Source organism: Lewinella sp. JB7 (genome assembly GCF_024297185.1).
Taxonomy (GTDB): domain Bacteria; phylum Bacteroidota; class Bacteroidia; order Chitinophagales; family Saprospiraceae; genus Neolewinella.
In genome coordinates, this window is the sequence record NZ_JANCTD010000001.1 from 684,738 (window position 1) to 915,423 (window position 230,686).

The 230,686-nt window shown below is 60.3% G+C and carries 170 protein-coding genes and 1 tRNA gene (1 of these 171 running past the window's edge); 88 read left to right on the plus strand and 83 right to left on the minus strand.

Annotation, left to right across the window (positions count from 1 at the left end; translation table 11 throughout):
• The 3 genes from NMA52_RS02550 to NMA52_RS02560 all read right to left on the minus strand — a co-directional run.
• A protein-coding gene (locus NMA52_RS02550) for a C25 family cysteine peptidase (RefSeq protein WP_254826067.1) crosses the window boundary here: on the minus strand, positions 1-4,566 show its 5' portion. The gene continues 405 nt to the left of window position 1, outside the view; the window shows 4,566 of its 4,971 coding nt (coding positions 1-4,566); it begins with the start codon at positions 4,564-4,566; the stop codon falls past the left edge of the window.
• A 120-nt stretch (positions 4,567-4,686) separates the two neighbouring features.
• Entirely contained in the window at positions 4,687-6,387 is a 1,701-nt protein-coding gene (locus tag NMA52_RS02555; protein ID WP_254826068.1) for a glycosyltransferase family 39 protein, read from the minus strand.
• Between the two features lie 93 nt (positions 6,388-6,480).
• On the minus strand, positions 6,481-7,512 hold the full coding sequence (locus tag NMA52_RS02560; RefSeq protein WP_254826069.1) for a hypothetical protein: 1,032 nt from the start codon (positions 7,510-7,512) through the stop codon (positions 6,481-6,483).
• A 928-nt stretch (positions 7,513-8,440) separates the two neighbouring features.
• Here NMA52_RS02560 and NMA52_RS02565 point away from each other — a divergent pair.
• Positions 8,441-8,935 (plus strand): hypothetical protein, encoded by a 495-nt coding sequence (locus tag NMA52_RS02565; protein ID WP_254826070.1) that lies wholly within the window; start codon positions 8,441-8,443, stop codon positions 8,933-8,935.
• A gap of 73 nt (positions 8,936-9,008) precedes the next feature.
• Here the strand turns inward: NMA52_RS02565 and NMA52_RS02570 are convergent, their stop codons facing one another.
• The 3 genes from NMA52_RS02570 to NMA52_RS02580 all read right to left on the minus strand — a co-directional run bounded on the left by NMA52_RS02570 (position 9,009) and on the right by NMA52_RS02580 (position 14,800).
• Positions 9,009-9,998 (minus strand): hypothetical protein, encoded by a 990-nt coding sequence (locus tag NMA52_RS02570; protein WP_254826071.1) that lies wholly within the window; start codon positions 9,996-9,998, stop codon positions 9,009-9,011.
• Positions 9,999-11,150: 1,152 nt separating this feature from the next.
• The gene (gene aspS / locus NMA52_RS02575) at positions 11,151-12,923 is read right to left on the minus strand and encodes an aspartate--tRNA ligase (protein ID WP_254826072.1); all 1,773 of its coding nucleotides are present in this window, start codon (positions 12,921-12,923) and stop codon (positions 11,151-11,153) included.
• 512 nt (positions 12,924-13,435) lie between these two features.
• A complete protein-coding gene (locus NMA52_RS02580) occupies positions 13,436-14,800 on the minus strand; it encodes a polysaccharide deacetylase family protein (RefSeq protein WP_254826073.1) in 1,365 nt (454 codons plus the stop codon).
• Positions 14,801-15,196: 396 nt separating this feature from the next.
• Between NMA52_RS02580 and NMA52_RS02585 the strand changes: the two genes are divergently transcribed.
• The gene (locus tag NMA52_RS02585) at positions 15,197-16,684 is read left to right on the plus strand and encodes an SUMF1/EgtB/PvdO family nonheme iron enzyme (protein WP_254826074.1); all 1,488 of its coding nucleotides are present in this window, start codon (positions 15,197-15,199) and stop codon (positions 16,682-16,684) included.
• Positions 16,685-16,729: 45 nt separating this feature from the next.
• Entirely contained in the window at positions 16,730-17,473 is a 744-nt protein-coding gene (locus tag NMA52_RS02590; RefSeq protein ID WP_254826075.1) for a hypothetical protein, read from the plus strand.
• Positions 17,474-17,483: 10 nt separating this feature from the next.
• Here the strand turns inward: NMA52_RS02590 and NMA52_RS02595 are convergent, their stop codons facing one another.
• Positions 17,484-18,950, minus strand: coding sequence for a glycosyltransferase family 39 protein (locus NMA52_RS02595; RefSeq protein ID WP_254826076.1), 1,467 nt, complete (start codon positions 18,948-18,950; stop codon positions 17,484-17,486).
• An 89-nt stretch (positions 18,951-19,039) separates the two neighbouring features.
• On the opposite strand from NMA52_RS02595, the gene proB reads away from it, so the two are divergent.
• The 6 genes from proB to NMA52_RS02625 all read left to right on the plus strand — a co-directional run bounded on the left by proB (position 19,040) and on the right by NMA52_RS02625 (position 24,511).
• Entirely contained in the window at positions 19,040-19,801 is a 762-nt protein-coding gene (proB, locus tag NMA52_RS02600) for a glutamate 5-kinase (protein WP_254826077.1), read from the plus strand.
• Between the two features lie 56 nt (positions 19,802-19,857).
• The gene (locus NMA52_RS02605) at positions 19,858-21,348 is read left to right on the plus strand and encodes a right-handed parallel beta-helix repeat-containing protein (RefSeq protein WP_254826078.1); all 1,491 of its coding nucleotides are present in this window, start codon (positions 19,858-19,860) and stop codon (positions 21,346-21,348) included.
• A gap of 53 nt (positions 21,349-21,401) precedes the next feature.
• Positions 21,402-22,148, plus strand: a complete 747-nt coding sequence (locus NMA52_RS02610; RefSeq protein ID WP_254826079.1) for an ABC transporter permease — start codon at positions 21,402-21,404, stop codon at positions 22,146-22,148.
• Between the two features lie 10 nt (positions 22,149-22,158).
• Positions 22,159-22,935 carry an ABC transporter ATP-binding protein gene (locus tag NMA52_RS02615; protein ID WP_254826080.1) on the plus strand — a complete coding sequence of 259 codons (777 nt, stop codon included), beginning with the start codon at positions 22,159-22,161 and terminating at the stop codon, positions 22,933-22,935.
• 78 nt (positions 22,936-23,013) lie between these two features.
• Positions 23,014-23,400, plus strand: coding sequence for a hypothetical protein (locus NMA52_RS02620; RefSeq protein WP_254826081.1), 387 nt, complete (start codon positions 23,014-23,016; stop codon positions 23,398-23,400).
• A 55-nt stretch (positions 23,401-23,455) separates the two neighbouring features.
• Positions 23,456-24,511, plus strand: coding sequence for an isoaspartyl peptidase/L-asparaginase family protein (locus NMA52_RS02625; protein ID WP_254826082.1), 1,056 nt, complete (start codon positions 23,456-23,458; stop codon positions 24,509-24,511).
• A gap of 660 nt (positions 24,512-25,171) precedes the next feature.
• On the opposite strand, the gene NMA52_RS02630 is transcribed toward NMA52_RS02625, so the two are convergent.
• On the minus strand, positions 25,172-25,801 hold the full coding sequence (locus NMA52_RS02630; protein WP_254826083.1) for an NAD(P)H-dependent oxidoreductase: 630 nt from the start codon (positions 25,799-25,801) through the stop codon (positions 25,172-25,174).
• A gap of 150 nt (positions 25,802-25,951) precedes the next feature.
• Here NMA52_RS02630 and NMA52_RS02635 point away from each other — a divergent pair.
• Both NMA52_RS02635 and NMA52_RS02640 read left to right on the plus strand, forming a co-directional pair.
• A tRNA-Leu gene (locus tag NMA52_RS02635) sits at positions 25,952-26,036 on the plus strand.
• A 167-nt stretch (positions 26,037-26,203) separates the two neighbouring features.
• A complete protein-coding gene (locus NMA52_RS02640) occupies positions 26,204-26,950 on the plus strand; it encodes a geranylgeranylglyceryl/heptaprenylglyceryl phosphate synthase (protein ID WP_254826084.1) in 747 nt (248 codons plus the stop codon).
• Between the two features lie 487 nt (positions 26,951-27,437).
• On the opposite strand, the gene NMA52_RS02645 is transcribed toward NMA52_RS02640, so the two are convergent.
• From NMA52_RS02645 to NMA52_RS02670, 6 genes are all read right to left on the minus strand, one after another.
• On the minus strand, positions 27,438-28,193 hold the full coding sequence (locus NMA52_RS02645) for a DUF4292 domain-containing protein (RefSeq protein WP_254826085.1): 756 nt from the start codon (positions 28,191-28,193) through the stop codon (positions 27,438-27,440).
• Between the two features lie 8 nt (positions 28,194-28,201).
• Positions 28,202-29,755: a tetratricopeptide repeat protein gene (locus NMA52_RS02650; RefSeq protein WP_254826086.1), complete on the minus strand. Its 1,554-nt coding sequence runs from the start codon at positions 29,753-29,755 to the stop codon at positions 28,202-28,204.
• Positions 29,756-29,842: 87 nt separating this feature from the next.
• A complete protein-coding gene (gene pyk / locus NMA52_RS02655) occupies positions 29,843-31,273 on the minus strand; it encodes a pyruvate kinase (protein ID WP_254826087.1) in 1,431 nt (476 codons plus the stop codon).
• 211 nt (positions 31,274-31,484) lie between these two features.
• On the minus strand, positions 31,485-32,309 hold the full coding sequence (locus tag NMA52_RS02660) for a hypothetical protein (RefSeq protein WP_254826088.1): 825 nt from the start codon (positions 32,307-32,309) through the stop codon (positions 31,485-31,487).
• Positions 32,310-32,358: 49 nt separating this feature from the next.
• A complete protein-coding gene (locus NMA52_RS02665; RefSeq protein WP_254826089.1) occupies positions 32,359-33,852 on the minus strand; it encodes a hypothetical protein in 1,494 nt (497 codons plus the stop codon).
• A gap of 119 nt (positions 33,853-33,971) precedes the next feature.
• Positions 33,972-35,105 carry a serine hydrolase gene (locus tag NMA52_RS02670; protein WP_254826090.1) on the minus strand — a complete coding sequence of 378 codons (1,134 nt, stop codon included), beginning with the start codon at positions 35,103-35,105 and terminating at the stop codon, positions 33,972-33,974.
• Positions 35,106-35,849: 744 nt separating this feature from the next.
• On the opposite strand from NMA52_RS02670, the gene NMA52_RS02675 reads away from it, so the two are divergent.
• The 3 genes from NMA52_RS02675 to NMA52_RS02685 all read left to right on the plus strand — a co-directional run bounded on the left by NMA52_RS02675 (position 35,850) and on the right by NMA52_RS02685 (position 42,698).
• Positions 35,850-38,402, plus strand: coding sequence for an HYR domain-containing protein (locus NMA52_RS02675; RefSeq protein WP_254826091.1), 2,553 nt, complete (start codon positions 35,850-35,852; stop codon positions 38,400-38,402).
• A 693-nt stretch (positions 38,403-39,095) separates the two neighbouring features.
• Positions 39,096-40,073, plus strand: coding sequence for a ribonucleotide-diphosphate reductase subunit beta (locus tag NMA52_RS02680; RefSeq protein WP_254826092.1), 978 nt, complete (start codon positions 39,096-39,098; stop codon positions 40,071-40,073).
• Positions 40,074-40,205: 132 nt separating this feature from the next.
• A complete protein-coding gene (locus NMA52_RS02685) occupies positions 40,206-42,698 on the plus strand; it encodes a ribonucleoside-diphosphate reductase subunit alpha (protein WP_254826093.1) in 2,493 nt (830 codons plus the stop codon).
• A 495-nt stretch (positions 42,699-43,193) separates the two neighbouring features.
• On the opposite strand, the gene NMA52_RS02690 is transcribed toward NMA52_RS02685, so the two are convergent.
• The 3 genes from NMA52_RS02690 to NMA52_RS02700 form a co-directional block, all read right to left on the minus strand.
• Positions 43,194-44,909, minus strand: a complete 1,716-nt coding sequence (locus NMA52_RS02690; protein ID WP_254826094.1) for a RagB/SusD family nutrient uptake outer membrane protein — start codon at positions 44,907-44,909, stop codon at positions 43,194-43,196.
• A 96-nt stretch (positions 44,910-45,005) separates the two neighbouring features.
• Complete coding sequence (locus NMA52_RS02695) at positions 45,006-48,200, minus strand: TonB-dependent receptor (protein ID WP_254826095.1); 3,195 nt, start codon at positions 48,198-48,200, stop codon at positions 45,006-45,008.
• Positions 48,201-48,445: 245 nt separating this feature from the next.
• Complete coding sequence (locus NMA52_RS02700; RefSeq protein ID WP_254826096.1) at positions 48,446-49,843, minus strand: DUF5723 family protein; 1,398 nt, start codon at positions 49,841-49,843, stop codon at positions 48,446-48,448.
• Between the two features lie 257 nt (positions 49,844-50,100).
• Between NMA52_RS02700 and NMA52_RS02705 the strand changes: the two genes are divergently transcribed.
• The 3 genes from NMA52_RS02705 to NMA52_RS02715 all read left to right on the plus strand — a co-directional run bounded on the left by NMA52_RS02705 (position 50,101) and on the right by NMA52_RS02715 (position 51,976).
• On the plus strand, positions 50,101-50,559 hold the full coding sequence (locus tag NMA52_RS02705; protein WP_254826097.1) for an RNA polymerase sigma factor: 459 nt from the start codon (positions 50,101-50,103) through the stop codon (positions 50,557-50,559).
• An 11-nt stretch (positions 50,560-50,570) separates the two neighbouring features.
• Complete coding sequence (locus tag NMA52_RS02710) at positions 50,571-51,353, plus strand: tetratricopeptide repeat protein (protein WP_254826098.1); 783 nt, start codon at positions 50,571-50,573, stop codon at positions 51,351-51,353.
• 80 nt (positions 51,354-51,433) lie between these two features.
• On the plus strand, positions 51,434-51,976 hold the full coding sequence (locus NMA52_RS02715; RefSeq protein WP_254826099.1) for an ester cyclase: 543 nt from the start codon (positions 51,434-51,436) through the stop codon (positions 51,974-51,976).
• Here NMA52_RS02715 and NMA52_RS02720 read toward each other — a convergent pair whose 3' ends face one another.
• Positions 51,977-55,453 carry an AsmA-like C-terminal region-containing protein gene (locus tag NMA52_RS02720; RefSeq protein WP_254826100.1) on the minus strand — a complete coding sequence of 1,159 codons (3,477 nt, stop codon included), beginning with the start codon at positions 55,451-55,453 and terminating at the stop codon, positions 51,977-51,979.
• Positions 55,454-55,666: 213 nt separating this feature from the next.
• Here NMA52_RS02720 and NMA52_RS02725 point away from each other — a divergent pair, with 213 nt between their 5' ends.
• Positions 55,667-55,885, plus strand: coding sequence for a hypothetical protein (locus NMA52_RS02725; protein WP_254826101.1), 219 nt, complete (start codon positions 55,667-55,669; stop codon positions 55,883-55,885).
• A gap of 521 nt (positions 55,886-56,406) precedes the next feature.
• Entirely contained in the window at positions 56,407-57,276 is an 870-nt protein-coding gene (locus NMA52_RS02730; RefSeq protein ID WP_254826102.1) for a hypothetical protein, read from the plus strand.
• On the opposite strand, the gene NMA52_RS02735 is transcribed toward NMA52_RS02730, so the two are convergent.
• Together NMA52_RS02735 and NMA52_RS02740 are read right to left on the minus strand one after the other, a co-directional pair.
• Positions 57,273-59,843, minus strand: coding sequence for a CHAT domain-containing protein (locus NMA52_RS02735; protein ID WP_254826103.1), 2,571 nt, complete (start codon positions 59,841-59,843; stop codon positions 57,273-57,275). The two genes, NMA52_RS02730 and NMA52_RS02735, sit on opposite strands and share 4 nt — an antisense overlap.
• 330 nt (positions 59,844-60,173) lie before the next feature.
• The gene (locus tag NMA52_RS02740) at positions 60,174-60,638 is read right to left on the minus strand and encodes a hypothetical protein (RefSeq protein WP_254826104.1); all 465 of its coding nucleotides are present in this window, start codon (positions 60,636-60,638) and stop codon (positions 60,174-60,176) included.
• Positions 60,639-60,748: 110 nt separating this feature from the next.
• Between NMA52_RS02740 and NMA52_RS02745 the strand changes: the two genes are divergently transcribed.
• Positions 60,749-61,363, plus strand: a complete 615-nt coding sequence (locus NMA52_RS02745) for a protein-tyrosine-phosphatase (RefSeq protein WP_254826105.1) — start codon at positions 60,749-60,751, stop codon at positions 61,361-61,363.
• Between the two features lie 87 nt (positions 61,364-61,450).
• Here NMA52_RS02745 and NMA52_RS02750 read toward each other — a convergent pair whose 3' ends face one another.
• Positions 61,451-61,897, minus strand: coding sequence for a hypothetical protein (locus NMA52_RS02750; protein WP_254826106.1), 447 nt, complete (start codon positions 61,895-61,897; stop codon positions 61,451-61,453).
• 150 nt (positions 61,898-62,047) lie between these two features.
• Between NMA52_RS02750 and NMA52_RS02755 the strand changes: the two genes are divergently transcribed.
• From NMA52_RS02755 to NMA52_RS02805, 11 genes are all read left to right on the plus strand, one after another.
• The gene (locus NMA52_RS02755) at positions 62,048-63,391 is read left to right on the plus strand and encodes a DUF1593 domain-containing protein (RefSeq protein ID WP_254826107.1); all 1,344 of its coding nucleotides are present in this window, start codon (positions 62,048-62,050) and stop codon (positions 63,389-63,391) included.
• Between the two features lie 94 nt (positions 63,392-63,485).
• Positions 63,486-64,061: an RNA polymerase sigma factor gene (locus tag NMA52_RS02760; protein ID WP_254826108.1), complete on the plus strand. Its 576-nt coding sequence runs from the start codon at positions 63,486-63,488 to the stop codon at positions 64,059-64,061.
• A gap of 70 nt (positions 64,062-64,131) precedes the next feature.
• Complete coding sequence (locus tag NMA52_RS02765; RefSeq protein WP_254826109.1) at positions 64,132-64,374, plus strand: hypothetical protein; 243 nt, start codon at positions 64,132-64,134, stop codon at positions 64,372-64,374.
• Positions 64,375-64,424: 50 nt separating this feature from the next.
• Positions 64,425-65,258: a mechanosensitive ion channel domain-containing protein gene (locus NMA52_RS02770; RefSeq protein ID WP_254826110.1), complete on the plus strand. Its 834-nt coding sequence runs from the start codon at positions 64,425-64,427 to the stop codon at positions 65,256-65,258.
• Positions 65,259-65,385: 127 nt separating this feature from the next.
• Entirely contained in the window at positions 65,386-68,205 is a 2,820-nt protein-coding gene (locus NMA52_RS02775; protein ID WP_254826111.1) for a 7TM diverse intracellular signaling domain-containing protein, read from the plus strand.
• A 240-nt stretch (positions 68,206-68,445) separates the two neighbouring features.
• Positions 68,446-69,081: a hypothetical protein gene (locus tag NMA52_RS02780; RefSeq protein WP_254826112.1), complete on the plus strand. Its 636-nt coding sequence runs from the start codon at positions 68,446-68,448 to the stop codon at positions 69,079-69,081.
• A 128-nt stretch (positions 69,082-69,209) separates the two neighbouring features.
• Positions 69,210-69,866, plus strand: a complete 657-nt coding sequence (locus NMA52_RS02785; protein ID WP_254826113.1) for a TetR/AcrR family transcriptional regulator — start codon at positions 69,210-69,212, stop codon at positions 69,864-69,866.
• Between the two features lie 11 nt (positions 69,867-69,877).
• Entirely contained in the window at positions 69,878-70,879 is a 1,002-nt protein-coding gene (locus NMA52_RS02790; RefSeq protein WP_254826114.1) for an NADP-dependent oxidoreductase, read from the plus strand.
• Between the two features lie 42 nt (positions 70,880-70,921).
• Positions 70,922-72,082 (plus strand): iron-containing alcohol dehydrogenase, encoded by a 1,161-nt coding sequence (locus NMA52_RS02795; protein ID WP_254826115.1) that lies wholly within the window; start codon positions 70,922-70,924, stop codon positions 72,080-72,082.
• A gap of 84 nt (positions 72,083-72,166) precedes the next feature.
• A complete protein-coding gene (locus NMA52_RS02800) occupies positions 72,167-72,844 on the plus strand; it encodes a type 1 glutamine amidotransferase domain-containing protein (protein WP_254826116.1) in 678 nt (225 codons plus the stop codon).
• 320 nt (positions 72,845-73,164) lie between these two features.
• A complete protein-coding gene (locus NMA52_RS02805; protein ID WP_254826117.1) occupies positions 73,165-78,462 on the plus strand; it encodes an AAA family ATPase in 5,298 nt (1,765 codons plus the stop codon).
• A gap of 111 nt (positions 78,463-78,573) precedes the next feature.
• Here the strand turns inward: NMA52_RS02805 and NMA52_RS02810 are convergent, their stop codons facing one another.
• On the minus strand, positions 78,574-79,758 hold the full coding sequence (locus NMA52_RS02810; protein ID WP_254826118.1) for a hypothetical protein: 1,185 nt from the start codon (positions 79,756-79,758) through the stop codon (positions 78,574-78,576).
• A 256-nt stretch (positions 79,759-80,014) separates the two neighbouring features.
• Positions 80,015-80,896 (minus strand): spore photoproduct lyase family protein, encoded by an 882-nt coding sequence (locus NMA52_RS02815; protein ID WP_254826119.1) that lies wholly within the window; start codon positions 80,894-80,896, stop codon positions 80,015-80,017.
• A 438-nt stretch (positions 80,897-81,334) separates the two neighbouring features.
• On the opposite strand from NMA52_RS02815, the gene NMA52_RS02820 reads away from it, so the two are divergent.
• Both NMA52_RS02820 and NMA52_RS02825 read left to right on the plus strand, forming a co-directional pair.
• On the plus strand, positions 81,335-82,783 hold the full coding sequence (locus tag NMA52_RS02820) for a hypothetical protein (protein WP_254826120.1): 1,449 nt from the start codon (positions 81,335-81,337) through the stop codon (positions 82,781-82,783).
• Positions 82,784-82,872: 89 nt separating this feature from the next.
• On the plus strand, positions 82,873-83,982 hold the full coding sequence (locus tag NMA52_RS02825; protein WP_254826121.1) for a glycerate kinase: 1,110 nt from the start codon (positions 82,873-82,875) through the stop codon (positions 83,980-83,982).
• A gap of 149 nt (positions 83,983-84,131) precedes the next feature.
• Here NMA52_RS02825 and NMA52_RS02830 read toward each other — a convergent pair whose 3' ends face one another.
• Genes NMA52_RS02830 through NMA52_RS02840 form a run of 3 tightly spaced genes read right to left on the minus strand, consistent with a single transcriptional unit; the run spans position 84,132 to position 87,206 of the window.
• Positions 84,132-85,760: a hypothetical protein gene (locus tag NMA52_RS02830; RefSeq protein WP_254826122.1), complete on the minus strand. Its 1,629-nt coding sequence runs from the start codon at positions 85,758-85,760 to the stop codon at positions 84,132-84,134.
• 60 nt (positions 85,761-85,820) lie between these two features.
• Positions 85,821-86,174, minus strand: a complete 354-nt coding sequence (locus NMA52_RS02835) for a carboxypeptidase-like regulatory domain-containing protein (RefSeq protein WP_254826123.1) — start codon at positions 86,172-86,174, stop codon at positions 85,821-85,823.
• Positions 86,175-86,180: 6 nt separating this feature from the next.
• Positions 86,181-87,206 (minus strand): serine protease, encoded by a 1,026-nt coding sequence (locus tag NMA52_RS02840; protein WP_254826124.1) that lies wholly within the window; start codon positions 87,204-87,206, stop codon positions 86,181-86,183.
• Positions 87,207-87,489: 283 nt separating this feature from the next.
• On the opposite strand from NMA52_RS02840, the gene NMA52_RS02845 reads away from it, so the two are divergent.
• A complete protein-coding gene (locus NMA52_RS02845) occupies positions 87,490-88,215 on the plus strand; it encodes an inorganic pyrophosphatase (RefSeq protein ID WP_254826125.1) in 726 nt (241 codons plus the stop codon).
• An 85-nt stretch (positions 88,216-88,300) separates the two neighbouring features.
• Positions 88,301-88,738 carry a hypothetical protein gene (locus NMA52_RS02850; protein ID WP_254826126.1) on the plus strand — a complete coding sequence of 146 codons (438 nt, stop codon included), beginning with the start codon at positions 88,301-88,303 and terminating at the stop codon, positions 88,736-88,738.
• Positions 88,739-88,820: 82 nt separating this feature from the next.
• On the opposite strand, the gene NMA52_RS02855 is transcribed toward NMA52_RS02850, so the two are convergent.
• Positions 88,821-89,993: a M23 family metallopeptidase gene (locus NMA52_RS02855; RefSeq protein WP_305884738.1), complete on the minus strand. Its 1,173-nt coding sequence runs from the start codon at positions 89,991-89,993 to the stop codon at positions 88,821-88,823.
• 155 nt (positions 89,994-90,148) lie between these two features.
• Between NMA52_RS02855 and NMA52_RS02860 the strand changes: the two genes are divergently transcribed.
• From NMA52_RS02860 to NMA52_RS02870, 3 genes are all read left to right on the plus strand, one after another.
• On the plus strand, positions 90,149-91,096 hold the full coding sequence (locus tag NMA52_RS02860; RefSeq protein WP_254826127.1) for an SMP-30/gluconolactonase/LRE family protein: 948 nt from the start codon (positions 90,149-90,151) through the stop codon (positions 91,094-91,096).
• A gap of 148 nt (positions 91,097-91,244) precedes the next feature.
• Positions 91,245-92,051 (plus strand): hypothetical protein, encoded by an 807-nt coding sequence (locus tag NMA52_RS02865; protein ID WP_254826128.1) that lies wholly within the window; start codon positions 91,245-91,247, stop codon positions 92,049-92,051.
• A gap of 60 nt (positions 92,052-92,111) precedes the next feature.
• Complete coding sequence (locus NMA52_RS02870) at positions 92,112-92,510, plus strand: heme-binding protein (RefSeq protein ID WP_254826129.1); 399 nt, start codon at positions 92,112-92,114, stop codon at positions 92,508-92,510.
• Positions 92,511-92,530: 20 nt separating this feature from the next.
• On the opposite strand, the gene NMA52_RS02875 is transcribed toward NMA52_RS02870, so the two are convergent.
• From NMA52_RS02875 to NMA52_RS02895, 5 genes are all read right to left on the minus strand, one after another.
• Positions 92,531-93,253, minus strand: a complete 723-nt coding sequence (locus NMA52_RS02875) for a T9SS type A sorting domain-containing protein (protein WP_254826130.1) — start codon at positions 93,251-93,253, stop codon at positions 92,531-92,533.
• 39 nt (positions 93,254-93,292) lie between these two features.
• The gene (locus NMA52_RS02880) at positions 93,293-94,780 is read right to left on the minus strand and encodes an SUMF1/EgtB/PvdO family nonheme iron enzyme (RefSeq protein WP_254826131.1); all 1,488 of its coding nucleotides are present in this window, start codon (positions 94,778-94,780) and stop codon (positions 93,293-93,295) included.
• A gap of 331 nt (positions 94,781-95,111) precedes the next feature.
• Positions 95,112-96,515 carry an efflux transporter outer membrane subunit gene (locus NMA52_RS02885; RefSeq protein ID WP_254826132.1) on the minus strand — a complete coding sequence of 468 codons (1,404 nt, stop codon included), beginning with the start codon at positions 96,513-96,515 and terminating at the stop codon, positions 95,112-95,114.
• Between the two features lie 4 nt (positions 96,516-96,519).
• Positions 96,520-99,669 (minus strand): efflux RND transporter permease subunit, encoded by a 3,150-nt coding sequence (locus tag NMA52_RS02890; RefSeq protein ID WP_254826133.1) that lies wholly within the window; start codon positions 99,667-99,669, stop codon positions 96,520-96,522.
• 20 nt (positions 99,670-99,689) lie between these two features.
• On the minus strand, positions 99,690-100,817 hold the full coding sequence (locus NMA52_RS02895; RefSeq protein ID WP_254826134.1) for an efflux RND transporter periplasmic adaptor subunit: 1,128 nt from the start codon (positions 100,815-100,817) through the stop codon (positions 99,690-99,692).
• 331 nt (positions 100,818-101,148) lie between these two features.
• Here NMA52_RS02895 and NMA52_RS02900 point away from each other — a divergent pair, with 331 nt between their 5' ends.
• The 8 genes from NMA52_RS02900 (at position 101,149) to NMA52_RS02935 (ending at position 114,859) form a co-directional block, all read left to right on the plus strand.
• Positions 101,149-102,771 carry a T9SS type A sorting domain-containing protein gene (locus NMA52_RS02900; RefSeq protein ID WP_254826135.1) on the plus strand — a complete coding sequence of 541 codons (1,623 nt, stop codon included), beginning with the start codon at positions 101,149-101,151 and terminating at the stop codon, positions 102,769-102,771.
• A 137-nt stretch (positions 102,772-102,908) separates the two neighbouring features.
• Positions 102,909-105,233: a transglycosylase domain-containing protein gene (locus NMA52_RS02905; protein ID WP_254826136.1), complete on the plus strand. Its 2,325-nt coding sequence runs from the start codon at positions 102,909-102,911 to the stop codon at positions 105,231-105,233.
• A 108-nt stretch (positions 105,234-105,341) separates the two neighbouring features.
• Positions 105,342-108,482, plus strand: a complete 3,141-nt coding sequence (locus NMA52_RS02910) for a SusC/RagA family TonB-linked outer membrane protein (RefSeq protein WP_254826137.1) — start codon at positions 105,342-105,344, stop codon at positions 108,480-108,482.
• An 11-nt stretch (positions 108,483-108,493) separates the two neighbouring features.
• Entirely contained in the window at positions 108,494-109,897 is a 1,404-nt protein-coding gene (locus tag NMA52_RS02915; RefSeq protein ID WP_254826138.1) for a SusD/RagB family nutrient-binding outer membrane lipoprotein, read from the plus strand.
• Between the two features lie 58 nt (positions 109,898-109,955).
• Positions 109,956-111,185 (plus strand): M14 family metallopeptidase, encoded by a 1,230-nt coding sequence (locus NMA52_RS02920; RefSeq protein WP_254826139.1) that lies wholly within the window; start codon positions 109,956-109,958, stop codon positions 111,183-111,185.
• Positions 111,186-111,282: 97 nt separating this feature from the next.
• A complete protein-coding gene (locus tag NMA52_RS02925; RefSeq protein ID WP_254826140.1) occupies positions 111,283-111,744 on the plus strand; it encodes a (2Fe-2S)-binding protein in 462 nt (153 codons plus the stop codon).
• 1 nt (position 111,745) lies between these two features.
• Positions 111,746-113,941: a xanthine dehydrogenase family protein molybdopterin-binding subunit gene (locus NMA52_RS02930; RefSeq protein WP_254826141.1), complete on the plus strand. Its 2,196-nt coding sequence runs from the start codon at positions 111,746-111,748 to the stop codon at positions 113,939-113,941.
• A 60-nt stretch (positions 113,942-114,001) separates the two neighbouring features.
• Complete coding sequence (locus NMA52_RS02935) at positions 114,002-114,859, plus strand: histidinol-phosphatase (RefSeq protein WP_254826142.1); 858 nt, start codon at positions 114,002-114,004, stop codon at positions 114,857-114,859.
• Here the strand turns inward: NMA52_RS02935 and NMA52_RS02940 are convergent.
• The 3 genes from NMA52_RS02940 to NMA52_RS02950 all read right to left on the minus strand — a co-directional run bounded on the left by NMA52_RS02940 (position 114,843) and on the right by NMA52_RS02950 (position 119,601).
• Entirely contained in the window at positions 114,843-116,612 is a 1,770-nt protein-coding gene (locus NMA52_RS02940) for an acetate/propionate family kinase (RefSeq protein ID WP_254826143.1), read from the minus strand. The two genes, NMA52_RS02935 and NMA52_RS02940, sit on opposite strands and share 17 nt — an antisense overlap.
• Before the next feature lie 145 nt (positions 116,613-116,757).
• Positions 116,758-118,326, minus strand: a complete 1,569-nt coding sequence (locus NMA52_RS02945) for a zinc metalloprotease (protein ID WP_254826144.1) — start codon at positions 118,324-118,326, stop codon at positions 116,758-116,760.
• Positions 118,327-118,467: 141 nt separating this feature from the next.
• On the minus strand, positions 118,468-119,601 hold the full coding sequence (locus NMA52_RS02950) for a glycoside hydrolase family 130 protein (protein WP_254826145.1): 1,134 nt from the start codon (positions 119,599-119,601) through the stop codon (positions 118,468-118,470).
• 143 nt (positions 119,602-119,744) lie between these two features.
• Here NMA52_RS02950 and NMA52_RS02955 point away from each other — a divergent pair, with 143 nt between their 5' ends.
• Entirely contained in the window at positions 119,745-121,175 is a 1,431-nt protein-coding gene (locus NMA52_RS02955; protein WP_254826146.1) for a T9SS type A sorting domain-containing protein, read from the plus strand.
• Between the two features lie 136 nt (positions 121,176-121,311).
• Entirely contained in the window at positions 121,312-121,800 is a 489-nt protein-coding gene (locus NMA52_RS02960) for a hypothetical protein (protein ID WP_254826147.1), read from the plus strand.
• Here the strand turns inward: NMA52_RS02960 and ftcD are convergent.
• Positions 121,730-122,743, minus strand: coding sequence for a glutamate formimidoyltransferase (gene ftcD / locus NMA52_RS02965; protein ID WP_254826148.1), 1,014 nt, complete (start codon positions 122,741-122,743; stop codon positions 121,730-121,732). The genes NMA52_RS02960 and ftcD overlap by 71 nt on opposite strands.
• Positions 122,744-122,816: 73 nt before the next feature.
• On the opposite strand from ftcD, the gene NMA52_RS02970 reads away from it, so the two are divergent.
• Entirely contained in the window at positions 122,817-123,815 is a 999-nt protein-coding gene (locus NMA52_RS02970; protein WP_254826149.1) for a lipopolysaccharide assembly protein LapB, read from the plus strand.
• Here NMA52_RS02970 and NMA52_RS02975 read toward each other — a convergent pair.
• Complete coding sequence (locus NMA52_RS02975) at positions 123,805-124,590, minus strand: alpha/beta hydrolase (RefSeq protein WP_254826150.1); 786 nt, start codon at positions 124,588-124,590, stop codon at positions 123,805-123,807. The two genes, NMA52_RS02970 and NMA52_RS02975, sit on opposite strands and share 11 nt — an antisense overlap.
• An 89-nt stretch (positions 124,591-124,679) precedes the next feature.
• On the opposite strand from NMA52_RS02975, the gene NMA52_RS02980 reads away from it, so the two are divergent.
• The 4 genes from NMA52_RS02980 to NMA52_RS02995 all read left to right on the plus strand — a co-directional run bounded on the left by NMA52_RS02980 (position 124,680) and on the right by NMA52_RS02995 (position 130,236).
• On the plus strand, positions 124,680-127,190 hold the full coding sequence (locus NMA52_RS02980; RefSeq protein ID WP_254826151.1) for a PIG-L family deacetylase: 2,511 nt from the start codon (positions 124,680-124,682) through the stop codon (positions 127,188-127,190).
• Between the two features lie 2 nt (positions 127,191-127,192).
• Positions 127,193-128,107 (plus strand): sugar phosphate isomerase/epimerase, encoded by a 915-nt coding sequence (locus tag NMA52_RS02985; protein ID WP_254826152.1) that lies wholly within the window; start codon positions 127,193-127,195, stop codon positions 128,105-128,107.
• Between the two features lie 47 nt (positions 128,108-128,154).
• Positions 128,155-129,579: a 23S rRNA (uracil(1939)-C(5))-methyltransferase RlmD gene (gene rlmD / locus NMA52_RS02990; protein WP_254826153.1), complete on the plus strand. Its 1,425-nt coding sequence runs from the start codon at positions 128,155-128,157 to the stop codon at positions 129,577-129,579.
• 78 nt (positions 129,580-129,657) lie between these two features.
• Complete coding sequence (locus NMA52_RS02995) at positions 129,658-130,236, plus strand: Crp/Fnr family transcriptional regulator (RefSeq protein ID WP_254826154.1); 579 nt, start codon at positions 129,658-129,660, stop codon at positions 130,234-130,236.
• Positions 130,237-130,831: 595 nt separating this feature from the next.
• Here NMA52_RS02995 and NMA52_RS03000 read toward each other — a convergent pair.
• A complete protein-coding gene (locus NMA52_RS03000) occupies positions 130,832-132,043 on the minus strand; it encodes a hypothetical protein (protein ID WP_254826155.1) in 1,212 nt (403 codons plus the stop codon).
• A gap of 102 nt (positions 132,044-132,145) precedes the next feature.
• Here NMA52_RS03000 and NMA52_RS03005 point away from each other — a divergent pair, with 102 nt between their 5' ends.
• Positions 132,146-133,723 carry a YifB family Mg chelatase-like AAA ATPase gene (locus tag NMA52_RS03005; protein WP_254826156.1) on the plus strand — a complete coding sequence of 526 codons (1,578 nt, stop codon included), beginning with the start codon at positions 132,146-132,148 and terminating at the stop codon, positions 133,721-133,723.
• A gap of 16 nt (positions 133,724-133,739) precedes the next feature.
• Here NMA52_RS03005 and NMA52_RS03010 read toward each other — a convergent pair whose 3' ends face one another.
• Positions 133,740-134,915 carry an OmpA family protein gene (locus tag NMA52_RS03010; RefSeq protein WP_254826157.1) on the minus strand — a complete coding sequence of 392 codons (1,176 nt, stop codon included), beginning with the start codon at positions 134,913-134,915 and terminating at the stop codon, positions 133,740-133,742.
• A 112-nt stretch (positions 134,916-135,027) separates the two neighbouring features.
• Between NMA52_RS03010 and NMA52_RS03015 the strand changes: the two genes are divergently transcribed.
• Positions 135,028-135,519 (plus strand): DUF4385 family protein, encoded by a 492-nt coding sequence (locus NMA52_RS03015; RefSeq protein ID WP_254826158.1) that lies wholly within the window; start codon positions 135,028-135,030, stop codon positions 135,517-135,519.
• Here the strand turns inward: NMA52_RS03015 and argE are convergent.
• Entirely contained in the window at positions 135,510-136,682 is a 1,173-nt protein-coding gene (gene argE, locus NMA52_RS03020) for an acetylornithine deacetylase (protein WP_254826159.1), read from the minus strand. The two genes, NMA52_RS03015 and argE, sit on opposite strands and share 10 nt — an antisense overlap.
• A gap of 297 nt (positions 136,683-136,979) precedes the next feature.
• Between argE and NMA52_RS03025 the strand changes: the two genes are divergently transcribed.
• Together NMA52_RS03025 and NMA52_RS03030 are read left to right on the plus strand one after the other, a co-directional pair.
• On the plus strand, positions 136,980-137,660 hold the full coding sequence (locus NMA52_RS03025) for a hypothetical protein (RefSeq protein ID WP_254826160.1): 681 nt from the start codon (positions 136,980-136,982) through the stop codon (positions 137,658-137,660).
• Positions 137,661-137,835: 175 nt separating this feature from the next.
• Complete coding sequence (locus tag NMA52_RS03030) at positions 137,836-138,924, plus strand: radical SAM protein (RefSeq protein WP_371930938.1); 1,089 nt, start codon at positions 137,836-137,838, stop codon at positions 138,922-138,924.
• Positions 138,925-138,933: 9 nt separating this feature from the next.
• Here NMA52_RS03030 and NMA52_RS03035 read toward each other — a convergent pair whose 3' ends face one another.
• Positions 138,934-139,968: a tocopherol cyclase family protein gene (locus NMA52_RS03035; protein ID WP_254826276.1), complete on the minus strand. Its 1,035-nt coding sequence runs from the start codon at positions 139,966-139,968 to the stop codon at positions 138,934-138,936.
• Between the two features lie 131 nt (positions 139,969-140,099).
• On the opposite strand from NMA52_RS03035, the gene NMA52_RS03040 reads away from it, so the two are divergent.
• Complete coding sequence (locus tag NMA52_RS03040) at positions 140,100-146,048, plus strand: alpha-2-macroglobulin (protein WP_254826162.1); 5,949 nt, start codon at positions 140,100-140,102, stop codon at positions 146,046-146,048.
• Between the two features lie 665 nt (positions 146,049-146,713).
• Here NMA52_RS03040 and NMA52_RS03045 read toward each other — a convergent pair.
• Together NMA52_RS03045 and NMA52_RS03050 are read right to left on the minus strand one after the other, a co-directional pair.
• A complete protein-coding gene (locus NMA52_RS03045) occupies positions 146,714-147,439 on the minus strand; it encodes a LytTR family DNA-binding domain-containing protein (RefSeq protein WP_254826163.1) in 726 nt (241 codons plus the stop codon).
• A gap of 38 nt (positions 147,440-147,477) precedes the next feature.
• Complete coding sequence (locus NMA52_RS03050; RefSeq protein ID WP_254826164.1) at positions 147,478-148,563, minus strand: sensor histidine kinase; 1,086 nt, start codon at positions 148,561-148,563, stop codon at positions 147,478-147,480.
• 116 nt (positions 148,564-148,679) lie between these two features.
• Here NMA52_RS03050 and NMA52_RS03055 point away from each other — a divergent pair, with 116 nt between their 5' ends.
• Both NMA52_RS03055 and NMA52_RS03060 read left to right on the plus strand, forming a co-directional pair.
• On the plus strand, positions 148,680-148,943 hold the full coding sequence (locus tag NMA52_RS03055; RefSeq protein ID WP_254826165.1) for a hypothetical protein: 264 nt from the start codon (positions 148,680-148,682) through the stop codon (positions 148,941-148,943).
• Positions 148,944-148,975: 32 nt separating this feature from the next.
• On the plus strand, positions 148,976-150,463 hold the full coding sequence (locus tag NMA52_RS03060) for a rhodanese-like domain-containing protein (RefSeq protein ID WP_254826166.1): 1,488 nt from the start codon (positions 148,976-148,978) through the stop codon (positions 150,461-150,463).
• An 88-nt stretch (positions 150,464-150,551) separates the two neighbouring features.
• Here the strand turns inward: NMA52_RS03060 and NMA52_RS03065 are convergent, their stop codons facing one another.
• The 3 genes from NMA52_RS03065 to bla form a co-directional block, all read right to left on the minus strand.
• Positions 150,552-151,643 carry an alkene reductase gene (locus NMA52_RS03065; protein ID WP_254826167.1) on the minus strand — a complete coding sequence of 364 codons (1,092 nt, stop codon included), beginning with the start codon at positions 151,641-151,643 and terminating at the stop codon, positions 150,552-150,554.
• A gap of 224 nt (positions 151,644-151,867) precedes the next feature.
• The gene (locus tag NMA52_RS03070) at positions 151,868-154,225 is read right to left on the minus strand and encodes an acyl-CoA dehydrogenase (protein ID WP_254826168.1); all 2,358 of its coding nucleotides are present in this window, start codon (positions 154,223-154,225) and stop codon (positions 151,868-151,870) included.
• Positions 154,226-154,366: 141 nt separating this feature from the next.
• Positions 154,367-155,113: a subclass B1 metallo-beta-lactamase gene (gene bla / locus NMA52_RS03075; RefSeq protein WP_254826169.1), complete on the minus strand. Its 747-nt coding sequence runs from the start codon at positions 155,111-155,113 to the stop codon at positions 154,367-154,369.
• 248 nt (positions 155,114-155,361) lie between these two features.
• Here bla and NMA52_RS03080 point away from each other — a divergent pair, with 248 nt between their 5' ends.
• Positions 155,362-155,931 carry a GNAT family N-acetyltransferase gene (locus NMA52_RS03080; protein ID WP_254826170.1) on the plus strand — a complete coding sequence of 190 codons (570 nt, stop codon included), beginning with the start codon at positions 155,362-155,364 and terminating at the stop codon, positions 155,929-155,931.
• On the opposite strand, the gene NMA52_RS03085 is transcribed toward NMA52_RS03080, so the two are convergent.
• Positions 155,918-156,385: a nuclear transport factor 2 family protein gene (locus NMA52_RS03085; protein ID WP_254826171.1), complete on the minus strand. Its 468-nt coding sequence runs from the start codon at positions 156,383-156,385 to the stop codon at positions 155,918-155,920. The genes NMA52_RS03080 and NMA52_RS03085 overlap by 14 nt on opposite strands.
• A 248-nt stretch (positions 156,386-156,633) precedes the next feature.
• On the opposite strand from NMA52_RS03085, the gene NMA52_RS03090 reads away from it, so the two are divergent.
• The 5 genes from NMA52_RS03090 (at position 156,634) to queG (ending at position 162,917) form a co-directional block, all read left to right on the plus strand.
• A complete protein-coding gene (locus NMA52_RS03090; RefSeq protein ID WP_254826172.1) occupies positions 156,634-157,500 on the plus strand; it encodes a sterol desaturase family protein in 867 nt (288 codons plus the stop codon).
• Positions 157,501-157,553: 53 nt separating this feature from the next.
• Positions 157,554-159,566 (plus strand): thioredoxin domain-containing protein, encoded by a 2,013-nt coding sequence (locus tag NMA52_RS03095; RefSeq protein WP_254826173.1) that lies wholly within the window; start codon positions 157,554-157,556, stop codon positions 159,564-159,566.
• Between the two features lie 6 nt (positions 159,567-159,572).
• Positions 159,573-160,544 (plus strand): PorP/SprF family type IX secretion system membrane protein, encoded by a 972-nt coding sequence (locus NMA52_RS03100; RefSeq protein WP_254826174.1) that lies wholly within the window; start codon positions 159,573-159,575, stop codon positions 160,542-160,544.
• Positions 160,545-160,695: 151 nt separating this feature from the next.
• Positions 160,696-161,928 carry an SUMF1/EgtB/PvdO family nonheme iron enzyme gene (locus NMA52_RS03105; protein ID WP_254826175.1) on the plus strand — a complete coding sequence of 411 codons (1,233 nt, stop codon included), beginning with the start codon at positions 160,696-160,698 and terminating at the stop codon, positions 161,926-161,928.
• A 65-nt stretch (positions 161,929-161,993) separates the two neighbouring features.
• Complete coding sequence (gene queG / locus NMA52_RS03110) at positions 161,994-162,917, plus strand: tRNA epoxyqueuosine(34) reductase QueG (RefSeq protein ID WP_254826176.1); 924 nt, start codon at positions 161,994-161,996, stop codon at positions 162,915-162,917.
• Here the strand turns inward: queG and lspA are convergent.
• Together lspA and NMA52_RS03120 are read right to left on the minus strand one after the other, a co-directional pair.
• Positions 162,912-163,439, minus strand: a complete 528-nt coding sequence (lspA, locus tag NMA52_RS03115; RefSeq protein WP_254826177.1) for a signal peptidase II — start codon at positions 163,437-163,439, stop codon at positions 162,912-162,914. The genes queG and lspA overlap by 6 nt on opposite strands.
• A 28-nt stretch (positions 163,440-163,467) precedes the next feature.
• A complete protein-coding gene (locus NMA52_RS03120) occupies positions 163,468-164,811 on the minus strand; it encodes a TlpA disulfide reductase family protein (RefSeq protein ID WP_254826178.1) in 1,344 nt (447 codons plus the stop codon).
• A 149-nt stretch (positions 164,812-164,960) separates the two neighbouring features.
• On the opposite strand from NMA52_RS03120, the gene NMA52_RS03125 reads away from it, so the two are divergent.
• Both NMA52_RS03125 and NMA52_RS03130 read left to right on the plus strand, forming a co-directional pair.
• Complete coding sequence (locus NMA52_RS03125) at positions 164,961-165,446, plus strand: hypothetical protein (RefSeq protein WP_254826179.1); 486 nt, start codon at positions 164,961-164,963, stop codon at positions 165,444-165,446.
• A 3-nt stretch (positions 165,447-165,449) separates the two neighbouring features.
• Positions 165,450-166,586 (plus strand): glycosyltransferase, encoded by a 1,137-nt coding sequence (locus NMA52_RS03130; protein WP_254826180.1) that lies wholly within the window; start codon positions 165,450-165,452, stop codon positions 166,584-166,586.
• On the opposite strand, the gene NMA52_RS03135 is transcribed toward NMA52_RS03130, so the two are convergent.
• The 3 genes from NMA52_RS03135 to tsaD all read right to left on the minus strand — a co-directional run bounded on the left by NMA52_RS03135 (position 166,583) and on the right by tsaD (position 170,486).
• Complete coding sequence (locus NMA52_RS03135; protein WP_254826181.1) at positions 166,583-167,071, minus strand: thioredoxin family protein; 489 nt, start codon at positions 167,069-167,071, stop codon at positions 166,583-166,585. The genes NMA52_RS03130 and NMA52_RS03135 overlap by 4 nt on opposite strands.
• 1 nt (position 167,072) lies before the next feature.
• Complete coding sequence (locus tag NMA52_RS03140; RefSeq protein WP_254826182.1) at positions 167,073-169,379, minus strand: TonB-dependent receptor; 2,307 nt, start codon at positions 169,377-169,379, stop codon at positions 167,073-167,075.
• A gap of 114 nt (positions 169,380-169,493) precedes the next feature.
• Positions 169,494-170,486, minus strand: coding sequence for a tRNA (adenosine(37)-N6)-threonylcarbamoyltransferase complex transferase subunit TsaD (gene tsaD, locus NMA52_RS03145; protein ID WP_254826183.1), 993 nt, complete (start codon positions 170,484-170,486; stop codon positions 169,494-169,496).
• A 185-nt stretch (positions 170,487-170,671) separates the two neighbouring features.
• Between tsaD and NMA52_RS03150 the strand changes: the two genes are divergently transcribed.
• The 5 genes from NMA52_RS03150 to NMA52_RS03170 all read left to right on the plus strand — a co-directional run bounded on the left by NMA52_RS03150 (position 170,672) and on the right by NMA52_RS03170 (position 175,048).
• Entirely contained in the window at positions 170,672-171,253 is a 582-nt protein-coding gene (locus tag NMA52_RS03150; protein WP_254826184.1) for a hypothetical protein, read from the plus strand.
• Positions 171,244-172,092 (plus strand): DUF3822 family protein, encoded by an 849-nt coding sequence (locus NMA52_RS03155; protein WP_256534083.1) that lies wholly within the window; start codon positions 171,244-171,246, stop codon positions 172,090-172,092. The genes NMA52_RS03150 and NMA52_RS03155 overlap by 10 nt, the downstream gene beginning before the upstream one ends.
• A gap of 19 nt (positions 172,093-172,111) precedes the next feature.
• The gene (locus tag NMA52_RS03160) at positions 172,112-172,654 is read left to right on the plus strand and encodes an RsmD family RNA methyltransferase (protein ID WP_254826186.1); all 543 of its coding nucleotides are present in this window, start codon (positions 172,112-172,114) and stop codon (positions 172,652-172,654) included.
• Positions 172,655-172,705: 51 nt separating this feature from the next.
• Positions 172,706-173,401: an outer membrane beta-barrel protein gene (locus tag NMA52_RS03165; RefSeq protein ID WP_254826187.1), complete on the plus strand. Its 696-nt coding sequence runs from the start codon at positions 172,706-172,708 to the stop codon at positions 173,399-173,401.
• A 120-nt stretch (positions 173,402-173,521) separates the two neighbouring features.
• Positions 173,522-175,048, plus strand: coding sequence for a GH3 auxin-responsive promoter family protein (locus tag NMA52_RS03170; protein ID WP_254826188.1), 1,527 nt, complete (start codon positions 173,522-173,524; stop codon positions 175,046-175,048).
• Between the two features lie 256 nt (positions 175,049-175,304).
• Here NMA52_RS03170 and NMA52_RS03175 read toward each other — a convergent pair whose 3' ends face one another.
• Positions 175,305-176,804: a Na+/H+ antiporter NhaC family protein gene (locus tag NMA52_RS03175; RefSeq protein WP_254826189.1), complete on the minus strand. Its 1,500-nt coding sequence runs from the start codon at positions 176,802-176,804 to the stop codon at positions 175,305-175,307.
• A 169-nt stretch (positions 176,805-176,973) separates the two neighbouring features.
• Here NMA52_RS03175 and NMA52_RS03180 point away from each other — a divergent pair, with 169 nt between their 5' ends.
• The 3 genes from NMA52_RS03180 to NMA52_RS03190 are packed head-to-tail and all read left to right on the plus strand — an operon-like array spanning position 176,974 to position 178,924.
• Entirely contained in the window at positions 176,974-177,252 is a 279-nt protein-coding gene (locus NMA52_RS03180) for a hypothetical protein (RefSeq protein ID WP_254826190.1), read from the plus strand.
• Positions 177,253-177,257: 5 nt separating this feature from the next.
• A complete protein-coding gene (locus NMA52_RS03185) occupies positions 177,258-178,157 on the plus strand; it encodes a TIGR01777 family oxidoreductase (protein WP_254826191.1) in 900 nt (299 codons plus the stop codon).
• Complete coding sequence (locus tag NMA52_RS03190; protein WP_254826192.1) at positions 178,154-178,924, plus strand: TIGR03915 family putative DNA repair protein; 771 nt, start codon at positions 178,154-178,156, stop codon at positions 178,922-178,924. The genes NMA52_RS03185 and NMA52_RS03190 overlap by 4 nt, the downstream gene beginning before the upstream one ends.
• Here the strand turns inward: NMA52_RS03190 and NMA52_RS03195 are convergent.
• The 3 genes from NMA52_RS03195 to NMA52_RS03205 all read right to left on the minus strand — a co-directional run bounded on the left by NMA52_RS03195 (position 178,908) and on the right by NMA52_RS03205 (position 180,961).
• Positions 178,908-179,399 carry a GNAT family N-acetyltransferase gene (locus tag NMA52_RS03195; RefSeq protein WP_254826193.1) on the minus strand — a complete coding sequence of 164 codons (492 nt, stop codon included), beginning with the start codon at positions 179,397-179,399 and terminating at the stop codon, positions 178,908-178,910. The two genes, NMA52_RS03190 and NMA52_RS03195, sit on opposite strands and share 17 nt — an antisense overlap.
• 7 nt (positions 179,400-179,406) lie before the next feature.
• Positions 179,407-179,961, minus strand: coding sequence for a phosphoribosyltransferase (locus NMA52_RS03200; RefSeq protein ID WP_254826194.1), 555 nt, complete (start codon positions 179,959-179,961; stop codon positions 179,407-179,409).
• 469 nt (positions 179,962-180,430) lie between these two features.
• Positions 180,431-180,961, minus strand: coding sequence for a hypothetical protein (locus NMA52_RS03205; RefSeq protein WP_254826195.1), 531 nt, complete (start codon positions 180,959-180,961; stop codon positions 180,431-180,433).
• A gap of 39 nt (positions 180,962-181,000) precedes the next feature.
• Between NMA52_RS03205 and NMA52_RS03210 the strand changes: the two genes are divergently transcribed.
• A complete protein-coding gene (locus tag NMA52_RS03210; protein ID WP_254826196.1) occupies positions 181,001-182,596 on the plus strand; it encodes a glycosyltransferase family 39 protein in 1,596 nt (531 codons plus the stop codon).
• Here the strand turns inward: NMA52_RS03210 and NMA52_RS03215 are convergent.
• Entirely contained in the window at positions 182,593-184,710 is a 2,118-nt protein-coding gene (locus tag NMA52_RS03215; protein WP_254826197.1) for a PQQ-binding-like beta-propeller repeat protein, read from the minus strand. The two genes, NMA52_RS03210 and NMA52_RS03215, sit on opposite strands and share 4 nt — an antisense overlap.
• 128 nt (positions 184,711-184,838) lie before the next feature.
• Between NMA52_RS03215 and NMA52_RS03220 the strand changes: the two genes are divergently transcribed.
• Positions 184,839-186,017, plus strand: coding sequence for a cystathionine gamma-synthase (locus NMA52_RS03220; protein ID WP_254826198.1), 1,179 nt, complete (start codon positions 184,839-184,841; stop codon positions 186,015-186,017).
• Here NMA52_RS03220 and NMA52_RS03225 read toward each other — a convergent pair.
• The 5 genes from NMA52_RS03225 to NMA52_RS03245 form a co-directional block, all read right to left on the minus strand.
• Complete coding sequence (locus tag NMA52_RS03225) at positions 186,014-187,273, minus strand: aminotransferase class I/II-fold pyridoxal phosphate-dependent enzyme (RefSeq protein WP_254826199.1); 1,260 nt, start codon at positions 187,271-187,273, stop codon at positions 186,014-186,016. The genes NMA52_RS03220 and NMA52_RS03225 overlap by 4 nt on opposite strands.
• A gap of 13 nt (positions 187,274-187,286) precedes the next feature.
• A complete protein-coding gene (locus NMA52_RS03230; protein WP_254826200.1) occupies positions 187,287-188,000 on the minus strand; it encodes an NUDIX domain-containing protein in 714 nt (237 codons plus the stop codon).
• A 692-nt stretch (positions 188,001-188,692) separates the two neighbouring features.
• Positions 188,693-190,123 carry a nicotinate phosphoribosyltransferase gene (locus NMA52_RS03235; protein ID WP_254826201.1) on the minus strand — a complete coding sequence of 477 codons (1,431 nt, stop codon included), beginning with the start codon at positions 190,121-190,123 and terminating at the stop codon, positions 188,693-188,695.
• Between the two features lie 49 nt (positions 190,124-190,172).
• Complete coding sequence (locus NMA52_RS03240) at positions 190,173-191,183, minus strand: hypothetical protein (RefSeq protein ID WP_254826202.1); 1,011 nt, start codon at positions 191,181-191,183, stop codon at positions 190,173-190,175.
• A gap of 108 nt (positions 191,184-191,291) precedes the next feature.
• The gene (locus tag NMA52_RS03245; protein WP_254826203.1) at positions 191,292-192,473 is read right to left on the minus strand and encodes an exo-beta-N-acetylmuramidase NamZ domain-containing protein; all 1,182 of its coding nucleotides are present in this window, start codon (positions 192,471-192,473) and stop codon (positions 191,292-191,294) included.
• Between the two features lie 122 nt (positions 192,474-192,595).
• Between NMA52_RS03245 and NMA52_RS03250 the strand changes: the two genes are divergently transcribed.
• Positions 192,596-194,005 carry an exonuclease domain-containing protein gene (locus NMA52_RS03250; RefSeq protein WP_254826204.1) on the plus strand — a complete coding sequence of 470 codons (1,410 nt, stop codon included), beginning with the start codon at positions 192,596-192,598 and terminating at the stop codon, positions 194,003-194,005.
• 315 nt (positions 194,006-194,320) lie between these two features.
• Here the strand turns inward: NMA52_RS03250 and NMA52_RS03255 are convergent, their stop codons facing one another.
• From NMA52_RS03255 to NMA52_RS03280, 6 genes are all read right to left on the minus strand, one after another.
• Positions 194,321-194,587, minus strand: coding sequence for a hypothetical protein (locus NMA52_RS03255; RefSeq protein ID WP_254826205.1), 267 nt, complete (start codon positions 194,585-194,587; stop codon positions 194,321-194,323).
• 383 nt (positions 194,588-194,970) lie between these two features.
• On the minus strand, positions 194,971-195,777 hold the full coding sequence (locus NMA52_RS03260) for a sterol desaturase family protein (RefSeq protein WP_254826206.1): 807 nt from the start codon (positions 195,775-195,777) through the stop codon (positions 194,971-194,973).
• A gap of 26 nt (positions 195,778-195,803) precedes the next feature.
• Positions 195,804-196,943 (minus strand): T9SS type A sorting domain-containing protein, encoded by a 1,140-nt coding sequence (locus NMA52_RS03265; protein ID WP_254826207.1) that lies wholly within the window; start codon positions 196,941-196,943, stop codon positions 195,804-195,806.
• A gap of 90 nt (positions 196,944-197,033) precedes the next feature.
• Positions 197,034-200,732, minus strand: a complete 3,699-nt coding sequence (gene metH, locus NMA52_RS03270; protein WP_254826208.1) for a methionine synthase — start codon at positions 200,730-200,732, stop codon at positions 197,034-197,036.
• A 342-nt stretch (positions 200,733-201,074) separates the two neighbouring features.
• Positions 201,075-202,061 carry a YhjD/YihY/BrkB family envelope integrity protein gene (locus NMA52_RS03275; RefSeq protein WP_254826209.1) on the minus strand — a complete coding sequence of 329 codons (987 nt, stop codon included), beginning with the start codon at positions 202,059-202,061 and terminating at the stop codon, positions 201,075-201,077.
• Positions 202,062-202,472, minus strand: coding sequence for a thioesterase family protein (locus NMA52_RS03280; RefSeq protein WP_254826210.1), 411 nt, complete (start codon positions 202,470-202,472; stop codon positions 202,062-202,064). It lies immediately after the preceding gene.
• Positions 202,473-202,623: 151 nt separating this feature from the next.
• Between NMA52_RS03280 and NMA52_RS03285 the strand changes: the two genes are divergently transcribed.
• Complete coding sequence (locus NMA52_RS03285) at positions 202,624-203,406, plus strand: NINE protein (RefSeq protein WP_254826211.1); 783 nt, start codon at positions 202,624-202,626, stop codon at positions 203,404-203,406.
• Positions 203,407-203,441: 35 nt separating this feature from the next.
• Here the strand turns inward: NMA52_RS03285 and NMA52_RS03290 are convergent, their stop codons facing one another.
• The 11 genes from NMA52_RS03290 to map form a co-directional block, all read right to left on the minus strand.
• Positions 203,442-204,827 carry a sodium-dependent transporter gene (locus NMA52_RS03290; RefSeq protein ID WP_254826212.1) on the minus strand — a complete coding sequence of 462 codons (1,386 nt, stop codon included), beginning with the start codon at positions 204,825-204,827 and terminating at the stop codon, positions 203,442-203,444.
• A gap of 15 nt (positions 204,828-204,842) precedes the next feature.
• The gene (locus NMA52_RS03295; RefSeq protein WP_254826213.1) at positions 204,843-206,051 is read right to left on the minus strand and encodes a Bcr/CflA family efflux MFS transporter; all 1,209 of its coding nucleotides are present in this window, start codon (positions 206,049-206,051) and stop codon (positions 204,843-204,845) included.
• A 40-nt stretch (positions 206,052-206,091) separates the two neighbouring features.
• Positions 206,092-207,120 (minus strand): LLM class flavin-dependent oxidoreductase, encoded by a 1,029-nt coding sequence (locus NMA52_RS03300; RefSeq protein ID WP_254826214.1) that lies wholly within the window; start codon positions 207,118-207,120, stop codon positions 206,092-206,094.
• Between the two features lie 104 nt (positions 207,121-207,224).
• Positions 207,225-207,761, minus strand: coding sequence for a 50S ribosomal protein L17 (rplQ, locus tag NMA52_RS19055; protein ID WP_371930935.1), 537 nt, complete (start codon positions 207,759-207,761; stop codon positions 207,225-207,227).
• Positions 207,762-207,963: 202 nt separating this feature from the next.
• The gene (locus NMA52_RS03310; protein WP_254826215.1) at positions 207,964-208,965 is read right to left on the minus strand and encodes a DNA-directed RNA polymerase subunit alpha; all 1,002 of its coding nucleotides are present in this window, start codon (positions 208,963-208,965) and stop codon (positions 207,964-207,966) included.
• Between the two features lie 113 nt (positions 208,966-209,078).
• Positions 209,079-209,693 carry a 30S ribosomal protein S4 gene (gene rpsD, locus NMA52_RS03315; protein WP_254826216.1) on the minus strand — a complete coding sequence of 205 codons (615 nt, stop codon included), beginning with the start codon at positions 209,691-209,693 and terminating at the stop codon, positions 209,079-209,081.
• A gap of 102 nt (positions 209,694-209,795) precedes the next feature.
• Positions 209,796-210,194: a 30S ribosomal protein S11 gene (rpsK, locus tag NMA52_RS03320; RefSeq protein ID WP_183496122.1), complete on the minus strand. Its 399-nt coding sequence runs from the start codon at positions 210,192-210,194 to the stop codon at positions 209,796-209,798.
• The gene (gene rpsM / locus NMA52_RS03325; protein ID WP_254826217.1) at positions 210,194-210,571 is read right to left on the minus strand and encodes a 30S ribosomal protein S13; all 378 of its coding nucleotides are present in this window, start codon (positions 210,569-210,571) and stop codon (positions 210,194-210,196) included. Before rpsM ends, rpsK begins: the two co-directional genes overlap by 1 nt.
• Positions 210,572-210,588: 17 nt before the next feature.
• Positions 210,589-210,705 carry a 50S ribosomal protein L36 gene (rpmJ, locus tag NMA52_RS03330; RefSeq protein ID WP_183496124.1) on the minus strand — a complete coding sequence of 39 codons (117 nt, stop codon included), beginning with the start codon at positions 210,703-210,705 and terminating at the stop codon, positions 210,589-210,591.
• A gap of 36 nt (positions 210,706-210,741) precedes the next feature.
• Positions 210,742-210,960 (minus strand): translation initiation factor IF-1, encoded by a 219-nt coding sequence (gene infA, locus NMA52_RS03335; RefSeq protein ID WP_099105792.1) that lies wholly within the window; start codon positions 210,958-210,960, stop codon positions 210,742-210,744.
• 136 nt (positions 210,961-211,096) lie between these two features.
• A complete protein-coding gene (gene map / locus NMA52_RS03340; protein ID WP_254826218.1) occupies positions 211,097-211,951 on the minus strand; it encodes a type I methionyl aminopeptidase in 855 nt (284 codons plus the stop codon).
• 176 nt (positions 211,952-212,127) lie between these two features.
• Here map and NMA52_RS03345 point away from each other — a divergent pair, with 176 nt between their 5' ends.
• From NMA52_RS03345 to NMA52_RS03355, 3 genes are read left to right on the plus strand one after another with little or no spacing between them, the layout of a single operon-like run.
• Positions 212,128-212,910, plus strand: coding sequence for a ParA family protein (locus NMA52_RS03345; RefSeq protein WP_254826219.1), 783 nt, complete (start codon positions 212,128-212,130; stop codon positions 212,908-212,910).
• The gene (locus NMA52_RS03350) at positions 212,907-214,424 is read left to right on the plus strand and encodes a hypothetical protein (RefSeq protein WP_254826220.1); all 1,518 of its coding nucleotides are present in this window, start codon (positions 212,907-212,909) and stop codon (positions 214,422-214,424) included. The genes NMA52_RS03345 and NMA52_RS03350 overlap by 4 nt, the downstream gene beginning before the upstream one ends.
• Before the next feature lie 50 nt (positions 214,425-214,474).
• Positions 214,475-215,803: a sugar porter family MFS transporter gene (locus tag NMA52_RS03355; RefSeq protein WP_254826221.1), complete on the plus strand. Its 1,329-nt coding sequence runs from the start codon at positions 214,475-214,477 to the stop codon at positions 215,801-215,803.
• Between the two features lie 284 nt (positions 215,804-216,087).
• Here NMA52_RS03355 and NMA52_RS03360 read toward each other — a convergent pair whose 3' ends face one another.
• On the minus strand, positions 216,088-217,473 hold the full coding sequence (locus tag NMA52_RS03360; RefSeq protein WP_254826222.1) for a hypothetical protein: 1,386 nt from the start codon (positions 217,471-217,473) through the stop codon (positions 216,088-216,090).
• A gap of 43 nt (positions 217,474-217,516) precedes the next feature.
• Positions 217,517-218,257, minus strand: a complete 741-nt coding sequence (gene fabG, locus NMA52_RS03365) for a 3-oxoacyl-ACP reductase FabG (RefSeq protein ID WP_254826223.1) — start codon at positions 218,255-218,257, stop codon at positions 217,517-217,519.
• Positions 218,258-218,490: 233 nt separating this feature from the next.
• On the opposite strand from fabG, the gene NMA52_RS03370 reads away from it, so the two are divergent.
• The 5 genes from NMA52_RS03370 to NMA52_RS03390 all read left to right on the plus strand — a co-directional run bounded on the left by NMA52_RS03370 (position 218,491) and on the right by NMA52_RS03390 (position 226,189).
• Positions 218,491-219,456 (plus strand): alpha/beta fold hydrolase, encoded by a 966-nt coding sequence (locus NMA52_RS03370; protein WP_254826224.1) that lies wholly within the window; start codon positions 218,491-218,493, stop codon positions 219,454-219,456.
• Between the two features lie 242 nt (positions 219,457-219,698).
• Positions 219,699-222,182, plus strand: coding sequence for a TonB-dependent receptor (locus tag NMA52_RS03375; RefSeq protein WP_254826225.1), 2,484 nt, complete (start codon positions 219,699-219,701; stop codon positions 222,180-222,182).
• A gap of 5 nt (positions 222,183-222,187) precedes the next feature.
• Complete coding sequence (locus NMA52_RS03380; protein WP_254826226.1) at positions 222,188-223,696, plus strand: hypothetical protein; 1,509 nt, start codon at positions 222,188-222,190, stop codon at positions 223,694-223,696.
• 6 nt (positions 223,697-223,702) lie between these two features.
• Positions 223,703-224,692, plus strand: a complete 990-nt coding sequence (locus tag NMA52_RS03385) for a 3-oxoacyl-ACP synthase III family protein (RefSeq protein WP_254826227.1) — start codon at positions 223,703-223,705, stop codon at positions 224,690-224,692.
• Positions 224,693-224,701: 9 nt separating this feature from the next.
• Positions 224,702-226,189 (plus strand): class I adenylate-forming enzyme family protein, encoded by a 1,488-nt coding sequence (locus tag NMA52_RS03390; RefSeq protein ID WP_254826228.1) that lies wholly within the window; start codon positions 224,702-224,704, stop codon positions 226,187-226,189.
• Positions 226,190-226,198: 9 nt separating this feature from the next.
• Here NMA52_RS03390 and NMA52_RS03395 read toward each other — a convergent pair whose 3' ends face one another.
• Both NMA52_RS03395 and secDF read right to left on the minus strand, forming a co-directional pair.
• Positions 226,199-227,353, minus strand: a complete 1,155-nt coding sequence (locus tag NMA52_RS03395) for a Gfo/Idh/MocA family protein (protein WP_254826229.1) — start codon at positions 227,351-227,353, stop codon at positions 226,199-226,201.
• A gap of 155 nt (positions 227,354-227,508) precedes the next feature.
• A complete protein-coding gene (secDF, locus tag NMA52_RS03400; RefSeq protein WP_254826230.1) occupies positions 227,509-230,574 on the minus strand; it encodes a protein translocase subunit SecDF in 3,066 nt (1,021 codons plus the stop codon).
• Positions 230,575-230,686 lie beyond the last annotated feature (112 nt).

The following is a 230,686-nucleotide window of genomic DNA, read 5'->3' on the forward strand; positions in this document are numbered from 1 at the left end:
GTCCGAGCGATCGCTGGCCTGTACGACCAGACTGTATTTTCCGTCCATTTGCAGATCGGGGCGGAAGTAGATCTCGGCCTTATTTTCACCGTCCGGGGGAGCGGGAATGAATTCCACCCGTTCGTCGGCCAGGGCGACGGTCTGGGTCGCTCCGTCGGGGCTAATCAACTGAATGACGTAAGCGCTGGAATCGTTGAGGCGGCGGTAGGGGCTCTCGTCGCGCAGTTGAATCAAAATTTCCGGTCTTCCGCTGACCAGTTCCCCGTCGCGAATCCGCCGGCCGTCGTAGTACACCTTCAGGTCCGGGGCGATGCGATCGGCGGATACCTCCAGATTCGTGGAAAGTACGTTGTTGAACAGAACGTCCTCCGGTTGGTCCTCGGCGGGGTTCAGCGTAAGCTGCAGTCGCAGACCGGATTCCGCCGCGTCGGTGGGCAGTGTGAAGGCTACCTTGTCGGTGGCGCCGGCCGCGAGTGGCGCCTGACGTTTGCTCAGCACCGTTACGCGATTGTTCACGTCCGTCACGTTCAGCTCGACCAGGAGGCTGTCCAGATCGCTGTACGAGACATTTTCGTAACCGATTTCCAGCTGAGCCACCTGCCCCTGTTCGAGGCTGTCGGGCACGGAGTAGGCTACGGACGGGCTGATGGCTACGTCGCCCGGCTGTTGGTAATCGAAGTAGATTTCGGCAACGGAGGCTACCGTACGGTCCTGTTCGTCGAACAGTTCTACCGCGGCGACCATGAACGGATACTCTTCGGCGCTATATCCGCTTAGGTCATAATCGAACACCTTTGTCGTAGTTATGGGTAGAGATTCTCCCGTCAACGGGGTACGCTCACCCGTAGGGTCCTCTCCGTAAAGCTGGAAATAGCAACTGTCCGCCGTACCGATATTCTGGGTGCTGAACCGCAGCCGAAGATTCTTCCACTCCAGGGCGGGGCCGACCGGCTGGGTGGCATAGATGCCCCGCTCACGGTTTTCCTGAATGGGAAAGAGCAATTCGGTCGTGGCCGTCTGTTCCGTAGCGATCACCTCGCCCAGCGGGCCCCGCCCCTTCTGGTAGGCGAAAGTGTAGGGTACAGATCCGAGTTGCATCAGCAGTCGCGCCTGCTCGGCACCCTCGGCCTCCAGAACGTCGTAGATTGATTTTCCGAGGCGGAGCGAGTCCTGGGCCCATCCTTCGTGGTGGTACTCTATGTCACTGCCCCGTTGTACACTATAGACGAACACGTACCGCCCGGGCGCAATACCGCTCTCCAGAAAGTCGATCAGTCCCTCCCGGCCCCGGTCGGTGCGGGTGTCAAAACTCCAGGGGGTGGCAGTCCCGGTAGGCGTGTTGTAGGATCCGTCGCCGGCTTTATACCAGATACCGTTGTTGGTGCTGTCCACGACCATTACCTGAATACCGGCACGAATCCTCCAGGGGTGGGGAGAGTTGAACCGGGTGCCGTTCCACACGAGGCGGGGCATATTGCGGTCCTGGTATAGCCCGTTGAATATTTGAATGTCGTTCGTGTTCCTACCAAAGGTCCACTTCGGGTCATTGGCGCGCATGATTATGTCTTCGGCGTTTCCGTCGACGAATTGACCGGGGTGCTGCAGGGCGAACGCCACCTCCCTTTCGGGATGATCCCGCAGGTAGGTAAAGCTGCTTCGGGACCAAATGAAGCCAACGTCCTGGGTCCGCGAACTATCGGGACTAATACGCCAGTAGTACGTTGTACTATCCATAAAGGATATTGTCGGCCGGTACCGAATCACTCCACCCGGGGCGGTGATTTCGTCGTCGACGAGGGTTTGGGCAAAATCGGAAGTGAGTGCCATCTGTAGACGATACTTCCGCTCGGGAGCCAGCGGGTCGGAAGAAGAAGCGACGAGTTCCACGCCCGGCCCCACTACGGCGTAGTCCGGCGGGAAGGCCACCCGGGCGGTATTGGCGATCACGGTAAGCGGTACGCCGGGTTGTCCGCCCACGATCAACTCATTATTGCCTTCGGCACCCGCCGCGGGAAGTTCGGCGATCGTATTCTCTCCGTCGACCGTCACTAACAGGCGGTTAAGCCCTACCGCGTCGAAACCGATATTCGGGAGGGGAAGGGTCAAGGACTCGTCGTAATGAGGCACCGCGACCACCATGTTCGTCAGTTCACGGACTTCGCCGGAGGGCAGGCGCTGCCGGAAGCGAAGGGTCATGCTGTCGGGCACGGATTCATCCTTGGTCCCCAGGTTAAGCAGCCGTAAATTGATACGAAAGCCCGTATCCTGGGCCGCAACGACGGAGGGTGTGAAACTTACCGACGCCGGATCGACCACTAGGTCGGGGCCGGGCCGGGGATGAAAACGGAAGGCCGGATCACCGCTCAGCGCAAACTGCTCGAGCAGAATGCCCATCGTAAAGTTGCTGGTGCCCGCGTAGTCCGCTACGGTCGATTTGATGGCGTCCCCGATACCCATGCCGTAGTTATCGTTGGCAAGGTGATTAAATACGGCCCGGCCGTAGGTGCCCAGCGCGCTGATGTACCCCAGGCCCTTGGAGGCCGCAAAAGTGATGGCTCCCCCCTCCGGCAGGAAGATGAAACGTTCGCTGATGCTGCGGGCCTCGGTAAAGGCATCGCCGCTGTAGCAGCCCAGGCTCATCATGAAGGGGTACTTGTCCTTATTCTTGTAGTTGTCGGGATTGTCGATGTTGAAGTCGAAACCCTGGCTGCTGGAGTGACCGTAAAAGGTCAGAATAGAGACGCCGGCGTTGATCCGGTTGAAGATGATCTGTTGGCGGGTCGTTTCGATAGGATCGGTACTGGTACGGAAAACCCCGGTCACGTTACCTCCCCAGGTGCTTTTCTCAAAGATGTTTTCCATCGTTCCCAGGTTGTACCGGATGGACGCCTGCTCCCCGGCCGACTGGCCTCCGCCGAGAAAGAGAGCCTGCTTCATCCAGTCCAGGTCCTCCGTGGTCTGAGAGGCTACGGTAACCTGCCGCTCCACGGCCTTCAGTTTGGTCACGTAGATGCTGATTTCTTCCGGTGTGATCGCGGCCAGTCGTCCCGTGGCCAGTCGGGGCGTCACGTCGCCCGGCACGGCCGTGAGGAGGTTGTCGGAGGCCGGTAGGCCGAAACTGGGAACAAAGAAGGTTTCGCGGGCCCTGGCCAGCTGCTCCTCCGTCCGTAATTCGTCGTACTCCCGTCCCTTCCCTACGATGAAAAGGTAAGCCAGCCCGGGAGCTCTTTCCATCGCCGCGCTCAGGTAGTTACGCAGCGCCTGCGGGTGGCGGCTGACGCCGTAGCCAAAGGCATCGTAAATATCCTCCACGTACACCCGGTGTACCCGGTAGCCTCCCCCGACCGCGGAACTCCGGTAGCTGGTCAGCGCATCCATTCCGGCACCGGCTAGTCGTCGGCTGGTAAGCACCAAGTAGTCGGCACTCGACTCCGGCAGTAGTTCCCGCAATTGTAGGGTGGCGGAGGACGCAGGAGCCATATACGTACCAACGAGCCGAAAACGGCGCTCCGCGGCGGCGGCGGGCAGAAGAAAGGCGTTTCCGCTGGGTACGTACACCCGGTCGTTGTCCAGGTCGTACAGCCGCGCTCCCGCCAGTGACCCCGCGAAAGTGAGCGTGCGGGCGTCCCCGGCCGGAAGGGTGAAGGCCAATTGATTTCCGGAGAATACCGCCGTAGCCGGATAGGTCACCCGGGCGTAAGCCAGGTTGGCCTTGTCCTGGTCATCCGCCGTACCGGCGATCCGAACCGCCGCCCGCTGACCCGATGGAGTAAAGGAAAAGGAGGCGGTGTGCATACTCCATTCCGTACCGCTAACTTCCCCCAGTAACTGTCCGCCCACGCTAATCTGCTGCAGATGCTCGTTACCAAAGGCCAGCCCAAACCGCAGCTCCAGCGTCCCCGCCGCCCCCGTAGCATCGGGTAGTGCGAGGTCGATGTCCGTCACGGTGGTTCCGTTGCTCGACAGCAGATCACTGCTCCCGCGCGAGCCGAACCCCTCGGCTAATTCGTAGTGAGAAAAATAAATGGACGTACCACTGCTGCGCCGGAAGAATTTGCTCTGCTGGTCTCCAAATACCCGCTCGGTCGTCCGCTGAATCACCGTGCTGTTCGGACCCGCTGCCGTTCCCGGCCCGGAGGTAAACCGGGGCACGGGTACCCCCGCCTCCGCCAAACCGAGGTAGTAAGCAGCCGTATCGGTGTACATGCCGTAGCGCGGATTCAATTGTTGCGCGGCGGGATCGGTAAAGAGGTAGGTATCGAGTTCCCCCCGGCTCCGGCGGCCGTAAAAGCTTACCGCATCGGATGTTACTTCCACGGGAATGGCTTCTCCGTGGTGGTACATGACTAAGCGACTGCCCACGTCTCCCCCCGGGGAAAGGCCCGCGGCGTTGAGCGTAGCGGCATCAATGCGGTACATCCCGTCTTCCACCACGGTAACCTTCAGAAAGGAACTGCCGGGAGCAAACCACTCGTTACCGAATCGCTCCCCGTGCTCGGTATCCACTTGGGCGACCAGGACTAGCGATGAGAGAAGGGTATACAGGAGGGTAAACGTGCGCAGCATAGGGATCCTTTTTGTCCGGAAAACCGCCGAACAACTAATATAGAAGCAGTCAAACAATAAAGGTAACGTGATTGGATAGCAGACCAATACGATGTTCGGCCGGTATTTGTCCGGTATCCGCTATTGACGTACGCCGATGGTCACGCTCTGTGAGCCGCTCTGTCCCCGCAGCGGGGGCATGCCACGGTACGCCAGGCCGAATTCCAACACCCCTTCTCCGACGGGCAGATCGGGCGGGAGATGCAGCGGACCGTCGTACAGTAGTACCTCCTCTCCCGCTGCCAAGTCGTTGATCCGCACCGGTGCCAGGGCCCAGTATCGTTTACCACCGTCCGCATCCCAGAGAATAGCAAACAGATCGAGGGGCAGTTCACCACGCAAATCGACCGCCTGGGGAGAAAGCGCGCGAAGCCGGATGGAATATTTCCGCCCCGGAAGAAGGACCGACCTTGGGAGCTCCGACGGGAAAAGGCTTACGTGCGCGGCCACCTGAAAGTGTTCAATCTCCCGGAGCAACATATCCCGCTTTTGGGTACGGAACGGCAGGGCGCCCTCCGTCTTCCAGTCGGCCTGCCCCAAAAGGACCACGGGCCGATCGTGAAAGGCCGTATCGCCCCGCCAGATATCGTACTGGCTGGGTCGGTACTCCACGTCGGTAAATGTCCAGGCCGGGCGACCGCCGCTGTAGAAGGTATACAGGGAGGCCAGGCGGTAGCTGTTCTCAACGATCACGGGTCGATCGCCGGCCCTGGCGGCAAGTCGCTCCACCCAGGGAGCATGATCGAAGGGCTTATCGAAGGGGAGCCAGTCCCGCGGCGCGGCGATCAGGAGACGGGCCACGAGCAGCAGCGCACCGCTGAGGTAGCAAAGGCGTAGCAGGGAACCCTGCCACGCCGGGAAGCGCCGTGCCGCCTGGAAAGTCAAAAATACCAGGGGTATACTGAGCAGGGCGGTCCACTGCGCTTCGGTACCCCCCTTGGTTGTGGTGTACAGAAAGAAAAGCATAAATCCGGCGATCAACCACCTGCAGGCACGTTCAAAGTCATCGTGCGCCCGGTCTTTCCACAGGGCCTTTACGTAGTGGTATACCAGTAGCGGGCTGAAGATTAGCAGTTGATTCAGAATGTACTCGGTCGTAAACTTGAACTGGTAGGGATCGTCACGGCCCCCCAAATGGTAACGGAAGGAGGGGTAATCGTTGGTATACTGCCAGTATAGGTGCGGCAGGAAGAGCAACAGACCGGAGAGGGCGGCGATCCAGGCCCCCCGCTGCCGAAGCAGCCACCCGAGCTTGGGTAGTACGGAAAAGGTGATGAGTACGATGCCGTGGTATTTGCTGTAGAGCAAGCCCGCCATAGTGAGCCCCCACCACAGTCCCGACCAGCCGTCGGGGCGCGCTAAAAAGCGCCGGTAGGCCAGGAGGTAAAGTACCGTAAAGAGCAATAGGGGTCCGTCGGGTGTCGCGATGAAGCCGTACACCTGCAACATGGGTTGGGCAAAGATCAGGGCGGCCGCCAGCGTGAGTTCGGCTCCCCGGGGCCGCTCGAGTAAATGGTACAGGGCGGCTACCGTAGCCGTGCCGGCCAGTACGTGCCCGAACCGTATTCCCAGCGGGCCGGGAAGCCAGTCCATGCCCAGACTTACCAGCAGAGCCACCGCGGGCGGGTGGTCGAAATAACCCCAGTCGAGCCGGGAAGCGTACATCCAGTAGTACGTCTCGTCGGGATCGAGGGGCGTTACCGCGGCCTGGATCAGGTTCAGCAGGAACCAGGCCAGCAGGAGCCAGTAAGGATGAACGTTGCCGGGACGGGAAGCATGCACGTCGGCGAAGGTAAGCGCGGGCGGTGGGGTAAAAAAGGAGCCGTACCAACGCTATCGGTACGGCTCCGTAAATTGAGAACACTGAACATTACACTAATTTTCGACCATGACCTTTACCGCGCCGTTGGCGAAACGCAGGACGTAAAGGCCCGTTGGGATATCTGTAGGTAGGTGGAGGGAACCCTCGGCGGTAAGTGGATACTCGCCGATGAGCCGGCCCATCTGGTCGACCAGTTGGGCGACCGGGCGGTGCCGGGGTCCCTCCGACCGCGATTTATCAAGGTGGATGAGTGCCCCGGCAGTCGCGGGATTCGGGCTTACCGCGATGGCGGCGGCGGTACTTCCCATCCATTCCGCTCCCCGTATGCCCAGAGAGTTGACCGTGCCGTCGTAGTCGTGTTGGTCGATACGGTAAAAATTTGTTCCCGGGGACGGCCGCTCGTGCAAAAATTCGTAGGTGGTGGACTCCCGGGTAGTCCCCTGACCGCTTACCCGCTGAAGTTCCCGGAAGGACTGCCCGTCGGTGCTGTGGAGCAGGCGATAAAAGTCGTTGTCGGCTTCCGCTGCGGTTTCCCACCGCAGAGAGATCCCCCGCGCGACCGGCAGGGCGGTCCAGGACAGCAGGTCTACCGGCATGTTACCGGATTCTCCCAGCGTGCAGGGGCCGGAGGGCGGACTCGCAGGCCCGAACAGGTTGAGTCGGATACTCAGGCATACCAGGGCGTCAAGATCGAGCAGCATACCGTTGAGGATGGCCGCGCCGGTGGGACCCGCCAGTGAGGAGGTCGCTCTGCCGCCGGCCATAACGTCCAGACCGGCTTCCGTACCGTCGAAGGTGAACTTGGAGCCGGAGCTGACCAGGGTGGATGCCAGAAACTTCGGTCGGCTATTCTTTCCGACGACAACGTCTACGCCCCGCAGGTCGATAAACTGGTAGAGTTCTAACTCTCCGAGTCCCTCGCCGATGGTGAGAGCGCAGATGTCCTCCGGTCGGTCGCAAGCTGCGGAATAGGTTGTTTGACCGTCAGCTTTCTCGATTTCGCAGTGGCAATAGGAATTGCCCCGCAGCGGCTGACCGAATAGACCGGCTAATAGTAATAGTGAAGTTAGGTACAGGTGATGCATAATAGTGTCGTTATAGGATTTGCGTTGAACATAATGGCACGGCGGGTCCGGTCCCCCGCACGTAAGGTGGTTGGGGGTCCCGCCAGGATAGAGGCAGATACTTTCATAGCATACGGAATCCGTCATCCGCGTGGGCGGAAGGGCAGGGTGGCGCAAAGCCATCCCGCGGCCGGATGCTATCCGATTAAATACAGAGAAGCGACGCGGAGCAGTATCCGGTCACGATCGGCTATCGGTAACTAATACCAATTAACCATATAGTTGGGAGGGGGACGGTGCTCGCGGTGTACCCGAGCGGGCTGTTGTGTGTGCATAGTGGTGCGGTGTTGTGAGAATAAATAGGGTAACAACCATTCTCCGGGAGGGTAGCGTGGCGAAGCGCACCGTATGAACCGGTCGTTCGCGGCAGCGATGCCTGGAGATATTGCTTAAATGCGGAAAACACAATCGCGACAGGTAGCTAAAGCCAAGCCGGCGCGTATTTAGTCAAAACTATTCAATTATCCTAAAGTGACAGCTACGAACAGCAAGCGAACGGAGTACAAAACTGTACGGTACTTGCGTGGTAGATGCCGATTACAATAATCGTCCGGCAGCCGGGTTAGACTGCCGCTTAGATTAACCGTATTCCAGCTAATCTCTTACCTCAATATACGAAAAAATATCGTACGAAGTTCACCCCGTGAGCATTAAATTTCAATTTATTGTGCATTATCCGAAATTTGTTTTACGGGTGTCCACCTAGCCGGTATTTACGTGTGTAGGGACATCAATTTAATTGGCTCTTCTTTGGTCTTCGGATGGTAGATTCTTTTCCCCCTCCGGGGAAAGTGTGATGGGTAGCCGGATCTACCAACAGGCGCGGCTTCGACCGGGGGGCGTGGGCCTAAGTATGGCTTTGACGGGGATTTCGGATATTTGCGGCACTATGCAGTATACCTTCTTTCCCGCGGCGATCATCTGTCTTGGTTTGTTCCTAGCTTGTAACGATGCCCAGGAGGAACCGACGGGCCGGCAGCCGGTCGACCTCACCTCGGATTTACTGGGCACCTGGGAGACCATCGAGTACGAGGTGAACTACCAGACTTACCTCGGTGGGGACACGGCCTACGTGGAGCACATCCGGGAAGCCGACTGGGGGCGCAAGTTTGGCGTTCGCCCGCCGAGTACGGTGTTTTCCGCCGACGGAAAGCTGCGCAGGACGCACCGTTTGCGCACCGGTCAGGTAGCCAACGTGACGAACGGGATCTGGAAAGCCCAGGGTGATAGCCTCTTCGTCATCGAGCCCAACATCACCTACACCTACCACCACGACCTGCAGGGCGATCGTATGTTGCTGAGGGGCATCGTGGACCAGGATCAGGACGGCGTACGCGACGACACCTTCCGGGCGGTCTACCGCCTCGTAGGCCGCACCCGCTAAAACAGACGAAGGGCGCCCCGGTATGTACCGGAACGCCCCGTCGACTTACAATGGTAGAAAGAAAACTAAACTTTTAGTTGGCGACCAGGAACCGCGAGCTTTGGCCCCGCACCCGCACTACGTAGGTTCCCGCGGCGAGTTCGGGAAGGGTGAAGCCGCCCCCCTGCAGGCGGTATTCGCCGAGAACGCGACCCGTCGGTCCGATCAGGTGAGCCACCTCGCCTTCCGTACCCGGCAGGTTCAGGTTCAACCGGTCGCCCACCCGGGCCGGGTTCGGCGTAGCGGAGCGCATGGCGACCGCCGCGATGTCGTTCCAGGAGGCCGACTGTACGCCGAGGGCGGTATTGCTTCCGTCAAAGTCGATCTGCTCGATGCGGTAATAATTTATTCCGGTGGCCGGCGCGAGGTGCCGGTAGGTGTAGTCACTAATTTGGTCGGTGGTGCCCCGGCCTACGATGGTGGCGATCTCCTCGAAGGTGCGCCCGTCCCGGCTGTGGAGAAGCAGGTAGTAGGCATTATCCTTTTCGGACATGGTGCTCCAGCGGAGTTCGACGTAGTTGTCGTATGCTTTGGTATTCCACGATAGCAGACTGACGGGAAGCAAGGCCGGTGCGGAAGGACCCCAGAGGGTGCAGGTACCCTCGCACGACTGCAATTCCTGATTGTAGGCCCGTATGCCGTTAGGGTTGTTACCCCCGCCCGGACCCATCGTACGCGTGGTACCCTGATCATCGATGATGGTGATGACCACGCCGCCCCCGCCGTTCAGGAGCGAAAATTGGGTGGCATTCGAAGAGAAGGTAGCCCCGCGGAAGGTGGGCGAGGCATGATTGCCGATGTACACGGTAATATCCCGCAGGTCGGTGAATTCGCGGAGATCGATGTCTCCGATGCCGGCTCCCAGCTCGAGGCTGCAGACGAGGTCGGGGCGGGAGCAACCTGGTGAGCGGACGGTCTGGCCATCAACGCGCTCGATGAGGCAGTTGCATTCCTGTGCGGAAACGGATTGGGGGGCGAGGAGGGGCGCTGCCACAAGCAGCGCGGCCACCATAGATTTAATCATGAGTTTGTTGTTAATAGTGTTCAGAATAATCGGACCAATAGATCCGGGTGTCTCGTCGCTGGTGCGAATACCAATAAATACAAACTATTCAAAAAGGGGTAAAATACAGTGTTGTGTTGTTCAAATGTGTCAGAATCGGGTTATGTAGCCGTTGTGTCTCAAATCAATATAACGTCCCTTGTACTGATACAATGGTACTTAAATGTCAAACTTGAAAAAGATAAGGAAGTGTTGTGTCGTTCAAATGTGTCAGAATCGGGTTATGTAGCCGTTGTGTCTCAAATCAATATAACGTCCCTTGTACTGATACAACGGTGCTTAAATGTCAAACTTGAAAAAGATAAGGAAGTGTTGTGTCGTTCAAATGTGTCAATAGTGTCGTGTAGCCAATATATAGATCGTTGGACCCGCCCGCTTAATCCGATATTCGAATGAGCATAGCAGGGCACTTCGTTCCGGACGGCACGATAGTACCGTCGGAAGGATACCTTACAGAAGTGGAGGGGGGGAGATCGCTGCTGTAAGCAGCGCGCGGGGGGAGTTCAATGTTGTGTTGTTTTTCAGTGTCTACAATACGGACATAATGTCCAAAATCGATAAAGAGCCAAGCCACAGTGTTTACTGAATATTACCGAGCGATCAAAAGATCAGGACATAAGTCATCGATAAAGTAAATAAACATAGCCTCTGTGGTAAAGCAAAGTGCTATTAACATAAGTCAAAAGCAGGAGCGGTCGACGTAATAAACTCGTATAACCGGCTTGCGATACAAATGTACGGCGCTTTGTGGGATTAAAAAGTTTCTACACCGATTTGTTCTAGGGTAAATCAAATTTTAACGTTTGGCAGTATTTAGGGAGTAGTTATGTGCCGCTAATTTTTGGGAATTAAATACTACCGTGCCCGGGGGCATTATGCTCTAACGTGCTTTACGTTGGCGGGCCGCAAAGGACGTTTAGTCAGGATATTTGTCCCGTTGACATCTGTTTTGCTTCCCCAGCAAGTTTATCGGTAGATGCTGTTTTCCTCACGATACTTCCGCCAAAGTGATCTAATCGTTCACTAAGCTGTGCCGTTTATGCCCATAATAAGGGAGTAGGGCTATTTATTCCCATTGTGGCGGAAATAAAATTTAACGATCTAAGCGAAGCGTCATTCCCTTTTTTCTGCCGTCGTTACCCTCAGATTGAGGTCGCTCAGTTGTTGAGCGTCGATCCGGGCCGGCGCGTCGATCATCACGTCGCGGCCCTGGTTGTTCTTCGGAAAGGCGATGAAGTCACGGATGGAGCTCTGTCCGTTCATGACGGCACACAGGCGGTCGAAACCGAAGGCGATGCCCGCGTGGGGTGGGGCGCCGTACTCGAAGGCTCCCATCAGGAAGCCGAACTGCTCCTCCGCTTCCTCGGGCGTGAAGCCCAGCAGTTGAAAGTTCTTTTCCTGCAGGCCCCGGTCGTAGATCCGTACCGACCCGCCGCCGATCTCGGCTCCGTTGATTACGAGGTCGTAGGCGTCGGCCTTCAGCGATTTCATGGTTTCGTGATCGCCGTTGAGCATCCGGTCGACCTCCTCCCGCTTCGGCGAAGTAAAGGGATGGTGCATGGCGTGGAAGCGGCCGGCCTCTTCGTCCCACTCCAGTAGCGGGAAGTCGACCACCCATAGCGGCTTGAAACTGCCGGCGGGGATCATGTCGTACTCCGCCGCCACGTGTAGCCGCAGGCTGCCGAGTTGCTTGCGGGTCTTCTCGTCATCGCCGCTCAGGACCAGCATAAGGTCGCCCTTCTCCGCTCCCGCGGCCGCGCCCCAGGCCTGCAGTGCGTCGGCATCGAAGAATTTGTCGACACTCGACTTCACGCTGCCGTCCTCGTTAAACTTGACGTAGATCAGGCCCTTCGCCCCGATCTGGGGGCGCTTGACCCAGTCCGTAAGCGCATCGAGCTGTTTGCGGCTGAGGTCCGCCTTTCCCGGTACGCGGATGCCCACGACCAGCTCGGCCTCGTCGAACACCTTAAAGCCCTTACCCTGCGCTAGCTCGTTCAGCTCGGTCAGTTCCATGCCGAAGCGCAGGTCGGGCTTGTCGGAACCGTAGCGGCGCAGGGCTTCGTCGTACTGCATGCGGGGGAATTCGCCGAGCTCGGTACCCTTCAGTTCGCGGAACACGTGGCGCGTGAGCCCTTCGAAGGTGTTGAGCACGTCCTCCTGGGTCACGAAGGCCATCTCGCAGTCGATCTGGGTGAATTCCGGCTGGCGGTCGGCCCGCAGGTCTTCGTCGCGGAAGCACTTCACGATCTGAAAGTAGCGATCGTAGCCGGCTACCATGAGCAGCTGTTTGAAGGTCTGCGGACTCTGCGGCAGGGCGTAGAACTGCCCCTCGTTAAGCCGACTGGGCACCACGAAATCGCGTGCGCCCTCGGGTGTACTCTTGATCAGGTTGGGGGTTTCCACTTCCACGAAATCCTGGTCGCCTAGGTAGGCGCGTACGGCCAGGGCGAGTTTGCTGCGGAAGATGATGTTCTTCTGGAGCGGTCCGCGGCGCAGGTCGAGGTAGCGGTAGCGCATACGCAGGTCGTCGCCGCCGTCGGATTCGTCCTCGATGGTGAAGGGGGGGACCTTTGACTTATTGAGCACGGTGAGCTCGCGGGCCAGGATCTCCACGTCGCCGGTGGGGCGGTTGGGGTTCTTATTGGTCCGTTCCCGGACCGCGCCGGTAACCTGGATGACCCATTCCCGGCCTAGTTTGCGGGCCCTTTCGGCCAGGGGCGCGTCGTCGTCGCTGTCGAACACCACCTGGGTGATGCCGTAGCGGTCACGCAGATCGACGAAGGTGAGTCCGCCAAAATCCCGGCCGGCCTGCACCCATCCGCTGAGGGTTACTTCTTTTCCGGCATCTTGGAGGCGGAGTTCGCCGCAGTTGTGGGTACGAAACATGGGTCGTTGGGTTGAGGGGGCGAAGGTAGCAAGCTTTGTTTGTATAGCGGCGGCGCGCGGGTGCAGGGTTTACGGGGGAAGAGCCGGGTAAGAGTTGCCGGGTTGCCATACCCCGGGGTTGGGGTTTCGCAGGTTTTCCAAGCTGACCTTGTATCGCAGGTAGAGTCAAAGGTTGAGGCTTTCTAAGCCGACCCAGTCCTGCGGGTTGATTGCGTTGCAGGGTCGCCCCAGAGGGACTCATCCTTTGTTCTCCAAACCCGACCTTGTATCGCAGGTAGAGTCTAAGGTTGAGGCTTTCTAAGCCGACCCAGTCCTGCGAGTAATTGTGTTACAGGGTTGCCCTACAAGGGCTCATCCTTTGTTCTTCGAAGCCCGACCCTGCACTGGGAATTGACTGCGTTAATGGGTCGCCCTAAAAGGGCCCATCCTTTTTTTCTCAAAACGACCCCGCGCTGCGTGTCAAATCAGCCATGTCTCAACTGCTCCGGGGGACCGCGTATGGGTGTCAAACATCACCGCCCCACGAGTATAACCCGCTCGCCCGGCATGACCGCGTAGCGCACGTAGTCCGGTCCTTCTCCGTCTCTGACAACCTGCAAGGGACTACCGGCATCCGCGTCGTTGGAACGCTTAACCTGTACCGAAGTCCAACCTTCCGGAACGACCGTTCGGAGCGTGAGCGGTACGTTATACACCGCGGGGTCCAGCGTACACCGGACGTGGACGGTGATCTCATCTTCCGACCGTCGTTCCTCCACCCGGCTGTTCTCCCGCTCCCTGATATACTTGGTCACCGTGGCAAAGGGGGCTATCCAAAGGCGGTCTTCCCGCTCCTTAATGTAAGCGAAGTATTCCCGTAGCTCAGCCGCCGGCCGCGCCGCCCAGCCATAGTCGTCGACGCCGTGTAAAACCTCCACCAGCCAGATGTTGTCGTGGGCGAGAGTGGTGTCGACCCAGTCCTTCATTGCCTGCAGACTGGTGTTATCGGTCGGGCCGCGCTGCCACTGGACATATTCCTGCCGTACGGAGCCCGGCGCCACCCGACTGCCCCGGTTTAGTTCGGCGAGGTAGGGCGCGGGCATGCGGTTGCGCAAAGCGGGGTAGACCCGGTGGGCAAATTCCATGACCCGCTCGTCCTCGGTTCCGTAGGGCCCCTCCGCGGAAAAAGTGGCTGGCTCTCCCAGAAATTTAGCGATGTCGGCCCGGCTTTGTTCCAGTTCGTAACGGAGGTTCGGGGCATCGAGGACGGCCAGCCGGGGGTGGGTGACCGTATGGCTGGCAATTTCGTGGCCGGCGGTCTGGTAGGCGCGGTAGTCGTCCCAGGTGGTAGTATCTACCGGGTTGTCGTGAAATACTACATCGTCGGTGTTCCTGAGGGTGCCGGCACGCAGTTTGGCGTAGGCCTCGTCGATGAGGCGGTGGGCTTTCGCTATCTGTCCGGCCTCGTAGCGGGCGCCGGCATCGGAATGGTAGGTGATCGCTTCGGTCGTACCCGTGAAGGCGATGAGGGAGGCACGCTCAAAGAAGTTGGTGGAATCCGTGGGCGTGCGGGCGGTTTCGGCGATGATTAGCTCCGGATCCCGCCCGATAAATTTACCCCGTTCCGACCCTTCCACCTTGCCGGTGATGATGTAGAAGGTGGCTAATAGTCCGAGCGAATCCAGGATCGGCCGCGCCACCGTGAACTGGGTGATGATGCCGTCGTCGAAGGTGAGGGATACGGCACCGATCTTATCCCCCTGCCACCGGGTGATGACCGAGGTTTCCGGGGAAAGCGGTGACGGGGCGGGCGTTGTGCACGACGTAAGGAGCAGGACAGCCGCCAGAAAAGCACAGAGTGAGGCGGCGGGAGCAGTTGGCATCAGTGAGGATCGCATAGGCAAGTAACTTAGGCATTCTTGCGAGTTTTCCGCGAACCAGCGGGTCTAGGGCGTAAAAGTTCCGGTAGGTGGGGTAGACATACCGTCGCCAGACTATATTTCCCGGTACTGCCGGAAATAACCTGCGTAAAGGGAATAATATGTGACATATACACGCACTATTCGTGTATAAAACGATATTCGGCAAAATTCCCACGCCCCATATAGTGTATGAACAATAAATACAAAGGAAGAATATAAATGTTAAAATTGGCGATTTCCGGTAATTATATATGGCGATAAAAAATACGAGGGGGATTCCGTCAGTTTTTGCTGCATCTGATTAATTGATCGATAACTACCTGACTCACTAAGACGCCGGCCCACCTTCGGTCGGTAAGATTATAATCCCTCATGAAATCCTTTTTGACGATACTCGTCCTGGTGGCCTATGCCACCACCGGACAAGCCAACAACATTGACGTCACCAACGTAACCCTGGGTGAACGAAATGTGGTTAACGGAACCCGCATCATCCAATTCGACGTCGGCTGGGAAAATTCCTGGCGCGTCAGCGCGGCCCCCGCAAACTGGGATGCCGCCTGGATCTTCATCAAATTCCAGGAACAAGACGGCACCTGGTCCCACGCCACCCTTTCTGCGGCCACTCCCGGCACCTCCTTTACCACTACCGAGACGACCGCCGACAGCGTCGGGCTCTTCGTGTACCGAACGGCGGAGGGCTCCGGTAATGTCGCCCACAACGCCATTCAGGCCGTTTGGGAATATCGCAGCGACGGAGTGGATGATTCGGCTCTCGTCACCGTCGAAGTCTACGCCGTCGAGATGGTCTACGTGCCCCAGGGTTCCTTTTACCTCGGCTCCGACGGCAGCAGCCTGCTCGAATTCTACCACCACCAGTCGCTGCTCCCCCTGGAACGGGACCCCTATCCCGTAACTTCCGAAGGCAGCATCCGAATAGGTGCGCTAAATGGCGATCTGAACTTCGTCGGTGCCACCTATGCGGGTGATCTTTTCGGCACCCTACCGGTCAGTTTCCCGAAAGGATACCGGGCATTCTATTGCATGAAGTACGAAACCAGCCAGCAGCAGTACGTGAAATTTTTCAATACGGCCGGCGACGCGCAAAAGTCGCTGCTGGACCTGGCCGGACTGGGTACGCTTTGCGCGGATCTGGAATTATTTCGTAATTCCTTCTGCTGGACCGGAGCAAACGAAGTGACCACCTCCAACCCCTACATCCCGGTCACTTTCCTGTCCGCGGGCCAGATGATGGCCTACCTGGACTGGACGGGTCTGCGGCCCATGACGGAACTGGAGTACGAAAAAGCGTGTCGCGGGCCCGGCTATCCGATTCCGGATGAATATGCCTGGGGCAACGCCGAGATCAATCTGGATCACTATCAGGTGACCAACCAGGATGCCGGTAACGAAGGGGTGGTCAATGCGGACGAGATATCGGAAACGAAAGGCAACGGACTATACCTGGGTAATGCCCTGCGGATATCCCTGGTACCGCTTCAGGGCCCCATCCGCGTCGGAGCCTTCGCGGGCAGCGGCACCCGCTATACCCGCCTGAGCAGCGGGGGCAGCTACTACGGAATCATGGAGCTGTCGGGAAACTTGGGTGAGTTGGTCGTTACGGTCGGCGACCCCGTCGGCCGGTTATTCAGCGGTGCGCACGGAGACGGCACCCTGTCCTCCTCCGGGCTGCCGACCGTCCTGGATTGGCCCCTGTCGGGCACCGGCTACGGTAGTCGCGGCGGGTCGTTCGCCCTCCCGCGCGCCAGTTTGCGGGTATCCTCGCGGGAGTTTGCGGTAACCAACTTCACCGCGGGCGAAGTCCACGGCTTCCGCGGCGTGCGGACCGCACCGCTGTAAAACGGTCTGCCCCTACCCTCCCTCTCACTATCCCAAAAGAAACATATGTATCTCACCTTTACCCAAAACCTATTCCTTGCCCTTATTATAGGCTTTCTCGCTACCCTCTCGCCAACCATCGGCCTGGGGCAGGCCACGGGGAAGGGCCTGGATAAAAACGCCGCCGAACAACCCATGTACCGGGGCGGCGTGGCGGGCGGCGACGATAGCCAGGTGGCTGCCGAAAGCGCCATGCCCGTCGATCTGGTTCACTTCGCCGCTTCCCGTGAACCCTCCAGGGTTATCATCCGGTGGCGCACCGCTCAGGAAACGGACATTACCGGTTTCGCCGTGGAATATAGCCCGGACGGGCACGACTTCCGGGAGGTGGGCTGGCGCGCCTCTACCGCGGCCCGGGGCGGACAAGGGGAGTACGTTTACCAGCTACCGACACCGGACGGTACGATTGCCTACTACCGACTGCGGATAGTGGAGGCCGACGGCTCTTACTGGTACTCCACGCTCCGTCACCTGCAATTTCCGGGCGCCCCCTGGGCGGTGGCCGCGGCAGCTAACCCCGCCGGTAGCGACCGAATAGCCCTGCGCCTGGAGGGCCTTCCCGGTGGCGAGCCGATCACGGTGCGTATAGCGGATATGACGGGCCGGCTGCTCCATACCGAAGTACATACTACCGTGGGGGCAACCAGTGAATTGCGACTGCCCCTGTACCTGTCTCCGGCCGCGTACGTTGCCATTGTGGAGCGTCAGGGCGGTGACCGGCAAACCCTTAAACTGCTGGTATCCCGCTAGCCCGGAGGAGTTACCGCCGTACCCATACCCGCAGCTCGTTGTTGATGTCGCCCTCCACCCGGAAGTGTTCCATCAGTTCCCGGCCGAGGGCCGTATCGGCCTCCGGATCGTGCACGCGACCCACCAGGTAGCGCACGTCGGGGTTGTTTATGATGGCCCGGGCCGCCAACCGCTCGTCAATCTGGAAGGCCCGCACGTGGTGGTCGAAGAAAAGGAGGGAAGAATGCACGTAGGGCGTAGGCACGGGCCGGTCCAGCAAGTGGTAGGCGATCTGAAAGCCGTTGATGGCAAAGAAGGTCACGCCGGGGTCCAATCGCGGCGCGAGGTAGGCGGCGATCTGGCGGGGCTCGTCGCTTTTCCGGGCGTAATAGAGGGCGTGGCCTACCCCGATTCCCAGGGCTACGACGACCGTTCCCGCCGCCACCCGTCGCCAGTGGCGCCAGTCGTGCCAGGCTCGACCCACCAACAGGCCCACCCACAGCGCGACTACCGGATGCAACTGGATCTGGTAGTGCCCGAATCGCTTACCGGTCAGCAGCACTACGACCGTAACGAGCGCGAACAGCAGGAAAAGGAATCGCTCCCACGTCCGGAAATCATGGCTTTTCTTCCGCATATACCGCACCCGCGCGACACCGCCCAGCAGCAGGAAAGGCGCGTAGCGCAGCAGGTAATCCCCCATATACTTCAGCCGCAGGTACCACGGCAGCTCGATGGGATAGGCCCCGCCCACCTCCACGGTGTAGAACCATAGAGCCGACAACAGATCGTGGTACGTATAGTAGGCCACCACCCCCAGCTGCGGCAGGGAAAAGCTGGCGACCAGGGCCAGGCCACCGAGGAAAAGCCTTCGGTATTCTCCACGCTGGAAGTAGAAGTGCACCAGAAAAAGTCCGGTAGCCAGTGCCTCGGCCGCCACGAAGGGCTTAATGATGAAACCGAGGCCCAGAAGTAGGCCCGCCACCGGCCAGTGCCAGAAGGGATCGCGGCACCGATCCCGCGTACGGGGAGCCACCGCCAGCGTCACCGCCGCGAGGGTGAATACGTTGAAGAATATCTCGGTGTTGGGCGATATTCCGTAGAAGGTGTACACGCTGCACATGAAGATGTACACGCCGCCCGCCACCCAACCGGCTACGGCTCCCCCTCCGGCCCTCCGGGTGGCCAAAGACAGTAGCCAGCCCCCCAGACCGACGAATACACTGGCGGCCGCGCGAAGCAGGAAAATGCTGCCGCCGGTCAGCTTGATGAGCGCCGCGTAAATCCAGAAGATGCCGATCGGCTTGGTGTCGATGACATCACGCAGGTACACTTCCCCCCGCAGCAACTCGTCGGCGATCACGATGTAGGTGCTCTCGTCGTGGTTGATCACGGAAATGAAGAAGGATCCCCAGCGGAGGAGGAGGGCCAGGAGGATAAATACCGCCGGGGTCAGCCAGGGAGAGAGGGAGCGGTGGATGGAGGGGGAAGGAAGCAAAGGGGCGGGTGCGCGGGAGCAATGATGGGTCGACGGCCGGGCGGATACGGAGGCGACGACGAAGACCGGCTCCGGGCTACCTTTACGCCATGTATCAGCGAATCGTCATAAAGGTAGGCACCAATGTCCTCACGCGGGCGGACGGCCGGGTAGATATCACCAACATCAGCAGTCTAGTCGACCAGATCGCCCATCTCAAACAGCGGGGCGTGGAGCTGGTCCTCGTTTCCTCCGGAGCGGTAGGGGCGGGAAAGGAATTGCTGCCGAACCGAACCGACGACGGGGCCGTGGCCCAGCGACAAGTGTATTCGGCCATCGGGCAGGTCAGGCTCATGGAACTGTACCGCCAACTCTTTGCCGGCCATGGCCTACTCTGTGCCCAGGTGCTGGCCACGAAGGGCGACTTTCGGGACGATCTGCACTACGACAATATGCTCAACTGCTTCCGGGCCCTGCTGATGGATCAGATCGTCCCCGTCGTGAACGAAAACGACGTGGTGGCCGTCACCGAACTGATGTTCACCGACAACGACGAGCTGGCGGGACTGGTCGCCCGTATGGTCGGCGCCGAAGCCCTCGTGATCCTCAGCAGCGTGGAGGGACTCTACGACGGGCCGCCGGACGCCGCGGAAAGCCGCCTCATCACCCGGGTGGATCCGGATGATCCTACTGCCGACCGCTACGTGCAGGCCCGCAAGACCAGCGGCGGCCGGGGCGGTATGGCCACGAAGTTGCGGATCGCGACCGAAACGGCCCGGGCCGGCATTCCCGTCATGATCGGCAACGGACGTCGCCCGGGTATCCTGCACCGACTACTGGAAAGTGAATGGCCGGGCACCACGGTGCGCTAGCGCGCAAACAATACCCCCGTCCCCAATCCAGTTCATTAGCTTTGCCCTCCCCGCCTATGCGCCTATCCCTACTGCTCGGAATTTTGCTGACGTGCCTCGCGGCCTGCGAAGTGGATCGCGATTTCGTCACCGGCGAGGCCGTAAACCTCCGGTTCGGAGTGGATACTCTGCGGTTCGATACGGTGTTTACGGCCCGGGGGAGTGCTACGCAATCCTTTAAGGTCTACAACGACGCCGCCGACCCGGTACGGATCGACCGGATCTCGGTAGCGGGCATGACCGGTGTTCACTTTACCTTCAACGTGGACGGCACCATGGGCCCGGACGCCCGCGACGTCGTGATTTGGGGCCGCGACAGCATCTTCGTCTTCGTGGAAGCGGAGGTGGACCCCACGGCGCCCGAATCGGTGAGCCCCTTTATCGCCGAGGATCTCCTCATCTTCGAGACCGGCGACAGGCGGTCGGAGGTCGTGCTGGAAGCCTACGGACAGAACGCCAACTACCTGAACGGCTTTAACCGCGGACGCTTCTTTCAGCCCATCTGTCAGGACGGCACCTTCACCCTGCCGGTCGATCTGCCGACGGTTATCTACGGCTCCATGATCATCGATAGCTGTACCGTGCGCGCGCTGGCCGGGACGCGCATTTACTTCCACGGCGGCATTCAGCGCAATCTCAACCTCGGCGGGAACGGCATCTTCAACGACGGATTCATCTACACCCTTCCGGAGGGCCGGCTGCACCTGCTGGGGACGCTGGACAATCCGGTCATACTGGCTACCGACCGCCTCGAGGAAGACTTTGAAGAAAGCCGGGGCGCGTATCGGGGGCTCATCTTCGGTCCCGAGAGCACCGGCAACCGCATCGAACACACCCGGATCTACAATTCGATCGTGGGCATCACCGCCGACAGTCTGGCCGAGGTGACCGTCGAAAATTCGATCATCGCCAATAGCAGTGGCGCGGCCATTAGTACGTACCAGTCGACCGTGACGGCCCGCAACAGTTTGTTCCACTCCAACTACGGAAATACGATCCAGTACCTGAAGGGGGGCAGCCTTACGCTCGAGCACTGCACCCTGGCGAACTACGGAACCGATGCCGCGGCCCTGGCCCTGCTCAATTTCAGCTGCGACGACAACGACGTCTGCCTGGCCGCGCCCCTTACCGCCCGGGTCACTAACAGCATCATCAGTGGAGCACGCACGAATCAGTTGCTCTTCGCCGACGGCTTCAACGGTCAGCAACCCGGCTTTTTTGACGTGAAGATCAGCCACTCGGTGGTGCGGACCGACGATGAATTCCTGCGCAGCAACGACGGCATCTTCCGTGATTTTTACGGTACCGACTGTACCGACTGCTACAATTACCAGTCGGGCGACCCCCTCTTCGTCTCCATCAGTCAGGACGATTATCACCCCGACAGCCTCAGTGTAGCCCGCAACCGGGCGGTCTTCCTGCCCGAACTTCCCCGCGACCTGGAGGGGGCGGAGCGTGACGCCGAGCGGCCGGATGCCGGCGCGTTGGAGTGGCAAGCCGGAAACTGATACAAACCAATCGCCGGTAGCCGGCGTTACACCTCGAACCCCACCCCGCGTACATGGTCATTGACAACATGCTCTACAATCTGGGTCGTTACGTGACCCTGCTGCGTTCGTCCGTCGCCCGGCCGGAGAAATTTTCGATGTACTACAAGGAGACGATGCGGCAGATGGACGCCATCGGCGTGGGCTCCGTATTCATCGTGCTCCTGATCTCGGTCTTCATCGGAATGGTGACGGCCGTGCAGTTTGCCGATCAGCTGGGCGACAGCTTCGTACCATCTTACTACATCGGCTACATCGTCCGGGACATCACCATCATCGAGATGGCCCCGACGATCACCTGTCTGGTGCTGGCCGGTAAGGTCGGCTCTAACCTGGCAGCCGAGATCGGGGGGATGCGCCAGAAGGAACACATCGACGCCATGGAGATCATGGGGGTCAATACCGCCGCCTACCTCATCATGCCGAAGATCATTGCCGCCGTGGTGGTCATTCCTATGCTGGTGGCCATCTCGGCCTTCGTGAGCATCATAGGCGGGTACATCAGTACGGTGGTGCCCGGTACCATATCCCATACGGAATACGTGCTGGGACTGCGATCCTTCTTCGTTCCCCGCTACGTCTTTATGATGTTCGTCAAGGCCGCCGTATTCGCCTTTCTGCTCACGTCGGTCAGTTGTTACATGGGCTACTACGTCAAGGGCGGCAGCATCGAACTCGGTCAGGCCAGCACCAACGCCGTGGTCGTCAGCGACGTGCTGATCCTGGTTTTCGATTTTCTCATTGCCCTGCTGCTAACCTAATCCGCCCCGCATGATCCGTACGCAAGACATCACGAAATCGTTCGGTGAGAACGAGGTCCTGAAGGGCATCACTACCGAGTTCTACGACGGAAAGCCTAACCTGATCATCGGCAGTTCCGGGGCCGGTAAGACGGTGCTGCTCAAGCTTCTGGTAGGATTGTTCAAACCCACTTCGGGAAAGGTGTTCTACGACGACGTCGACCTGTTCTCCCTCGATGACGAGGCCATTCGCGAAGTGCGGATGAAGGTGGGAATGCTCTTTCAGGGCAATGCCCTCTTCGACTCGATGACGGTGGGCGAGAATATCCGTTTTCCGATGGACATGTTTACCAAGAAAACAGCCGGAGAGAAAGCTAAGCGGGTCGATGAGTGCCTCGAAATGGTCAACATGGAAGGCGTCAACGATCGCTTCCCCTCCGAGGTCTCCGGGGGTATGCAAAAGCGGGTTGGCATCGCCCGCGCCATGGTCCTGGAGCCTAAGTACCTCTTCTGCGACGAACCCAACTCGGGCCTGGACCCCAAGACGAGTATTCTGATCGACGAACTGATCTGCGATCTTACCTACAAGAATAATATCACCACCGTCATTAATACCCACGATATGAACTCCGTCATGGGCATCGGTGATAATATCGTCCTGCTCAAGGACGGCCACCTGGTCTGGCAGGGCGATAAGTCGCAGGTACTCGAAACCGATAAGGAGGTACTGCAGGACTTCATCTTCGCCAGTCCCTTCCTGCGCCGCCTGCGGGAAGATGCGCTCAAGCAACGTCACGCGCACGACTAAGTCGAATTCCGGTATTCAGCGTACGAAATCCGCCAACGTCCGGCCGCCGGGGTTCGTCTACGGGGAAATCGTATTCCCATGCGTTACCTGATCTGTTTACTCCCCCTGCTCTTCTTCGCCTGCGGTGAAGATGCCCCCCGACTGGACTGTCCGACCGGTCTGATCAGCGTAGGAGACCGGATCATTCTTCCCGACGACACGGCCCTGGAACTGGTGCGAGTGAGCGACAACCGCTGCCCCTGCGATGCCGTATGCGTCTGGGCCGGCTACCTGCAGGCTACGCTTACCGACGGAGACACGACGCTGATGGTGTCCGACGTCACCGTTTCCGATTCCCTGGGTATCGTGGATGCGGTGAGTTACCGGGGCTTCGTCATCTCCATCGACGATATCCAGCTCAAGACGGGGGAGTGTAAGACTTACTACCCGCAGTCGGACTACTGCATCGGCTTTGTGGTAGAGTAGCCGTGACGAACCGACGGTTGTATTACCTTTAGCGGGTACCCAAGTCGTCCCTGCCATGCACCAAATAATCCGCCTTACTCTTTTGATTTGTCTCGGTCTTGCGCTCTGTACCTGTCAGGACAGCAGCGACACCGGTCTGCGGGCCGCCACCCAGTCGCGCGACGGAAGCGCGGAGTCAGACCGACCCGACTACGCGCTCGTTATCCACGGCGGGGCGGGCACCATCCTCAAGGAAAATATGACCGACGAGCGTGCCGCGGCCATCGAAGCCGCCATGAATGCCGCCCTGGACGCCGGGGAGGCGGTCCTGCGCGACGGGGGCAGCGCGGCGGACGCGGTGGAGGCTACCATATGGGTCATGGAGGACAGCCCCTATTTCAATTCCGCGAAGGGAGCCGTGTTCACCAATGCCGGCATCAACGAACTTGACGCCAGCTTCATGACTGGTCACGACCAAAACGCCGGGGCCGTCGGAGGCATCACCAATCTGAAGCACCCCATCAGTGCCGCCCGGGCCGTGATGGAGAAATCGGAACACGTGCTGCTTACCGGAAAGGGAGCCGAGGAGTTTGCCGCCGGAGCGGGGCTGGAGGTCGTCGATCCCGCCTACTTCTTTACGCAGGAGCGGTACGACGCGCTACAGCGCGCGCTCGCCGGGGAAAAAGTGGAACAGGAAAAAGTCGACGTCGATAAAAAGCACGGAACCGTCGGCTGTGTTGCCCTCGACAAGGATGGTAACCTCGCGGCCGGCACCAGCACCGGGGGTATGACCAACAAGCGTTACAACCGGCTGGGCGACAGTCCCATCATCGGCGCCGGTACCTACGCCGACAACGCTACCTGCGGGGTCAGCTGCACGGGTTGGGGAGAGTACTTTATTCGCTACGCCGTGGCCTACGACGTCCACGCCCGCATGGCCTACGCCGGAGCTTCGTTAAAGGAAGCCACCGATGCCGTTATCCACCAGACGCTGGTCGAAAAGGGCGGCACCGGTGGCCTCATCGCGCTCGACGCCCGGGGGAACGTGGCCATGCCGTTTAATACTCCCGGAATGTACCGGGGCTACCTGAAGGCCGGAGGAGAGCGGGAGGTTAGGTTTTATGAAGAGTGAAAATTTATAATTTACAATTTGAAATTTAAGATTGGAAATTTAGCGGCTTTGCTCGCTGCGCTCGTGGCTATGGCTTGTTCCGGCTACCGAGATAGGCGATGGGGACTCCCGAGGAAGGGATTTACCATTTACCATTTCTGAAGTACCATGTCAAATTTAGCGGCTTTGCTCGCTGCGCTCGTGGTTGCGGCCGGGGCATTTTTCCGGCTACCGAGATAGGCGATGGGGACTCCCGAGGAAGGGATTTACCATTTACTATTTCTGAAGTACCATGTCGAATTTGGCGGCTTTGCTCGCTGCGCTCGTGGCTGTGGCTTTTTCCGACTACCGAGATAGGCGATGGGGACTCCCCAGGAAGGGATTTACCATTTACCATTTCTGAATTACCATGTCGAATTTGGCGGCTCTGCTCGCTGCGCTCGTGGTTGCGGCCGGGACATTTTTTCGGCTGATGAATAGGTACAGGAGCCCTATGGTAAGGGATTTACCATTTACCATTTCTGAAGTACCATGTCGAATTTGGCGGCTTTGCTCGCTGCGCTCGTCCGTTGATTTTAAAGTGGTCCTCTTGTGCCAAGCGATCACGAAGGGTCAGTGTCGCCACTAAAGACAACGGACACGTATAACCAATTTAAAATTTCACATTAAAAATTTGAAATTTTAAACCGTCGTAAACATCTCCTCTACCGGGAAGCGCACCTTGGCGTGTTCCTGGGTAGCGTCTTCGGGAGAGCGGTAGCCGACCGGGGCGATCACCGTGGCGGTCAGTCCCTGAGCTTCGAGTCCGAGAATACGGTCGTAGGCGGCGACGTCGAATCCTTCCATTGGACAGGTGTCGATGCCCATTTCGGCGGCGGCGGCCAGTAGGGTGCCCAGTCCAATGTATGCCTGCCGTTGGTTCCAGGTCTGGACGCTCTCCAGATCCTTTCCGGCCACCGAGCCCTTCATGTATTCGGCGTAACCGTCGAGATTTTCGCGCGGAACACCACGGACCTCGGCGATCCGGTCGACGTAGGAGTCGATGTATTCCGGGGACATATCGCGCTTGGCGGCAAAAACGAATACGTGGGAGCTCTCAGTCAGTTGCGGCTGGTTGTAGCTGGCTTCCCGGAGTTGTTCCTTCACTGCGGGATCCTCTATCACGACTACGCGGTAGGGCTGGAGACCAAAGCTGGAGGCGGCGAGGTTAGTAGCTTCCTTGAGCGTGGCCAACTGCTCGGGGCTGAGGCGGCGGGAGGCATCAAAACGTTTCGTGGCGTAGCGCCACTTGAGGCTTTCAATCAGATTCATGGGGATAATTATTGTACCTACATTAATTTGTGAGAAGGTAAAAAGTTTTGTGCGGGGACGCGGGAGCAATCAATTTTAAATTGACCATTTAAATTGCAGATTCCACGGGTGCGTCTTACTTTTGCGTCCGCTTCCAGCGACACACCCTATGCCCAGGTGGTGGAATTGGTAGACACGCCAGCTTGAGGGGCTGGTGTCCATTGCGGACGTGCAGGTTCGACTCCTGTCCTGGGCACGCATACGAATAGCTTCTCCGTGATCCGGGGAGGCTATTTTTGTTTGCGGCCGTCCGGGGCGGTTTGTCTCCTCGGGAATGTGCGTTATTTTGCGGGTACGCCGATCCGGGTGTAATCCGTGCCCGCCGCTACCTTGATTCGCGACGGGTAGCTCTACCTTTACCGCATGATCCTTCCCGCACTCCTCCGGGCCCGCAGTCAGCACCGCAAACTACTGGCCGTTCTCGTCGACCCCGACAAGGCTTCGCGCGAAAATCTGGAAACCCTGGGAGCCTACGCTAATGAGGGTTTGGTCGACTACTTTCTCTGGGGCGGAAGCCTGGTCAACGAAGGGGAATCCTCCTACTATTTGCGCCTACTGAAATCGATCACCGACGTTCCGGTGCTCCTCTTCCCCGGCTCGGTGTACCAACTCGACGAGCAGGCCGATGCCCTGCTGTTGCTCTCCCTCATTTCGGGACGCAATCCGGAGTTGCTGATCGGGCACCACGTCACGGTAGCCGGCCGGATCAAGCAACTGGGATTGACGCCCATCCCTACGGGATATATCCTGATCGACGGCGGCCGGCCCACTTCCGTCACCTACATGAGCGGCACGACTCCCATACCTTCGGACAAGCCCGCCATCGCCGCCGCGACCGCCCTGGCCGGCGAGCAACTCGGTCTACGGCTCATTTACCTCGACGCCGGCAGCGGCGCCCTCAACCCCGTGGACGCCCGCATGATCCGGGCCGTCCGCGCTGAGGTAGACCTACCCCTTATCGTCGGCGGCGGCATTCGCAGTCCGGAGCGCGCCCGCCAGGCCCTGAATGCGGGCGCGGACCTGATCGTGGTCGGCAACGGACTGGAACGCGACGCCCACTGGCTGCCGGAACTGGCGGAGGTCGTCCGGGGCGGGGTGCGGGTCGGGTAGCTATCCGGGGTAGGGGCAATACGTACCGTGACTACCGAGGGCCGCCGCATAGTAAAATAGCACCGCCGCACATGTCACTAAATTCAGTGCGCAAACTCGTCCGTTATAGTTCCCGCGGAGACTTGCTGGTTGCCGACCAGGCACCAAAAGGGGAGGGGTACTGGCCCCGGCGGGGCCATCCTTTATGAGCGAGCTTGTGGAGGGGGCGTCTCCGACGGCTCCCGCAACTCCTCGCGATCAATCCGGCGAGGGTGTTTTTTGTCGCGGTGAGTATGATTATCGGAACCTTACCAGCGATCGGAGAGGATTGTCATAGGCCAGAACGGTTTTCATTCATCGCTGTCAGAGACAGCGTCGTGCTTTCGCGGCCGGAGGCCGCATTGTACTGTCGCTGCCGGAGGCAGCATCGTACTTCCGCTGCCGGAGGCAGCTTCCTACTTCGCTGCCGGAGGCAGCATTGTACTTCGCGGCCGGAGGCCGCATTGTACTACTTGGTGGAGAAGGGCATGGCCACGGCCTTGCCGAACTCGAGGTCGGTGAAGTCGATCTGCATGCCGGCGGTACCCTCGCTGCCGCCGTTGATCACGACGGTACGGGAGCGGGGGAAGGTCTGCCGCAGGCCGTCGGCGGCGGCGTAGTCGCCGTTAGTGACGGTGAGGGTACGGTCCTGGGCGAGTTCCCGGAGTTCCATGGTAAGGGGACGGTAGGTGAGGGGATCGATGCGGTAATCGGTGGCGAATTCCCGATTACGGCCCGTGAGCCGGATGGCATTATCGGCCCGGTCGACCTCGAGGTCTTCGGTGAGGAAAACGGCGTTGCCGAAAAAGATCTCCTGCAGCAAGTCGAAGCGGGCGGGGATCTTATACTTCTTTTCGATGTAGCTGAGGGGCTCGGCGATGTACTCGTTCTCCAACCGGTTGTAGAGGAAGAAAGAGTCGGGGCGGATAAGCGCCCGTGCGCCCTCGAAACCGAATTTCTTAACGCTCATCCAGATGGCTTCGTCGCGGTGGATCCGGATGTAGGCCGTGCCACCGATGCTGAGCTTCTCGCTGTCGAGATCGACTTTGGCCTTCGCGTCCAGCCATTCGGCGGTGGTTCGGTTGTCGTCGATGGACCGTAGCACCTGCGCTAGCCGCAACTTGCCCGTTGGTAGATCAGTGTTGCCTGCAGACGGGCCGGCCACTTTACGGTTGCAGTTGGCTAACAGTAGAACAGCCAGTAAGGCCAGTAGAGTAGATCGCATGGAGAGCATTAGCTTTTGAGCCGGGATATCTTCTCGGAAAGAGTAGGGGACTTGCTGCCGGCCGCGCGGGCCCGGGTGTAGAAGTCTGCGGCCGCGTCCCGATCGCCGGCCCGTTGCCGCGCGTCGCCCATGAGTTCGAGAAGGAGGGCGTTGGTGTTGAGCGGGTTGTCCGCGGCGGAAAGAATTGCGGAGTCCGGTTCATTTACCTGACGGAGGTAAAGGGCCAGGGGACCATTATTTCCACCCGGAAGGCGATCGGTATCGACCTCCATTTTGGCGACCGGTTTTTTCAGCAGGGCAACGGCGGTAGTCAGCTCCTCCAGCGCGGCGGCGGATTCCGGACTGGCACTCACCATGAACTGGGCCTGCTGGAGCAGACTGTTAGCGGCGGCGAAGTCGCCCCGGAAGGCCTCCCCCAGGGCGTAGTGCACGTAGATCGACGGGCGGTTGGGGAATATATCCAGCGCTTCCTCCCCGTACTTGCGGAGGTCGGCCATCTGGTTGCTGAGGTAAAGACTGGCCATCAGCTGTTCCCAGACTGGATAGACGGTATCGTCGAGTTTCAGGGTAGCGCGGTAGGCATCGGCGGCTTCGGCGGGGCGACCGGAATGGAAATACAGATCCCCCTCAATGGCGGAAGCTTTGGCGGCATCGGGGTGCACGCGACGCAGTTCGCCGGTAAGCACGAGCAGCCGGTCGGCGAGGTCCCGGTCGCCGGTAGTGGCCACCTGCTGTACGAGGGGAAGCAGTTTACCGACCTTCAGGTCCAGATCGACGTCGGCACGACCCAGTAAAGCCATAAGCTCCGAGTCACCGGTACCTGCGCCGGCACGCGGGGCGGCGTCCTGGAGCGCGAGTTGCGCACGTACGTCATCCGGCTCGAGTTGTAGAATCGCGCGGTACACTTCCCGGGCATTTTTGTCGTCGTTCTGACTCGAATAGTAACCCGCCAGCAGGTGCCGGAATCCTACGTGGTCGGGGAAGGCCTCCACCAGTCGGGTGAGTTCCCGCTCGGCCCGCTTCAGATCGCCGGTCCCGAGGTACAGCGCATGCTTTAGCCGGGTAACTTCGGGGTTAATGCCGATGCGCCCCTCCAGGTCTTCGTAGGTCTTTACGGCTCCCTTAATGTCCTGATCGCGCACCTGAAAAGCGGCACGTTCGAGGTAGTTCCCGGTTTCGGCCGGATTGACCTTGATGCGCTCCGCGTACAGGTCGGCCCCTTCCCGGTACCGTCCGGCCGACTGGTACAATTCCGCCAGAAAGGCGGCATACACCTCATTGGGACGCAGGCCGTAAGCGGAACGCAGTGCCTCAATGGCCGCCGGGGTATTGCCCGCCGCGTACTCCAATCTCCCCAGTTCGAAGAGTGCCGGATCGTTCCTGGAGTCGTCTTCCAGCAGGGCACGGAATTTGGTGATGGCTTCGTCGGTCTTACCGAGTAATGCTTCCTGCATGGCTTCGATGAAGCGGCCCTCCAGCCCGACCTCGCGCTCGTTCACCGCTCCCTGGGCACCCAGGAAATGGACGAGAGCGAATAGGGGGAGGAGGAGCAGGTAGCGCATGACGGGTAGAAAGTAAGCTAACGACTTAACAACGTCAGCGGTTCTTCGGCTAGTGCAAATCCTCCCATCCACTCATTCAATCATCCCCTACTCCACTACCGTAATCTTCAGCATATTCAGCATGCCGCGCTTTTCGAGGGGCATACTTCCCGTATTGACGATGGTGTCGCCTTCCTGTACGTGGTTGTTGTCCTTCAGGATGCCGGTGACATCTTCGACGGTTTGGTCGGTACTCTGGAAGCGGTCGTAGTGGTAGCAGCGCACACCCCAACAGAGGTTGAGGGTATTGAGGATTTGGGGGAGATCGCTGAAGATGTAGATCTTCGACGAGGGGCGGAAGCTGCTCAGCTTGAAAGCCGTATAGCCCGTCCGGGTCATACCGGTGATGGCACGGGCCCCGACGTTCTGGGCGGCCCAGGCGGCGGCGGACGTTACGACGTCGCTGATGAAGGTGCCGCTCTTGGCGTTCGACTTCGGGCGTTTCTGGCCGATCTCGTAGATCTTTTCGGCTTCCTCGATGATGCTATTCATCCACTTCACCACGAGGGCGGGGTGGCGGCCGACGCTCGTCTCTCCGCTCAGCATGACGGCATCGGTGCCGTCGAGGACGGCGTTGGCTACGTCGGTGACCTCGGCGCGGGTGGGGCCGGGGTTCGTGATCATCGAGTCCATCATCTGGGTAGCCACGATCACGGGGCGGGCGCGCTGAATGCACTTCTTGATGATCTCTTTCTGAATGATCGGAAGCCGCTCCATGGGCATCTCGATGCCGAGATCGCCGCGGGCCACCATGATGGCGTTGGAGTGCTTGATGATCTTGTCGATGTTCTCGATCGCCTCCGGCTTTTCGATCTTGGAGATGATCTTCGCCTGGTGACCGGCGCGGTCGATGTGCGAACGCAGTTCCTTGCAGTCCTGGGCCTGGCGGACGAAGCTCAGGGCGATCCAGTTGATCTCCGGGAGGGTGAGGATGTACTGAAGATCCTCCAGGTCCTTCTCGGTAAGGCTCGGCAGGCTGATCTTGGTATTCGGCAGGTTGACTCCCTTGTTCGACTTCAGTCTGCCGGCGTACAGGGCCTTCAGCTTGACGGTATCCTTGGCGTTGGTGTCGACGACTTCGAATACCAGGGTCCCGTCGTCAACGAGTACGCGTTCCCCGACGGTCACGTCCTGGGCGAACTGGGGATAGCTCATGTACACCCGCTCGGCGTTGCCCACGCATTCGGTGTTGGTAAAAGTGACGATCTGCCCGGCTTCGAGATCGAGGCCGTCGCCTTCCATTTTACCGACGCGTAATTTGGGTCCCTGAAGGTCCGCCAGCAGGCTCACGTGGGTACCTTTCTCCTTATTGATCCGGACAACGTGGTCCACGACTTTCTTGTGATCCTCGTGGTTGCCGTGACTGAAGTTGAGGCGAAACACGTCCACGCCGGCTTCCACCAGGCTCATCAATCCTTCGTACGTGTTACAGGCGGGGCCTACGGTGGCAACGATCTTGGTATTCTGGTGGTCGGTCATGAGAATGGTTTGCGGTCGATAGTTAGTGTAAGAAATACAATAATGGGTAAAGGTAGGTATTTAGTAGGTTAGTAGTTCAGGATCGCTCGCGGGGCTCGCGGGTAGTCAGGTAGTAATTTAGTAGGTTAGGTGGTAGGATCGCTCGCGGGGCTCGCGGGTAGGGGGGGTAGCATGGTAGTATGGTAGGGGGGTAGAATGGTGGGGGGTAGGGCTATTCCGTATTCAATAGGATCTCGCGGGCAATTTTCAGGGAGCGGTTGGCGTGACTGCGCAGAAGGGTGTCGTCGAGCAAGGTCATGGCTCCTGCGTCCGCGCCCGCCTGGCTTTCGGCCCGGAAGAGGGGGAACACGCGGTTGTGGCTGTACACGTTGAAGGATACGGCCAGTAATTTTCCGTCCCGCGTCTGGATGCCGGCCGCGTTGCCCCAACTCCGGTGGAGGATCTGGTACATGATGCGCTGCATGGCGTGGTATTTCCACTCGTTGTCGACGGACTTGCCGTGTACGGCTAACCAGAAATCGGCCAGGGCTTCCGGCTTGAGCGAGGGGACGGGTAGCAAGTCGGCGCGCTCGGCCCGGGCCAGTCGCTCGTAGTAGGCCGGGGGGAAATCGTCGGTGATCTCTTCGTACGGTCGGTCGAGGAAAATGGCCCCCCCGACGGCAGTGGTGACGGTAAAACGGCCGGATTCTTTCGGCACCGACGCGGGTTCGACGGTCAGCTCACCCCCCCGGTACTCCTGCGGAATGGCGTCCCAGAAGGCCTGGATGCGCTTCGGACTAAGGGGCTTCACGCTGTACACGGCCAGGTCGGGGACGAGCTCCGGCTGCGTGAGGTAGGTGCGGCCCAGCCAGTTCCGGGTGCGGGGCAGCGGCATGGCGGAGACGTAATTGTCGCCCTCCACGAGCAGGTCCCATTCCTTGGCGGTGGCATTGAGGTACCAGTCGTAGCCGTAGAGGCTGCCGTTGGTGGCGAAGTGCACGCAACTGTTGTAGAGTTGCTTATCAAGTTCGGCCTGGGGAATAAAGCGGATGTCCATGGGCTTCACAACCCGATCGGTGGAAAAAAGGTCGACGCCGGCGGCCGACTCACTTTAATTTGGACAACTTTTCCGCGGTGAAGGACGATTCCGGATTCTTCTGCAGGGCCATCTCGAAGTTCTGCTTGGCGTGATAGTCATCACCGGCATTGCTGTAGGCGTCGGCGAGGCTGTCGTAGGTGTTGAACGAGTCCGGATAGTTCTTGCAGTTAAGGTCAAGGACGTAAATAGCTTCCTCCTTCTTGCCCTCCGCCATCAGTTGGTACCCCAGGTTGTTCATTTGCATTTCCCGGAAGACGTAGCCTTCGGGATTGTCCCGTTTCAGGCCGGCGTACCACTGCTTGGTCGCTTCCAGTCCGTGCTCACCCAGCATTTCGCGGAGCTTGTCGTGACCGTAGTTTACCGGTGGCCCGACCTTGTGCACGGTGAGTCGCTGGACCGCGACACTCCCGCCGTTGGAGCGGCGTTCGTCGTAGGACTGTCGGGAGACGGGGACCGTGGTCTCTACGATTCCTCCCTCACCTACCATCATGACGGCTTCGTTCCAAATGGGGAGGTAAGGGTCGCAGCCCACGCACCACTGCCAGTTGTCGCTGAGGTTACTGGTGGCGAAGAGGGTTTCTCCGTCGGCGTTCATCACCTTTCCCGACCAGGTCACCTCCTGCCCCCGGAGGGGTTTGGGACCGGTTCCTTCCTTCACGACCCGGTAAGTGATCTCTTCGGTGGCGGCGGGAGTAGCTTCGGATACCAGTTTCCAGACCTCCTTGCGCCGGAGTTCCCGCAGTTCGACCAGTCGCTCGGCGATCTGGCTAAAGTCGCGGTTGGGGTGGGCTTTCTCCGCGGCGGCGAAGAAGTTCTGTTCGTAGGCCTCCATCTGCGCCCAGTCGGTAAAGGCATCCACGGTGGCGAAATTGGCACCGAAATCCGTCCCGTCGGGCAGCACCCGCTGGAAGACCGTCCAGTTTTGCATATTCTCCGCGCCGCGGTGGATCTCCATAATGGGCCTGAACATATCGTTCTCCATGGCGAGGTACTCGGCTTCCATGCCGGGAAGTACCCGCATGTAGTTCACGGCGATCAGCTGCGGCTCGCCCTGGGCGGGTACGCCTACCCCGGCGGGCAGTCCGCCTACGGACATGAACGTCTCCACGCTCTGTACCGTGGAAACCTCCTCCACCCTGGCCCAGAATTCTTGTGGCGTGGCGTGGGGGAATATGCTATCGATGATCATATTCTGTCCCGCGGCCGGAAGGTTCATATCGGTGAGGTTGGTGAATATGTCGACCGATACGTAATCGAAATCCGCCTGACGGCCGGTGGGCGACTCAAGGCGGTAAAGACCGTGCCACACCTGACTACCCTCATTGATCCGGGCCTGAAAGTAGGGGAGCATTTGTCTGGTTTCAACGTCCATCAGGTTGCCACCGGAATGATGGAGCTTCGTGATTTGGTAGTAAAGCGGGCCGGGGGGCGCCTCTTCCTGGGCGCTGAGGAAACCGCTGCACAGGACGGCAGATAGTATTAGAAGGCATACGTGTCTCATGGCACGGTGTATTAAGGAATGAGTAATGTGGGGGCTTAGCCCCATAATATACGCGTTATTACACGCATACACACATCCAATAAACCTTAATAAATAACCCGTGCCCAGCAAATCCTTAGTCAGAGGGCGGCGTACACCAGCCGAACAAATTCCCCGATCTCGCCGGGTTCCAGCCAGCGGGTAACGATGACCAGGTCGCGTTCTTCATCCACCACAATGAAATTACCCCCGAAGCCGGCGGCGTAGTAGACGTGATCCGGCACCCCTTCCCAGGCGCGCTCACCGGCGTTGAGCCACCACATGTACCCGTAGCTGGCGTTGGCCGGCGTAGGGGTGCGTACCATATCCACCCAGCGTTCGGAAATCAATTGGCGGTCGTTCCACTTTCCGCGACGGGCGAAGAGGAGTCCGAGCCGGGCGTGGTCCTGAGTGTTGATGAATAAGCCGCCGCCGTGGTGGCCGCCGCCGCTGACCGACTGCATACGCAGGCCATCCAGATCGACCCAACTGTCGTCGTAGCCGTGCCAGCGCCAGGTCGGGGAGGCGCCGATGGGATCCATGATGCGTTCCTTAAGGACTTGTGGAAGGGGTTTCCGCCAGACCTGGAGCAGGGAGTAGGCCAGTACGTTAACCCGCACGTCGTTGTACTTATAGTGGGTTCCGGGCGCGTGCAGTTCGCGGTTTTTCCAGTGGTCGTAGGTGCTTGCGGGGTCGGGCCGGTCCGTCCAGTCCGGTATACCGAACAGGCTGCCGGACCAGTCCGACGTCTGGTGCAGCAGATGTTCCCAGGTAATGCCGCTATTGTGATCGCCCGAGTAGGTGCCGTCCCAAACGTAGCGGGCCACCGTATCGGTTACCGATTCGATGAGACCGTCATCGAGGGCTAGGCCGGCGGTGGTTGAGAGGTAGCTCTTCGTGACGCTGAAGGTCATATCCACCCGCTCGGTATCGCCCCACCGGGCTACTACGTAACCATCCTTGAGGATCATTCCGGCGGGTCCGCCGCGCTCCTTGGTGGGGCCGCGCAGGGTGTGGCCGGGTTCCCGACGGAACGACTCCAGGATGGCCAACCGAAGGTCGCGCGCGCCGGAGTATTCATGGGTGCGGGCGAAGCTGACCGCGGAATCCAGGGCAGGCCCGTCGAAGCCGGCTTGCGTTGCGGGGCGTTCCGCCCAGTCGGTCGGCGTAGGATAGTACTGGGCGCGGACGCAGGTGCTGAGAATTAGGAAAAGAGCAATCAAGTACGGCTTCATGCCGTGAAGATAGCCGGACGGAGGGGAGATGATCCAGCGGGAGGCACACCCAACGGAATCGCCGTGGTTCGGAATCGCTGCACGCTAAGACAATGAATTGATAAACAAGCCCATAGGCGAAAATCTGCTGGGTGGGGAAGGGCGTCCGGGCTACAATCTCCCGAAGGTACGTAACTGTAATTAAGCCGTTTATCCCCTGAAATAGGGGCGGAATACACAAAATTTAAAAATATTGAGAAAAAATAGGGTACGGAAAGGGTAATGTGGGTACATTAGTTGTAGTTAAGATCATGTTAGAGGCTTTATACTGTGGCTAGCGCTCTTTTGTAGCGAAAGCCCTCACCTTATTACACTATGACAAACATTACGTTACGCGCCCGTTACCAGGGCCGCCGGGGTCTCCATCGTTCGGACATAGAACGGTTCAGTCGCAACCGATAGCCCCCCCCGACCACCAGCTGTTCTCCCTTCCCCTTGTGGGCGTTCCGACTGACGCATGCGTCAGGTTGCTCCCGCATGCCTATCCATAACACATTTACCCTCAATGACTTACACCACCAGATCGACCCGTTTGCGCGGGTCACCGGGACTGCCGTAACCGGATGCCCGTGTCTAGCTGTACTGGCTAGCCACCGGTAACAACTCGGTCTTCCTCCCACTACACTATTCATTTTCCTCGGGCCGGCGCGCAAGCCGAACGGCAGCGCTTTGCCCACACTTCACTCACCCTTAATTCCTTTTCGTATGCTTAAGATTTACTCCTCTTCCCGCCACCGCTGGCAGCCGCCGGCCCGGGTGGTACGCAGCGTCGGCTTACTCCTCCTCTTCGTGCTCCTTGCGCTGCCCTCCTTCGCCCACACGTGGGAGATCCGCGTCAACCAGAACCAGGACGGGACGCTGACCTGGTTCATGCAGTCGTACCACGGGAACAACCAGTGCGGATTTGCGAACTCCGGCGTCCGCATCAATGGCGTGAACTACCCCATTCAGGCATCGTACAGCGGTAGTGCGGCTACGCGGAGCGCGAACGTTTTCTCCGTTGCGTCGCCCCACCAGAGTTGGTACACCCGATCCAGTTACGCGATTGTGACTACCCCCTTCATCCCCGGTACGCTGAATGTACAGGCTTACTCAACGAATGCATGTTGGGCTCCGCTTTATAATCTCCCAACCGGCAACGGCAGCTTCACGCCGCCGCCGCCGCCCACCTGCTCCAGCTGCCCCGTCAGTAGCATCAGCAACACTACCGGCACGCCGAGCGACAACGGTACCAGCTGCGATGCGACCGACGACAGCATTCCGGTAGCCATCACCGTCAACCACGGCTCCTGCGCCAGCATTACCGGTGACGGAAAGTTCTCCCTCGTCTTCGACGTTAACGGAGCTAACGTGCCCTACGGACCCTTCAGCTACCGCAGCGGTCAGATCACCACTATCGTCAACGTAACCGCTCCCTACGGAACGAGCAACGCCACCCTGGTACGGGTCGTGGATGCCGACTTCCCGTGTTCCATTCAGGGTGGACTGTCGATGCCCGGCGGATCCTTCCAGGGCGCGGGCACGCCGGACAACGAAGCTCCGGTCCCGGATGTCTCTTCCCTGTCCGCGGTAAAAGGACAATGCACCGTCACGGTCACGCCGCCTACCGCGACCGATGCCTGCAGCGGGGCCGTCGTGGCCACGACTACCGACCCGACCAGCTACACGACCCTGGGTGACCATACCGTGACCTGGACCTACACCGACGATAGCGGCAACAGCAGCAGCCAGGTGCAAACGGTAACGGTGTACGACGCCACCGCCCCGACGCCTGACGTAGCTACGCTGGCTTCGGTCAGCGGCGAATGCAGCGCTTCGGTGACGGCCCCCACGGCCACCGACAACTGCGGCGGCGTCATTACGGCCACGACCACCGACCCGACCAGCTACACGATCCTGGGCGACCATACCGTGACCTGGACCTACACCGACGCCAGCGGCAACAGCAGCAGTCAGGTACAGACGGTGACCGTCTACGACGCCACCGCCCCGACGCCCGACGTGGCTACGCTGGCGTCGGTCAGCGGCGAATGCAGTGCTTCGGTGACGGCCCCCACGGCCACCGACAACTGCGGCGGCGTCATTACGGCCACGACCACCGACCCGACCAGCTATACGACCCTGGGCGACCATACCGTAACCTGGACCTACACCGACGCCAGCGGCAACAGCAGCAGCCAGGTGCAGACGGTGACCGTCTTCGACGCCACCGCTCCGGTGGTAGCGAACATCAACCTGATGGCCGATCCCCAGATGCTGGGTGCCGAATCGCACGTCAACGCCTTCTTTACCGATGACTGCGATAAGGAAGACCACGCGGCTACGGTCGACTGGGGAGACGGCACGACTTCGGCCGGTACCATCGATCAGGCGGTCAACGCCGTCGGTGGCGCCCACGTCTACGCTCAGCCCGGCGTGTACAACGTGCAGGTGACGGTCACCGACGGAAGTGGAAACAGCCACTCCCTGCTCAGTTCCACCTACGTGGTCATTTACGATCCTAGTGCCGGCTTCGTGACCGGTGGTGGCTGGATTTGGTCGCCCGCCGGTGCCTACGTGGCCGATCCTGCTCTGGAGGCCAAGGCTAACTTCGGCTTTGTCGCTAAGTACAAGAAGGGACAGTCGGTACCCGAAGGAAACACTACCTTCCAGCTTAACGCCGCGAAGTTCAAGTTTAAGAGTACTGACTACGAGTGGCTCGTGGTCTCGGGCACTAAACTTAAGTTCAAGGGTACCGGAGAGATCAACGGTGGTGGCCACTATGGCTTCATGCTGACCGGCGTCGATGGCGACGGGAAGGACAACGACGACAAGTTCCGCATCAAGATCTGGGATATGGCGTCCGATGCCGTAGTCTACGACAACCAGATGGGTAAGGACGACACGGGCTACGAAACGACCACGATCGGTGGCGGAAGCATCGTGATCCACGGAATGAAGGGCTCCGGTAAGTCAATGAACGCCACCCCGGCTACGACGACGGTAGCGGTGGAGACCGCCCCCCGCATCGAGCAGGTGGATGTGTTCCCGAATCCGGCCTCGGATCGCGTAACCATCGCGTTCCGTCCGGTAGCCATGGATGCGCTGCTCACCGTTTACAGCCCGCTGGGCCGCGTGGTAATGGTCCGTTCCGTACCCGCCGGTCAGGCCCGCGTCGAACTGGACCTGACTTCCGGTGCGTTCGCTACGGGTGTGTACTCGCTGCGTCTCGCCGCGGACGGAGAAGGGGTCACCCGCCGGCTGTTGATTCAGCGGTAATTGCTCCGACGGATTGTTTCCGGAAGGAAGCGATCCGTGACGCGCCCCGATCGGCACCTGCCGGTCGGGGCGTTTTTTATTATTCTGGTTACCGGTCCGTTGGTGCGCGGTGGAATGGTTGAAGCAGCGGTCCGGACGTAGCCCACTGAGCTTCACGGGGGTTACGGACAATGGTAGCAATCCGGGAGGGGGGAATCGGTGCGGTTTAAAACCCAAAAATTGTAGCTTTTCCACCATAACATAGCACCCGCGTCCCCGCAAATACTTGTTTTCCACCGAAATATGTGGATAAGCACATGGGTTTTCCACATATGCGTTCGTGTTTTCCACAATGTGGATAAATCGGCTAAAGATGTTAATTATCTGGTAATTAGTTACTTAACAAACGTTTTCCACACACTGTGGATAAATTGACTTTAGAATCACCCAACAGCGCCCCTATCTTGGCACTTATACGGGGGAAAACAACAAATTGGTTGCTAGACCCCGGAGCTCCGGCTTGCTGATACCACTTAGGCTAAGGCGGCGCCCCGCTGATTGGGTGCCGCCTTAGTTAACTGACCACAAAAAACGTACGGTTGTTACCGCTTATTCCCCTTTCCACGCCGGAGGGGGAACGGGCCACCGTCACGCTACCATAACCTAACCGCAGTAGCCCGACTGCTTTCGGAGCTGCCGCACAACTAACTTGCCATGACCGCCAATCTCGAGCCCATCCTGGTTGAAAACCCCAACCGCTTCGTCCTCTTTCCCATCCAGCACGACGACATCTGGCGTTACTATAAAGACAATGAGGCCTGTTTCTGGACCGCCGAGGAGATCGACCTGAGCGCCGACCTCAACGACTGGAACAATAAGCTCAACGACAACGAGCGCTACTTCATCAAGCACGTCCTGGCCTTCTTTGCCGCTTCGGACGGCATCGTGAACGAGAACCTGGCCGAGAATTTCGTGGCCGAGGTGCAGTATACGGAAGCCAAGTTCTTCTACGGTTTCCAGATCATGATGGAGAATATCCACTCCGAGACCTACAGTCTGCTGATCGACACCTACATCAGCGACGCGGCCGAGAAAAACCACTTATTCAACGCGATCGAAACCATGCCCTGCGTGCAGAAGAAGGCCGAATGGGCCCTGCGCTGGATCGACAACGGCAGCTTTGCCGAGCGCATCGTCGCCTTCGCCGCCGTGGAGGGCATTTTCTTCAGCGGCTCCTTCTGCTCCATCTTCTGGCTCAAGAAGCGCGGCCTGATGCCCGGATTGACCTTCAGCAACGAACTCATCAGCCGCGATGAAGGCATGCACTGCGACTTCGCCTGTCTGCTCTACAACGACCACATCGTCAATAAGCTGGAGGAGGGCATGGTAACCAAGATCATCAAGGACGCCGTGGAGATCGAGAAGGAGTTCGTGAGCGACTCCCTGCCCGTCAACCTCATCGGCATGAACGCCGACATGATGTGTCAGTACATCGAATTCGTGGCCGACCGCCTGCTCGTCGAACTCGGTCAGGCTAAGGTGTGGAATGCCGAAAACCCCTTCCCCTGGATGGATATGATCAACCTGCAGGGAAAGACCAACTTCTTCGAAAAGCGGGTAGGGGAGTACCAGAAGGCCGGCGTGACCTCGGAGCGCGACAAGCAGGTGTTCACGCTGGACGAGGACTTTTAGATCTAACTGGCCCTGGCCCCTCTCCCCCCTTTGGGGGCCGGGGGGCCGGGGCAAAAGCCGAGAGCGTCCCCGCCTTTTATCTCAACTCATAAACAGCCCGACGACTAAAGTCGTCGCTTCCAATGCCCACTCATGCAAGTAATAAAAAGATCCGGCGCCCGCGAGGACGTCTCCTTCGACAAGATCACCGCCCGCATCAAGAAGCTCTGTTACGGGCTGGACGAAACCTTCGTCGACCATATCGATGTCAGTAAGAAGGTTATCCAGGGGCTGTACGACGGCGTCACCACCGTAGAGCTCGACAACCTGGCCGCGGAAACCGCCGCGTCGATGTCGACCGTCCACCCCGACTACGCCCAACTGGCCGCCCGCATCGCCATCTCTAACTTACATAAGGAGACCGATAAGTCGTTCAGCGCCACCATGGAGGGACTGTACAACTACGTGGACCCCAAGACCGGCGAGCCGGCCGGCCTGATCGGCGACGACACCATGGCCGTCATCGAAGCAAACAAACAGAAGCTCGACGCCGCGATCATTTACGACCGCGACTTTGAATTCGACTACTTTGGTTACAAGACGCTAGAGCGCAGCTACCTGATGCGCCGGGACGGAGCCGTCGTGGAACGCCCCCAGCACATGCTCATGCGCGTGGCCGTCGGCATTCACCAGGACGATATCGACGCCGCCATCGAGACCTACCAGCTGATGAGCGAAAAGTGGTTCATTCACGCTACGCCGACCCTGTTCAACTCCGGCACGCCCAAGCCGCAGATGAGCTCCTGCTTCCTGCTGAGCATGACCGACGACTCGATCGAGGGCATCTTCGAGACCCTGCGGCGCTGCGCCCGCATTAGCCAGAGTGCCGGCGGCATCGGACTGAGCATCCACAACATCCGGGCCACGGGCAGCTACATCAAGGGCACCGGCGGCACTTCCAACGGCATCGTGCCGATGCTGAAGGTCTTCAACGATACGGCCCGCTACGTGGACCAGGGCGGCGGTAAGCGTAAAGGTGCCTTCGCCGTCTACCTGGAGCCCTGGCACGCCGACATCTTCGAATTTCTCGACCTGAAGAAGAACCACGGTAAGGAGGAAATGCGCGCCCGCGACCTCTTCTACGCGCTGTGGGTCAACGACCTTTTCATGCAACGCGTGAAGGAGAACGGCGACTGGAGCCTCTTCGATCCCAACGAAGCCCCCGGGCTGTTCGACGCCCACAGCGGCGAGTTCGAGGCCCTCTACCATCAGTACGAACAGGAAGGCCGCGCCCGCAAGGTGGTGAAGGCCCAGGACCTGTGGTTCGCCGTACTGGACAGCCAGATCGAAACCGGCACGCCCTACATCCTCTATAAGGACGCCGCTAACCGTAAGAGCAACCAGCAGAACCTCGGCACCATCCGCAGCTCCAACCTCTGTACCGAGATCATGGAGTACACCAGTGCCGACGAAGTCGCCGTGTGTAACCTCGCCAGTCTGGCCCTGCCCAAGTACGTGAACGAACAGACGCGGGAGTACGACTTCCAGAAGCTGTACGACATCACCCGCGTCGTTACCCGTAACCTGAACAAGGTTATCGACCGGAACTACTACCCGATCGAGCAGGCCCGCAACTCCAATATGCGTCACCGTCCGATCGGACTTGGCGTGCAGGGCCTGGCCGATGCCTTCATCATGCTGCGTATGCCCTTCGACAGCGACGAGGCCCGTCAGCTGAACAAGGACATCTTCGAGGCGATCTACTTCGCGGCCTGTACCGAATCCATCGCCCTGGCGAAGGCGCACGGTCACTACCAAAGCTACCCGGGCTCCCCGGCCAGCAAGGGCCAGCTGCAGTTCGATCTCTGGGGCGTGACCCCCTCCGACCGCTGGGACTGGGCCGGCCTCAAGGAAGACCTGGCCAAGTACGGTATGCGCAACAGCCTCCTGGTGGCTCCGATGCCGACGGCTTCGACCAGCCAGATCCTCGGCAACAACGAGTGCTTCGAGCCCTACAGCTCCAACATGTACACCCGGCGTACCCTCTCTGGCGAGTTCGTGGTCATCAATCAGCACCTGCTCAAGGACCTGATCGGTCTAGGCCTGTGGAATAACCAGATGCGTAACCGCCTGATGCAGAGCAACGGCTCGATCCAGGAGTTCGACGACGTACCGCAGCACCTGCGCGATCTGTACAAGACCGTCTGGGAGATCAGCCAGAAGATCGTCATCGACATGGCGGCCGACCGCGGTGCCTTCGTGTGCCAGAGCCAGTCGATGAACCTCTTCGTAGAGAACGTCAACTTCGGTAAGCTCTCCAGCATGCACTTCTACGCCTGGCAGAAGGGCCTCAAGACGGGGATGTACTACCTACGCACCAAGGCCGCCCGCGACGCCATTAAGTTCACCGTCGACAAGGACCAGCTCATCAAGCAGAGCGACGACGGCGACGGACAGGTGAAGCAGGGGAACCGCACCACGCCGCCGGCCGCTACCGGTTCCGTACCGGAAGTGAAGGACAACCGCGCGGCTAAGGCCGTCGCGACGGGAGCCGCCGGCTTCGAAGACCTCAGCGCCGCCCAGACCGCCGAAGTGGGCAAGGCGTGCAGTCTGGACGACCCGGACTGTATTGCCTGCTCGGCCTAAACCCACGAGCGGCCGGTGAAGCGCCCGAGTTCACCGGCTACTGAGTTTGTTAACCCCACATTCACGAGACCCGCGTCGATTGTTCGTCGCGGGTCTTTTGGTGGGAAGGGGGCGGGGACGCGGGAGCAAGGGGTTATTGCGTCATGTATAAGCCCGTAGATCGGGCCGAATAGCCAGGTCTTCCATACTGGGTCGTAATCGCCGCGCTGCCTCCAACGCATCCGGAAGCTGCATTCTCCCGTAGGAATACGCGATCGAATCAAGGCGAAGCCGAAACAGCCGTTCCGCTTGGGTCAACGGGTGCGCGGTCGGTTCTCCGGAGCAACCACTGAAGAATAAGCATAGCCAGCAAAGAATGATCAATAGGTAGTACATAGCGTCCTACCCCCAATTTAGTGATTCAGCTGCATTCCTCACCTGTATAAACAATCAGCGGGCGAGGCTTGCTGAACAAGCCCCGCCCGCTGAAGTCAGGAGGAATAATAAGTGTAAGGACTAGTAATTCGGATCCTGGGTGATCGTCGCCTGTCCTTCCAGGATGGAGCGGTCGATGGCTTCCGTGGGGATGGGGAAGTACTGATCCTGGGGGGCGTCGAAGGTGACGCCGCGGAGGTAGACGCGGTGCTCCTCCTCGCTGTCGAGGTAAGCGTTGAGGACTTCCGACTGTACGCCCCAGCGCTGCAAGTCGAAGAAGCGGTGGCCCTCCAGAGCGAACTCCAGACGACTCTCGAAGCGGACGGCGTCTCGCGCCATGGCCTGATCGGTCCAGGGGTCGTCGTAGGTATCTACGCGGTAGTTGGCGGCCACCTGGTCGGGTACGAAGGAGTACTCCTGGCGGCTGTTTTCCCCCTGAACAACCTTCGGCACAAAGTCTTCCTCGTTGCCGGCCCGTTCCCGGATCTGGTTGACCAGCTCGCGGGCCCGCTCCAGGTTGCCGAGTTCCACCTCGACCTCCGCCAGCCACAGCAGGACCATGCCGTAGCGCATGATGCGGTAGTTATTGGCGGAAAGGTTGCCCCAGCCGGTCACCCCGAAGCCTTCCGGCTCCGCGACGTGCTTCATGGAAGAGAAGGGTCCGGCGTAAGACAGGTCGCGAATGAAGTCGGTCTGGTGGATCTGGAAGTTCTTGTACAGGATACCGGGACGTCCGACGGTGTGGTCCAGCCGAGGATCCAGCGGCTCGGTGTATTCCGTTTCGTAGGTGACATCCTCGTCGTCGAAGGAGTTCAGGAGGGGCAGCCCGTCATTGTCGGTCCGGAAGGCGTTGACGAGGTTCTGCGAGGCCTGGTAAAATCCGCAGCATCCCCAGGGAGCGATGTAGGGGTGGGCCAGTCCGACGCCCTGGGTAGCGGCATCACCGGTGGCGCTGCTTACGGCGTACTGGACTTCCCAGATGGACTCCTCGTTGTTACGGGTTTCCACGAGGAAGTTATGGGAAAACCGGGGCGCGAGTTGGTAGCGACCGCTGTTGATGATCTCTTCCAGTAGGGGTTTTGCTTCCTGGAGCTTCGCGGTATTGGCAGTGCCGTTATCGATATCCCAGCCCTGGTACATCTTGGCCTTGGCCAGAAAGGCCTTGGCGGCGAAACTGGTAGGACGGCCGACCTGCTGTTGGTCATCAGGCAGTACGTCGGCGGCGGCCATAAAGTCGGCCTCGATCTTGTCCCAGATCTTGCCGCCGTTGGGGACCTTCGTGGATTCCACGTCGTTGATGTTGTAGACATCGTCGCCGACGTAGATAGGGAAGCGCCACATCTTCTGAGCTTCGAAGTGGAAGAGACCCCGCAGGAAGCGGGCTTCGGCGATGATCTGGGCGCGACGTTCCTCCGTGAGTCCCTCCACGTTACGGGCGGTAGTAATGACGTCGTTGGTGCGGGCTACCCCCTTATACAGGCCGCGCCACTTATTACGGATGTGACCATTGAAGGAGTTGAATTCGTAGCGCTCCAGAAAGGACTGCTCGGGTTGGTCGCCGGCGTCGGTGCCCTTGAGGCCGTCGTCGGAGGTGATGCCGCCGAAAACCCAATTGGTGATGTCGTTATTCCAGGCGGCCTGGCCGTCGAGTCCGGTACCGTCGACCATGGCGTAGGCGCCGATGAGCAGACTCTCCACACCGTCGGGGGTTTGGGTAGAGGCGGTACTGATCTGCCCCTGGGGCGTCCGTTCCAGGAACTCCTCACTACAGTTCCATAAGCCTAGGGCTAGCGCCACTAGCGGAATTATTACGCGGAAACTATTCATTTTATATGCGTTTATATCGTGGTTAGATTATGGCGGGCGTCGGGGCGCCCGGTCCGGTTGGAGGGCCTACTGAAAACTGACGTTCAGGCCGAAGAGCAGGGTTCTCGACACGGGCATGTAGCCGCCGTCAAAACCCAGGGTAGTGTCCGTGTTGGACTGAATCTCCGGGTTAAGGCCGTTGTATTTGGTGATGGTGATCATGTTCTGCCCCTGGATGTATACCTGGGCATTGGACAGGCCGAGGCGGGAACCCAGGTCAGTCGGTAAGCTGTAGGTCAACTGGATGTTCCGAATGCGGAAGAAGCTTCCGTCCTCGATGAGGTAATCCGAGACCTGACTGCTGATCTGGTCGTTGGCGTCCATGATCGGTGAGGTCGCGCCGGGGTTGGCGGCTACCCACTGTTCGCGGGGCGCAGTGGGGTTGGTGGGTTGCCAAGCGTCGTACAGTGCTCGTTTCGAACGGTTGCCCTGGAAGGTATTGAAGTCGGCGAAGAAGCGGGTGTAGTTGAAGATGTCGTTGCCCTGGGAGCCGTTGCCGAAGATGTTCAACTCAAAGTTGCCGTAGCCCAGGGTCAGGTTTACGCCGTAGGTGAAGTCGGGGTGGGGGTTACCGATGATGGTACGGTCGGCGTCGGAGATCACCCCATCCTCATTGACGTCCACGAAACGGAACTTACCGGGGGCGTTGTAGCTGCCGTAGGCAGGGTGAGCATCGGCCTCGGCCTGGCTCTGGAAAATTCCGTCGGTCTTAAAACCGAAGAAGGAGGAGATGGGCTGACCGGCCTGGGTAACCGTCATGGACGGCACGCGGGAGCCGAAGCCGAAAATGCGGGCATCGGGATCGTTGAGGGCCACCACTTCGTTGCGGTAGGTAGAGAAGTTACCGCCGATGCTGTAGTAGAAACTGCCCGTGCCGCCGTTCCAATTAAGTCCGAGGTCCACACCCTTGTTGGATACCTCTCCGACGTTGAAGGCGGGGGGGGAGGCATCGCCGGCGCTGAAGGTGATGGGTACCTGCAACAGTACGTCGGTCGTGGTCCGGTTCCAGAGGTCGAGCTCCACGTCCAGCCGATTGTTGAACATGGCCGCGTCGAAGCCCAGGTTATTGGAGGTAGTTGTTTCCCACTGCGCCAGGGGGTTACCGAAGCTGGCCGCGTCGAAGCCGATGACGGGCGAGCCGGTGCTTCCGTCGATGGGGTAACCGGCGTTGAAGATATTAGAGCGGTAAGTCGTGAAGCTGTTGTAATCGCCGATCTCCTGGTTGCCCGTCTGTCCCCAGCCGTACCGCAGTTTCAGGTCGCTGAATACGCCGGAGAGTCCCGCGAAGAAGGGTTCATCGGATACCCGCCAGCCCAGGCTGACGGAGGGGAAGAAGGCGGCGTTATCGGCGGTCAGGAAGCGCGACGACTGATCGTAACGTCCGATCACCTGTACGAGGTAACGATCGCGGAAGGCGTAGTTGGCCTGGGCGAAGACCCCGAAAAGAGAGAAGTCCTTGAAGGTGCCGCCGCTGTTGCTGGCGGTGGTCAGGTCACCGAGGTTAAGATAGGAGATGATCGAATTGTCCTCGGAGGGGAAGCGTTGGCGACTGGCGTTGGAGAACTCTCCGAAGCCACTGATGGCTTCCACGCCGGCCAGGCCGGAGATCTGGTGGTCGGAGGAGAGTTCCCGGGCGTAGCTGACGGTGTTGGTCCACACCCATTCGTACTCGTACGATTCACCGATGCCGAGGCTGTTGATGAAGTTACCCTCCACGTACTCGGGCTGGGGGCGGCCGATGTTGCGGTTGCGGTTGGTGTTGGCGTCCAGGCCAAAGCTGGTCTTAAACGTCAGGTCGTCGATGATGTCGAGTTCGGCGTAGACGTTGCCGAAGGCACGCAGATTGTAGCTGCGATCGTCCTGATCCCGGGCCAGTACGGCGTAGGGGTTGAAGTTGTTGCCCAGGTTGGCCCCGCGGCTTCCGGCGAAGTTTCCGGCGATGTCGTAGACGGGCAGCAGCGGGTGGTGCTTGTAGGAGCCGGATACGGCGTTTTGCTCGCTGTTATTGCTGAATCCCCCCTTACGGTTGCCGAAGGACATGGTGAAGTTTTCCCCGATCCGCAGTCGGTCGCCGATGGCCGAAAACTGCGTATTGGCCCGTAGCGACATCCGTTCGTACGAAACGAAACGCGTAATGGCTTCCTGGTCGAAGTAGTTCAGGCTGAAGGCGTAGCGCGCGAATTCCGTAGCTCCGGTTGCCGAGACCTGGTGGTTCTGAATGGGGGCGTTGGAGCGGGTCACCTCGTCCCACCAGTCGGTATCCGCCGAACGGGTGATGGCGTTGATGTTTTCGGGCGTGAGGGAGTACTCGGCTTCGTTGGCGGTCTCGGCGCCGCTGGGGAAGACGTAGTTTGGAATACTTACCTCCCCGTTCGGTCCGAAGTCGTACTGGCCGTGGGAGGGATCCTTGCCGGCGTACAGATCGGCCAGGTACAGGTACCGCCCCAGTTCCTCGGCGTTCAGTACGTCTACGTCCTGGGCCGCGTTCTGCAGGCCGTAGTAGGTGTTGTAGGATATGGTGGGCTTACCCAGCTTGCCCTTCTTGGTGGTAATGATGACCACTCCGTTGGCGGCCCGCGATCCGTAAATGGAGGCGGCCGAAGCGTCCTTGAGCACCTGTAGAGATTCGATGTCGTTCGGATTCAGGTTATTCTGGTTGCGGGTAGGTACCCCGTCGATCACGTACAGCGGGCTGTTATTGCCTACCGTACCGTAGCCCCGGATGCGAATGGTCGCCTCTCCCCCCGGCGTCGCGTCGTTGACCACGGTGATGCCGGAGGCACGCCCCTGCAACTGCTGGGCGAAGGTGGTGGCCGGAACGGCCAGCAGTTCCTCGGAATCCACGGTAGCCACGGCGCCGGTAATATCCCGTTTACTCTGGGCTGTGTAGCCCGTTACGACGACCTCCTCCAGCAGTTCGCCCGATGTCATGGTTACGTCTACAACCGAGGCGTCGCCGACCAGCACCTCCTGGGTTTGGTAGCCGGTGTAACTGATGACCAGGACACTCGAGGGTTCCGCGTCGATAGAATACGCCCCGTCCAGGTCGGTCACGACGCCGGAAGTGGTGCCCTTGATCAAAATGGAGGCGCCGATGAGCGGATCGCCGGTATCCGCATCCACTACCGTGCCGGTGATCTGGGCGGAAAGCAGATTAGCAAACAAGGTGCAAGCCACCACCATCAGGTAGGCGGCCGCCCCGCGGGGGAGTAAAATTCGCATGATCAAGTTGACTTAGTTGATTAGTGTTCTAAAGGAGACTTATGGGTGTCTGCCGACTAAAGTAGCAATCGAATGACTAAAGAAAAAATTTAATTTGAACGTATGGTGACACTGCGAATAAAGTAGTGAGCTAATAGCGTTCATTCCTAACCTTATATAGGGAGCGGGCCCGCAGCACGATCGTGGTGCGGGCCCGCTCGGTGGTGGAGCTTCCGTCAAATTGCTGTGCGTTGGAAGAATACCGCTTACCGGAACGCCACGGCTCCCGCGTCCCCGCCCTTACCCTTCGAAGCTTTATCCTTCTTGAATTTGCGGTGAAACGGCAATTTGAGTCCCACGAACACGTCGGCGGCCTGCGCACCGTCGCTGAGGAAGGAGCTGACGATGGAACCGGACCCGACTGTCAGGAAGCCGAACCGCATACCCAGCCCGAGAGTGTTGTCCTGTCCGGCGCGCATGGAGTACGGCAGATAGAGGCTGGCGACCCGGCCCTCCAGCCGCGGCGCGAAAGTGACGGTCGGCGTCAGATTAGTGGAAAGTCGTTCCGTGGGCCCGGCGGGGGAGGTATACAGTCCGCTTACGTACAGCTTTTCGGTGACGCGGTAATCCACGAGAAGATTGAGCGTAGTGGGCAGGCCGATAGCAACCATAGCTTCCCGGTAGGTGCCGCCGAAGTTGTCGTCCAGTACGGCCTCGACGTCACCCCGCTCGGCCTGTTCCAGGGGAATCGTGCCGTTGACGCGATAGTCAGCCATGTAGGCGTCGTCATAGGAGATCTTGCCGAGGTCCATGAGGGAGGCCGCCACCTTCAGGCGGTAGGGGCGGTGGGGGTACCCGGGCTGACCGTCCTCTCCGACTTTTCCAGCTGTAGGGCGCCACTCGTAGATGACTCCCAGGTCGAGGCCGAAGCCGCCGGCCCGGTTGTCGAAGGTGAGATCGTCGACGTAGAACTGCTGGCTGCGGCCGAAGGTGACGTCGCCGGAAATATCCAGCTCCTCGCGGTTGGCGTCGTACGCTCCGGTGAGGGCGTCGCCGTAGGTGAATACCGCCCCCAGTCCCTGTAAATACTTAAAGGTGGCGCCCGCCTTCACGACGTGCTTTTCCTGCCGCACGATCTCGGTGGCGATGGCAAGACCGACCTCCCCCCAGGCGTGGAGGGTAGTGTGGTGATCGCGCTGATCGAAGGAGAAATCGTTGAAGTCGCCCAGATTGCCCTGGATGCCCTCCATAAGCTGGCCACTGAAGTTGCGGCCGCTGTACATCGTGCGGGCGCGGGTAAGCAGACCGACGCCGGTGTGCTTGCCGAAGCTGATGAGCAGTGACGGACCGAGTACGTCGACAGCCCCGTTAAGCGAGCGATCGCTTCCGGGATTGCGCTGGAGTACGAGGGATTCAAACTCATCGTCCAGCTTCGCGCCGAGCTCCTTGGTTCGGAAGGTGAGGTAATCGTTGTTCACGGTTGCGGCAACGCTGCCGAGGTGAATTTCGGAGGCGGTGCGGGAGCCGGCAATACTAGCCGGATTAAGCAGTAGCCCGTGCACGCCGGCGTAATTGTCCGCCGTGAGGCCGGGAAAAGTTTGCGCGGTCATCGCGGCGGAGGCAAGTACGAGGCTCAGCCAGAGAAGGGGGAAGGGGGTTCGCATGTGTTGGAATTTGAATGTTCACGGCATTCATACCCCGCGGCGATTATGAGTAACCTATACTCAGCAAATTGTCGGTGACGATTTTCGGACCGGCCCCAGTTGTTAAAATGTCTGTACATTAGGTTACCATAGCTAAACCCCGGTATCAACAGGTGACTGCATTAAACGACGCGCAAATATTGGAGGCCATTCGATGCGGAGATCCCGCCGCGCTTCGATCGGTGTACGGCACATATCGTGAATCCTGTCTCCGTTTTTTGCTCGGGCGGGTCATCGACCGTGATCGTCCCAACCGGAGCGAACTGGCCGTTGAACTCTTTACGGAGGCCATGATCGTACTGGTGAGGAACGTCCGCTCGGGGCGCCTGACCGAACTGTCGGCCCGCCTCGATACCTACCTAAACGCCGTAGGGCGTAACCTATACTTGAAACTTAAACGACGCGACCGAGAGCAATACCGCGAAGCCAAAGAACTGCCTGCCCCGCTGGTCACTCCGGAGTACGAGGTGGACGGCGACGTAGTCCGCAAGTTGCTCTACGCCCGCATGCGACAGCTGGGCACTCGGTGCCGGCAGCTCTTGTCCCATTTCTACTTCCTGGAACTGGACTGGGAAACCATCGCCAATATCCTGGGATATAAGAACGCGGCCTCGGCGAAGAACAATAAAGCCAAGTGCATGGTGCGGCTGCGTGCCCTGTACGGAATTTCCAAATAAATGCACCAACCATGACCCCACCGGATAGGCTGACACCGGAACTACTGGCCCAGATCGAGGCCTACTACGACGGGGAGCTACCAACGGAAGCCGCCGACCGGCTCCGCGAACGTCTTGGGCAGGACGAAACGCTCGCCCGACAGGTGGCGGAGTGGGAAGCCGTCTACCGCTACGGACTTCGCGACCAGGCTAGTCAGGAGGATGAAGATCTGCGGAACACCTTCCGTAGCTTCGAGGCCGAGATGGCAACCGCCGCTCCCCCGGCCGTGGTCCGTAAGCTGCCCGTTCGTCGGTGGTTGGCCGTGGCAGCAGCGGTACTCTTGTTGCTGGCGGCCGGTTGGTGGATTCTCCCGCGTCCCGACCCGGCGGCACGCCTGGCCGAGGAGAATTTTACTTGGCTCATCCGGGATGATGCCCGACTCGGTCCGCAACGAGATGAAGATCCTACCGGCGTCATAGCTTACGACAACAGTCGCTACGCCGAAGCCTACCCGAAAATAATCGCGGCCGTAGCCAACGGTACGCTGGACAGCCTTAACCTCCTCTACGCCGGCGTTGCCGCCTTCGGAGCCGGCGAACCGGAGCGGGCACGCGAACTGCTGCGCGAGTTGCTCGACTCCGGCAATTACGGCTCTTTCGACGAGGCTGCCGTGCGCTACTACCTCGCACTGGCCGAACTGAAGCTCGGAAACGTGGCCGCCGCACGGGAGCAACTGACCGTCGCGGCCCCCGCTGACCCGGATTTCGTCCTGCGCCGGGAATCCCTGCTGCGCCGGGTAAAGGAGCTGGAATAAGGGTAAAACCGGAAGCAACCGGGTGAATACGCCGTGTAACACCTATATTAAGGCTGATTCACTCACCCACACACTGTTACATGCGATCCTTTTCTCTACTGGCAGCTCTCTGCTTCTTTCTCCTCGCCGCGTCCGCCTGCACCGATAACGAAGTCTCCACCGGGCCGGAAGCCGAGCCCGACCGGCAGGCCCTGGAACAAACCATGCGGGAGGCCAACGACCAAATTTTCGGGATGTGGACCGAAACCGAAATGAATGAACTGGACGCTCTCCTGGCTCCGAACTTCCAGCGCTATTCAAACGGGGAGTTGGTCGGCGGTGTAAGCGAAATGAAATCACTCATGGAGTACTTCCGGGTAGCCTTTCCGGACGTGGCCTACGATCACGAAATTCAGGTCATCGACGATCACCGGGTATTCACGTCGTGGTCGGCGCGAGGCACCCACGAAGGCAACTTCGGCGACGTCCCCCCAACGGGCAAATCCATCGAAACCCACGGAATGACCGTACTGACCTTCGATGACGATGGAAAGATCGTCGAGGACCGCAGTTACTTTAACGAAGCGGCTATTCTGAACGACCTCGGGTACACCATTACGCCACCCTCCACCGAATCTAAGTGATCACCGTCGCCGGGCCGCCCGCCGTTCCTCCCGCCACTTAGCCCGCAACTCGAGGAATTCCTGCAACCGACCGCGGTCTTTGAAGTAGCGGCGCCGGCCGAGGCGAAATTTCATTTTTGGTTTCCCCTCCTTGCCGGCGACCGATAGCAAATAGACCTTCCATCCCGAGCGGGCGTATCCGGTGGGTTCGGGAGCTTCGTCCATGGTGCCGCGACCGATGTTGCGCAGGGGCAGGGAGATCAGCAGATCGGGACCGGTAGCGAGATCGTACTCACCCTCCACGAAAACCTGAAAACCGGTCGACTGTACTTCCATCCGGGGGATAACGGCCCGGCCACTGTCTAATCGAATTTCTCCGCGCAGGGGGGCGAAACGCAGATGGCGAAACCGCTTCTCCATGAAGGCCTTACGCCCGATGTTCGTCAGCAGGGGCCATTCGACCAGCTCCATATCGGTCAGTGCATAGTTGATGGTGCCCCGGGTACGATCGTACACGATTTGCTGGGTTCCTTCGTCGAGTTGCCCGTCGAGAAAGCCACTCATCGACAGGCGGCCGCGGAGCTTGCCCGCTCCGTCAGGGAGCCGGAAATCCAGCTCGCCGAGCCGGTCCACGAGTTGTTCCAGGGACAGGGAGTCGCTGTGCCATTCCAGCGTGAAGGGTGACCGTTGCCGGTCGTCCAGGGCATAAGTAGCGGCAAACTGCACCCGCCCCTCGCCGAGGGTGAAGCCGGAGTTTTCGAGAATCAGTTGGGTGGAATCCCGCAGCCGGAGACCCGAATACAGATCCAGGATGGGTTCCTGGCGGCCGGTCCAGAAGGTGTCGATGGCCAGGCTCAGATTGGGGCGGAAGGTGTTAAACACGCCCCCCGTGGCCGATACCCACGACTGCAGATCGAAATCGGAGGTGTCGACCTTTTCGGGGCGGACGAACTGATTGAGGTCCGACCAGTGCAGGCTGGCGGCCCGGGCGTCGGTGCGTACGCTGAATCCCCGGCCCGACTCGGGAAAGAGGAAGCCCGTGAGCCGGTCCAGCTCTCCGCTCATTTCCACGGAGCGTTGGATGGAGTCGGAGAACAATTCCAGGTGGTAGCGGGCGCGCTCGTCCTCGACATCGACGGCAAACCGTCGGATCGGCACGTAGATCTGGCCGGGCCGGTACTCTACCCGGCTGCTGTCGATGCGCAGCTGCATACGGCCGGTCCGGATCAGCTCTTCCATATTTGCCGGCGTTCCCTGCAGGTCGAGGTCGATGGTGAAGTTGCCGGTACCGAAGAAGAAATCTTCCGCCCGAAACAGCGTGTTGACGATCAGGGGGTCTCCCCGTAGGCGGGTGTGGCTTTCGATGCCGAGGGGCCCGGGCTGGTATGTCAGCTCACCGGAAAACAGGCGGTCGCGGCCGTCATCGAAGGCGAGGCTTCCGGAATTATGATCCGGGGAAATGCCGACGGTATCCTCAATGATCCCCCGGTGGGCGAAACGGATGGACAGATCGTCGGGCAGGGTATCCAGTTCGGCGGGCAACTGAGGACCGAAGTAATCCAGCGTAGGCCGGAGACGGTTCAAATTGAGGTGATCGGCCTGCATGAGCAGGTCGAAGGGGGTGCGGCCCGCTTGGCCGAGATCGAGCCGCGCCCCGAAGGCGAGTTGACTGCCGGCCCAGTCGAAGGAGGTACGGTCGAGGATGAGGGTGTCCGCGGCGAAGTAGAGGCCCGTACGCAGGTCGTGGAGCGTGAAGACGTCGTAGTAGGCCACCGTGTCGATTCGGGCGTCCACGCGGGGGCGGAAGGTGTTTTGCAGACCGAGCAGCGCGGTTTTCATCGATTGCACCTCCCGTTCCTCCCGGCTTACGGTGTCGGTCGGAAAGACCCCGTCCTGGCCGAAGAACGACCGGAAATCCTCCCAGGCGATCCGGGGAGCCAGCAGCGTGACGTCGGTGTGAATCTGTTCTCCCGGGCGGTCGAAGAGCAGGGGGGTGAGGTTGTCGATGTTGCCCATAAGTTCGAAGGACACCCCGGTCGGTAGGGGACCGCTGTGCAGGTGAAATCCGATGTCTTGCCCGCTTTTTCCCACCTGGATGAAGGCGAACGGAAAGCGAACGTCGGCCGGTTCGTACACCACGTCGATGTCACTGAACCGCAGGATACCGTTGCTGGCCGTCAGAAGGTCCTGCATGGAGGCCAGCAGGGAGACGTCCGCTTCCGTCGTGAAGGCGAAGCGTCCGCGATCGAAGAAAAAGTCGCGATTCTTCAGGCGCTGACTCACCGCGGAAGCGGGGCCGGACACGCGCACCGGCGCCAGCAGTCGGGTGTCCGTATCGCTGGACATGACGGTCGCACGGGGCATGGTGATGTGTAGTCGCCCCTGGTAGGCACTTACGCTGTCGAGATCGAAGCGCAAATTTTTGCGGCTGCCGGGTATACCGCCGGCGGCTTCGTCCAGGCGGTTGACGAAATGGCCCGTGGCCTTGGCATCCCGAAAGGCGTAACCCTTGAGCTGAACGTCCTGCCCCGTAAGGCGAAAGTCGATGTTTACCTCCGGGTTCTCACCCCGCTGGAAAGTGCTGTTGATCTCGGCGCGTACCGGGAACCGGCCCCGGATGGTATACTCGCTCAGCTTCTCCTGCAGTTCGCGGGGGAGCAGCGCCCGGGAGGCGAGGTAGTCGGTAGAATCGTTGCGCAGCCGGATTTGATTGGGCTCCCCCTTGGTGGCCGCGATGTGAGCGGCAGCCTCGTAGAACTGATCGCCGATGCGCAGACGGGTAGGGGCTACGTTCCACCCTTCGCGGTCGACGCGCACGTCGAGTTCGCCACTGACCCGACTATCGGTCAGGTAGGCGCCCTTATCGGTGTTGAAGGCCAGCCCGGCCACGTGCAGATCGACTTCGGTACAGAGGTCTACGCCGCCGCGGGGGGCTCGCCGACCGGTACCGCGCACGGAATTCAGGTGGGCCTCCAGGTGTTTACGGCGGGGCGCGTGGAGGTAGACCACGTCGATGTCCGTCAGCTGCATGGTGAGTCCGTCCCACTTGACGTGAAATTTGGGCGGGGACGCGGGAGCCGTAGTATCACGGTCGAAGAGCAGACCGGTATTGGTGTACCCCGCTGAGTCGGTCGCCAGATGAATACGACCGTGGCTCAGGTCGAGATTACGCAGTTCGATGGAATCGTGCAGTAACTCGGCAACCGAAAACTCGGTGCGGAAGCGCTGCAGGGTGAGGAGGGGGGGGACGTCCGCCGGGCGCAGGGTGTCCCGTAGCACCAGGCTGTCTACGGCTACGGTAACCCGGGGGAAGGAGTCCCATAGGCGTACGTCGACCCGGCGGAAAGCTACCTCCAGTCCGGCGGTGGGGAGCCATTCGTGGAGCAGTTTTTCCTCGTGGGTGTTGAGGTAGCGGTCGAGGGCAAAGATCGCACCGACCGCCGCGAGCAGGAGAAGGGTGACAAGCGCGGCGGTCCAGAGAAGGATCTTTTTCAGCATGGGGTAGAGCGGGTGCCTGGATAGAACCCGAATTAGTAGAGCGGAGTTTGCCGCGGAACCGGGAGCAAACGCACTGGTAGTCAGGGGGTCCGACTGGTCGGGAGGTCCAAAAATACGATCGTGTGGGTTACTTCGGGGGGTGAAGCCCGATGAACCAGCGTACGAAAGAGGAAAACGCCGCCCCGACCCGCCACTACCAAATTCCTATACGCCGTGAACGATTCCGTCCCTACCTCCACCATCCCGACCTACGACTTTTCGGAAGCCTCCGACGATTCACTCCGCCGGCGCGTCAGCGCTTCCGTCGGTAAGATCCGCGACTTTTCCACCTGCTTCACCGATCGCTCCAATTTCGGTGGCAAACACGATATCCCGGTCGTCGGTCTTTCCCCCGATCTCGGTCTCCTCCTGCGGAGCCTCACCGACGTGTAGCGACGGCTTGAGCCGTCGGGCTGTGGTGTAGCGACGGCTTGAGCCGTAGAGCTGCCGAGTACCAACGGCTTGAGCCGTCAAGCTGCTCTTCCTACGTGTAGCGACGGCTTGAGCCGTCGGGCTGAATTCGTAAAAGCAAGACGGACAGCATAACGGCTGAAGCCGTCGCTACATGTGGTCGTCATTTGCACGTAGTACAGTCAGCATAACGGCTGAAGCCGTCGCTACACGCCCCAGCCCTCCGGCAGTTTCAGTTTGCCCACCGGCGGTTTGGGGATGCGGCGACGGGCGGGATTTTCATCTACCGTTCGGTATGAAAAACAGGTCTCGCTCTTGCGTGATGGGGACTAATGCCCCTATATTGATTTAGAGCGTTTCACTATGCGCATTATTTAACGAATACCCATTGAATCGGGCGCGGCGATCCGCCGGTATTAGACGCCTGTATCATACCATCCAGGATATATCCACTTCCGTTCCCGGGGGCGGCTGGTAGGCTAATACCTAAAACCACTATTGATATGCACCACGATAAGTACGAACACATTAAATTGGAAACGAGATCCACTGCAGCGGGTCGGTCCGGATCATCCGCAACGACTTCCCCAAAAGTGGACCCGGCCGTATTTCAGGAGTTTTACTTCCCCGATGAGACGTGTTTTGCCCTGCGATCAGCACCAGGGAAGAACGTAGAGACTGCTTCAACTGGCACCACCGCCGCAACTGGTGTTGACGCTGCGAAGTCAGATAATTTTTATTACTGCCAACTTACCCCAATGGCTGTGCCACGCTATATGCGGAGAGTGCTTGAGCTCGAAAATCCAAGCAGAGTGCGTAAATACTTTTCCTCACGCGAGAATATGGTCGAATGGGACGAAGATTCACTTTCAGGTGAAATTATTTTGTTGAATAATCTGAGGAAAGACGAACCACCTACATACACCAAAGGTAGTTATGCACAACATGAACATTGTCATGGTAGGGACTCCTTGAAGGGATTTTGGGCGGATATGTGGATCACTGTATTTGCAAATGAGGAGACCAGGCCATGCGTATTACCCGTCATGGACGAAGCTGGTAATCTATTGGTTGGTGAATGGGATTGGAGGCGGGCATTGGAGGATAACCAGGACAAACCCGGGCTATACCGTAAACTCAGATACAGGTTCTTTGGCTTAAATCAATCGCCTGTGGTGATGGTAGCGGTAATAGCTCCTGACCGAACTATTCTCTGGGCACCAATTTTCGCGGTAGGTCAGAGGGGACAAATTAAGTTGGACCGCATAAAAAAAGACAGCAACTCCTTAGTCGCCTACTGGCCCACCTACCTTGACGGACCGAATATCTGGATTTGCAAGCTCCACAACTGGCCGTGGCTCCCGCGCATCTAACCCGCCACCATGCCTGCCCAGTAGCCCGGCCAGGACCAGCGTGGACCCAGTTCACCGCGCAGGCAACTGCGCTGGGCGTCGGCCAGGGCGGAGGTTGGCGTAGCGCCCGAAAACATCGAGCCGTAGAAGTGCGACAGCAGACCGGCCGTCGCCCCGGCGGGAATATTATAGACGGAGGAAACTACGTCCGGCACTCCCGCGCGGTGAAAACTGCGGCGCAAACTATAGGTGCCTTCCAAACGATTGGCGTACCCCCTGGCGGTGGAACAGGCGGCGAGAACGACCAAGCGTGCCCGCAGAATCTTTTGTCCGATGAACACTCCATTTAGGCTGTCCCGTGGACTTAGGTACAGATGGTTGCCGTGGATACTGCCGGCATCACCCCGGGCATGAACGGAGAGCTGCAGCCAGTCGTAGCGACCTGCGTCGCGCAGGAAGCTTCTGCTCGTGCAATTGTTGCCTTCGTAATGCACCCCTCCACTACCCGTACCCTCCAGGACAATTTTCGCCAGGCCGGATAAGTACCGGTCTAAATCCGGGTTGGTCCAGACACCGGCTATGGGGTCTCCGGGATGCTCGAGTGCCCGACGGAGTACCGCGCGCTGTTGCTCGCTCCGCCAACTGGCGAGGTAGCGAATGCGGTGCGACTGAATCAGGTAAGGTGGGGAAGCCGATTCGATCGGTGTAGTGTTCGTTACGACAAGTGCGGCGAAGGGGAGTTCGCTGAGTGACGAACTGGGCACGACCAACAACTCGGATCGCCGGCGCAGTGCGGGCCATGCGGGGCCCAGAAGTACCTTGAATAGGGGGGCGGCAAGGGCTGCATACTGTTCTTTTGGGCAAGCCGTAAGTTGACTGAGTACGCGATACAGGCTGTCCGACAGGGTAATTGTACGCTGCCGGGGCAGTGAAAACACCACGCTGGTATCCACATCAACGTATAGCGCATACAGGTCGGTCTTGGTTTCGGCGTACTGGATCATCGCCTGCTGGGGTGTCAGGCTTTTCCGGATCTCCGCTAATGAGGGTACGCCTGCGGAGAGCTCCACTGGGTAGACACTCGCCCGTGTTGCGCGTTCCAGCCGACGCTTCGCTTGGGTGGCATCCTGGGTGAATCGGTTGAAGCGAAGCAAGTCGGTCAGGGATAGGTTCATTGACCGGTGGAAGGTGTTTTTCAGCAGAAGAATCTCCGTTTCCACTTGGCGCAGGCTGTCCATTGTACCGTCCTTCCGGTTGTTGAGAATGGCCCGGGTGGCGTCCAGCATTTCTCTCGTGAGCAGCAGGGTCTTTCCGAATTCCATGGCGTGCAGAACGGCCTCGTGGTAGCCTTCTCCACCGGCTTTAGCGGCCTGTTCCGCGCCGGTTGTCAGGGCAGCAGTAATGATGCGGTCGCCAAGGCCAAGATTCTTGTTAAGGACCGATTCCTCCCGAAACTGTCGGTATGACCCTTCGTAGCCCCGCAGGGCTTCCTGGGCGTAATGAAAAGCCCGTTTGCCGTGGGCAGGAATATCTTCGGTAGCCGCCCATTGTTGGTACACCTCGGCCTGCGCCCGTATGAAGTGAATACAGCTACCCTGCTGCTTACAATCTAACACCGCGTCGGGGGAAGCGGGATCGATATCCGGTGGACAGCAACGCTCTTGTTCCATATTGCGGGTGATGAGATCCAGCGCCGCGGAATAGTCATTTCGCTGCAGGCTGTGCAGTTTTAGCAAATAGTGGGCTTCGCCGAGTCGTTTCCCCATGAACACGGAGTCGCTTGCCATCAGTCCGCGGTAGGCGTAAGTCGCGCTGATGGGACGATTGCGAGCATTGTGCCAGTACCCCAACAGGCGATTACGGACGTGCAGGTGACGGGCGGGAATAGAAAACTGATCAATCTCCGCTGCCAGTTCATCGACTAGTACGGGTATGGCGGGATCGTTTTCGGGGTGATTAATCAGTAGCAGGATGAAATGTTCCCGGGCAAAGTATTCCCAAGGTGTGCCCACCTCGGCCAGTATCCGACAGGCCTGACGAATGCGCTTGTCGCTGATGCTCCAGAACATACGTTGTATGCGATGTTCCTTAACGGTCCGGGCATGTTGTTTGGCCGCCCGCCCCTCGATCAATAATAGTAGACCGTACAGGCAGGAGGCTTCGTCCCGATTCCGTTCTAGTAGTTGGCGACCAAGTTGAGCGTATAGTTGCATTTCCAACCAGGTAAAATCCTCGAAGCCGTTATACGCCTGGCACAGGAGTTGCCGGGCCCGCAACACGGGAGGTGAGGAAAGGGATACCAGGGGAGCGGCAGCATTAACGTAGAAATCAATGGAATCTATGAACGCCTGCCGATCAAAATGCAACATCGCCAGGTATTGGTACAGCTCCGCCCGCAGGGCCCCGGACACGGGTTCTGGTGTAGCATCCAGACGGGCACGCAGGCTGCGGGCGTGCGCGAGGGCGTGGGGTAGTTCAAGAGCTTCGTAGGATGCCCGCAAGCTGTCGAGTTCGGTACGGAGCACTTGGTCGCGGACGGAAAGCACGTCAGAATTACCGTCTATGGGTTCGTCGGTGCTACAGGCCATTGCTAAGAGGCATAACGTGAAAAGCGAGGGCAAGAGACGGAAAAAAGGCATGGCTCAGGTGTGGTATTCCAAGTTACACCACGATCCAGTTACGTGCAAACGGGTGGATGCGTGACGGCTCAAGCCATCGCTACACGTAACGTGGTAGGGGCAGCAGAACGGCTGAAGCCGTCGCTACATGTGGCCGTCATTTGCACGTGGTACGGACAGCGTGACGGCTCAAGCCGTCGCTACACGTGATCGTCACTTGCACGTAGTAGGGGCAGCGTAACGGCTGAAGCCGTCGCTACACGTAACGTAGTACAGTCAGCGTGACGGCTCAAGCCGTCGCTACATGCCCCAGCCCTCCGGCAGTTTCAGTTTGCCCACCGGCGGCTTGGGGATACGGCGAAGCGCGGGATCTTCGCGATCTTCGGGGATAGCCACGAAGGTGCGGATCTTGTCCGTCAGCAGATCCGTGAGGATGAGCGTCGTGGAGTCGAGCGCCTCGATGCGGTAGTCCAAATAGAAATCCTGCCCGCGACGGTAACGCACCGGTACGCGCGTCTTTCCCAGAAAATAATCGACCGACAAGGTGACGATCCGCTGCGTACTGTCCAGTGCGTACCGGCCCATCAGGTAGCGGCCGTTGCGGGCGTCCTCGCCGTAATCCTGCTCGAAGGTCCCGTCGGGAGTAAACCGCAGTACGTATCCGGTACCCTCCTCCTGCCAGGGGGTGGCGCGCAGCAGGGAGTCGGACTGACCGACGAGTCCATAGGGCAGAAAGAGTACGAGAAAGATAAGGAGTACGTGCATCACCCATTAAGACGTGGACGCGCCGAAAAGGGTCACCGAAAGGGCCGGTTTTAGCTTGCTCTTAAGAACTAAGCCCGCTCCCGCGCGTTGCCGCCAAAAAAAGGGATACCATGGCGAGCGAATTATTTCCACGGCTGGCGGACTACGTGTCCGGGCTGTTAACGGCAGCGAACCTTATCGACCCCGATCGGAAGGAACGCCTGCGGCGACTCCGGCGCTTCGTTCACGAAAAATCGGACACCACGGCCGCCCTCAACTTTATTTGCACCCACAACTCCCGACGCAGTCACCTAGGGCAGATCTGGGCCTCGGTAGCGGCGCATTACTACGACTTACCGCACGTCCAGACGTTTTCCGGGGGGACGGAAGCGACCGCCTTCAACCCCCGGGCCGTAGCCGCCCTGCAGCGGGCCGGTTTCGCGATCGACGATCCGGGGGGCGACAATCCGCGCTACGTTGTCCGCTTCTCGCCCGACGCCCCACCGCTGACGTGCTGGTCCAAGGTGTTCGACGACCCGGCAAACCCCGCTAAGGATTTCGCCGCCATCATGACCTGCTCCCACGCCGACGAGAATTGTCCCTTTATTCCCGGCGCGCAATTGCGGTTGCCACTTACCTACGACGACCCTAAGGAGGCCGACGGCACCCCCCAGGAAGCGGACCGCTACGACGAGCGGGTGCGGCAGATCGGACGGGAACTGTTCTTTGCCTTCGGGGAGGATTAGCGGTGGAGCACCCGCTCACCGTGCTCGGTAGACGGAAATTTAGGTTGCGGCGGAGCGCGGGAGCCGACGATTTTACCGGAAAGCTACCTATTCCGCCGCGCCTTCCCGGAAGCGCCGCATCGCTTCCCGGATACTAATGTGTTCCCTGCCCGCGGCGGCCGGATAATCGGACGGGACGTCCATGGCGCCATTTCGAATACCCTGATATATGCCGGCGATGATCGTTCCCATGAATTCGCCCAGTTCGGCGGTGCGATCCCGGCGGTAGGCCTCGACGCTTACGGCTTCGTAATGCAGCGTGGTGCCGAATACCTCGTTGAGGCAGTCGACCAATTCGTGCTGGGTAATAGCCGGACCGGCCAGGGAGTAAATTTGACCATTGTGGCGGTCGTCGGTCAGCACCCGGGCGTAGGCATCGGCCCGCTCCCGCGTCCGCGCCATTGCGATGACGTCGCTGCTGTCTACGATCTTTTTCAGTGATCTTACGGTGGCGGCACCCAGTTGTCCACTGGCGGAAGTGACGGCGATCTTCATGGAGGGATATTTGCAATAATTCGCGGGAGAACACCGCAATATACCGGCTACCCGCCCGCCGGCCGCGGAGTAGATGAACCAGGACCCCGCGACCGGCTTGTTTCTCCATACAAACGGAAGTAAGTTTAATGCTTACACTAATAAGCGGTCATGCCAACTACCTTTTCATTCGCGCTCATCGTGCTAACTTGCCTGAGTCCCCTGCTCGCCGCCCAGCAGGACTTCGTAAAGCCGCGGATCATTAATACCACCGATCTGGGGGCCGATCCGGACGACGAGCAGTCCCTGGTGCGCCAGCTGGTGTCGTCCGATCTGTATGACATCGAGGGCCTGATCGTCGCCACCGGCTGCTGGAAGAAAGAGCAGGATAATACCGCCATGCTCGACAAACTGGTCGACGCCTACGGCAAGGCATACCCTAATCTGCGGGTCCACGCTCCGGGATTTCCCACTCCCGACCACCTAAAGTCCATCTCCGTACTGGGACAGACGGGTTACGGAATGGGGGACGTGGGCACGGGCAAGAATAGTCCGGGCTCGGACCTCATCATCGCCTCCGTTGACCGGGACGATCCCCGCCCCGTGTGGGTGATGGGCTGGGGTGGTATGAACACCGTCGCCCAGGCCATCTGGACCGTTCGCGAAACCCGCTCCCCGGCGGCGCTGGCGGCATTCCTGAGTAAACTCCGCCTGTTCGACATCCTGGGGCAGGACGATGCCGGGGCCTGGATCGCCAGCACCTTTCCCGGAGTGTTCTACATCCGTGCCACCAAGGTCTACGGTTGGCAACCCACAGACGCCTACCTCGACGAGCACATTCAGAATCACGGACCGCTGGGCGCCGTCTACCCCGACCGCGTGTGGGCCACCGAAGGCGATTCGCCGGCCTTTTTGCACGTATACCCCAACGGTCTCAACGATCCGGAGCGGATCGATCAGGGGGGCTGGGGCGGCCGGTTCAGCTTCGACAAGCAGGCGGGCATCCGCGGCATGTCGGAGGTTGCCAAGATCGACCCAGGGGCCGAGTCCGGATACGACCCCTACTACATGTACGGAAATACCCTGACCAACGAAGCCCAGGACCGCTGGAGCGACGCCATTCACGACGATTTTGCCGCCCGTATGGATTGGACCGTCACCGACGACTACACGGCCGCCAATCACCACCCGGTAGCGCTGCTGAACGGCGATACGTCCCGGCGGGTACTCACTACCCGGGCCGCGCCCGGCACCTCCCTTGCGCTGAGCGCGGCGGGCTCCCACGATCCGGACGGCGACGATCTATCTTACCGGTGGACGTACTACGCGGCACCCGGCACCTACGCCGGACCGGTTGCGGTCGGGGATAGCACGGCCGCCCGGTGTAGCATCAGCATTCCGGAAGACGCGGCGGGCAAGCAGTTGCACTTTATTCTGGAAATGCGGGATGAAGGAACTCCCGGCCTGACTGCCTACCGGCGCATGATCGTGGACGTGAGCGGCGGCGGCGGATAGGGTGAGGGGGTAGGGAAAGGTTTACTAACTTGCCCCCGACTGCGGTTCAAGGTGCCGCCGATTACTCCATCACCATACCCGGCTTCCCTGCACATTGGAACTCTCCACCCTAGGTAACATCGAGCCCACGAGCGAAGCGCTGGTGCACGGATGCCGGTCCGGAGACAAGGAGTGCCTGAACGAACTCTACACCCGCTACGCCGACCGGGTGTACTTCAAGTGCCGATCGATGGTCAAGGACGACGCGGTGGCCCACGACCTGGCGCACGACGTGTTCATCAAGGTGTTTACGAACCTGGATAAACTCAAAAATCCCGGCGGGTTGACCAGCTGGATATTTTCGATCACCTACAACCATTGCGTCACTTACCTGCGGCAGAACAAACGCCTCCGCTTCGAGGAGATTCAGCCCGAGCGGGAGCCGGCGGATACCGGCGAGCGGGAACTCACCGAAAAAATGCTCGGCGAGATCCGCATTACGCAGTTGGCCCGGATGCTCGATCAGTTGAAGGAGGAGGAACGGATCATCCTGCTACTGAAGTACCAGGAAGGGCTCTCGGTGAAACAGATCGGCCGCCTCCTCGACCTCGGTGAAAGCGCCGTGAAGATGCGGCTGAAGCGCAGCCGCGCCCATCTGGCCGATCTGTACCGACAAATAGAGAACGCATGAACCGACCGACGAACACTGCCCGGCGGCCGGTCCGCAGTCCCTATATTCGTATGGCCCCAATGCCCTGCCCATGAGCAAGAAATCCACCATGAATCTCCTGCTGGAGGCCCGGTTTCAGCAGCTCGCCCAGGAGGAAGCCGCAGCCCGCCCGGGGCCCCCGCCCGAACTGCGGCAGGAGGTGTTCCGCACCCTGGATCTCATCGATCTCATGGGCGAGGTAGGTGATCTGTTCACCGGCAAATTCGGCGGTGCCGCCACCGAATTTCTGGATCTGCTGACCGATCCGGACGGAGAAAAGCACCCCGAAGACTAACGACGCTCCCCCTTTCCACGCCCTTACCCCATATCACTTACCCAAATCCGATGAACGAAGCAACCGATTATTCTCTCCTATTCGTGGACAGTCTCCAGGCCATGGGGCGAACCTTCATGGTGGCCCTGCCCCGGGTCTTCGCGGCCATCGTGGTCCTGTTGCTGGGTTGGCTGCTCGCCCGCCTGATCTCGCGGGGGGTGGTGCGTCTGCTCACCGTGGCCAAGTTCGACGCGCTCGCCGACCGCGTAGGTGCCAATACGATGATCGCGCGCGCCAACGTGAAGCGGACCCCCTCGGACCTGATCGGCCGCTTTATCTACTGGGTGCTGATGCTCGTGGTCATCATTACGGCTGCGGATACCATCGGCTGGTCCGCCGTGTCGACGGAAATTTCGAAGTTGCTCAGTTACCTGCCGCAGTTGCTGGCGGCCGTGATCTTCTTCATCATCGGTTTCTACATCGTCACCTTTATCCGCAATGCGATACGCGGTGCAACGGGTAGTCTCGGCATCAGTGCCGGACGCGTCATCAGCTCCGTCATTTATTACCTCTTGCTGCTGATCGTATCCCTCACCGCCCTGGAACAGGCCGGGGTCGATACGGGGATCATTACCTCCAATATGCTGGTCATCGTGGGGGCCATCATGCTGGCCGCCGCTATTTCTTACGGCTTTGCGTCGCGGGAGGTGATGGCTAACATTCTGGCGGGCTTTTTCAACCGCCGGGTCGTGAAGGTGGGCCAGGTCATTGAAGTCGCGGGCCAGCGTGGCCGGGTCGTGTCCATCACCGGGCTGTCGGTCACCCTACAACTGAACGACCAGGAGAAGTTGGTGATCCCGAGCCAGACCCTGATCAAGAACCCGGTACTGATTATTGAGGGGTAGGGGACGGCCGGTACGATTGACAAACTCAGTATAGGGGTACCCGGGGGGGCGGTCCGGGTCATGGTGGACGATTAGGGTAGTGATTCCCTCGCATAGGCACTATATTAAGTGAACACCTAGTGCCGCGATGAAAACTTCCGTAGATGCCGTTTCCGTGCTCCATGGTCTCCTCCTTGGCGCGTTGGTGTGCTGTACGACGCACGGGGTGGGGGCTCAGACTCGGGTCGAAATTTCCGCCCACGGTGACTGGACGAGGGTACTCGTTGAAGAGCTGGATGTGATGGCCGACGAAGACGGCTCCTGGACAGCTACCAATCTCTTCGTCGCTCCGGATAGTTTGTTCGGGCCCAACACCACGAAAACCAGGCCGTCGTTGTCGAACTACTGGGCCCGGTTCGTACTGGTCAATCCAACGGAAAGGGAACAGTGGATAATTTTTGAGTCTTACTACTGGGATTACGTCAGGCTGTATTTCCGGGACTCAACCGGGCACGTGTCGCGGCTTAATCTGGGCATACTCGGCCACCCCCACATCAACACCTTTCTCGCCCGCCCGAACGCCGAGTACGCAGTACTTGCCAACTTCGAATCCAGTGGTCGTTTTCGCCGGGAAGACAGGATAAATCTTGTTATAAAACCATCGCTATCCGCCCTGGCGGGGAAATCTTTTACGCATTACCTGGACGGGATCACCTTCGGGATCATGTTCGGCCTGGCGCTGTATAATCTTTTCTTGTACCTATCCCTGCGGGACAGAACGTACCTATGGTATACGGTATACATTTTCTCCTTCGCCCTCAGTTTTATGACCTTATTCGCTTCGGCACCGTCCAAATGGACGCAGTACTTTTCGCCCGGATATCCGCAACTGGCATTTTATATTAAAAAGATTGCGGACCCGGTCATTTGGATAGCCTACACGAATTTCGTGCGAAATTTTTTAGTCACCCGCATCCGACATCCGGTTTGGGACCGCGTACTCAAGGCGTGCATCGGGCTTATCGGAATACAGTTCATGCTGAACCTGACGGGCGCATTCCACTTTACCGGAGTGGCCCGCATCACTACCTGGAATTTGCCGGTCATCGTCGGGTTCATTCTGGCTATTTCCAGTTACGTCAAGGGGTATAGCCGGGCCCGGTTCTTCATTCTCGGACAGTTTTTCCTGCTGGGAGGAATAACGATTACCTCCCTCCATTACGCGGGCGCTGACGCGCTGGCCTGGCTTCCCGATACCGCTTTGGTCAACTACTTCCGAACGCCCTCCGCGACCTTTGCCTTCGGTGCCGTGGAATCGATCGTTTTCTCCCTCGCCCTGGCAGACAAGTACAACCGACTACAGCAGGATATTACACGCGTCGAGATCGAAAAAGAAAAGGAGAAGTCCGAAGCGCTCCGCCTCCAGGAGTTGGATACCTTCAAAAGCCGCTTTTATTCTAATATTACCCATGAGTTCAGGACGCCCCTCACCGTGATCGAAGGAATGGCCGCGGAATTGGAAAAGCATCCGGAAAAAGAAACCCGGAAGCGACTGAACCTCATCAGGAAGAACAGCCAGGACCTTCTGACCCTCGTCAATCAGATGCTCGATCTGTCCAAACTCCAGGCTGGTAAAATGGAATCGGACGTGCGGCAGTCCGACGTTGTCCTTTTCCTCCGATCCCTCGTAGAGATGCACGAGTCATTTGCCCGCATGCACCAGCTCAGCCTTCAATTCTATGCCGAGGTGCCCGTCTTGTCGATGGACTTTGATGCCGGAAAACTTGAACGGGTCCTGACCAACCTGCTGAGCAACGCGATCAAATTCACACCGGCCTACGGGAAGGTCACGGTTGCCATTAAACAAATTACCAGGGATGAGGGGGCCGTCCTTCGGCTCACCGTCAGAGATACCGGCATCGGTATCGCCGCGGAGGAGCTGGTCCATGTTTTCGACCGTTTTCACCGGGTCAATGCCGGATACGGACAAGTGGGCACCGGCATTGGACTGGCCCTGGTCCAGGACCTGGTACACACTATGGGCGGAAGCATCCGGGTGGAAAGTGTGGTGGACAAGGGCAGCAGTTTTACGGTCGATCTTCCGATTACGGACGTTGCACCCGTCGGTCCGGAATCCGCCCATCATACGTATACTCCGCCACCCGCTTACGGCACCGCACAACTAGCGGACGACGGGGAAGCCGGCGTTGACCCGCATGATCTACCCATCCTGCTGATTATTGAGGACAACGCCGACGTAGCCTACTACCTGCAGAGCTGCCTGGAGGAGCAGTATCAAATCCTGGTGTGCCGAAACGGAAAAAATGGGGTCGACAGGGCGCTAGAGTTATTGCCCGACATAATCATCTGTGATGTAATGATGCCGGAATTGGATGGATTCGAAGTGTGCAGCATTCTGAAAAATAACGATAGGACCAGTCACATTCCCATCATTTTGCTCACCGCAAAGGCAAATTCGGAGGATAAGGTCGCCGGACTGGCGCGGGGAGCCGATGCCTACCTGGTCAAGCCATTCAATAAGGAAGAGTTGACCATCCGCCTGGAGAAGTTACTGGAAGTTAGGCGAACGCTGCAGCGGAAATATAGCAGCACTCTGATCAGCAACCAGTCGGTCGTATCCACCGAAAATCGGGAGGATACTTACATTCAAAAGGTGGAGCGAATCGTCCTGGATCATCTGGAGGATGAAGATTTCTCGGTTTATGACCTGGCCCGGGAATTACACCTCAGCCGGTCACAGGTACACCGGAAGCTGAAGGCCCTGACCGGGATGTCGACCGCCATTTACGTACGGCATATCCGGCTGCAACAGGCCCGGATACTCCTCGGATCCACCGAACTGAGTATTGCGGAGATTGCCTTCCGGGTCGGTTTCCGGACGCCGGTTTATTTTTCGCAGGTATTCAAGGAAACCTTTGGGGAAAGTCCGAGTGCGACACGTAAGTAGCTTATAGCAAGGTAATTATGAGCTATTTCTCGTCGGCGTGCAACAATGTCGCGAATATCCGTAAGGGGCGTTCTCAACAATAGCGTAAAGTATTGCCACGGTACCGAAAGTAAGTGCTCTCCAGTCCCGATAGCTTTGAAACAGCCGCTGCATAGATAACTCTCGCCGGACGTTAGCAACCGGTGCTGGGTACTACTGCCGGCGGTTATCATTCCATTGTTTAACCTAAAGCAGCGAATCATGTGGACACCAAAAATTTTCTTCCCGCTCTTACTATTCGTACTCACGTCCTGTACCCAGGAAGAATCCTTCCGATCCGACGTCTTACTACAGGACGTCCGGAAGAGTGAAATGCGAGCAGACGCCAAACGGATGAATAGTTCCTCCGTCTCATCCACCGCAATCTACGAGAACCCGGCCGGAGAATGGATGATCATACCCGGAGCTTCTTCCCGTCTGCACCGCACAGCCAACGGCATTACGGCAAACTTCAAGACCGATCACCTGATTCCCGGTAATGCCTATACCCTCTGGTTCGTGGTCTTCGGTGACGCCCCCGGGCCCCCCTCTTCCACCTACGCGGCCGGCCACATCGTCGGACAGAGCGGCAAGGGCAACTTTTCCGGCCATCTCAGCGTCGGGGACGAATTTGACGCGCCGATCAACCTTACCGTGTTCGATAACCCGCTGACGGCCGAAGTACACCTGGCCCTGCGTACCCACGGGCCCGCCCAACCCGGAATCATTCCGGACCAAATCAACACCATGAACGGTGGTTGCACCACGGGTTTCCCCTCCGGGCCGACCCTCCACCCGGACTCCGACGAGACCGGCTATTGCGCCAATATTCAGGTAGCCATGCATCCGGGAAACTAAGATCGCATCCCTTCCCGTCCTTAAAGAATCATACGTAGCCGTGACTGCTCCCAGAGTAGTTGCGGCTTTTTGTTGCTTAGCCCGCTCCTGCGTTCCCGCCTAAAGAAACAACCGACCCAGCGAACTGAATGAACGTTCATTTTGTTATACTTACCTCTAGTCTCCTAAATCTCCCCTCACCCATTCCTCTTCCCATTCAATCTCCCAATCCTCTCCCCCCCAAAGGCCGCGCGAAGCGGGACGCCCTCGTCCGGGCTACGATCACCCTGGTCAACAACAACGGCTTCCACGCCGCGCCCATGGCCAAGATCGCCAAGCTGGCGGGGGTAGCGGCCGGGACGATCTACCGCTACTTCGACAGCAAGCAGGACCTGATCAACCAGGTCTACATCGAGGTGAAGCGATCCTTCAGCGAATCGGCCTTCCGGGACTACGTGGCCGGCGATTCCGTCGAGGAGGACTTCCGGAAGATCTGGCACAACATCGCCGATTTTAAGCTGCGCGAGGTGGAGAAGTCGGTCTTCCTGTCCCAGTGCGACAATACGCCCATGGTCGACGAAGACAGTCGCCGGGAAGGGCTGAAGCACCTGCGCCCCCTCCTTGAACTCTGGGAACGGGGGCAGGCCCGGGGCGTCATCAGGCCCGTATCGCCCTACGTGCTCTACGCCTTCACCATTTACCCCATCGCCTTCCTCCTGCACATGCAACAACGCGATCTCTACCAGCTCAGCCGGACGGAGATAGACGAAGCCTACCGCATGGCCTGGAACAGCATCAAAAATTAACCCCCATCATCATGAGTACCACTAAGATCATCAACCTCAAGAGTCGCCCGTCCGGAAAACCGACGCCGGCGAATTTCGAATTCACTACGGAGGAAGTCCCTACCGTCGATAACGGACAACTACTGCTCCGCACGACCTACGTATCGGTCGATCCCTACCTGCGGGGTCGCATGAATGACGTACCCTCCTATGTCCCGCCCTTCGAACTAGGCAAGCCGATCGTATCCGGCGTGGTCGCGGAGGTGCTGGAATCCCGGCACGACGGATTCACTAAGGGAGACTACGTGACCGGCTCCCTGGCCTGGAAAGAAACTCAGGTGGCCGGTGCCGAAGGCCTTATCAAAGTAGATCCCGACCAGGCACCCCTATCCGCCTACCTCGGCGTACTGGGCATGACCGGCCTGACCGCCTACTTCGGCCTGACCGAGATCGGCAAGCCCAAAGCCGGTGAAACCCTCGTCGTTTCCGGAGCGGCCGGCGCGGTCGGCAGCGTGGTCGGACAGATCGGCAAAATCCTCGGACTGCGGGTCGTAGGCATCGCCGGAAGCGACGAGAAGGTGGAGATGCTGAAGTCTGATTTTGGATTCGACGCGGGCATCAACTACAACACGACGGAGAACATGTCTAAGGCTATCGCCGCCGCCTGCCCCGACGGGGTTGACATTTATTTCGACAATGTCGGCGGTCCGATCTCCGACGCGGTACTGTTCAACATCAACAAATTCTCGCGCACCATCAACTGTGGGGCGATCTCGGTCTACAACAACACCGAGCTGCCGAAGAGCGTCAGCGTACAGCCCTTCCTGGTCAAAAACAGTTCCCTGATGCAGGGCTTCATCGTCTTTGATTACGCAGACAAATATCCCGCCGGCATCAAGCAACTCGCCCAGTGGCTAGGGGAAGATAAACTGACCCATACCGAGACGGTCCGCGAAGGATTCGACAACATTCCCCAGGCCTTCCTCGACCTTTTCGACGGCAAGAATACGGGCAAGATGGTGGTGAAAATCTAAAATGTAAAATTTTCAATTTCAAATTTCAAATTTTCAATTTCTATGAACAACTTTCAATTCCAGAACCCCACCAAGATCATATTCGGTAAGGGGCAAATCGCCAAGCTGAACGATGAGCTTCCTCGCGACGCTAATATCCTCCTGCTCTACGGCGGCGGCAGCATCAAGCGCAACGGCATCTACGATCAGGTCATTTCCGCCCTCGGCGACCGCAAGGTGGAAGAGTTCGGTGGCATCCCCGCTAACCCGGAATACGCGATCCTCATGGAAGCCCTGGCCGTGATCAAGGCCCGCGATATCGATTACATTCTCGCCGTCGGCGGAGGATCGGTGATCGACGGGGCTAAATTTCTCTCCGCCGCCGCGCTGTACGAAGGTGACGAGCCCTGGGATATCCTTACTCAGAACATATCCACCAAAAAGGGAATGCCCTTCGCGACCGTCCTGACCCTGCCGGCCACCGGCTCGGAGATGAATTCGGGCTCCGTCATTACCCGCGCCGAAACCAAGGAAAAACTGGTTATGGGCGGACCGGGACTGTTTCCCACCTTCTCCATCCTGGACCCCGAGGTCATCCACTCGATCCCCCAACGCCAGTTGGCCAACGGCATTACCGATGCCTTCACCCACGTGCTGGAGCAGTACATGACCTATCCCACCGGAGCCTACCTCCAGGACCGGCTTTCGGAAAGCATCCTGCAGACCCTGATCGAAGTAGCGCCCAAAGTGCTGGAAGACCCAACCGATTACACCGCCGCCTCCAACTTCATGTGGAGTTGCACGATGGCCCTCAACGGACTGATCTCCAAAGGGGTACCCACCGACTGGGCCGTGCACATGATGGGCCACGAGCTTACCGCCCTCTACGGCATCGACCACGCCCGCACCCTGGCGGTGATCGCCCCCAGCCACTATACCTACAACTTCGAAGCGAAGAAGGAGAAACTGGCGCAGTACGGCGAACGCGTCTGGAACATCACCGCGGGAACCACGGAAGAAAAGGCCCGGGCCGCCATTGCGCGGACGGAAGAATTCTTCCACGAACTCGGCATCGACACCAAACTTTCGCAGTACACCGACGATTACGAGGGCACGGGCGAGGAAGTCGCCAAGCGATTCAACGAGCGAGGCTGGAAGGGACTCGGGGAGCACCAGACGCTCCAACCTGCCGACGCGGAGCAGATCGTGAAAATGGCTTACTGAGCCGAGCCTTCCGTGCATACCATTTTGGCGGGAACGCAGGAGCCATCCATGCATAACCCGCCGTAAACTATCAATCCATTCAACATGAACGTACTATTCGTACTCACCTCCCACGATAAGCTGGGAAACACCGGTAAGCAGACCGGATTCTGGATCGAGGAGTTCGCCGCTCCTTACTACACCCTGCTCGATAAGGGGGTCAATATCACCGTAGCCACCCCGAAGGGAGGTAAGGCACCCATCGACCCCAGCAGCGATACCGAAGACGCCCAGACCGAAGACACCAAGCGGTTCAAGCAGGACGAAGCCGCTCAGCGGGTGATCAACAACACCAAAAAGCTGAGCGAGGTCTCCGCCGCGGACTTCGATGCGGTCTTCTACCCCGGCGGCCACGGTCCGCTCTGGGACCTTGCCGGGGATGAGACCTCCATCAAACTGATCGAAACCTTCAATGAGCAGGAGAAGCCCGTGGCTTTCGTCTGCCACGCCCCGGCCGCGCTCAAGGGCGTCAAGGGTACCGACGGCCAGCCACTCGTGAAGGGCCGTCAGGTTACCGGTTTCACCAACAGCGAGGAGGAGGCCGTGCAGTTGACCGAGGTCGTGCCCTTCCTGGTGGAGGATATGCTTAAGGAAAACGGCGGCATCTACTCCAAGGCCGCCGACTGGAACGTACACGTCCTGCAGGACGGTAACCTCATCACCGGTCAGAACCCGGCCAGTTCGCACGAGGTGGCGGAGAAACTGTACGCGGCGCTGCGGTAGGCATCGTCGGCAGTCTTTTACGAAACCCGCATCTCCGAAAGGGGATGCGGGTTTTTTCGTAGCGCGGGGGAGGTACGATGGCTATTGTAGGGAAAGCCCCCGGCCTGTATCTTTAGAGGAGAGGGAACTTCGGTAGTGGTCGACCCGGAATCAACCGGTGGCCTTACCGCGCTAGAACCGTCCGAACTCTCATTCGATCCCACACGCCGACGGCACCCGAACCCGAATACGCTACGGCGGCCCCGATCCTGCCCTCCGTATCGATGATCGGTCATGGGTTCACCGAGGGAACACCGTTGCGCGCCCTTCAACCCTTCATCATGCCGACCGACTCTCCTACACCCGAGCTCCTGTTCCACTCCGAGCGGACACAGATTCTCCGGGTACCCGCGCAGGCGGAACGGGCAGCCTCGGTACTGAAGGTGCTGAATCTACCCAATCCCACCGCCGAGCAGGTACACGAGTTCTACAACGAATGGCGGGTGTTGCGTACGGTGGACCGTCCCGGTATCCGGCCGGTGCTGGAAAAACTGACCTACGGGGGAAAGCCGGCCATGCGTTTGGCCTACATCGAAGGCAGGACGCTGCGGGAAGTGGCGCAAGAACCTATGCCCCTTGCGACCCTGCTGGACTACGCGATCCAGTTAAGCGAAATTCTGGAGGAGCTTCACCGGTCGGACATCATTCATAAAAACGTATGTCCGGACAACGTAATGGTCGAAACGGCTTCCGGAGCAGTCTGGCTCATTGACTACGGGATCGCCACCCGCCTGAACGTGAAGGCCACCTATCTCGGCAGCCCCGAACACATCGCCGGTAACCTGGCCTACATCTCTCCCGAACAGACCGGACGTATGAACCGGACGCTCGATCACCGCAGCGACTTTTACTCCCTCGGCGTATGTCTGTACGAACTATGGACGGGCCGCTTGCCCTTTCTCTCCTCCGACGCGCTCGAACTCGTACACTGCCATCTGGCCGTGGTACCCACGCAGGCGCGGGAGTGGATTGCCCGCCGCAAACCGATCGACGCCGCCGAAGAGGCTTTCTCCCGGATCCTCCAAAAGTTGTTGCGCAAAAACGCGGAAGATCGCTACCAATCCGCGCGGGGCATTCGGGCGGACCTCGACTGGTGCCGATCGAATATCGATCGTCCCGCGGGGGCCGCGGCTTTTTGTCCGGGGCGGGGTGATTTCAGCGAACGGTTCGAAATTCCGCAGCAGCTGTACGGACGGGAAGCGGAAATTAAGTTCCTGATCGATACCTACCGCAAAACCGGCGGGGGCGTTACTCAATTGCTCCTCGTGAGCGGACACTCGGGGGTGGGAAAGTCCGCCCTGGTGTACGAAATCCACAAACCGCTGACGGAAAGTAAGGGCTACTTTATCGAGGGGAAGTTCGACCAGTACCAGCGCAATTTTCCCTACTATGCCTGGATTCAGGCCTTCGATAATCTGGTCCAACTGCTGCTGACGGAGTCCCCGGTCCGGCTGGAGCGGTGGAAGCGTACCTTTCTGAGGGCACTGGCCGGGCGGGGCAGGGTACTGACCGAACTGATTCCGTCGCTGGAAAAGATCATCGGGCCGCAACGGGAATTACCGGAGTTGCCCCCGCGGGAAAACCAACAGCGCTTCCATACGGTACTCACTCAGTTCGTTCGCACCGTCGCCCGGCCCCGGCATCCGCTGTTCGTATTCATCGATGATTGGCAGTGGGCGGATGCCCCCTCCCTGGAAGTTCTGGAATTGCTTACCCGGTCATCGGATAGTGCGCTCATTATCACCGGCGCCTTTCGGGATAATGAAGTACCGACAAACCACCCGTTTCGGCGGTGCATCCGTCGGATCCGAGAGTCGGACTGTCGCGTGTCGGAGATCACCCTGGAAAGCCTCAGTACCGCCGATATCAATCGGTTGATCGCCGATACGGTAGGCTGTACCGTAGAAGAGGCCAGACCGCTCAGCCACCTACTGGCCGGCAAGACCAACGGCAATGCGTTTTTTCTGCGGCAGATGCTACAATCCCTCTACGAGCGTGGGGGCATCGAACCGGTAGATGATCCCCGGACGGGTAAGCGCTGGAAGTGGGATATGGCGAAAATAACGGCCCTCAGAATTACGGACAACGTCGTGGAACTCATGGTCGAGAAGATCAGCCAACAGCCCGCAGATACCCAGCGCGTACTGGATCTGGCTAGCTGCATCGGAACCCTTTTTCCCCTGCAAATCCTTTCGGTGGTGTACCAACGCGACGAGAGCGAAACGTTCGATCACCTCCAACCCGCCCTGCGGGAAGGGTTCATTCTACCCACCGCCGACCAGTTCGCCTTCGCCCACGATCGCATCCGGCAGGCGGTTTACTCGCGGGTGCCGGAAGAAAAGCGCGAGGGCGTACACTACGAGATCGGACAACTGCTCCTGGCCGGACTGCAAAACAAGCAGATCGCGGCCGATCGCTTGATTGATGTCGTCAACCACTATAACACCGGCCGGCGCCTGATCGAGCGGCCCGAGGAGCGCACGCAACTGGCGAAATTGAACTTGCGGGTCGGTATACAGGCGAAAAAATCCATCGCCAACGATTCCGCCTTTCATTATCTGCAAACCGGACTGGAGCTGCTGGGGGAGGACCCCTGGGATAAGGATTACGAGCTGACGTACGCCCTCTATCGTCACTTCGGCGAAGTACTGGCTATCACCCTGCACTTCAACCGGGCGGAGGCTGTCTTCAAAGAGGCCTTCGGAAGGGCCCGCCACCTGGCGGAAAAAGCGGAAATGGCCGAGTTTCTCCTGTGGATCAGCCTGCTGGAATTCACCGACCTCAGCGGTATCCGCACGGCCAGCGAAGTGCTGGCGCTGTGCGGGTTTGACCTGCCCGAAGACGAGGCCGTACTCGGCCGGCGATTAGCCGGACTCGAACAACGGCTGGTCGAACAAATCATCCGGGACGGTCCGGAAGTCTTTCTTCAGCTGGCGGAAATGACCGACGAGAAAAGTCGCCTGGGTATGCGCATCCTCCCGAAGCTCCTGTTCGCGCTCAACCACCAGATCGGCCGGTTCACGCAGTACTATTTTACGGTCTGCAGCTCCGTGCTGTTCTGCCTCGCGCACGGGAAGAACCCTAATCTGCTGCCCATTCTGGCGCACTTCGGGAGCATCCTGGCCGCCAAGCACCGACGACCGGCGCTGGCGTACCAGATCGCCAGGGTAGCGGACACTCTGGCGCTTGACTACCCTAATTTCCACGCCCGGGTGCAGTACATCAACCGGTCGGGATTGTGGTGCAGGATATACGGCGATCGGCTGGACCACCTTATTCCCTTCTTCGAGGAGGGGCAGCGGATCGGATTGGAAAACGGCAATACGATCGGTGTCTCCATCTGTCAGTACGACATCATTATACACCGTTCCCGCCAGGGCTCTCCCATCCAGTCCGTCATCGCGGAATGTCAGGAATTCGAGCAGTTTGCGCGGAAAATGCAGTTCAGTCCCCTACTGGTGTACACGGTTCAGGAAAGGTATAAACTGAGTTACCTGCGGACCGGACAGCAGCAGTACCGCCTGCGCGACACCTTTTCGGAAGATGCTAGCCTGACGTTTTACGAGCAGCACATCAATAACGGCTGGCTCGGACACTGCAAACTGGCCCAGCACTTCTGGTGCCGGGAGTACCGGGAGGTGATACGAACGTACGCAGTCTACCGGGAAAATATTAAAGCCTGCGAGTCCAATATTCTGTGGGCCGATCACTATTTTTTTCTCGGCGTAAGCCTACTCGTTTCCCCACCGCCCGCGGAACCGGAGGTAGAAGAGCAGGACGGAAATCTGCTGACGGAATGCCGGGAACGCCTGGGCGGAATGGCCGCCGCCTGCCCCGCTAACTTCGCTCACAAGCACCACCTGCTGGAGGCGCTGTTCGCCAGCCGGAAGAAACCCACGCTGCGGGCCATCGGTCGCTACGAGCAGGCGATCACGACGGCCGAAGAATCCGAATTTCCGGCGATCGCGGCCCTGGCCCACGAATTTTTCGGCCGGTTCTGGCACCGACGTTCGTCCACGGAATATGCCCGGATCCACTTCAGTCACGCCCGTCGTTCCTACCGACGGTGGCAGGCCGACTACGTCGCGGACCGCCTGACCGAGGAATTCCCCGCCTATCTGCGCGAGGACACCCCCGCGGGAACACCCGCCACCACGGGCCGCAGCCCGCAACTGCTCGATTTGGCGAGTCTGCTGAAGGCTTCCCAAATCCTCTCCGGGGAGATCGTGCTCAGCAACCTCATCGCCAAGTTGTTGCCCCTTGTCATTGAAAACGCGGGAGCGGAACGGGGATATCTACTGTCCATCGCACGCCAACAATTCACGCTACTCGCCCGGGCTCAGGTCAATGACACCGTGGAAATCTACGATGCGGATAGTGGGTCAAACACTCACCGGTTACCCTTCGAAATCCTTCACTACGTACTGAACAGCCGCGCGTATCTGGTGCTGCAGGACGCCACGCGGTCAGATCGGTTTTCGCACGATATATACGTTCAGCAAGTCCGCCCGAAGTCGGTGTTATGCTATCCGATATTCCGCAAGACCGAACTGAGTCACCTGATCTACCTGGAAAATAATCTGTCGACGGGTGTATTCACCGAGCAGCGTCTGAAAATCCTACAGTCGCTCTCCGCCCAGATCGCCATATCCATCGATAATGCCCTGCTGTACAAGAATCTCGACGGCGCGCTACAGAAGCAACTCAAAATTACGGAAGCTTACAGCCGCTTCGTTCCCCATACCTTTTTGCGTACCCTCGGTAAGGAAAGTATCCTGGATGTCCGCTTAGGCGACCAGTCGCACCAGCGGATCACCGTACTGTTCTCGGACATCCGCGACTATACCCGGCTATCCGAAACCCTGAGTCCGGCGGAGAACTTCAACTTCCTCAACGCTTTCCTGAAACGGGTGGCTCCGGCGATCAACGAACACGATGGGTTCATCTGTCAGTACTTTGGCGATGGCATTATGGCTTTGTTTCTCGAACGGCCCGAAAATGCCCTGCGCGCCGCCCTGCACATGCAGGAAAGACTGCGCACCTACAATGAGGAGCGTTCGCGTAAGGGTCGCCAACCCATTCGTATCGGAGTTGGCATGCACACCGGGACCACCATGCTGGGAATTCTGGGGGATGCTCACCACCAGCAGGCGACCGTCGTATCCGATACGGTGAACACGGCTTCGCGGCTGGAGGGGTTGACCAAGTTTTACTACGCCGAGATCATCATCAGTCAGGCGGTTATGGACAGCCTGGAGTCCCACGAAGACTACCACCATCGCTTCCTGGGAAAAGTGCAGGTCAAGGGTAAGCAAACGGCCCTCCCCGTGTACGAAGTCTTTAACGGGGATATACCCCAGCAAAGGGCGCTCAAGCTGGCGGCCGATCCCGATTTTCAGCGGGGCCTGGTCTACTACTTCGACCGTGAGTTCATCGAGGCCCTGTTTCACTTCAAACGTGCCCTGGAGCACTATCCCGAAGACTCCGTCATCAAACGCTACTTCAACAACGCCGCGCGACTGATCACCGAAGACGTGCCGGCGGACTGGACGGGCGCGGACGTGATGATGACGAAGTAGGACTTACGGGAGGTTCCTGCCGCTCCAGGGGGGCGGGCGCGCGGGAGCAATGCGGAAAACGAAAGCCGTGCCTTCACCGGAACGGAAGCCACTACGGGACTTCTGCCGCCATTACGGACGCAGGTGTTTTGCCAGTGCCCTGGACCAGTCCCCGATATCGAATTTCTCCAGGATACGCCGGTCTTCCCCGATGAGGTAGGCGATGCGGGAGCAGTACTCCCCACGGTAATGCTGGAAAAGATCCTTGTTGTAGGGCTCCGCGAAGTCGACGGTCCACTGCCCGGTCGGTTCGCCGAGCCCGCTGTCCAGACGGAGCGCGTGGATGCGGGGGCCGTAGGTGTTACGGATGTCCGTGAAGGCGGCACCGGATAGGGTATCGCCGCCGCATCCGCAGGAATTCGCGACAATAGTCGGTTTATCCCGAAGCCGGGCGCTGCTGACCGTATCGCCGCTTACGCTCAGGAAGGTGAAGGCGGGCGCCAGCATACCCACCTGCGTACCTTCCGTATGGGCGAACTTGCCGTCCCGTACGAGAGTGAGGTACTCGCCGTAGTGCGTTATGCTGTCGAAGCGGTACATATCGTCTCCGAGTTTCAGGTACTCCCCGGTGGTTACGATGTCATGGCGGGAGAGCGAGTCCCGGCCTGTGCCGTCAATGGCTAATATTGCCAGTTCGGCCGTGGGTGAGTAGGTGAATGTTCTCGACATAAAGGGATCGACGACGCCCAGTTGGTAACTGATCCCGTCGTGGGTTACCGTGGCCCGGAGGTGCTCGTCCCGGGCGTACAGGATCGCCTCGGGACCGAGTAGTTTGCTCGTGGCAATCTGTATCCAGGACGAATCGCGGATCGTCTCCGTCCCCTGACCCCGGCGGAAGTAGCACAGCAGGGACTGGCTACCGTCGGGCATCACCGGCGCGAAAGACCGTACGGGGTCGTCGGTAAAGTCCTGGTTATTGTTTTGATCGACAACGAATACTTTCTCACCGTCCCGGCTTCCGGTAATGATGTCGATATAGTCCGGATCCTCGTCGCGAAAGTCCGGACTGGTGCGGGCACCCTCAATACCGGAGAGGTCGGATGGGTAGGTGACGGGGTAGGGGAACAGACCGTCCGTACTCCCGAAGTCCAGGAACCCGGCCCCGAAGCCGAACAGGTCCGTACCCCTTACCTTCTGGGTACGCAGGACGAGGGTGTCGCCAGTTTGCTCGGGGATGTCCACGGCCGGATCGGGGTCGTCGATTGCGCAATGTTGCAGGAATAAGGTAGCCGTAAGGGCGATGAATGTCAGTCTCATGTAGGTGCGTTGGTGAATAGCGGCGGAAGCAGGTCCGTGCTCTTAACTGACTAAATTACGCAGGCGGCCCGCAATTACCGCGGTATACCCGATAAATACTTCCCGCATATTGCCGCCTATACTACCTGCCAAATTATCAACCCGAGCCCAGGGGGGCACTTCCGATACTGCCGGATTGGTCGTTTTACCCAAAGAAGATTGCTGCTTATTGCTTACATGGTACCCGCGTCCCCGCCCGACTTCTCCCGGCGCGGCGCTAGAACAGGTAACGTACCGTGTTCCAGGGGATCACTTCGTTGTGGACCGCCAACCACTCCTCGCAGAGCTGGGCCTTAAAGTCGCGTTTGTAGCGTACCGCGCTGGAGCCGTAGCCCGATCGCTTGTGTTCCTGGATGTCGGGTCGCCAGAGGAGGGCTTCGCTTTCGGTCATGCCGGCCGCGAGATTGCGCTGGTGCTGCCAGGGGTTGTGGGTGACCATGATGGCCTCGGCCTGCACCATGGCCCGGTGGGCGGGGTCGGTGATGGCGGCAGCGAGTTGCTCGAATAGGTTACGGTAGTCGTCGAGCCAGCCCTCGCAGAAGATGATGGGACTGAAGTTGACGTGCACGTCGTAGCCCGCCGCGATGAAGCGGGGGATGGCGGCGATGCGGTCGGCGATCTTGCTGGTCTTGGGTTCCACCAGGTCGCTCATATTCTGGGGCATCAGGCTGAAGCGGATGCGCACCTTGCCCCGGGGATCGAAATCGAGCATTTTGGGGTTGACGTACTTCGTGGCGAAGGTGGCCTTGGCCGTCGGGTGGTCGCGGAAGAAGGTGAATACCTGCTGCCAGTCGTAATGCTTCCAGTGCAGTCCGATGTCGGTACTGCAGCCGATGTCGTAGGTATAGTACGTCGGGTCGGTCTGGTTGGGTGATTTAGGCCAGGCGAGTTTGCCGGCGTGGGCATCTACGCGACCGAGGATCTGCTCGGTATTTTCGTTGATGAATACCTTGTCGTGATTATAGCGCATCACGTAGCAGTAGCTGTCGCGGCAGCCCCCGAGACAACCGTAAATAAAGTTGGGCGTGACGTAGTCGGCGGAGCGTCCGTTGTCCTTGACCGTCAGGGTTTTAGTGCGTTGGCGTTTCAGTTGCGGCATGGCAAAAATTGGGGTGATAAATGCGCCGGTCGTTGGGTAGTGGACAAGCTTATGTAAACGCTTGTGGGGATGGCTTGGTTGCGTATTTGGGGGTGTTTTGGGCGGTGGGAAAGTGGGCGGCGGGGCGCTTTCGACTACAAGCACTTCATGTGTTCACGGCATTTAAGTTTTGCCTGGCAATGCTATAGACTGGTTTGCGTGGAGTCCGGTACCGATCAAGACAACCGATTGATGTCAGCCGAAAGGATTTATGTCAAGATTATTACTTGAGGCGATTATCGTCGAGGGCGGTAAATCAATGAAGCATCACAGTACTTTGTATTTCGGAATGAATGTAAAAGTCTTGAATGTCTACCTTAGCCACTGCAATGAAGTAATGGGCGCGAATGTGATTGCCAGAAAGCGATGAAATTCCTTGGGGTAAAACTATGAGCCATAATGTATAATGCATTTCACTGGAATCTTTATAAGGAAAGTAAGTCCGGCAGTTCGGCGATCAGGAGGTACGCTTCCTTAGATCCGGCGGAGATCCTGGAGTGCTCTTACAGTCGGGAAAGTATTCAGGCTTATAGGGACGCAATCGCACGGTCACTGGCTCAGGTTCCGGATGAAGGAAACGAGTTCATCTTTCTTCTTCGAAAGGGTTTTCCGGTTACCTACGAGGGGGATTCCTATACCGTAAGCATTAATGACTTTGACTATTCATTTGACTTTAGGCTCGTTACTACGCTACTATATTGTCAATATCCGGATCGGTATATACCCTATATATTCATCAATAAAATAGACCTTCTCTACCGGATATTGGATTACCTGAACCTGGATTCACCCCCGCTGCCGAAAAGGAGAGACTGGGAGGAACGATGGAGCTATTATGGGAAGATTTGTGGCGTGTTGCATGATTACAGACGTGAGATCGGCCTGAAGAGTGAGGAGTTCATGGCATTTATCCTTGATTTCGTACCCCGGTCAGCGGATAATACGCACGTTAACTCATCTTTGCCGGACCCTGCGAATGTTTGGATCGTAGGCGGTAACAAAAATGGTGGTGATTTTAAATTTTTGGACCAGGCGCAATCCGGAACGGTGTCGTTCTGGCAGGGGAATAAACGGGCCAGAAAGGGAGATATCGTAGTGATGTACTGTTTGTCCCCCCGGAGTTACATTCACTCCATCTGGCGGACGATCACCGATGGATACATCGATCCATTTTTTCACTGGTATAGTCAGGTCCACATCACGTTTATCAGTAGAGTACCCCGAATCACGGTGGCCGATCTGCGGACGGACGCTCATTTCGCCACACACCCACTCGTGCGAAAAAATCTTCAGGGGTTGAATGGCTATCGGTTGTCGGGTCATGACTACCGTGCCCTGCTCCGAATGCTTCGCGCGAAGGATGAAAATTTCCGTACCGACGCATTACCACAACCATGGAGTCCAACATTCGAACTAAATAGAGATTTAACGTCGGAGAGGGAAGTCGAGGTCAAGATTGTCGAGCCGTTCATCCGTAGTATGGGCTTCGGTCCGGTCGACTGGGGACGGCAATACACCCTAAAAATGGGAAGGGGGGCGAGCAAATATCCCGACTACGTATTCTATGACCATTCGTCCAACGAAGCAGATAGGATGAGGTTTTTAATTGAGACCAAATTGGAGATTCGACACTTTAAGGACTATGCCGAGGCTTTCGATCAGGCCCGGAGTTATGGATTAAGATTGAACTGTAAACTCATAGCTATCGCGGATAAAAATTGCATTTGTCTGCACCAGCGCCGGAACGGCTCGTTCTTTAAGGACGACTCCGAAAAATTTTACTGGAATCAGCTAGGGAACCCCGATACTTTCCAGCAGATTAAGCGGAGGCTGGAGGTAGCCCGGTAAGTCTATCTCTTCCCGCTGGAACTTCACCTCCTCCATTACCCGGTTCCCTTCCCGCCACGTTCCGCCCTACACGGTTTACTTTAGGGTCCATGAACATCCTCATCGCCCCCGACAAGTTCAAAGGCTCGCTTTCCGCCCACGCCGTCTGCGCGGCCATCGGGGAGGGGATCAGCGCTAAGTGGCCGGAAGCCGAACTTCGCTTTCATCCGCTGGCCGACGGCGGCGACGGCACCCTGGAGGTCCTCGGCGACCACCTGGACCTCCACGGGGTGAGGGTGGCCACCACCGATCCGCTGGGCCGCCCCCTCGACGGTCACTACCTGCTCGGCAAGGAAGCCGCCTTCATCGAAATGGCAACGGCCAGCGGACTCGTCCTCCTCGACCCCACCGAGCGCGATCCCCTCCGGACGTCCACGGTAGGCACCGGTACGCTGCTCGCCCACGCGCTGCACCAGCCGGTCGAACGCGTGTACCTGATGATCGGCGGCAGTGCCACCCACGACGTCGGAACGGGATGCGCCCACGCCCTGGGCTTCCGGTTCCTGGATGCGCGGGGTGGGGAGCTGCCGCCCATCGGCGCGAATCTCGGAGCTATCCGCAAGATCGTTCCTCCGGCCGACCGGCTCTGGCGGGATAAATCCATCGTCCTGCTGTGCGACGTGGAGAACCCCCTGTGCGGATACAATGGTGCGGCCCACGTGTACGCCGCCCAGAAGGGTGCAGACCCCACCGCGGTGGAAACCCTCGAAGCCGGAACGCTTTCCTTCGGTCGGTTACTGGAAGCTTACGCGGCCACTTCCGTACTCGACCTGCCCGGCGGCGGGGCCGCCGGGGGCATTGCCGCCGGACTGGTCGCGCTGCTCGGCGCTACCCTGCAGGCCGGTTTCGCGACCGTAGCCGATCTCAGCAGACTGGATGATCAAGTCCGGTGGGCCGATCACGTCATCAGCGGGGAAGGTCAACTAGACGGGCAATCGCTGCAGGGAAAGGTGGTCGGTGGCCTACTGGAGCACTGCGCCGTCCACAATAAGCCCTGCAGCCTGCTGGTAGGGAACAATGCCCTGTCCGCCGATCGGTTGCGGCATCCGCAGCTGCGGTCCGTCGGCGCTATTCGTCCGCTGGCCACCGACCTCGACGACGCCATGCGCAACGCGGCCGGCTACCTACGGCGGTTGGCGACCGGACTGGATTTAGATTGAGTACCGGAAATCCCGGTAGTGGTTACGGCTTCCCCCCCTTTTGGGGGCCGGGGGGCAAAAGCCGGCGTACCGATAACGGCTTCCTCCCCCTTTGCGCGGCAGCTGGGGAAGGGGGGGCAGTTGCTTAGCTATGGGCAAAAGCCGCCCCCTCACAGCTCGAAGCCGGCGAAGTGGGCGCCCGATACCCGCCAGTCGGTCCCGTCGAATACCAGCTCGACCACGCCGGGGCCGACAAAGTTGTCGGTACCGCCGTCCCGGTACTCCACCGCGTACTCGACGACGAACAACTGCACGGCGTCCGTTTCGGTACGCTCCGGTAGGCGGGAGTCCTCCAGGAATTCAAAGCCGATGGGCGTGATCTTGCGGAAGCGCGCTCGCCAGGCCTGCAAGTGTGGCATTACTTCCATGGGGCCAACCACCCGTCCGTTGAGGCGCATCCGGTCGTTGAGGACCTCGATCGGGAAGGCCTCCTCCAGATTGAGTAGGTGGAAGACGAAGTACTCGGTCACCGACTTTACCGGATCCACGTGTTGCCGGAGTACCTCCCGGAGGGGCAGCAAGAGTTGCTGGCCGGCGCGGGGCGGCACCACTTCGTGCGCCAGCAACATGTCGTGCAGGAAGGTGTAGTAGGGGCGTGGCTCCAATTGGGAGGCGTCGTCCGTGAGGATGCCGACTTTCTTCAGCAACCCAAGCAGTCGCCGCGCTTCCCGCCGGGCGAGGGCGTCGTCGGTGATCTCCTCCGGTGGGACCAGCGCCACGTCGCCCAGTAAATCGCCGACGGCCACCAGCTTGCCGGCCGCGCGCTGTTGCTCGAAATCGCGGATCTGTTGCTGAAACTGCTGGAGCAGCTCCGGCGGCATGTCGTCGCTCAGGTGGGTATGACTGCCCATTTCGGCGTCGAAGAGGGCCGCGGTCAACTGATTCGTGTACGCCTGTTCCTCGGTGGGGGGCTCCGGACGGGCGTCGCGGTCGAGGTAAAAGAGCTCGTAGAAGAGTTCCGTGGGGCGCAACTCCTCTACATCCGCGTTGATCCCCGGGGGGGCGTCCGGAAGTAGCGCGTAGAGGGCAAGGAAGTTGTTGACCAGCCGCCTTTCCAGGACCGAGGGCAGAAGGGGGCCGTAGGTGAGGTCGAGCATCGGAAAGGCGCGCAGCATTCGGTCGCTGTACTCCCCCACGGAGCGGGGCTTACGGCCAAGGATGAGCAGTAGGTAGGCAAAGTAGGGGAAGAGGTACTGCAGTTCACCGCTCTCGGGGTAGCCGTCGGCGTAGGCGAGGTTGAACCGTTGCAGGTGAGCGCGGAAGAGCCGGCCAAAGAGCTCCGCGCCGGAAAGTTGCGTGGCCCGGTGCCCCTTCTTCGTCAGGCTTAACCTGCCGTGGCGCTTTTTGGTCCACCCGAGGATGGTCAGCAGGTACTTGACGACCTGGGCGGGCAGGTAGTCGTCTTCCCCCCGCAGCTTCACGATGCCCTCTTCGATGTAGTCGTCGGGCAGGGCCCCCGTGGCGTAGAGCTCGCGGACCAGCTTCACGGGCAGGTTCCCCTTGGCGGTCAGGCGGGCCTCTCCCGCACCGAGGGCAGTCAGGAGGTGGCGGGTGAGCCGGACCAGGGGGACGCGGTCGGCGTCTGCACCGGGGGGATCTTCCCGCAACTTCACCACGCTGCCGGGGCCGAGAAAATCACGCAGCAGGGGGTGGACCTGGCTGGGACTGAGGCCTTCAAAGTCATCGGAGGGCACCGCGTTGGCGGCGTACAGGGGGTTGCGGGTCGGGTCGGCGGGCATGGGCGGGCGGTGGGTGGACCAAGGTAATTTCGGAATTTTTCCCGGTTCGGCCCCGGGGGCCTAGTTGCCGACGCGCAGGTCGGTCACTTCCGCGCGGCCGTCGACGGTGACGGCCGCGGTGCGGGTGCCGCCCGTCGGGGGGACGAGGCGGAGGACGTATTCGCCCGCCGGCAGGTTGTTGAGGGTGAAGCGTCCGTCGTCGCCGGTCAGGGTGGCCAGGTCGGGAATGCTGGCCGGGGCGTCGCGGATGGAAACGGACACTTCGGGTACCGGACGGCCGCCGGCATCCACCACGCGGCCTTCGAAGGAGTGTTGCATCGTCGGGTCATTAACGACCGGTGGCCGGGGAGTGGCGGACTGCGTACAGCCCGACCACCCACCGACCGCCAGCCAGAGGATCAGAAGAAATTTCATACGCCCTTAGCTGCCCATGGCCTTCCAGGTCTTCATGAAGTTGAATACCCCCTTCGTGATCCGGGTAGCGGAGTTTCCGGAAGAGTGACCGTTGGTGTGGATGCCTACGGCGTAACGCTTGCCGCTCTTGATGTGGTAAACGGCCGATCCGCTCTGTCCGCCGGCGGTGTCGATCTCGTAGGTAATCGTCCGGCTGCTGACGGCCTTCACCCGGCGCCCGTGGTACCACTGGGTGCCGGCGGGCTTGTCGCCGGGATAGCCGCTCAGGTTGACGTACTTGCTCTTGAGCGCGCTGTCGCCCATGTAGGCAAAGCCGAGCCAGCCCGTGCGGGAGCCCACGCGGTTGTTCTTGGGCAGGATGATGCAACCGAAGTCGTTGGCCCGCTGGCGACTGTTCGTCCAGCCCGTCACGCTGCGGAAGTGGGTCGCGGTGTGGGCGCCGTAGGGTAGGGCGGATCCGTTGCGTCCGGGCATTACGGTGATCGACTGGGCCCAGCCGCCCTCGTTGTGGAGGTAGACGCAGTGGCCGGCCGTCATGATGGTACGCGGACTGATGAACCAGCCGGTACCGATGTAGGTCTTGCCGGTACGGGTGCGGATACGCAGGGAGCAATGAACGCGCCAGGGGTAGCTGGAGGTGTTGGTGATGCGGATGCGGTCGTCGGTACCGATGACGACCTCATCGGCCTCCTGCCGCGCTTCGGAAGGGTCGATGTCGTAGCTGCCGAAGTAGGCATCCGGGAAGCTTTCTTCCTGGTCGGTTTCGGGAAGCTGCAGTTCAGGGGCCGACTCCTCGGAGCTGACCTCGTCGTACTCCGGTGCCTGCTCGTCGAAGCCCTCCTCGGTGGAGAGTTCTTCCAGGGCGCTGTTTTCCGCGATGGGCTCCAGGCCGAGTTCCATGAGGCGTTCGAACCCCTGCCCCGCGCTGCCGGGCTCGGTGAAGGGGAGGGTAGTGGATTGGGTGGCGGTCTTACCGTCGCCGTTTTCGTTGGTTTTAACGTCGGTGAATACGTCTTCGAGCTGTGAAGCCATGATGATGGTGGTAAAAGGTGATGAAGGGTGGTGAACGGTACTTTATTTCCGTCCGCCCCCGGACGTTACACCCGGACGTGAAATTATTTCACAAATAATCGGAGAGGCAGCACGGGTGCTAACCCAGGATGCCGGCTTTTGCTACCACCAGGACGTTTAGGTAAGGTTGCCGGCCAACCGGGTACGCCCTAAATGAACCGGGGGGGAGGAATGGGGTCGATTCATGGCTCCCGCGCCCCCGCCAAGTTGTACCTTTGCGCCACCAATCCAAAACGACCCCAGTATGGTGCCCGATGCTTACGATAAACTCTGGAAACTGATCGGCCTGCGGTACAAGAGCCACCCCTGGCACGGTATCGACATCAGCAGCCGCGCCCCGCGCATCGTGAGCGCGTTCATCGAGGTGATCCCCTCCGATACGGTAAAGTACGAGGTCGATAAGAAGTCGGGCTACCTCATCATCGACCGCCCGCAGAAGTTCTCCAACATCGTACCCGCCCTCTACGGCTTCATTCCCCAAACCTACTGCAAGGACGAGGTGGCCAGGTTCTGTATGGAAAAGACCGGCCGCGAGGGCATCGAGGGCGACGACGACCCGCTGGACATCTGCGTACTCACCGAGCGGGAAGTGACCCACGGTAACATCATCGTGAAGGCCAAGCCCATCGGTGGCTTCCGCATGCTCGATGGGGGAGAGGCCGACGACAAGATCATCGCCGTACTCGAAAACGACGAGGTCTACGGCAGCTGGGAGGACGTCAGCGATCTGCCTCCCTCCATCCTTGATCGTCTGCGCCACTACTTCCTAACCTACAAACAGCTCCCCAGCATCGCGCCCAAGTGCGAGATCACCCACACCTACGGTCGCGAGGAAGCCCAGGAAGTGATCCGCCGCAGCCAGCGTGACTACGCCACCCACTACGGAAATCTGGAGGACGTGATGAGCGCCACCCTGATGGAAGCCCTCAGCTTCGGTCAGCGGCAGAAGGGGATTCTGGACAGCCTGTAACTTTCAGGTTTTCTTAACGTTCCGGGGGCCAACGGATCTGCCCGGCCCACCGTCTTGGCCCGGTACATCAATCAAATGTGCCCCCATGAAGTCACTTATGCTTTTTGCGCTGATCCTCGGTCTTTCCTGCACGAGCTGTGGCGAAGACGATGCGATCCCCCGCCTGGCCTGCGGGCCGGACATTAAAATCGTGGACGTGATCGTCGATCCCACCGGCGATGACTTTCAGTTGCTGGAAGCCCGCATCACGGATCTGTGCCTACAGGTCACCATCGAAGCGACGGGTTGCAGCAGCCAGGGATGGCGGATGGAACTGCACACGCTCGGGGAAGTGGCGGAAAGCCAGCCCACCCAGACGTCCGCCCGCCTGATCTTCGACGACGGGGTTCCCGCCGGCGATTTTACCTGCCAGGCTCAGATAGTCGAGACGTACACCTTCGATCTTTCGCCCTACCTGACGCCCCAGACCCTGCCGACACGCTTTTCGCTCGACGGCAGCGACGCTCCGCTGGACATCGAATAATTCCTTACGAACACTTGATCCCGTAGCCGGTAACGCCTGAGCGTGCCGGCTTTTTTTTTGGGCGGGGACGCAGGTCCAACGATCAGTCGAAGTTGGCGAATCCCGTTTCTCCCGCCGCCGTCCGGATGCGGTAGTATCGTTCCGTGACCCCGAGCACGGTGATGGGTTCCGTGTTGGTAAGTTCCCGGACCACGACCGTGCGGTCCCGGTCCGGCCGGTAACGCAGGTAGTGGCGACCCCGTTCCGGAACGGCATCGGGCGGGTCCTGTAGCGGGTAGCGGACGGTGGGGCCCTCGCCGTCCGGTCCGCGTAAGTAGGAATAGGGATCGCGGGCACCGTTGCGGTAAATGCCAAAGTGCAGATGGGGCGGGGTGGTGCGGGCGTTACCGGTGTTGCCGACCAGGCCGATGGTGTCGCCCCGGCTGACCGACTGCCCGGCCCGCACCAGTTGGCTGTCGAGGTGAGCGTAGTAGTAGGTTAGCCCGCGCCCCTCGCCGTCGCGAAGCCAGACGGTCTTCCCCCCGAGCCCGCCGGTCTTGGTAGACCGCACCCGCCCGTCGGCAACGGCGATGAGCGGCGTGCCGCGGGGCGCGAAAATGTCGTTCCCTTCGTGGCGTCGCTGACCGCCGGAGCGGCTGTCGCCCCAGAAGGATTGAATGTTGCGGACGGAGGCGTCCGCTACGGGGAAGGTCAGGGCCGGAGTGGTTTGAAGGGTAAGTTCGTAGTGGCTGCCGTTGCCCGGAGGGGTCTGCACGACGAGGAGCAGTTCCTGGCCGCCGACCCGGTCGGATTCGTACGTGATCCGGGGCCGGTCGGGCGACCAGCGGAGGAGGGCGTCGCGCGCGTCCGGTACTGCGGGGTCCCCGACGGCGAACAGTTCGCCGAAGACCGGTCCGCCGCTGCTGTCGGGGCGTACCGTCGCGGTCAGTTGGCGACCGGGCGGAAGGTAAAAGCGCACCGACGAGGCCGAGAGTTCCAGCGACGCGGGGTAACGGAATCGTTCCCGGTAGGGTAGGTCGACCCGCAGGGTATCGGTGAGGGCACGGAGGTAGGCGGAGTCCCAGGCGGCCACGAGGGCGTCTCCGGAATCACTGCGCAGGCTGTCGTGGGCGAAGTCCTGCCGGGGCGTGCGCGGAGTGAGGATATTCTCGACCGCCTCCGTAACCCCGCCGAAGTACCGGTGGCAGGCGGCGATCATCAGGAGGATGCTCGCCAGCAGGAGCAGGGGTCTCAGCGTGCTAGTCTTGGAGGGCATACTCCGGAAACAGGAAGCCGGCGGGAGGGATGCGCCTTAACGGGAGTTTAACGGTTCGGGCGGAAGCCGTAAAGTACCCGAACAGCGGCGGCGCAATTACCGTTGGAACCAACGGACCGGTCCGGTCCGAACTCCTCCGTAGCCACTAACAGACCATGACAATACTAAGAACGACCTTCCTCCTCCTTTTTGCCCTCTTCCTCGTCACTTCCTGCGACCGCACCGAAGCGGTCGATCTCGCTAACCAGGAAGTAGCGTTTCGGAAGGCTTTTCCGGACGTACTGCCCCTGCCCAACGGATTCGCGCCCGAGGGCATCGTTGCCGGCGACGGGAACACCTTCTACGTCGGTTCCCTGGCCGACGGGTCGATCTACCGCGGAAACTTTCAGGACGGAAGTGGGGAGGTGATCTATACGCCGGACGGCGGGGGCGTAGCGGTCGGACTAGCCTACGATGCCTCCACAAAATATCTGTACGTAGCGGGTGGCCCGACGGGGATGGCCTACGTACTCGATACGCGTACCCGGAACGAAGTGGCCCGCTATGACTTTGGCGGGAGCTTCGTGAACGACGTGACCGTAACCACGGACGCGGCGTACTTCACCGACTCCTTCGAACCGAAGCTTTACGTCGTGCAACTGCGTCCCAACGGTACCCCGACCGGACAGACCTCTACCCTGGAACTTGGGGGAGATTTTGAATTCCGCGCCGGTGCGTTCAACGCCAACGGGATTACCGCCACGCCGAACGGTAAGGCTCTGATCGTGGTCAACAGCACGTTTGGAACCCTGTACCTCACCGACCCGGCTACGGGCGTGGCCACGCGGATCGAGCTGAACGGCGCGACCGTAGTGAACGGAGACGGCATTCTGCTGGTGGGTAAAACGCTCTACGTCGTACAGAACGCCCTGAACCAGATCGCCGAAATTGAGCTGAGCTCCGACTACCGATCGGGTCGCGTGACGGACATCATCACCGACCCCGCCTTTCGGGTGCCGACTACGGTCGCCCGAAAGGGATCCACGCTCTACGCCGTTAATGCGCGTTTTGGTACTACGCCGGGCCCCGGGGTGGAGTATGAGGTCGTCGCGGTGAAGCGGTAGCGGACTTACGGGCGTACGGGGTCAAATCGTGGGGAAGGTGTGCACCAAGCCGAAATTTCGCGGTTCGTAACCAAATGGGCTTGCTATCCGTTAATCAACAAAAGAACCCGCGACCCCGCCCGCATCAACAGTATTAATGACCTTACCTATGCACCTTAGTCCCGCCGCGTGCGAGGAATTTACGAGCCTTAACGAGCGCCTGCTGGCCTTTGCCGGCCGGCAGTCGGTGTACGGGAATCCCGACCTCATCGAGCGCTTCCTCGCCAGTGAAGCCGGGGCCGGGCTTACCGAAAAACAGCGCCGTAAGGTTCGCAACTTCAGCACCGTAAAGCAGGGGCGGTTCTACCTGGTCAAACAATATAAGAAGTATGCCGTGCTGATGGACGACTACACCCTCTACGGCGTGGTCGGTACGCGGCAGTCTCCCGAATCCGCGGTGCAGACCGAACTGCCCGTTCGCGTGGAGGCCGTGCTGCGGCCCTTCGACAACCGGATCGTCGTGGAAGAACTTACGGTAGCTCCCGCCGAAGCGGAAAGCCCCAGCCGGAGCGATATTGAATACGAATTTAAACAGATCAAAGACGTGCGCGGAATAACCGAAACCCTCGACCCCCGGATGCTGGAAAAACAGGCCAGCCCCGCCACCCAGCGCGCCGAAAAGCAGCTGCGGCAGTACCTCAAGTCGGCCGCCACCCGTGATAAGCACGAGGACGACATCAAGAAGATCCTCGCTAAGCACCCCGAATTACACGACGTCTATATGCAGATGTACTCCAAGCTGAGTGCCCGCGCGATCAAAAAGGAATTAAAGGCCAACGGCGTGCGCGAACGCCACTTCGCCGTGTACAACAACTCCGTCGTCGCCGTAGCCCCTACCCGCGGAGAACTGCTGGAACAGCTCAGCGATCTCAGTTTTGACGGGATGATGGACCAGTGCGCGCTCTTCCGCCTGTAAGCCGGCGTAAATCGCGGATGGTGCGGTTCCCCCTATCTTAGGGAGCAAACCCATCGCGCTATGAACATTACCCTCTCCCAGGCCGAATCGGTCATTGCCGCCGCCAAGAAACGGGCCGCGGAAATCAGTACCAAAATGGACATCTGCGTCGTCGACGCCGGCGCCAACATCGTAGCTTTCGCCCGGATGGACGGCGCCTGGATCGGCTCGGTCGACATCGCCATCAAGAAGGCCCGGACGGCGGCCTGGTTCACCATGGGTACCCACGAGCTGAGTCCGCTGGTACAGCCCGGCCAGCCCCTCTACCACATCGAACACAGCAACGGCGGTCTGATCACCTTTCCCGGCGGCATCGTCCTCAAACACGGCGACGAGGTCATCGGCGCGGTCGGGGTATCAGGCAGCACGGTGGATAACGATCAGCTGGTCGCCGAAGCGGGAGCGGAAGCCATCCGATAGAGAACTCTTATTCAAGGATATTACCCGAAAGGCGAAACCAGTAAACGCCGGGTGTGCGACCCGAAGGAAGCCTGACTCATTCGGAGGAAGTACGTTCCGGCGGGGAGCCGTTCCCCGAGTTGAAGCTGAAAGTATTCGCCGGAGCCAACGTGCACGCGGCGGGTGAACATGCGGCGACCCGCGGCATCCAGAATTTCTACGTTCACCGGCTCACTGCCGTTCAGATCCTGCACGTCCACTCCGATGGTGTGTCCGGTGCTGGGGTTGGGATGGATGACGAACCGCGGGGTAGAATCTTCTGCCCGTCGCTTAACCTCCACTAAATCGGAGTACGTGTGGGTGCCGTCCAGGTCCACCGACTTTAGCCGGTAGTGGGCTACCCCCGTGAAGGACGTGAGGTCGAGCAGTTCGTAGTTCAACCTTCCCCCCTGCAGGGAGGTGCCGGCGGCGGCGACCCGCCCGACGGTAGCAAAGCTACGACCGTCGACGGTGCGCTCGACGAGAAAGTAATCGGTTCCGCTTTCGTAAGCGGTCGTCCACTGCAGGACGATTTTGTTCTCTGCGGCTTGCGCGGAAAAGTCCAGCAGCGTGAGGGGCATGGCGGCCGGCGCGCTGTAGGAGTCGGAAGCTACTCCGCTGCCACTCCCGCCACTGTACTGGGCCCGGGAGGGGGCGGCAAGGATGAGGACGAAGAGAAGGAATAAGGGGCGGAGGCGCGTGGGCGCTTGGGAAATATTGTACATGATGTTGATAGTGTCTAGTTGATTAAAGTGGCTGCTGGCCTAAAGGCCGCGGACACCGCGGAACTGTAGCCAGGCGTGCCGGATATCGGGACTGGTGTCAGTTGTGACCGCCGAACTGCGGTCGGCTACCATGAGTGAGACCGCGGCGGAGCCGTAGTGGCCGCCCCGGGTGCCGACGCCGTGCTGGGTGAGTGGCCAGGTAAGTACATTGGCCGACCCGGCCGTGGTCAGGGCGCCGTCACCGTGAGCGTTGGTAAACTGTGTGCCGTCCGTATGGCTGACGGTGATCACTCCTTCGGCCTGATTGCCGGATAGCTCCATGTTACCGTAGTAACCGGCGCCACTCCATACGCGGGTGCTGTTCAGGGTCAGGCTGGCGGAATATATGCCCGACCGCAGGGGGCCGGCGGAGCCCGCCTGCATCGTGTTGTTGTATCCGGCATAACCCGTTTCGGGCAGGAACAAGCTGAGGTTGGTAATATTTTCGGTGGGACTGTTGAGCAGGGCGGGCTGGAGGGCCCAACCAGCAATGGCGTCAGTCCCCCAGGCGAACCCTTCTACGGTTGGGGTTTCCGGACCCCGGCAGAGCTTTTCGAACTCCATCTCCGTCATGGGGCGCAGGCCGGACCAGTCCAGGTAGGCCAACATATCGCTTACGGAAACGTAACCGACGGGGACGTGGGGGGCGGTGGTGGATGCATCGCCCCCGGCAAGGTCGTCGTAGGCGATCGCGTTGCGGTTAAGTACCGCATCGGTACCCTTCCCGTTACTGTCGGTGAGATCGCGCAGTGCCTTCTGGGTGGGGGTCAGCGTGTTGAAGAAGTCGACGTACTGTTGCTGCGACAGTTCGTACTTCATGGCGTAGAAGGCCCGGTAGCCCTTCGGGAAGCCGGCCGGAATCGTGGTGGGAACGTTCGTAGCGGTTCCGACTTCGAAATTGAGCATGTCTTTGCCGTTGCCAACGGTAATAGCATTGAATGAGCTGACGGAGTAGGGTGGCCGTTTCCAGGGGTGACTGCCCGAATAGAATTGATTCACTTCGGTACCCCAGCTGTCACTACCTAGTTGAAACGCTCCCTGCGGAACGTACACCATCTCGACGCCGAATACCTGGAACTCGAGGTTTTCGATCCAGTCGACGCCGTTGGCCGCCAGGTTCATGCGCAGGCGTGTCTGTTGGTAATTGACACTGCCCGACGTAGTGGATGCCGCGTAAATCATCGCCCCGGTCCCGTCCAGTATGTCGATGGTAGCGCCCGTAGGGGCCGCTGGGGGAGTGGTCAGCACGATGTGTTGCCATTCGCCGTCGGTGTCCGGGCGAAATTTAGCGAAGACCCAGGCCGCGTCCCAGTTGCCGGGTGCCGCGCTCGTGCGCCAGGAATTGTCCCAGGAAAGGTCGAAAGTCAGAAGGGCAAAGCCGGAATTATCGACTTCGTAGTCGACGTTTAAACCCGTGATTTGAATGTTATTGCCCAATAGGACACTCCCCCCGGGTAGGAGAAAAAGGAGCAGGTAAAATCTTACCATGGTTAAATTTTGTCACCTAGCCACTTTGTGCCAAAATTGCGGACGCCACTCCCGTTAGAGCGGTGATCGTGTGTATTGCTGATGTGTCTTGAAAAGCAAAAACAGTCTGCTACCTAGCCAGTAGCCGCAACGTATAGACCAAAAAAGTGAACTCTGGTGGGATCTTGAGTAGAAATCGTAAACCTGTGGATTGCACCGTAAAAACAGTGTAATCCGTGCCTCGCTTCCGGGTTAGCCTACCGCGGAAACTTATGATCAAAACGGCAAATAATTTATGTCATTGCCGGACAATAAATATTAACACCTATTAGTTACGCACCGCTCGGATCGCCTATCGCCACCCTCCCCCCAGGGCTTCGTACAGATCCACGATAGCCTGCAGGCGCTGATTTTTGACGGAAACGAGGTCGAGGCCAGTGCCCAGGGCATTCTCGCGGGCCCGCAGGACTTCCAGGTAATTGGCGTAGCCGTTGGCCAGCAACTCCTCGGAGTATTCCGTAGCCAGTTGGTAAGCGGCTAGTTCCCGCTCCTTCACCCCAATCTTCGCTTCGGCCGCTTCGTAGTTGTAGAGGGCGTCGGCCACCTCCTTACCGGCCGCCAGTACGGCCGAGCGGAAATCCAGGAAGGCCTGTTCCCGTTGCAGTTCCGCCACGGCGTACTGGGTCCTGATCTGCCGTCCGTCGATGATGGGCCGCGTCAGTCCGCCCACCAGGGTAGCGAAGATGGAGCTGGGACTGAAGAAGTCGCCGAGCGTCAGACTCTGCAGACCGGCCGTTGCCGATAACCGCAGGGCGGGGTAGAAGTCGGCCCGGGCCACGTTCGTCAGTTCGAAGGCGTTCACGAGGGCGTACTCCGCGGCGGCTACGTCGGGTCGGTTCGCGAGCAATTGGGCGGGGACGCCGGAGCGCAGCTCATCGGTAAGGCGTTGCTCCGTCAGGGACGAGCGGGGAAACGCCCGTGGATCGGTGCCCAGCAGGATCGATAGCGTGTTTTCCAACAAGTGAACCCGCAGATCCAGATCGATCAGAATGGCCTGCGCGGTATAGATCTGGGCTTCGGTTTGCTGTACGCCCACCTCCGTCACGCTGCCCGCCTCCTTCAGCGCGCGGGTGGTTTCGAGGCTGTTTTCCCGGTTAGCGATGGTTTCCTGGGTGATGCGCCGCTGCTCGTCCACGGCCAGCAGGTCGTAGTACGTAGAGGCGATATTGGCTACCAGGCGGCTCTTGACGGCCCGGTGGGCGGCGACCGATTGAAGGTACTGGGCCGCCTGCGCCCGCTGGGCGCTCTTGATCTTGTCCCAGATGTCCGCCTCCCAGGAGAGGGTGCCGCTGAGTTGGAACTGATCGAGGGAACTGAAGAACCCGCCGAACTGACTGTTCTTGGACAGCTGGGAACGGCTGTACTGCAGCGTTCCGTCCAGGGTCGGCCGGTTGCGGACGTTCGCCCGGTCGAGATAGGCCCGGGCAATGGCGATCTGCCGGATGGCGGTGCGGATGTCAATATTGCTGTCCAGCCCCTCCTGGATGTATCCCCGCAGGTAGGAATCGGTGAAGAGGTCGGCCCAGGAAACGAGAGCCAGCGACTGGCTGTCGCGCGCCAGGCTGTCGGTGCGGTAGTAAGCGGCGGTTACGACTTCCGCCGTGGGACGTACGTAGGATTTCGCCGTATAGCAGGACGTCAGGAACAAGGGCAGCCCAAGTAACAGCAGGAAACGGGGAGTGAATGATGGGGTCATGGTCCTACTCTTCTTCTAATTCAAGGATGGGCGCGGAGGCGGGCGCGCCGGTAATCTTTTCCTGTATCCACTGAAAAAAGATGAACAGGATGGGAATCACGAAGACGCCGAGAATGGTCCCGACCAGCAAGCCTCCGACGGCCCCCGTCCCGATGGAACGGTTGCCGGCCGCCCCGACCCCGCTGGCCAGCACGAGGGGCATCAGACCCAGAATGAAGGCGAATGAGGTCATCAGGATGGGGCGCAGTCGTGCCTCGGCTCCGGCGACGGCGGCGTGCACGATGGATTCTCCGTTGCGCCGCCGTTGCACGGCAAACTCCACGATCAGGATAGCATTCTTCGCCAGCAGGCCCAGCAACATGATGAGGGCGATCTGGAAGTAGATGTTGTTCTCCAGTCCCATCCACTGGGTCGTGAAGTACGCCCCGAATACCCCGAGCGGTAGGGACAGCAGCACCGACAAGGGTGTGAGGTAACTCTCATACTGCGCCGCCAGCAGGAAGTACACGAACACCAGGGAGAGGAGAAATATGGTGGTGGTCTGGTCCCCGGCGTTCACCTCCTCCCGGGTAAGCCCGGAGTAGGCCGTGGTATAGTTGGCCGGCAGGGTCGTGGCGACCGCTTCCACCGCGGCGATGGCGTCGCCCGAACTGTAGCCCGGATTGGTCGCCGCGGTGATCTTGGCGGCGTTGAACAGATTAAAGCGGGAGACGAACTGGGGACCGTAGACGCGCTTCAGGGAGACAAACTGGGTGATGGGCGCCATTTCTCCGCTCCCGGTACGGATGTAGATTTTGCCGAGGTCGGATTCGTCGGCCCGGTCCTCCGGCAGTGCCTGAATGTACACGCGGTACTGCTTGCCGAAGCGGGAGAAGTCGGCGGCGAACAGACTGCCGATGTAGCCCTGCAGCGTCGAGAATATACTGCTGATCTCCACGCCCGTTTCCTTTGCCAGGGGAGTGTTGATCTCGAGTTCGTACTGGGGGTAGACGGTATTGAAGGAGGACTGGGCGTACTGGATCTCCGGCCGCTCGGTGAGCCTGGCGATAAATTCCTGGTTCACCCGGTCGAGCTCCTCGAAACTGCCCCCCGAACGATCGAGGAGGTTGACTTCCGCCCCCGCCGCCTGCCCGAATCCGGGGATGCTCGGCGGGGCGAAGAATACGATGCTGGCTTCGGGGATCGTCGCCGCGGCGGCGAACATCTTGCCCGTGATGGTTTCGATGGACAGGGAGTCGGCGGTCCGTTCCTCCCAGTCGAGCAGGCGAATGAAGCCGAGCCCGAAGTTGCTGCCCGAGCCGCCGAGAAAGCTCCGGCCCTCCACCAGCGACCCGCGCAGTACGCCCGGAATACGGCTGATCTTGTCGTATAAGTCCACGTTTACCTGGTGGGTGCGGTCGATGGATGCACCGGCCGGCAACTCCACGTTGACGAAGATGATGCCCCGGTCCTCGTTCGGTACGAAGCCGGTCCGTACCTGCCCGGCTGACCACCACACGCCCCCGACGGCCGCCAGTAGGACGACGACGGTGATCCACTTGTGGCGGTAGAGGAAGTGCACGGAGCGGCCGTAACGGTTGACCGTCGCGTCAAAGCCCCGGTTGAAGGCGGCAAAGAACCGCTGACTCAGTTTTCGCCCGTCAACCCCCGCCTTCTCGTCGTGACCCTTCAGGAACAGGGCACAGAGGGCCGGACTCAGCGTAAGGGCGTTAACGGCCGAAATGATGATGGCCACGATCAGCGTAATGCCGAATTGCTGGTAGAACACCCCGGTGGGGCCCTGCACGAAGGTGACGGGTATGAACACCGCGGCCATGACCAGGGTGATCGAAATGATGGCTCCGGAAATATCTTCCATCGCCCGTTCAGTGGCTACGCGGGCGTCGTTCTCCCCCTCGTCGATCTTGGCGTGAACGGCCTCCACGACTACGATGGCGTCGTCCACCACGATCCCGATGGCGAGCACCAGAGCAAAGAGCGTAAGTAGGTTAATGGAGTAACCGAAGAGGTTGAGGAAGAAGAAGGTGCCGATGATCGATACCGGCACCGCGATGGCGGGAATGAGCGTCGAGCGAAAGTCCTGCAGAAAGATGAATACCACGATAAAGACCAGCAGAAAGGCCTCGGCCAGGGTCTCCACGACCTTCTCGATGGAAGCGTTGAGGAAGTTATTGGTGTTGTAGGGCACGAAGATCTCCATCCCCTCGGGCAGTTCGGCCTCGATCTCGTCCAGGCGCACCTGTATCTCGTCGATGATGTCGCGGGCATTGGAACCCTTGATCTGGAAGATGCCCATATTCACGGCCGGATAGCCGCTAGTGAGCGATCCGCCGAGGTACGACTGAGCTCCGAGCTCCACTTCCGCTACGTCGGAAAGCCGCAGATATTCTCCCTCGCCGAGGGCCTTGACGATGATGTCGCTGTACTGCTGCTCGGTCTTGAAGCGACCGCTGTACTTGATGGTGTAGCTGAAGGCCTCGCCGTTGTTGTCGCCGAGCGATCCGGCGGCGGCCTCCAGGCTTTGCTCGCGCAGGGCCGCGGTGATGTCGCCGGGAATCAGGTTGTAGGCCGCGAGCTTATCGGGTTGCAGCCAGATGCGCATCGCGTAATCCTTGGCCCCGAATACGTTGACGTCGCCGACGCCGTTGACCCGTTGCAGCTCGGGGATGACGTTGATCTTCAGGTAGTTCTGAATGAAGATGTCGTCGTAATCCGCGTTGGTGCTGTAGAACGAGATGAACATCAGGGCGCTCGTCTGTTGCTTCTGTACGGTGACGCCCGTCTGGATGACGGCCTGCGGCAGGAGGGGATTGGCCCGGGAGACGCGGTTCTGGACGTTGACGGCGGCAATGTCCTGGTCGACGTCCTGATCGAAGTACACGGTGATGGAGGCCGTGCCGCTGTTGGTCGCCGTGGAGGTGAGGTAGGTCATTCCCTCCACGCCGTTGATCTGTTCCTCGAGGGGGATGATTACGCTCTCCAGGATCGTCTCGGCGTTGGCGCCCGGATAGCTGGCCGCGACCGTAATGGTCGGGGGAGCAATGTCGGGGTACTGGGTGATCGGGAGCTGCGACAGTCCCAGAAAACCCAGAATCAATATGATGATGGAGACCACGGTGGAGAGCACCGGGCGATCGATGAAGGTCTTAAGCATCGGAGAGGGAGCTGGGGCGGTTACCGGAATACGGTGGGGAGGGGTTGGGCAATACTGTCGAAAGCGATCTGGGCGGGCTTCACCTTGGTTCCCCCCCGGAGCTTAGCTACGCCGCTGGCCACGATGCGGTCACCCGCCTGCACGCCGGCCGACACGACGAAGAGGTTGTCTACCTCAGCCGCCACCGTGATGGGGACGGACACGGCGGTGCTGTCCTCGTTGACGCGGTACACGTAGGTCCTTCCCTGCTGCTCGTAGGTGGTGGTCTTGGGGACCACGACGGCCCCCGGGTAGGTGCGGGGCAGCAAAATGGTGGCGCTGCTTCCGTCGCTCAGCAGACCGGCGGGGTTGCGAAAGACGGCCCGGAACTGCACGGTACCCGTCTGGTCGTTGACGCGATTAATGACCGCCTCGATCTTTCCCTCTCCCGTGTAGGTGCTGCCGTTGCTCAGCAGTAGGCTCACCGGGGGCAGATTTGCGATCTTTTCGTCCATCGTTTCTCCCGCGGTAAGTTGAAAGAAGTCCAGATACTCACTCTCGGTCAGGGAAAAGTAGGCGTACACCCGACTGATGTCGGACACCGTCGTCAGGGGTTCCGTGCTGGCCGGACTGACCAGGGATCCTTTCCGTAGCCGGATGCGGCCGAGGTATCCGTCGATGGGACTCACGATCCGCCCGTAATTGATGTTGGCCGCGATACCGTCCAGGCCGCTCCGGGCCTGCTGAAGCCGGGCGCGCGCGGTTTCCAATTGGACGTTGCTGATGATGTTCTTTTCCACCAGCGGCTCCAGCTTGTCGACTTCCACCTGAGCGGCGTGCACGTTGGCGCGGGCGGCGGCGGCATCCTGGTTCAGGGCCTGGGTTTCCAGGCGGAAGAGGAGCTGACCGCGGCGTACGGCCTGCCCCTCATCGACCAGCACGTCGGTGACGTAGCCGGAAATCTTGGCGCGTACCTCGCTGTTGACCACGCCGGTGAGGCGGGCGGGGTATTCCCGGTCGATGGTGACCGACTGGGTGGGGACGGTCAGTACCGCGAAGGTCTGGGGACCGGCCGGGGCGGCGGCGGTAGGTGCGGCGTCGTCGTCGGTACAGGATGCGAGTACCGACCCCACGAACAGGAGGGGGAGGAGGAGATTCGAAAATTTCATACGGAAATCGTTCTCGGTCCGGCCGGTGGCAGGGGTCGGACTTCATTGCTGGGCGGTAGAAATACGGTTCTTCGGGTGGGCGCTATCGGCCCCTCGGGGATTGAGTTGCGCTAACGCCCCGACGGAAATGAAAGTTGGCTTTTTCCGAACGCCGGTTGCTCCCGCGCACGCGCCACCGCACGTTGTGACACTGAGCTGTCAATTCGGCGGAAACGCGGGAGCCGGCCAGTCAAACGCTTGCTACCTTCTACCGGCTGGCGTACCTTGCCCGTAAGTCGCTGACATTCGGTGACTTGATTCTCATGAATTAGCTTTCGACTACCTACAGAACATGCAACGCTTTTACCTATTTTTCCTCTGGGGACTCCTCGGGGTGCCCGGCGCGCTTTCCGCTCAGAAAATAATATCGCAACCCCTGACCGAGCACGGGGGCTGTTACCTGCCGCCGGCCGTCAGCGAGCATACGATCAGTCGTCCGTACGCCTTCCGGGACGCCGTTCGTCCGAAGGCCCTGACCTATTCCATCAATTACGTAGCCGACGGCGGTCAACTCAACGGACGCAACTGTACTACCTGGCCGGAAGCCGCCAAAACGGCCTTTGAGTACGGGACCTCCATCTGGTCCGACGTGCTCCAGAACGATCAAACCATCAATGTAGATGCCTGCTATTCTCCGGACCTCAGCGGCGGCACCCTCGGATCGGCTTCCGCAAGCCTGCGGGCGATCGGGCCGGTCGGGAGTTACGACTACGTCGTATACCCCCAGGCGCTGGCGGAAAACCTGCTGAATACCTCGCTGTCGGGCGCCGACATCAGCGTGTACATCAACGCGAATTTCGCGCCCAACTTCTACTTCGGTACCGACGCCGCCCCGCCGAACGACAAGATCGACTTCGTAACCCTCACCGTCCACGAACTCGGTCACGGTCTGGGTTTTTCCGGCAGTGCCCGCATCGACGACGGCGTGGACACCACCGGAACGGGCGCTCAGACCGAATGTGACGGGGTGAACGGAAGTGGCTGTTTAGGGTATTTCTTCGACCCGACGGGCACGGGGGCCGCGTACTATCCGACGATCTACGACATCTTCGCCGACCGCGGTTCGGATCAGACGGCCCTGCTGTCCATCACCCCCCACCCCGGCCCCGACTACGCTACGGCCTTTACCGGGGGCAGCGGCGGGGTGTTCTACGACGAAAGTAATCTGGATGAATTCGCCGTCGGGACGAATACATTTCAACTGTATACGCCCGCTACTTTCCAGCCGGGCAGCTCCTTCAGCCACTTCAACGATAATACCGAGGTCATGTATTACTCCCTTTCGTACGGCAACGCCGTCCACGACGTAGGCAATGCGGCGGTGGTCATGCAGAACATGGGGTGGCCCGCCGCCACGGCCGCCCCGGTGACGCTCATCTCGTTTACGGGGGCTGCGGGGGAGCGGGGCGTGGAACTGGAATGGCTGACCGCCACGGAGGTGAACAATGCCGCCTTCGACGTGGAGGCCAGTCGGGACGGATCCACCTTCGCCGCGATCGGGCGACTGCCGGGTAAGGGGACTACGGACCGGGAGACGAGCTATTCCTTCCGGGACGCCACGCCGACGGCCGGCACCAACCACTACCGCTTGCGGCAGGTCGACTTCGACGGCAGCGTCACCTACGGTCCGGTGATCGGGGTGGAGTTCGCGGTGGACGATACCCGGCTCGGACTTGCCTATCCCAATCCGACGAGCGATCGCCGCGTGACGCTCGATTACCTTACTCCCCGGGCGCGGGAACTGTCGGTGACCGTCATCGACGGGGCGGGGCGCCTGCTGGAGCAACGGAACTTTGCCGCACGGGCCGGCAGGAACCGGCTTGGCTTCGACCTTGCGGACTACGTTCCGGGATTATACGTGTTGCGGGTAGATGACGGGCAGACGGCCAACTACCGACGGGTGATCGTGCGTTAATTTTTAGGTAAGACGTGTGACCCCGGTCGGCATCCGCGTCTGAAACTAGCGCGGATACATGCGTGCGGCGCCAAACCATCGTCCGGTTTGCTTGTTTTCATGTTTGACCACTATTGCAACGCACCTCCCCCGAGCCGATGAATCCTATTGCCCAACGCCTGGCCGGCGCCCGAACGCGTATTCGTACTTGGCGCAGCGAACGGCCTAAGACTTTTTACGCCCTTGCCGCACTGCTGACCTTGTCCCTTACCGGCGTCGTGGCCGTGGTCGCCCTGTTGCTGGCGGTCAACTACGGGGCCTTCGGGCACATGCCCTCGAAGCAGGAACTGCTCGACTACCGCAACGATATCGGCAGCGAGGCCTTTGACGTCAACGGGGTATCCCTCGGGCGCTACTACAAACAGGACCGGGAGGAGACGGACTACGATGACCTGCCCGAACACCTGGTGCAGGCGCTGATCGCGACGGAAGACAGCCGCTTCTACACCCACTCCGGCATCGACTGGGAAGCATACGGGCGGGTACTGTATAAAACCATCCTCCAGGGCGAGGGCGACCAGGGTGGGGGCTCCACGCTGAGTCAGCAGCTGATCAAGAACGCCTACGGTCGTCCCGATCTGGGATACGACTCGCGGATAGATCTTCTGCTGCATAAGCTGCGGGAGGGTATCCTGGCCCGCCGCCTCGAGGCCGTGATGCCGAAAGAAGAAGTGATGGAACGGTATCTGAATACCGTCAGCTTTCCGGGGAATACCTTCGGCATCGCCGCCGCCTCCCGCCGCTATTTTCAGCGAGAGCCGGAAGAACTCACCGTGCGGCAGGCCGCCAGCCTCGTGGCCTCCCTGAAGGGTACTTCGAGTTACGATCCCCGGCGGGCTCCCGAACGGAACGCCCGCCGCACCGACCTGGTCCTGGGCCTCATGGGCCGGGCCGGCTACCTCACGGCCGAGGAAGTGGCCGAGGCCCGCGCCGACGACCTGTGCATGGTGTACTACCGCGAGCCGGCACGGGCGATTCAGGCCCCCCACTTCGCCCAGGAAATGAAGAAGCAGACGGCCCGCCTGCTGGAGGGACAGCAACACCGGGAGGGCCGACCCTACAACCTTTATACCGATAACCTGCGGATCTACACCACCCTCGACCTGCGCTACCAGGCCCACGCCGAACGGGCCGTGGAGCGACAGATGAAAATCCTGCAGCGGGACTTCGAACGTCACCTGCGGGGCCGGGACCCCTGGGAAACGGACGCCTCCCTGCGCGGCGCCGTCCGCAACAGCGACCGCTGGCGCAGCGGCCGGGCGGCCGGCCTGGACAGCCTGGCCCTGGAAGAATCGTTCCGCACCAAGATCTCCATGGAGCTTCCGGTCCCTAACGGGGAGCCGCTGGTGGGGGAGTACAGTCCGCTCGATAGCGTGAAGCACTCCCTGTCCTTTCTGCGCGCCGGATTCCTGGTCCTCGACCACGCCGACGCGGCCGTGCGTGCCTGGGTGGGGGGCGCGGACTTCAAGTTCAGCCACTACGATCACGTGACGAGTCGCCGGCAGACGGGCTCCACCTTCAAGGCTTTCGTCTACGCCGCCGCCCTCCGCGAGGGCTACGACCCCTGCCACCGCCTTAGCAACGCCCTGCGTACCTACCCGGATGAAGACGGCCCCTGGACGCCCCACAACTCCGACTGGGTACACGGAGGCACGTACAGTATGCACGGTGCCCTGACGCACTCCAGCAACGTGGCCGCCGTGAAGATGATCATGGAAACCACTCCGGAGCCGGTCGTGAATATCGCCCGCGCGATGGGTATCCGGGGGGAGATCCGCCCCATTCCCAGCATCGCGCTGGGTACGGTAGAAAGCAGCCTGTACGAAATGGTGGGGGCCTACGCTACTTTTCCCAACGGGGGAGAGCACGCGGAACCCTACTTCATCACCCGCATCGAGAACGGCGACGGCGAGGTGATCTACGAACACGAGGTCACGGCGCGCCGGGTAATGGACGAAGTCCAGGCGGCCACCATGGTGCAATTACTGCGCAACGTCGTGGAGCGGGGCACGGCGAGCCGCCTGCGTTGGGAGTACGGCGTGCTGCGCCCGAGCATCGGTAAGACCGGCACGACCCAGAATATGGCCGACGGCTGGTTCGTAGGATCTACGCCCGCGCTCACGGGCGGCGCCTGGGTCGGAGGAGAGAACACCGGAGTGCGCTACCGCTCGGGAGAAATGGGCAACGGTGCCCGTTCGGCCCTCCCCATCTGGGCGTACTTCCTGCAGAATATGGAAAGCGATACGGCCCTGGTCGCGCAACTGGGAGAGGAGTTTCCGGAGGTGCCGGACGACGTGCGGCGGAGCTTCCGCTGCGCCGAGTTCGTGCCCCCCGTTCAGGTCGTGGAGGAGGTCCCCGCCGACGAGACGCCGGTGCAGATCCTGCCCGTGAGCGACGTCGCTACGGAGCCGGAAGGGCGCTAGGGGAGGACATTTTGCGGGTGATCGTTAGAATAAGCCGCCCCGGCCGCTTATTTTGGGTGCCAAAGGGCAATTGCGCCCTCCTTAGCGATCACCCAACATCACCTACCTATGAAACCCTTTATCCGCAATGGGCTGACGAGCCCGTTATTTTTTCTGCTGCTGAGTGCCGGTCTGCTCGGCCAGTCCACCATCACCGGCACGGTCACCGGCGACCAGGGGGAGCCCCTCATCGGGGTGAGTATTTTGATCCAGGGAACGGGCAGCGGGACCGTTACGGACGCGGAGGGAGATTACTCGATCACCGCCTCCGAAGACGACGTCCTGGTGTTTAGCTACACCGGCTACGGCAGCGTTACCCGTACGGTAGGCACGAGTTCCGTCATCAACGTCGAGTTGCAGGCCGGCGCCCAACTCGACGAGGTGGTGGTCACGGCCCTGGGCATCAGTCGGGAACGTAAGGCCCTGGGGTACGCCGTGGAGGAACTGAACAGCGAAGAGATCGTACAGACACGACAGAACAACCTCGTCAACGCCCTGCAGGGGCAGGTAGCCGGCGTGCAGGTATCGAGCGCGGGGGGCGGGCCCGGTCAGGCTTCCCGTATCATCATTCGGGGGGTCAACTCCCTCGACCCGGATGCGAACAACGAACCCCTCTTCGTTATCGACGGCATTCCGGTATCCAACGAAACCCTGACGGTCGGCGGTGGCGGCAGCCGCAATGTTTCCAACCGCATCGCCGACATCAACCCCCAGGACATCGAGACCATGACGGTGCTGAAGGGCGGACCGGCCACCGCTCTATACGGACTACGGGCCGCCAACGGTGCCATCATCATTACGACGAAGTCCGGTAAGGCCGGGCGCGTTTCCGTAGATGTCACGTCCACCTACGGTACGGAAGAAGTGAATAAGTTTCCCGAAACCCAGAAGACGTACACCCAGGGTTTTGCCGGCAACTATGACCCCAACAGCTTCTGGCCCAGCTGGGGACCTACGGTGGAGGAAGCCCGCCAGTATGCCGCCGAAAACGGTTTGCCCCGCCCCAACGACCTCTTCAACAACTTCGAAAATGCCTACACCCAGGGCAACCAGTGGCGGAATACCGTGAGCGTTTCGGGCGGCAACGAGAAAGCCACCTTTCGCACATCCCTTTCGCGCCTGACCCACGAAGGGGTACTGCCGTTCAGCACCTACGATAATACCAGCTTTCGGATCAACGCCAACTACGCGGCCACCGATAAATTCAGCTTCGGGGGAGGCATCAATTACATCCGCAGCGGCGGCAACCGGGTGAACGCCGACCGCTTCAACGAACGACTCGTATACTGGGCTCCCCAGGCCGACGTCAACAATTACATCCGCGAAGACGGCTCCATGATCGGCTACCGCAACGAGGGGACCGTAGGGAACAACCCCGTCTACGGCGAAGCGACCAACAAATTCATCGACGACGTCGACCGCTACATCGGTAACCTCAACTTCAGCTACTCGCCCCTGCCCCAGCTGCGCATCAATTACACCCTCGGGCTGGATCAGTACAGCGACTTCCGCGACAACTTCGGCCAGGGTTCGGTGTACGCCGGGGCCCCCAACTTCGAGGATAACCTCTCGAACGGGAACGGTTTCGTGGTGGAAACCAGCATCCGCCGCCGCGACGTTACCTCCAACATCAACGCTACCTACAACGCGGAACTGACGCCGGACATCCGCCTCCGCTTCCTCGGGGGCTTCGATGCCTTCGACTCCAGCTACGACCGGGTCACCACGACCGGCAACGATCTGGACATCTACAATCTGTTCAGCCTCAACAACGCCGCCGACATTCGTACCAGCGCCGCCCTCGTCGACCGCCGCCTGCTGGGGCTGTACGGGGAAATGTCCCTGGACTTCCGCAACGCCGTCTACTTTACCGTCACCGGCCGCAACGACTGGTCGAGCACCCTGCCCCGGGCCAATCGCTCCTTCTTCTATCCCTCCGTCAGCCTGGGCGTACTCCTCGGGGAATTGCTGGAGCTGCCGGAAGCGATCAGCTTCGCCAAACTCCGCGCCTCCTACGCCGGCATCGGCAAGGATACCGATCCCTACCGGACGAATATCGTGTACCGCAACGCCGCGGGCTTTCCCATCAATAACGTTACGGGCTGGACCCGCGACGACCAGCAGGGAGCCCCCGACCTGAAGCCCGAACGCACCAATACGCTGGAGTTCGGTGCCGACCTGCGCTTCCTCAGCAACCGGCTGGGCATCGATTTCACCTACTACAACGCGAAGAGCATCGACCAGATCATCCCGGTGCCGGTGTCCAACGCGACGGGCTTTTCGACCTTCATCCTCAACGCCGGCTCCATGCGCAACTCGGGCGTGGAACTGGCCCTGCGCGGTACCCCGGTGGCGACGGCGGACTTTTCCTGGAACGTCAACCTCAACTACACCAGCAACCGCAATGAGGTGCTGACCATCTTCGAGGGCGTGGAGGACATCCTCATCGGCAGCTCCTTCGGGTACGCGGGGTCTTCGGCCAGCATCCGCCTGATCCGGGGGGAACCCTACGGCAACATCTACGGCCGGAGCTACGCCCGCTACGATCCTAACGGCGATGGCGACGACGAGCTGTTTATCGATTACAACCAGCCGTTGCTCATCGGCGACGATGGGTTCCCGGTTATCGAAACCACCCAGAAGATCCTCGGCAACACCCAACCCAAGTGGTTCGGGGCACTGACCAATACCCTGAACTACCGGGGCATCGGACTGTCGTTCCAATTCGATACCCGCCAGGGCGTGCAGAAGTACAACCAACAGGGCAACTTTTTCGCCGCCTTCGGAACGGCACCCTACACCCTGAACCGCAACGAAACCATCGTCTTCGAGGGCGTCACCGCCGACGGGAGCCCGAATACGAAGCCGGTCTTCCTCGGACAGGGTACCGGCCCCGACGGCGAAAACTACGGGGCCGGCTATTACCGCAACCGCTACCGGGGCTCAACCGAGAATTTCGTCGAGGACGCCGACTGGTTCCGCCTGCGTAACGTAAGCCTCAGCTACCAACTGCCGGCCCAACTGCTGGAGACGGTCTTCATTCGCACCGCCGGCCTCACCCTCACCGGTAATAACCTCTGGCTCGAAACCCCCTACAGCGGCTTCGATCCCGAAGGGAACCGCGGGAACGGCAACGGGGATGACGGCTTCGGGGGCTTTACCTACCCCAGCGTGCGCAGCTTCTTTGTTACCCTGAACCTTGGCTTCTAACCCGACGACCCATGAAACAGACCATCCTCTCTTCCCTGATCTCTGCCGGCGTCGTGCTCCTCATGACCGCCTGCGGGGCTGACTACCTCAACGTCAACGACAACCCCAACGTAGCCACGCGGCCACCGCTGGACGGGCTCCTGGCCAGTGCCTCCTACAACACCGCCCAGAATCAGTTCCGGGTAAGTAACGGCCACTCCGCCTACTACGTCCAGTACCTGGCCAGCCCCAACGAGGGCAATACTACGGACACCTACCTCGAAATCAGTAACGGCACGGCGTGGAGCGAACTCTACGACGCCATGACCGACCTGGACGACCTCATCCGCTTCGGTCAGGAAGACGGGCTCGGGCGCCACGTCGCCATTGCTAAGGTGCTGATGGCCGTCAATCTCGGCCTGGTCGTCGATAACTGGGGCGATGCGCCGTACTCCGACGCCTTTTCCGGGGAAACGCTGCGGCCGACCTACGACAGCGCCGAAGAGCTGTACGCCACCATTTTTCGCTTACTAGACGAAGCAGGCGCCGAACTGTCCGCCGCCGGGGACGCGCCGGCCGTGCGGGAGGGTAGCGACTTCGTCTACAACGGCGATCTCGATGCGTGGTCCCGCGCCGTGGCCTCCCTGCGTGCCCGCTATCTGAACCACCTCAGCGAAACGTCCGCCTATGACCCGACCGCGGTGCTGGCCGCCGTGGACGCCGGCTTTACCGGTCCGGAACAGGACGCTTCCGTGACCAGCTTCACGGTACGTAACCCCTGGGCGCAGGTCGCCGAAAACAACGCTAACCTCCTGCTGGGCGGTTGGCTTTCCGAACAGTTCATCGACGCGCTGAACGGCACGACCTACGGGGTGGAAGATCCCCGCCTACCGCTGCTGACCAACCGCAACGACGACGGGGAATTCGTAGGAACGCCCAACGGGGCCGGGCGGCAGGGCGACGGCACGAAGACGCTGGAGTCCTACCTGGTCCTCGAGGGCGCCTTTTCCATGGAATCCAGTCCGCTCAACATCATCACCTTCGCCGAGCTTAAGTTTATTGAAGCCGAGGCAGCGCTGGCCGCCGGCGATCAGGAGCGCGCCAATGAGGCTTTCGCGACCGGCGTACGGACCAGCATGGCGCAAATCGGGGTCGACGATCAGTCCGCCGACCAGTACCTGGATCAGGCCTACCCGGACGACGACGTATCCCGCGACGACATCTTCCGCGAAAAGTACGTCGCGCTGTTCCTCAGTCCCGAAACCTGGGTAGACGCGCGGCGCTACGATTACGCCTACGCCGACTTCGAACTGGCCGAAAACGCCGCCCTGAACACCTTCCCCGTGCGCATCCAGTACCCGAATACCGAAACCGACCGCAATGCCGTCAACGTCCCCATCGTCACGATGACGGACCCCCTCTTCTGGGATCAGTAGGGCGGGCGCGCGGGAGCAATACAGGTTAGGAAAAGCGGAGCCGATTTACCTTCACCGGATGAAGTATTCCCTCTCAGCCCTTCTGTTCGTGCTGGTGGTCTCCTGCGGGCGCCGGGCGCAACCCTACGACTTTCCCAGTCCGGTGGATACCACCGACCATCCCATCACCGAGCAAGTGAAGCGGTCCTACGCCTTCGACGCAGGTCGCCTGACTTTCGACAACCAGTTCGACGGGGCCCGCCTGAACAATCTGGAACGGCTGAACGACAGCACCTACGTAGCGACGATCCTGCCCGAGAATTCGCCCATCAATCCGAGTCCGTGGTACGCGATGCGCATCGTATCCGATCGCGACCGGGAGCTCACGGTCCGACTGGCCTATCCGGCCGGGACCCGTCACCGGTACTTCCCCAAGCTAAGCCGGGATCGGGAGGCGTGGATTCCGGTGGGCAGCAGCCGGCTGACCTACAACGCCGATAGTACGGGACTGTCGGTGCGGCTGGCGGTAGAGGAGGGGGAAAGCTACCTGGCCGGTCAGGAGATCGTCAGTAGCCGCGACGTGATGGACTGGATGGCGAGCTTTCGTCAGCCCTACGTGCGTACGGAGGAAGTGGGGCGCAGTACCCACGGTCGGCCGATTCCCGTTATGCGCCTGAGTGCCGAGAACCGCTACGCCAAGCGCCCGATGATCGTGCTCTTCAGTCGGCAGCACCCACCGGAGGTGACGGGCTACCTGGCCCTGCAGGCCTTCGTGGAGGGAATCGTCGATCATCCCCGCATCGGGGAATTTCTGGAACGTTACCAACTGATGATCTTTCCGATCCTGAATCCGGACGGCGTCGATATGGGACACTGGCGACACACGGCGGGCGGCATCGACTCGAACCGGGACTGGGCTTATTACCACCAGCCCGAAGCCCGGCAGGTAGCGGATTACGTGGTGAAGAAAGCCCGCCAGAACGAAGCGCAGGTGATCCTGGGCATGGATTTTCACTCTACCTGGCACGACGTCTATTACACCTTCGACGAAGACACCCCGCCCTCGGTACTCCCGGAGTTCAAGGACGCCTGGCTGCGGGGAATCGAGGAGCGTATCGGTGACGGGTTTGAGGTCAACGAATCCCCCGGTCCGGTCGGTCGGCCCACCTCCTCCGGTTGGTTCAAGACTCAGTTCAACGCCGAAGGTATCACCTACGAGATCGGCGACGACACCGACCGGGACTTCGTGGAACGGAAGGGGAAAGCATCGGCAAACGCCATGATCGACCTGCTCCTGGACCGGGACTGAGGGTGATCTACCGACGTGGCTTTTGGCTAATTTCGTTGCACCTGCGTACCCGCCGTAAAATCCGTTATCTTTAGCACCAACGATCAATGAATACCACATGGCAACCTATACCATTACCGTAAACGGTACCGCGCGCAGCGTGGAGGCCGAACCCGAAATGCCCCTGTTGTGGGTGTTGCGTGACGAACTCGGCCTCGTAGGCACCAAATACGGCTGCGGCATCGGGGCCTGTGGCGCCTGTACGGTCCACCTCGACGGCGCGGCGATCCGCTCCTGTTCCCTGCCGATCGGACAAGTCGACGGCGCGGCGGTCACCACCATCGAGGGGCTCAGCGAGAACGGCGACCACCCCGTGCAACTGGCGTGGTTGGAGCACGACGTACCCCAGTGCGGCTACTGTCAGGCCGGCCAGATGATGAGCGCCGCCTCCCTGCTCAGCAACAGCCCGAGCCCCGACGATGCCGAGATCAGCGCGTCCATGAGCGGCAACATCTGTCGCTGCGGAACCTATACCCGAATTCACGCCGCCGTTAAAACGGCCGCCAATAAAATGAGCTAAGATGGTAGTGCAGAACAATTCCCGTCGGTCCTTCCTCAAGGTTTCGGCCGCCACCGGCGGCGGGCTTATGCTGGGCCTCAGCTGGCTCACCTCGTGCGAGAGCGACAAGGCGAAAAAGGCAAACCCCGAGCTCGTGATGCCCGCCGAATGGGTCACCGTGAACGCCTTCCTGAAGATCGGCGACAACGGGGTCGTGACCATAATGTCGCCCAACCCGGAGATCGGTCAGAACGTCAAGACCTCCATGCCCATGATCGTGGCCGAGGAACTGGACGTCGACTGGCGCAACGTGGTCGTCGAACAGGCCGGCCTCGATACCGAGAACTATACCCGCCAACTCGCCGGAGGAAGCCAGTCCATCCGCCACGGTTGGGAACCCCTGCGCAAGACCGGCGCCATGGCCCGTCACCTGCTCGTAGCCGCCGCGGCCCAGCAACTGGAGGTGGACGCCGGTGAACTGCGGACCGAGAACGGCGTGATCTACCACGACGGCAGCGACCGCAGCCTCGGCTACGGAGAAGTCGCCTCCCTGGCGGCCACCCTCACCCCGCCCGAAGAAGTAACGCTGAAGGACCCGGCCGACTTCCGCATCATCGGCCACGGCAAGAAGAACGTCGACGCCCGCAAGATCGTCACCGGTCAGCCGCTTTACGGGCTGGACGTCCAGCGCGACGGAATGCTGTACGCGGCCATCGTGCACCCGCCCGCCTTCGGTATGTCACTTAAGTCCGTCGACGATTCCGCCGTGCGCGGCATGGCGGGCATCCGGGACGTAGTGACCATTGACGCCCGTCCGGAAGGCCTGGAGCCCCAGTGGTCCGACGTGAACGCCTTTCCGAAGCTCGTGGCCGTCCTGGGCGACAATACCTGGCGCGTGCTCAATGCCCGCAAGGCCCTGAAGATCGAGTGGGAACGCGACAGCGAACCGGAATCGAGCGAAGGACACCGCAGTGCCCTGGAAGCGTTGCTCAACGACGGTAAGGCCGAGGAAGCCCGTCGCGACGGGAACCCCGAAGCCGCCTTCGCCCGCGCCGCGACGGTCGTAGAACGCACCTACTACGCCCCCTTCCTGCCCCACAATACGATGGAGCCGATGAACTTCTACGCCAACGTTACGGCCGACGGCGCGGAACTGGAGGGGCCCATTCAGACGCCGGAATTCCTGCGCAAAACGGTCAGCGCCCTGTTGGACATGCCGGAAGACAAGATCAGCATCATGATGACCCGGATGGGCGGCGGCTTCGGACGTCGGCTCTACGGCAACTTCGGGGTAGAGGCCGCCCTGATCAGTAAGGCGGCCGGCGCGCCGGTCAAACTGGTCTACTCCCGGGAGGACGATATGACCCAGGGTACCTACCGCCCCGAATACCTGGTGCGCTACCGCGCCGGACTGGACGAGGACGGTAAGCTCATCGCCTTCCACGTACGCGGAACGGGGGCCAACGAAAGCCCGGTATTCGCCAATCGCTTCCCCGCGGGAACGGTCGATAACTACCTGGCCGAAAACCTGAGCGCCGATACCAATATCTCCACCGGCGCCTGGCGGGCCCCGCGCTCGAACTTCATCGCCGGAGCCGAGCAGTCCTTCCTCGACGAAGTGGCCGAGGCCGCGGGTAAGGATCCCATCGCCTTCCGACTGGAACTGTTCGACCGGGCGAAGAGCGATCCGGTCGGAGAGGACAACGACTACGACGCGGAGCGTTACGCCGGCGTACTGGAACTCGTGCGCGATAAGGCCAACTGGAATACCGGTGACGACAAGCGCGGAGTGGCGGCGTACTACTGCCACAATTCCTACGTCGCTCAGGTGCTCGAGCTGGAAATGAAGGGCAGTGAACCCCGCGTGACCGAGGTACACTGCGCCGTCGACTGCGGAATCGTGGTCAATCCGGAGGGTGCCCTGAACCAGATCGAAGGCGGCATCATCGACGGGATCGGTCACGCGCTCTACGGTGCCCTGACCTTCACCGACGGCCAGCCCGACCAGCAAAATTTCGATACCTACCGACTGATCCGTCACTCCGAAGCTCCCACGGCCATCCACACCCACTTCGTGGAGAACGGGATCGCGCCGACCGGTCTGGGAGAACCCTCCCTGCCGCCCGTCATCGGGGCACTGGCCAATGCGATCTACCGGGCTTCCGGGGAGCGGGTATACGAACAACCCTACGCCCGTCCACGACAGCTAAAGGGGTAATTGACGCGGGCTTAACCTAAGTTGCCGCAGCCGGCGGGGGTGGTTGGTTATCTTTGTCGTATGACAACGAACCACCACGCCCATACCCGTTTCAGCGACGGCGTAGGTGAGCCTGCCGAATACGTGGAGCACGCCCTTGCCGCCGGATTCACCGCCTACGGATTCAGCGATCATGCCCCCATCCCGGCCGGTGACATCGGCTCCATGAAACTGCACGAACTCGCGACCTACGGGGCGGAAATCGACCGGCTACGACGGGTATTCGCCGGCAGGATCGATCTGTACAAGAGCCTGGAAGTAGACTACATTCCGGGAGTGATGAACGTGGACAGCCCGCACATCAAGGCCGCGCGACTGGACTACACTGTCGGGGCCGTCCACTACGTAGACTACCTCGGCAAGGGGGAGCCGTGGAGCTTTCAGCGTCCGAACCCCGTTTTCGAGCGGGGGATCGCCACCATCTTCGCCAACGATTCCCGCCGTATGGTGGAGCGCTACTACGCCCTGGTGCGGGAGATGGTCGAAAACTACCCGCCGGATGTCGTAGCTCACCTCGACCGCATCAAGAAAAGGAACGTCAACGGCCGGTACTGGGACGAACACGCCGGCTGGTACGTAGCCGCGGTAGAAGAAACGCTGGATGCGATCGCGGGGGCCGGTCTGATCATGGAGGTCAATACCCGGGGTATCTACCTCGGGGAGATTGCGGATACTTACCCCAGCAACTGGATCGTACGCCGGGCGGTCGAACGCGGCATCCGGCTGCAGGTCAATTCAGACGCTCACCGCCCCCAGCACGTAGCGGGCGGCTTCCGGGAAGCCTATACCGGTTTGCGTGCGCTGGGCGTGGAGGCCGTCTGGCAGTATGCGGGCGATTCTTTTCAGCCCGCCGAAATCCTGCTTACGTCACCATCGTAGCCCGCCGCCGTAGGGTCCCCGCATGGTGGGTTCCCCGCAGCACCCCGGAATCTCCCGAATCGATCTTGGCGGCGTTGCCCTCATTGGTATCGATGTGCATCTCCAGTTTGTAGTCGGGCGACACGCGGATAAGCACGTTGCCGAACGTGAGTCCCCGCTCCGGACCGTCTACGGCCACGTCTACCGTATCACGATCCCGCACCCCGAACCGCTCCGCGTCCGTGGGGGTCATGTGAATGTGCCGCCACGCGCAAATCACACCGTCCTCCAGGTCCACCGATCCCGCGGGTCCGATCAACTGGCAGCCGGGCGTGTTGTCTACCTTGCCGGATTCCCGCACCGGCGCGTCGAGGCCGAGAAAGAACTCATCCGTCCGCGATATTTCGATCTGATCGACGGAGCGTAGCGGGCCGAGGATGCGTACCCGCTCGAGGCGATTGCGGGGGCCGACAACCGTCACGGTTTCCTCCGCCGCGAACTGACCGGGCTGGGAAAGTTGCTTTTTGACGGTGAGCGCGTACCCGGGACCGTAGAGCTTGTCGAGGGTCTCCCGGGTCAGGTGACAGTGGCGGGCGGATATGGCAATGGGGATGGTCGGCAGGGTATTCACCTCGTCTTCCTTCCGCAGCAGTTTCGCGCAGTCGCGGGCGATGGCCAATTGCTCGTCGGTGCGAATGGCCAGCAACTTTACGCGACTGTGGCTACGACTGAACTCGATAACGTCCTCGGTCGCGGTAAGGCGGGCGGAGTGGTTCAGGTCTTCGTCGATCACGGCCCCCAGGTAATCCAGTCGCTGGGCGGCCCGGTGGCGGACGATGCTGCTGTTCTCCCCGATACCGCCCGTGAAGATGATGGCATCCACTCCGCCCATAACGGCCGCGTAGGCACCGATGTACTTGCGCAGGCGGTGGGTGAAGACCTGCAGGGCGAGCTGACTGTCGGGATCGCCCTCCGTGGATCGTTCCAGGATGTGCCGCATATCGTTGCCGGCACCGGAAAGTCCGGCGAGGCCGCTCTGCCGGTTCAGCAGCGCGTCGATCTCCGCCGTGTCCATCCCGGTCTTTCGGTGAAGGTAGGCGGGGATGCCGGGGTCGATATCGCCGGAGCGAGTGCCCATGACCAGTCCTTCCAGCGGCGTCATGCCCATACTGGTCTCGATACTGCGGCCGAATTCGATGGCCGTCACGCTGCATCCGTTGCCGAGATGACAACTGATGAGCCGGAGACTGCGGTAATCGCCCCGCATGAAGGTGGCCGCCCGCCCCGCGACGTACTGATGACTCAGTCCGTGAAACCCGTAGCGGCGGATGCCGTGCTCCCGCATTAAGTCACGGGGCAGAGCGTAGGTCTGGGAGCGCCGCGGCAAGCTGTGGTGGAAGGCCGTATCGAAAGCCGCGAAGTGGGGCACCTCCGGCCACAGTTCGCGGGCCAGGCGAATGCCGGCCAGGTTGACGGGATTGTGTAGGGGAGCCAGGTCATTCAGGGCTTCAATCTTGGCTTCTACCGCGTCCGTGAGCCGGGTGGCTCCGGTAAATTCCGCGCCCCCGTGCACGACCCGGTGGCCGATCCCGTGCAACGCGATTCCGCTGACCTTTTCCCGCAGTTCCAGCATGAAGGGGTGTAAGGTAGCGCGGTGATCACCGCGGTCGGGAAGCCGGTCGGTACTGAGCTCGGCCACGCGCTCTCCGGTAGCCGCTTCGATGACCGCGGCCTTGAGGGAAGAACTGCCGGCATTGATGACAAGTATATGCATTGGTTAGGGGCGTTTGCGCCTCTAACCGGCGAGGCCGGGGGCACGTTCGGTGAGGGAACGATCATCGGAGTCGTGCCGGACACAAAAAAGCCCCGCCGGTGCGATCGCACCGGCGGGGCCCGTAGGTCAGGTGTTCGTTGCAGCGTTACAGCTTCACCAGACGGGTGCTTACGCTATATCCCTCTTCGTCACTGACGGTGATGAGGTAAACTCCGCCGGCCAGATCACCGACGCTCACCGAGGTTTGTCCGGTATCCGCGACATTCAACTCCCGGTACAGGCGACCGGTCAGGTCCCGCAGTTCCACGCGGATGCGGCCGGCCGGACCGGAGGTCAGGGTGGGAGCGAGCGTGGCAAGAGTGGCCGAGTTCAGACTCCAGGTAACGGTGACCTCGTGCCGGTCGGTCGGGTTGGGGAAAACCCCGAGTTCCCGCTCGGAGGTAGCGGTGAGCCGCGCGGTCCTGCCGCTGCCTTCCGTCCAGCCGGAAACGGCGCCCGCCGTGCAGGTAGACCGGACCCGGTAGGTGTACGTCGTATTCTTGTTTACGTTGACGGAAGCCGAGGTGCCACTGACCGATCCGGAAGCGTAGAGGCTGCCGCCGTCGAAGATTTCCACGTAGTAGCTAAGCGCGCCACTTGCCGGGTTCCAGGACAGGGTCATCTCACGACCACCCTTGCCGCGCGAACTGCTCAGTCCGGTGGGGGCGTCGCAGTTCTCGGCCGTCGGGGGTTCGGTGGGCGGTGGCGGGGGTGCCGTGGTACCGTCGCAGGTGGCCGACATGAGCTCGGGGCGGGCCGCGGAGATGGCCGCCCACATGCGATCCTTCTGGCCGGTGGTGAAGAGGTTCATGCAGCCGTCGTCGGAGTAGTCCATGTAGTTCTGGAACATGTCGGGCAGGTCGTCCCCGCCGTTCTTACCCTTCGGCCGGCAGCTGTTGGGACCCGGATAGGTACAGCTTCCGCCGGTGTAGTTCGGGCCACCGGCGGTGGGGGTGTCGGCAACGAAATCATCGACGTTGCACCCACCGTCGCCCCAGATGTGGCGTAGGTTGAGCCAGTGGCCGACCTCGTGGGTGGCCGTTCGTCCCAGATTGAACGGGGCCGTGGCGGTGCCGGTGGTCCCCACGTAGCGGTAGTCGAGCACTATACCGTCGGTAGCGGCCGCCCCGCCGGGAAACTGAGCGTAGCCGAGGATGCCGCCGCCGATCTCGCAGATCCAGACGTTCATGGCCTGGGTAGGCGTAACGGCATCGGAACCTCCGGCTGCCGATGACTTGACGTCATCGTTCGTTCCGAAGCTACTCCGGGTGGTGGACTTGCGGATGGTCTGGGTGAGGCAGAATTCGATCTCGGTATCCGCGGCGACGGGTTGAAAGTCGGCCGGGGTATTGCTCTGGTCGGCATTGAGGCGACGGAAGTCATCGTTCAGTACGGCGATCTGACTGGCGATCTGGGCGTCGGAGATGTTCTCGGTGCTGTTCCCGTACACGACGTGCACGATCACCGGTATCGTCAGTATACCCCCCGACAGTGCTTTTTCCATGCGGGTGTCGTACTGTTCGGTAAAGCGTTCGATACGCTCGAGTTGCAGCTCCCGGGTTGGATTGTCGATGATCTGCTGCTGCAGGTATTCCATGGATCCGCAGTTGCGCTGGGCGGACAGGAAGCTGGTAACGGCCACGAGGCCGAGGATGAGTAAAGGTCTCAATTTCATAGAGAGAAGGGTTGGTTAGGCGTCATTTGACGATCGCAAGTTACCCTCCAAAATTCTAAAAAATGAGCATTTTCCGGTATTTTCTACCGGAGTGTTCGGAAAGGTGGCAAAATTAGGGCGAGTTTGTTACGGCCGGCAATATTAATCGCGGACCGCAACGCCGACCATGGAGTCCGCCGTTCCGTAGTAGAGAAACCACTTTTCCTTGAAGTACACCAAACCTTCGATGAAGGTCGTACCCGAGGCATACTGCCCGCTCACCTCGTGGGGAAGGGAGGGGCAGATGAAGGGTTCTTCCATCCGGTCGAGCAACTGGGTGGGGTCGGAAGCGCTGAACAGGGCCTGTCCGCCGCAGTACGCTCCGGGGCCGGCGCCCATGTAGCGCAGGGAATCCGTCATTTCGTTCTTGCCGTTGTACAGGACCAGGATTCCCGCGTCGGTCAGTAGGGCGGGTGGACCGGGTTCGCTGAGACCGCTGTCGAAGGTGCCGGGGCGGCGGGGTAGGGGATCGTAGAGCGTGGAGTCGGGATTAAGTACGGGGGTCCAGTCGAGGAGGTTATCGCTATGGGCGAGTCCCACTACGGCGTCTCCCCAGTACATCCAGTACTTACCATTAATCGGGGTAGCGACCAGGTGTCCGTCGGCGTCGAGTTTGCAGACCACGGAGCCGGATTTTGACCAGGTATCGTGAAACTTACCACCGTAGGCTTCCTGAAAGACGGGGCCGTGCTTTACCCAGGTCCGGAGGTCGTCGGAAGTAGCGGAACAGAGGCGGGCAACGTCCTGGTTCCAGCCGGTGTACAGCATGAGGTAACGGCCGTCTTTCATTTCCACTACGCGGGGGTCCTCACAACCGCCGGGTTCCTCGAACGCCCGGTTGTTGTCGCGGTCCGGGTACAGGACCGGCTGGGGGTGGCGCTCGAAGTGAATACCGTCGGCGCTGGCCGCCAGGCCGATCCGGCTGGTGCGGCGCCCCAGGATGGCGCGGGGGTTGTCTTCGGCGCGGAAGAGCAGGTACACGCTATCGCCTTTGACGACGGCGCCTGGGTTAAACACATCCGCGCGTTGCCACCGCACCGGCTTTTCCGTGATGGGATCCACGAAAGAATAGCTGCTGTCGGCCCTCAGGATGGGGTTTTCCGCCGGCTTCTCGAAGCCGGTCAGCCAGGGCGTGGCGGAGTCGACGATGGTCGACTGACTTCCGACGGGGGTCTCTGTCCGGCAGGCGACTAAGCTTATGCAGAGTACAAGGAACGGGAGGTAAGATATCTTCATGGATGGGCGATTAAAGAACAAGTTTAACACTTCTGCGGCCAACCCGGGAAGCCCCCTATCGTATTGTTAGTAATTTGCGGCCCGGATTGCGAAACGGCCCTATTGGTCCCTCGCACGCGGTGTTTTTATTTGTACAGATTACTATGAACTGCATACACAACCCCAAATGGTCGGCGACGGCCGTCCTCTCTCTATTTCTCTCCCTGCTATCCGCCCAACCTCCCTGCGACGCGGTCGATAGTCAGATATCCGCCGATGACCTGCCCTTCGCGGCGGAAAGCGGCAGCGACCAAACCAACCTGACCCTCGGCTACCAGACCGGTCCCGTCGTTAGCTTTCCCCTCAGCGGTCAGGTCGACGGGGCGGACCTCCAGACCACGAAAGTGTTTAAATCCGACGGCGGGTCTCCCGAGGCCTGTCTGGTCGCCGATCGCAGCGGAGCGTCGCATAACACCCGCTACGACGTGTACCGGCTCATTCCCAACCGAAGCGCGACGGTGACCTTCAGCAAGGATCCGGGGTCCCAGAATACCCTGTTGTTCACCGTGTTTAAGGACTCCTTCGATCCCACTGCGGACTGCGGACCCAACTGGCTGGCGGCCAGCTTTAATCAGGCGACGGGCATTAACCGTCTGGAGGTCACCGTCGATCTCGAACTGGGTACCACTTACTACGTCATGGTGGCCCCCACTGCCTCGGGAATGCCGAGCTATCCCTTTTCCTACTCGCTCGACATCGAAGCGAGCGTCGGTGCGGACCCCGTGATGTATACCGGGGAAGACTTCGCCGCCAACTACGATTACATCTACATAGCCGCGGACACCGCCAACGGCAACGCGATCACGGCCATCAGCCCCACCGGCGATTTTCGCAGTCTGCCGACCGGGAACTACGAAATCCACGGCGTCAACTACGATACGCTGCTGGTGCAGGAAGAGTCCTTCATTACCGAAACCCCCACGAGCATTCAGGACAACGGCGGTACGCCCGCGTGCCTCCAGTTGAGCGGAAACGTACTGGCACTGACGGTAGTCGATGCCGCCGCCCCCGTCGATTGGCTTACCTTCCGGGGAGAGGGGAAGGCTACGTCGGTAGAGCTGTTCTGGGACGTAGCCGCCGAAACGGAGAACGACTACTTCCGGATCGAGCGCTCCCCGGACGGCAAGTCGTGGAAGGACATCGGGGAGGTCGCCGGTAACGGGACTACCCAAGCCTACGCCGCCTTCACGTTTACCGATGCCGATCCGCTGCCGGGCAACGCTTTCTACCGCCTGGTGCAGGTCGATTTTGACGGCACCGAGCACCTCAGTACGGTGGTGGAAGTCACCTGGCGGAAAACCACGGGCTCCATCGCCACCTTTCCCAACCCCTTTGGTGATCAGTTAACCGTGGAGGGTGTGGGTGCCGTCACGGATACCCCCCGCATTTTCGATCTGCAGGGACGCGAAGTGAGCCATCTGGTGGAGTTACGGGAGCGCTCCGATGAACGGATCGTCCTGGCCACCGCCGCCCTTCCCCGGGGAATGTACCTGCTGCGGTGGGGAGGAGTGGAACTTCGAATCGTGAAAAACTAGGTCGGTCCGCGGATGGATTAGTTGTCGGACGGCAAGGGTTACGACATTGTTAATGTTAACTCAATGTAAACTCTAGGTAAACTAAGGTTAAAGCAGTAACGTTGTAATACTTCACCAGTACGCAACCACCCTGCCCATGACCTACTATAAAGAAGAACAGCGCTTTCGCAATCCCGGGCTCCTCATTTTGCTTTTTCTCATGACCGGCCTGGTCGGATACCGCATCGGAATGTCCGTATTTGCGGGTGCCGACGCGCGGGAGTGGGCCATGACGGGCCTCATCGCGCTGGCGATCGCGACCGGATGGTACATGGTTTATCGCTCCCGTTTGCGCATCAAGATCAACGACAAACACCTTAAGGTTCGCCTGAAGGGCGTGCTGGGACGTAAGCTCAAACTCCCCACCTCGGAAATCGTCGACTGTAAGTTCGTCGACGTCGCTCCCTCGGCCCGTTGGTCCGGTGCCCTGGCGCATCCTTCTTCCAGTTTCAGTTGCATCGACTTCGGAGGGCGTCGCGGCGTGTGCATCCGCATGCGGAACGGACAGACGTATTTCATTGGTTCCGATGAGCTCTTTGCGCGGCAGCACGATATACCTCTTCCAACACACGCTCACGCCAGTTAAAGGGTATCAGATCGTTCAGGCCGAGCACGGTGACCGCCGTTTCCATTTCCGCTTCGTAGCCTCCGGAAAAGCAAAAGTTGCGGGCGGCGGCGCGCAGGTGCCGTGCGGGTACTAATCCAATCAATTCGGAACCCGTGACGCTGATACCCATTTCGGCGGCCAGATTCGTAGCCGTCAGGTATACCCGGGTGAGGCTGACGCGTTCGGCGTCCACCACGTTGCAACTGATCTGACAGCATCCGTATTCCTCTATGTACCAGCCGATGGCGCGTAGTCCCGGAAACAGTCCCGGTCTGCCGCCGCCCCCACTGCCCCGCAGGCGGGCGGCCAGTTGTTTGGCCTGCGCCAGGGTAGCTTCGGGCGCCAGGTTGATGTTCCAGGCGATCAGAAAGGGGCGGGCGCCCATGATCGTTGCCCCCAGGCTAGGGTGGGGCAGGGCGGGTCCGAAGTCCGGCTGCCAGTCGGGATGACTTAACTTCTCCGTCAGGCCTTCGTATTCCCCGCGCCGGACGGCTGCCAGACTACTACGGTGCGGCTTGGAGGCACTGCTTTCGTACAGGTAAACGGGAAGTCCGAATCGTTCACCGATCCGGTTGGCCAGCTCCCGCGTCCCCGCCGCCACCTCCTCCAGCGAAATGTTTGCCACCGGCACGAAGGGGCACACGTCGACGGCTCCGCTCCGCGGGTGAGCGCCCCGGTGCTGCCGCATATCGATATCCTCCTCGGCAACGCGGTACAGATGGAAGGCGGCCTCATACACCGCTTCCGGCGGACCGGCGAAGGTGAATACCGTCCGGTGCGCGCCGTGACCGACGTCCCGGTGCAGCAAGTGACAATGCTCCACCTCGTTGATCGCGCGCGACATCCGGTCCAGCACGGAGAGCTTACGCCCCTCGCTCACGTTGGCTACGCATTCGATGAGGGGAGCGTCGGAAGTCGGCATAGGAATTTATTTTGCTCGGGCGTTAACTGCTTGACCGACCCGCATGAAAACCATAACCCAAAAAAACACAAAGTTGCCTTACCGTTGCCTCCTTCCGCTTTTCCTGACCCTGCTATTGCTGGCCTGCGGCGGCGAAGAAACGGACCCGGCGCCGGCCCCCGCCTCCGGCGATCCGGGCATCAACCGCCTGAGCGCGCTCATCCAGCAACGGCCCGGATCGGCCGATCTCTATGCTCAGCGGGCCTCGATGTTCTACGACCTGGAGAACTACGATTACGCCATCACCGACCTGACTACGGCCCTCTCCCTCGACAGCACGAACCTGGACTACCACTACCGGCTAGCCGACGTATACCTCGATTACTACCGCAGCCGGCTGGCCCTCCGCACCCTCGAACGGGCCGCCAGACTTGACCCCGACGCGCTCGAGACCCAACTGCGGCTGGCCGAAACGCAACTGATCCTGAAGCAGTACGACGACGCGATCGCCAGTCTGAATGAGGCCGTACGCCTGGATCCCCGTAATCCGGAAGCCTACTACCTGCTGAGCCAGGTCTTTGCGGAGACCGGCGATACGGTACGGGCCACCAACGCCGCCGAAGAAGCGACCCAGATCGATCCCGATATGACCGACGCCTACCTGCTGCTCGGGCAACTGATGGCCGAACGGGGCGACCCCCGCGCCGTCGACTACTTTGACGCCGCGGTGGACATCGACCCGAGTGACGTGATCGCCATCCACGCGCGGGCGGACTTTTACCGGGATGCCGGCGACCTGGAGCTGGCCATTACCGAGTACCGGCGCGCCAGCACGATTGACCGCCAGTACGTGGCCGGTAACTTCAACGCCGGACTGCTCCTGATGGAACTGGATAGCGTAGCCCGGGCCCACGACGAGTTTAACATTACCATCAAAAACGACCCCATCCACATTCGCGCGTACTTCTACCGGGGCTACGCGAGCGAACTGATGGGCGACGCCGCCGCCGCCCGGCGTGACTACGAAACGGCCCTGCGGATGTCCCCGGATTTTGCCCTGGCGCAGGAAGGACTGGCCCGGCTCAACGGATAAAATCGGCGATGGGCCCGGCGTGGGGGTCGGCATCGTCGTAGGTCCACCGGCCGGCGTCCAGATGTCCCCCACCGGGGATGGTGCGGAGACTGGCATGCGGCACCCGGCTGGTGAAAGACCGGGCGTGCGCGTAGTCGACCATCCCGTCCGCCGTACCGTGTAAGAGAAACCAGCGGACGGCACCGGCGTGAGCGAGAAGGCGGAGGGGGTCGCAGTCGGCGTGGCGGCCAAAGAGGGCGGCCGGTCGTAGGAGGGAAAGATCGAGGGGCGCGGCGCAGAGCAGGGCACGGTCCGGACCGGCGGGCCAGCCGACTTCCGTCCACCACGAGGGATGCAGGGCAAGGAGGGCGGCCAGGTGACCCCCGGCGCTGATGCCGGCAATCTGGGGTACGGACAGGGGCGAGCCGCCGGCCGCGACGTGGGCGATCACCGCCCGGCAGTCCGTTACGATATCCGCCAGGGAGAAGCGGGGCGGCCTGCGGTAGCTGGGCAGTACCACCCGGAAGCCACGGGCGAGCCAGGGCCGGGCGGCGGGCCGGAACGCCTCCGGGGTGCCGAAGGTCCAGGCGCCGCCGTGGAGGTAGAAGGCCCAGGGGCGTTCGTCGTCGGGCTGCGCGTCCGCGGGTTCGAGCAGCAGGTAATACTGCCGCGGGTGGGGACCGTAGGCAATCCGGCGCACCGTACACGACATCCGTCGGCGAGCGGAGCGACACTGCTTCCAGTAGGCGGGCAGTTGAGCGACATCCCCTATAGATCGTTTGATTTGACTGAGCATGGATATACTAAACCGGTGGTGCAGTGTTGGGTTAAAAGTACCTTTACGGAAGTACCGTCCCCATTGTTTTCGTCCTTAACTCATCGAGCGTGCGCATCCTCTCTTTACTTTCCGCCCTCCTTTTCGTGACCGCCCTGCCGGGGCAGCCCCCCCGGCAACCGACCTCCGGGGAACTGCACGCGGCCATCCAGAAACTGGGGGTGCTGGGTTCGGCCCTTTACGTGGCCGCCCATCCCGACGACGAGAATACCCGCATGATCGCTTACCTGGCCAACGTGGAAAAGGTGGAAACGGGCTACCTCAGCATGACGCGCGGCGACGGGGGGCAGAACCTGATCGCACCCGACATCAGCGAACTGCTGGGACTTACGCGTACCCAGGAGCTGCTGGCCGCACGCCGAATCGACGGCGGGAAGCAGTTCTTCAGCCGGGCCAATGATTTCGGCTACTCCAAGCACCCCGACGAAACCTTTAATATCTGGGACAAGGAGGAAGTCCTCGCCGACGCGGTGTGGGTAATCCGCCAGCAGCGCCCCGACATCATGATCCTGCGGTTCGACCCCCGCGCCCCGGGCTCCACCCACGGCCACCATACGGCCTCGGCCATCATCGGTCGCGAAGCCTTCGAACTGGCCGGCGATCCCGAAGCCTTTCCCGAACAGCTGGCGTACGTAGAGCCCTGGCAGCCCGAACGGCTGTTCTGGAATGCCTACAGCTGGGGCCGGGATACCCTGCCCGCTTATGTTGATTCTAACGACGTCATTACCGTCGATATCGGTACCTACCTGCCGAAACTCGGAGAGAACGTAGCGGAAATTGCGGCCCGCAGCCGGAGCCAGCACAAGAGTCAGGGCTTCGGCGCGTCCGGCAGCCGGGAACCCTACACCGAACGCCTGGAACGCCTTGCCGGAAGCACGAACGGGGTGGACAACGACCCCTTTGCCGGGATCACGACCGACTGGTCCCGGGTAGCCGGTGGACGGGCCATCGGTCCGGCGCTCGAGAAGATCGAGCACGATTTCGACTTCGACGATCCGGCGGCTTCGGTACCCGCCCTGCTGGAGGTGCGCCGGCGGATCGCCGTGCTGGACGACGGCTTCTGGAAAACGACTAAACTGGCCGAGCTCGACGACATCATTGCCGGTGCACTGGGTCTCTATCTCGCGGCTACGGTGGACTCCCGTATGGCCGCCCCCGGGGATACCCTGACCGTAGAGGTGGAAGTCACTAACCGCAGCGACCTTCGGGTGCAGCTCCGGCGGATCGCCTTCGCGGAAGCGCAGGATCCGAAGTCCGCTACCGCTCCGCAGATCCGCCTCGCCGCCGGCCGTCCCCACCGCGATACCCTACATACGGTGTTGCGGGACGATCAGCTCAGTGGCCCCTACTGGCTACAGGACGAGTGGCAACTGGGGATGTACCGGGTGGCCGACCAAAGCCTGCGCGGCCGGGCGGAGGGGGAAGATCCCGTCAACGTTCAATTCACGATCGACGTGAACGGACAGCCCATCCACCTGACCCGCCCGGCGCGCTACCATTACACCGACCCCGTGGACGGGGAGCAATTTCAGCCATTCGAAGTGTTGCCCCCGGTTTTCGTCGAGGTCACCGAATCCAGTTATCTCTTTACCAGCGAGCAGGCGGCGCCGGTAACGGTTAAGGTTACCGCGGCTACCGATGGGGTCACGGGCAACCTGAGTCTGGACGTGCCGGAAGGCTGGCGCGCGGAGCCGGCGTCGCAGTCGATCGAATTCGATCGCCGGGGACAGGAGCAATTCTATACCTTTCAGCTGAGCCCCCCATCCGGCCAGTCACAGGGCCGCATCGCCCCGGCACTACGCCTCGCGAACCGCCCCGGCGCCGTCTATTCCCGCAAGCTCGTGACCATCGCTCACCCCCACATTCCCACCCAACTGGCCGACCTTAGTGGCGCCGCCGCCGTGGCCCGCGTCGATCTCCAGACGGCCGGCCGTACGGTGGGTTACCTGCCGGGGGCCGGCGATGCCATTCCCGAAGCGCTCGCGGCCATCGGGCTCGACGTGACCATCCTCACCGATGCGGAGGCATCAATCGGCGACCTCAGTGCGTACGATGCCATTGTCGTGGGGATACGTGCCTACAACACCCTGTCCCGTATGCCCGTATACCAACCCCGTTTACTAGAGTACGTACGCCGGGGCGGGACGCTCATCGTGCAGTACAACACCAACCGGGGGCTGCGGGTCAAGGAAAGCGAACTGGGCCCCTTTCCCCTCGAGCTGAGCCGCGACCGGGTGACGGTGGAGGAAGCGCCGGTGAAGATTCTGGCACCCAACCATCCCGCTCTCAACTTTCCCAACAAGATCACCGCGGCCGACTTCGAGGGCTGGGTGCAGGAGCGCGGACTGTACTTCCCCGACAAGTGGGCGCCGGAGTATACCCCCCTACTCGGCAGTAGTGATCCCGGCGAGGAGGAACACGCGGGTGGACTGCTGGTAGCACGCTACGGTTCGGGTCATTTCGTGTATACCGGCTACAGCTTTTTCCGCGAACTGCCCGCGGGCGTCCCCGGTGCCTACCGGCTCTTTGCTAACTTGGTGGCCCTCGGACAAACTAAATAATCATGCAACTCGGTTTCGTTTCCGCCATCCTCCCCGACCAGTCCCTCGACGAAGTACTGCAAACCGCGGCGGACATCGGGTACGATTGCGTGGAAGTAATGTGCTGGCCTCCCGGAAAGGCCGAACGCCGGTACGCGGGAGTTACCCACATCGACATTTCCCGTCTCGACCGCGCGGAGATTGACCGCATCAAAGAGCTGCAGGAGCGCCACGGGGTGTTCATCTCTTCCCTGGGCTATTACCCGAACGTGCTGGGCGCGGACGCGGGAGCGGCTCAGGTAGCCATCGACCACCTCTACGACCTTCTCCAGGCGGCCGCCGACCTCGGGATCCATACGGTAACCACCTTCGTGGGCCGGGACAAGGACCGCACGGTGGAGGCCCAGTGGGGCGATTTCCTCGCCGTGTGGCGGCCCATCGTCGCGCGGGCGAACGAGCTCGGCGTGCGCATCGGCATCGAGAACTGCCCTATGCGATTTACCGCCGATGAATGGCCGGGCGGCAACAACCTGGCCGTGAGTCCCGAAATATGGGAGCGGATGTGGCGGGACATCCCTTCGGCAAACTGGGGACTGAACTACGATCCCAGCCATCTCGTGCTGATGCACATGGATTACACCCGTCCCTTCCGGGACTACCCCGACCGGATGATCCACGTTCACGCCAAGGACCTGCGCATCGACCGCGACCGACTCGACCGCCACGGCATCTTTTCCCACCCCGGCCAGTGGCATACCCCGAAACTGCCCGGTCTGGGCGACGTGGACTGGGGCAAGTTTTTCAGTCACCTAACGGACGCCGGCTACCGGGGACCGGTGTGCGTCGAAGTAGAGGACCGTGCCTACGAAGGGGACCTGGAGTTGCGCAAGCGCTCGCTGCGGCAGAGCCACGATTACCTGCGGCAGTTCGTGGTATAGTACTTTTGCCCCCCAGTACCGGGCCCCGCCCCGCATATTTCCGAATTATGGCCCGCCGCAGAAAAAACCGGATGCCCGAGCGCATCGAAAACGTAACCATCACCGCCCTGGCCGATAAGGGCTTCTGCGTGGGCAAAACTCCGGAGGGGATGACGGTCTTCGTCGAGGACGTTGCCCCGGGCGACGTCGTGGACGTACGGCCCTTCCGGAAAAAGAAAAAGGTGCTCTTTACCGCGCCCACCCGCTTCATCCAGCGCTCCGCCGAACGGGTGGAACCCTTCTGCCAACACTTCGGCGTATGCGGAGGGTGCAAGTGGCAACACTTCAGCTACGCGGGTCAGCTCCGGGAGAAGGAACAAATCGTACGGGACGCCTTCCGTCGCCTCGGTAAGGTAGACGTGGAGGAGTGGCAACCCATCCTCGGCAGCGAAAACACCCGCTATTACCGCAACAAACTCGAATTCGGCTGCGCCAACCGGCGGTGGCTAACTTCCGAAGAGGTGGGGACCGACATCACGAACGAAGTGCCCGTGATCGGTTTCCACAAGGCGGGGGCTTACGACAAACTGATCCAGATCGAGCACTGTCACCTCCAACACGGTCCGAGTAATGAGCTCCGCAACGGACTGCGCGCGCTGGCCACTGAACTGGGCGTACCGTTCTTCGATATGCGGGAACGAACCGGCCTGCTCCGCCAGATGATGGTCCGCACCACCACGACCGGAGAGTGTATGCTGGTCATCGCCTTCTACACCGACGACCAGGAAACGATCCGGCGCTTTCTCGACGCCGCCCTCGCCCGCTTCGGCGAAGAGATTACCAGCCTCTTCTACTGCATCAACCCCAAGATCAACGAATATTTAATGGACCTGGAGATGATCTCCTACGCCGGTCCGCCCTACGTGACCGAACGGTTGGGCCACGTGAACTTCCGGATCGGGCCGAAGTCCTTCTTCCAGACCAATACGGCCCAGGCCGAGGAACTCTACAACATCACCCGGGACTTCGCCGGACTGACGGGCCAGGAGAACGTATACGACCTTTACACCGGAATTGGATCCATCGCGCTCTACGTAGCGGATAGCTGCCGCCAGGTGGTTGGAATTGAGGAGATCGCAGCCGCCATCGACGACGCGAATACCAACGCCGCGCTTAATGGCATCGAAAATGCCACCTTTTACGCCGGCAACGTCCGGGACATCCTTACCCCCGAATTTGCCGAACGCCACGGTCGCCCCGACGTACTCATCACCGACCCCCCCCGCGCGGGAATGCACCCGAAGGTCGTGGATATGCTTCTGGAACTCGCTTCCCCCCGGATCGTGTACGTCAGTTGTAATCCCGCGACCCAGGCGCGGGACTTGGCGGCTCTCGACCCGAAGTACGTCGTGCAACGGGCGCGGCCGGTCGATATGTTCCCGCACACGAGCCACGTGGAGAATGTGGTAATGTTAAGGTTGCGTAACTTGTAATTTCGAGCGGTGGCTTTTGCCCGGTCGAATCACCCGGGCCGTCAGTGTTGGCGGTCCTAGAGTATTAGTTGACACAGGATGAACAGTGAAGTATTCAGACCGATAATCGAAAAATTAGTGCGGGTGGGCGTGGACCCGGCGCTCGCCGATTGTTTTGCCCATCAGTTGCACCAACGCCGCTGTCGGAGTAAGGATGTGCTCTTCGCGGAAGGGGATGCCCTGCCCGATGCGTTCTACCTGCTCTCCGGCTACGTACGCCTCTACGCCACCGACGAAAACGGGAATACGATAGAAAAAATCCTTGCCGGACCCCGGGATTTCGTAGGCTGCGTCAGCGCCATCCTCTACCAACGACCCTCGGAACTTACCGCCGAGTGCATCACCGACTGCCAACTCGTCGTGATCGACCAACACCATCAGGCGGTCGTGAAGAGCGATCTGAAGACGTTCACCTTCCTCCAGGATATCGCCATACGGCATCTCATCACCCTCATCAACGAAAAATCGGCCATGCTGCCGCTAAAGGCCCGCGACCGCTACCTCTACTTCCGGGAACGTCATCCCCTGTTCTCGGCCCATATTCCCGCCGGAATCATCGCAAACTACATCGGAGTAGCCCCGCAGTCCCTCAGCCGGATCAAACAAAGTATGAAATAGGTCATATTTCTACCCTGTTTTTAACAATTGTGAATACGGAGATTGTCGAAAATCCTGTTCTTTGTGTAAGATTTTATAGGCTACATTTTGACACTTTGAACAAATTTCGGTTTTAAACTTAACGGCGTCCGCCCCGTGATTCGGGGCGGACGTTTTTTTGTTCCCAGTTCAGCCTGCGGATCATTTGTCGTAACAAATATCGCGTTCACATAGCGATAAGTGTCGTTTGTGCATCCCCAAAGACGATGGCGAGTGTCTGCAAGTGCACGGCAATCGCCACTACGCTAACTACCCGGAGTAAGACTTTGCTCTCCGGACGGTCCCTTCACTGGGGAATTTTGTAGATGGTGAGCCTTACCGCTGCGGCCGGCGCTGAAGCGGTCCGTGTTGTCGACTATCGCGGATCGGTTGACGTACCGGACAAACGGGAGAATGCGTGGGAAACAAGCGGGCAAATGCCCGGGTAAGAAAGGTAAAAACGTTCACGAGCAAGAATTTTATGCGAAGCTGCGGATCCAAATATGGACGTAGCAGGTTCGGGGTACTAACCCGTTTTCGGTCCTAAATATTGGCTGCACGGACCTAAATCGCCCCCTTACCGCACTTCCCGACTTTCTCCCAGTAGAACGGATTGTCCGAGATCCCTCAGCAATGCTCCGTAGCGCTCCGCCGCGAACACGGCATCCGCCGCCGTAGCGTACGTCTTCCCGGTATACACGACAACCATGCCGGGCGCGCTGCCCTCCTCCAAGCATTCTCCGTCCAGGCGCCGGTGTCCCCGTAGGCCGGCGGCCGTCAATTGCGCGATCCGGACATCGGCTTCCTCCCGCGGCAAGATCGCATCCACTACCACGTACGCCGGCTGCTGCCCGTCGGAAAGACAAAATGCGGAGGGCGGGGCCGCGGGTGCCGTGCCGTCACTCGGGGGAGATGCTTGCGGTAGCTCCGCAGACCGTTCACCGATCGTCACCGCTTCGGGGCTATCAAAACGGGGGTTAGCAAAGGGGTCTGGTACCACCGATCCGTAGTTCCGCTCGTACACCAGCAGCACGAGGAGGCCGGTAGTGCATAGCAGTAGGAAGATGTTAGCGAACCGTCTCCGGTTCTGTCTGCGCTCCGGAGGGGTAGGGCCGTAGACGGGGCTTCGCTCCATCACCTGCAGAATCTCCTCCCGCCGGCCGTAGCGCGACAGATAGTCGTTAAAAATATGGCGGGGCCGGGGCAATTCGTGGCGCGTGAGGCGCCCCCGCTCGTCGACGACCAGCAGGCCCACCCCGTTCTTACGGCACTGAGCGCGGAGTACCGTAAACTCACCCCGATTTACGAAGGTGTCGTGACCGACCGCGATCCAGCTTTCGTTGGCGGGGTAACGTCCTAACTGCTCGATGGCGGAGATGGACCGGGTAACGCTGAGTCGCAATCGTTTGATCAACGCGGTGATCGCGAGCGTCCCCGCGACGAAGAGTGCCATCAGGAGGGCGGTATTCACGGCATTGAAGTACCATTCGTAGCCCAGGAATCCGGACAGTCCGGCGATCAGTATCAGCGCGAGTAGCCGACCCGTCCACGCGGCTTTGTCCGGATTGTCCCGCAACTTCAGTTGGTGAATGGTCGTGCGGCCCTTCGCCTCCACGACCACCACGTAGGGCCGGCCCCGGGTGCGGAAAAATGCCAGCAGAACGTCGGCACGCTTCAGTCGGGTATATACCTCCGTACTGACGTAGGCGGACCGACGGCGGTAGTACGTCTCGTTCAGCCGCTCGGCGACGGCATTCTGAATGAACCTTTCCGAGAGGGCTTTCGGCATACGTGCAAAAGTAGTTTAAAATTAATTGTAGGGTAACTTTGAAATTAAAAACAATTGGACGTATAATTGTCGGTGAAGAGAACGCGCTGCCAACCGTAGCGTATGTTAGTTAAGACCTTTGCCAGTGCCGTCCAGGGCGTGGACGCGCAACCCATCATTGTAGAAGTCAATGCCGGTGGCCTGGTACCCGATAACAAGCCCTGGTATAATGTGATCGGACTTCCCGACAGCGCCATCCGGGAAGGCAGCTACCGGGTAGAGACCGCGGTATGCAACAGTGGGTTCAGGAACCTTCGCCTCAAAACGGTAATAAACCTTGCTCCCGCCGACGTGCGCAAGGAAGGGGCCGCCTACGATCTACCCATCGCCGTGGCGTATCTACGGGCTACTCGCCAGATCCACTCCGACCGGATGAACAACTACCTCATGATGGGGGAGTTGTCGCTGAGCGGAGAACTGCGACCCATCAAGGGAGCCCTGCCGATCGCCATCAAGGCCCGTCAGATGGGCTACCGCGGGCTGCTCCTTCCGCGGGAAAACGCCCGGGAGGCGGCTATCGTGGACGGGATCGAGGTTCACGGACTTAGCACCCTACGGGAAGCCGCAGATTTTATCACCGGGACGATACCGGTCCCCGCGACTACGGTGGATACCCGAAAAGAATTCTTCCGGGATCGCATGTCCTTCGACGTCGATTTCAGCGACGTACGGGGGCAGGAAAACATCAAGCGATCGTTGACCATCGCCGCGGCCGGTGGGCACAACGTGATCCTGATCGGTCCGCCCGGGGCGGGCAAAACCATGCTCGCCCGTCGCCTACCGACCATCCTGCCGCCCCTGAGTCTGCGGGAAGCCCTCGAAACGACCAAAATACATTCGGTAGCCGGTACGCTCGGCGAAGACGCGGCCCTCATTACGACCCGACCGTTTCGGGCACCCCACCATACGATTAGCGACGTGGCCCTGGTCGGTGGTGGGAGCTTTCCCTCGCCGGGCGAGATCAGCCTTTCCCACAACGGCGTACTTTTCCTCGATGAATTGCCCGAATTCCGGCGCTCCGCCCTGGAAGTAATGCGGCAACCCATGGAAGAACGTCGAATCGTCATCAGCCGCGCACGGATCACCGTTGAGTTTCCTTCCAGCTTCATGCTTATTGCCAGCATGAACCCCTGTCCCTGCGGGTACTTCAATCACCCCGACCGAGACTGCGTCTGCGCCCCCGGCATCGTAAAACGATACCTCAACCGCATCAGCGGTCCCCTGCTGGATCGTATCGACCTCCACGTGGAAGTGACACCCGTGCCGCTGGAAAAGCTGACGATGCCCACGGTTGACGCCGGAGAGGAAGACAGCGCTACCATTGCCGGGCGGGTACAGGCCGCCCGCCTCATTCAGGAATCCCGTTTTTCCGATCAGAACGGAATCTACTGCAATGCCCAGATGCCCAGTCGCCTGGTACGTCAGTACTGCCGGCTCGGGAGTGCCGGGAATCGTTTACTGAAAACGGCCATGGAGAAGCTGCAACTCAGTGCCCGGGCTTACGACCGGATCCTGAAGGTCGCCCGTACGGTGGCGGACCTTGACGCCTCCGTAGAAATTCAGCCGGCTCATCTCGCCGAAGCTATCAATTTCCGTACGCTGGATCGCGGCAGTTGGGGAGACAAGGGGGCGGGCCGCTGATCCGGGCAACAATAACCTACCGGCTTGAGCGGACTTTAAGAATTTTTACCTCCACGCGCTGGTTGCGCTGGTTGCACGCCTCGGAGTCCTCCAGGCAGACGGGACGTGTCTTTCCGTAACCGCGCGGCAGCATTTGGGAAGTGCCGATGTTGAGGGACTGCAGGTAGTCGATCACGGAAATAGCTCGCTCCTGACTGATGCGGTTGGCGTACACCGGTCCGGCCCGGTAGCTTGCGTGCCCGCCAATTTCGACCACCACGTCCGTATTGTGGCGCAAGAACTCGGCGATCTCGGTAAGCGCGGCCTCGCTTTCCGGTTCTAGCTCGGCACTGTTGGCCCGGAAGGTGATGTTTTCGATTTCGAACACCTGCCCGATCTTCAGCTCGCCGCGGGTGTTGCCGAGTTCGACGACCGGGGCCTTGGGTGTTTGGGGCTTCTGTTCATTCGCCGAGCGTGGGCGTGCTCCGGATGGGGTAGTACCGGATCGTTCGGACTCGGGTGTCCGCTCCGCGAGCGACTCGTCACTATCCGGCTCCTCCGGGCGGGGCGCGTCGAGAGCTTCGTCGCAGGCCACCACGGTGATGGGCTGTACGTTATCGAGGAGAATATTACCGTTGTAGGGGAATAGGATGGGTTGCTTGTAGAAGGCCTCCAGCACGATGTAGGTGTAGTTCTGCTGAGGCTTTAGCTTAATGCGATACTCCCGCCAGTTCCAGTTGGTCACGAGGGGGCTTTCGCCCATCACCGCGCCGATATCGCATACGTCAAAGCCACCCCGGATACGCAGCTTGATGGGATTTACGTAGTTCTCGTCGTTATCCGTCAGGCGACTTTTGGACATATACAGCTCCGACCGAGCGAGTTGCAGCCGCAGCTCGTAACACTGGCCGGCGACCATCGCGACGTTCATCCGCTGACCGACGCGCTCGTGGGTGTCATTGTCCCGCGTCACCATGCCTAAGTAGGTGCGCTGGTGCTGGGCGGGTTTGACCACTTTAAACTCCCGCAGGGGATCGGGTTGAATGTCGACGGCCGACTCGCCCGGAAAGCCGCAGTCCGTCCACCCCTTCGGAGCGGCACCGACACGGGGCATGTCCTCGAAGGAGGGGTTGACCAGCGTAATGGTGCCGTCTGGCTGTGCGGTAAGCGCAAAACCGAGCAGCAGCAAGCAGGACAAATAGAAATAACGCATCTCGTTTCAGTTGTGTCGATGTGCGATCACGCAGGTGCCCGCTACATCCCATCCATAGTATAAGCCTAACGTGCGAGTCAACAAATTGGTGCAAAAATTATGTTACAGTCGGGTGCGTAAGTTCGATTATACCCGCAATTACCAGGAACTGGATCTGCGTTCGCAGCCGGAGCTGTACGCCATCGGGCGCGGCGAGCAGGGGGTATTACTGGTAGAGCCCTATAAGTCCGAGATACTGCCGCACTGGCGTTTCCGCGACCCGCCCGCGGCAACCGCGTCCGCTGATACAATTTATGAAATGTTCCTCAATTACCTTGATCGGGGGGAATTCGTTGGCGCGGACATGGCTCGCAAATTTCTTCAGATGGGGTATACCCGTAGCCGCCGGTATGCCAACTACCGGGGGGGAAAAAAGTATGACGGCCCGGTCCCGGACGACAAGAAAGGCCAGAGCGGCGCTCACGGGCGCGATCAATTGGAGCGGCAACCGGAAGATCCCGTTAAGGCGGAATCGGCGAGAATCTTTAAGGCTAAGTGGGACCAGGCAAAGGTGCATCCGGAATACCTCCGGCAGAAGGCCGCCTTTATCGAACGCTACGGCTGACTGCTCAACCGATCGATCAGCCGCCCGATCATCATCATACACCCTTCCAGCTGGTCTATCGCTACGAACTCGTTGGCGCGGTGAGCTTGGGCGATGTCACCGGGACCGCAAAGCACGCTGGGAAAGCCGGCATTAGAAAACTGACCGGCTTCGGCGGCGTAGGCAACGGTGCCGGTCCGCGAACACCCACTGATATCCTTGACCAAATCGACGATGGGAGCGTCCTCGGCGGTATCGAGCGGGGGCACGAAGGGGTGGAGGGGGAAGTGCTCGATGGAAAAATCGGGATAGATCTTGCGCCGTAGTTCCTCCCGTTGCCGGCAAAAAGTGAGGAAATCGGCAAAAAGTTGGTCGGCGTCGTCGCGGGGGATCGTGCGGTAATCCCACTCGAAACGGCAGTGATTGGCAATGATGTTGAAGGCCGACCCGCCGGCGATTTTACCGACGTGGATGCTGGTATGGTCGGGGGAGAATCGGGCGTCCGTATGCCCGGCGGCGATGAGGGCATCCATTTTTTCCTCCAGCCATACGATCAGGCGGGCGGCTTCGTGCACGGCATCCACCTCCTCCTTGATCCGGCTGCTGTGTCCCTGGCTTCCCCGGACCTCCGTAGTGTACACCATGATGCCCTTCTGACCGACCATGGGTTGCAACATCGTCGGCTCACCGATAATAGCTCCCAAAGGCTGTTCGGGATAGTGATCACGGATCGCACCGGCGATGATGTCTCCGGCCATGCAGCCGATCTCCTCGTCGTAACTGAAGGCGAAGTATACGGGTCTCCGCAAATTGGCAGCCTGCAGGCGGGGTACGGAGGCCAGACAGCAGGCGATGAATCCCTTCATGTCGCAACTACCCCGGGCAAAGAGTTTGTCGTCCTTCCGGACGAGCGTGAAGGGGTCGGTATCCCAGGGTTGCCCTTCGGTCGGAACCACGTCCAGATGCCCGCTAAGGATCACGCCTCCGTCCACGGCCGGGCCGATGCGGCAGTGCAGACAGGCTTTGGTACCGTCCGCATTCGGCACCAGCGTGTATTCCACCCCAAGGTCGGTCAGATAGCGTTCGATCCACCGAAGGATCGGGAGGTTGCTCTGGCCGCCGAGCACGGGAAAGGATACGAGGTGCGCAAGAATTTCGGTGGAGGTAAGGGAAGTGTTGGTCAAGGAGAGGTAATTGGTTGGGAGGTAAAGGTACAGAAGTCACGGGGGAGGCCCGTAGTTTTCGTCCGGCCCTACCGGTCGCAAATTTGGCAATAAAGCCGGTATCGGACCTTTCGACCTTCTTCCTTGGAAGCTCGGATGCAATCATCCCGTACCGTTCACTATTCCTGGGCCGCCACCCGCACCAAAAGCGATGAATGGGCGATTCTGCGACGGCACGGTGACCTTTTCCTTATTTTTCGTCTAAAGGGAGTGCCGGTCGTCAGATTCGCGGCCGACACTTCACAAACACTTGTCCAAATGAAAGACCTCATCTACTCCCTCACCTTCATCGCCCTGCTCGTTTTCGCCGGAGCCCGCCTTACCGCCCAGGTTACCAGCCAGGAGCAAATGATGAGTCGCGGAAACAACGACGCCCTGATCCTGGAACTGCCGAGCGCGGAAGAAAAACTGGTGAGCGACCTGTGGCAAGACTGGCTTAAGGACAACTACCGGGTCAAGACCAGTAAGACCAAAAAAGTGCGCAACGGCGAACTCTCGTCGCTGAACTTCAGCCTGCCCGGCGTCAGCGCCGGTGGGAAGGTAGATCTGTACAGCACCGTGAAGGAAGTCGGAAACGGCAGCGAACTGACCGTCTGGATCGCCACCCCCGACGGTTACGTCAGCCCGGACCTGAACCAGGGGCAGTACCTCGAAGCCGAGAAAATGCTCATGCGCTTCGCCCTCGAGGTGAGTAAGGAGCAGGTCAAGCAGGATGTGGACAGCGAAGAGGACAAACTCAAGGAACTGGAAAAGGACCTGGATCGCCTGCGCCGCGATAAGGAACGTGCCGAGAAGGATATCGTCGACGCCCAGAAACGCATTGCCGAACTGGAAGCCGACATCCAGCGCAACATCGTCGACCAGGAAACGAAGCAACAGCAGATCGAAGATCAGGTCCGCAGGGTAGAGGAAACTCGCCGCAAGCTGGAAGATTACTAGGCGCCCCGCGCACCCGGTGGGGCGGGGTTGGGCGCGGTCGGTGGGATCCACCGTCGTTTCGGAACAAGATGATGACCGTTTCCATTGTAAGGGAAAGTAGTCGTCCGTGCCCCGCCCCCTCTCCCAAGCTCCCCACATCAGTGGCCGTCTGCCGCAAGACCACGCTGATCGTCCGATCTCCCAGGCCGATGCGCCCCCGGTATCCACCTTTGCTCCCGCGCCCCGCCGCCATGCCGGCCGTTCCGCGCGCGCCTGGAAGCCTAAACACGTGTACTTCACCGCCGCCGCCTGGCAGGAAGAGCACGGCCGCCGCATTGCCGAACGGCTTGCCAAACTGGGAGTGGAATACGAGGTCATGTCCGCGAACCGGCTCCCCAAACTGGGGGGAGCGACCACCCGCGAAACCTACCGCAAGGCCAAGAATACCCTGGCGATCGTCAACGCGCCGGCCGGGCAGTTCAAGCTCACCCCGATACCCCCCTCGGCCGACTGGCAGTTTCACCTAGCCAAGGGCTGCCCGGCCCACTGCCAGTACTGCTACCTCGCCGGGAGCCTGCCCGGAGCACCGGTAACCCGTGCCTACGCGAATCTGGATCAGATCCTCGACAATCTCGCCGCCTACATCGATCCCCACCGTGCACTGACGACCTTCGAGGCCAGTTGCTATACCGATCCGCTCGGCATCGAACACCTCACGGGCTCCCTCTCCCGGGCCATCACCTGGTTCGGCGAGCAGTCCGACGCCCGCCTGCGCTGGGTGACGAAGTACGACGACGTATCCCCCCTGCTGAACCTGCCCCACAACGGACAGACGCGCTGCCGCATCAGCCTCAACGCCGACTGGGTCACTCAACGACTCGAGGGAGGGACGGCCGATCTGGAAGCCCGGCTAGTCGCGATGCGCAAACTCACCGATGCCGGCTACCGGGTCGGAGCGGTACTCGCTCCGCTGATGCCCTTCGACAACTGGCGAGTCGACTACGGGGACCTGCTTGATCAGCTCCGCAACACGCTCGACGACGGGGCCGACCTCACCTTCGAACTCATTACGCACCGCTTCACCCCCGGCTCGAAGGAGATCCTCCTGGACTGGTACCCCAACACCTCCCTGGACTTCGACGAGGAGCGCCGTTCGAAGAAGCTGAATAAGTTCGGCAGCCACAAATTTGTCTACCCCCGGGAGCAGATGAAGGAGCTAAAGGAGTGGTTCACGGAGCGCATTGCGCGCGACTTTCCGGAGGCGGAAGTCCTGTACTTTACCTGATCGATTGGCTTAGCGGGCCAGGAGGCGACGTGCATTATCGCTCACCTCGAGTCCCGCCCAGCTGGCCCGTCCACGGTAGCACTCCCGGCCATCGGTTGCTAAGCTTACCTCCAATTCGGCCCGCAGGCTTTCGTTGATCTTCCCCGTCATGGCTCCGGCGATGGGACTAGCCAGGCGCCCGCCCGCCGCCGGGTAGCCGGTAAGGGTAAGCCGGTGACGCCGGTCACGAAAAACGATGCGGACGGCCTCGGTGTCTGCCGGAAAATCAACGTCGACCCGCGCGCCCGTCCAGGTGGTGAACGTGAATAGCTGACCGTCGAGTAGGAGGGTACACAGAAATCCGGTGAAACTCGAACCCAGCCAGGGTATGCTGGCTACGCTGGCCATCAGGCTGGCCGGCTGGTCGGTCCCGGAAAGGTGGTTGCTCTGCGTCCAGATCCAGGCGTCGGGAAAGCCCGTACCCCAGTCCTTTTCGGTGTAACCCACTCCACTGCTAATGTCCACGGGGTGTCCGTTCCGGGTAATCATACCGCTAAGCCGGTGGTGCAGGCTCACCAGGCCGTGGTAACATTGCATCCCGGGTACGAAACCGTACCAGCCCATGACGCCGGGAGCCAGCGGGCGAGCGGGCCAGGGAGTGACCTCCTCCAATTTAAGATCGACGTCCAGATCGGGCAAGCTTACCCGCAGCCGGTCGGTAGCGAACTGGTGGGGTCCCAGGTCGATGTGGAACCGGTCGGTGGCCGGTGCAAAGGATTCGATCGGGTAGGAATGATAGGCGGACGTAGCGGCGACTCCGTCGAGCACCTGTAGAAACGCGTGATTGTCGCCGTTCCGGCCGTAACTGACCCCGGGAATGAAGGCGTAGGCCAGTCCCCGTTCGGGCACGACGATCTTGAAGTACCAGCCTTCGAAGTAGTTCCGGCTGCGGCCCCAACCCTGAAATCGTGGAGGATCGAAGCTGGAACGGCGGCGAAGTAAGAAGTTCTGCACCCCGGAAATATCGGATTTAATGCCGGGGTGTTCGCGCCGTTCGGCGGCCATTCTGCGCACCAACCTTCGTTCCCCCTGTTCATTTATACTTTCCTTAACGTACGTAGTCCGTGCAATCGGGTTGTCCCGTGCATCAAGGGGGCAAGCAAACCGCACTCCGTACTCCCGACATCCCGTCCACTATGCGCTACCTGACCTTCCTCCTCGCCCTGTTCTTCGCAACTTCCCTGATGGCCCAATACTCCGATCAGTACCGAAAACTCAGCGACCTGGCCGACGCCGGTAAGTACCGCAGCGCCCGGACCGTAGCCGAAGAAATATTTACGGCGGCGGAGCGGGCGGGCCACGCCGACCAGATGGTCAAGGCCCTGAATTACCGGGTAGCGTACACGGAAATGCTGGAGGAAGACGGTTCCCAGGCCGTAGTCGATCTACTGCGCGGGGAACTTGGCGAACACGGCGATAAACCGGTAGTCGCGGCGCTCGTCCACGTCATGCTCGGCCGGACGCTCCATGACTTCGCCGAACGGAACAGTTACCGACTACGCGACGCCACCACTATCGCCGGTGCCAGGGTAGGGGATTCGACCGCCCTGGCCGACTACAGTATGGAACAGCTTTTGGTGGCCGGCAGGGACTACCTGTACCAAGGACTCGACCTCGCCCGCGAAAATCAGATTGCCCTCGGTCGCATTCCCGCCCTGGTCGCGGGAGGACAAACCCGGACCGCCGAATTGCCCACGCTCTACGATCTGCTCATCGATGAGGCGATGAAGATTTTAGGTAGTTCACTCGGCTCGGTGACCGACACGCGACTTTCCAACCCCACGCGCCTGCTGCAATCCGCCCCGGCCTTCGTTCGTCTGAAGCTGGAGGAAAACTACAATCTCACCAAAGGCACGCCCCGCAAACTGCTGCTGTACCAACAGTGGATCGCTTACCACCTGAAGGAGGGTGGCCCGGCCCTGCTTCATGCCGATCTGGAACGCATGCGCTTCGTACACCGCAACGGAGCGCCGGACACGATCTACCTCGCCGCGCTGGAAAAAATGTACGAAGCCTACGCCGGCACGCCCCAACGTGACCGGATACTCACCGAGATGGCTCGCCTACTCGACCGGGAGGACGAAGCTCTCGGCGCACGCCCCCGGGTGCGGGCCCTCGAATTACTCGAGCGGGTGGGAACGGCGGACGAACTGGCCCGCGTCGAAGCCCGACAACTACGCGCATCCATCACGGCTCCCTCCCTACAGAGCCAGAACCAGTCCTACTATCCCCGGCGCCGGCATCTACTCGTTGGTCTCACCTACCGGAACGTCGAACGCGTCTTCTACCGGGTATACGCTTACGACCCGGCGGAGGAGGTGACGGGATCTTACCGTAACGACGAGCGACTGGCCGCCCTGATGAAGGGCCGCCCCGTCACTACCGGAAGCCAACGGCTGGTAGCCAACGACGATCATAACCAGCACCTTACCGAGTTGGATCTTAATCCTCTGCCCGCAGGCGGCTACCACCTCATCATTTCCAGTGAGCCGGATTTCAGCACCAAATCCGGCATGCTGACGGCCACGAGTTTTCAGGTAACGGATCTGGCCGTAGTCAAACTTACCGGCAGCGGACAGGACATCGTTCAGGTCGTCGACCGCACCACCGGAGCTTCCCGAGCCGGCATCGCGGTAGCCATTCGCCAGCAAAACCGACGCAACCGCAGCTACCTCCAGGTCGAAACCCGCCGCAGCGATGCTTCCGGAACGTTCACCCTCCCCCGCATCGAGCGCTACAATAACTACCAACTCATTCTCACCGATCCGAACTCCGCCGATCGCCTCGTTACCGAAGTCGGCGAGTACGCGAACGATGCCGGACCCAACCGGCGCACCGCCTACACCACCTTACTGACCGACCGGCCGATCTACCGCCCCGGCCAGACGATCCACGTGTATGGCCTTCGCTACCAGACGGACGAGGAGCTAATGCCCTCCATCCTGCCGAACGAACCAGTAACCGTGACCCTACGCGACGCCAATTATCAGGAAGTAGCAACCCGGGAAGTCGTTACCGATGCCTACGGCCGGTTCAGCAGCGGCTTCGACCTGCCGGCGGGCGGACTGACCGGTGAATTCAGCATCCAGACCGATAACGGCAGCGTGAGCCTGCGCGTCGAGGAATACAAACGTCCCCGCTTCGAGGTTACCCTGGACGGGCCCGATGCCGCTACGCCCGGCGAGGAAGTAACCATCACGGGCCGGGCCATGACCTACGCCGGCCCGGCCGTGGCGGATGCCCGCGTCAATTATCGGGTCTTCGTAGAGGAGGTCCGCTATATGTTCCATTACTTCCGAAACGGCGACGGCGGCGGCGGAGATCGTGAACTGGTGACCAGTGGTCGTGCGATCACCGGGCCCGACGGACGATTTTCTTTCGCGGTGATAACCCCCACCGATCTGCAGACCGACGGCTACCGACGCTACCGCTACGTGGTGGAGGCGGACGTCGCCGATGCTACCGGTGAAACCCACCAGGCAACGACCGGATTCGGAATCCGTGGCGAACGACCGGCCATCATGGTCAGTCCACGGCAAGAAACCGTAGACCGCGGCGATAGCCTACACCTCGACGTCCTCAGCGACCGCAGGGACACCAGCCTCCGGATCGCGCTGCGCATCGTTCCGGTAGAAAAACCCAACGCGGCCATCCTCCAGCGCGATTGGAGCATTCCCGACCGACCGGTCATCGAGCGCGGGACCTTCGAGCGCAACTTCCCCTACCTCGCCTACGCCCCCGTTCCGGACCTGGCGACGTGGCCGGTTACCGGGGCCGCCGTACACGCCGATCCCGCCGTTACCGTCCGAAACGGGCAGACAACGGTGACGCTACCCGCCGACTTCCCGGTGGGCCACTACCGCGTCGAGTGGACCTACGCCGATGGAACCGGCGGGGAGCCCACCACCTTTAGCGTATACAGTTCGGCGACCGCCGACTTGCCCGCCGGGGTTCTGTTCCAGCTCGACCAGGTTTCCGGGGTGGAAGTAGGGGAGCTCCTCGAACTTCAATTGATCTCGGCGATCGATTTGCCCCTGGTGCACCACCAGTGGCAGAGCCGGCGCGGTATCGAAACGGGGCGTGACAGCACCCGGGGGCGGCGGCTCACCTTTCTCTATACTCCTTCGGAAGCCGACCGCGGTGGGCTATCTTTCAAGCTGGCCTTTGTCCGTGCCAACCGGGTGTTCGAAGAGAACCGGATGCTACCCCTGACCTGGGAGAATCGCGAGCTCACCGTCACCTACGCTACCTTCCGCGACCGCTTGCGCCCCGGAATGCCGGAACGGTGGACCCTTCGGCTGAAGTCGAGCGACAGTCTGCCCGCCGCCGCGGCCGCCCTGGCTACGATGTACGATGCGAGCCTGGACCAACTCTATGCCGGTCAGGACTGGCAGTTTTCGCCCTACCCCTACTTTTACGGAGGGCGGTCGCTGCTGAACGGGGCCAGCTTCGGAAGCGACTGGGGGCGGTCTTTCGGCGCGCCCACCGATTTCGTGGTCAAGGATACGCTGCCCGGTCTCCCCCGCCTGATTCTGTTCGACGGGCTCAGAGAAACCCTGCAGGGTAAAGTGTACGGCGTGGCCGTCGAGGGCCGGGCCCGAATGCGCATGAATGCCGCCCCCGAGATGGCCATGGCCGCCGACGCTCAGGCAGCGGCTCCCGCCCCGCCGCCGCCGCCGCCCGCCGTGGAAGAAATGCGAGAGGAAGAACAAGGATCCGTACAGATTCGTACCAACCTGCAGGAGACCGCCTTCTGGCTACCGGAAATGACGGCCGGCCCCGATGGTTCCCTGGAGGTGTCCTTCACCAGTCCGGAGGCCCTCACGGCGTGGAAGTTCCGGCTCTTTGCCCACGATAAAAAACTGAACTACGTGATCTCCGAGCGGGAGATCGTCACCCAGAAGGAACTCATGGTGCTCCCCAACGTGCCCCGCTTCCTGCGGGAGGGCGACGCCATCGACCTGACGGTCCGCGTATCCAATACCACTCCCGAGGCGATGCTGGCCACCGTGGAGCTGGAACTCTTCGACCCGCTGACCGACGAAGCGATTACGGACATGGGCGGGGCCGCGGGTGCCGCGCCTTTCCGTAAAGAAGCCGAGCTTACGGGTAGTGGCTCGGTCACCCTTCGTTTCCCGTTGACCGTTCCGGAGGGGGCCGCGTTGAGGGGACCCTTAGGTTACCGGATCATTGCCCGGGCCGGAAACTTCAGCGATGGGGAGGAAAACGTAGTCCCCATCCTGACCGATCGTACCCTGGTGACTGTCAGCAAACCCTTTTACCTGCGGCGTAAGGACGACAAGTCACTTACTATCCCCGGTCTGGCCGATCAGATGAGTCCGTCCCTCACTCACGTAAGCTACACCTTCGAGGCCACCACCAATCCGGCTTGGCTCGCGCTGAAGGCGCTGCCGTACCTTATGGAATATCCCTACGATTGCACCGAGCAAGTCGTTAATCGCTACTTCGCTAATCAACTCGCGTACGTGACGGTAGCGGGAAGACCCATCTTGGAGGAAGTATTCCGCAAGTGGCAGTCCGACAGTACCGCCCTGCTCAGCGAACTCGAACAAAACCTCGAGCTGAAGAACGCATTGCTTACCGAAACGCCCTGGGTCCGGGAGGCCCAGTCGGAATCCGCCCAGCGGGCCCGCATCGCCGATCTTTTCCAGTTGAAGCGACTGGCCGTCGAACAGCGGCAGGCCCTGGATAAGTTGGCGGCCCGCCAGGGAAGTGACGGCGCGTACAGTTGGTTCCCCGACGGTCGCCCCGACCGGTACATGACGCAGTACGTACTGGAAACCCTGGCCCGCATGCGCCAGCTCGGCGTGATCGCCGATAATCAGAAAGAAACGGTTCAGCGCATCACGAAGGCCGCCGTCGGATATCTCGATCAGCAACTCGCGGACGATTTTGAGCGCTTGTTCGCCCGCGAGAGCGACGGGAGCGAGCTCCGTAAGACTTACCAGCCCTCCGCCCTCCAGGTGCACTATCTGTATGCTCGGGCCATGAGCAAGGTAAAAGCGCCCACGGATGCCCGTCCGCTGGATTTCTATCGCGAGCGCGCCTTCGCCGGATGGAAGCGTTACGGCCTGTATGAACAAGCGTTGATTGCCCTAACGGCTCAGGCCACGGATAACACCCTCGCTATGACCGTCATCGAAAGTCTGCGGGAGCGCGCGCTGCACTCGGATGAATTCGGGATGTACTGGAAATACGAAGCCGGTTACCGGTGGAACAACCTGCCCATCGAAACGCATACCCGCATCCTGGAAGCCTTTCGGTCGGTCGCTGCGCCTCAGGAGGAACTGGACGAGATGCGCCTTTGGCTGCTCACCAACAAGCGGACCAACCACTGGCCTACGACGAAAGCCACCGCCGCCGCCGTCTACGCTATACTGAACGGCGGAGAGCGCTTCGTCGCCCGGGATAACGGCCGAACGATCGATGCCAGTTGGCCCGGGACCGACGGGAACGACCTCAGCTCCCGCGTCCGCGCCCTGCAGCAAACGGCCGAAGCGGCTACGGGAGAGTTCAGCCTGCGCCTGCCCGCCAGTGAGGTAAGCAAGGAACTGGCTACCGTAGAGGTAAAAAATCGCGGGAACGACCTCGTGTGGGGAGGCATCTACTGGCAGTATACGGAACGCGCCGACCGGGTACGCCAAAGCGAAGCCGGACCGCTGTCGCTGGAACGGGAACTCTACCGAAAGGAAGCGGATCAACTGGTAGCAATCACGGAGAAGGAGCCGCTCCATCACGGCGATCGCATCACCGTCCGGCTGACGCTCCGCAGCGACCGGGATATGGACTACGTCCACGTAAAGGACCGTCGCGCCGCCACCTTCGAGCCGGTAAACGCTCTGTCAGTCTATCGCTACGACAATGGCCTCGGCTACTACTTCGCACCCGGGAATCTGGCCACCAATTTTTTCATCAGTGATCTGCCGAAGGGAACATACGTGCTGGAGTACGATCTGTTCGCAACGTACGCCGGCAACTTCAGCAGCGGACTGGGGCGGGTGGAATGTATGTACGCGCCGGAATTCGGAGGCAATACCGCCGGGGGAAGGGTGGTGGTGGAGTAGGGGGGGGTTAGTACTTTAGGGGGTTAGGGGGTAGTATGGTAGGGGGTAGTATGGTAGGGGGTAGTGTGGTAGGCAGTTAGTGCATTAGGGGGTAGTGTGGTAGGGGGTTGTATGGTAGGCCGTTAGCGCGTTAGGGGGTAGTATAGTGGGGGGTAGTATGGTAGGCCGTTAGTGCGTTAGGGGGTAGTATGGTAGGCAGTTGGTGCGTTAGGGGTAGTATGGTAGGGGGTGGTATGGTAGGCCGTTAGTGCGTTAGGGAGTAGTATGGTAGGCAGTTGGTGCGTTAGGGGTAGTATGGTAGGGGGTAGTATGGTAGGCAGTTGGTGCGTTAGGGGGTAGTATGGTAGGGGGTAGTATGGTAGGCAGTTGGTGCGTTAGGGGTAGTATGGTAGGGGGTAGTATGGTAGGTAGTTGGTGCGTTAGGGGGTAGTATGGTTGGTGGTTAGTGCGGTAGTAAACGATCCGGCGATTCCTGCAACACTTCCCATACTGCCAGATCACCGTAATACAAGACCAGATTACGCTACGTGTACCATACTACCATACTACCAACAGACTAAAGAACTACCAGCGAACGCAGTGAGCGGACTAAAGAACTACCAGCGAGCCCCGCGAGCGAAACTAAAGAACTACCAGCGAACGCAGTGAGCGACCTAAACCACCACTCACAGTTTCAGTTTCTCGATGCGATCGGCCAGTATGTCCCGGTAGCTCTTACCGACGGGTAGGGAGGTGATCTTTCCTTTCTCCTTGACTTCGACCATATTGCCCTGGAGCGCTTCGATGCGGCGCAGGTTGACGATGTAGCTGCGGTGAATGCGCTGGAAGTCGGCGGTGGGCAGTTTTTCTTCCAGCGACTTCATGGTCTGGAGGGTGATGACCCGGTCGTCGGGGAGCCGGATGATGACGTAGTCCTTGAGGCCTTCGATGTAGACGATCTCATCGATATTGACGCGAACGAGCTTCTTGTCGGCCTTCACGAAAAAGTAACCGGGGCCGCCATCCTCCACCGGAAGGGCCTTAGCCTTCTGCTTGAGGGCGGCCTGGTCGACGGCCCGGTTGCAGGCCTGCAGAAAACGGTCCATGCTGATGGGCTTGACCAGGTAGTCCAGGGCGTTAAGCTCGAACCCGTCCAGAGCGTAATTTGGGTAGGCGGTGGTGAAGATGGTTACCGGGGGATCGGTGAGTCCGCGCAGGAAGTCGGTGCCGCTCAGTTGGGGCATGTTGATGTCGAGGAACATGAGATCGACGTCTTCCCGCTTGAGTACGTCGTTGGCTTCGAAGGCGTTGTCGCACTTCGCGATCAGTTCGATTTCGGGAATGCGTTCGAGGTAAGTTTCGAGGATATCTTGGGCGAGGGGCTCGTCGTCGACGATGATGGCGTGAATCATGGGAAGGGGGATGTGTAGAGGTGTGGAAATGTGAGGGTCTAAAGCTGTAAAGTTAGGTGGATGGCGTAGGTGGACGGAGTTTCGGTGATGTCGAGTTGGTGGCGGTCGGGGTAGAGAAGTTCCAGGCGCCGGCGGACATTGACCAGCCCAATGCCCCCGCTGGGACGGGCGGTGTCGGGGGAGCGGGGAAGAACGGTCCCCTTTGAGTTCTCTAGGTCGAAGCGGATGGACTTTACCTCAACCTGAAGGATGGCGTGCACGAATCCGCCCCGAATGGCCGCGTTGATGCCGTGCTTGAAGCTGTTCTCGAGAAATGGTATGAGCAGCAGGGGCGCGATTTGCTGATCAACGACTTGTCCCTTCACCTCCAACGTGATGTCGATGCCCTCGCGTTGCCGGAGTCGTTCCAGGTCGAGATAATTGCGGAGGTAGTTGATCTCTTTGCGCAGAGGTACCTGGGGTTCGTTGCATTCGTAAAGCATGTACCGCATCATCTCGGAGAGCTTGATGACGATGTCGGGGGCTTTATCGGATTTTTTAAGGGTAAGGGCGTAAAGGCTGTTAAGGGTGTTGAAGAGGAAGTGGGGGTTGATCTGCGACTTCAGGAAGCGCAGTTCGGACTGCATCGTCTCGTTCTCGACCTCCTGTTTTTTGCGGTTTTCGGCGATCCAGTCGGTCATGATCTTGCCCATCGAGCTGACGCCCCCGATGAGGAAGTTGCCGAGGAAGTAGGCTTCCATATTGTTGAGCAGATCGATCTGCACCTTTTCCCGGTAGGAAAAGAGGAAGTACTTAATTACCAGCTCCATCGGCGTGAAGATGACCGACAGCCCGACGAGGGCGGCCAGGTAGATCCAGAAGCGACCGGGCTTCAGGTAATTTGGAAAAAGAAAGAGCAGGTTGGTGTACACCACGACCATGAAGACCACGATGGTAATCAACTCGTTGATCAGCACCAGACCGATGCTGTACTCTCCGGCCTGCAGCTGTAGAATAACGAGAATGGCAAAAAAGGCCAGCCACCCCAGTCCGTGGTAGAAGGGCCGGCGTACGAGGGTGCTGCCCAGTCGGTCGGCAAAACCGCTGAGGTAGCTGCCGGATGATTCTCTGGTAGCAACGGACATTGGGGTAAAGTACGGAGCCCCCACGGGATGGCCGCCGGATTTCTACGAACGGATTAATTGACCGGATGAGCGGGGGGGCGGCCAACCGGGGCCGGGCAAACATCGTTAAGGTCGGTATGGACGTTCTGATCATCGCCGCCGTCGCCGGTTACATCATCTTCCGCATCGGCAGGGAGGTGATGGGTAGTTTTCGTCACCCCGACGATGAAGAGTTGCTGGATTACTGGAACGAAGTAACGAAGCAAGAAGACCGCTCGGCCTACCGGCAGATCAGCGAGCACCTGGCCACCTGTAATGAGTGCCGCGACCGCCTGGACGAGCTGCGGAAGCGGCCGGGGGGACCGGGGGCGCATTCCCCCATGATCACGCGGCGGTACTAAACATCCGCCCCCCCGGGGCCGATTGTTTGGGTATGCACGTACAACGATTCCACGACGAGACCATTGATCAGTATTCTTACCTCATTTCCGACGGGAGTGAGGCCGTATGCGTAGACCCTAACCGCAACGTCGGGCCCTATCTGGAGTACCTGGAAGACCACAAACTCAACCTGCGGGCCATTGTCCTCACCCACCTTCCCGGAACTTTCGCGAGCGGGTGGGCCGAACTGCGGGAGCTTAGCGGAGCCGACGTAATCGGTGCCTCCACTTACCAGTTTCACGGAGAGGGCCGCTACCGTCAGGCCGGACGGGCCACCATGATCGAATTTGGAGACGGTTGCCACGTAATGACCCAGCTGACTCCTGGATACACGGCCGATAGCATCAGTCTGGTGGTCATGGACAAAAAGGGGGACACTCAGGGCATCTTTACCGGTCAGACCCTGCTGAAGGAAGGGGTGGGCTATCCGCTGCCCCGCCCGGAGGATATGAACCCCCTGCACGGCAAACGTACCTATGCCAAGGAGATGTACGCCAGCATCCACAACATCATCAAGGGCTTCGCGCCCCGGGCAACCGTGTACGCGGGCTTCGGGGAGGACGCTCACTTCAGTAAGATGGAAAGCTCCACCCACGGCCAATTCAACCTCACGGAAGCGCAGGCGGAGAATCCCGCGTTTCAGCATAAAACGGCGGACCTCTTCGCCGACTGGCTGCTGGAGGATTACCCCTTCGTTCCCGCCTACGTCAAGGGTTGTCGGGAAAACAATTCGGCGGGGTATCCCGTGTGGGCCGTCGCCCTCGCGCCCTTCCGCGAACTCATCGGAGACGACCACCGTCAGGCGCTGCAACTGAACCGACCGATCGTAAATAGCCAGGGAGGTGCCGTGATTTTGACACCGGAGGATGCCGCTTCCGGAAAAAACGTTGCACCCGCGTCCGCGCCCGTTGCCCTGCCCCTCGGCGAAGAAACCCTGATCATCGATACCCGACCCGCCGTGGATTTTCGGGCCGGGCACGCGCTGAATGCCATCAACATCCAGGCGGAAGGTCCTTTTGCTTTGTGGCTCGGATCGATCGTGCGGCCGGGCGAGGACTTCTACGTACTGGTCGATAGTGAAGAAAATGCCTACCGGGTGGCACAGTCCATCGCGAAGATCGGCTACGACCGGCAGGTAAAGGGGGTCGTCCGCTGGACCGGCGGACTGAACGAACGGATAGAAACCCCGCTCGACCTGAAGGATCTGAAGGAACACCATACGGGGAAGTACACGATCGTGGACGTACGCCCACCGGCAGCCGCCGTGGAGGATACCCGGTTTTACGGAGCCCTCAACGTGCCCGTGTGGACACTGCGCGACCGGTGGCGGGAAATACCGCAAGACCGGCCCATCGTCGTACACTGCGGTGGAGGATACCAGTCGGCCATCGGAGCCAGCATTCTACGGAAACAGCTGGGGGACCGCGTAGCCGTCTACGACCTCGGCAAGCAAGTGGAAAAGTTTAAGGCGGACCGGTAGCCAAGGAACCGAGACTACTCGAAACAAGCAAAAGGCCCGATCGTCAACTGACGATCGGGCCTTTATCATTCTAGCGGGTCCTCCTGAATCAGACGGATTCCGCCAGGGTGGGGTAGGTGATGTACCCTTCGGGGCCGGGAGTGTAGAAGGTGTCGTAATCCGGGACGTTCAGTTCGGTACCCTCACGGAACCGCTCGACCAGATCGGGATTGGCGATGAAGGGCCGGCCGAAAGCGACGAGGTCGCACCGTCCGGTGCTAATGTCTTCTTCGGCCCGGTGAGCGTCGTAACCACCCGACAGGATGAGGCTGCGGCTAAATACCTCGCGGATTTTGGCTTTGATGGCATCGGGTACGGGCGGCGCGCCCATATCCTCCTGATCCACGAGGTGGAGGTAAGTAACGCCGATCTCGTCGAGCAGCCGGGCGGCTTCGGTGAAGGTCTCATCCACGGTATCGAAGGTTCCCATTTCGTTAAAGACGCCGTAGGGCGACAGCCGTACGCCGAGGCGGTCTCCCCCGATCGCGGCTGCGGTGGCCTCCGCTACGTTGCGCAGGAAGCGCAGACGGTTCTCTACCGATCCGCCGTACTGGTCGCTGCGCCGGTTGGTCCTGGGATGGATGAATTGCTCGAGCAGGTAGCCGTTGGCGGCATGTAGTTCCACCCCGTCGAAACCGGCCTGGATGGCGAGCTTGGCGGAGTGAGCGTATTCTTCGACGGTAGCGGTGATGTCCTCGATGCTCATTTCCTCCGCCAGCGGGATATCGAGCATACCCTTACCGTCGACGTACATCTGGGTTTCGGTCAAGGCTACGGGGCTGGGGGCGAGGACGCGGGCCCCGGCGGGTAGATTGTCGGGGTGGCTCACGCGGCCGCAGTGCATTAACTGCATGAAGATCTTGCCGCCTTGCTCGTGCACGGCCGTGGTGATCTTCTTCCAGCCTTCCATTTGCTCGGCCGAAAAATTGCCGGGAATGCGGGGGTAACCGAGTCCGTTGGGGCTCGGAGAGGTGCCTTCGCTGATGATCAGACCGGCGCCGGCACGGTTGCCGTAGTAGGTGGCCATCAGGGAATTTGGCACATTGCCCTCCGCCCGGGAGCGTGTGAGGGGGGCCATGACGGCGCGGTTCTTCAGGGTGATCTTGCCGAGTTGATACTCGGATAGGAGATGGTTTAGCATGGGTATGGGTTTGCCAGTGTAACGGGGTCACCCGGTCGGGAGTTCTGATTGATGTAGGTACACGGGAATATTTACACGGGGGTGACGGGGAAATGGCGCTGGAGGGCTACAGCGGTCCAACGGCTATAGCGGTCCAACGGCTATAGCCGTCCAACGGGGTTACCCGACCCGGTCCGGCACATGAAATCGCCACGGAGGATTCCGATGACTCAAGAAGCGAAAGCTTACGCCAGCGCGATCGGCGCACCCAGCAACTCGTCCGGTATCCCGAAACCATCGACCAACACGCCGGCTTCCGGCCGCAACTCCGCGCAGAGGATGTCCACCAGCTTGCGGATGGCCTTGCTCTTCGGCCCGCTGATGTAGCCGCTCTCGAGGTACCAGGCCGCGTGACCCTCGATGGTGTGAGCCGCGTAGAGGGTGATCACTTTTTCCAAAAGTTGCGCGGCTCCGTTGGATGGTTCCGAACCCTCCGACGGATGTCGCGCCCCATCCAGCCCGTCCACCCGCCGCAGGCTCTCGTCCAGCACCAGTTGCTCTACGTAGGCTTCGGCGGCGGCAATCATGTGGGTCTGGCAGAGCAGTCCAGCTTCGTACGCGCTCTTTCCGTCCTTGATGTATGCCCGTAATCGCTGGGCTAGAGTGCTTACGAGCCGTCGGGCACGGAAGTGGAAGGCCGACTGGTAGAAGCTCCGACTCTCCAGGTGTTCGCGGTCGGTTTGCCGTACTACGTAGGGGTTCTGTTCGGTGACGATGGTGGTTACCCGCCGCCCGAGGTACTTCAGCACCGCGATGTTCCCGTCTTCCTGAAAGCTCTTGTTGAACTCCGTCAGCAGGCTTTTGGCCAGCAACTGCATCAGTACGGTATTATCCCCCTCGAAGGTGGTGAAGATATCGGTGTCCGCCTTCAGGTCGGCAAAGCGGTTCTCGGCCAGGTAGCCCTTTCCGCCGGTAGCCTCCCGGCCTTCCTGGATGGCGGCGGTCGCGAACCAGGTGGCGTAGCTCTTCAGGCCGGCGGCCATGGCCTCGATCTCGCGCATCTGCTCCTCCGTGCGGTTGACGTAGCGGTCCAGCAGGTGATCGAGTCCGAACTGCACGGCGTACGCTTTCGCCACCAGGGGCAACAAACGCCGCTGCTGGTTCGGGTAGTCGAGAATAATGGTTTCCGAGCGCAACGATTCCCCGGGAAACTGCCTCCGCCGCAGTCCGTAGCGCACGGCAATGGTCAGGGCCGATTTGGCGGCGCTCAGTCCGGCCCGCGGCACGAATACGCGACCACCTACAAGCGTGCCCAACATGGTAAAGAAGCGACGGCTCGGACTTTCGATCGGACTCTCGTAGTTCCCCTCCGCGCTAATGCCGCCGTATTTGTCCAGCAGATTATCCACCGGCACCCGCACCTGATCGAACCACAGCCGACCGTTGTCGACGCCGTTCAATCCGAGCTTATAGCCATTGTCCTCCACCCGGATGCCGGCCAGCGTATGTCCGGCCTCGTCGCGGATCGGCACCACCACCGCGTGTACGCCGTGGCTTTCCCCGTCCACGATCAACTGACAAAAGACCGCCGCCATCCGGCTGTGCATGGCATTCCCTATGTACTCCTTACCGGCCGTGATGCTGGGCGTATGTACGATGAGTTCGCGGTTCTCGTGGTCGTACACGGCGGTGGTTTCCAGTCCGCGTACGTTGCTGCCGTGGCCGGTTTCGGTCATGGCGAAGCACCCCGGGAGTTCCAGCGTGCCCGTCTCGCGGAGGTAGGCCTCGTGGTGGCGTTTGGTGCCCAGATTGTAGATCGCGCCGCCCCAGAGTCCGAACTGGACGCCGAACTTAATGGTCAGGCTGAGGTCGTGGTAGGCGATGGTCTCGAAGGCCGCGGCGTAGTCTTGCATGCTTCCCTGACCGCCGTATTCGCGGGGATACGACAGGGCGCCGATGCCTTCCCGGGCAAGTTCCTTGCACCAGCGCAGGACCTGTTCACGGTAGTCTTCCTTGATGCGCAGGATGGTGCGTTCGAAGGAGGGGCGTAACAAAATCTCCTTCACCCGCCGGATGACCTCGGCGTGAGGCCCCTCCAGAATTTGCTGCAAATGGGCCGGATCCACGCTCGATTCCCGGATAGCCTCGTTCAGTTTCTCCCGTTCATCGTAGCGGGGGAAGAGACTACGGTAGGTGTCCTCCCGTACGCCGCCGAGCCCCTGTTCAATCTGGAGGAGGGCGGGAAGTTGCTCCCGCCAGTAGTCGGCCCGGGCCTCGGGATCGCTTTCGGCGGCCTGCCCGAGCCAGGTGCCCAGTTCGGCCAGACTGGCAGTGCGATCAGTGGGAAGGGCTTCGGCGGCCCGGCGCGTATTGGTCAGCCACTGCTGAAACCGTTCCCGGCTGGGCGGATGCACGGGATCGCTCCAGTCGCTCAGCACCCTGCGGTCGTCTTCCGTCAGGAAAGGCAACTGGGCCGCCTCCCGCCGCAAGGATTCGATTTCCGGTACGCTTAGGTGGCGGTCCGACCAGGCCGCGTACAGAAACGGAAGCATTGCCTGTATGCCGGGAGAAAGGTAGGTGTTGGTTTGGAGGTCGGCGCCCATTCTTCGTAGATGTTTTGTTATCAACGTCAGATCACGCGCGGGGGTTGGGCGGCGGCGCGCGGGTGCTACGGAGTATAAGAAAGCAACGGACTCCGGTGACGGGCGGGGCGTTTGTACATACCCGGGGAGTCTGTCGGGGCCTTACTGCTTATCGGCCGCGAAGAGGTCAATGGTAAAGTCCAGCAACTCCGGACCTCCCGCCGGTCCGTGGCCGGGTACGACGTGCCGAACATTCGGATAGGCCTCGCGGATACGTTCGATAGTGGCCGACCACTGGCTGACGTCCGCATCTTCCAGGTTCCCCTTGCCCGCGCCCCACGATTTAACGAGACAACCGCCGAAGAGCACTTCCCCCTCTGGCACGTAGGTGACGATATTATCCGTGGTATGTCCGGGGCCGAAGTAACGGTTGATAACCGGATGCTCACCGACGGTCAGCGTAAGGGTGGAATCGAAATCGTGTCGCGGGACCGGATTTCCGCCCGCCGTCGCCCGGTCGATCGTTTCGTGGAGAGCGTACGACGGAATGCCCCGTGCGTGGAATGCCCCGAGCCCGCCTACGCAATCCTCGTGGAAATGGGTGGCTACCACCGCCGTCACTCTAGCCTGGAGGGCGGTATCGATCCAGGAAAGGAGGGCGCTGGTGGCGGCATCGTCGGTGGGCGCGTCGACGACCACGGCCTCCGAGCCGCTTACGTAGAGCACACCATTACACGCCACCCGCCCGTAACCCTCGACCTCGAGGTAGCTCACGTGGACGAAGGTGGTTGGCGTAAGGGAATGAATTTCTAGGGACGGACTTTGGTAGCGAACGGGCGGTGCGCTCTGGGCCTGTACCAATACGGGAAGATGGAGGACGAACAGCAGGAGTAGGAATTTAATGCCCATCAATTTGTTGCTTTTAAGCTCAACACCCGTTGGACGGGGTCACCCCGTCCAACGGGTGTTGGTGAATGTAGGTGACAGGGTGGGTAATCTATTTCCCGCCGTGCATCCTTGCCGTAAAGCTACGGTGGCCACCGCCGATGAAAAAGTGGGCCGCAGGGCTTACCTTAGGACTACCGGATTCGTCCGCTGCTTTGCCCAAATCGCTGCTCCCGCGCCCCGCCGCCAGCCGTACCTAAGACCTGACCCTCATGCTGCGAACCGAACGTCTGCACCTGCGCCCCTGGATGATCAAGGACGTGCCGTCGCTGGCCGCCATCAATGCCGACCCCCGGGTGATGGAGCACTACCCCCGCACCCTGAATAAGCGGGAAACGGACGCCCAGGTACGACGATTTCGTGCGCACCACAAGGAGCACGGCTTCTGTTATTTCGCCGCCGAGCAGCACGCCGATAAGCGGGTCGTGGGATTCGTCGGTCTTGCCCGACAGGATTTTCCCGCCTACTTTACCCCCTGCGTAGACATCGGTTGGCGGCTACACCCGGAAGTGTGGGGACAGGGACTCGCGCTGGAGGGCGCCCGGGCGTGTCTGGCCCACGCTTTCGAAACCCTGCAACTAGGCGAGGTGATCGCCGTAACGACCCACCGCAACCTGCCTTCCATCCGGATCATGCAGCAACTTGGTATGCACTACCGGGGGGCGTTCATTCATCCGCGCTTGCCGCCGCGTTCCCGCCTGCAACCCTGCTTAGTGTACGCCGCCACTTCCGACCGGAAGGACGACGGTGACGGAGAGCCGGCGGAGATCAGTGCAGACTGATGATGCGGTGCAGCTGCCATTTTTCCCCCGACTGCCGCCACACGGCCACGAAACGGCCCGGGACGGAAGGCGCACCGGGTTCCGCGGCGTTCTCGAACCGGTGGTAGCCCAGCTGAACCGCGCCGAAACCGGGAATGGGATACACCTCCACGGTTTCGGGCAGCAGGTAGCGGGTGACCTTGCCGCAGATGTTGGCCTTCAGCGCCTGGATCAGATCTTCCTTCGAGGTCGCTAACCCGCCGCGGTCGTGGTAGAACTCGAAGTCGTCGGTATACATCGCGGCCTGGGTGGTAAGATCGCAGTTGTTGTAGGCATCGAAGTATCGTTGGTCCATGGCCAGGATGGTCTGGTGCAGCTGGGTGTCGACGGGGGTATAGTTCGGGATGGGGGATTGGCCGCGGAGGGTGGTCGTGGTCAGCAGCGCAAGCACAAGCGGCAGGAGGGGAGATTTCATCGGAGGGTGAGGATTTATCAGGTGATAGTAATATAGGGACTCTGGTGCCGGTCCGGGCGATCTGGAGGGGCAGCGGCGCGGTCGGAGACCGCCCTATACTTCGCGGCCGGAGGCCGCATCGTACTTCGCGGTCGGAGACCGCATTGTGCTTTCGCGGTCAGAGACCGCTTTGTACTTCGCGGCCGGAGGCCGCATTGTACTACGGCGGGTGGAGAAAACATCCGCGGGGCCGGCCGCATTCAGACGGTATGCCTAAACTGAAATTTTTCTTCCCCTGGTTCGACCGTCGGGCCTTCCCCGTGCTGGCCGGCGTGGTAGCGGGGCTGTACTTGCTGGAAGAGGTGCTGGTCCTGCGCGAGCAGCGACAGTCAAAACTGAAGCGCTCCCTGGTGAATACGGCGGTGGCCGCCACCGGTTTTGCCGTGGTACGGGCGGCCCTGCTGCCGGCGATGGTGTGGGCGGGCGAACTGACCGACCGCCGACGTTTCGGTCTGGTGCGCTGGCTGGGACTGCCGCGACCGGCACGGTATGCCCTGAGTTTTCTGTTGCTGGACTACACTAACTACCTCTGGCACGTGCTCACCCACCGCGTGCCGCTGCTCTTTCGCATGCACCGGGTGCACCACAGTGATCTGGATATGGACGTCACCACCGGTTTCCGCTTTCACCTCGGGGAGCAGGTGTTCTCAATCTTCTTCCGCGGGGGCATGATCGCCCTCATCGGCGCGCCGGCCCGCCTGGTGCTCCTGTACGAAGCCGTTTTCGAGGGCTGTACGGCTTTCCACCACAGTAACCTGCGCCTGCCCGACGCCGTGGATCGCGGCCTCTCACAACTGATGATTACACCCCGACTTCACGGCATTCACCACAGCATCGTAAAGGAAGAGTTCAACTCCAACTTCGGGGTGGTTTTCCCCTTCTGGGACGCGATCCACGGTACCCGTCGCACGGACGTGCCCCAGGAAGCGATCACCATCGGCTTGCCCCCCTACCGCAATGCCGCCAGCCTCACCGTAAAGCGGTTGCACGAAATGCCGCTGGAGCCGATCCGCCCCTGGGAATTACCGGACGGAAGCGTACCCCGCCGGACGGTGCCGTCCGCGCAGGGGAGATAAGGGGTGAGCGAACTCCGAACAGCCCCTTCGCTTATACTACTAAAGCACCGCCGATGAACCGTCTCCAATACGAAACCTCCCCCTATCTCCTGCAACACGCCGGTAACCCGGTCGACTGGTATCCCTGGGGCGACGAGGCGCTGGAGCGAGCCCGACGGGAAGACAAGCCCATCCTGGTCAGTATCGGATATTCCACCTGCCACTGGTGCCACGTCATGGAGCGGGAAAGTTTCGAGGTCGAGGCTACGGCGCGGGTGATGAACGAGCATTTCGTGTGCATCAAGGTCGACCGGGAGGAGCGACCCGACGTGGATCAGGTGTATATGGACGCCTGCCAGGCCATCACCGGCGGGGGAGGGTGGCCGCTGAACGCCTTCCTGCTTCCGGACGCCCGCCCCTTCTACGCCGGCACCTACTACCCCCCGGAACGGAAGTACAACCGACCCTCGTGGACCGAACTCCTGCTGCATTTCGCTAAGCTTTTTCGGGAGGACCGGGGCAGCCTGGAAGAACAGGCCAGTAATCTGATCCAAAACATCAGCAGCGGCGGCGACCGCTTACTCGGCATCGAACGCGAGGACGGCGGGGGAGTGACCGCCATGATGGAAAACTTGCGCAAAAACTATGACGGCGCCCGCGGCGGCTTCGGCGGGGCGCCCAAGTTCCCTATGAGCCAGGCGCTCGAACTCCTGCTCGCCAACGGTATCCTCTCCGGGAACAATAACGACGTTTACCAGGCCGGCCACGCGATGCGGGCCATGCTGGCCGGGGGGATCTACGACCAGATCGGCGGGGGCTTCAGCCGCTATACCGTCGACGCCCACTGGCGGGTACCTCACTTCGAGAAGATGCTCTACGACAACGCCCTGTTGCTGCGGCTATTGGGCAAGTTGCAGCTCGTCACGCCGGATCCCCGCTACCTGCAGGCTATTGAGGAAACTACCGACTGGTTGGAACGCGAAATGTCCCTCTCCGACGGGGGCTACCGGGCGGCCCTCGACGCGGACAGCGAAGGGGTGGAGGGGAAGTACTACGTCTGGCAGTACGACGAACTCCGTAGCCTGCTACCGCCCGAAGATGCCGAACTGGTCGCGGACTTCTACGGCATCACCCCCGCGGGGAACTGGGAGGAGGAACGGACGAACATCCCTTACCGCCCCGGGCCGCTACCCGTCGTGACCGATCTGCCCGTCGATGTCGCGACCGCCAAGATCGCTAACGCCCGCCGTATCCTGGCCGACGCCCGCCGCATGCGTATTCCCCCTGGGGCCGACGATAAACTCATATTGCAGTGGAATGCCCTTTTGGTCTCCGGCTGGACCTGGTGCTACCGGGCTACCCGCGACGATCGCTACCTCACGCTGGCTACTGCCTTGTATCGTAGTCTCGGGGAGCAGCTCCACAACGAAGGACGGTGGTATCGCAACCGGACTTCCGGCAAACTCGGCGCGCCCGCCTTCCTCGACGATTACGCTGCCCTGGCCACCGCTGCCCTGGACCTGAGCGAGGTCACCTTCGAGCTGGATTACGCGCTCCGCGATGCCCGCGCGCTGGTGGATCTGGTACTCGACAACTTCTCCGACGATGCGGACCGCATGTTCTACCTCCGGCCACCTACCGAGAGTGAATTGCCCGTAGTGACGAAGGACTACTACGACAATGCCCTGCCGAGCGGCAATTCCCAGATGGCGCACAATCTGTACCGCCTTGGCCGACTTACGGGGGAGGAGCGCTACGAGCGCCGCGCCGCGAAAATGATCGGCGACATGGCCGGAGCCATCGAACGGTACCCCACCAGTTTCGCCGGCTGGGGGCTCACGGCCCTGTTACTAAATACCGATACCCGCGAACTCGTCATCACCGGAAGCGGGGCACGTGACGCCGCCCGTGAATTCTTGTCGGACTACCGACCCGGCTTACTGATCGTCGCGTCCGGGGCGCCCCGGGAAGACCTTCCCCTGCTCGCGAATCGCTACCTTACTGAACTTCGCTACTTTGTGTGCGAGAACCAGACCTGCCGCGTCCCGGTTGATAACAGCGACGCGGCACGCCAACTTTTGAACTGATCGTCCATGATCCGAAAATTACTTCCGGCCCTTATGTTGCTCCTGTTGTGCGGGACCGCGGGAGCGCAGCAATTCGCCCAGTACAGTCTGTACTGGTTGGATCCGGTGCAGTTCAATCCCGCCTACGCCGGCCTAGACAATAGCCTGAGCGTCACGGGCACCTACCGCACCCAGTGGGCGGGCCTGGACGGCCAGCCCAGCGGACAGCGGATCAGCGCCCACCTGCCGGTATACTTTCTCAGCAGCGGATTCGGCGTGGAAGCCGAGCGCGACGATATCGGGGCTCGCCAGCTCAACCGCTTCGGCGTCACCTGGAACTATCAACTCGTGCGAGCCAATGCCGTATGGTCGGTGGGGCTTTCCGGGCGGTATCTGCAAATGAGCCTGAATGGGGCGCAACTGCGCACTCCGGAGGGCGACTATTCCGAGCCGGGCTTCATCATTCACAACGACGATTTGCTGCCCACGGGTAACGAGGGGGCGGGAACCTTTACGGTCACCGCCGGCGTGTACTACCAGGCGGAACGGATCGAGGGGGGCTTGTCGGTGCGCAATCTTTCCGAGGGCGTACTGTCGTTTCCCGGACTGGATTACCAACTCGGCCGGCAGTACCACGGATATTTACGCGCCCGTTTCGATCTTTTGCGCGCCTGGGAGGTTTCTCCCATGGTCTTCGCCGTTAGCGACGGCACCCAGCATCAGTTGAGTTTTGGTGGTATCGCCCGTTACAATGAGAATGTTTTTGCCGGCCTAGCCTACCGGGGTTACAATAATCAGACCTCGGACGCGATTGTACTAATGGCCGGTCTGAATCTTTCCGACAAGATTTCCCTGGCCTATGCTTACGATCTCACCGTTTCCGAATTGCGCAGCGTGCAGGACGGTAGCCACGAGATCACCCTCAATTACAACCTCCGGCAACGGATCGGCGCGGGGGTGCCGCCGCCCATCATTTTTAACCCACGGACCAAACAATGATCCTCATTTGTCGCCCCGCCGCGATTTTGCCTGACGATCTGTTAAACTTTGTTCCACGGCTGCTGCTACGATACTAACCATGTTTTTACCTTCGTTTCCCCCACAACTATCCGCTCCATTGAAAATTCAGAGGACAATTCCGGTCTCGCGTATGAAAACTGTTCTACAAACACTCTTCGCCGTCTCCGTACTGGCCATTGCGCTGTCCAGTTGCGGCGGTAGTAGGGAAACCGGCGAGCTCGTCGGCGATCTCGATCGCCCCACCTGGAAAGGCGTCCAGCCCTACGGGATGGTCTACGTTCCGGCGGGTACCGTCCACATCGGCAACAACGACCAGGACATCACGGGCACCTTCATTCAACGTCCCAAATCCGTCACCATCAACGGATTCTACATGGACGATACGGAGATCTCCAACAACGAATACCGCCAGTTCATGAACTGGGTACGGGACTCCATCGCCCACGTACTGCTCGGCGACGTCGACGAAAACGGTAACATCGACTGGGAGCTCCCCATCGACTACACCGACGAGACGCTCTCCGAACTCTACCTCGAAGAGTACTACGCCGGCAAAAAGCAGGTCAACACCAACCTTTACGAGTACACCTACTCCGAAGTAGACTGGACGGAGGCCGCCATGGCCCGCCCCCGCGGCGTGGACGGACAGGGCATCACCGACTACATCACCGAAAAAACGGTCAACGTCTACCCCGACACGCTCGTTTGGGTACGCGACTTTGCCTACGCCTACAACGAACCCATGGCCCGGGTATACTTCAGCCACCCGGCCTATGACAACTACCCGGTCGTCGGTATCGACTGGCACATGGCCCGCGCCTTTAGTTTCTGGCGCACGACCCTCTGGAACACCTACAACGAGGAAGCCCTCATCGAGAACTTCCGCCTCCCCACGGAGTACGAGTTCGAGTACGCCGCCCGCGGCGGTAAGGAAAATGCTCCCTTCCCCTGGGGCGGTCCCTACGCCCGCAACAGCAAGGGATGTCTGCTGGCCAACTTCAAACCCGGTCGCGGTAATTACGCCGACGACGGCGGTTCCTACACCGTCCCCGTCGACGCCTACTACCCCAACGATTACGGCCTGTACAATATGGCCGGCAACGTCGCCGAATGGACCATCACGGCCTTCCAGGAGAACGCTACCAGCTTCATTCACGACTTCAACCCCGACATCCGCTACAACGCGAAGGACGACGACCCGATCTCCTACAAGCGCAAGGTCATCCGCGGCGGTAGCTGGAAGGACATCAGCTTCTACCTCCAGAACGGCACCCGCACCTACGAATACCAGGACACCACGAAGTCCTACATTGGCTTCCGCAACGTCATGTCGTTCACCGGTCGCTCCATCAACGACTTCTAGGCGGCTGAAATCCCGCTAACTTAACGGCCGCTCCCCATCCCGGGGGCGGCCGTTTTGCATTTGCCATGAATCCTACCCAACTCGCTACTCACATCAAGCAAACGGCCCGCGCACTCGGGTTCGCCTACGTGGGCATCGCGCGCGCGGAACGTATGGAACCCGAAGAGCGACGCCTGGAAGCCTGGCTCAATGCCGGCCACCACGGCACCATGCGGTGGATGGAAAACCACTTTGACAAACGCGTAGACCCGACCAAGCTGGTGCCCGGTGCCCGCTCCGTCGTCTCCCTGCTCTATAATTACTTTCCGGAGGACGATACCCCCAGCCGGGAAGCCCCGAAACTGGCCCGCTACGCGTACGGGGAAGATTACCACCGGGTGGTGCGCGGCAAACTACGTGAGTTGGTGGACCGGTTGGAGGAACAGTTGGGCGCCCCCATCGACGGGCGCGTGTTCGTTGACAGCGCCCCCGTACTGGAGCGCGACTGGGCCGCCCGGGCCGGTACCGGATGGACGGGTAAAAACACCCTCTTACTCAATCCTAAAGCCGGCAGCTACTTCTTTCTGGCCGAGCTGATCTCCGATCTTGATCCCGCCCCCGATAGCCGCATCCGCGACCACTGCGGCACGTGTACCCGCTGTATCGATGCCTGCCCCACGGAGGCCATCAGCCCGGAAGGCTACATCGTCGACAGCAGCAAGTGCATCAGTTACCTCACGATCGAGTTGCGGGAAGCGATTCCGGAAGAGTTTGCCGGTCGGATGGAAGGGTGGGCCTTCGGCTGTGATATTTGTCAGGAGGTATGCCCCTGGAACCGCTTTAGCCAACCCCACGAGGAACCCGCCTTCGCGCCCCACCCGGAACTGCCGGGAATGGGCGAACGGGAGTGGCGGGAAATGACGGAAGAGGTGTTCCGGCGCGTGTTCCGCAAGTCGGCCGTCAAACGGACCAAGTTCAGCGGACTGCGCCGCAACATCGATTTCCTATAGCGAGGAGGTCTCTTCCTCCGGAGCGTGTACTACTTCGGTCTTCTGGGGGCGCAGAGCGAAGGGCAACATGATGAACATACCGGCCATGATGGCCATATCGGCGACGTTGAAGATGCCGGTTTGCAGACCGAAAGCTTTGAGGTGCAGCATATCCACTACGTGACCGTACAGCAGGCGGTCCACGATATTACTCAGCCCACCGCCCACGATCAGGGCCAGGGCTACTACTTGCCAGCGGTTGAGCAGTTTCTCCCGGAAAATGTAGTACAGTAGAGCCACTAACAGCAGGGCCGGAAAGAGATTGAGCAGCAGGGGACGCCAGAAATCGTTCAGTCCCGAACCGATGCTTAGGAAGGCCCCGGTGTTGTGCACGTGCGTAAGCCGCAGAACGTTTCCGAAAAAAAACTGGTCGGGCTCCCCCTGCAGGTGGACGGTCGCCAGATACTTCGTCCACTGATCCAGGCCCACCGAAATCACGATGACGGTAAGTACGACCCACAGCCGTGATTTAAAAGTCTTCATCCGCACAAAGTTAATTGCTGGCCGGGTTTTACTTGCCCGTAAGGACTTCGGCGACCTTACGCTCCAGGTCCGCACCGCGCAGGTTACGGGCTAAGATGTTGCCGTCCCGGTCGAGCAGGACGGTCTGGGGAATACTCGTTACGCCGTACAGTCGACCGTACTCGCTCTGCCATCCGCGCAAGTCGGAAACGTGCAGCCAGGACAGCTTGTCCGCGGCGATCGCCGCTTCCCACCGGTCTTTCCGATCGTCGAGGCTCACGCCCAAAATCTCGAAGCCCAGATCCTTGTACTTATTGTACATCCGCACGACGTTGGGGTTTTCCCGACGGCAGGGGCCGCACCAGCTGGCCCAAAAATCGAGCAGTACGACCTTGCCGCGCAGACTTTCCAGACTGATGGGCTCTCCCTCGGGGGATTCGGCGGTGAATAGAGGGGCCGGCTCACCGATGGCAAAACTCGGCAGGGCAGCCGACTGCTGACGCAGTTGCGCGACCGGTCCGGGGTAGGTGTCCGCATACTCCTTGATCACGCTATCGGCGATCCGCAGGGCAGCCGGGTGTTGTTTGGGCAGCAGGGCGGCCAGAGCACCGCTACGGGAGAGGAAGCGGGCCCGGCTCGCGGCGGGGAAGCGACCGGTCTGTTCCAGCAGCACGTCCGCCAGCTGATCCGCGGGGATAATCTGCAGGATGTTACCCGTAAAGTTGCGGTAACCTTCGTAGGTCCAGGCCAGATCGTCAAACCCCCGGTCGTCATAGTCGACGAACTGGAAATAGGTAGCGAGGTAGTGGTCGAGCTGACTGGGGTAAGCCCCTGGTTCGGCCGAATAATGGCTTAGGTAAGTGTTCAGGCTGGCGATCCGTCCGAGAATAGGGAAGCTTTGCTTGAGCTCCGCGACCAGTTGCCGTTTCTCTTCGTCGAGTTCGCCCATGGCCACCCTTCCCTCCTGATTGACCCGTTCGTTGCGGATCACTTCGATGTCCTGGACCAGTGTGGAGTACAGTTCATTATGCCGGTCGAAGGTCGTCTTAAGTTCGGCGTATGCGGTATTGACCGGACTGCCATGCACGGAGGCCTGCCGCAGTTGCTGGCAGTCACCCGATATGGTCAGGGTATCGCCGGCGGACAGGATAACGGGCAGGGCGTTGCCGGGGGAGTCGCCCAGGTAACGAAAGACGGGTTCCGTCACCGGGAGCTCCAGGCGGTAGCGGCCCTCCTCTCCCGTCAGCGAAGCCACGACCTCGAAGCCGAATCCCGTAAAGGCATACAGTTGGGGGGCGCGCTCGCAACCGTTCACTTCGGCGGTTAGGGTCGCGGTCGTCTGTGCGCACAGCGTAAGGGAAAACAGCAGCGATAGGACGGCGGTACACTTCATCTCACGAATTTACGGATTCCGCCCGCGATTCCCCGACCATCGCCCGGCGGGGGGTGCCGTTTGCCGATGAAACGACGGTATCCGACGAAATTGGCCTACCCCAAACGCTGCCGGGCCAACCCCACAAGCAAATGGACTGTTTACCCCGTATGGCATCTTTCCGCTCCCCCTTCGAACGTTCTCCCCTGGCCACGATCGGCGGCATCATCATTTCGTTGGTGGTCCTGTACGTCATGTTCTCCATTGTCGGCTGGGTGGTTTCTCTGCTCTATAAGTTTTCCTGGTTGATCCTGATCGCCGCTCTCATCATCGATTACAAGGTGGTGCTGGGTTTTTTCCGGGCACTGCAGGGCCTGTTTAAGCGCAACGCCATTTACGGCCTGGTCGCCTCGGCCCTCACGATCATCTTTTATCCTTTCGTCTTTCTGTACTTTCTGGGCATGGCCCTGTTCAAGAAAAAGGTCCGGGAAGCCCGCCGGGAAGCCGACGTTCGCCGGAACGGACAGTGGGTCGACTACGAGGAACTCCCCGACAAGCCGGTCGATCTGGATACCCACTACGAGGAGTTGCCGCCCCCGCCGCCGCCCCAACCCCGCCGCCGCGACGAACCCGGGTACGACGAATACTTTAAGTAAGTTTTGCCCTGGTTAGCGGCCGTCCCGCTCCTGATTTCCCTGGCCTACGTTTGCTGGCAGTACTACAACTATGCGTGCTGGCTACGGACCTCTTCGGCAACCCCGCAAGCCGTCCCGCCACCCCTGCCCACCGTGGCCATCGTCGTGCCCTTCCGTAATGAAGCCGCCCGCCTGCCCGATCTGGTCAAGGATTTGCTGGCGCAAGACTATCCCCCCGATCGCTTCGAGATCATTCTGGTGGACGACTTTTCTACCGACGGCGGGGCCGCAGGTGCCCTGTTTTCCCACGAAAAGCTAACTCTCCTTCGGCTGGCCGACGATCCACCTTCCCCCGGGACCGTTGCCTTCAAGAAGGCCGCACTGGGCATGGGAATCTCGCGGACCACCGCCGAAGTGATCGTCACTACGGACGCCGATTGTCGCTGGCCGCGCGAGACACTGACCCTATTGGGACGTGCCTTCGGCCAGGGTAGCGATGTCGTGTTAGGGCCGGTGTTCGTATCTCCCGTTTACGACCTGGGTACCGCCTTTCAGGCCCTGGACCTGGCGGGTTTTCAACTCTTCACGGCCGCTACGATCGCGGCCGATTCCCCCGCCCTGGCGAACGGAGCGCACTTCGCCTTTCGCCGCGCAGCCTTCGAACGGGTGGGGGGCTACGCGGGGGTCGATCACCTGCCGTCGGGGGACGATGTTTTGCTGTTGCACAAGTTCGCGCACGACGAGTCACTAAAGATCGCGGTCGTAACGGACCCCGCCGGACTGGTCACGACCGCCCCGGTGCGGGGTTGGCGGGCACTCTGGTGGCAGCGCCTCCGGTGGGCGGGGAAAGCCGGCAATTATACCAGTCCGGCCCTTAATCTGGCGCAGGTCCTGGCCTTCCTTACCTCGCTGGGGATTGTCGGGGCGTTGGTCGTCGGACTATTCTCTCCAGTCTTTCTACTGGCCGGCATCACCGCCTGGTCCTTGAAGGGGCTTGTCGATTTCGTCCTGTTGCGATCCGTGTGCCGGCACTACGGTCACGAAGAGTTGATGCGATGGTACCTGCCGGTACAGTTGATCTATCCGGTTTATCTGGTAGCTGTCGGCAGTGCGGCGGTACTCGGCATTAAGGCCGGCTGGAAGGATCGACCACCCGCCTAGGGGCTCAGAATTTTTAGTAATTGATCGGTGCTCAGGTACTGAAAATAGCGATCCGTAGCGGTGAACTCATCGTCGAAGAGAACAATGGCGGGCAGGGAGAAGGGTTTGTCCTGCCGTCCGGCCAGGAGCAGGGGGATCTGGTGGACGGGATTTACCCGCCCGAGGCGTTCGTTCACGTACATCCGACCGCCGAATACGATGGTATCGGGAGATTCGACGTTCATTCGTACGGCGTAGTAGCGCTCGTTCAGGAGCCGCACGACCCGGGGATCGCGGTAGGCCCTTTTGTCCATTCGCAGGCAGGCCGCACACCAATCGGCGTAAAAATCCACCAGCACCGGCCGGGCTTCTTCCGCGAGGGCAAGTTCGAGGGCCGGGAAGTCGAGCCAGCGTACGGCTGGTTCTGCGGTCTGCGCGGTGAGGTTCGCGGAGTGGATGACCACGCCCATGAGAATAGCAAATAGTAGGGATAACCGGCGGGCCATCTTACAGGGATTTGAGCCGCAGCCCGACGTACAGGGTGCGCGGCAGGCCCGGTCCGTAAATAAAGTTGCTGTCGCGATTCTTACCGGTATCGAAGTTTTGTTGGTAGGCGTCGAATAGGTTCTTCACCCCGCCGAAGACTTCCAGACCGGCTCCCCGGCGTTCGGCCCGGAAAGTCCGCGCTAGGCGCAGCCCTAGATCGGTAAAGGTGGGGGAGTCGAAGTATTCGTCAGTAGACTGTCCGGTGCCCTCCCCGGCGAAGTGTACCAGCTGCATGGTTCCGGTATGGACGAGATTGGCCGAAAGGCTCCAGTCGGCCGTCGGGGTGTAAGTCAGCGTGGCGTAGCCGTACTGATTGGGAGTGCGTAGGAATGCGCGGCGGGCCGGGAGACCGGCGATGTTTTCCACCGCCTCGTCGAAGCGACTGGATTGAACGGTGTAGCCGGCATCGATCTGGACCAGGTAATCGAAATTCGCCCGGGTTTCGAGGCTGATTCCCCGCACCGTGGCACCCGCGCCGTTTCGTTTTTCGAATCGTTCGCCGAAGGCATCCCGACCGAGCGGGAACTGGTAGAAGGCATCCCGCAGCCGGGTGTAGAATCCTTCGAGGGTGAAGCCGGCGATGAAGTGCTCCGTCGCCCGATCGTAATTCACCGAAGCCGTATAACTGTGGGAGCGCTCTTCCCGGAGCTCTTCGGCCAGGGAGATGCGCGATACGCCCCCGCCGGCGAAGGCAATGTGCAGATCCGTGTCGAAGGCCTGCGGTGCCCGGAACCCGGTACCCCAGCCCAGCCGGAACTGAGTGGTTTCACCGGCTTTATAGAGGGCCGACAGGCGCGGGCTCCAGATAGCGTGGTCGACCATCCGGTGCTTATCTATCCGGAAGCCCGCCAGCAGGGCGAGCCGGGGACTGATGTCCCAGTCATGCTGCAGGAACACGCCGAGATTAGTGGTGGTCTGATCAATGAGGTAGTTGTACGCCGGAATTTCGTCGAAAACATCGTCGTACACGTACTCGGCGCCGAGGGTAAGTACGGCCTTGCCCCCCAGGAAGTCAGGAAATCCGTTATTGAATTGCAGCCCTCCCTGGTGGGTGGTGACGACGGAGGTGCCGTAGGGTGGGGTAGCGCGAAAATCGCGTAGCTCATCTTCCGTGTCGGGTTGAATGCCGGTGTAGTGATCGCGCGCGGTGCGCTGTCCGCCGTAGTACAAAATCAATGCATTGCGATCATCGTTGAAATCGACCCGGTAGTCGAGGCTGCCCATCATAACCCGGTGCGTCCGTTCCTCGGCCTGGCGGGTGAGGTGAGCGGGGCGATCCACCATTTCGCCGCCGTAGCGGTACTCGTGTAAATAGCTCAGGCTAGCTTCCAGCTTCTGGTTTTCGGTGGGGAGGTAGAACAGATTGGTGCCCACCGCCGAGTTCTTCAGTGCCGGCAGCTCTGAAAAGTTATCGCCGTTAGCGTCGTAGGTTTCCCGATTTCGTTGGTTTACGAAAACGTTGGCTCCCGCGTTCCCGCCGCTATTAACGACCGTGGCGTTGCCGGAAAGGATGCGGTCGTTCGTACGTCCATCGATCGACTGAAAGGTGCCCGAAAGACTGTAATCGTTGCGGACGGGCACCCGCGTAATTACGTTGACCGTACCCCCGATGGCGCTGGATCCGTACAGGGCCGAAACGCCCCCCCGCACGACCTCGATGCGCTCGATCATGTTGACGGGGATCTGCTCCATACCGTAGAGTCCGGTGAGGGGGCTGAATATCGGACGGCCGTTGATCAATATCTGGGAATAACCGCCCTGCAGACCGTTCATGCGCAGCTGGGTGTAGTTGCAGGTCTGGCAATCCGTCTCGACCCGTAAGCCGGGCTGGAAGCTGAGTCCGTCAGAGAGGGTCATGGCCGCGGTACGATCGAGTTGTTTGCGGTCTACCAGACTGACGATGACGGGGGCGTCCAGGCGTCGCTTGGCGGTACGGGTAGCGGTGACCACCACTTCATTGAGGGCCGACATATTCTCCGCCAGTTCGATCTCCAGGTTCGTCGAAATGCCCGCCGTCACCTCCACCTCCCCCCGGTAGGGAGAGTAGCCGATCATGCGCACCTCCAACCGGTGGATGCCCGTGGGAATGTCGGTTAGCAGAAACTGACCGTCGGCGTCGGCGATTTGTCCGCGATCGAGGTCCGGTAAACGTACCGTCGCGAAGGGTAAGCCCTGGTGGTCCGACTGCACCACGCCCCCCAGATTCCCCGTCTGGGCGGAAAGGATGCAGCTTCCGGTAATAGCGAGGAAGAATAATAGGTAGTTCATAGCGCCGCGCTTTGGCCGAACCAACGCAGTTCGATGCACAAAAGTAAATAAGTTAGACTAAACTAACAAATTTTATAAAGCAGTCTTTCCTCTTCCCGTAGTGGGGAGTTAGGATTAAAAGCGGGCGGCGGGGGCCACGGACTGGTCGGCGAAGTATCCGAGTTCGTACTTGAAGGTGGCGGTGACGCCGATCATGGCGGCGTTATCGGTACAGTATTCGGGGCGGGGCACGAAGGTCTGCCAGCCCCGGGCGCGCCCTTCCTCCGCGAGGCGGCGGCGTAATTCTCCGTTGGCCGAGACGCCTCCGGCCAGTGCGACCTGGTGGAGTCCGGTTTGCTCGGCGGCGGCGATCAATTTATTCATCAGGGTGGTGACGATGGCATCCTGGACGGCGGCGCAGATGTCGTTTAGGTGATTACGGACGTAGTCGGGGTCCTCCTTTACCTTCTTCTGGAGGGTGTACAGGATACTCGTTTTGAGGCCACTAAAGCTGAAGTCGAGCGCTCCCGGATCGGGTTGGGCGAAACTGAGGGTAGGGGTACCCAGACCGGCCAGGCGATCGAGTTCGGGGCCGGCGGGGTAGGGTAGACCGAGAAGTTTACCGGATTTATCGAAGGCTTCGCCGGCGGCATCGTCGATGGTACGACCGATGATCTCCTGCTCCAGCGGGGAGCGGACGACGACCAGTTGGGTGTGTCCGCCGGAAACCGTCATGCACAGAAAGGGAAATTCCGGTTTGGGATCTTCGGCGAAGTGGGCCAGCACGTGGGCCTGCATATGGTCAACTTCGATGAGCGGAATATTCCGGGCCAGGGCGAAGGCCTTGGCGAAACTTACCCCGACCATAAGGGAGCCGATCAGTCCCGGCCCGCGGGTGAAGGCCACTGCGTCCACCTGATCCGCGCTGACGGATGCGCGCCGCAGGGCGACTTCAACGGTAGGTACGATGTTGCGTTGGTGGGCCCGGCTGGCGAATTCCGGGACGACGCCCCCGTATTCGACGTGAATCTCCTGGGCGGCCGTGACGTTGCTCAGGACCCGCCCGTCGCGCACGACCGCGGCGGAGGTATCATCACAACTGGACTCGATGGCGAGGATGGTGGGCATAAGGGCGAGCAAAAGTAGGGGAGATAAAAGAAAGCGGGGTGGCCCCGCACCAAAAGCCGGCGGCGGTGCATCCTATGGTGGCAATTCGGGCTAACGGAATGCGTGGAGGGAAACGTATATTTATCCCCGGCCGTTTCGGGGTCCAAAGGAAAATGTTTTATACTTGCACAAATTAACTGCTCACGATGCGTAAATTATTTAGTCTGGCCTTTCTGGTTCTGGCCTTCGTCCTGGCCTTCCTGCTGTACCGCAGTATTGAGGAACCCATCACCTTCGCCGACGAGCGCGCCGTAAGGGAGGATGCCGTGGCGGACCAGTTAAAGGTGATCCGGACCACGCAGGAGATGTACCGTGATATTACCGGCATGTTTGCCCCCAATTTCGATACCCTCAAGCAGGTCCTCCGCAACGAGGATTTTATGGAAGTCCGCATCGTTGGTGATCCGGATGATCCCGATTTCGACCCCACCAGTGCCTACGATACCCTGTATTCGCCTGCCATCGACAGCGTTAATGCCCTGGGCATCGACCTGGACCGGCTGGAGTACGTTCCCTTCACCGATAACAAGGTATTTGACATTGCCGCCGACACGATCGACTACCAGTCGACCAAAGTGCCCGTGGTACAGGTGGGCATCGCCCGTAAGGAATTCATGGATCGCTTCGCCGACGAGCGGTTTAAGCGCTACGACCAGCGGTACGACCCCAACGCTCCCCTTAAATTTGGCGATCTGAGCAAACCCAGCCTGTCCGGGAATTGGGAATAAGCAATTACGATATAACCTCGGCGGCGTTCCGCACGGACCGCACGCAAGATTACGAACTGTCCATCCTTACGGGGATGGACAGTTTTGCGTATATCATCCGGGATCGTAACGAGAACAGACTCGTAGCTTACCGCTCCTATGCCTTCAGCGGAGAGGAGCGGCGGGACTGGGCCGCGGCCTTCGACCGACTGGTGGCCGCCGACGGAAAGCTCAACGGCACCCGCTACGGCAAGGTCACCCTGGCGTGGGACACTCCCGTACTGGATCTCGTGCCCGCTCCCCTCTTCAACGAAGCGCACTGCCGCACGTACCTGGAACAACTGACCGTGGTCGGTCTGGAGGACGAAGTGCGTCATGAGCCCCTGCACGAGCTCAATACCGAACTCATCTATTCCGCGCGCCGCGATCACCTGGCCGCGGCCGAGCGGCGGCTGAGTACCGGGGGCAGCCAGCATTTCGCGGGAAGCTTGCTAACCGCCTGGGCGGCCCGGTCGCGGCGTCTCGGGCACCAGGCCATATCCTGTGCGGTGCGGGGGCAGCGGCTATTCGTGGCCGGGCACCACAACGGCGCGCTTGAATTCTACAATACCTTCACCTACGGAAGTGCGCAGGACGGTATTTACTTTCTGCTGCTGGCCTACGATCAGTGCAGCTGGACGCCGGATCGCATCCCCTTATACCTCTGCGGGGAAGTAACCACCGAGGGGGAGCTGTATAGTCAGGTCTATCAGTACGTGGAGGATATTCGCTTTAGTGAATACGCGGCTCCTCCGGCGACGCCCCCGGAGTTAGCGAAGCTTCCGGCTCATCTTTACTTCGATTTGCTTTGTCTGGGTTAGACCGCCAAAACCACCTACCATGCGCATCATCTCCGGAAAGTTTAAAGGGCGTCGCTTTAGTCCGCCCGCGGATAACTGGCCTACCCGTCCGACGACCGACTATGCGAAGGAAGGATTGTTCAATCTCCTCAATAACCGGCTGTACTTCGAAGATCTGCGGGTGCTCGATCTGTTCGGCGGGACGGGCAGTCACGATTACGAGTTTATCTCCCGAGGCTGCTGCGACGTGACTTACGTAGATAAGCATCCACCGGCGGTTGCCTTCGTCAAGAAAACCGTAGCGACTTTGGGCGTGGAAGACTGCATCCAGATCTTCCGTCTGGACGTGTTCAAATTTCTGGAACGACCCGTGAGTGAGCCATACGACTACATCTTCGCCGGTCCGCCCTATCCATTGCCGAATATACCCGAACTGCCGGATCTGGTATTCGGTGCGGGATTGATCGCGCCGGAGGGACTCTTCGTACTCGAGCATAATCCCCACCACGATTTTACCGGCGACGACCGGTGTACGGAAGTCCGCAAGTACGGAAAGACCATTTTTAGCTTCTTCCAGACGTAGGACGTCGCAATTTGTCACGGCCCGCTTCGGTTGTAGGAAGAAAAAGTGACGATGCAAAAATGGCTTGCCGCGCTGTTCGTTCTTTTCTCCTGGAGTCTTTCCGCTCAGACGCTGGAACGGAGTTTTGGGTTGGAGCTGAGTCCGCAGCTCAGCGAAAGCCGAATATCCGGCACCAATAGCGCTACCTTTTCCCAACTCGAACGGCTGGATAGCTTGGAACACGGCGGATTCGGCTACGGCATCGGGCTGCTGTATGAGTCGCGCATCGACCGGATCGGGTACACTACCGGGCTACGGTACACCCGGGCGGGATACGCCACGTTGGAACAGGCCGCGGCGGGCGGGAGCAATACCTTTAGCGATGAAATAGCCGCGCATTACCTGGCCATTCCCTTCGACCTAAACTTCTACCAGGACGTGACGGAGGACGATCGGGTGCTCTTCGTACTCGGAGTTGCCGTGCAGTATCATCTGGGCACCCGTACGGAACGGACCACCTTCACCAACGGGGCTGCCTCCGACCCGGAAGTACTGTCCAACGACGACATAGACTACCGGCCCCTGATCACCTCCCTTACGACGGGTATAGGCTACGACCGCAAGTTGTCGAACGACTGGGCCATTCGCTTCCAGCCCACCTTCCAGTTTTTTCTGAACGGTAACCTGCGACCGGACGCCACCACGATTGCCAATCGCAACTATTACCAGGTAGGGCTGCGAGTGGTGGTGCGGAGACTGTTTATCTAAGGGCGGCTTGCGGGGCGGCTAACGACCGATCTGAGGGTATGAGCTCGGCTGTACGCTGCGAACACCCGTGATCGGGGGGTGTTTGGTGGGAATATCCTGACAGTTTATACCCCCTCCTTTATGGCCTTCTACGGACACGTGATCAAAGCGTTAATTCAGACCAAGCATACCCTCTTACCCCACGAACCGAACGATCCGGCCACCGCCCAGGAAGATCAACTGCGGAATCTCCTGGAAACGGCAAAGGACACCGCCTTCGGGAAGTACTACAATTTCGCGCGTATTCTCGACGCCGAGGACATTCGGGAAACTTACCGCAAGGAGGTGCCCATTTTCGACTATCACACCATGAACGAGGAGTGGTGGAAGAAGCAACGCCACGATCCCGACATTACCTGGCCCGGGCGTCCCGGGTTCTTTGCCCTAAGCAGCGGCACGACCGGCAAGAAGAGTAAGCGAATTCCGGTGACCGACGAAATGCTGGAATGTACCCAGCGGGTAGGGCGGGCCCAGGCCGAGTGTCTGGCCAATTTTGATCTGCCGGCCGAACTCTTCGAAAAGGACATTCTGATGCTGACCAGCTCGGCGGACCTGAACGAGAAAGATGGCTGGCTGGAGGGAGAGATCAGCGGAATCAACGTGAGCAACCTGCCCGAATTTATGGAGGGGGTGTACAAGCCTGGTTTGGAGATCGCCCAAATTGCCGACTGGGACGAACGGGTACAGCGCATTGCCGAGGAGGCGCCGAAGTGGGATGTAGGTGCCCTAGCCGGAATTCCCTCCTGGATGGTGATGATGCTGCGCAAAGTCATCGAGCACAATAAGCTGAAGAACATCCATGAGATCTGGCCTAATCTGTCGATCTACACCACGGGCGGCGTAGCCTTCGAGCCCTATAGGCAGACCTTCGAGGCTTTGCTGGACCATCCGATCACCATCATGGATACCTATCTGGCCAGCGAGGGCTTTTTCGCCTTCAACGCCCGCCCGGGCACTATGGCCATGGAACTGGCCCTGGACCACGGTATGTATTTCGAGTTCATCCCCCACGACGAACGGGGCTTTGACGAGACAGGCACCATGCTTAAAAAACCGCTGGTGCTGGATTTTCGGGACGTAGAGGAGAATGTGGACTACGCGCTGCTCGTGTCCACCCCCGCCGGTGCCTGGCGCTACATGATTGGTGACACCATCAAGTTCGTGGATAAGGAGAAGATGGAGATCGTGATTACCGGTCGCACGAAGTACTTCCTGAACGTGGTCGGCAGTCAACTCTCCGAGGAGAAGCTGAATAAAGCGATCGGGGTGCTGAACGAAAAAACCGGCGCTACGGTCAAGGAATTTACCGTCGGGGCATTGAAGCGAGAAGAGGATGGTGAGTATGTGCACCAGTGGGTGCTCGGACTGGAATCCGGTGAGCTTGACGCGGAAACCGCTAAGCAGGAACTCGACGCTCACCTGCAGGAAGTCAACAAGAACTATGCCGTCGCCCGTAAGAAGGCGCTGAAGGACATCCGGGTACGGGTGGAATCGGCGGATCGCCTGTACGCTTTCCTGGAACAGACGAAGAAGAAGGGTGGGCAGATCAAGTTTCCGAAGGTGATGCCGGAGGAAAAACTCCGCGAATTGCTGGCCTTCCTGGGCTGACCCCGTTGGACGGTGCGACACCGTCCAACGGCTATAGCGGTCCGACGGCTATAGCGGTCGGACCGGTGTCACCCGGATCCGGGTGGGGCCCGTGGATCGCCAGTACGCATTCCCGAAACGGACCAAGGAGAGGGGCGGAAAAACTAAATTTCCGAAGGTGATGCCGGAGGAAAAACTCCGCGAATTGCTGGCCTTCCTGGGCTGACCCCGTTGGACGGTGCGACACCGTCCAACGGCTATAGCGGTCCAACCGCTATCACACCAAACCCAGGATCAGATACAGGGCAGCCGCCACCCCCCCGGCCAGGCCCGCATACGGCAACTGCGTCTTGACGTGGTCGATGTGGTCGGTAGCGGAAGCCAGGCTCGAAAGGATGGTGGTGTCCGATATTGGAGAGCAATGGTCGCCGAAGACGCCCCCGCCCAGTACCGCCGCGATGGCCATGAGAACGTTCGCGTCCATCTCCCGGGCCATGGGAACGGCAATCGGGATCATGATCGCGAAGGTGCCCCAGCTGGTCCCCGTGCTGAAGGCAATGAAGCAAGTGACCACGAACACGAGGAAGGGCACCAGACCCGGAGAGAGCCACCCCCGGGCAAGCTCCGAAACGTAGATGCCGGTCTCCAACTGCTTACAGAGCGCGCCGATGGCAAAGGCCAGCAACATGAGGAGGGCCAGGGGGATGAGTCCGGCGATGCCCTTTAGCACCAGGTCCACCGATTCGCGAATGCCGAAGATGCCCTGAGCCTTGTAGATGACCATCGATACCAGTATGGAGATGGTCACCGCCGTAAGGACCGCCGTAGACCCACTTCCGCTGCCAATGGACTGAAAGATCATGGCTCCCGTTGATACGTCGGCTCCCGCGTTCCCGCCCAGAATTTCCCGCGCATCGGCCCAGCCCGTATAGGCCAACATGAACGGCATGCAGATGACCATGACCACGATGGGCACCACCATGTTGAATGCCCGGGGCCGGATGCCCTCCTTAGCTTCCACGCTGGTGAGGGATTCGTCGACCACCGGCTGGGCACCCTCGTTCAGGAATTTACCGGACCGGGCCCGTTGTTCGGCCTTTTTCATGGGACCCCACTCCACTCCGGTGAGTACCACGATGGGCACGAGCACCAGTGCGGCGAAGGCGTAGAAGTTATAGCCCAACGCCCGGAGCATGGTGCCGAAGGGATTGGCGAAACCCTCCGCGGCCAGCAGCGTCATGATGAACGCGCCCCAACCGTTGAAGGGAATGAGGATGGAACTGGGGGCCGAGGAGGAGTCGGCGATGTAGGCTAGCTTTTCGCGACTGAGACCGAGCTTGTCGAAGATCGGACGGTAGAGGGTGCCGACGGTAAGTACGCTGATGCTTGACTCCACGAAGACCAGCAGTCCGGTCAGCCAGGCCAACAACTGCACGACGATGCGGCTGGAACCGTCCCTACGTTCTTCGTAGGCGCGCAGGCGACGATCGATACTGGCGATGAAGCCATTAACGCCCCCGCTCCGCTGCATGAACACGATGAGCGCCCCCACGAGCGCGCAGAACATGATTGTCCGGGTATTGCCGGCATCGGCGAAGACGTCCACCAGGCCCTGCAGGGTATCCAGGAAACCCAGCCACGGGTTGCCCCCCGCCAGGATCACGTAGCCGAGAAAGATGCCGACCAGGAGGGAAATAAAGACCTGCCGGGTCAGGATAGCCAGTATAATGGCAATAACGGGGGGGAGAAGAGTAAGAAATCCGAGTTGTTCGGCCATACGAAGCGTGGACAGGGGGTGAGAAAGTGCCGCGGGGCGCGGGGGCGGCTCCGGAACAAGGTAGCATTTTGCCCGTCGACGCCACACTCCCGCGCGTTGACCAGGGGCGGAGCGAATAAACATTTACCGGTTGGTGGGCGGTTAAAAGGAGGAAACAACCTCCACCAGCATGGCAAAGACGATAAAAACTATTGACCACAACCTCATTCGGGCCTTTGCTAACGCACGCAACGGGCTTCCGGCCATCGTCGATCAGGTGGAGGACGGCTACAACAGCCAGCCGCTGCGCATTCACTTCGACGAAATTGACAACGACGACGACTTCGACCTCAACCCCGTAAGCTGGGAAGTCTTTTTCGTGGAAATGCAGAACCGCGAACTGGCCCTGGCCTACGAAGAGGACGGCGATGATCCCTACTACTACGAGTTCGTGCCCGCCAACGCCTGATGAGTATGCAGACGGTACTCATCGGCGGGGGAAGTGGATTTGTCGGCATGCATCTATCGCGTAAGTTGCGCAGCGCGGGCTACGAAGTGCGGCACCTGAGTCGCAGCGCCCGCCCGGACGCGGAGTTCCCGACATTTATCTGGGACATCCAAACGGGGGTCATCGACGCGGCGGCCTTCGACGGCATCGATTACGTGATCAATCTGGCAGGGGCGGGCATCGCCGACGAGCGCTGGACGGCCGAACGCAAGCAGGTGATCATCGCGAGCCGCACGGACTCCACGCGGCTCCTGGCCACGACGCTGGCACGCCTCGGCGTCACGCCTAAACTGTACCTCTCGGCCAGCGCCATCGGCTACTACGGCGACCGGGGAGAAGAGATTCTGGACGAAGCGGCAGCCCCCGGCAACGGATTTCTCAGCCACAGTTGCGTACTGTGGGAGGACTCCGTAGAAGAAGTAGCCCGACTGGGCGTACCGGTATTCATCAACCGCACGGGCATCGTGTTGCACCCCGAAGCCGGGGCCCTCGAAAAGATGCTGCTTCCCCTGAAGTTGCGCACCTCGACCTACTTCGGCAACGGTCGGCAGTTCTTCAGCTGGATACACATCGAGGATCTGGTGGGCATCTACGCCTACGCTATCGCAAACCAACTTACGGGGGTGTATAACGGAACCGCCCCCAACCCGGTCCGCAGCCGGGCCTTCGCCCAGTCGCTGGGTCCCGCCCTCCACAAATCCGCCCTGGTGGTGCCGGCACCGGCCGCCGCGCTGGAACTGGCGATGGGGGAAATGAGCCATACCGTCCTGGACAGCACCCGCTGTTCGGCGGCCAAGATCGAAGGGGCCGGTTATCGCTTCGCCTATCCGGAACTGAGTCAGGCTCTCGAACAGTTGCTGGGGTGATCTTTACGTACGACGGTACTTTTTCCGGCCTCCTGTCGGCCATTTTCGAAGCCTACCGCTTAAAGGCGGAGGTGACCGACATCGTCGCCGAAGATCGGTACCAGCAACAACTCTTCGCGGCGGCAACCTACGTCGACACCCAACCGGAACACGCCGCCCGCGTTATGGCCGGACTCAAAAAAAGGAGCGGTAACGATCGGATCGTCGAACTGCTGCGGCACGTCTACCTGACGGAGCAACCCGAGGTGGAGCGGTTGATCCTTTACTTCGTTCAGCGTCAGATGGCCGTGCACGGCCTGGACATCAGCAAGGATGCCGGCGACGAGCGTATCCGGCGGATACTCCGGCTCAAGCAGCAGATGGGAAGAGAAGTGCACCGGATGCACGCCTTTGTCCGCTTTCAGCAGACCGCCGACGGTATGTACGTGTCCCTGGTCAATCCGGACTTCAATTGTCTGCCCCTGATCGGGGATCACTTCGCGGCCCGGTATCCGGCGATGGAGTGGCTGATTTACGACACCGGTCGCCATTACGGGCTCTACTGGAACAGCTCGACCAAACGGGCGGAATTCATTACCCTAGATGCTCAACAGGACTGCCGCCTGCGTAGTCTGTCTGCCGATGTACTGGAGGCCGGCGAAACCGACTACCAGGAACTCTGGCAGACGTACTTCCGGGCCGTCGATATTCCGGAGCGGAAGAACCTCAAACTCCACCTGCAGCACGTTCCCAAGCGCTACTGGAAGTACCTCACCGAAAAGATTTGATCATGAAACGGTCGCAACTGCCGTGACCGGTGCTTCCCAGGGGGGCGGGCAGCGGCTCGAATCCGTACTTCTCGTATACCCGCGCCGCCGTGACCATGGAGGCCACCGTTTCCAGATACATACTCGCGAAACCATCCGCACGGGCGCCGGCTAAGCACCGTTCCAGGAGAAGCTTCCCCCCGCCCTTCCCCCGGGCCGCGGGCAACAGGTACATCTTACGCAACTCACACACCGTACCGTCGCCACCGGCAAGCGGGGCGTACCCACCGACGCCCACCACCCCGGCCGCGGGGGAAGCTTCGGTCAGTACGAAAAAGGCCGACCGGGGCTGCGCGTAGGCGGCGTACATATCCTCCAGTTCGGGATCGTTGATGGAATATCCTGCGCCGACACAGCCGAATTCGGGCATGACGGTTCGCACGACGCGGGCCACGGCGGCATTGTCGGCGGGTGTGATGGGACGTAAGTGGAGCATGCGGTGATTAGTACGTTTCTTCGAGTTGGTAGAGGGCAGGCAGGTGACGTCCCAGTCCGTCGTAGTCCAGACCGTAGCCCACTACGAATTTAGGGGGAATGGTGAATCCCACCAGGTCTACGGGAATATCCGCACGCTGCGCCTCCGGTTTGTGGAGCAAGGTGACCAGGGTCACGGAGCGTGGACCCAGTTCCCGTAGCTTCGGCAGAAAGGCCTGCATGGTCAGCCCGCTATCGACAATGTCTTCCACGAGCACGACGTCCTTATCCCGGACCAATGATTCTTCCGGAGGAAGCAGCAGTTTAACCTCCCCGCCGGTTTCCGTACCGACGTAACTGCTGGTACGCACGAAGGAAACTTCCCCACCCAGGCGGCTGGCCCGTAGCAGGTCGGCCGCGAATATGAAGGCCCCCTTCAGCATAATGACGAAACTCGGGTTTCCGGCGGCCAGCCGCGCATTCAGTTCATTGCCCAACTCGGTGACCCGCTCCTGAATGACCGCCTGACTCAGGAAGGGACGGAAGTAGTATTCGTGCAGCTTGATGCGGTCGGGTGGTAGCATGGGGGGAAGTTAGAGGTACGCAAGCGTGCGCAAAAATACCGGCTGTTTTACGATCCCAAAAAATGACCGAATGCTAAAGGCGAAGATTGGCCCCGTAAGCAAAGCATAGACCATCATCTCCCATTTGGAAGCATGAAACGAATAATTCGGGTATCACCAAATATTATTTTATTCATATTCGTCAAGCCGACAATCCTGCGGAAACGCAGGGAAGCAAACAGCAAATTCGTTGCTTAGACAATCTAAAATTTGCCCAAAAATGTCCGGCTCCACACGATATTTATACGATAGCGAGAAATGCCAAAATTTAATTCCTCACGCATTTTCGCGTTTAGGTTATGAACTTTGTTACAATAAGTTCCTATATTTGAATCAACGCAAAGCCGAAAGGCCGTTAGCGTGACTTAGAATAATTTGGTTTTATTTGGTTAGGGCTGAGGTGGTGCTGTGGTGGCACTGCCTCATTTTTTTACCACCCTACGGTAATGACCGCGTCGAGATCCTTACCGAAACGATTGGTCTGCTCGGTACGCATGCGGTAGCCCGCTCCGGGATCATAGTCCAGTCGGTGCAGCCCGTCGGAGAGCACGGTGCCCGTCCGCCGTAGGATCGAAATTCGCTCCGGCCGCTGACTTACCGTATACACCACCAGTTCGCGGGTTTCGAGGGTACTGTCGGTCGCGGTATACGTCTGGATAAGGGTGTCGCCGGATTCATGCCGGTCGAGCCGGTACTTATCCAGGTAAGCGGGCTTGTTGATGTCGGCGTTGCGGAATACCCGCAGGTCGTTGGCGAAGTTGAGATCGCGCATCTCTTTGGTTTCCGTAGTGCCGTTAAGGACAATGGTCTTGGACACGGTAGGCCGCAGCTCCGTAAGGCTGTCCACCTGGGCGTCGATGTAGCCGGCCAGATCGAAGAAGGGCTCCGGCCGCGTGGCGGGGTTGACTTCGTCGGCGTAGCAGCCGGAGAGGAAGAGCAGCAGCACGAGAACGCGGATCATAGGCGAGGCGGTAACTTTACCTACCTAACGCATAGCTCCGTGAATAGTGGTAAGGAAATCTGGCCGGCCCTGGGCGCCCTCCTCCTGACCTGCCTGCTGTGGAGCTGGGGACTGGGCCGCCTCGACCTCTTCGACTGGGACGAAATCAACTTTGCCGAGATCGCCCGGGAGATGGTCCGGACCGGCAACCTACTCCAACCAACCATCGACTTCCTCCCCTTCTACGAGAAACCCCCGCTCTTTCCCTGGATGCAGTGGGCGGCCTTTCGCGCCCTCGGCGTGGGGGAGTTCGCCGCCCGCCTGCCCAATATCCTGTGTGGCGCCCTCACCCTGGCCTTCCTCGGGTATTACGGCCACCGGCGCGGCGTAGGCTACTGGTGGGCGGCCTTCTACGCCGGCAGCCTACTGCCCTCCCTCTACTTCCGCTCGGGCATTATCGACCCCTGGTTCAACCTCTTCATTCTCCTGGCCGTGGCGGCCCTGTTTCCGGCCGGCCGGTTAACCACTCCCACGGTGCTGCGGAGCGGGTTCTTCCTCGGCCTGGCCATCCTCACGAAGGGTCCCGTAGCCGGACTGATCGTGGGCCTCGTCGCCGGCTGGTACCTGCTGCGCGGACGGAGACAAAACGTGCTGGCCTACGCCTCGATCGGACTGCTCTCACTTTTACCGGCCGCGATCTGGCTCCTGGCGATGTGGCAGGCCGACGGGGGATTCGTCCGGGCTTTTTTCGCCTACCAGTGGCGTCTGTTTACCCAGGAAGACGCGGGGCACGGCGGGTTCTTTGGCTACCACGTGGTGGTCCTGCTCATCGGGTGTTTTCCGGCGTCCTTTTTCGCCCTGCCGGCGCTCTTCGGAAGTGGCCGTTTCGCTTCGGCTACGGACCGCGGCATGCGGGTGCTGTTCTGGGTCACCCTCATACTGTTCTCGATCGTAAGTACAAAGATCGTTCATTACTCGAGTCTCTGCTACTTTCCCCTCACCTGGTTGGCTGCCCGGTGGACGGTCGCGGTCGGACCGCAGGCGATCTTCCCCCCTCGCTTACTGTTCGGACTCCGTTCGGTCTGGGCGATCTACCTCACCGCCACCCTGCTGGCCGCCGTGGCCGGTTGGACGATGGAGCACTGGTTGCCCCTGATCACCGATCCCGAATTACGATCCCGCCTGGAAATGCCCGTAACCTGGCCGTGGTACGCCGTCCTACCCGCGGTGGTCGTGGTCGCCCTGCTGGTGCTGGATGGGCACTTACACCTTCCCGTTTCCGGTCGGGCAACCCTGCACTTACTCGCGATGGGCGTATTCTGCCTGCTCGCTCTGCCGGTCTTCGCGCCCCGCATTCAGCAGTACACCCAGGGGGCCGCCGTGGAGTTTTACCGGGGGCTCGCCGGCCGCGACGTGCTGTTGGAAACCTGCCGGTACAAGTCGTACACCCCGCTTTTCTACGGGGCGGGGACGCAGGAGCTGGGGGGAATTACCCGGGAGCAAGCTTTTTACGGGCCTATCCGTCACCCGGTCTATTTTTCCAGTCCGCTGCGCCTCACGGACCGGGCCCGCCGTGACGTGCCGGACGCCGAACTGCTTTACCAGCGTGGCGGATTTTCCTTCTTTCGGCGCCCCGTGCCGGGGCCAGCGGACTAGCGGGCGGGAAGGCGGAAGGCCACGTAGCGGTCGCCCGAATCGGTACCCAACTTGCCCCCGCCGCAGGCGATCACTACGTACTGCACGCCATCCACCGCGTACACCGCCGGCGTGGCGTAGCCCGCCGCCGGCAGGGGGGCTTCCCAGAGCAGTTTACCATCCCTGGCCCGGAACGCCCGGATCTTTTCGTCGAGGGTAGCCGCGATGAACACCACGCCACCGGCCGTCGCGACCGGCCCTCCGTAATTTTCCGATCCCGTGTTCCGGATACCTCGCTCGACCAGGTCGGGATATTCGCCCAGCGGCACCTGCCAGCGGATGCTGCCGGCGTCGAGATCGATGGCGGTGAGGGTGCCGTAGGGCGGCGAAGTGATCGGGTGGCCGTCGCGGGTGCGCAACCGCTTGTAACCATCCATGATGTAGGGGTAGGGCCAGCTTCCCTCCCCGCCGGCCTCCACCTTTTCCCCGGCTTCGACCGGGCGATCGTGCGCGACCTCCGGACCCTCTTCGTCGAGGGTGAGCAGCCACTCCGCCACGGCGGTAACCTGCGCTTCCTCCAGCCAGGTGACGGCGGGCATGGCTCCCCGCCCGTGCTGTACGATCTGGGTGATCGCCGGGGCATCCAGCCGGGGTGACAGTCCGAGCAGGGACGGACTCTGAAACACCCCGCCACCCTTCAGATCCGCCCCGTGGCAGGCCTGACAGGCAATCGTATACACCGACTGTCCGGGGTCGGCACCGTCGAGCTGATCGACCGCGTTCATCTTCAGCATCCAGGGCATTTCGTTGGCGTTGACGAAGAACAGCCGGTCCGACGGTGAGTAGGACGCCCCGCCCCATTCCGCCCCACCGTCAAAGCCGGGAAACATGATCGTACCCTCTTCACTGGGGGGAATGAAGGGACCCCCGTAGCGGGAGGCGGCCAGCAATTCCTGAGCCTCCCGGCGCATGGTGGTGTCGAAGGGATATAGGTCGGTCTCGGTCAGCCGCTGACGGGTGAAGGGCGGCGGCAGTACGGGCATGGGCTGGGTGGGACTGGTCCACTCGCCCGTCAGGTCGGAAGCGGGGTAGGGCCGTTCCTCCACCGGAAAGAGCGGCTCGCCGGTATCGCGATCGAGAAGGAAGAGGTATCCCCCCTTCGTGACCTGCGCCACGGCATCGCGATCCTGGCCGGCGTGGTTCACGGTCACCAGGACCGGCGTGGCCGGGTGATCGCGGTCCCAGAGGTCGTGGTGCACGGTCTGGTAGTGCCAGATCTTTTCGCCGGTGCGGGCATCGAGGGCGAGTACGCAGTTGGCGTAGAGGTTGTCGCCCGGCCGGTTGCCGCCGTAAAAATCGTAGGAGGCCGAACCGGTGGGGACGTAGACATAGCCCCGCTCCTCATCCAGGCTCAGGCCCGCCCAGGCGTTGGCTCCGCCCACGGCGTCGTCGGGGAGGGTCCGGAAGATCCAGACCAGTTCGCCGGTGTGGATGTCGAAAGCGCGAATGTGACCCGGTGCCGCCCCGATGTCTTCACTTACCCGGCCGCCCATGATGATCAGGTCTTCGAAGATGATGCCCGGACTGGTCGAAATGACGAACATATCCCGGGCCGCATCACCCAGTCCGGTATGGAGGTCCACGCGACCCTTGTCCCCGAAGGTGGTGACAGCCTGCCCGGTCGCCGCGTCCAGGGCGTACAGGTAGGGGCCGGCGGGGTAGTAGATCTGGCTCCGGTCGCCGTCGGTCCAGTAGCTCAGGCCGCGATTGGTGCCCATGCCGAAGAGATCCTTACTGAATACGGCCGGGTCGAAGGTCCACCGTTCGGCCCCCGTCGCCGCGTCGAGGGCGAAAGCCTTCAGTTGGGGGTTGGTGCCGTACAGCACTCCGTCCACGATAAGCGGGTTGCACTGGATCTGGCTGCGGTGGAGGCTGTCGCGGTCGCCGGAAGCGTAGGACCAGGCCACCTCCAGTTGCGCGACGTTGGCCGTGTCGATCTGGCTGAGACCGCTGTACTGAGTGGTAGCGGGGTCGCCCAGATAGTCGGCCCAGTCGCCCGTTACGGTTTCATCGGCGGTATTCCGGCAACCGTGAAGTGAGCAGATCACGGCCAGGAGCAAAAGGCTTCGATTCATTGTCGGAAGATCGGAAAATGCGCGGAACCCCTACCGTGCTTGCTTGCTTTTTCCGTAGAACACCGCACCCGCGGCCCCGCCACAACTCCCGCCCCCCGCGCGACGTTATCCGACCTAAACCCGAACGTATGAAAGCCGATCGCAACGCCAACTTTGGTACCCAGTGCATCCACGGAGGCCTCCAGCCCGACCCCCAAACGGGAGCGGTAATGACCCCCATTTACCAAACCTCGACCTACGCCCAGTCGGCCCCCGGCGTGCATAAGGGGTTCGAGTACGCCCGCACCGGTAACCCAACCCGCACCGCTCTGCAGCAGAACCTGGCCGCGATCGAAGGGGGGGAACACGGCATTTGCTTCAGCAGCGGACTATCGGCAATGGACGCGATCATCCGACTGTTTCAGCCCGGTGACGAGATCCTGGCGAGCGACGACCTTTACGGCGGCAGTTACCGACTCCTGACCGCCGTCCTGGGCACTTTCGGCATCAAGAGCCGGTTCGTCGACATGCGCGACGCCGCCGCCCTGGCCGAACAGATCCGCCCCGAAACCAAGCTGCTGTGGATCGAGACGCCCACCAACCCGATGCTCAACATCGTCGACATCGCGGAGCTCACCGCCCTGGCCCGGGAACGCAAGGTGCTGACCTGCGTCGACAATACCTTCGCCAGTCCCTACCTCCAACAGCCTCTGGAACTGGGGGCCGATCTCGTGCTGCACAGCGCGACGAAGTACCTCGGCGGCCATAGCGACGTGGTGATGGGCGCCGTAGTGACCCGCAACGAAGAACTGGCCAAGCGCCTCTATTACCTCCAGAACGCGGTGGGTGCCGTGCCCGGTCCCCAGGACTGCTTCCTCGTCCTGCGCGGCATCAAGACTCTCCACCTACGGGTACAGCGGGCCTGCGAGAATGCCCGCCGCATCGTGGAAGTGCTCCAGAATAACGATCTGGTCGCCAACGTATACTACCCCGGCCTGGCCGATCACCCCCGGCACGAAGTGGCGGCGCGGCAGATGCGCGACTTCGGCGGCATGGTCAGTTTCGACCTGAAGGAAGACACCATGGAAGCCGCCACGGAGGTGATGAAGAATACCCGCTACTTCACCCTGGCGGAGAGCCTGGGCGGAGTGGAAAGCCTCATCGGGCACCCGGCCTCGATGACCCACGCCAGCATCCCCCGGGAGCAGCGACTCAGCGTAGGCCTTACCGATAGCCTCATCCGACTCAGCGTAGGGGTGGAGGATGCCGAAGACCTCGTTAAGGATCTGGAAGCCGCCCTGGCCGCCGCCGTAACCGTAGCTGGCTAAGCGAAGTACGCGGTGATCCGGCGCATAGCCTCCTTAAGCGCCTCCGGGCGAACGCAGCTATACACGATGCGGTACCAACCGGCCGTGGGCTGACCCAGTCCCCCCGGCGCGGTCAGCAGTACGCCCGTACGCTCGAAGATGTCGTTCCAGAGGACTTCGGCCTCTCCGGTGGTAGGCCGGGAAAGGAAGCGGGAGAAATCCGCCCAGACGAACAGGCTCCCCCGCGCCGGCGCGTAGGGTACGCCGATCCCGTCTAAAGCATCCGTGACGGTGGTGTATGCCTCCGTGAGCAGTAGCTGATTGTTTTTTTGGTAAGCGGTGACCCAGCTGTCGTCGTTGAGCACCTCCGCCAGCAGCCACTGCGTAAGGTTGCTGATCTGGTGGGGGGCGTTGAAGTTAGCGTAGGCACTGCGTAAGTCGCCGTTGCGGGTATACAGCAGTCCTACCCGGAATCCGGAAATTCCGAAGTCTTTGCTGAAGGAGTACCACCAGTGGAGGTAGGGGCTGTCGCGACGTTCCAGCAGCGGAAGAAAGGAGGTGAAGGGAGCATTGTTGCGGACCGCCTCCGGCAGAAACTGACTCAGGGCATAGATCTCGTTCACGACCAAATGTACCCGGTGATCGATGCACCAGTCGGTAATGGCTTCCAACTGTCTGGCGGAGTATACCGCTCCGGTAGGGTTGTCGGGTTGGGTCAGTACGAGCAGGCGAAAGGCACCACCGAGTTCCGCCCGGGCAGCGTCCAGATCCGCGACGGAGAGGGGGTGAAATTGCCCGTCGCCCGGATTAATATAGGTGGTGATGTCGTAGCGTTCCAGTCCGGCCTTGCTGTTGATGTCCGGCAGGTAAGCCTGGTAAGCGGGGGCGGGGAAGACGGCGCAGTCGCCGGGATCTCCCAAGGCTAGTGCCGTAAGTTCGATGACCGCCGTAGCCCCCGCGGATGCACAGAAATTATCCGGCTTAAGTTCCCGCCGCGCGATGTGCTTGCCCACGAAGCGCGCGACGGCCGTCCGGAAATCGGGGTGACCGCCCAGGGGAGCGTAGGCGGCGATCCATTCCGGCCACGGACGGCTTGCGGCAATGTCCTGCAGTTTCTCCCGCAAAACGTCCCACTGCAGCAGGTTCTCGGCGATGCAGAGGGTGATGGCGCCGTCCGGTTGGTCTGAGCTGTAAGGATTTTCCATTGCCCGGTCGAAGAGGGCGAAGTCGGGGCGTAGGGGCTGGGTGGCTTTGCGGGTGCCGCGGCAGGAAAGCATGGGGGAGGGGGGGTTAAAGCTCGAAATCCAGGGCCCGGCGCAGAACGGCGGAATCGCGCTGCTCCACCAGGTGATGGTAAGTTTCTTTATTAAATCGGTAGAGGGCGGCGGGGCGGTGGGCGACGTTCTGCTGGCGGCCGACCTCCTGCAGGATGCCCGTCTTCATAATGCGGGTACGGAAATTGCGCTTGTTGAATTGGGGGACGCCGAGTACGGTTTCGTACAGTGCCTGCAGTTCGGCCAGCGTGAATTCCTCGGGCAGGAGTTCGAATCCGATGGGTTGGTAGCGCACCTTGGCCCGGAGGCGGGCGGTCGCCATCTCGATGATCGTAGCGTGGTCGAAGGCGAGTTCCGGAAGCTCCTGTAGTTTGAACCAGTCGACGCGCTCGGCGTCGGAGGCGGCCACGGCGGGATGATCGGTCAGATTGACGAGGGCGAAATAGGCAACGCTGATGACCCGTCCCCGCGGATCACGGTCCGGCGCCCCGAAGGTGTACAGTTGCTCCAGAAAAAGATCCTTCACCCCGGTTTCTTCCCGCAATTCCCGCAGCGCGCTGGTTGCCAGATCCTCCTCCATATCGACGAAGCCGCCGGGCAGTGCCCACTGCCCCTTAAAGGGTTCGCCGCCCCGCTGAATAAGCAGCAATTTCAGATCGCGGCCGCCGTCGTAGCCGAATACGACGACATCTACGGTAACGGAAGGGCGGGGGTGCTGGTAGGTGGGCAAGAGGGTGGGGTTTGAAATTTACAATTTACAACTTGGCATGTACCATTTTCAATTTGCGTGGATGCTCGCGGTGCTCGGGGTAAAGATTTAAAATGTAAAATTTTCAATTTCAAATTTGCGTGGATGCTCGCTGCGCTCGTGTGGCACGGGACCGGGGGGGCAATTTGAAATGTGGAATTTTCAATTTACGGATGTACTTGATGGGCCGGTGGGGCACGGATAGGGGGTGGTGAAATCTTAAATGTAAAATTTTCAATTTCAAATTTGCGTGGATGCTCGCGGTGCTCGGGTTGAAAATTTAAAATGTAAAATTTTCAATTTCAAATTTGCGTGGATGCTCGCTGCGCTCGTATAACACGGGACCGGGGGGGCAATTTGAAATGTGGAATTTTCAATTTACGGATGTACTTGATGGGTTCGTGGGACAGGGATAGGGGGTGGTAAAATCTTAAATGTAAAATTTTCAATTTCAAATTTGCGTGGATGCTCGCTGCGCTCGTGTGGCACGGGACCGGGGGGGCTATTTGAAATGTGGAATTTTCAATTTACGGATGTACTTGATGGGCCGGTGGGGCACGGATAGGGGGTGGTAAAATCTTAAATGTGCAATTTTAAATTTTCAATTTACATGGATGCTCGCTGCGCTCGTGTGGCACGGGACCAGGGGTAGTGAAATTTCAAATGGGCAATTTTCAATTTTCAATTTGCAAAGTCTGCTTTTGCGCCAGCAACTCGGGGGTGAGGCCGTAGACGAAGTCATCAACATCCGGTCGGTGCCAGCGCGACCAGTTCCGTAGGGCGCGGTCGCGGGTGCGGTGGATGTCGGTGGGGCTGTGTACCAAAGCGCCGTCGCGGAAGACCGGGACGAGCAACTCCCGGGGTTCGCCGGAAAGTGCGTGGTCGCGGCCGTCAGCATCCGTAATGTTAGGCGGTGGTTCGCCGTGCAGAGCGTTATAAAGTTGACTGGCTGCGGGGCGGTCGCCCGCGTAGTACCGGCGTACGGCCAGCATCCCTGGGTTACTAGCCTTAGCGGCGATCTCGGACTGCTTCATTCGCGGTTCCCACTCGCCGCTTTCGTTCTGGATAGCCGCTAACTTGTACACGCCCCCCAGCGCGGGTTGATCATAGGCGGTTGCCAGACGCGTACCGATGCCCCATACACCAATGCGTGCCCCGGCATCCTTCAATTCCCGGATGGCGTACTCATCGAGGCTGTCGCTGGCGAGAATATGGGCGTCGGGAAATCCCGCCTCGTCGAGCAGGCGCCGCGCTTCCTGGGACAGCGCGGTAAGGTCGCCGCTGTCGAGCCGGATCCCCAGCATTTCGTGACCGCGTTCCCGCATGGCTTTGCCCACCGCGATGGCCTGTCGCGTACCTTCCAGCGTATCGTAGGTGTCCACGAGAAAGATGGCATTGTTCGGCATGGCTTCGGCGTAGGCCGCAAAGGCCGTGTACTCGTCCGGGAAGACCATCACCCAACTGTGGGCGTGGGTGCCCCGTACGGGGATATCGTAGTAGCGGCCCGCCCAGACGTTGCTCGTGCCGTCGCAGCCACCGATGTAAGCCGCCCGGGAAGCGGTGAGGCCGCCATCGATCCCCTGGGCCCGTCGCAGACCGAATTCGATCACCGGGTCGTCCCCCGCCGCGGCACGAATGCGGGCGGCCTTCGTGGCGACGAGGGTAGAGAAGTTCATAACGGTGAGCAGGGCCGTTTCGAGCAGTTGCGCCTGGATAAGCGGAGCTTCGATCCGCAGCAACGGCTCGTGGGGCAGGGCGATCTCCCCCTCCGGAACGGCATCGATGTTGCCGGTGAAGCGGAGGCGCTGCAGGTAGTTCAGGTAGGGCTCGTTGAACAAGGGCTGTCCGTTCACTCCCTTCAATCTCCCCAGGTATTGCACGTCGTCCACGCTGAAACGAAACCGCTGTATGAGGTCGATCGCCAGCGGCAGCCCGCTCGCCAGGGCAAAGCGATCGCCGAAGGGAGGTTGGCGGAAGAATAGGTGAAACACCGCCCTACGCTCCTGCATGCGCTGCCGGTAGTACCCATACCCCATGGTGAGTTCGTACAGATCGGTCAGCAAGCCGAAATCCGGACGGTAAACGGAGGTAAGATGGGTGGGCATACGCTTAGTTTGATTTACAAACAAAGCTATTCCCAATTGTTCACAATCCTCAGATCGCCGCCGCTACGGCCCGCGGGACTACGAAATCCATCCACAGCAAGGGTGACGGGTGCAGCTGGTAGGTGAAGTCGATGGCCTCCAGGGGATTGGTAGCGTCCGGATAATCGTCGATGATCTTCGGGATCGTGAGACCACTTTCGTAATCGGTCAGCCCGTAGCCGCCGTACACCTCGATGAGGGTGCGAATGGCCAGCGGACCGGACTCTTGTCCCGGCAGGAGGGAAGGGACGGTTAGCCGGACGGTGGGCCAGTCGGTCGTATTCGGCCCCGGCCGGTAGGCGTGAAGGGTAGCCCGGTCGACGGTCAGGATCTCTCCCAGGTCGGTCGCCACGGTTTGCTCGGCATCATCGGTGAGGGCGGCAAGCCGCAGGGTGATCCGTTCCGGGATCATGATGACCTCGGGCGGGAGTTGGGCCATCAGATTCAGGGCGATGGGCACCTGCATCTCGTCGATCAGGCAGTACTGCATCGTCTCGCTCAGCATGATGTCGACCGCCGGAGACTCGCCGATTCGGTAGGTGGAAGCATCGGTTTGGATGACCCCGACGATGTACGCGTTGACGTCCAGGTTCGTAAAGAGCTGGCGGACGGCCCGGTAGCTGGGGCCGGTGATCTCCAGACACGTAAACTGCAGCTCCTCCGGCGTAAAGCGGGTCATGAGGGGCACGGCCAAGGTACCGAAAGGACCGGTACCCGCGTACAGAACGTGCACGGGACCCGACCGCCGCGCGGCTACGTCCCGCACGGCGCGGTATAGGCCACTTACGAATCGTTGGGTACGGATCAGGTCGTCGACGCAGAGCGCGGCCCAGGTTGCCCCGATGGCAACGCCGGTTCCGGTGTTAAAGTGGCCGATGCTTTCGTCTTCGCCGAGATCGATGCCCGAGGCGGTCAGCAGCAGGTCCCGGTAGCGGTCGATGGTTTCGCGCAGGAGTTCGGGCCCGGTGGTATCGTCCAGGAGGGCATCGGTGATGGATGCCAGGGCTTCGTATTGGTGCATTCACTAAAATTGGCGAACGACCAAAGTCGGAAGTAGCGCGTGGCGGCGAAGGTAGCTGTTCTGCGGGCGGCGCGGGCAATTACTTTCGGACGCGACCGGCGGGGTAACTTATTCCGGATACAGGAGGTAGCCTTTCCGCATATCCCGGTAGGCGCGCAACTCCGCGGACCAGCTGTCCCGGATCTCGGCTTCCGACCGTCCCGCCTCGATCATTTTGCGTAAGTCATCGGTGCCGGCCAGTAAGTCGAAGAAATCCGGGCGGGTGAAGAAAGTCTGTCCCTGCGCGGTCAGTACTTGGTAAGTACTCAGGAGGGGCGTCAGGTCGATCCGGGAGCCCCGGTAGGTGGCGGCGGGGGCCTTGCTCAGGTCGTAGCCGTGGCACAATTGACCGTTAAGCTTGGGATCCGCGGCACCGGGTCCGGGCCGGGGGGTGAAAGAGTCGGGCGCTCCGGTCAGTTGGGGGTGGCCGTAGAGCTGAAACTGGCGGTTGGTACCGCGCCCGACGCTCAGTGCCGTACCCTCGAAGAAGCAGAGGCTGGGATAGAGGTAGATGCTCCGCTGGTTCGGCAGGTTGGGGGAGGGGGCGACCGGGAGTTCGTACACCGCCTCGTGGGTGTAGCCGGGACAGGGAATTACCGTCAGGTCACAGCGCAATCCCTCGCCGAGCCAGCCTTCGCCGTTGACCATGCGGGCGTATTCGCCCACGGTGAGCCCGTGAACGACGGGGATGGGGTCCAGGCCTACGAAGCTCTCGAAGCCCGGCTTACGGATCGGTCCGTCCACGTAATGGCCGTTGGGGTTCGGTCGGTCGAGGATCAGCACGGGCTTGCCCGCCCGGGCGGCGGATTCCATGACGTAGTGTAGGGTGGAGATGTAGGTATAGAAGCGCGCGCCGACGTCCTGAATGTCGAAAACGATGAGGTCGAGATCGGCCAGGTCGCTTTCGGCGGGTTTCTTATTCCGGCCGTAAAGGGAGCGAATGGGGAGGTTCGTACGCGTATCGACCCCGTCGGTGATCTCGGCACCGGCGTCCGCTTCTCCCCGGAACCCGTGTTCGGGAGCGAAGATGCGGCGCACGTCCAGGCCCAGAGCCAGCAGGGTATCCACCAAATGGGTATTGCCCACGGTCGATGTCTGGTTGACGACCAATCCAAGGGTTTTTCCCTCCAGTACGGGGAGGTAGGATTCGGGGTGGTAGGCGGCGGGGAACGCGGGTCCGGCGTCCGTACCTGAAGAGCTGTTTTCCTGGGTTTCCGCCGCTACGTCGGCCGGCTCGTTCCGGGTTTCCACGGCTCCCGCGGACCCGCCCGATTTAAAACAATTTGCGGTAAGCGTTAAGGTAAAACAAATAATAAGGTATACCTTGGCCATTACAGTGCATTGAAGACCGCCGTGGAGTGCGGACGTAAGCTATGAGTAAGAGAGAATACGCGATCGTAGACATCGAGACGACGGGCGGCCGTGCCTCCCGTGCGCGGATCACCGAGATCGGCATCGTGATCTTCGACGGCGAAAAGGTAACGGAAACCTACGAGACGTTGCTCGACCCCGAACAGTACATCCCGGCCGGTATCGTGGAGCTGACGGGCATTACGCAGGAAATGGTCAAGGGGCAGCCCAAGTTTTTCGAGATTGCCAAGCGCGTGGTGGAGCTGACCGAGGGCCGTATTTTCGTCGCTCACAACGCCAAATTTGACTACGGCTTCATTCGCGAGGAGTTCGCCCGGCTGGGCTACACTTTCTCACGGCGTAAACTCTGCACGGTCCGGCTGGCGCGCAAGTGCTTTCCGGGACTGAAGAGTTACAGTCTGGGCAACCTGATTAAACACTTCGGCTTCACCGTGGATGCCCGTCACCGAGCGCTCGCCGACGCCCGGGCAACGACGGAACTGCTCGCCCTCTGTCTCGAGGGGGAAGACTGCGCCGAGGAAGCCAAACGCCTCATTAACCACGGCATCAAGGAAACCCGGCTGCCCAAGCAGATCAAGCTCGAGCAGATCATGGAGATCCCGGAGGAGACGGGCGTCTACTACTTTCATGACGTCAACGGCGACGTGGTTTACGTTGGGAAAAGTAACAACATCCGCAAGCGCATCGCCCAGCACTTCAATGATCACACCTCGAAGGGGAGCCGCATCGCCGAGAAAGTAGCCGACATCACCTACGAGGTCACGGGTAGTGAATTGGTCGCCCTGCTCCTGGAGAGCGAGGAGATCAAGCGGCTGCAACCGCGCATCAACCGGGCGCAGCGGGGCAGACGGTTCAGCCACGCGATCTACAGCTACGTCAACGAACGCGGCTTTCGTTGCTTCGATATCGTGCGAAATACGGCCCAGGCCCGCAAGGAACTCGACATCATCAGCGAGTACCCGTCGATCAGCCGTGCCAAGGGCCGCCTGAACTTCGTGCGGAAACACCTGGAGTTATGCAGCGCGTTCACCAATATTTATCCCAGTAAATCGGCTTGCTTTCACTTCCATCTGAAGCAGTGCCGTGGGGGGTGTGCCGGACACGAGGAGGCCGACGAGTATAACCTGCGAGCGGAAGAAGCCCGACTGCATCTCCGCAACGTCTTCGACGACGATTTTCTACTCTTTGATGCCGGCCGGACCCACGACGAAGCGTCTGTCATTCTGGTCGCCGAAGGGAAATACCAGGGTTTCGGATACATCGATAAGGAGCAGTGTCACGATATTCACACGGCCATCGAAAGCGTGAAGCGGACGGTCACGTATCCGGATACGGCGCGCATTATTCAGCGCTACGTCAGCGAAAAGGGCGGGAAGATGGTGAACTTGAGTACGGGGAAGGTGGTGAGGTAGGGGAGGAGTTTGGTACGTTAGGCGGATGGTAGTTTAGTACGTTAGTCTGTTGGTACGTTAGGCGGTTAGGCGGATGGTAGTTTGGTACAATGGTCTGTGGGCACGTTAGGCACCTGTGGAATGGTGGTTTAGTGCGTCAGGCGGTCAGTGGGGAGCAGTTTCGAGCGATGGATTCATTCAAATTTGGCTCGCATGAAATCTCTTTCTGCAACAGTTCGGCGATACCCCCCCCCCCGCCTTGTTCCAGTAGTGGACGGCGGGAGTAGCGGCGCGCTTGCATCCTGGGAAATTAGTCCGGATATGCCACTAAATCTTTCAAGTGCGAGCTTCTTTCTCGTGCTTAGCCATAGTAAAGGTATCTGTCAATAATACTGTAGACGCGCTTTGTTGAATGGTCCCTACAAGCTGCTCCGGATATGCCACCAAATCTTTCCAATGGCGGGCTTCTTTCTCGTGCTTAGCCAAAGTAAAGGTATCTGTCAATAATACTGTAGACGCACTTTGTTGAATGATCCCGGCAAGCTGCCCCGGATATGCCACCAAATTTTTCCAATGGCGGGCTTCTTTCCCGTGCCTATCCATAGTGAAGAGTATTTGTCAATAATACTGTAGACGCACTTTGTTGAATAGCCCCGGCAAGCTGCTCCGGATATGCCACCAAATCTTTCAAGTGCGAGCTTCTTTCTCGTGCTTAGCCATAGTGAAGAGTATCTGTTCCTAATGAAGACGCACTTTGTTAAACAGCCTCAATCCGGCTCACAAGAAATCTAACAGACTACATACTAACCGACTAACCGACTAAAGAACTACCACACTACCACCCTGGAGAACTATCAGACTACGTACTAACGGACTAACCGACTAAAGGACTACCACACTACCATTATACCCCCCCCAACCCCCCCTACCACCCTGGAGAACTAACAGACTACCAACCTAACCTACTAACAGCCTAAACTACTGTCCTACTTCCTCCCAAACGGTATCCCCAACATCCGGCGAATGCTCTGGTGATCGTCTTCCTCCATATGGGTATCCACTCCGTAGATTAATTCGTTGTTATCCAGTTCGGAATAGGTGCCGAAGGCACGATCCCACAGACTAAAGATGTTACCGTAATTGCTGTCGGTATAGGGTAATTGATAATGGTGGTGCACGCGGTGCATGTCCGGCGTGACGAAGACGGTGCGCAGCGCGCGGTCGAGTCCCCGCGGCACGGTGATGTTGGCGTGATTGAACTGGCTTAATACCACGCTCATGCTCTGGTACAGGAATACAAGCCAGATGGGAGCCCCCAACAAGACGACCGCCACGGTAGTGAAGGCAAACCGGATCACGCTCTCCCCGGGGTGATGACGGTTAGCGGTGGTCGTATCGACGTTCTGATCCGTATGGTGCACGAGGTGGAACCGCCAGAGGAGGGGGACACGGTGCTCGGTCCAGTGCGCCAGGTAGGCTCCGAAGAAGTCGAGCAGCAGCAGACCCACGACGGCGGTTGCCCAGAGCGGCAGGTCGAGCCACTGCAGGACACCGAATTGCTCCGCTACGGCCCACTGGCTTCCCTTCACGAGGATAAAGGCCAGCAGGAAATTAACGATGATGGTCGTGAAAGTGAAGAAGAAGTTGATGCCGGCGTGTCGCCATTTCTTGTATTCCGCCGTAAACAGGGGGACGGCGCTTTCCAGTAGCCAGAAAATAGTCAGTCCGCCCACCAGAATAAGCGTCCGGTGACTGCTGGGTATGGTTTCGAAGTAGGAAATGATCGCTTCCATACGCGAAAGTTACCGAATTTACCCGGCTAACGGCCGACCAACAGGCGACGTGTCGTCAGAATGCGGCCACGCTCGTTCGTCAGGCTGTACAGATAGGGACCGCGGGGGAGCATGCTCACGTCTACCCATACTTCAGCGGAAGTGCCGACCGGACTAAACCGGGTGGTAGAGACCTTCCGGCCCAGCACGTTAATCACGGAGAGGGTATATGTGCCCGGGTCAAGGCCACTGACCTCGAAGGTGGTATGCCCCCTGGCCGGGTTCGGGTACACCCTGACCTGCGCCTGGGCCAGCAGCGGCCCGCCGACCGAGTTCGTGGCGTCTCCGCGGGTGAAGGTCATTTCCGAGGGGGTTCCTTCCTCGTCTACGGTGACGGCGGCAACGGGCTCTTTCTCCCCGTTGGTCCAGTAATAGTAGGTAGTGACGGGCGGCTGCTGGCCGAAAAACTCAGTCGTCTCGGGAACTTGGGCGCGGACGAGCGAAGTCACGTTGAGGTAGGGAAGAAATCCGCTCTTTACCTCGATCGTCGTATTGACCGTCTCGGTGCGGCGTTCCCGGAGAACCTCGTAGGTCTGTCCGTTGAGCGTAAGGGTACCGTAGGCATCTACCTCGTCGTCACGATTGCTCTCGGAGGTAATCCGGATGGAATCTACGTTGGAGATGACATCGCCTACGAGTTCGAGGGCTTCTTCGGGGATTTCCTCGCGGGCAATGACCAGGACGTTGTTCGTCAGTGAGCTGAAGAGGTCGCCGTAACGCAAGGGAGCCCGGCGTTCGGCGCGGGCGGGGGAGAAGGGCGCGGCAAATTGGTATCCCGGAAAGAGGTCTATGGTGCTTCGAATGCCTATCAGGTCATACGAGGTTTCCGTTAGGCGGTAGAAGCCAACCGTCGAGTCGCCGAGGTCTACGGCCACGTCAGCCTCGGTGAAGGTGGTGTCGGCGGCGGCACTCACCACCTGAGTACGGGTGGAGGCGGCCGCTTGGGTGCCGAAATCCCACTGCCGGGCCGGACCCGGACTGAGCAAGTCGACCGTGAAGGTGCTGTCCGCTACCCCATACCGCAGCGTATCCCCGACCGCCGGGAAGTAGGCATTGGTGAGGGTGATCTGCGCGGTGGTCTGCACCCCTACGAACAGCAGGATCAGGCAAGTAATTGTTTTCAGCATACCGCCGGTGTTCAAGGCGCCTCTAAGTTAGGTGCTGCGGCCGATAGTTTGTCCGGCGCCCCGAAATTTAATACCGCCGCCGCCGGCAGGTCACCCGCGGATCGGGCTTAACCACCGGTCGGCCGTCACCGGATCCCACTTCTTACGCTGGGCGTAGTCCCGCTCCTGATCCGGCTGAATACCGCGGACCGTGAAGTAGGTCGCTTCCGGATGGCTGTAGTACCAGCCGCTTACGCTGGCCGTCGGGTACATGGCGAAGCTTTCCGTCAATTTAATGCCGGTTGCGGCTTCTACGTCCAGCAGTTCCCAGAGTTTGGCCTTTTCGGTGTGTTCCGGGCAGGCCGGGTAGCCGGGGGCCGGACGAATACCCCGGTAGCGTTCCGAGATCAGGTCATCGTTCTCCAGCGTTTCCTCGGGGGCGTAGGCCCAGAATTCGCGGCGGGTGCGCAGGTGCAATGCTTCGGCCAGGGCTTCGGCCAGCCGGTCGGCGAGGGCCTTGACCATAATGGCACTGTAATCGTCGTGGGCGGCCTCGAAGCGGGCCACGTGGTCCTCGATCCCGATGCCCGCCGTCACGGCGAAAGCACCGATGTAGTCCTGCTTACCGCTGTCCGCGGGAGCGATGAAATCGGTAAGTGCCTGATTGGGTCGTCCGGCCGCCTTCTTGCTTTGCTGGCGGAGTTGGTAGAGTTCGTAGATCCGGTCCGCGGTCGTCACCCGTACGGTATCGCGGGAGACGTCAGCCGTTGCCGGAAAGAAGCCGATGACGGCGGCGGCGCGTAACCACTTCTCCTCCACCAACTTAGCGAGCATCTGCCGGGCCTCGCGGTACAACTGGCTGGCCTGTTCGCCGACCACTTCGTCCGTCAGGATCTCGGGGTACTTACCGGCCAGCCCCCAACTGGTGAAGAAGGGCGTCCAGTCGATGAAGGGAACCAGCTCCTCCAGCGGGTAGTCCTCGAAGACCCGGGTACCGGTGAAGGTCGGGACGGGCGGATCGTAGTTTGCCCAGTCGAGCTTGAGGCCGTTTTCCCGGGCTTTGGCGATGGGAAGGAACTTTTTATTCGACTGCTGGCCCGCCCGGTGGACGCGTACCCGTTCGTACTCGGCCGTAATGCTTTGGCGGTAGGTTTCCCGAGCGTCTTCCTCGGAATTAAGTAGCTCGCCGACGACGGTGACGGCGCGGCTGGCGTCGAGTACGTGCACGGTAGGGCCCGAGTACGCCGGCTCGACCTTGATCGCGGTATGGGTCTTGCTGGTGGTCGCCCCGCCGATGAGCAGGGGCGTTTTCAGGCCCCGGCGTTCCATTTCCGCGGCGACGTTCACCATTTCATCGAGGGAGGGCGTGATGAGGCCCGAGAGCCCGATCACGTCTACCTTCAGGCGTTCGGCTTCGTCCAGGATCTTATTGGCCGGTACCATGACGCCGAGGTCGTGGATGCGGTAGTTGTTGCAGGCGAGCACGACGCCGACGATATTCTTACCGATGTCGTGCACGTCGCCCTTCACGGTAGCCAGAAGAATGCTGCCCTTGAAACGGGATTGCTCTTCTTCCGCTTCGGTCTGCTCCTGCGGCCCCGCCAGTTCCCTTTCCTCCTCGATGAAGGGTTGCAGGTAGGCGACCGCCTGCTTCATGACGCGCGCGCTCTTGACCACCTGGGGGAGGAACATCTTGCCCGCGCCGAAGAGGTCGCCGACGACGTTCATGCCGTCCATCAGCGGCCCCTCGATAACGTGCAGTGGCCGGGGGTACTGCCGGCGGGCCTCCTCGGTATCCTCGATGATGTACTCGGTGATGCCGCGGACCAGGCTGTGGCGCAAGCGCTCCTCCACGCTGCTCTCGCGCCACCCCAGATCCCGCTGTACGGTGCGGCCGCCCACCTCCTTCAGGGATTCAGCGAACTCCATGAGGCGATCGGTGGCGTCGTTGCGGCGGTTGAGGATCACGTCCTCCACCCGTTCCAGTAGGTCCTTGGGGATATCTTCGTATACCTCGATGAGTCCGGCGTTAACGATGCCCATGTCCATGCCGGCGCGGATGGCGTGGAAGAGAAAGGCCGAGTGCATGGCCTCGCGGACGACGTCGTTGCCACGGAAGGAAAAGCTCACGTTCGACACGCCCCCGCTGACCTTGGCGCCCGGGCAGAGTCGCTTGATGCGGCGGGTGGCCTCGATGAAGTCTACGCCGTAATTGTTGTGTTCGTCGATGCCGGTAGCGATCGCGAAGATGTTGGGATCGAAGATGATGTCCTGGGGCTGGAACCCCGCCTGCTCGGTCAGTAATTTGTAGGCGCGGACACAGATGTCCACCTTGCGGTCGATGCTGTCGGCCTGCCCCTGCTCGTCGAAGGCCATCACCACGGCTGAAGCTCCGTAGCGCTGGACGAGACGGGCCTGGCGGAGGAATTCCGCTTCCCCCTCCTTCATACTGATGGAGTTGACGATGCACTTGCCCTGCACGCACTGTAGCCCGGCTTCGATCACTTCCCACTTCGAGGAGTCGATCATGATGGGCAGTTTAGCGATGTCGGGTTCGGCCATCACGAGCTTGAGGAAGGTTTCCATGGCTTCCTTGCTGTCGAGCAGTCCCTCGTCCATATTCACGTCGATCACCTGGGCGCCGCCCTCTACCTGATCGCGAGCGACGTCGAGGGCGGTGGGGTAGTCGCCGGTCTTGATGAGGCGGGCAAACTTGCGGGAGCCGGTGACGTTGGTGCGTTCGCCGACGTTGACGAAGTTCGTTTCGGCGCGAATCTCGAGGGGTTCCAGTCCGCTAAGGCGCGTATTTACGGAGCGACCGTTGAGGGGGCGGGGGCGCAGGTCCTGGGTCGCCCGGGCCATGGCAGCAATGTGATTTGGCGTCGTGCCGCAGCAGCCTCCGATCATATTGACGAAGCCACTGGCCGCGAATTCGCGGATATATTCCTGCATCTCCTCGGCGTCCTGATCGTACTCTCCCATTTCGTTGGGCAGGCCGGCGTTGGGGTAGGCGTGGACGTAGCACTCCGCGATCCTGGCGAGGGCGGCCAGGTGGGTACGCATCTCTTTGGCTCCAAGGGCACAGTTGAGGCCGATGCAGAGGGGCTTGGCGTGGGCGACCGAAATGTAGAAAGCCTCGACGGTCTGCCCCGACAGCGTTCGTCCGCTGGCGTCCGTGATCGTACCGGAGATGATGACCGGGAGTTCGATGCCGCGCTCGTCCCGGACTTCCTCCAGGGCGAAGATGGCGGCCTTGGCGTTGAGGGTATCGAAGATGGTCTCGATGAGGATGCAGTCGACCCCGCCGTCGACCAGTCCTTCCATCTGGGTTTTGTAGGCCGTAGCGAGTTGGCGGAAGGTGATGGCCCGGTAGCCGGGGTCGTTTACGTCGGGGCTGATGCTGAGGGTCCGGTTAGTGGGGCCGATGGCGCCAGCCACGTAACGGGGCTTATCCGGGGTGGAGAAAGCATCGGCGGCTTCGCGGGCTACGCGGGCGGCGGCTTTATTAAGCTCATAGATGCAATCCTGGGTACCGTAATCTTCCTGGGCGATGGAGGTGCCGCTAAAGGTGTTGGTTTCGATCAAGTCGGCGCCGGCGGCGAGGTATGCGCGGTGAATTTCGCCGATCACGTCGGGCCGGGTGAGGACGAGCAGATCGTGGTTGCCCTTCAGATCGCTGGGATGGTTTTCGAAGTGGCCGTGGCGGTAGTCCTCCTCGGTGAGTTGATACCCCTGGATGAGGCTACCCATGGCGCCGTCCAGCACCAGGATGCGCTCGGCGAATATTTCGGAGAGTGGGGGGCGGTTCATGGGGTAATAATTTAAGCGGGCAAAGATCGTGAAATTTTGGGGGTAGTGGGATACATGACATTTGGGGCGCTCGACAGCGGTTGGACGGCTATAGCGGTTGGACCGCTGTAACTAACAATCACCATTAAAAGAAAATCTACCAACAAATGGTGGATATAACTACGTATGTAGTCTTTCAAGTGTATAAATGTTGGCTACAAACCCCTCTAAGGGGGGCGTTCAGCAAGTTTTGGGCCTCATCGGTGCCGGTATGTTCACCCGTTGGACGGTGGCACACCGTCCAACGGCTATAGCGGTCCGACGGCTATAGCCGTCGGACCGCTATTCGCACCCACCCCCCACTCACTCCTCCTCCACCAGCGTAAGATCCCGGTGCACCGCGATGGCCGCATTCAACTCGAATCCGATGATGAGGATCAGCGCGTTGAGTTGCAGCCACAGCATCACGATGATGACGGTCGCGATCGAACCGTAAAACTTGGTGTACGTGTCGTAGCGATTAAAGCCATCGACGTAAAAGCTGAAAGCCACCGAGGTCGCCAAGCTGAGCAGCGTCGCCAGCGTCACCCCGGGGCTCACGTAACTGAATCGCTTGATGGTCGCCGCCCCGTAGCGGTACAAGGTGCCGATAATAATGTAATACAGCGCCAGCATGGTGATCCACCGCAGCATGTTGATCAGGAAGCTGGCAAACCGGCCCATACCCATCCAGTAGTTCAGCCACCCGATGATACTGTCGCCCAGAATTACCAGCACTACGCTGGCTACGATGAACAGCCCCACCAGGAAGGTCAGGCCCACGGCCACCATCCGTTTGCGCAAGAAACCCCGCTGCCGGAAGGTCTTCACGTAACTCTTCTCGAAGGCCTGCATCAGGGCAATCATCCCGTTACTGGAAAAGTAAATGGCCAGGATGAACCCGAAGCTCAGCAGTCCGATCCGGGGCGAATTGGTGATCTCCTGTACGAAGCCGAACACGATGTCGCCCGCCTGCCCCGGCATCACCCGTTTGATCTCCTCGTAGAGCGTCATGTTGAAGTTCTCCAGCGCGGGAAACCAGATGGACAGGAGGTCGAGGACAAACGGCACCAGGGTGAAGAGCGTCAGGATGGACGGAAAAAGCGACAGAAAAATGCTGAAGGCCACGCTGTTAGCCCGCGTGAAGAGATCGTCGCGGGTAGCCTCGTTGATTACGAAAACCACCACGTCGTAAATCGGAACCCCGTGAAAGCCGATGAAGCTGTTTTCCCGGGCGTACTTCTGCAGGCCGATCACCACGGGGTGCTCGGTGAAGAATCGCTTAAAGTTGCCGATATTGAATTTCTTCACTTACTCAAAGTACGGACGAATGATTTGCAGCAGGTACTCCGGCGCCGACACCCGCCGCTGGGTCGCCACCTCCACGAAACAGAGTTTGATGGATCCGCCGTTCACCAGTTTTCCCTGCTCGTTGTGAATCTCGAAGTGGAAGGTGATGGTCTGCTCCGGCACGTGCCGCAGGGTGGTGGTGATGGTAAGTACCTCGTCGTAGTGCGCCGGCCGGATGAAGCGCTGGTTCATGCTCATTACCGGCATCATCACCCCCTCCCGCGATTCCAGCGTAGCGTAACTGCGACCCAGTTCCCGCAACATCTCCACCCGTCCGATCTCGTACAGCAGGGCGTAGTGCCCGTGGTAGAGGTACCCCATTTGGTCGGTTTCGGCGTAGCGGACGCGGTGGGTCGTCTTGGAAGTAATCATGGGCGGGCGGGGATAGGTCAGGACCAAATGTAGATGTTTTACGGACGGCAGTAGAGAGGCGACGACCGTCGGTCTAAATCGTCGGACCCCACTTGCCCGCCTCCCTTATTTTTTCGATCTTTAGAGACTTAAGAAGACGGATATTCCCTAAATGAAGAATAAAACCACGGCGGGCATTCTGGCCCTTTTCTTCGGTGGCCTCGGCGTGCACCGGTTTTACCTCGGTCAGCCGGGTAAGGGATTTCTCTACCTGATCTTTATCTGGACCTTCATCCCCACCATCATCTCCCTGATCGACGGTATCGTATTTCTTACCCAGAGCGAAGAGGCCTTCAACCTGAAGTACAACCGCGATTACGTGATGCAGCAACAGTATCAGCAGCAGCCGCACATCGTGATTAATAACCACGTGGGCCAGCCCCAGTCCGTCCCGGCACCCCCGCCGGAAGCCAAGGAAGAAGCCAGGGTTCCGAAAAAGGACCCCTTCCAATTGAGCGCCGATAAGGCCTACGAGGAGTACGATTTCGAGGGGGCTATCCGCGATTACCGCCGCTCCCTCAACGTCGATCCCCGCCAGCCCGAGGTCCACTTCAAACTGGCCTGTCTGCACTCCATCCACGAAAATACCGACACGGCACTCTTTCACCTGAATAAGGCCATCGAGAACGGCTTCTACGATTTTGATGAGTTGGATCGCCACGACCACCTGTCGTTCCTGCGGTCCACCCCCCAGTATTTCGCGTTCAAGTCTAATAGCTACCGACTGCCCGGCAACGAAGCCCCGTCGCCGGATCCCGTAACCCCACCCGAGGAAACACTGGAACTCTCCGACGACCTGATTACCCGCATCGAGCGATTGGCGCAACTGAAGGAGGACGGCATTCTTTCCGAGGATGCGTTTAAGCGGGAGAAAGCCAAAATTCTCCGCTCCTAAGTTGTTTACACGGCTCCTGCGGCCCCGCCCGCAGTTTAGAGCAGCAGCGTCCACAGTTTTGCCAGCAGCAATAGCGAGATACTTACCGGAATAACGTAGCGGTAAGCCAAACTCAGCCGACGGCGGCGCGCAGGAGCGATGAAATGTCCCCCTACACTTAGTTCCGCGTACAGTGCCGGCAGTCCCCATGCAGTCAGCAGGAAACCACAGAGCAACAGCGCACCAACGAGCAGCGAAATACTGCCGAACCATTCGAGCAAAAAGTTGAAGTATCCCAGGCCCGGATCGCCCATGCCGGCGAAATCGGTCAGCCACTCCGGCCCCGCGGGCGAACACGAAACGACTACCGGGATGGACAGGACGAACACGAGCCCGCCGATCACGAAGCCGCCCCAGCTGCGGCGCCAACCGTAGCGAACGGTCATCGTCCGCAGCGCGGGCTCGAAGAGGGAAACGGCGGAGGTAAGTATGGCCACGCCCAGGAGCAGGAAAAAGAGAAGTCCTACCCAGCGGCCGGCGTCCCCGTAACTCTTAAAGATCTCCACGAGATTGATGAAGACGAGGGGTGGGCCCCCGTAGATGTCGCCCTGCACACCCCCCAGCAATGGCACCACCAGCAGGGCTCCGAGGATGGCTACCCCGGTATCCAGATGTACGATCTGCGGGGCGCTGCGCAGGACGTCGGTTTCCCGGTCGGCGTGGGCGGCGAAAGTGAGCATCGCTACCGCTCCCAGTCCCAGGCTAAAGAAGGCCTGACCTAGGGCGTGCAGGATGCCCAATTCCTGGTTGGAGGAGGGGAAGAGCAACGCACGCCAGTCAAACTTCAGGAGGTTGTAGTAATCGACCGCTTCGGGCCGCAGCAGGGGCAGGGATACGATGAGGAAGAGCAGCAGGATTCCCAGCAGGGGCATGGCGAACTTGCTCAGCCGCTCGATGCCCGCGTACAGTTCGCGCGAACACACCAGGGCGACCAGGAAGGTAAATACGCCCGTAAATAACAGGGCACGCGGAATATTCCCGATCGCTTCGCCGAAGATCGGTCCGGCGGGACTTACTTCCATGGTGGCGTAGTCGGTCAGGTATTGCCACACGTACTCGAGCGTCCAGCCGGCCAGAACCAGGTAGAAGGAGGCCACCAGGAGAGTAGTGAGTATCCCGAGCCACGCCACGCCGACCCACTTGCGGGACACCCCCGGCAACTTGAAGGCTTCGGTCGCGTCAGTACCCCGGCGCTTACCCATGGCATTCTCCAGAATCATGAGCGGAATACCCAACAGCAGCGTGAAGGCGACAAAGGCCAGCACGTAGGCACTCCCCCCAAAGTAGTGTACGCGATAAGGAAAGATGACCAGGTTAGCCACCCCGATGGCGGCACCGGCGGAAGCGAGCACGTGGCCCACGCGGGAAAAACGAATTGACATGGCGCGAAAGATAGGCTACACCGTACGGGATTGCACGCCTCTTCCGCGGGTACCCACCCAGAGCAACGCTAGGGCGATGAAGCCGCACGTAGCCATCATGCCGACCATGGTGAGCGCGGACCCCCCCTGCAGGATGCCCACTAGGGCGGAAGCCACCGCGCCGACGGCCATCTGCAGGGAACCCATCAGTGCCGAAGCACTCCCCGCCGACCGGCGCATGGTATCGAGGGAAAGGGCCGAGGCGTTGGGGAAGATGAAACCAAGACAGAACAGGTAAGCGAAGATGAGCGCGGTGGTGAGGTACAGATCGGCAAAACCCAGGAGTACGTCCAGTACCAGCAGTACCGCTACGGTACACTGCCCCAGCAGGGCCAGCCATACGATACGTTCGCTGGACCGGTTGCGCAGCACCCGGTTGTTCAATTGGGTAGCCGTGACCAAGCCGGCCGCGATGATCGCGAATACGATCCCGTACTGTTGTTCGTCGATCCCGAACAGCTCCAAGTAAAGGTGGGGCGAGCCGCTGATGTAGGCGTAGAGTCCGGCGGAGGAAAAAGCGCCGGTCAGGGCATACAGGAGGAAGTGGGAGTCGGTGATGATGGATACGTAGTTCTCCAGCACGGCGGCCGGCCGCAGGGAGTACTGACGATTCTTCCGCTCAAAGCCGGCGAGCAGGAAGTAAGCGCCCGCCAGAATACTCAGGGAAAGCACCGTGAGCACCACGAAGACGTAACGCCATCCGAAGGCTCCGGTGATGAAACCGCCCAGCGTGGGGGCAATGATGGGCGACACGGCGATCACCATCATCAGTAGGGAGAAGATCTTTGCCATCTCCCGGGTCTCGAAAAGGTCGCGGACGATCGCCCGGGAGGCCACCAGACCCCCGCAGGCACCCAGCGCCTGAAAGAACCGGAAAACGATGAGCGCCTCCACCGTAGTAGCAGACGCGCAGGCCACGGAGCTCAGGGCGTAGATCAGCAGGCCGATATACATCGGACGCTTACGGCCGAAACGCTCCAGCAACGGGCCGTAGATCAGCTGACCGATCGCCAGGCCGACGAAGAAGCTTGACAACGACAGCGAGACCCGGCTGATGTCCGTACCCAGTGCTGCGGCAATGCCCCCGAAGGCGGGTAGGTACATGTCGATCGACAGCGGTCCGATGGTAGTCAGCGATCCGAGGACGAGAATTAGGAAGAAACGGTTGGCTTTGGGGTCGGCCACGGGGGGGAAGATATCAGTAGAATGAACGAAGTAGGGTCGCTTAGCCGGCCTTGACCCGCGGGGCAACCTCCCGACCGATGAGTTCGATGGCCCGCAGACCTTGCTGGTGGGTGAGTTCGGCGCTGTCCATCTGAAAGGTGAGCCGATCGATGCCCCCGAGAGCCTCCGAATGCCGCAGGATCTTCTCGGCTACCTCCTCCGGGCCTCCCACGAGTAGGGCGCCGAGCGGACCGGCCTGGGCGTCGAAGTGAGCTCGACTCTGGGGCCGCCAGCCGCGCTCCCGACCGATCTTGTTCATGGTGCGGGTGTGGCCGGGGTAGAATTCCTCGACTGCCCGTTCGGTAGTTTCGGCCACGTACCCGAGGGAATGGAGACCTACGCGGGCCCCGGCGGGATCGTGACCCGCCTCCGCCCAGGCGTTGCGGTAGAGATCAACCAGCGGCCGGAAGCGGTGGGTCTCGCCGCCGATGACCGCCACCATGAGCGGAAGCCCGAGCGTTCCGGCGCGGGCGAAGGAAGCCGGTGTACCCCCGACGCCGAGCCAGATCGGTAGCGGATCTTGACTAGGCCGCGGATACACCGGCTGATCCTGCAAGGCGGGGCGGAAGCGTCCGGACCAGGTCACCCGTGGATTGTCTCGGATGTTGAGTAGGAGCTCCAGCTTTTCGGTGAAGAGATCGTCGTAGTTCGCCAGATCGTGGCCGAAGAGGGGAAAGGCATCGATGAAGGAGCCCCGGCCCACGACCATCTCGGCACGCCCCCGGGAGATTAGATCCAGGGTAGCGAAGCTCTGAAATACCCGGACGGGATCGGCCGCACTGAGTACGGTCACGGCGCTGGTAAGGCGGATGCGCTCGGTGCGGGCGGCGGCGGCAGCCAGGATGGTGACCGGGGAAGAGTCGAAGTAGTCGGGGCGGTGGTGCTCCCCCATGCCGAATACGTCGATGCCCGCGCGATCGGCGTGGACGATGCGGTCGAGTAGGTCGGCCATCGACTGTTCGGCGTGCAGGACCTTTCCGGTAGTTTCCTCCAGGACGGCGGAGCCGAAACTGTCAAATCCTAATTCCATGACTGGGGTTTGCTACCTCAACCGGCGGGGCCGGATAGAGTTTGCCGGAAACAAAAAAGCCCGAACCTCGGGGAGGTTCGGGCTTCGTACAGCAATTATTGGGATTATTCCTCCTCACCGGATGCCGGAGCATCGGCGGGTGGGGCAGGAGTGGTAGCGGCTGCTGCAGCGGCGGCGGTACCGGCGGTTTTCTGCTCGGTGTTGCTGCTCTTGGTGCCTCCACGACGACGGCGGCTGCGGCGGGTCTTACCGCTCGACTTCGCTCCATCCTTATTGTAGACCTCGTTGAAGTCAACCAGTTCAATCATGGCGGTTTCGGCGCCGTCACCGAGCCGGAAGCCCGTCTTGATCACGCGCAGGTAGCCACCGGGACGGTCACCGACCTTCTCGGCTACGGTGCTGAACAGTTCGTTGACCGCATCCTTGTTCTGCAGGTAGCTGAAAACGGTACGCCGGTTGTGGGTATCGTTGGTCTTCGACTTAGTGATCAGGGGCTCGGCGTACTTGCGCAGGGCCTTGGCCTTCGCCAGGGTCGTATTGATGCGCTTGTGCGTGATGAGGGCAATGGTAAGGTTGCGCAGCAGAGCCTTCCGGTGGGCGCTCTTGCGACCTAAATGATTAACTTTCTTACCGTGACGCATGTCAGGAAAAATTGGCCGGCAACACGCTCCTCCGACTCATTGCAGATCGGGCAACTGCGAGGGGGAGGGGTAATTTGCCGAGGTGGTTTAAGGAAAACTACATCGTGATTGATGACCCGGGGGGAGTTCTTTAGTCGTCTAGTACGTTAGTAGTTTAGGGGTACACTAACGTACTAAGCGACTAAGGAACTAAAATACTAACCTACTCTTCATCCAGCTTATACTTGCTCAGATCCATACCGAAGGTAAGGCCCTTCTCCACGAGAAGCTCTTCGATCTCGACGAGGGACTTCTTACCGAAGTTGCGGAACTTGAGCAGTTCGTGGGTGTCGTAGCGAACGAGTTCGCCGAGGCTGTTGATTTTGGCGGCCTTGAGGCAGTTGTAGGCGCGTACCGACAGATCGAGGTCCTCGAGGCTGGTCTTGAGCAACTTGCGCATGTGCAGGATGTGCTCGTCGACGATAGTCTCCTCGCGGGTACCGGTGCTCTGGAACTCGATGGGCTCGTCGGTGATCAGCATCAGGTGCTGAATCAGGATACGGGCGGCTTCGCGAACGGCGTCTTCGGGGTGAATGGTGCCGTCAGTCTTGACTTCGAGAATCAGGTTTTCGTAGTCGGTGCGCTGACCTACCCGGGTGGACTCCACGCGGTAGGCGACGTTCTTGATCGGGGTGTAGATCGCGTCTACGGGAATGACACCGATGGGGGCGTTCTTGGGCAGGTTTTCGTCTGCGGGAATGTAGCCGTATCCTTTGGTGACCGTGAGTTCGACCTCGAGGTTAACGAAGGTCTCCATGGTACAGAGGAGCAGCTCAGGGTTCATCACCTTGAACACGTTGGTGTGCTCGTCGATGTCGGCGGCGGTGAACTGTTCCTTACCGCTGATGGTGAGGTAGATCTTTTCCTCCTCCATGTCGTCGTTCTCGATGACTTGCTTGAGGCGGACCTGCTTCAGGTTGAGGATGATCTCGACGACGTCCTCCACAACGCCGCGGATGGTGCCGAACTCGTGGTCGACACCGGCGATGCGCACGGCGGAAATGGCGAATCCTTCGAGGCTGCTGAGGAGCACACGACGCAGGGAGTTACCGATGGTCTGACCGAACCCGGGCTCCAGGGGCTTAAATTCGAAGTTGCCGTGGAACTCGTCCGACTTCTGCATCGTGATCTTGTCCGGCTTCTGGAAATTTAGGATACTGCTCATATGATATTTCTGCTGTAAATTATTATGCCCCAACCGGCCACGGGCCTAATCAGGGCTAAAAATGGAGGGTGGCCGTACGTCCGGTGGCGGAATACGGCCACCCCCAACCCGAATTACTTCGAGTAAAGTTCGACGATCAACTGGGTGTTGATCTTTTCGGGGATGTTCTCGCGCTCGGGGTAGGCGACGAAGGTACCTTCCATCTTCTCCGAGTTGAAGGTGAGCCAGCCGTGGTTGCGCACGTCGCTCTTTCCGTTCATGGTGTCGCGAATGACCTCCAGTCCCTGGGACTTACCCCGTACCGATACGGTATCGCCGGGGCGGATCTGGGTGGAGGGAATATTGTTGAGGCGACCGTTGACCATGATGTGGCGGTGGGAAACCAGCTGGCGGGCGGCGCGGCGGGTAGGAGCCAGGCCGAGACGGAACACGACGTTGTCGAGGCGGGCTTCCAGGAACTGTAGCAACAACTCACCGGTGATGCCCCGGGAAGCGGCGGCCTTTTCGAACAGGTTGCGGAACTGCCGCTCCAGCACCCCGTAGGTGTACTTGGCCTTCTGCTTCTCCGTCAGCTGGAGCTTATAGTCGGAAGGTTGACGGCGACGGCCGCGGCTGTTGCCGTGCTGACCGGGCTTGTATTTTTTACGCTCGAAGGCGCGGCTGTAGCCGAATATGGGTTCGCCGAGGGCGCGGGCTTTCTTAGCCTTAGGACCAGTATATCTAGCCATAGTGACGTAATGTCTTTAGTTGTTGCGGAATGGTTTCCTCCGGGACGGGAAACGGATTAGCATCTTGACCGGGAAGCGGGCAAGCCCGGAACAGCGAAGTGCTTAAACGCGACGACGCTTGGGCGGACGACAGCCGTTGTGGGGCATCGGGGTAACGTCCTTGATCTTGGCTACGCGAATACCGGCGCCGTCGATGGCGCGGATAGCGGCTTCCCGACCGCTGCCGGGGCCCTTCACGTAAACTTCCACGACGCGCAGACCGGCTTCGTAAGCAACGCGGGCGGCGTTACCGGAAGCTACCTGAGCGGCGTAGGGGGTGCTTTTCTTGCTGCCGCGGAATTTCTCCTTACCGGCACTGCCCCAGCTGATGACATCACCCTGCTTGTTGGTGATGGAAATGATGATGTTGTTGAACGTAGCCTGGATGTATACCAGTCCTTCGTTGTCAACCTTTACTTTGCGCTTCTTTACTACGCGGCCGGCTGCCTGTCTCTTAGCCATTACTTAGTCGCTTTTTTCTTGTTCGCTACGGTCTTACGCTTGCCCTTGCGGGTACGTGCGTTGGTCTGGGTACGCTGTCCGCGCAGGGGGAGACCCTTGCGGTGGCGGAGGCCGCGGTAGCAGCCGATGTCCATAAGACGCTTGATGTTAGTGGATACCTCGGTCCGCAGATCACCCTCTACCTTATACTCATTGGTGATGAGGTTGGAGATGGTACGGATGTCCTCGTCGGTCCAGTCCTGCACCTTCGTGTTGTGATCGACGTTAGCGCGGTCGAGGATCTCGCCGGCCCGGGTGTCGCCTACGCCGAAGACGTAGGTCAAACTGATAATGCCGCGCTTGTTACGCGGCAGATCTACTCCTGCAATTCTTGCCATAGTAACTCTAGCTTAGCTTATCCCTGACGTTGCTTGAACTTGGGGGTCTTCTTATTGATGATGTAAACTTTTCCCTTGCGGCGGACGATCTTGCAATCGGCCGAACGCTTCTTTACGGAGGGTCTGACTTTCATAGTAAAAGAATTTACGACCAGCGGCAGTGCGACAGTCTATTTGTAACGGTAAGTGATGCGTCCCCGGCTTAGATCGTAGGGGCTCATCTCCACCGCTACCTTATCACCGGGAAGAATCTTGATGTAGTGCATCCTCATCTTTCCGGAGATCGTTGCCTTGATTTCGTGGTCGTTTTCCAGCCGTACCCGGAACATAGCGTTCGAGAGGGCTTCTTCAATCACGCCATCCTGCTTGATCAGGTCTTTTTTGGACATGTTTTAAATTTCGGAGGGCAAAGGTAAGATTATTTTTCTCACCACCCAAATGGTTTACGAACTTGTTTTCACTAAGTAAAGGCTTAGCGAACGGAAGTAGTTGACATTCAAGTGGATTAGGTGCCCTCGCTGCGAGCTAGGCCATGACCAGCGGCTGGTAGCGGGCCACCAGTTCTTCGTCGATGTTATCGACTACCTTAAGGTTTGGATTCTGGCGAATAGCCTCCTCAATGGGCCGGTGGTCGCTCATCAGATCGGCCGGCTCGCCGTCAGGGCGGATAGCGATGGAGTGCTCGTAGTGAGCCGCGGGAAGCCCGTCGACGGTAATGATGGTCCAGCCGTCCTCCCGGCTCACGACGCTGCGCTTGCCGAGGGTGATCATGGGCTCGATGGCGATGATGAGGCCGGCCTTGAGCACGGGGCCACGTCCCCGCTTTCCGAAGTTAGGTACGTCCGGAGCTTCGTGCAGACTGCGGCCCAGACCGTGACCAACCAGTTCGCGTACCGCGCCGTAACCGCATTCCCGCTCGGTGTACTGCTGGACGGCGTGGCTGATGTCGCCGACCCGGTTGCCGTGGCGCGCGGCGTCGATGCCTAGATAAAGGCTGTGCTTCGTGCGCCGGCAGAGTTCCATGACGTTCTCGGCCACGTCGCCGACGCAGAAGGTATAGGCCGCGTCACCGTAGAATTCATCCACGACGGTACCGCAATCGATGGAGAGGATGTCGCCGTCGCGGAATACCTGATCCTGGTCGGGCAGGCCGTGCACCACCTCCTCGTTCTTCGAGACCAGCAGGGTGGACGGGCAGCCGTAAAGCCCCTTGAAGCCCGGCACGGCCCCGTGGTCGCGGATGTAAGTTTCGGCAAAAGTGTCGATCTCCTTACCCGTAAGTCCGGGGCGGAGCATCTTGCCGACCTCGGTCAGGGTTTCGCACACCAGCAGGCAGGCAGCACGGCTGCGCTCGATTTCCTCGGGCGTCTTGTAAATCATCTTACGGCCTTTCCTGCCCATATTGTCGTGGTTTCAAGGGTAGTTAACGCATTGGGCACCGGGTGGTTGAACCCGGGGGCGACATCGCGGACCTTCCACCGGCCGGCACGGCTCTTGGGGAATTGTCGTTGCACCCGCGTCCCCGCCGTCCCTTCCTGTTTTGTACCTTCGCGCCCATGGCAAAAGTCGTTGCGATTGCGAACCAAAAGGGTGGGGTGGGGAAGACCACGACCACGATCAACCTGGGAGCCTCCCTGGCCATCCTGGAACGCAAAGTGCTGATCATCGACGCCGATCCTCAGGCGAATGCCACCAGCGGCGTAGGCATCCCGGCCGACGAGCTGGAGGCCAGTATTTACGAGGTACTCATCAACGGGCTCGACGTCAACGAGGTGATCTACGAAACGGAGACCCCCAACTTGCACATCATTCCCTCCAGCATTAACCTGGTAGGCGCCGAAGTCGAGCTCATCAACCGTTTCCGCCGGGAGGACGTGATCAAGAACAGCATCATCGAGCCCCTGCGCAGCTACTACGACTACATCCTGATCGACTGTCTGCCCAGCCTCGGCCTGCTCACCATTAATGCCCTGACGGCGGCCGACTCCGTCATCGTGCCCGTCCAGTGTGAATACTTTGCCCTGGAGGGGCTGTCGAAGTTGCAGAATACCATCCGGCTCGTCCAGCAGCAACTCAATCCCCGGCTCAAGCTCGAGGGTATCCTGCTGAGTATGTACGATCAGCGCCTGCGGCTGGCCAATATGGTGGTGGAGAAGGTACGCGAAGGCTTTGGGGATCAGGTGTTCGACACCATCATTCACCGCAACGCGCGCATCAGTGAGGCCCCGAATATGCACATGCCCGTGGTGATGATCAACGCCGGCAGCCGCGGAGCCAACAATTTTCTCAACCTCGCCGAGGAGTTTTTACTTAAGAACGGCGAGAAGATTACCAAGTGAGCCGAAAAAAACGCCGCAAGGCCCCCCAGACCGCCGCCGTCCCCACCTCCCCGCCGGACTCCGCCCCCGTCTCGAGCCGGTGGCGCTTCTTCGTGTGGATGTGCGCCTTCTTTTTCTTTGCCGCCCTGATCATCCGGTTGGACGTGATCACCGCCTGGCCCGGGGCGGAGGGGTTCGCCCTGGCCCAGGCCGTCGGCAACGACTGGGGAGCTTACCTGCCCGCCGCCCTCAATCACGCCCTCCTGCCGCTGGGGCTTTCCATCGATACCGAAACGGACGCCATCTTCTTGTTTCCCCGCCTGGTATCGGCGACCTGTTTGTTGCTGACGGGCTTCTTCACCCACCGTTGGGCGAAACGACTCTTCGGGCGCCAGGTAAGCGAACTGACCCTGCTGTGCGCGGGCGCCTCCCTCTTTCTGCCCTTCTTCGGTAAGGTAGCGTCAGCCGATGCCCTGGCCCTGCTCGGACACGCGGGCATGTTCTGGACCGTGATGCTGTACGGACTAGCCGGCGATACCCGCAAGATGCTGCCCTTCGGAATTTTCGTGATGCTGGCCGCCATTGCCGCTCCGGTGTCGACTCTGCTACTAGGACTGATGCTGGTGATCCTCACCGTTTTTCAGCGCACCGACTACAACTGGCAGACGCCGGCCGGACTATCGGTTGGGATCTCCTGCCTGGTTTTGCTCGTGCAGGGCCCCCAGGAAGCGAACACCTACTGGTACTACGGACAGGAAGACAGCCGGGTGCTCGATCTACTGTATTACGGTTTGCTCGGTATGCTTCCCCTGGCCGGATGGCTGGTGGCGGGGATCCGTGACCTTATTTATAAAAATCAGAAGTTCGAGCAATTTTCACTCATCATCGCGATGGCACTGGTAAGTACCTTACTTGCCCAGTCGCTACTCTTCATGCTGTTGCTGTCGCTCGTGGCCGGTAAGCAGATGCAATTGTACTTCCGGGAAGCCAATTATCCCTGGAAGAACTACGTCAAGACAACCTTCGTGCTGCACCTGATCCTGGCCTTCGTAGCCGTCTTTTTGTTGTTGCTCGGCGGCGGACTGGCGTTTCCGGGCGCGGGATTCCGGGCGGCGCTGGGTATGGCGGCGGCGTACTGGATCTTCAGTTTACTGGCTACGCTGGGCGTTTTCGGAGACCGGCGCGACTTCGCCATCGGCGGATCGGTGCTTGCCGGTATGCTTACCGTAATGTTCTTCTGGGTGCAGGTATACCCCTACCTCGAAGCCGAGCGGACCTGGCCGTCACGCCTCCTGGAGGCGGACATTGAGCCGTCTACGCTGCGGTTACCGGATGAGGCTTACGAGAGTGAGCTGAGCAGTGCCCTGCCGTATTTCGTGCGGGCCGGCTGGCAACTGGACGAGGGCGGGGAGTATCGTCTTTATCACCTGCCGGCCACCGATACTACCGCGCGGGAGGGGGGCGGCGGCGCGCGGGTGCGGGGCCGTTCCATGGTAATGCCGGGCATTTTTGGCATACAAGCCGTGGGCCAGTAGGGGTGCGGACCGTTCGCGTGAACTACATTTAGGGCTTAACTCGATCATGTATGAACACTGCACGCGTCTGGACCTGGGCCATCACCGTGGCCCTGGGAGGCTTTTTATTCGGATTCGACACCGCAGTCATCAGCGGCGCGGAGAAAGCCATCCAGGCTGAATTCGGCCTCAGCGACCTGGCCATCGGGCAGATCGTGGCGATGGCGCTCTACGGAACCATCATCGGGGCCATCTTCGGGGGGGTGCCCGCCGACAAGTACGGCCGTAAGGTTACCCTGATCGCCATCGCCGTGCTCTACCTGATTTCCGCCGCGGGATCAGCCCTGGCGGCGGATCCTCTGCAGCTCAATATTTTCCGCTTCCTGGGCGGTCTCGGGGTGGGGGCCAGCTCGGTCGTCGCGCCCCTGTACATTACCGAGGTTGCCCCGGCGCGGGTGCGCGGTCAGCTGGTGGCGGCCTTTCAGTTGAACCTGGTACTCGGCATTCTGATTGCCTACTTCAGCAACTACCTCATCGTAGGGGCGACGGAAACTGTCGACTGGCGACTGATGCTGGGCGTCGAAGTCGTTCCCGCCCTGCTGTTTCTGGTACTCCTCTTCTTCGTACCGCGCAGTCCGCGGTGGCTCATCACGAAGGGGGGCTTTCGGGAAGAGGCCCGCGCGGTACTGCAACGCATCGACCCGACGACCGCCGAGCACGAGCTGGCCCAGATCGAGGCTTCCAATACGACCCGGGAGACGGTGGCGCTCGGCAAGTTCTTCAGCGGCAAGTACAACCGGCCTATTTTGTACGCCTTCCTCTTCGGGTTCTTCAACCAGGTCTCCGGGATCAACGCGGTCATCTACTATGCTCCCCGCATTTTCGAGGCCGCTAACCTGGGGACGGAGAGCGCGCTGCTTTCCTCGGTGGGCATCGGGGTCATCAACGTGATTTTCACCTTCATCGGCATGTACCTGATCGACCGGAGCGGCCGGAAAAAACTGATGTACATCGGCACCTTCGGCTACCTGGTCTCCCTATCGGCCGTATCGTGGGCATTCTTTACCGGCAATTTGGAGGGGTTGATCGTTCCGATCTGGCTCTTCGTGTTTATTGCCAGTCACGCCATCGGTCAGGGGGCGGTGATCTGGGTCTTCATCAGTGAGATCTTCGGCAACGAGGTGCGCGGACTGGGAGCGTCCCTTGGCAGCACTACCCACTGGATCTTCGCCGCGCTGATCGGGGGCAACTTTCCCTGGCTGGCGAGCACCTTCGGGGAGGGACCCATCTTCGCGCTTTTCGCCCTGTGCATGGTCGGTCAGTTAGCGTTCGTTTACTTCCTGATGCCCGAAACCAAGGGCGTGGAACTCGAGGACCTGCAGAAGGAATTGGTGAGCTAGGATCGGTCAGAACTATTTAGTTAAGGTTGAGCCCTTGCAGGGCGACCCAGTAACACGGGTAATGACCCCGCAGCTAAGGTTGAGCCCTTCTAGGGCGACCCTGTACCGCGGGTAATACAGGGTCGGCCCAGAGGGCCTCAACCTTAGTGCCTTCGTTGCCGAAGTATTTAGCAAAGCTTGAGCCCTTCCAGGCGACCCCGCAGCAAAGCTTGAGCCCTTCCAGGGTGACCCGGTAACTCGGGTAGAACAGGGTCAGGCCAGAGGGGGCCTCCACCTTGGTTCGTTCACTGCAGCAGCGGCTCCAATTCGCGACAAAAAGCGGCGAAGCGTTCTCTTTCTTCCGTGGCTTCCGGGAGGGAGTGGAGCCGCTCGCGGAAGGAAGCGTGAAACTCCTTGTCCGTCAGGAGGCCCTCCCGCCAGCGAGCCAGTTCGGAGAGCGTGGGAATGGTGGGCAGGTATCCGGGTTTGTGGGCGGCCGCGGCGTCGCGGTCCGGTAGTTTGAATTTTCGGATCACGCGTAGAGCCCGGGCGGCCTGCCCCCGCCGCAGGAGGGCAAGCAGGTAAACCGTGAAGAACAGGTGCCAGCGATACCGCAGAATTTCCTTGCGGTAGGCCCGGAGGTAGCTGTCGCCGTACGATTCCGCTTGTTCCGGCCGACCGGTCTTCAGCAGGGCCTCCAGGTAGAAGGCGGTATAACCGATACGGTTGTAGGAATTGACGGTCGTCTTCGCGGCCTGCTTGGCCCCCTGCAGGAGTTCCAGCGCCTCCGTCTGCCGGTCGAGCCGCAGGAGCAGAGAGGCCAGGTTGTTGACGTAGAATAGGTGGTCGTAATTACGCGATCGCACCGACAACCGTCCGTAGTACAGCGCGCGTTCGTATTCCCGTCGGTAAGCGTGCAGCAGCATCCGGTTACCGTAGTAGTTGGTCAGCAGCCGGGGGGAATAGTTGCGCCCGTCGCGGAAGGCGCGATCAATGCGGTCGAAGTGGGCGAGGATGCGGTCGTACTCCCGGTGATTGAAGCTGACGAAGGTGAGGCGTACGAGGGCCAGGTAGCGGTTCAGGCCGTCCATTTGCTTATCCAGGAATACACGCTCCAGGCTTTCGGCCCACTGCCAGCTTTCCCCACCACGGCGGGCGTACTGTTCCACTACGTCCTGCGTTACGGCGTGTAGCCGGTCGAATCCTTGTTTGCTCCGGTCGTAGGCTTCGGCGTGGGTGGCCAGGAAGTCATTCACGAGGGCATAGTCGCGGTACCGCATCCTTATCTGGAGGAAGTGGCGGTACTGCCCCAGCACTTCGTAGAACTTCATGAAGTAGAAGCCGGGGTGTTCGTAATGGCGGATAGCCCGCAACAGCTGACGTTCGTCTTCGTGCTCAATGGAATCGGTGACGATCAACCGTTCGAGCCGCAGGAGCCAGGCGTGACGCTCGTCGACATCGATGGCGGCCAGTTTCTTTTCCATCCAGTTGCGCAGGTGATGGTACTTACGCTTATCGATGGATGCGTCGTAGGGAATGAAGTCCGTCACCTCCCGGCTGTTCCGCTCTACCCGTTCCAGGATGGCGATCCGCTCGTCGTCCTCCAGCTGGTGGTGGCGCAGAAGATAGGCCGTTTCGTGCGGCAGCAGCCGTTCGGTAAAGGCGGTAAACTTGCGTAGGCGGTCGCGCACTGGCTCGGGCGTATGGGCCCCGGAAGGTACAACGCCGCCGTCGCTAGAGGACGAGGCCCCCATCGACGCTCAGGCAGCTGCCCGTGATGAAGCCGGCCTCCTCGCTTGCCAAAAAGAGGTAGGCGCCGGCAATGTCTTCCGGCTGCCCGAGTCGCTGCAGGGGCGTCCGGTCGCGCACGGCGTCGAGTACCGACGCCGGCATGGCCTCCGTCATTTCGGTGGCGATGAATCCGGGGGCGACGGCATTGACGGTAATTCCCTTGCGACCGAACTCCCGGGCCCAGGTTTTGGTCATGCCGATCAGTCCGGCCTTGGTGGCGGCGTAGTTGGTCTGCCCGAAATTGCCGTACAGGCCCACGACCGAACTGGCGTTCAGGATACGGCCGTAGCCCGCCTCCGCCAGATAGGGATATACCGCTTTAGTGCAGTTGAACACTCCGGTGAGGTTGACGTCCAGGACCTGCTGCCACTGTTCCGGCCGCATCTTTTGGAAGCTGCTGTCGCGGGTAATGCCGGCATTGTTGACCAGTACGTGAACGCCACCAAGTTCTTCCGTAACGCGGCGTGCGGCATCCTCGCAGGCGGCCAGGTCGGTGGTGTCGACGGCGTAAAATCGGGCACGGTGGCCGGCGGCGTTCAGCTCTTTCGCCAGTTGTTGACCCGATTCGTCGATGTCCCAGAGGGCTACGGCGGCCCCCTCCTCCGCGAAGCGCCGGGCGGTGACGCGACCAATACCCCGGGCGGCCCCGGTGATGATGGCTACTCGGTCTGTAAATCTTTGCATAATCTTGGATGACTTGTACGGTAAGGGTGGGAAAGCTACCGCCACGGATAGCCGAAGCGGTAGCGTAACCCGAATTATGGCCGGGCGACTCAGGTAGCTATCCAGGGAAAATAGTCTTGTTAATCAATACTTTATTTAGAAAGGGTAGGGGGTGGACCGTATGAGCGTTGATCCTGGTCCGCATGCACGGCTCCCGCGTTCCCCGCCCTAAATTGCCGGTATACATCCATCGTATGCGAACCGAATCCGTTTATACCTCCCTTGTCATCGCGCTCGTCCTTCTGTTCGCCGCCCGCTCCAGCGCTCAATCCGACGCACCCGTGAATGCTCCAGAATTTCCACTTACGATCCGGAAGGTGAAGCTGAACGACACCCTTCAGTTGGCGTACACCGACGTAGGGCAAGCTCGCGACGGAATCCTGCTGTTCGTACACGGCCTCGGATCCAACCTGCGGGCCTGGGACAAGACCATCGCCGGCCTGAGTGATCGCTTCCGCTGCGTAGCGGTCGACCTGCCCGGTTATGGCCATTCCAGTCGGGAGAAACACCCCGCTACCGTGACGTACTACGCCGATCAGGTGGAGGCCTTCATCCGCGAACTGGGGCTACCGTCCCTTACGCTGATCGGGCACAGTATGGGCGGACAGATCGCCCTCGAACTCGCCAGTCGGCGGCCGGGGTGGCTGGAGCGCCTGGTGCTGGCCGCGCCCGCCGGACTGGAAACCTTCAGCGAACAGGACCGGCAGTTTTTTGCTACTTACGTCCGTCCGGAATTTATCCAGGCGCTCACGCCCGCACAGATCGAGGCCAACTTTGACCTGAATTTCCACGGGGGAACGCCGGCCGATGCTCGCTTCATGATTGACGATCGTATGACGCTCCGGGAAGATTCCGCCGCCTATACGCAATACACTCACCTCATCGCCGGTAGCGTCGCCGGGATGCTCGCCGGTCCCGTGAGGCACAAACTGGGAGAAGTGTCGGTCCCGACCCTGGTTGTGTTCGGACACGAGGACCGGCTGATCCCCAATCAGGCACTGCATCCCGGGCTTACGGTGAAGGATGTAGGAATGGTAGCCGTACGCGGGATCCCCCGGGTACGCGTGGAGTACCTGCACGCAGCCGGCCACTTTGTCCAGTGGGACCGGGCGGCCGGGTTCAACGATTTGGTCCGGGCATTCATGGCGGAGGAGAAGTGAGTCGGTCAACCCCCCCCAAACGACAACAAGATCGTCGTATATATGGGAGTTTCCAACCACACAATCCGGTAACCAGGGGGCTCGGTCAACCTCCCTTAGTTCCGTTTGGTGAAGCGAGGTGGCAGTCCGATCGTATACATTGGCAACTGAACATTATTTCGCCGGAGAGGCCGGACAAAGAATCCTGGCCGTTAATCGGCGTTCGTTCGGAATAATCATCCGCCTTAGCTAAGTCAATGATCATGCGCTACTACCTGTACCTCTTTTTTCTTCTGATGAGCGTGACCGGCTTCGGCCAGTCGGCTTCCGTCACGGGTCAGGTGACCACCGAGGACGGCCAGGCTCTTCCCGGCGCCGCCGTCGGGGTGGCCGGTGTGTCTACGGGCACCTTCACCGACGCGAACGGAACGTACGCGCTGTCCCTCGACCCCGGCACTTACCAATTGCGGGCCACCTTCGTCGGGTACGCGCTGCTGGAGCGGGAGCTAACGCTGAGCGCCGGACAGACGGTTACGCTGGATTTCGAACTTGCCGAGGGACTCGAACTCGATCAGGTGGTTGTCTCCGGTTCCGCGCGACCGGAACGCATTACCGAAAGTCCGGCCACCATCGAGACGATCTTCAGCCGTGAAATTCTGGAGTACGCCGGTAATCCGGCCGAGTTGATTGCCCGCCAGAAGGGGGTGGACTACTTCCGGGCCGGACTAGCCGCGCCCGCCTTCAATATCCGGGGCTTCAACTCTAACTTCAACGCTAAGAACCTGCAGGTTACCGACGGCCGCTTCAGCACGTTGGTTGCCACCGGGCTACCCTTCGGCCCCCTCAATACCACCATCAAGGAAGATATCGAACAGGTGGAGATCATTCTCGGACCTAATTCTACCCTGTACGGACCCAATGCGCATAATGGTTTGCTCAACACCATAACCAAGGACCCCCGCCGCTACCCCGGTACGATGGTGACCCTCAATCCGGGCATTACGGGCGACGGCGATGCTTACTTCAGTGCCCGCGTCCGCCACGCCCAGGCGCTGAACGATCGGTGGGCCTTCAAGGTGACCGGAGAGTACACGAAGGGAACGGAATTCGACTACGTGGATTCCGTATACATCGACCGCCGGGGCGGGGAAGACGAAGAGGGCAACGCCATGCCGGATGGCATCAAGGAAGGATACGAAGAACTGGAACTCGACCGGGACGTGGAATTTCTCCGCGGCGAATTCGCCCTTCACTACGACCCCAGCGACCAAGTCGGCTTTCAACTGAAGGGCGGCCTGAGCAACAGCACCTACCTGTCGGCCACCAACGTCGGCCGCAACCAGATCAAGGACTGGCGCATCGGCTACCTGCAACTGCGGGCCAGCGGAGAGCACTGGTTCGCTCAGGTGTACTACACGGCTTCCCGCACCGACAGCACTTACTCCATCGACGACCGGACCAAGCAGTACTACCGCCTCCTCGATGCCGGTCAGTCGGAGGCCGTAGCCCGCGGACCTCTTTCCTACGCCACGGGGGCGCTCTTCCAGGACGCCTCCGAACGCTGGAACGCCGAAGCCCAGTACTACAACTCATTTGGTGAGTTGCAGCTGGTGGGGGGCGTGCAGTACCAACTCGACCGGGCCAACAGCCGGGGAACCTATCTGCTCGACGAGAACGACGACGATTACATCTCCGTCAACCAGATCGGAGCCTACGCTCACCTCACCTACGACTTTGGTGGTGGCTGGCGGGCCCTGGCCGCCGCGCGGGCCGACAACCACGAGATCTACGACTTCAACCTCGTCCCTAAACTGGGATTGTTGCGCATCGGTGAGCGCGGTACCTGGCGACTGACCTACGGGCAGGGTATTGCCGCGCCCACCATCCTCAATATGTTCGGCAACCTCTTCGGGGGGCTCATCCTGGGTAATGCCGAAGGCTTCACCCTGGCCGACGGCAGCATGGTGAACCCCCAGCAAGTAGAGAAGATCTCCACCTTCGAACTCGGGTACCGGGGGCAGTTGGAAAAGGACAAGCTCTTCCTCGACGCCAATGCGTACTACAGCATCAGCAAGGACTTCCTGAGCCCGGTCACGGTCGTCGGGGTCACCACCCACCGCGGCGACACGCCGACCGAGGAGGTGCAGGATGCCTTTGCCATCTACCAGGGACTGGTCGCTACCTACATCAACTTCGGGCAGGTCAATACGTACGGCTTCGACGTAGGGCTGAACTACTACTTTACGCCCCAACTGAACGGTTTCCTCAACTACAGTTATTTCGACTACGGCGTGGATGAGGATGACCCCGGCAACGATTTCAATAAGGACGGGACGGTCAACTTCCTCGACGTGCTCGTGAATGCTCCGACGCACAAAGTCGGCGCGGGACTGTCCTACAGCGGCGATCAGTGGTTCGGTAGCCTGTTTGGTCGCTGGGTGCAGGCCTACGATTACTTCAGCAGCTTCCAGATCGCCAGCCGCAGCCACCCGGGGATTAGCTACCGCGGCACGCCCATCGTCGAAAATGCCCGCAGTACCGACAGCTTCAACTACGGCCCCCTGGGTGGTTTCGTGACCTTCGACGCCAACGTGGGCTACCGGTTCAGCGAGCGGGTCAGCCTGTCGGTAGCCGCCAACAACCTCTTCAATACCGAACTGCGGGAGTTCACGGCCAGTGCCCCTACGCGCGGCCTCTACACGCTGGAACTGCGCTTCAACCTTCCTCCCCGACGTACCGCTAAGTAAGATTAATGCTGGCCTGGACCCTGTTCATTCTCTATTTACTCGGAACGTCCTACCTGGGCTGGCTCGGTCTGCGCAAGACGGACGGCTTCAGCAGCTTCGCCATCGGTAAGGGTGACCTGAGCCCCCTGCAGGTCGGCGTCACCCTGGCGGCGGCTACGGCTTCGGCGGCCACCTTCATCATCAATCCGGGCTTCGTGTACGTCGATGGACTGGCCGCCTTCATGCACCTCGGACTGGCCGTTTACCTGGGCTTCGTGCTCATGCTCCTACTGCTGTCCTTTCGCTTCCGGGAGATGGGGGAGCGGATGCGGGCGCTCACGATTCCGGACTGGATCGGCAAGCGCTACGGCTCGGCCAATTTCTCCCTGTACTTCGCCGTCATCAACCTGCTGAGCTTTGCCTTCATCGTACTCTTGGTGGGGGGCATCTCGATCGTCATGCAGCAGCTACTCGGGATCAGCAATCTTGTAGCCCTGATCATTACCCTCGTATTCGTGACCGGCTACGTCCTCATCGGAGGTACCTACGCCCACGTATATACCAATATGCTGCAGGGCTTCCTGATGGTGGGCGTCACCCTGCTCATCATCGGTTCCGGGGTAGTTGTCATGCTGGACCACCCGGACTTCTGGGGCGGGGTCGCGGGAGCCGGCGAACATCTGTTAACAGCCGTCAATCCGGGGAGTGCGTTTTATAACGACTACTTTTCGACCTACCTAGCCGGCTTCTGCATCGGCGGAGCACTCGTCTGCCAGCCGCACATTCTCACCAAGGCGCTCTACGTGAAGACCGACCGGCAGGTGGGCCGCTACATCGCCATCTTTTCGGTCGTCTATTTTCTGTTTACCATGCTGCTTCTGACGGGCTTCTGGGCCCGGGTCTCCTTACCAGAGGCCGCACTGCTGGACCCGGCTACGGGTGCTTTTCGTCAGGACCTGGTGATGACGGTGTACCTGCGCGAGCAGTTTCCGACGTGGTTGTTCACGGTCATCAGCGTGGTGCTGCTCGCCGCCGCGATGTCCACCCTTGACGGGCTGCTGGTCGGTATCTCCACCATCACCGCCAACGACCTGGTCCTGAACCTGCTGCGGCGTACGCGTAGTCGACTGGACGAAGCGGCGCGGTTTCGCCTGGCGATGCGGGTCAGCCAGGGGGTACTCATAGTGGTCGCCGTGGCGGCATTCCTGGTCGCGCTGCATCCGCCGCCCCTGCTGGGCATTTTCGGCCAGGTGGGCGTGTACGGGCTGGTACTGGCCGCCGTGCCGCCCCTGCTGGCCGGGGTACTCTTTCGTCGCGTTGATCTGCGCACCGTCTGGTGCTTCTCCATAGCGGCCCTCCTGATTCACTTTGGGCTGTACGGCTACGGTGAGCGGCTCTTCGGTGACGCGGGCCCGGCCTTTGCCAATCCGGGCGTTACGGCTACCATAGCTCTGCTGGTAACCGTTCCGCCCACGCTTCTGCTTACGCTACTGGCACGCTACCGCCGTGCCGCTACCCAACCGGTACAATCCTAAAAATTTATGCGCAACGCCATCATTTCCGGCACCGGGGCCTACGCGCCCGAACGCGTTATCGATAACGCCTACTTCAATGACCTACTCGGCCAGGACGTCGATACCTGGCTGCGGGAGAACGTCGAGATTTTCGAGCGACGCTGGGCCGCCGCTGACGAAAGCACGGCTGACCTCTGCATTGCCGCCGCCCACCAGGCCCTGGAAAAGGCCGGCGTGGCCGCCGCTGATCTGGACCTGATCATCGTCGCCACCGATACGCCCGAATTCATCTCTCCCTCTACGGCATCGGTCGTACAGGATCGTCTCGGAGCTACGCGGGCGGGAACCTTCGACGTAAACTCGGCCTGCGCCGGCTTCGTGACCGCCCTGGACATCGGCAGTAAGTACATCCGCGGCGATGAACGCTACGACCGGGTGCTCGTGATCGGAGGGTACGCCATGAGCAAGTACCTGAATATGCAGGATAAGAAGACGGTCACCCTTTTTGCCGACGGGGCCGGAGCGGTGGTGCTCGAAAGCAGCCGGGAAGCCGGGCGCGGGTTCCTGGCCAGCGAGCTCCGTTCCCGGGGCGAGTACCACGGGTGGATGGGCATTTACGGTGGAGGGACGCGCCGGCCGGTCAGTTGCGAGGCCATCACCCAGCACGATCACCAGTTGCAATTCGTGCGTCGTTTTCCCACAGAGTTGAATCCCGAAACGTGGAGTGACATGGCGCGTCAATTGTCCGAACGCATCGGTACGCCACCCGCCCAGGTCGATCACTACTTTATCACCCAGATCAACGTGAACGCCATCCGGGATACGCTGCACCGGCTAGGCGTTGACGCCGGCCGTGCCCACACCATCATGCACCAGTACGGCTACACGGGTTCGGCCTGTATTCCCATGGCCCTGCACGACGCGGTGGAGAAGGGTAAGGTCGGACGGGGCGATCTGGTGTACTTTATCGGCTCCGGCGGCGGACTAGCCTTCGCCAGCGCCGCCTTTCGCCTGTAACTTTCCCGGATGAACTTCGCTCCGACCGACTGGACCGCCCGTTGGGCCCGCTACACCCCCGATCGCATCGCCGTCAGCGACGGTCAGGAGTCGCTGTCCTACGCCGAGCTCCACCGGTCGGGACGACAACTCGCGCGCCTCCTTGCCGACCGGGGACTTCGTAAGGGGGACCGCATCGCGGTCATTGCCGAAAACGATCTGTCTTACGTACTGCTCTTCGTTGCGGCCCAGAAGGCGGGCTTCGTGCTGGTGCCCATTAATTACCGACTCAGCGGACGGGAAGTAAACTCCATCCTGGCGGACGCGGATCCCGCCCTGATCGTGTACCAGGAGTCTTATCACCACCTGCTGCCCGTGGCCCGGGCTGACGTGCCGACGGTCGGTCGGTACGAACTCCGGCAACTGGGGGAGGCCGGTGAAGGGGGAGACACGGAGTGGACGCCCCCGGAAAGTCCCACAGCCACCGATCCCATTTTCATCCTCTATACTTCCGGGACGACGGGCCTGCCCAAAGGCGTGCTCTACACCCACCGGATGCTGTTCTGGAACAGCGAGAACACGGTGCTCTCCCTGGGAATCGGGCCGGCCACCCGCACCCTCAACGTGATGCCTCCTTTCCACACCGGAGGCTGGAACGTGCTCACCACGCCGCTTCTGCACCGGGGAGGTTACACCCGACTGCTCCGCAGATTCGACGCCGCGGAGGTGCTGCGCCTGTTCGCTACGGAACGGGCGACCGTGTTCATGGCGGTACCGACGATGGTCCGGCTGCTGGCGGATGATCCGGCCTTCGCATCCGCGGATCTGAGCCATTTACGGTACCTCGTTGTCGGGGGAGAACCCCTGGCGCCGACACTCATCGAGCGGTGGCACGACCGGGGGGTACCCATTCGGCAGGGCTTCGGCATGACGGAGGTGGGACCCAATCTTTTTTCCCTCCACGAGGACGACGCACTGGACCGGAAGGGATCGATCGGCCGACCCAATTTTTACGTGCGGACACGCGTGGTGGGGGACGACGGAACCGACTGCCGCCCCGGCGAAGCGGGCGAGCTGTGGCTACGGGGCCCGATGACCACGCCAGGTTACTGGCGAAATTCAGCGGCGACGGAAAAGGTATTCGACGGCGGATGGTTCCGTACGGGCGACGTAGTTCGTCGGGACGCGGAAGACTACTTCTACGTAGTGGGTCGGATCAAGGAAATGTACATCTCCGGCGGGGAAAACGTTTATCCGGCGGAAGTGGAGCGCTACCTGGAAACCCACCCGGCCGTTGCGGAGGCCGTCGTAGTGGGCGTGACCGACCCCTGCTGGGGAGAAGTCGGTCACGCCTACCTCGTGCTCGTTGAGCGTCATTCCACGACAAAGCAGGAAATCAGTGACTACTGCCGGCTGGGACTGGCGGGCTTTAAGGTGCCGAAACGCATTACGCTCGTGGATGCTCTGCCGCGGAATTCTACGGGAAAGGTCGACCGCCGGGCGCTGGCTAGCCGGTAGCCCCGCGCCTCAGACTTTGCTCCACTTTTCGTTACTCCGCGAGTTCTCGACCACGATCTCCACGAAGCGCATGCCCCGCAGGCCGTCGTGCACGGTAGGAAAGTCGCTTTCGATCTCCGTCGGCTGACGGCCCTCCATCCGGGCGCCGACCGTGGCGGCGAAGTTCTTGTAGATGTTGCCGAAGGCTTCCAGGTAACCCTCCGGATGGCCGGGGGGCGGTACGCGCTGGGCGGCCAGGGCGGCGGCGGAGAGCTCACCGACGCCGGTGCGGTAGTGGATCGCGGGCTGTTCGTGGCGCTTGTAGATGAGCGTGTTGGGTTCCTGCTGGTGCCACTCCAGGCCGCCGGTCTCTCCCCAGATGCGGATGTTGAGGCCGTTTTCCTCACCGACGGCAATCTGGGAGCAGTGCAGTACGCCCTTGGCTTCCTTCTCGAAGCGGAGGAGAATGTTGGCGTCATCGTCCAGCCGCCTCCCTTCCACGAAGGCGGTCAGGTCGGCGCAAACCTCGGTGATCTTCAGGCCGGAAATATACTCCGCCAGGTTCTCGGCGTGGGTGCCGATGTCACCCATGGCACCGCCGAGGCCCGATTTGCTGGGATCGGTGCGCCAGCTGGCCTGCTTATTGTCCGTTTCTTCCTTGGCGTTGGCGAGCCAGCCCTGGGGGTACTCGACGACGATCTTGCGGATTTTGCCAAGTTTGCCCTCCTTCACCATATGGCGGGCCTGTTTCACCATCGGATAGCCGGTGTAGTTATGCGTAAGGGCGAAGACCAGTCCGGTCTTTTCCACGAGATCCACCAATTGCCGGGCCTCGTCGACACTGAAGGCCAGGGGTTTGTCGCACACGACGTGGAAGCCGTTCTCCAGGGCCATTTTCGCCGGCCCGAAGTGTACGTGGTTGGGGGTGACGATGGAGATAAAGTCCATACGATCGCCTTCGGGGAGTTCTTTCTCCTTTCGGATCATTTCCTCGTAGGAACCATACACGCGCTCGGCGGGCAAATAAAAATCCTTGCCGGACACGCGGGACTTTTCCGGGTCGCTACTGAAGGCTCCGCACACCAGTTCGATCTGCTGGTCGAGCGCGGCGGCGAAGCGGTGAACGCCTCCGATAAAGGCTCCCCGGCCGCCGCCGACCATTCCCATTCTTAATTTTCTTTGCATGATGTTCTATATTTTCCGCTTGGGCGACAAGTATAGGGAAAAGTCCGCGGGTGAAATCACCGCTCCTGCGTCCCCGCCCGAATGAATAGCAAAAGCCCCGCCCGAGATAGTCGGACGGGGCTTCTGCGGCAAGAATCCTGTGGGAGGTCAGGGTTCTAAGTAGTGGTAACCGGCTTGTCGGTTTCGGTCTTCACCTCCTTGGCGTCCCGGTCTCCGGAGAGATCGTACACGATGGGGCTGGCGATGAAGATGGAGGAATAGGTACCGACCACGATGCCCACCAGCAGGGCGAAGGCGAAGCCCTTGATGCTGGCACCCCCGAAGAGGAAGAGCACCAGGACCACGAGAATGGTCGTGAAGGAGGTCATCACCGTCCGGCTGATGGTGCTGTTGATGGCGTCGTTGATGAGCGACTTAGCATCCCGCTTGGTGTAGCTGTTGAGGTATTCGCGGATACGGTCGAAGACCACCACCGTATCGTTGATCGAGTAGCCGATCACCGTGAGGATGGCCGCGATGAAGGCCTGGTCAACTTCCATGTTAAAGCCGATCCAGCCCCAGCAGGCCGCGAAGACGCCCATCGTGATAATGGTGTCGTGGAAGAGGGCCGCCACGGCACCCATCGAGAAGCGCTTACCCTTGAAGCGGAACAGCAGGTAGAGGAAGATGCCGAGCAGGGCCACGATGCCGGCCTCCAGGGCGGAACGCTTGATGTCGTCGGCGATCGTCGGGCCCACCTTGCTCACGCTGGTGATGTGGGTGCCCCCCGTAAATTCGGGGTTGCTGAACTGGGCCAGGGTGACGGAGTTGTCGCCGGTAGCGGCCGTCACGCCTTCGTACAGCGCGGCCAGTACGACGTCCTGGGGTTCCTGACCGTCGATGGGTTCGGTTTCGTCGATCAGGTACTTGGTGACGATGTTGTAGGTGTTGTCGCTGTCCACCGACTTGATGGTCGGAGTAGCCTGGAAGGGGCCCTCCAGGGCGCTGCGTAGTTCCTGGGCGGTCACGTTCTGGTCGAGCACCACGGTGTAGCTGTATCCTCCCGAGAAATCGACGCCGAGGTCGAAGCCGCGGACGAAAATCGCCATCAGGGACGCCAGTACGAGGACGGCGCTGATCCCGTAGGCCGTCTTCCGGAAGCCGAGCCAGTTTACGTTGATGTCGGAGAAAAGGTTTTCGCTGGCACCGGTCCAGAAGGTCATGCTTCCCTTCTTTTCGATCCAGTAGTCGACCATGAGGCGACCCACCAGTACGGCGGTGAATACGGAAGCGATAACGCCCACGATCAGCACCACGGCGAAGCCCTTGATGGGGCCGAGACCGAAGTAAGCCAGTACCCCCGCCACGAGAATGGTGGTAATGTTAGCGTCGATGATGGTCGAATAGGAGTTCGAGAAACCGTCGCGCACCGCGTTGGGCACGGTTTTGCCGACCCGCAGCTCTTCCCGCACCCGCTCGTAGATGATCACGTTGGCGTCGACGGCCATACCGATGGTCAGCAGGATACCGGCGATGCCGGGCAGGGTCAGTACGGTTCCGAGGCTGGCCAGGGCACCGAAGATGAACACGAGGTTGAGCAACAGCGAAACGATCGCCACTACGCCGGCGCCTCCGTAGTAGAAGAGCATGAAGGCCAGGACGAGACCGAAGCCGATCAGCAGGGCCGTAATGGAGCTGTTGATGTTGGCTTCGCCGAGGGAGGGGCCCACGATGCTTTCCTGGATGATCTGCGTACGGGCGGGCAGGCGGCCTACCTGCAGGATATTGGCGAGGTCGGTAGCTTCCTGTACGGTGAAGTCACCCGTGATGCTGGTGCTGCCGCCGGTGATCGGTCCGTTTACCCGGGGGGCGGAAACTATCTGGCTATCGAGTACGATGGCTACCTGCCGGTTGTTGTCGGCGGCGGCGGCCGTCGTCATGCGGGCCCAAATGCGACCGCCTTCGGAGTTCATGCTGAGGTTGACGGCGACCTGTCCGTTCGGCTCGGGGCCGGAACCGGCGCGGGTCACGTACTCGCCGGTCAGGGGCGCTTCGCCACCTCGGGGCAGTTCCAGCTGGTAGAGCTGGTAGAGATTGCCGGGCGTTCCCTGATCGTCGGCGTCCAGCGGGGTAGCCGACCAGCGGAAACTGGCGTTGCGCGGGAAGAGCCTTTTGATCTCTGGATCGCTCAGGTACTTCATCACCTGATCGCGGTTACCGGCCTCGGCGATACCGACTACGGCGGGGCCGAAGCTTCCGTTGTTGGGCGTAAGGATGGAGAAGAGGGGGCCGGCCGTCTGCCGGGGTACTTCCCGTTCCTCCACCGAGGCGATGCTGTCGGTGAGATTCCCGAATTCGTCCTGGGCGTAGACCGTGTCCAGCACCGTGGTGGTCGTCGAGATTTCCGCGCTGTCACGACCGGCGGCCAGTGCCTGCCGGCGTTCGAGGAGTTGATCGGCCTGAACCAGGGCGTTCACCGAGGTCTGGTCGATATTCAGTACGTCAAAGAACTCCAGGTTAGCCGCGGCCTGCAGGAAGGTACGGGCACGCTCGGGATTCTCTACGCCGGGCAGCTCTACGAGAATGAGGTCCCGTTCGGCGTCGAGGCTGACGTTGGGCTGCACCACGCCGAGTTGGTCGATGCGCTTGCGCAGCATGACGTAGGTGAGGTTTACCGTTTCGTCGGCCTTCTCCCGCAGGATCCGCTCGACTTCGGCGTCGGAGGTGTTGGTGCCGATCTGGTCGCGCAGGGCGTCGTTGCGGCTGAAGATGGTATTGAGTTGCTTGCCGTCGGCCCGCTCCCGCCAGGCGTCGGCGAAGAGGGTGATGTAATCGTCGTCGGCACTTTGCTGCGCTTGGGAGGCGGCGGTAATGGCTTCTTCAAATGTGGGGTCCTTGGAATTTCGGGCCAGTGAGATCAGGAACTCCCGGAGGTCGACCTGCAGTACGACGGACATGCCGCCCTTGAGGTCCAGACCGAGCGCGAGTTGCTGGGCCTTGAGGTCCTGGTAGGTGTACGATTTGATCAGCGGAAGTCGGAAAACCTCCTGATCGGAGATGCTGTCCAGATAGGACGCGCGAGCAATGCGGTAAGCTTCGCCTGAGTCTTCTCCCGTGAGGTTCTGCGCGTAGTTGTCCGCATCGTTTTCCACCGCGTTGGTGGGGATGACGAACATGTACTGCGCAACCGTCACGAGGATCATGACCACAAGGAAAAACTTAATCAGTCCCTTGCCTTGCATAGTAAAAAATTTAGGTTCCGGCGGAGCCGCCGTCGGAAGTCGGGCGGACCACCAATTTGAAGAAGGATGGTTGAAGCCGTCGCAACCGGGGCCTCCCAGACCCGGTTTGCGA

Coding starts and splice junctions, on each gene's coding strand:
- NMA52_RS02560 (WP_254826069.1), bottom strand. CDS start 7,512: ATGCATCACCTGTACCTAACTTCACTATTACTATTAGCCGGTCTATTC.
- NMA52_RS02565 (WP_254826070.1), top strand. CDS start 8,441: ATGCAGTATACCTTCTTTCCCGCGGCGATCATCTGTCTTGGTTTGTTC.
- NMA52_RS02570 (WP_254826071.1), bottom strand. CDS start 9,998: ATGATTAAATCTATGGTGGCCGCGCTGCTTGTGGCAGCGCCCCTCCTC.
- aspS (WP_254826072.1), bottom strand. CDS start 12,923: ATGTTTCGTACCCACAACTGCGGCGAACTCCGCCTCCAAGATGCCGGA.
- NMA52_RS02580 (WP_254826073.1), bottom strand. CDS start 14,800: ATGCGATCCTCACTGATGCCAACTGCTCCCGCCGCCTCACTCTGTGCT.
- NMA52_RS02585 (WP_254826074.1), top strand. CDS start 15,197: ATGAAATCCTTTTTGACGATACTCGTCCTGGTGGCCTATGCCACCACC.
- NMA52_RS02590 (WP_254826075.1), top strand. CDS start 16,730: ATGTATCTCACCTTTACCCAAAACCTATTCCTTGCCCTTATTATAGGC.
- proB (WP_254826077.1), top strand. CDS start 19,040: ATGTATCAGCGAATCGTCATAAAGGTAGGCACCAATGTCCTCACGCGG.
- NMA52_RS02605 (WP_254826078.1), top strand. CDS start 19,858: ATGCGCCTATCCCTACTGCTCGGAATTTTGCTGACGTGCCTCGCGGCC.
- NMA52_RS02610 (WP_254826079.1), top strand. CDS start 21,402: ATGGTCATTGACAACATGCTCTACAATCTGGGTCGTTACGTGACCCTG.
- NMA52_RS02615 (WP_254826080.1), top strand. CDS start 22,159: ATGATCCGTACGCAAGACATCACGAAATCGTTCGGTGAGAACGAGGTC.
- NMA52_RS02620 (WP_254826081.1), top strand. CDS start 23,014: ATGCGTTACCTGATCTGTTTACTCCCCCTGCTCTTCTTCGCCTGCGGT.
- NMA52_RS02625 (WP_254826082.1), top strand. CDS start 23,456: ATGCACCAAATAATCCGCCTTACTCTTTTGATTTGTCTCGGTCTTGCG.
- NMA52_RS02630 (WP_254826083.1), bottom strand. CDS start 25,801: ATGAATCTGATTGAAAGCCTCAAGTGGCGCTACGCCACGAAACGTTTT.
- NMA52_RS02640 (WP_254826084.1), top strand. CDS start 26,204: ATGATCCTTCCCGCACTCCTCCGGGCCCGCAGTCAGCACCGCAAACTA.
- NMA52_RS02645 (WP_254826085.1), bottom strand. CDS start 28,193: ATGCGATCTACTCTACTGGCCTTACTGGCTGTTCTACTGTTAGCCAAC.
- NMA52_RS02650 (WP_254826086.1), bottom strand. CDS start 29,755: ATGCGCTACCTGCTCCTCCTCCCCCTATTCGCTCTCGTCCATTTCCTG.
- pyk (WP_254826087.1), bottom strand. CDS start 31,273: ATGACCGACCACCAGAATACCAAGATCGTTGCCACCGTAGGCCCCGCC.
- NMA52_RS02660 (WP_254826088.1), bottom strand. CDS start 32,309: ATGGACATCCGCTTTATTCCCCAGGCCGAACTTGATAAGCAACTCTAC.
- NMA52_RS02665 (WP_254826089.1), bottom strand. CDS start 33,852: ATGAGACACGTATGCCTTCTAATACTATCTGCCGTCCTGTGCAGCGGT.
- NMA52_RS02670 (WP_254826090.1), bottom strand. CDS start 35,105: ATGAAGCCGTACTTGATTGCTCTTTTCCTAATTCTCAGCACCTGCGTC.
- NMA52_RS02675 (WP_254826091.1), top strand. CDS start 35,850: ATGCTTAAGATTTACTCCTCTTCCCGCCACCGCTGGCAGCCGCCGGCC.
- NMA52_RS02680 (WP_254826092.1), top strand. CDS start 39,096: ATGACCGCCAATCTCGAGCCCATCCTGGTTGAAAACCCCAACCGCTTC.
- NMA52_RS02685 (WP_254826093.1), top strand. CDS start 40,206: ATGCAAGTAATAAAAAGATCCGGCGCCCGCGAGGACGTCTCCTTCGAC.
- NMA52_RS02695 (WP_254826095.1), bottom strand. CDS start 48,200: ATGCGAATTTTACTCCCCCGCGGGGCGGCCGCCTACCTGATGGTGGTG.
- NMA52_RS02700 (WP_254826096.1), bottom strand. CDS start 49,843: ATGCGAACCCCCTTCCCCCTTCTCTGGCTGAGCCTCGTACTTGCCTCC.
- NMA52_RS02710 (WP_254826098.1), top strand. CDS start 50,571: ATGACCCCACCGGATAGGCTGACACCGGAACTACTGGCCCAGATCGAG.
- NMA52_RS02715 (WP_254826099.1), top strand. CDS start 51,434: ATGCGATCCTTTTCTCTACTGGCAGCTCTCTGCTTCTTTCTCCTCGCC.
- NMA52_RS02720 (WP_254826100.1), bottom strand. CDS start 55,453: ATGCTGAAAAAGATCCTTCTCTGGACCGCCGCGCTTGTCACCCTTCTC.
- NMA52_RS02730 (WP_254826102.1), top strand. CDS start 56,407: ATGCACCACGATAAGTACGAACACATTAAATTGGAAACGAGATCCACT.
- NMA52_RS02735 (WP_254826103.1), bottom strand. CDS start 59,843: ATGGCCTGTAGCACCGACGAACCCATAGACGGTAATTCTGACGTGCTT.
- NMA52_RS02740 (WP_254826104.1), bottom strand. CDS start 60,638: ATGCACGTACTCCTTATCTTTCTCGTACTCTTTCTGCCCTATGGACTC.
- NMA52_RS02745 (WP_254826105.1), top strand. CDS start 60,749: ATGGCGAGCGAATTATTTCCACGGCTGGCGGACTACGTGTCCGGGCTG.
- NMA52_RS02750 (WP_254826106.1), bottom strand. CDS start 61,897: ATGAAGATCGCCGTCACTTCCGCCAGTGGACAACTGGGTGCCGCCACC.
- NMA52_RS02755 (WP_254826107.1), top strand. CDS start 62,048: ATGCCAACTACCTTTTCATTCGCGCTCATCGTGCTAACTTGCCTGAGT.
- NMA52_RS02765 (WP_254826109.1), top strand. CDS start 64,132: ATGAGCAAGAAATCCACCATGAATCTCCTGCTGGAGGCCCGGTTTCAG.
- NMA52_RS02770 (WP_254826110.1), top strand. CDS start 64,425: ATGAACGAAGCAACCGATTATTCTCTCCTATTCGTGGACAGTCTCCAG.
- NMA52_RS02775 (WP_254826111.1), top strand. CDS start 65,386: ATGAAAACTTCCGTAGATGCCGTTTCCGTGCTCCATGGTCTCCTCCTT.
- NMA52_RS02780 (WP_254826112.1), top strand. CDS start 68,446: ATGTGGACACCAAAAATTTTCTTCCCGCTCTTACTATTCGTACTCACG.
- NMA52_RS02785 (WP_254826113.1), top strand. CDS start 69,210: ATGAACGTTCATTTTGTTATACTTACCTCTAGTCTCCTAAATCTCCCC.
- NMA52_RS02790 (WP_254826114.1), top strand. CDS start 69,878: ATGAGTACCACTAAGATCATCAACCTCAAGAGTCGCCCGTCCGGAAAA.
- NMA52_RS02795 (WP_254826115.1), top strand. CDS start 70,922: ATGAACAACTTTCAATTCCAGAACCCCACCAAGATCATATTCGGTAAG.
- NMA52_RS02800 (WP_254826116.1), top strand. CDS start 72,167: ATGAACGTACTATTCGTACTCACCTCCCACGATAAGCTGGGAAACACC.
- NMA52_RS02805 (WP_254826117.1), top strand. CDS start 73,165: ATGCCGACCGACTCTCCTACACCCGAGCTCCTGTTCCACTCCGAGCGG.
- NMA52_RS02810 (WP_254826118.1), bottom strand. CDS start 79,758: ATGAGACTGACATTCATCGCCCTTACGGCTACCTTATTCCTGCAACAT.
- NMA52_RS02815 (WP_254826119.1), bottom strand. CDS start 80,896: ATGCCGCAACTGAAACGCCAACGCACTAAAACCCTGACGGTCAAGGAC.
- NMA52_RS02820 (WP_254826120.1), top strand. CDS start 81,335: ATGTATAATGCATTTCACTGGAATCTTTATAAGGAAAGTAAGTCCGGC.
- NMA52_RS02825 (WP_254826121.1), top strand. CDS start 82,873: ATGAACATCCTCATCGCCCCCGACAAGTTCAAAGGCTCGCTTTCCGCC.
- NMA52_RS02830 (WP_254826122.1), bottom strand. CDS start 85,760: ATGCCCGCCGACCCGACCCGCAACCCCCTGTACGCCGCCAACGCGGTG.
- NMA52_RS02835 (WP_254826123.1), bottom strand. CDS start 86,174: ATGAAATTTCTTCTGATCCTCTGGCTGGCGGTCGGTGGGTGGTCGGGC.
- NMA52_RS02840 (WP_254826124.1), bottom strand. CDS start 87,206: ATGGCTTCACAGCTCGAAGACGTATTCACCGACGTTAAAACCAACGAA.
- NMA52_RS02845 (WP_254826125.1), top strand. CDS start 87,490: ATGGTGCCCGATGCTTACGATAAACTCTGGAAACTGATCGGCCTGCGG.
- NMA52_RS02850 (WP_254826126.1), top strand. CDS start 88,301: ATGAAGTCACTTATGCTTTTTGCGCTGATCCTCGGTCTTTCCTGCACG.
- NMA52_RS02855 (WP_305884738.1), bottom strand. CDS start 89,993: ATGCCCTCCAAGACTAGCACGCTGAGACCCCTGCTCCTGCTGGCGAGC.
- NMA52_RS02860 (WP_254826127.1), top strand. CDS start 90,149: ATGACAATACTAAGAACGACCTTCCTCCTCCTTTTTGCCCTCTTCCTC.
- NMA52_RS02865 (WP_254826128.1), top strand. CDS start 91,245: ATGCACCTTAGTCCCGCCGCGTGCGAGGAATTTACGAGCCTTAACGAG.
- NMA52_RS02870 (WP_254826129.1), top strand. CDS start 92,112: ATGAACATTACCCTCTCCCAGGCCGAATCGGTCATTGCCGCCGCCAAG.
- NMA52_RS02875 (WP_254826130.1), bottom strand. CDS start 93,253: ATGTACAATATTTCCCAAGCGCCCACGCGCCTCCGCCCCTTATTCCTT.
- NMA52_RS02880 (WP_254826131.1), bottom strand. CDS start 94,780: ATGGTAAGATTTTACCTGCTCCTTTTTCTCCTACCCGGGGGGAGTGTC.
- NMA52_RS02885 (WP_254826132.1), bottom strand. CDS start 96,515: ATGACCCCATCATTCACTCCCCGTTTCCTGCTGTTACTTGGGCTGCCC.
- NMA52_RS02890 (WP_254826133.1), bottom strand. CDS start 99,669: ATGCTTAAGACCTTCATCGATCGCCCGGTGCTCTCCACCGTGGTCTCC.
- NMA52_RS02895 (WP_254826134.1), bottom strand. CDS start 100,817: ATGAAATTTTCGAATCTCCTCCTCCCCCTCCTGTTCGTGGGGTCGGTA.
- NMA52_RS02900 (WP_254826135.1), top strand. CDS start 101,149: ATGCAACGCTTTTACCTATTTTTCCTCTGGGGACTCCTCGGGGTGCCC.
- NMA52_RS02905 (WP_254826136.1), top strand. CDS start 102,909: ATGAATCCTATTGCCCAACGCCTGGCCGGCGCCCGAACGCGTATTCGT.
- NMA52_RS02910 (WP_254826137.1), top strand. CDS start 105,342: ATGAAACCCTTTATCCGCAATGGGCTGACGAGCCCGTTATTTTTTCTG.
- NMA52_RS02915 (WP_254826138.1), top strand. CDS start 108,494: ATGAAACAGACCATCCTCTCTTCCCTGATCTCTGCCGGCGTCGTGCTC.
- NMA52_RS02920 (WP_254826139.1), top strand. CDS start 109,956: ATGAAGTATTCCCTCTCAGCCCTTCTGTTCGTGCTGGTGGTCTCCTGC.
- NMA52_RS02925 (WP_254826140.1), top strand. CDS start 111,283: ATGGCAACCTATACCATTACCGTAAACGGTACCGCGCGCAGCGTGGAG.
- NMA52_RS02930 (WP_254826141.1), top strand. CDS start 111,746: ATGGTAGTGCAGAACAATTCCCGTCGGTCCTTCCTCAAGGTTTCGGCC.
- NMA52_RS02935 (WP_254826142.1), top strand. CDS start 114,002: ATGACAACGAACCACCACGCCCATACCCGTTTCAGCGACGGCGTAGGT.
- NMA52_RS02940 (WP_254826143.1), bottom strand. CDS start 116,612: ATGCATATACTTGTCATCAATGCCGGCAGTTCTTCCCTCAAGGCCGCG.
- NMA52_RS02945 (WP_254826144.1), bottom strand. CDS start 118,326: ATGAAATTGAGACCTTTACTCATCCTCGGCCTCGTGGCCGTTACCAGC.
- NMA52_RS02950 (WP_254826145.1), bottom strand. CDS start 119,601: ATGAAGATATCTTACCTCCCGTTCCTTGTACTCTGCATAAGCTTAGTC.
- NMA52_RS02955 (WP_254826146.1), top strand. CDS start 119,745: ATGAACTGCATACACAACCCCAAATGGTCGGCGACGGCCGTCCTCTCT.
- NMA52_RS02960 (WP_254826147.1), top strand. CDS start 121,312: ATGACCTACTATAAAGAAGAACAGCGCTTTCGCAATCCCGGGCTCCTC.
- ftcD (WP_254826148.1), bottom strand. CDS start 122,743: ATGCCGACTTCCGACGCTCCCCTCATCGAATGCGTAGCCAACGTGAGC.
- NMA52_RS02975 (WP_254826150.1), bottom strand. CDS start 124,590: ATGCTCAGTCAAATCAAACGATCTATAGGGGATGTCGCTCAACTGCCC.
- NMA52_RS02985 (WP_254826152.1), top strand. CDS start 127,193: ATGCAACTCGGTTTCGTTTCCGCCATCCTCCCCGACCAGTCCCTCGAC.
- rlmD (WP_254826153.1), top strand. CDS start 128,155: ATGGCCCGCCGCAGAAAAAACCGGATGCCCGAGCGCATCGAAAACGTA.
- NMA52_RS02995 (WP_254826154.1), top strand. CDS start 129,658: ATGAACAGTGAAGTATTCAGACCGATAATCGAAAAATTAGTGCGGGTG.
- NMA52_RS03000 (WP_254826155.1), bottom strand. CDS start 132,043: ATGCCGAAAGCCCTCTCGGAAAGGTTCATTCAGAATGCCGTCGCCGAG.
- NMA52_RS03005 (WP_254826156.1), top strand. CDS start 132,146: ATGTTAGTTAAGACCTTTGCCAGTGCCGTCCAGGGCGTGGACGCGCAA.
- NMA52_RS03010 (WP_254826157.1), bottom strand. CDS start 134,915: ATGCGTTATTTCTATTTGTCCTGCTTGCTGCTGCTCGGTTTTGCGCTT.
- NMA52_RS03025 (WP_254826160.1), top strand. CDS start 136,980: ATGAAAGACCTCATCTACTCCCTCACCTTCATCGCCCTGCTCGTTTTC.
- NMA52_RS03035 (WP_254826276.1), bottom strand. CDS start 139,968: ATGGCCGCCGAACGGCGCGAACACCCCGGCATTAAATCCGATATTTCC.
- NMA52_RS03040 (WP_254826162.1), top strand. CDS start 140,100: ATGCGCTACCTGACCTTCCTCCTCGCCCTGTTCTTCGCAACTTCCCTG.
- NMA52_RS03045 (WP_254826163.1), bottom strand. CDS start 147,439: ATGATTCACGCCATCATCGTCGACGACGAGCCCCTCGCCCAAGATATC.
- NMA52_RS03050 (WP_254826164.1), bottom strand. CDS start 148,563: ATGTCCGTTGCTACCAGAGAATCATCCGGCAGCTACCTCAGCGGTTTT.
- NMA52_RS03055 (WP_254826165.1), top strand. CDS start 148,680: ATGGACGTTCTGATCATCGCCGCCGTCGCCGGTTACATCATCTTCCGC.
- NMA52_RS03060 (WP_254826166.1), top strand. CDS start 148,976: ATGCACGTACAACGATTCCACGACGAGACCATTGATCAGTATTCTTAC.
- NMA52_RS03065 (WP_254826167.1), bottom strand. CDS start 151,643: ATGCTAAACCATCTCCTATCCGAGTATCAACTCGGCAAGATCACCCTG.
- NMA52_RS03070 (WP_254826168.1), bottom strand. CDS start 154,225: ATGGGCGCCGACCTCCAAACCAACACCTACCTTTCTCCCGGCATACAG.
- bla (WP_254826169.1), bottom strand. CDS start 155,113: ATGGGCATTAAATTCCTACTCCTGCTGTTCGTCCTCCATCTTCCCGTA.
- NMA52_RS03080 (WP_254826170.1), top strand. CDS start 155,362: ATGCTGCGAACCGAACGTCTGCACCTGCGCCCCTGGATGATCAAGGAC.
- NMA52_RS03085 (WP_254826171.1), bottom strand. CDS start 156,385: ATGAAATCTCCCCTCCTGCCGCTTGTGCTTGCGCTGCTGACCACGACC.
- NMA52_RS03090 (WP_254826172.1), top strand. CDS start 156,634: ATGCCTAAACTGAAATTTTTCTTCCCCTGGTTCGACCGTCGGGCCTTC.
- NMA52_RS03095 (WP_254826173.1), top strand. CDS start 157,554: ATGAACCGTCTCCAATACGAAACCTCCCCCTATCTCCTGCAACACGCC.
- NMA52_RS03100 (WP_254826174.1), top strand. CDS start 159,573: ATGATCCGAAAATTACTTCCGGCCCTTATGTTGCTCCTGTTGTGCGGG.
- NMA52_RS03105 (WP_254826175.1), top strand. CDS start 160,696: ATGAAAACTGTTCTACAAACACTCTTCGCCGTCTCCGTACTGGCCATT.
- queG (WP_254826176.1), top strand. CDS start 161,994: ATGAATCCTACCCAACTCGCTACTCACATCAAGCAAACGGCCCGCGCA.
- lspA (WP_254826177.1), bottom strand. CDS start 163,439: ATGAAGACTTTTAAATCACGGCTGTGGGTCGTACTTACCGTCATCGTG.
- NMA52_RS03120 (WP_254826178.1), bottom strand. CDS start 164,811: ATGAAGTGTACCGCCGTCCTATCGCTGCTGTTTTCCCTTACGCTGTGC.
- NMA52_RS03125 (WP_254826179.1), top strand. CDS start 164,961: ATGGCATCTTTCCGCTCCCCCTTCGAACGTTCTCCCCTGGCCACGATC.
- NMA52_RS03135 (WP_254826181.1), bottom strand. CDS start 167,071: ATGGCCCGCCGGTTATCCCTACTATTTGCTATTCTCATGGGCGTGGTC.
- NMA52_RS03140 (WP_254826182.1), bottom strand. CDS start 169,379: ATGAACTACCTATTATTCTTCCTCGCTATTACCGGAAGCTGCATCCTT.
- tsaD (WP_254826183.1), bottom strand. CDS start 170,486: ATGCCCACCATCCTCGCCATCGAGTCCAGTTGTGATGATACCTCCGCC.
- NMA52_RS03150 (WP_254826184.1), top strand. CDS start 170,672: ATGCGTAAATTATTTAGTCTGGCCTTTCTGGTTCTGGCCTTCGTCCTG.
- NMA52_RS03160 (WP_254826186.1), top strand. CDS start 172,112: ATGCGCATCATCTCCGGAAAGTTTAAAGGGCGTCGCTTTAGTCCGCCC.
- NMA52_RS03165 (WP_254826187.1), top strand. CDS start 172,706: ATGCAAAAATGGCTTGCCGCGCTGTTCGTTCTTTTCTCCTGGAGTCTT.
- NMA52_RS03170 (WP_254826188.1), top strand. CDS start 173,522: ATGGCCTTCTACGGACACGTGATCAAAGCGTTAATTCAGACCAAGCAT.
- NMA52_RS03175 (WP_254826189.1), bottom strand. CDS start 176,804: ATGGCCGAACAACTCGGATTTCTTACTCTTCTCCCCCCCGTTATTGCC.
- NMA52_RS03180 (WP_254826190.1), top strand. CDS start 176,974: ATGGCAAAGACGATAAAAACTATTGACCACAACCTCATTCGGGCCTTT.
- NMA52_RS03185 (WP_254826191.1), top strand. CDS start 177,258: ATGCAGACGGTACTCATCGGCGGGGGAAGTGGATTTGTCGGCATGCAT.
- NMA52_RS03195 (WP_254826193.1), bottom strand. CDS start 179,399: ATGCTCCACTTACGTCCCATCACACCCGCCGACAATGCCGCCGTGGCC.
- NMA52_RS03200 (WP_254826194.1), bottom strand. CDS start 179,961: ATGCTACCACCCGACCGCATCAAGCTGCACGAATACTACTTCCGTCCC.
- NMA52_RS03205 (WP_254826195.1), bottom strand. CDS start 180,961: ATGATCCGCGTTCTCGTGCTGCTGCTCTTCCTCTCCGGCTGCTACGCC.
- NMA52_RS03215 (WP_254826197.1), bottom strand. CDS start 184,710: ATGAATCGAAGCCTTTTGCTCCTGGCCGTGATCTGCTCACTTCACGGT.
- NMA52_RS03220 (WP_254826198.1), top strand. CDS start 184,839: ATGAAAGCCGATCGCAACGCCAACTTTGGTACCCAGTGCATCCACGGA.
- NMA52_RS03225 (WP_254826199.1), bottom strand. CDS start 187,273: ATGCTTTCCTGCCGCGGCACCCGCAAAGCCACCCAGCCCCTACGCCCC.
- NMA52_RS03235 (WP_254826201.1), bottom strand. CDS start 190,123: ATGCCCACCCATCTTACCTCCGTTTACCGTCCGGATTTCGGCTTGCTG.
- NMA52_RS03240 (WP_254826202.1), bottom strand. CDS start 191,183: ATGCACCAATACGAAGCCCTGGCATCCATCACCGATGCCCTCCTGGAC.
- NMA52_RS03250 (WP_254826204.1), top strand. CDS start 192,596: ATGAGTAAGAGAGAATACGCGATCGTAGACATCGAGACGACGGGCGGC.
- NMA52_RS03255 (WP_254826205.1), bottom strand. CDS start 194,587: ATGGATAGGCACGGGAAAGAAGCCCGCCATTGGAAAAATTTGGTGGCA.
- NMA52_RS03260 (WP_254826206.1), bottom strand. CDS start 195,777: ATGGAAGCGATCATTTCCTACTTCGAAACCATACCCAGCAGTCACCGG.
- NMA52_RS03265 (WP_254826207.1), bottom strand. CDS start 196,943: ATGCTGAAAACAATTACTTGCCTGATCCTGCTGTTCGTAGGGGTGCAG.
- metH (WP_254826208.1), bottom strand. CDS start 200,732: ATGAACCGCCCCCCACTCTCCGAAATATTCGCCGAGCGCATCCTGGTG.
- NMA52_RS03280 (WP_254826210.1), bottom strand. CDS start 202,472: ATGATTACTTCCAAGACGACCCACCGCGTCCGCTACGCCGAAACCGAC.
- NMA52_RS03285 (WP_254826211.1), top strand. CDS start 202,624: ATGAAGAATAAAACCACGGCGGGCATTCTGGCCCTTTTCTTCGGTGGC.
- NMA52_RS03290 (WP_254826212.1), bottom strand. CDS start 204,827: ATGTCAATTCGTTTTTCCCGCGTGGGCCACGTGCTCGCTTCCGCCGGT.
- NMA52_RS03300 (WP_254826214.1), bottom strand. CDS start 207,120: ATGGAATTAGGATTTGACAGTTTCGGCTCCGCCGTCCTGGAGGAAACT.
- rplQ (WP_371930935.1), bottom strand. CDS start 207,761: ATGCGTCACGGTAAGAAAGTTAATCATTTAGGTCGCAAGAGCGCCCAC.
- NMA52_RS03310 (WP_254826215.1), bottom strand. CDS start 208,965: ATGAGCAGTATCCTAAATTTCCAGAAGCCGGACAAGATCACGATGCAG.
- rpsD (WP_254826216.1), bottom strand. CDS start 209,693: ATGGCTAGATATACTGGTCCTAAGGCTAAGAAAGCCCGCGCCCTCGGC.
- rpsK (WP_183496122.1), bottom strand. CDS start 210,194: ATGGCTAAGAGACAGGCAGCCGGCCGCGTAGTAAAGAAGCGCAAAGTA.
- rpsM (WP_254826217.1), bottom strand. CDS start 210,571: ATGGCAAGAATTGCAGGAGTAGATCTGCCGCGTAACAAGCGCGGCATT.
- rpmJ (WP_183496124.1), bottom strand. CDS start 210,705: ATGAAAGTCAGACCCTCCGTAAAGAAGCGTTCGGCCGATTGCAAGATC.
- infA (WP_099105792.1), bottom strand. CDS start 210,960: ATGTCCAAAAAAGACCTGATCAAGCAGGATGGCGTGATTGAAGAAGCC.
- map (WP_254826218.1), bottom strand. CDS start 211,951: ATGATTTACAAGACGCCCGAGGAAATCGAGCGCAGCCGTGCTGCCTGC.
- NMA52_RS03345 (WP_254826219.1), top strand. CDS start 212,128: ATGGCAAAAGTCGTTGCGATTGCGAACCAAAAGGGTGGGGTGGGGAAG.
- NMA52_RS03355 (WP_254826221.1), top strand. CDS start 214,475: ATGAACACTGCACGCGTCTGGACCTGGGCCATCACCGTGGCCCTGGGA.
- fabG (WP_254826223.1), bottom strand. CDS start 218,257: ATGCAAAGATTTACAGACCGAGTAGCCATCATCACCGGGGCCGCCCGG.
- NMA52_RS03370 (WP_254826224.1), top strand. CDS start 218,491: ATGCGAACCGAATCCGTTTATACCTCCCTTGTCATCGCGCTCGTCCTT.
- NMA52_RS03375 (WP_254826225.1), top strand. CDS start 219,699: ATGCGCTACTACCTGTACCTCTTTTTTCTTCTGATGAGCGTGACCGGC.
- NMA52_RS03380 (WP_254826226.1), top strand. CDS start 222,188: ATGCTGGCCTGGACCCTGTTCATTCTCTATTTACTCGGAACGTCCTAC.
- NMA52_RS03385 (WP_254826227.1), top strand. CDS start 223,703: ATGCGCAACGCCATCATTTCCGGCACCGGGGCCTACGCGCCCGAACGC.
- NMA52_RS03390 (WP_254826228.1), top strand. CDS start 224,702: ATGAACTTCGCTCCGACCGACTGGACCGCCCGTTGGGCCCGCTACACC.
- NMA52_RS03395 (WP_254826229.1), bottom strand. CDS start 227,353: ATGCAAAGAAAATTAAGAATGGGAATGGTCGGCGGCGGCCGGGGAGCC.
- secDF (WP_254826230.1), bottom strand. CDS start 230,574: ATGCAAGGCAAGGGACTGATTAAGTTTTTCCTTGTGGTCATGATCCTC.